Annotated in this window: 218 protein-coding genes, 9 tRNA genes, 1 other RNA gene, 4 pseudogenes and 1 riboswitch (2 of these 233 only partly in view); of the genes and pseudogenes, 126 read left to right on the forward strand and 106 right to left on the reverse strand. The window is 67.5% G+C overall.

Annotation, left to right across the window (positions count from 1 at the left end; genetic code table 11):
- The 8 genes from fabF to HWX14_RS05830 form a co-directional block, all read right to left on the reverse strand.
- A protein-coding gene (fabF, locus tag HWX14_RS05795) for a beta-ketoacyl-ACP synthase II (protein ID WP_124502379.1) crosses the window boundary here: on the reverse strand, nucleotides 1-254 show its beginning. Its footprint begins 979 nt before the window's first position; only the first 254 of its 1233 coding nucleotides appear in the window; its start codon is at nucleotides 252-254; its stop codon lies beyond the left edge, outside the window.
- A gap of 164 nt (nucleotides 255-418) precedes the next feature.
- Nucleotides 419-658: an acyl carrier protein gene (gene acpP, locus HWX14_RS05800; RefSeq protein ID WP_004197638.1), complete on the reverse strand. Its 240-nt coding sequence runs from the start codon at nucleotides 656-658 to the stop codon at nucleotides 419-421.
- 144 nt (nucleotides 659-802) lie between these two features.
- A complete protein-coding gene (fabG, locus tag HWX14_RS05805) occupies nucleotides 803-1552 on the reverse strand; it encodes a 3-oxoacyl-ACP reductase FabG (protein WP_175881906.1) in 750 nt (249 codons plus the stop codon).
- Between the two features lie 36 nt (nucleotides 1553-1588).
- Nucleotides 1589-2521, reverse strand: coding sequence for an ACP S-malonyltransferase (gene fabD, locus HWX14_RS05810; RefSeq protein WP_175881907.1), 933 nt, complete (start codon nucleotides 2519-2521; stop codon nucleotides 1589-1591).
- An 84-nt stretch (nucleotides 2522-2605) separates the two neighbouring features.
- The gene (locus HWX14_RS05815) at nucleotides 2606-3595 is read right to left on the reverse strand and encodes a beta-ketoacyl-ACP synthase III (RefSeq protein ID WP_175881908.1); all 990 of its coding nucleotides are present in this window, start codon (nucleotides 3593-3595) and stop codon (nucleotides 2606-2608) included.
- Nucleotides 3596-4702, reverse strand: a complete 1107-nt coding sequence (plsX, locus tag HWX14_RS05820; protein WP_124556911.1) for a phosphate acyltransferase PlsX — start codon at nucleotides 4700-4702, stop codon at nucleotides 3596-3598. It lies immediately after the preceding gene.
- Nucleotides 4703-4831: 129 nt separating this feature from the next.
- On the reverse strand, nucleotides 4832-5011 hold the full coding sequence (rpmF, locus tag HWX14_RS05825; RefSeq protein ID WP_114176500.1) for a 50S ribosomal protein L32: 180 nt from the start codon (nucleotides 5009-5011) through the stop codon (nucleotides 4832-4834).
- Between the two features lie 98 nt (nucleotides 5012-5109).
- Entirely contained in the window at nucleotides 5110-5745 is a 636-nt protein-coding gene (locus HWX14_RS05830) for a DUF177 domain-containing protein (protein ID WP_175881909.1), read from the reverse strand.
- Between the two features lie 229 nt (nucleotides 5746-5974).
- Here HWX14_RS05830 and HWX14_RS05835 point away from each other — a divergent pair, with 229 nt between their 5' ends.
- Nucleotides 5975-6607 carry a Maf-like protein gene (locus HWX14_RS05835; RefSeq protein WP_175881910.1) on the forward strand — a complete coding sequence of 211 codons (633 nt, stop codon included), beginning with the start codon at nucleotides 5975-5977 and terminating at the stop codon, nucleotides 6605-6607.
- Nucleotides 6604-7326 carry an SAM-dependent methyltransferase gene (locus HWX14_RS05840; protein ID WP_011544932.1) on the forward strand — a complete coding sequence of 241 codons (723 nt, stop codon included), beginning with the start codon at nucleotides 6604-6606 and terminating at the stop codon, nucleotides 7324-7326. Before HWX14_RS05835 ends, HWX14_RS05840 begins: the two co-directional genes overlap by 4 nt.
- Nucleotides 7327-7416: 90 nt before the next feature.
- Here the strand turns inward: HWX14_RS05840 and HWX14_RS05845 are convergent, their stop codons facing one another.
- The 4 genes from HWX14_RS05845 to HWX14_RS05860 are packed head-to-tail and all read right to left on the reverse strand — an operon-like array spanning nucleotide 7417 to nucleotide 10489.
- Nucleotides 7417-8409, reverse strand: a complete 993-nt coding sequence (locus HWX14_RS05845; RefSeq protein ID WP_175881911.1) for a S49 family peptidase — start codon at nucleotides 8407-8409, stop codon at nucleotides 7417-7419.
- A gap of 12 nt (nucleotides 8410-8421) precedes the next feature.
- Nucleotides 8422-8823 carry a Rieske 2Fe-2S domain-containing protein gene (locus HWX14_RS05850; protein WP_175881912.1) on the reverse strand — a complete coding sequence of 134 codons (402 nt, stop codon included), beginning with the start codon at nucleotides 8821-8823 and terminating at the stop codon, nucleotides 8422-8424.
- The gene (locus HWX14_RS05855; protein WP_175881913.1) at nucleotides 8820-9479 is read right to left on the reverse strand and encodes an HAD-IA family hydrolase; all 660 of its coding nucleotides are present in this window, start codon (nucleotides 9477-9479) and stop codon (nucleotides 8820-8822) included. The genes HWX14_RS05850 and HWX14_RS05855 overlap by 4 nt, the downstream gene beginning before the upstream one ends.
- Before the next feature lie 5 nt (nucleotides 9480-9484).
- Nucleotides 9485-10489 (reverse strand): RluA family pseudouridine synthase, encoded by a 1005-nt coding sequence (locus HWX14_RS05860; RefSeq protein WP_175881914.1) that lies wholly within the window; start codon nucleotides 10487-10489, stop codon nucleotides 9485-9487.
- Nucleotides 10490-11209: 720 nt separating this feature from the next.
- Here HWX14_RS05860 and HWX14_RS05865 point away from each other — a divergent pair.
- From HWX14_RS05865 to HWX14_RS05890, 6 genes are all read left to right on the forward strand, one after another.
- Complete coding sequence (locus tag HWX14_RS05865) at nucleotides 11210-14368, forward strand: Rne/Rng family ribonuclease (RefSeq protein ID WP_175881915.1); 3159 nt, start codon at nucleotides 11210-11212, stop codon at nucleotides 14366-14368.
- 131 nt (nucleotides 14369-14499) lie between these two features.
- Complete coding sequence (gene moaA / locus HWX14_RS05870; RefSeq protein WP_175881916.1) at nucleotides 14500-15612, forward strand: GTP 3',8-cyclase MoaA; 1113 nt, start codon at nucleotides 14500-14502, stop codon at nucleotides 15610-15612.
- Between the two features lie 27 nt (nucleotides 15613-15639).
- Nucleotides 15640-16257 carry a molybdenum cofactor guanylyltransferase MobA gene (mobA, locus tag HWX14_RS05875; protein ID WP_175881917.1) on the forward strand — a complete coding sequence of 206 codons (618 nt, stop codon included), beginning with the start codon at nucleotides 15640-15642 and terminating at the stop codon, nucleotides 16255-16257.
- Between the two features lie 111 nt (nucleotides 16258-16368).
- The gene (gene glp, locus HWX14_RS05880) at nucleotides 16369-17667 is read left to right on the forward strand and encodes a gephyrin-like molybdotransferase Glp (protein WP_175881918.1); all 1299 of its coding nucleotides are present in this window, start codon (nucleotides 16369-16371) and stop codon (nucleotides 17665-17667) included.
- A gap of 37 nt (nucleotides 17668-17704) precedes the next feature.
- Nucleotides 17705-17980: a hypothetical protein gene (locus tag HWX14_RS05885; RefSeq protein ID WP_006476519.1), complete on the forward strand. Its 276-nt coding sequence runs from the start codon at nucleotides 17705-17707 to the stop codon at nucleotides 17978-17980.
- On the forward strand, nucleotides 17977-18462 hold the full coding sequence (locus HWX14_RS05890; protein WP_175881919.1) for a GNAT family N-acetyltransferase: 486 nt from the start codon (nucleotides 17977-17979) through the stop codon (nucleotides 18460-18462). Before HWX14_RS05885 ends, HWX14_RS05890 begins: the two co-directional genes overlap by 4 nt.
- Before the next feature lie 97 nt (nucleotides 18463-18559).
- On the opposite strand, the gene rmuC is transcribed toward HWX14_RS05890, so the two are convergent.
- From rmuC to pncB, 5 genes are all read right to left on the reverse strand, one after another.
- Nucleotides 18560-20038 (reverse strand): DNA recombination protein RmuC, encoded by a 1479-nt coding sequence (gene rmuC / locus HWX14_RS05895; RefSeq protein WP_175881920.1) that lies wholly within the window; start codon nucleotides 20036-20038, stop codon nucleotides 18560-18562.
- Entirely contained in the window at nucleotides 20035-21024 is a 990-nt protein-coding gene (locus HWX14_RS05900; RefSeq protein WP_175881921.1) for a D-glycerate dehydrogenase, read from the reverse strand. The genes rmuC and HWX14_RS05900 overlap by 4 nt, the downstream gene beginning before the upstream one ends.
- Nucleotides 21025-21105: 81 nt before the next feature.
- On the reverse strand, nucleotides 21106-22536 hold the full coding sequence (locus tag HWX14_RS05905) for a sodium:proton antiporter (RefSeq protein ID WP_175881922.1): 1431 nt from the start codon (nucleotides 22534-22536) through the stop codon (nucleotides 21106-21108).
- Between the two features lie 43 nt (nucleotides 22537-22579).
- On the reverse strand, nucleotides 22580-23242 hold the full coding sequence (locus HWX14_RS05910; protein WP_175881923.1) for a lactate utilization protein C: 663 nt from the start codon (nucleotides 23240-23242) through the stop codon (nucleotides 22580-22582).
- Nucleotides 23243-23328: 86 nt separating this feature from the next.
- The gene (pncB, locus tag HWX14_RS05915) at nucleotides 23329-24528 is read right to left on the reverse strand and encodes a nicotinate phosphoribosyltransferase (RefSeq protein ID WP_126360375.1); all 1200 of its coding nucleotides are present in this window, start codon (nucleotides 24526-24528) and stop codon (nucleotides 23329-23331) included.
- Between the two features lie 287 nt (nucleotides 24529-24815).
- Between pncB and fdxA the strand changes: the two genes are divergently transcribed.
- From fdxA to HWX14_RS05955, 8 genes are all read left to right on the forward strand, one after another.
- A complete protein-coding gene (gene fdxA / locus HWX14_RS05920; protein ID WP_006753067.1) occupies nucleotides 24816-25139 on the forward strand; it encodes a ferredoxin FdxA in 324 nt (107 codons plus the stop codon).
- A gap of 104 nt (nucleotides 25140-25243) precedes the next feature.
- Nucleotides 25244-25319: transfer RNA gene (locus HWX14_RS05925), tRNA-Asn, on the forward strand.
- A 72-nt stretch (nucleotides 25320-25391) separates the two neighbouring features.
- Nucleotides 25392-25467 (forward strand) — tRNA-Asn (locus HWX14_RS05930).
- Nucleotides 25468-25594: 127 nt separating this feature from the next.
- Nucleotides 25595-26080, forward strand: a complete 486-nt coding sequence (locus tag HWX14_RS05935; RefSeq protein ID WP_175881924.1) for a CreA family protein — start codon at nucleotides 25595-25597, stop codon at nucleotides 26078-26080.
- 61 nt (nucleotides 26081-26141) lie between these two features.
- Nucleotides 26142-27062 (forward strand): AraC family transcriptional regulator, encoded by a 921-nt coding sequence (locus tag HWX14_RS05940; RefSeq protein ID WP_175881925.1) that lies wholly within the window; start codon nucleotides 26142-26144, stop codon nucleotides 27060-27062.
- Between the two features lie 126 nt (nucleotides 27063-27188).
- Nucleotides 27189-27956 (forward strand): AzlC family ABC transporter permease, encoded by a 768-nt coding sequence (locus HWX14_RS05945; RefSeq protein WP_175881926.1) that lies wholly within the window; start codon nucleotides 27189-27191, stop codon nucleotides 27954-27956.
- The gene (locus HWX14_RS05950) at nucleotides 27953-28291 is read left to right on the forward strand and encodes an AzlD domain-containing protein (RefSeq protein WP_175881927.1); all 339 of its coding nucleotides are present in this window, start codon (nucleotides 27953-27955) and stop codon (nucleotides 28289-28291) included. Before HWX14_RS05945 ends, HWX14_RS05950 begins: the two co-directional genes overlap by 4 nt.
- A 160-nt stretch (nucleotides 28292-28451) precedes the next feature.
- On the forward strand, nucleotides 28452-29228 hold the full coding sequence (locus tag HWX14_RS05955) for a DUF4088 family protein (RefSeq protein WP_059574031.1): 777 nt from the start codon (nucleotides 28452-28454) through the stop codon (nucleotides 29226-29228).
- Between the two features lie 130 nt (nucleotides 29229-29358).
- On the opposite strand, the gene HWX14_RS05960 is transcribed toward HWX14_RS05955, so the two are convergent.
- Nucleotides 29359-29760: a hypothetical protein gene (locus HWX14_RS05960; protein WP_175881928.1), complete on the reverse strand. Its 402-nt coding sequence runs from the start codon at nucleotides 29758-29760 to the stop codon at nucleotides 29359-29361.
- A 266-nt stretch (nucleotides 29761-30026) separates the two neighbouring features.
- Between HWX14_RS05960 and HWX14_RS05965 the strand changes: the two genes are divergently transcribed.
- The 3 genes from HWX14_RS05965 (at nucleotide 30027) to fumC (ending at nucleotide 33389) form a co-directional block, all read left to right on the forward strand.
- Entirely contained in the window at nucleotides 30027-30245 is a 219-nt protein-coding gene (locus HWX14_RS05965) for an RNA-binding S4 domain-containing protein (protein WP_006486208.1), read from the forward strand.
- Nucleotides 30246-30414: 169 nt separating this feature from the next.
- Entirely contained in the window at nucleotides 30415-31803 is a 1389-nt protein-coding gene (gene norM / locus HWX14_RS05970) for a multidrug efflux MATE transporter NorM (protein ID WP_175881929.1), read from the forward strand.
- 191 nt (nucleotides 31804-31994) lie between these two features.
- On the forward strand, nucleotides 31995-33389 hold the full coding sequence (gene fumC / locus HWX14_RS05975) for a class II fumarate hydratase (protein ID WP_011544913.1): 1395 nt from the start codon (nucleotides 31995-31997) through the stop codon (nucleotides 33387-33389).
- Nucleotides 33390-33435: 46 nt separating this feature from the next.
- Here fumC and HWX14_RS05980 read toward each other — a convergent pair whose 3' ends face one another.
- Both HWX14_RS05980 and HWX14_RS05985 read right to left on the reverse strand, forming a co-directional pair.
- On the reverse strand, nucleotides 33436-33948 hold the full coding sequence (locus HWX14_RS05980; protein ID WP_011544912.1) for an acyl-CoA thioesterase: 513 nt from the start codon (nucleotides 33946-33948) through the stop codon (nucleotides 33436-33438).
- Between the two features lie 130 nt (nucleotides 33949-34078).
- Nucleotides 34079-34222, reverse strand: coding sequence for a hypothetical protein (locus HWX14_RS05985; RefSeq protein ID WP_175881050.1), 144 nt, complete (start codon nucleotides 34220-34222; stop codon nucleotides 34079-34081).
- A 186-nt stretch (nucleotides 34223-34408) separates the two neighbouring features.
- On the opposite strand from HWX14_RS05985, the gene HWX14_RS05990 reads away from it, so the two are divergent.
- Both HWX14_RS05990 and HWX14_RS05995 read left to right on the forward strand, forming a co-directional pair.
- Nucleotides 34409-35116: a helix-turn-helix transcriptional regulator gene (locus HWX14_RS05990; RefSeq protein WP_175881930.1), complete on the forward strand. Its 708-nt coding sequence runs from the start codon at nucleotides 34409-34411 to the stop codon at nucleotides 35114-35116.
- A 150-nt stretch (nucleotides 35117-35266) separates the two neighbouring features.
- On the forward strand, nucleotides 35267-37837 hold the full coding sequence (locus HWX14_RS05995; protein WP_244130164.1) for a DUF6600 domain-containing protein: 2571 nt from the start codon (nucleotides 35267-35269) through the stop codon (nucleotides 37835-37837).
- A gap of 99 nt (nucleotides 37838-37936) precedes the next feature.
- Here the strand turns inward: HWX14_RS05995 and HWX14_RS06000 are convergent, their stop codons facing one another.
- Nucleotides 37937-38908 carry a thymidylate synthase gene (locus HWX14_RS06000; RefSeq protein WP_175881931.1) on the reverse strand — a complete coding sequence of 324 codons (972 nt, stop codon included), beginning with the start codon at nucleotides 38906-38908 and terminating at the stop codon, nucleotides 37937-37939.
- Nucleotides 38909-38950: 42 nt separating this feature from the next.
- A complete protein-coding gene (locus tag HWX14_RS06005; RefSeq protein WP_175881932.1) occupies nucleotides 38951-40348 on the reverse strand; it encodes a sigma-54 dependent transcriptional regulator in 1398 nt (465 codons plus the stop codon).
- Nucleotides 40349-40847: 499 nt separating this feature from the next.
- Between HWX14_RS06005 and HWX14_RS06010 the strand changes: the two genes are divergently transcribed.
- Both HWX14_RS06010 and HWX14_RS06015 read left to right on the forward strand, forming a co-directional pair.
- Nucleotides 40848-41177, forward strand: a complete 330-nt coding sequence (locus HWX14_RS06010) for a hypothetical protein (RefSeq protein ID WP_175881933.1) — start codon at nucleotides 40848-40850, stop codon at nucleotides 41175-41177.
- 288 nt (nucleotides 41178-41465) lie between these two features.
- Nucleotides 41466-41966 carry a dihydrofolate reductase gene (locus tag HWX14_RS06015; protein ID WP_175881934.1) on the forward strand — a complete coding sequence of 167 codons (501 nt, stop codon included), beginning with the start codon at nucleotides 41466-41468 and terminating at the stop codon, nucleotides 41964-41966.
- 90 nt (nucleotides 41967-42056) lie between these two features.
- Here the strand turns inward: HWX14_RS06015 and pmbA are convergent, their stop codons facing one another.
- The gene (pmbA, locus tag HWX14_RS06020) at nucleotides 42057-43427 is read right to left on the reverse strand and encodes a metalloprotease PmbA (protein WP_059574040.1); all 1371 of its coding nucleotides are present in this window, start codon (nucleotides 43425-43427) and stop codon (nucleotides 42057-42059) included.
- Between the two features lie 127 nt (nucleotides 43428-43554).
- Between pmbA and yjgA the strand changes: the two genes are divergently transcribed.
- Entirely contained in the window at nucleotides 43555-44157 is a 603-nt protein-coding gene (yjgA, locus tag HWX14_RS06025) for a ribosome biogenesis factor YjgA (protein ID WP_279611798.1), read from the forward strand.
- The gene (gene mog / locus HWX14_RS06030) at nucleotides 44141-44749 is read left to right on the forward strand and encodes a molybdopterin adenylyltransferase (protein ID WP_175881936.1); all 609 of its coding nucleotides are present in this window, start codon (nucleotides 44141-44143) and stop codon (nucleotides 44747-44749) included. Before yjgA ends, mog begins: the two co-directional genes overlap by 17 nt.
- 34 nt (nucleotides 44750-44783) lie before the next feature.
- Here the strand turns inward: mog and orn are convergent, their stop codons facing one another.
- Nucleotides 44784-45404 (reverse strand): oligoribonuclease, encoded by a 621-nt coding sequence (gene orn, locus HWX14_RS06035; protein WP_175881937.1) that lies wholly within the window; start codon nucleotides 45402-45404, stop codon nucleotides 44784-44786.
- A 125-nt stretch (nucleotides 45405-45529) separates the two neighbouring features.
- On the opposite strand from orn, the gene HWX14_RS06040 reads away from it, so the two are divergent.
- The 3 genes from HWX14_RS06040 to HWX14_RS06050 all read left to right on the forward strand — a co-directional run bounded on the left by HWX14_RS06040 (nucleotide 45530) and on the right by HWX14_RS06050 (nucleotide 48109).
- Nucleotides 45530-46789, forward strand: a complete 1260-nt coding sequence (locus tag HWX14_RS06040) for a M48 family metallopeptidase (protein WP_175881938.1) — start codon at nucleotides 45530-45532, stop codon at nucleotides 46787-46789.
- A complete protein-coding gene (gene rsgA / locus HWX14_RS06045; RefSeq protein ID WP_175881939.1) occupies nucleotides 46786-47727 on the forward strand; it encodes a ribosome small subunit-dependent GTPase A in 942 nt (313 codons plus the stop codon). The genes HWX14_RS06040 and rsgA overlap by 4 nt, the downstream gene beginning before the upstream one ends.
- A gap of 64 nt (nucleotides 47728-47791) precedes the next feature.
- Complete coding sequence (locus HWX14_RS06050) at nucleotides 47792-48109, forward strand: DUF2007 domain-containing protein (protein ID WP_175881940.1); 318 nt, start codon at nucleotides 47792-47794, stop codon at nucleotides 48107-48109.
- A gap of 81 nt (nucleotides 48110-48190) precedes the next feature.
- Here the strand turns inward: HWX14_RS06050 and HWX14_RS06055 are convergent, their stop codons facing one another.
- The 6 genes from HWX14_RS06055 to rpsP form a co-directional block, all read right to left on the reverse strand.
- A complete protein-coding gene (locus HWX14_RS06055; protein ID WP_175881941.1) occupies nucleotides 48191-49129 on the reverse strand; it encodes a CobD/CbiB family protein in 939 nt (312 codons plus the stop codon).
- Between the two features lie 120 nt (nucleotides 49130-49249).
- Nucleotides 49250-49936 carry a CoA pyrophosphatase gene (locus tag HWX14_RS06060; protein WP_175881942.1) on the reverse strand — a complete coding sequence of 229 codons (687 nt, stop codon included), beginning with the start codon at nucleotides 49934-49936 and terminating at the stop codon, nucleotides 49250-49252.
- Between the two features lie 87 nt (nucleotides 49937-50023).
- The gene (rplS, locus tag HWX14_RS06065; protein WP_006486838.1) at nucleotides 50024-50416 is read right to left on the reverse strand and encodes a 50S ribosomal protein L19; all 393 of its coding nucleotides are present in this window, start codon (nucleotides 50414-50416) and stop codon (nucleotides 50024-50026) included.
- Nucleotides 50417-50549: 133 nt separating this feature from the next.
- Nucleotides 50550-51344, reverse strand: a complete 795-nt coding sequence (gene trmD, locus HWX14_RS06070; RefSeq protein ID WP_006476548.1) for a tRNA (guanosine(37)-N1)-methyltransferase TrmD — start codon at nucleotides 51342-51344, stop codon at nucleotides 50550-50552.
- A 1-nt stretch (nucleotide 51345) separates the two neighbouring features.
- Nucleotides 51346-52023 carry a ribosome maturation factor RimM gene (gene rimM / locus HWX14_RS06075; protein ID WP_175881943.1) on the reverse strand — a complete coding sequence of 226 codons (678 nt, stop codon included), beginning with the start codon at nucleotides 52021-52023 and terminating at the stop codon, nucleotides 51346-51348.
- Between the two features lie 40 nt (nucleotides 52024-52063).
- The gene (rpsP, locus tag HWX14_RS06080; protein WP_006476550.1) at nucleotides 52064-52318 is read right to left on the reverse strand and encodes a 30S ribosomal protein S16; all 255 of its coding nucleotides are present in this window, start codon (nucleotides 52316-52318) and stop codon (nucleotides 52064-52066) included.
- A 152-nt stretch (nucleotides 52319-52470) separates the two neighbouring features.
- Between rpsP and HWX14_RS06085 the strand changes: the two genes are divergently transcribed.
- Both HWX14_RS06085 and HWX14_RS06090 read left to right on the forward strand, forming a co-directional pair.
- Nucleotides 52471-53610 (forward strand): PQQ-dependent sugar dehydrogenase, encoded by a 1140-nt coding sequence (locus tag HWX14_RS06085; protein WP_175881944.1) that lies wholly within the window; start codon nucleotides 52471-52473, stop codon nucleotides 53608-53610.
- 109 nt (nucleotides 53611-53719) lie between these two features.
- Nucleotides 53720-54187, forward strand: a complete 468-nt coding sequence (locus tag HWX14_RS06090) for a TM2 domain-containing protein (protein WP_175881945.1) — start codon at nucleotides 53720-53722, stop codon at nucleotides 54185-54187.
- Nucleotides 54188-54247: 60 nt separating this feature from the next.
- On the opposite strand, the gene HWX14_RS06095 is transcribed toward HWX14_RS06090, so the two are convergent.
- Nucleotides 54248-55426: a PA0069 family radical SAM protein gene (locus HWX14_RS06095; protein WP_175881946.1), complete on the reverse strand. Its 1179-nt coding sequence runs from the start codon at nucleotides 55424-55426 to the stop codon at nucleotides 54248-54250.
- A gap of 90 nt (nucleotides 55427-55516) precedes the next feature.
- A complete protein-coding gene (locus HWX14_RS06100; RefSeq protein ID WP_012492860.1) occupies nucleotides 55517-56005 on the reverse strand; it encodes an Lrp/AsnC ligand binding domain-containing protein in 489 nt (162 codons plus the stop codon).
- 145 nt (nucleotides 56006-56150) lie between these two features.
- On the opposite strand from HWX14_RS06100, the gene HWX14_RS06105 reads away from it, so the two are divergent.
- Entirely contained in the window at nucleotides 56151-57437 is a 1287-nt protein-coding gene (locus HWX14_RS06105) for a D-amino acid dehydrogenase (protein WP_175881947.1), read from the forward strand.
- A 391-nt stretch (nucleotides 57438-57828) separates the two neighbouring features.
- On the opposite strand, the gene HWX14_RS06110 is transcribed toward HWX14_RS06105, so the two are convergent.
- The 5 genes from HWX14_RS06110 to HWX14_RS06130 all read right to left on the reverse strand — a co-directional run bounded on the left by HWX14_RS06110 (nucleotide 57829) and on the right by HWX14_RS06130 (nucleotide 62259).
- Complete coding sequence (locus HWX14_RS06110) at nucleotides 57829-58764, reverse strand: electron transfer flavoprotein subunit alpha/FixB family protein (protein ID WP_175881948.1); 936 nt, start codon at nucleotides 58762-58764, stop codon at nucleotides 57829-57831.
- Between the two features lie 16 nt (nucleotides 58765-58780).
- Complete coding sequence (locus HWX14_RS06115) at nucleotides 58781-59530, reverse strand: electron transfer flavoprotein subunit beta/FixA family protein (RefSeq protein ID WP_006496532.1); 750 nt, start codon at nucleotides 59528-59530, stop codon at nucleotides 58781-58783.
- A 227-nt stretch (nucleotides 59531-59757) separates the two neighbouring features.
- Nucleotides 59758-60552, reverse strand: a complete 795-nt coding sequence (locus HWX14_RS06120) for a MetQ/NlpA family ABC transporter substrate-binding protein (RefSeq protein WP_175881949.1) — start codon at nucleotides 60550-60552, stop codon at nucleotides 59758-59760.
- A 29-nt stretch (nucleotides 60553-60581) separates the two neighbouring features.
- Complete coding sequence (locus HWX14_RS06125; protein ID WP_006476559.1) at nucleotides 60582-61235, reverse strand: methionine ABC transporter permease; 654 nt, start codon at nucleotides 61233-61235, stop codon at nucleotides 60582-60584.
- Nucleotides 61225-62259: a methionine ABC transporter ATP-binding protein gene (locus tag HWX14_RS06130; RefSeq protein WP_175881950.1), complete on the reverse strand. Its 1035-nt coding sequence runs from the start codon at nucleotides 62257-62259 to the stop codon at nucleotides 61225-61227. Before HWX14_RS06130 ends, HWX14_RS06125 begins: the two co-directional genes overlap by 11 nt.
- Nucleotides 62260-62476: 217 nt before the next feature.
- Between HWX14_RS06130 and HWX14_RS06135 the strand changes: the two are divergent.
- A pseudogene (locus HWX14_RS06135) lies at nucleotides 62477-63385 on the forward strand (lysophospholipase).
- Between the two features lie 30 nt (nucleotides 63386-63415).
- Here the strand turns inward: HWX14_RS06135 and HWX14_RS06140 are convergent.
- A complete protein-coding gene (locus tag HWX14_RS06140) occupies nucleotides 63416-64339 on the reverse strand; it encodes a histone deacetylase family protein (RefSeq protein ID WP_175881951.1) in 924 nt (307 codons plus the stop codon).
- A gap of 170 nt (nucleotides 64340-64509) precedes the next feature.
- On the opposite strand from HWX14_RS06140, the gene mltB reads away from it, so the two are divergent.
- Entirely contained in the window at nucleotides 64510-65727 is a 1218-nt protein-coding gene (gene mltB / locus HWX14_RS06145; RefSeq protein ID WP_175881952.1) for a lytic murein transglycosylase B, read from the forward strand.
- 85 nt (nucleotides 65728-65812) lie between these two features.
- On the opposite strand, the gene cysM is transcribed toward mltB, so the two are convergent.
- From cysM to HWX14_RS06230, 17 genes are all read right to left on the reverse strand, one after another.
- Nucleotides 65813-66715, reverse strand: a complete 903-nt coding sequence (gene cysM, locus HWX14_RS06150) for a cysteine synthase CysM (protein WP_175881953.1) — start codon at nucleotides 66713-66715, stop codon at nucleotides 65813-65815.
- 209 nt (nucleotides 66716-66924) lie between these two features.
- Entirely contained in the window at nucleotides 66925-67272 is a 348-nt protein-coding gene (locus HWX14_RS06155; protein ID WP_175881954.1) for a helix-hairpin-helix domain-containing protein, read from the reverse strand.
- 74 nt (nucleotides 67273-67346) lie between these two features.
- Complete coding sequence (gene rfaD, locus HWX14_RS06160) at nucleotides 67347-68339, reverse strand: ADP-glyceromanno-heptose 6-epimerase (RefSeq protein ID WP_175881955.1); 993 nt, start codon at nucleotides 68337-68339, stop codon at nucleotides 67347-67349.
- Nucleotides 68340-68402: 63 nt separating this feature from the next.
- On the reverse strand, nucleotides 68403-69353 hold the full coding sequence (gene rfaE1 / locus HWX14_RS06165) for a D-glycero-beta-D-manno-heptose-7-phosphate kinase (RefSeq protein WP_175881956.1): 951 nt from the start codon (nucleotides 69351-69353) through the stop codon (nucleotides 68403-68405).
- A 7-nt stretch (nucleotides 69354-69360) separates the two neighbouring features.
- Nucleotides 69361-70761 carry a UDP-glucose/GDP-mannose dehydrogenase family protein gene (locus HWX14_RS06170; protein WP_175881957.1) on the reverse strand — a complete coding sequence of 467 codons (1401 nt, stop codon included), beginning with the start codon at nucleotides 70759-70761 and terminating at the stop codon, nucleotides 69361-69363.
- Between the two features lie 90 nt (nucleotides 70762-70851).
- The gene (gene lapB / locus HWX14_RS06175) at nucleotides 70852-72024 is read right to left on the reverse strand and encodes a lipopolysaccharide assembly protein LapB (RefSeq protein WP_175881958.1); all 1173 of its coding nucleotides are present in this window, start codon (nucleotides 72022-72024) and stop codon (nucleotides 70852-70854) included.
- A 53-nt stretch (nucleotides 72025-72077) separates the two neighbouring features.
- A complete protein-coding gene (locus HWX14_RS06180) occupies nucleotides 72078-72371 on the reverse strand; it encodes a LapA family protein (RefSeq protein ID WP_012328123.1) in 294 nt (97 codons plus the stop codon).
- A 221-nt stretch (nucleotides 72372-72592) separates the two neighbouring features.
- On the reverse strand, nucleotides 72593-72916 hold the full coding sequence (locus HWX14_RS06185) for an integration host factor subunit beta (RefSeq protein WP_006486894.1): 324 nt from the start codon (nucleotides 72914-72916) through the stop codon (nucleotides 72593-72595).
- A gap of 22 nt (nucleotides 72917-72938) precedes the next feature.
- A complete protein-coding gene (gene rpsA, locus HWX14_RS06190) occupies nucleotides 72939-74669 on the reverse strand; it encodes a 30S ribosomal protein S1 (RefSeq protein ID WP_308054470.1) in 1731 nt (576 codons plus the stop codon).
- 124 nt (nucleotides 74670-74793) lie between these two features.
- Nucleotides 74794-75480 carry a (d)CMP kinase gene (cmk, locus tag HWX14_RS06195; RefSeq protein ID WP_006476573.1) on the reverse strand — a complete coding sequence of 229 codons (687 nt, stop codon included), beginning with the start codon at nucleotides 75478-75480 and terminating at the stop codon, nucleotides 74794-74796.
- A gap of 13 nt (nucleotides 75481-75493) precedes the next feature.
- Nucleotides 75494-76798, reverse strand: a complete 1305-nt coding sequence (gene aroA, locus HWX14_RS06200) for a 3-phosphoshikimate 1-carboxyvinyltransferase (protein ID WP_175881959.1) — start codon at nucleotides 76796-76798, stop codon at nucleotides 75494-75496.
- 13 nt (nucleotides 76799-76811) lie between these two features.
- A complete protein-coding gene (locus HWX14_RS06205; protein WP_175881960.1) occupies nucleotides 76812-77738 on the reverse strand; it encodes a prephenate dehydrogenase/arogenate dehydrogenase family protein in 927 nt (308 codons plus the stop codon).
- Between the two features lie 186 nt (nucleotides 77739-77924).
- Nucleotides 77925-79007 (reverse strand): prephenate dehydratase, encoded by a 1083-nt coding sequence (pheA, locus tag HWX14_RS06210; protein ID WP_175881961.1) that lies wholly within the window; start codon nucleotides 79005-79007, stop codon nucleotides 77925-77927.
- A 33-nt stretch (nucleotides 79008-79040) separates the two neighbouring features.
- Nucleotides 79041-80123, reverse strand: coding sequence for a 3-phosphoserine/phosphohydroxythreonine transaminase (gene serC / locus HWX14_RS06215; RefSeq protein WP_175881962.1), 1083 nt, complete (start codon nucleotides 80121-80123; stop codon nucleotides 79041-79043).
- 155 nt (nucleotides 80124-80278) lie between these two features.
- The gene (locus HWX14_RS06220) at nucleotides 80279-80878 is read right to left on the reverse strand and encodes a DUF2059 domain-containing protein (protein ID WP_006486966.1); all 600 of its coding nucleotides are present in this window, start codon (nucleotides 80876-80878) and stop codon (nucleotides 80279-80281) included.
- 83 nt (nucleotides 80879-80961) lie between these two features.
- Nucleotides 80962-83565 (reverse strand): DNA gyrase subunit A, encoded by a 2604-nt coding sequence (gene gyrA / locus HWX14_RS06225; protein WP_175881963.1) that lies wholly within the window; start codon nucleotides 83563-83565, stop codon nucleotides 80962-80964.
- Nucleotides 83566-83679: 114 nt separating this feature from the next.
- The gene (locus tag HWX14_RS06230; RefSeq protein ID WP_175881964.1) at nucleotides 83680-83889 is read right to left on the reverse strand and encodes a hypothetical protein; all 210 of its coding nucleotides are present in this window, start codon (nucleotides 83887-83889) and stop codon (nucleotides 83680-83682) included.
- 229 nt (nucleotides 83890-84118) lie between these two features.
- On the opposite strand from HWX14_RS06230, the gene ompA reads away from it, so the two are divergent.
- From ompA to ssrA, 4 genes are all read left to right on the forward strand, one after another.
- Nucleotides 84119-84790 (forward strand): outer membrane protein OmpA, encoded by a 672-nt coding sequence (gene ompA / locus HWX14_RS06235; RefSeq protein WP_039343284.1) that lies wholly within the window; start codon nucleotides 84119-84121, stop codon nucleotides 84788-84790.
- 152 nt (nucleotides 84791-84942) lie between these two features.
- Nucleotides 84943-85641 (forward strand): bifunctional 2-polyprenyl-6-hydroxyphenol methylase/3-demethylubiquinol 3-O-methyltransferase UbiG, encoded by a 699-nt coding sequence (ubiG, locus tag HWX14_RS06240; RefSeq protein ID WP_175881965.1) that lies wholly within the window; start codon nucleotides 84943-84945, stop codon nucleotides 85639-85641.
- Nucleotides 85642-85654: 13 nt separating this feature from the next.
- The gene (gene gph / locus HWX14_RS06245; protein WP_175881966.1) at nucleotides 85655-86368 is read left to right on the forward strand and encodes a phosphoglycolate phosphatase; all 714 of its coding nucleotides are present in this window, start codon (nucleotides 85655-85657) and stop codon (nucleotides 86366-86368) included.
- Nucleotides 86369-86385: 17 nt separating this feature from the next.
- Nucleotides 86386-86755: a transfer-messenger RNA gene (gene ssrA, locus HWX14_RS06250) on the forward strand.
- Between the two features lie 268 nt (nucleotides 86756-87023).
- Here ssrA and HWX14_RS06255 read toward each other — a convergent pair.
- The 3 genes from HWX14_RS06255 to HWX14_RS06265 form a co-directional block, all read right to left on the reverse strand.
- Entirely contained in the window at nucleotides 87024-87377 is a 354-nt protein-coding gene (locus HWX14_RS06255; RefSeq protein ID WP_011544878.1) for a DUF4148 domain-containing protein, read from the reverse strand.
- A 357-nt stretch (nucleotides 87378-87734) separates the two neighbouring features.
- Nucleotides 87735-88004: a hypothetical protein gene (locus HWX14_RS06260; protein ID WP_175882355.1), complete on the reverse strand. Its 270-nt coding sequence runs from the start codon at nucleotides 88002-88004 to the stop codon at nucleotides 87735-87737.
- A 101-nt stretch (nucleotides 88005-88105) separates the two neighbouring features.
- Entirely contained in the window at nucleotides 88106-89230 is a 1125-nt protein-coding gene (locus HWX14_RS06265; protein WP_175881967.1) for a substrate-binding domain-containing protein, read from the reverse strand.
- Nucleotides 89231-89361: 131 nt separating this feature from the next.
- Here HWX14_RS06265 and HWX14_RS06270 point away from each other — a divergent pair, with 131 nt between their 5' ends.
- From HWX14_RS06270 to HWX14_RS06285, 4 genes are read left to right on the forward strand one after another with little or no spacing between them, the layout of a single operon-like run.
- Nucleotides 89362-89862 carry an NAD(P)H-dependent oxidoreductase subunit E gene (locus tag HWX14_RS06270; protein ID WP_175881968.1) on the forward strand — a complete coding sequence of 167 codons (501 nt, stop codon included), beginning with the start codon at nucleotides 89362-89364 and terminating at the stop codon, nucleotides 89860-89862.
- Nucleotides 89859-91436 carry a formate dehydrogenase beta subunit gene (locus HWX14_RS06275; protein ID WP_175881969.1) on the forward strand — a complete coding sequence of 526 codons (1578 nt, stop codon included), beginning with the start codon at nucleotides 89859-89861 and terminating at the stop codon, nucleotides 91434-91436. Before HWX14_RS06270 ends, HWX14_RS06275 begins: the two co-directional genes overlap by 4 nt.
- A 17-nt stretch (nucleotides 91437-91453) precedes the next feature.
- Complete coding sequence (gene fdhF / locus HWX14_RS06280; RefSeq protein ID WP_175881970.1) at nucleotides 91454-94405, forward strand: formate dehydrogenase subunit alpha; 2952 nt, start codon at nucleotides 91454-91456, stop codon at nucleotides 94403-94405.
- A gap of 7 nt (nucleotides 94406-94412) precedes the next feature.
- The gene (locus HWX14_RS06285) at nucleotides 94413-94664 is read left to right on the forward strand and encodes a formate dehydrogenase subunit delta (RefSeq protein WP_175881971.1); all 252 of its coding nucleotides are present in this window, start codon (nucleotides 94413-94415) and stop codon (nucleotides 94662-94664) included.
- Nucleotides 94665-94672: 8 nt separating this feature from the next.
- Here the strand turns inward: HWX14_RS06285 and HWX14_RS06290 are convergent, their stop codons facing one another.
- Entirely contained in the window at nucleotides 94673-96319 is a 1647-nt protein-coding gene (locus tag HWX14_RS06290) for an FAD-dependent monooxygenase (RefSeq protein WP_175881972.1), read from the reverse strand.
- Nucleotides 96320-96377: 58 nt separating this feature from the next.
- Between HWX14_RS06290 and HWX14_RS06295 the strand changes: the two genes are divergently transcribed.
- Entirely contained in the window at nucleotides 96378-98285 is a 1908-nt protein-coding gene (locus HWX14_RS06295) for a tetratricopeptide repeat protein (RefSeq protein ID WP_175881973.1), read from the forward strand.
- 82 nt (nucleotides 98286-98367) lie between these two features.
- On the opposite strand, the gene HWX14_RS06300 is transcribed toward HWX14_RS06295, so the two are convergent.
- A complete protein-coding gene (locus HWX14_RS06300; RefSeq protein ID WP_175881974.1) occupies nucleotides 98368-99663 on the reverse strand; it encodes an MFS transporter in 1296 nt (431 codons plus the stop codon).
- A 355-nt stretch (nucleotides 99664-100018) separates the two neighbouring features.
- Between HWX14_RS06300 and HWX14_RS06305 the strand changes: the two genes are divergently transcribed.
- Nucleotides 100019-100984, forward strand: coding sequence for a hypothetical protein (locus tag HWX14_RS06305; protein ID WP_175881975.1), 966 nt, complete (start codon nucleotides 100019-100021; stop codon nucleotides 100982-100984).
- Nucleotides 100985-101062: 78 nt separating this feature from the next.
- Here HWX14_RS06305 and HWX14_RS06310 read toward each other — a convergent pair whose 3' ends face one another.
- Together HWX14_RS06310 and HWX14_RS06315 are read right to left on the reverse strand one after the other, a co-directional pair.
- Nucleotides 101063-101761, reverse strand: a complete 699-nt coding sequence (locus HWX14_RS06310) for a DUF2968 domain-containing protein (protein ID WP_175881976.1) — start codon at nucleotides 101759-101761, stop codon at nucleotides 101063-101065.
- 115 nt (nucleotides 101762-101876) lie between these two features.
- Complete coding sequence (locus HWX14_RS06315; protein ID WP_175881977.1) at nucleotides 101877-103058, reverse strand: type 1 glutamine amidotransferase; 1182 nt, start codon at nucleotides 103056-103058, stop codon at nucleotides 101877-101879.
- Nucleotides 103059-103338: 280 nt separating this feature from the next.
- Here HWX14_RS06315 and HWX14_RS06320 point away from each other — a divergent pair, with 280 nt between their 5' ends.
- The 7 genes from HWX14_RS06320 to HWX14_RS06350 all read left to right on the forward strand — a co-directional run bounded on the left by HWX14_RS06320 (nucleotide 103339) and on the right by HWX14_RS06350 (nucleotide 111355).
- Nucleotides 103339-104019, forward strand: a complete 681-nt coding sequence (locus HWX14_RS06320) for a GntR family transcriptional regulator (RefSeq protein ID WP_175881978.1) — start codon at nucleotides 103339-103341, stop codon at nucleotides 104017-104019.
- Nucleotides 104020-104025: 6 nt separating this feature from the next.
- On the forward strand, nucleotides 104026-105402 hold the full coding sequence (locus HWX14_RS06325) for an amidase (RefSeq protein WP_175881979.1): 1377 nt from the start codon (nucleotides 104026-104028) through the stop codon (nucleotides 105400-105402).
- Nucleotides 105403-105548: 146 nt separating this feature from the next.
- Nucleotides 105549-106061: a disulfide bond formation protein B gene (locus HWX14_RS06330; protein WP_175881980.1), complete on the forward strand. Its 513-nt coding sequence runs from the start codon at nucleotides 105549-105551 to the stop codon at nucleotides 106059-106061.
- A 620-nt stretch (nucleotides 106062-106681) separates the two neighbouring features.
- A complete protein-coding gene (gene xdhC, locus HWX14_RS06335; RefSeq protein ID WP_175881981.1) occupies nucleotides 106682-107686 on the forward strand; it encodes a xanthine dehydrogenase accessory protein XdhC in 1005 nt (334 codons plus the stop codon).
- An 18-nt stretch (nucleotides 107687-107704) separates the two neighbouring features.
- Nucleotides 107705-108730: an adenosine deaminase gene (locus tag HWX14_RS06340; RefSeq protein WP_126360262.1), complete on the forward strand. Its 1026-nt coding sequence runs from the start codon at nucleotides 107705-107707 to the stop codon at nucleotides 108728-108730.
- A 400-nt stretch (nucleotides 108731-109130) separates the two neighbouring features.
- The gene (gene guaD / locus HWX14_RS06345) at nucleotides 109131-110450 is read left to right on the forward strand and encodes a guanine deaminase (RefSeq protein WP_175881982.1); all 1320 of its coding nucleotides are present in this window, start codon (nucleotides 109131-109133) and stop codon (nucleotides 110448-110450) included.
- A 116-nt stretch (nucleotides 110451-110566) separates the two neighbouring features.
- A riboswitch (yybP-ykoY riboswitch) is annotated at nucleotides 110567-110704 on the forward strand.
- 78 nt (nucleotides 110705-110782) lie between these two features.
- Nucleotides 110783-111355: a TMEM165/GDT1 family protein gene (locus tag HWX14_RS06350; protein ID WP_012328109.1), complete on the forward strand. Its 573-nt coding sequence runs from the start codon at nucleotides 110783-110785 to the stop codon at nucleotides 111353-111355.
- A gap of 54 nt (nucleotides 111356-111409) precedes the next feature.
- Here HWX14_RS06350 and HWX14_RS06355 read toward each other — a convergent pair whose 3' ends face one another.
- Nucleotides 111410-112120 carry a DUF4136 domain-containing protein gene (locus HWX14_RS06355; protein WP_175881983.1) on the reverse strand — a complete coding sequence of 237 codons (711 nt, stop codon included), beginning with the start codon at nucleotides 112118-112120 and terminating at the stop codon, nucleotides 111410-111412.
- 187 nt (nucleotides 112121-112307) lie between these two features.
- Here HWX14_RS06355 and pepN point away from each other — a divergent pair, with 187 nt between their 5' ends.
- The 4 genes from pepN to HWX14_RS06375 all read left to right on the forward strand — a co-directional run bounded on the left by pepN (nucleotide 112308) and on the right by HWX14_RS06375 (nucleotide 117713).
- A complete protein-coding gene (gene pepN / locus HWX14_RS06360) occupies nucleotides 112308-115001 on the forward strand; it encodes an aminopeptidase N (protein ID WP_175881984.1) in 2694 nt (897 codons plus the stop codon).
- 281 nt (nucleotides 115002-115282) lie between these two features.
- The gene (locus HWX14_RS06365; RefSeq protein WP_175881985.1) at nucleotides 115283-116296 is read left to right on the forward strand and encodes a class 1 fructose-bisphosphatase; all 1014 of its coding nucleotides are present in this window, start codon (nucleotides 115283-115285) and stop codon (nucleotides 116294-116296) included.
- A 206-nt stretch (nucleotides 116297-116502) separates the two neighbouring features.
- Nucleotides 116503-116578 (forward strand) — tRNA-Thr (locus HWX14_RS06370).
- Nucleotides 116579-117458: 880 nt separating this feature from the next.
- Nucleotides 117459-117713: a GlsB/YeaQ/YmgE family stress response membrane protein gene (locus tag HWX14_RS06375; RefSeq protein WP_006476609.1), complete on the forward strand. Its 255-nt coding sequence runs from the start codon at nucleotides 117459-117461 to the stop codon at nucleotides 117711-117713.
- 79 nt (nucleotides 117714-117792) lie between these two features.
- Here HWX14_RS06375 and HWX14_RS36350 read toward each other — a convergent pair.
- The 3 genes and pseudogenes from HWX14_RS36350 to HWX14_RS06385 all read right to left on the reverse strand — a co-directional run.
- Nucleotides 117793-117894 (reverse strand): annotated as a pseudogene (locus tag HWX14_RS36350) (TlpA family protein disulfide reductase); the annotation flags it as partial.
- Nucleotides 117895-117951: 57 nt separating this feature from the next.
- A complete protein-coding gene (locus tag HWX14_RS06380) occupies nucleotides 117952-120315 on the reverse strand; it encodes a TonB-dependent receptor (protein ID WP_175881986.1) in 2364 nt (787 codons plus the stop codon).
- A 128-nt stretch (nucleotides 120316-120443) separates the two neighbouring features.
- Nucleotides 120444-120833 carry a DUF2946 domain-containing protein gene (locus tag HWX14_RS06385; RefSeq protein ID WP_175881987.1) on the reverse strand — a complete coding sequence of 130 codons (390 nt, stop codon included), beginning with the start codon at nucleotides 120831-120833 and terminating at the stop codon, nucleotides 120444-120446.
- A gap of 240 nt (nucleotides 120834-121073) precedes the next feature.
- Between HWX14_RS06385 and HWX14_RS06390 the strand changes: the two genes are divergently transcribed.
- Together HWX14_RS06390 and HWX14_RS06395 are read left to right on the forward strand one after the other, a co-directional pair.
- Nucleotides 121074-121178 carry a chorismate mutase gene (locus HWX14_RS06390; RefSeq protein ID WP_162499609.1) on the forward strand — a complete coding sequence of 35 codons (105 nt, stop codon included), beginning with the start codon at nucleotides 121074-121076 and terminating at the stop codon, nucleotides 121176-121178.
- Nucleotides 121179-121401: 223 nt separating this feature from the next.
- Nucleotides 121402-121995 carry a chorismate mutase gene (locus HWX14_RS06395; protein WP_175881988.1) on the forward strand — a complete coding sequence of 198 codons (594 nt, stop codon included), beginning with the start codon at nucleotides 121402-121404 and terminating at the stop codon, nucleotides 121993-121995.
- A gap of 38 nt (nucleotides 121996-122033) precedes the next feature.
- Here the strand turns inward: HWX14_RS06395 and HWX14_RS06400 are convergent, their stop codons facing one another.
- Nucleotides 122034-123161: an exonuclease domain-containing protein gene (locus HWX14_RS06400; RefSeq protein ID WP_175881989.1), complete on the reverse strand. Its 1128-nt coding sequence runs from the start codon at nucleotides 123159-123161 to the stop codon at nucleotides 122034-122036.
- A 141-nt stretch (nucleotides 123162-123302) separates the two neighbouring features.
- A complete protein-coding gene (locus tag HWX14_RS06405; RefSeq protein ID WP_027783827.1) occupies nucleotides 123303-123506 on the reverse strand; it encodes a cold-shock protein in 204 nt (67 codons plus the stop codon).
- 393 nt (nucleotides 123507-123899) lie between these two features.
- Here HWX14_RS06405 and HWX14_RS06410 point away from each other — a divergent pair, with 393 nt between their 5' ends.
- Together HWX14_RS06410 and HWX14_RS06415 are read left to right on the forward strand one after the other, a co-directional pair.
- Nucleotides 123900-124163, forward strand: coding sequence for a hypothetical protein (locus tag HWX14_RS06410; protein ID WP_175881990.1), 264 nt, complete (start codon nucleotides 123900-123902; stop codon nucleotides 124161-124163).
- Nucleotides 124164-124667: 504 nt separating this feature from the next.
- A complete protein-coding gene (locus tag HWX14_RS06415) occupies nucleotides 124668-125819 on the forward strand; it encodes a porin (RefSeq protein WP_175881991.1) in 1152 nt (383 codons plus the stop codon).
- An 84-nt stretch (nucleotides 125820-125903) separates the two neighbouring features.
- Here the strand turns inward: HWX14_RS06415 and greB are convergent, their stop codons facing one another.
- Nucleotides 125904-126467, reverse strand: a complete 564-nt coding sequence (gene greB, locus HWX14_RS06420) for a transcription elongation factor GreB (protein ID WP_175881992.1) — start codon at nucleotides 126465-126467, stop codon at nucleotides 125904-125906.
- 130 nt (nucleotides 126468-126597) lie between these two features.
- On the opposite strand from greB, the gene HWX14_RS06425 reads away from it, so the two are divergent.
- The 4 genes from HWX14_RS06425 to HWX14_RS06440 all read left to right on the forward strand — a co-directional run bounded on the left by HWX14_RS06425 (nucleotide 126598) and on the right by HWX14_RS06440 (nucleotide 127159).
- A tRNA-Arg gene (locus HWX14_RS06425) sits at nucleotides 126598-126674 on the forward strand.
- Nucleotides 126675-126740: 66 nt separating this feature from the next.
- A tRNA-Arg gene (locus tag HWX14_RS06430) sits at nucleotides 126741-126817 on the forward strand.
- Between the two features lie 62 nt (nucleotides 126818-126879).
- Nucleotides 126880-126956 (forward strand) — tRNA-Arg (locus tag HWX14_RS06435).
- Nucleotides 126929-127159 carry a hypothetical protein gene (locus HWX14_RS06440; protein WP_175881993.1) on the forward strand — a complete coding sequence of 77 codons (231 nt, stop codon included), beginning with the start codon at nucleotides 126929-126931 and terminating at the stop codon, nucleotides 127157-127159. Before HWX14_RS06435 ends, HWX14_RS06440 begins: the two co-directional genes overlap by 28 nt.
- Here HWX14_RS06440 and HWX14_RS06445 read toward each other — a convergent pair.
- The 4 genes from HWX14_RS06445 to HWX14_RS06460 all read right to left on the reverse strand — a co-directional run bounded on the left by HWX14_RS06445 (nucleotide 127153) and on the right by HWX14_RS06460 (nucleotide 131459).
- Nucleotides 127153-129519 (reverse strand): bifunctional (p)ppGpp synthetase/guanosine-3',5'-bis(diphosphate) 3'-pyrophosphohydrolase, encoded by a 2367-nt coding sequence (locus HWX14_RS06445; protein ID WP_175881994.1) that lies wholly within the window; start codon nucleotides 129517-129519, stop codon nucleotides 127153-127155. The genes HWX14_RS06440 and HWX14_RS06445 overlap by 7 nt on opposite strands.
- A 63-nt stretch (nucleotides 129520-129582) precedes the next feature.
- Complete coding sequence (gene rpoZ, locus HWX14_RS06450; RefSeq protein WP_006025620.1) at nucleotides 129583-129786, reverse strand: DNA-directed RNA polymerase subunit omega; 204 nt, start codon at nucleotides 129784-129786, stop codon at nucleotides 129583-129585.
- A gap of 58 nt (nucleotides 129787-129844) precedes the next feature.
- A complete protein-coding gene (gene gmk / locus HWX14_RS06455) occupies nucleotides 129845-130528 on the reverse strand; it encodes a guanylate kinase (RefSeq protein ID WP_175881995.1) in 684 nt (227 codons plus the stop codon).
- Between the two features lie 7 nt (nucleotides 130529-130535).
- On the reverse strand, nucleotides 130536-131459 hold the full coding sequence (locus HWX14_RS06460) for a YicC/YloC family endoribonuclease (RefSeq protein WP_175881996.1): 924 nt from the start codon (nucleotides 131457-131459) through the stop codon (nucleotides 130536-130538).
- A 173-nt stretch (nucleotides 131460-131632) separates the two neighbouring features.
- Between HWX14_RS06460 and rph the strand changes: the two genes are divergently transcribed.
- The 9 genes from rph (at nucleotide 131633) to HWX14_RS06505 (ending at nucleotide 138157) form a co-directional block, all read left to right on the forward strand.
- Nucleotides 131633-132373 carry a ribonuclease PH gene (rph, locus tag HWX14_RS06465; protein ID WP_175881997.1) on the forward strand — a complete coding sequence of 247 codons (741 nt, stop codon included), beginning with the start codon at nucleotides 131633-131635 and terminating at the stop codon, nucleotides 132371-132373.
- Nucleotides 132366-132992 (forward strand): RdgB/HAM1 family non-canonical purine NTP pyrophosphatase, encoded by a 627-nt coding sequence (gene rdgB / locus HWX14_RS06470; protein ID WP_175881998.1) that lies wholly within the window; start codon nucleotides 132366-132368, stop codon nucleotides 132990-132992. The genes rph and rdgB overlap by 8 nt, the downstream gene beginning before the upstream one ends.
- A gap of 34 nt (nucleotides 132993-133026) precedes the next feature.
- Entirely contained in the window at nucleotides 133027-134241 is a 1215-nt protein-coding gene (gene hemW, locus HWX14_RS06475) for a radical SAM family heme chaperone HemW (RefSeq protein WP_175881999.1), read from the forward strand.
- Between the two features lie 44 nt (nucleotides 134242-134285).
- Nucleotides 134286-134373: transfer RNA gene (locus tag HWX14_RS06480), tRNA-Ser, on the forward strand.
- Nucleotides 134374-134514: 141 nt separating this feature from the next.
- Nucleotides 134515-134910: a hypothetical protein gene (locus tag HWX14_RS06485; protein WP_175882000.1), complete on the forward strand. Its 396-nt coding sequence runs from the start codon at nucleotides 134515-134517 to the stop codon at nucleotides 134908-134910.
- 243 nt (nucleotides 134911-135153) lie between these two features.
- On the forward strand, nucleotides 135154-135447 hold the full coding sequence (locus HWX14_RS06490; protein WP_050011588.1) for a hypothetical protein: 294 nt from the start codon (nucleotides 135154-135156) through the stop codon (nucleotides 135445-135447).
- A 316-nt stretch (nucleotides 135448-135763) separates the two neighbouring features.
- Nucleotides 135764-136255, forward strand: coding sequence for an energy transducer TonB (locus HWX14_RS06495; protein ID WP_175882001.1), 492 nt, complete (start codon nucleotides 135764-135766; stop codon nucleotides 136253-136255).
- A gap of 307 nt (nucleotides 136256-136562) precedes the next feature.
- Nucleotides 136563-137873: an MFS transporter gene (locus HWX14_RS06500; protein ID WP_175882002.1), complete on the forward strand. Its 1311-nt coding sequence runs from the start codon at nucleotides 136563-136565 to the stop codon at nucleotides 137871-137873.
- Nucleotides 137874-137977: 104 nt separating this feature from the next.
- The gene (locus HWX14_RS06505) at nucleotides 137978-138157 is read left to right on the forward strand and encodes a hypothetical protein (protein WP_175882003.1); all 180 of its coding nucleotides are present in this window, start codon (nucleotides 137978-137980) and stop codon (nucleotides 138155-138157) included.
- 19 nt (nucleotides 138158-138176) lie between these two features.
- On the opposite strand, the gene waaC (HWX14_RS06510) is transcribed toward HWX14_RS06505, so the two are convergent.
- Complete coding sequence (waaC, locus tag HWX14_RS06510; protein ID WP_175882004.1) at nucleotides 138177-139175, reverse strand: lipopolysaccharide heptosyltransferase I; 999 nt, start codon at nucleotides 139173-139175, stop codon at nucleotides 138177-138179.
- Nucleotides 139176-139367: 192 nt separating this feature from the next.
- Here waaC (HWX14_RS06510) and HWX14_RS06515 point away from each other — a divergent pair, with 192 nt between their 5' ends.
- The gene (locus HWX14_RS06515) at nucleotides 139368-140921 is read left to right on the forward strand and encodes a chloride channel protein (RefSeq protein ID WP_175882005.1); all 1554 of its coding nucleotides are present in this window, start codon (nucleotides 139368-139370) and stop codon (nucleotides 140919-140921) included.
- A 116-nt stretch (nucleotides 140922-141037) separates the two neighbouring features.
- Here the strand turns inward: HWX14_RS06515 and HWX14_RS06520 are convergent, their stop codons facing one another.
- The 5 genes from HWX14_RS06520 to HWX14_RS06540 all read right to left on the reverse strand — a co-directional run bounded on the left by HWX14_RS06520 (nucleotide 141038) and on the right by HWX14_RS06540 (nucleotide 144318).
- Nucleotides 141038-141439, reverse strand: coding sequence for a YXWGXW repeat-containing protein (locus tag HWX14_RS06520; RefSeq protein ID WP_175882006.1), 402 nt, complete (start codon nucleotides 141437-141439; stop codon nucleotides 141038-141040).
- A gap of 163 nt (nucleotides 141440-141602) precedes the next feature.
- A complete protein-coding gene (minE, locus tag HWX14_RS06525; protein WP_006476634.1) occupies nucleotides 141603-141857 on the reverse strand; it encodes a cell division topological specificity factor MinE in 255 nt (84 codons plus the stop codon).
- Nucleotides 141858-141869: 12 nt separating this feature from the next.
- The gene (gene minD / locus HWX14_RS06530; RefSeq protein ID WP_027783808.1) at nucleotides 141870-142685 is read right to left on the reverse strand and encodes a septum site-determining protein MinD; all 816 of its coding nucleotides are present in this window, start codon (nucleotides 142683-142685) and stop codon (nucleotides 141870-141872) included.
- Between the two features lie 59 nt (nucleotides 142686-142744).
- Nucleotides 142745-143530 (reverse strand): septum site-determining protein MinC, encoded by a 786-nt coding sequence (gene minC, locus HWX14_RS06535; protein ID WP_175882007.1) that lies wholly within the window; start codon nucleotides 143528-143530, stop codon nucleotides 142745-142747.
- Nucleotides 143531-143700: 170 nt separating this feature from the next.
- Nucleotides 143701-144318 carry a GNAT family N-acetyltransferase gene (locus HWX14_RS06540; protein ID WP_347879818.1) on the reverse strand — a complete coding sequence of 206 codons (618 nt, stop codon included), beginning with the start codon at nucleotides 144316-144318 and terminating at the stop codon, nucleotides 143701-143703.
- Nucleotides 144319-144881: 563 nt separating this feature from the next.
- Here HWX14_RS06540 and HWX14_RS06545 point away from each other — a divergent pair.
- Nucleotides 144882-146042: an alkane 1-monooxygenase gene (locus tag HWX14_RS06545; RefSeq protein ID WP_175882009.1), complete on the forward strand. Its 1161-nt coding sequence runs from the start codon at nucleotides 144882-144884 to the stop codon at nucleotides 146040-146042.
- 332 nt (nucleotides 146043-146374) lie between these two features.
- Here HWX14_RS06545 and HWX14_RS06550 read toward each other — a convergent pair.
- Nucleotides 146375-146465 (reverse strand) — tRNA-Ser (locus tag HWX14_RS06550).
- 116 nt (nucleotides 146466-146581) lie between these two features.
- Nucleotides 146582-147883: a serine--tRNA ligase gene (gene serS, locus HWX14_RS06555; RefSeq protein ID WP_175882010.1), complete on the reverse strand. Its 1302-nt coding sequence runs from the start codon at nucleotides 147881-147883 to the stop codon at nucleotides 146582-146584.
- A 248-nt stretch (nucleotides 147884-148131) separates the two neighbouring features.
- On the opposite strand from serS, the gene HWX14_RS06560 reads away from it, so the two are divergent.
- Complete coding sequence (locus HWX14_RS06560; RefSeq protein WP_175882011.1) at nucleotides 148132-148401, forward strand: DUF2164 domain-containing protein; 270 nt, start codon at nucleotides 148132-148134, stop codon at nucleotides 148399-148401.
- Nucleotides 148402-148444: 43 nt separating this feature from the next.
- Here the strand turns inward: HWX14_RS06560 and HWX14_RS06565 are convergent, their stop codons facing one another.
- The 3 genes from HWX14_RS06565 to HWX14_RS06575 form a co-directional block, all read right to left on the reverse strand.
- Entirely contained in the window at nucleotides 148445-149755 is a 1311-nt protein-coding gene (locus HWX14_RS06565; protein WP_012328088.1) for a replication-associated recombination protein A, read from the reverse strand.
- Nucleotides 149756-149968: 213 nt separating this feature from the next.
- On the reverse strand, nucleotides 149969-150658 hold the full coding sequence (gene lolA / locus HWX14_RS06570; RefSeq protein WP_175882012.1) for an outer membrane lipoprotein chaperone LolA: 690 nt from the start codon (nucleotides 150656-150658) through the stop codon (nucleotides 149969-149971).
- 46 nt (nucleotides 150659-150704) lie between these two features.
- On the reverse strand, nucleotides 150705-153014 hold the full coding sequence (locus HWX14_RS06575) for a DNA translocase FtsK (protein ID WP_175882013.1): 2310 nt from the start codon (nucleotides 153012-153014) through the stop codon (nucleotides 150705-150707).
- A 384-nt stretch (nucleotides 153015-153398) separates the two neighbouring features.
- Here HWX14_RS06575 and trxB point away from each other — a divergent pair, with 384 nt between their 5' ends.
- The 3 genes from trxB (at nucleotide 153399) to HWX14_RS06590 (ending at nucleotide 155890) form a co-directional block, all read left to right on the forward strand.
- Nucleotides 153399-154361 carry a thioredoxin-disulfide reductase gene (gene trxB, locus HWX14_RS06580; RefSeq protein ID WP_059836859.1) on the forward strand — a complete coding sequence of 321 codons (963 nt, stop codon included), beginning with the start codon at nucleotides 153399-153401 and terminating at the stop codon, nucleotides 154359-154361.
- 139 nt (nucleotides 154362-154500) lie between these two features.
- A complete protein-coding gene (locus HWX14_RS06585; protein ID WP_089466878.1) occupies nucleotides 154501-155280 on the forward strand; it encodes a Smr/MutS family protein in 780 nt (259 codons plus the stop codon).
- A complete protein-coding gene (locus HWX14_RS06590; protein WP_011544829.1) occupies nucleotides 155267-155890 on the forward strand; it encodes a trimeric intracellular cation channel family protein in 624 nt (207 codons plus the stop codon). The genes HWX14_RS06585 and HWX14_RS06590 overlap by 14 nt, the downstream gene beginning before the upstream one ends.
- Nucleotides 155891-155982: 92 nt before the next feature.
- Here the strand turns inward: HWX14_RS06590 and ugpC are convergent, their stop codons facing one another.
- From ugpC to HWX14_RS06610, 4 genes are all read right to left on the reverse strand, one after another.
- Entirely contained in the window at nucleotides 155983-157101 is a 1119-nt protein-coding gene (gene ugpC, locus HWX14_RS06595) for a sn-glycerol-3-phosphate ABC transporter ATP-binding protein UgpC (protein WP_175882014.1), read from the reverse strand.
- A gap of 112 nt (nucleotides 157102-157213) precedes the next feature.
- On the reverse strand, nucleotides 157214-158071 hold the full coding sequence (locus HWX14_RS06600; RefSeq protein WP_006476648.1) for a carbohydrate ABC transporter permease: 858 nt from the start codon (nucleotides 158069-158071) through the stop codon (nucleotides 157214-157216).
- Entirely contained in the window at nucleotides 158061-158999 is a 939-nt protein-coding gene (locus HWX14_RS06605) for a sugar ABC transporter permease (protein ID WP_011544827.1), read from the reverse strand. The genes HWX14_RS06600 and HWX14_RS06605 overlap by 11 nt, the downstream gene beginning before the upstream one ends.
- A 138-nt stretch (nucleotides 159000-159137) precedes the next feature.
- Complete coding sequence (locus tag HWX14_RS06610; protein WP_175882015.1) at nucleotides 159138-160385, reverse strand: ABC transporter substrate-binding protein; 1248 nt, start codon at nucleotides 160383-160385, stop codon at nucleotides 159138-159140.
- Between the two features lie 431 nt (nucleotides 160386-160816).
- Here HWX14_RS06610 and zwf point away from each other — a divergent pair, with 431 nt between their 5' ends.
- From zwf to HWX14_RS06635, 5 genes are all read left to right on the forward strand, one after another.
- Nucleotides 160817-162286, forward strand: coding sequence for a glucose-6-phosphate dehydrogenase (gene zwf / locus HWX14_RS06615; RefSeq protein ID WP_175882016.1), 1470 nt, complete (start codon nucleotides 160817-160819; stop codon nucleotides 162284-162286).
- Between the two features lie 88 nt (nucleotides 162287-162374).
- Nucleotides 162375-163055, forward strand: coding sequence for a 6-phosphogluconolactonase (pgl, locus tag HWX14_RS06620; protein WP_175882017.1), 681 nt, complete (start codon nucleotides 162375-162377; stop codon nucleotides 163053-163055).
- Complete coding sequence (locus tag HWX14_RS06625) at nucleotides 163033-164961, forward strand: bifunctional transcriptional regulator/glucokinase (protein ID WP_175882018.1); 1929 nt, start codon at nucleotides 163033-163035, stop codon at nucleotides 164959-164961. The genes pgl and HWX14_RS06625 overlap by 23 nt, the downstream gene beginning before the upstream one ends.
- Before the next feature lie 337 nt (nucleotides 164962-165298).
- Complete coding sequence (locus HWX14_RS06630; RefSeq protein WP_175882019.1) at nucleotides 165299-165655, forward strand: DUF1493 family protein; 357 nt, start codon at nucleotides 165299-165301, stop codon at nucleotides 165653-165655.
- Between the two features lie 73 nt (nucleotides 165656-165728).
- The gene (locus HWX14_RS06635) at nucleotides 165729-166190 is read left to right on the forward strand and encodes a type VI secretion system amidase immunity protein Tai4 (protein ID WP_175882020.1); all 462 of its coding nucleotides are present in this window, start codon (nucleotides 165729-165731) and stop codon (nucleotides 166188-166190) included.
- Nucleotides 166191-166327: 137 nt separating this feature from the next.
- Here the strand turns inward: HWX14_RS06635 and HWX14_RS06640 are convergent, their stop codons facing one another.
- A complete protein-coding gene (locus tag HWX14_RS06640) occupies nucleotides 166328-167545 on the reverse strand; it encodes a Bcr/CflA family multidrug efflux MFS transporter (protein ID WP_175882021.1) in 1218 nt (405 codons plus the stop codon).
- A gap of 249 nt (nucleotides 167546-167794) precedes the next feature.
- Between HWX14_RS06640 and HWX14_RS06645 the strand changes: the two genes are divergently transcribed.
- From HWX14_RS06645 to HWX14_RS06705, 13 genes are all read left to right on the forward strand, one after another.
- Complete coding sequence (locus HWX14_RS06645) at nucleotides 167795-168247, forward strand: hypothetical protein (protein WP_012328082.1); 453 nt, start codon at nucleotides 167795-167797, stop codon at nucleotides 168245-168247.
- Nucleotides 168248-168427: 180 nt separating this feature from the next.
- The gene (hemL, locus tag HWX14_RS06650) at nucleotides 168428-169711 is read left to right on the forward strand and encodes a glutamate-1-semialdehyde 2,1-aminomutase (RefSeq protein ID WP_175882022.1); all 1284 of its coding nucleotides are present in this window, start codon (nucleotides 168428-168430) and stop codon (nucleotides 169709-169711) included.
- A 15-nt stretch (nucleotides 169712-169726) separates the two neighbouring features.
- Nucleotides 169727-170848, forward strand: a complete 1122-nt coding sequence (gene ribD, locus HWX14_RS06655) for a bifunctional diaminohydroxyphosphoribosylaminopyrimidine deaminase/5-amino-6-(5-phosphoribosylamino)uracil reductase RibD (protein WP_175882023.1) — start codon at nucleotides 169727-169729, stop codon at nucleotides 170846-170848.
- Between the two features lie 14 nt (nucleotides 170849-170862).
- Nucleotides 170863-171492 (forward strand): riboflavin synthase, encoded by a 630-nt coding sequence (locus tag HWX14_RS06660; RefSeq protein ID WP_175882024.1) that lies wholly within the window; start codon nucleotides 170863-170865, stop codon nucleotides 171490-171492.
- A 105-nt stretch (nucleotides 171493-171597) separates the two neighbouring features.
- A complete protein-coding gene (locus HWX14_RS06665) occupies nucleotides 171598-172293 on the forward strand; it encodes a TetR/AcrR family transcriptional regulator (RefSeq protein WP_175882025.1) in 696 nt (231 codons plus the stop codon).
- 298 nt (nucleotides 172294-172591) lie between these two features.
- Nucleotides 172592-173656 carry a porin gene (locus HWX14_RS06670; protein ID WP_175882026.1) on the forward strand — a complete coding sequence of 355 codons (1065 nt, stop codon included), beginning with the start codon at nucleotides 172592-172594 and terminating at the stop codon, nucleotides 173654-173656.
- A gap of 82 nt (nucleotides 173657-173738) precedes the next feature.
- Entirely contained in the window at nucleotides 173739-174131 is a 393-nt protein-coding gene (locus tag HWX14_RS06675) for a BON domain-containing protein (protein ID WP_244130167.1), read from the forward strand.
- A gap of 181 nt (nucleotides 174132-174312) precedes the next feature.
- Nucleotides 174313-176430, forward strand: coding sequence for a family 20 glycosylhydrolase (locus tag HWX14_RS06680; RefSeq protein ID WP_175882027.1), 2118 nt, complete (start codon nucleotides 174313-174315; stop codon nucleotides 176428-176430).
- A 345-nt stretch (nucleotides 176431-176775) separates the two neighbouring features.
- Entirely contained in the window at nucleotides 176776-177294 is a 519-nt protein-coding gene (locus HWX14_RS06685; protein WP_175882028.1) for a DUF1993 domain-containing protein, read from the forward strand.
- A 157-nt stretch (nucleotides 177295-177451) separates the two neighbouring features.
- Nucleotides 177452-178594, forward strand: coding sequence for a bifunctional 3,4-dihydroxy-2-butanone-4-phosphate synthase/GTP cyclohydrolase II (ribBA, locus tag HWX14_RS06690; protein ID WP_175882029.1), 1143 nt, complete (start codon nucleotides 177452-177454; stop codon nucleotides 178592-178594).
- 55 nt (nucleotides 178595-178649) lie between these two features.
- Nucleotides 178650-179165, forward strand: a complete 516-nt coding sequence (gene ribH / locus HWX14_RS06695) for a 6,7-dimethyl-8-ribityllumazine synthase (RefSeq protein ID WP_034206641.1) — start codon at nucleotides 178650-178652, stop codon at nucleotides 179163-179165.
- The gene (nusB, locus tag HWX14_RS06700) at nucleotides 179162-179599 is read left to right on the forward strand and encodes a transcription antitermination factor NusB (protein WP_175882030.1); all 438 of its coding nucleotides are present in this window, start codon (nucleotides 179162-179164) and stop codon (nucleotides 179597-179599) included. The genes ribH and nusB overlap by 4 nt, the downstream gene beginning before the upstream one ends.
- Before the next feature lie 69 nt (nucleotides 179600-179668).
- Nucleotides 179669-180865, forward strand: coding sequence for a pyridoxal phosphate-dependent aminotransferase (locus HWX14_RS06705; protein WP_175882031.1), 1197 nt, complete (start codon nucleotides 179669-179671; stop codon nucleotides 180863-180865).
- A 115-nt stretch (nucleotides 180866-180980) separates the two neighbouring features.
- On the opposite strand, the gene HWX14_RS06710 is transcribed toward HWX14_RS06705, so the two are convergent.
- Entirely contained in the window at nucleotides 180981-182117 is a 1137-nt protein-coding gene (locus HWX14_RS06710; protein ID WP_175882032.1) for a transglycosylase SLT domain-containing protein, read from the reverse strand.
- Between the two features lie 597 nt (nucleotides 182118-182714).
- Between HWX14_RS06710 and HWX14_RS06715 the strand changes: the two genes are divergently transcribed.
- Together HWX14_RS06715 and HWX14_RS06720 are read left to right on the forward strand one after the other, a co-directional pair.
- Nucleotides 182715-184271, forward strand: coding sequence for a UbiD family decarboxylase (locus HWX14_RS06715; RefSeq protein WP_175882033.1), 1557 nt, complete (start codon nucleotides 182715-182717; stop codon nucleotides 184269-184271).
- A gap of 58 nt (nucleotides 184272-184329) precedes the next feature.
- Nucleotides 184330-184998 (forward strand): LysE family transporter, encoded by a 669-nt coding sequence (locus tag HWX14_RS06720; RefSeq protein ID WP_175882034.1) that lies wholly within the window; start codon nucleotides 184330-184332, stop codon nucleotides 184996-184998.
- Nucleotides 184999-185119: 121 nt separating this feature from the next.
- Here HWX14_RS06720 and HWX14_RS06725 read toward each other — a convergent pair whose 3' ends face one another.
- Nucleotides 185120-185428 (reverse strand): hypothetical protein, encoded by a 309-nt coding sequence (locus HWX14_RS06725; RefSeq protein ID WP_050011620.1) that lies wholly within the window; start codon nucleotides 185426-185428, stop codon nucleotides 185120-185122.
- A gap of 515 nt (nucleotides 185429-185943) precedes the next feature.
- Between HWX14_RS06725 and HWX14_RS06730 the strand changes: the two genes are divergently transcribed.
- Nucleotides 185944-186873, forward strand: a complete 930-nt coding sequence (locus tag HWX14_RS06730) for a DUF2520 domain-containing protein (RefSeq protein ID WP_175882035.1) — start codon at nucleotides 185944-185946, stop codon at nucleotides 186871-186873.
- A gap of 75 nt (nucleotides 186874-186948) precedes the next feature.
- Nucleotides 186949-187512 (forward strand): YggT family protein, encoded by a 564-nt coding sequence (locus tag HWX14_RS06735; RefSeq protein ID WP_006488584.1) that lies wholly within the window; start codon nucleotides 186949-186951, stop codon nucleotides 187510-187512.
- 13 nt (nucleotides 187513-187525) lie between these two features.
- On the opposite strand, the gene HWX14_RS06740 is transcribed toward HWX14_RS06735, so the two are convergent.
- Complete coding sequence (locus HWX14_RS06740) at nucleotides 187526-187876, reverse strand: DUF190 domain-containing protein (protein WP_175882036.1); 351 nt, start codon at nucleotides 187874-187876, stop codon at nucleotides 187526-187528.
- Nucleotides 187877-187899: 23 nt separating this feature from the next.
- Entirely contained in the window at nucleotides 187900-188286 is a 387-nt protein-coding gene (gene crcB / locus HWX14_RS06745; RefSeq protein ID WP_175882037.1) for a fluoride efflux transporter CrcB, read from the reverse strand.
- A 414-nt stretch (nucleotides 188287-188700) separates the two neighbouring features.
- Here crcB and HWX14_RS06750 point away from each other — a divergent pair, with 414 nt between their 5' ends.
- Nucleotides 188701-189918 (forward strand): S53 family peptidase, encoded by a 1218-nt coding sequence (locus HWX14_RS06750; protein ID WP_175882038.1) that lies wholly within the window; start codon nucleotides 188701-188703, stop codon nucleotides 189916-189918.
- A gap of 39 nt (nucleotides 189919-189957) precedes the next feature.
- Here HWX14_RS06750 and HWX14_RS06755 read toward each other — a convergent pair whose 3' ends face one another.
- From HWX14_RS06755 to HWX14_RS06765, 3 genes are all read right to left on the reverse strand, one after another.
- Complete coding sequence (locus HWX14_RS06755) at nucleotides 189958-190908, reverse strand: Sir2 family NAD-dependent protein deacetylase (protein ID WP_175882039.1); 951 nt, start codon at nucleotides 190906-190908, stop codon at nucleotides 189958-189960.
- Nucleotides 190909-191093: 185 nt separating this feature from the next.
- Entirely contained in the window at nucleotides 191094-191474 is a 381-nt protein-coding gene (locus HWX14_RS06760; RefSeq protein WP_175882040.1) for a DUF4406 domain-containing protein, read from the reverse strand.
- Nucleotides 191471-192070 (reverse strand): NUDIX domain-containing protein, encoded by a 600-nt coding sequence (locus tag HWX14_RS06765; protein ID WP_175882357.1) that lies wholly within the window; start codon nucleotides 192068-192070, stop codon nucleotides 191471-191473. The genes HWX14_RS06760 and HWX14_RS06765 overlap by 4 nt, the downstream gene beginning before the upstream one ends.
- Before the next feature lie 90 nt (nucleotides 192071-192160).
- On the opposite strand from HWX14_RS06765, the gene HWX14_RS06770 reads away from it, so the two are divergent.
- The 3 genes from HWX14_RS06770 (at nucleotide 192161) to HWX14_RS06780 (ending at nucleotide 194206) form a co-directional block, all read left to right on the forward strand.
- On the forward strand, nucleotides 192161-192916 hold the full coding sequence (locus tag HWX14_RS06770; RefSeq protein WP_175882041.1) for a DeoR/GlpR family DNA-binding transcription regulator: 756 nt from the start codon (nucleotides 192161-192163) through the stop codon (nucleotides 192914-192916).
- A 139-nt stretch (nucleotides 192917-193055) separates the two neighbouring features.
- A complete protein-coding gene (locus HWX14_RS06775; protein ID WP_175882042.1) occupies nucleotides 193056-193667 on the forward strand; it encodes a chromate transporter in 612 nt (203 codons plus the stop codon).
- Nucleotides 193664-194206: a chromate transporter gene (locus HWX14_RS06780; protein ID WP_175882043.1), complete on the forward strand. Its 543-nt coding sequence runs from the start codon at nucleotides 193664-193666 to the stop codon at nucleotides 194204-194206. The genes HWX14_RS06775 and HWX14_RS06780 overlap by 4 nt, the downstream gene beginning before the upstream one ends.
- Before the next feature lie 40 nt (nucleotides 194207-194246).
- Here HWX14_RS06780 and HWX14_RS36870 read toward each other — a convergent pair.
- A pseudogene (locus HWX14_RS36870) lies at nucleotides 194247-194378 on the reverse strand (methylmalonyl-CoA decarboxylase); the annotation flags it as partial.
- Between HWX14_RS36870 and HWX14_RS06785 the strand changes: the two are divergent.
- Together HWX14_RS06785 and HWX14_RS06790 are read left to right on the forward strand one after the other, a co-directional pair.
- Nucleotides 194369-194566, forward strand: a pseudogene (locus HWX14_RS06785) (LysR family transcriptional regulator); the annotation flags it as partial. The pseudogenes HWX14_RS36870 and HWX14_RS06785 overlap by 10 nt on opposite strands.
- Before the next feature lie 77 nt (nucleotides 194567-194643).
- Nucleotides 194644-195270 carry a LysE family transporter gene (locus HWX14_RS06790; protein ID WP_175882044.1) on the forward strand — a complete coding sequence of 209 codons (627 nt, stop codon included), beginning with the start codon at nucleotides 194644-194646 and terminating at the stop codon, nucleotides 195268-195270.
- Nucleotides 195271-195273: 3 nt separating this feature from the next.
- Here the strand turns inward: HWX14_RS06790 and HWX14_RS06795 are convergent, their stop codons facing one another.
- Both HWX14_RS06795 and HWX14_RS06800 read right to left on the reverse strand, forming a co-directional pair.
- Entirely contained in the window at nucleotides 195274-196440 is a 1167-nt protein-coding gene (locus HWX14_RS06795) for a mandelate racemase/muconate lactonizing enzyme family protein (RefSeq protein ID WP_175882045.1), read from the reverse strand.
- Between the two features lie 339 nt (nucleotides 196441-196779).
- On the reverse strand, nucleotides 196780-197124 hold the full coding sequence (locus HWX14_RS06800; RefSeq protein WP_175882046.1) for a cupin domain-containing protein: 345 nt from the start codon (nucleotides 197122-197124) through the stop codon (nucleotides 196780-196782).
- A 207-nt stretch (nucleotides 197125-197331) separates the two neighbouring features.
- On the opposite strand from HWX14_RS06800, the gene HWX14_RS06805 reads away from it, so the two are divergent.
- A tRNA-Gly gene (locus HWX14_RS06805) sits at nucleotides 197332-197406 on the forward strand.
- Between the two features lie 131 nt (nucleotides 197407-197537).
- Complete coding sequence (gene trmB / locus HWX14_RS06810; protein ID WP_175882047.1) at nucleotides 197538-198314, forward strand: tRNA (guanosine(46)-N7)-methyltransferase TrmB; 777 nt, start codon at nucleotides 197538-197540, stop codon at nucleotides 198312-198314.
- 93 nt (nucleotides 198315-198407) lie between these two features.
- Here trmB and HWX14_RS06815 read toward each other — a convergent pair whose 3' ends face one another.
- From HWX14_RS06815 to HWX14_RS06825, 3 genes are all read right to left on the reverse strand, one after another.
- Complete coding sequence (locus HWX14_RS06815) at nucleotides 198408-199238, reverse strand: undecaprenyl-diphosphate phosphatase (protein WP_011544783.1); 831 nt, start codon at nucleotides 199236-199238, stop codon at nucleotides 198408-198410.
- Nucleotides 199239-199317: 79 nt separating this feature from the next.
- Nucleotides 199318-199899, reverse strand: coding sequence for a DUF1439 domain-containing protein (locus HWX14_RS06820; RefSeq protein WP_175882048.1), 582 nt, complete (start codon nucleotides 199897-199899; stop codon nucleotides 199318-199320).
- Nucleotides 199896-200213 (reverse strand): YkgJ family cysteine cluster protein, encoded by a 318-nt coding sequence (locus HWX14_RS06825; RefSeq protein WP_175882049.1) that lies wholly within the window; start codon nucleotides 200211-200213, stop codon nucleotides 199896-199898. The genes HWX14_RS06820 and HWX14_RS06825 overlap by 4 nt, the downstream gene beginning before the upstream one ends.
- 172 nt (nucleotides 200214-200385) lie before the next feature.
- Between HWX14_RS06825 and hemN the strand changes: the two genes are divergently transcribed.
- The 16 genes from hemN (at nucleotide 200386) to ureG (ending at nucleotide 215005) form a co-directional block, all read left to right on the forward strand.
- The gene (gene hemN, locus HWX14_RS06830) at nucleotides 200386-201777 is read left to right on the forward strand and encodes an oxygen-independent coproporphyrinogen III oxidase (RefSeq protein WP_175882050.1); all 1392 of its coding nucleotides are present in this window, start codon (nucleotides 200386-200388) and stop codon (nucleotides 201775-201777) included.
- Between the two features lie 96 nt (nucleotides 201778-201873).
- A complete protein-coding gene (locus HWX14_RS06835) occupies nucleotides 201874-202131 on the forward strand; it encodes a hypothetical protein (RefSeq protein WP_175882051.1) in 258 nt (85 codons plus the stop codon).
- 104 nt (nucleotides 202132-202235) lie between these two features.
- Complete coding sequence (locus HWX14_RS06840) at nucleotides 202236-202892, forward strand: protein-L-isoaspartate O-methyltransferase (protein ID WP_175882052.1); 657 nt, start codon at nucleotides 202236-202238, stop codon at nucleotides 202890-202892.
- Nucleotides 202893-202906: 14 nt separating this feature from the next.
- Complete coding sequence (locus HWX14_RS06845) at nucleotides 202907-203230, forward strand: rhodanese-like domain-containing protein (protein ID WP_006476692.1); 324 nt, start codon at nucleotides 202907-202909, stop codon at nucleotides 203228-203230.
- 357 nt (nucleotides 203231-203587) lie between these two features.
- A complete protein-coding gene (gene urtA, locus HWX14_RS06850) occupies nucleotides 203588-204895 on the forward strand; it encodes an urea ABC transporter substrate-binding protein (protein WP_175882053.1) in 1308 nt (435 codons plus the stop codon).
- A gap of 148 nt (nucleotides 204896-205043) precedes the next feature.
- The gene (urtB, locus tag HWX14_RS06855) at nucleotides 205044-206663 is read left to right on the forward strand and encodes an urea ABC transporter permease subunit UrtB (protein WP_175882054.1); all 1620 of its coding nucleotides are present in this window, start codon (nucleotides 205044-205046) and stop codon (nucleotides 206661-206663) included.
- Nucleotide 206664: 1 nt separating this feature from the next.
- The gene (urtC, locus tag HWX14_RS06860; protein WP_175882055.1) at nucleotides 206665-207852 is read left to right on the forward strand and encodes an urea ABC transporter permease subunit UrtC; all 1188 of its coding nucleotides are present in this window, start codon (nucleotides 206665-206667) and stop codon (nucleotides 207850-207852) included.
- Complete coding sequence (urtD, locus tag HWX14_RS06865) at nucleotides 207849-208709, forward strand: urea ABC transporter ATP-binding protein UrtD (RefSeq protein ID WP_175882056.1); 861 nt, start codon at nucleotides 207849-207851, stop codon at nucleotides 208707-208709. Before urtC ends, urtD begins: the two co-directional genes overlap by 4 nt.
- A gap of 4 nt (nucleotides 208710-208713) precedes the next feature.
- Nucleotides 208714-209406: an urea ABC transporter ATP-binding subunit UrtE gene (gene urtE / locus HWX14_RS06870; RefSeq protein WP_175882057.1), complete on the forward strand. Its 693-nt coding sequence runs from the start codon at nucleotides 208714-208716 to the stop codon at nucleotides 209404-209406.
- A 153-nt stretch (nucleotides 209407-209559) separates the two neighbouring features.
- Nucleotides 209560-210435, forward strand: coding sequence for an urease accessory protein UreD (locus HWX14_RS06875; RefSeq protein ID WP_175882058.1), 876 nt, complete (start codon nucleotides 209560-209562; stop codon nucleotides 210433-210435).
- Nucleotides 210436-210671: 236 nt separating this feature from the next.
- Nucleotides 210672-210974, forward strand: a complete 303-nt coding sequence (ureA, locus tag HWX14_RS06880; protein WP_006406310.1) for an urease subunit gamma — start codon at nucleotides 210672-210674, stop codon at nucleotides 210972-210974.
- Nucleotides 210975-210982: 8 nt separating this feature from the next.
- Entirely contained in the window at nucleotides 210983-211288 is a 306-nt protein-coding gene (locus tag HWX14_RS06885) for an urease subunit beta (protein WP_175882059.1), read from the forward strand.
- A 28-nt stretch (nucleotides 211289-211316) separates the two neighbouring features.
- The gene (ureC, locus tag HWX14_RS06890; protein ID WP_175882060.1) at nucleotides 211317-213023 is read left to right on the forward strand and encodes an urease subunit alpha; all 1707 of its coding nucleotides are present in this window, start codon (nucleotides 211317-211319) and stop codon (nucleotides 213021-213023) included.
- 18 nt (nucleotides 213024-213041) lie between these two features.
- The gene (ureE, locus tag HWX14_RS06895; protein ID WP_175882061.1) at nucleotides 213042-213674 is read left to right on the forward strand and encodes an urease accessory protein UreE; all 633 of its coding nucleotides are present in this window, start codon (nucleotides 213042-213044) and stop codon (nucleotides 213672-213674) included.
- Entirely contained in the window at nucleotides 213661-214341 is a 681-nt protein-coding gene (locus HWX14_RS06900; protein WP_175882062.1) for an urease accessory UreF family protein, read from the forward strand. The genes ureE and HWX14_RS06900 overlap by 14 nt, the downstream gene beginning before the upstream one ends.
- 16 nt (nucleotides 214342-214357) lie before the next feature.
- A complete protein-coding gene (gene ureG, locus HWX14_RS06905; protein ID WP_175882063.1) occupies nucleotides 214358-215005 on the forward strand; it encodes an urease accessory protein UreG in 648 nt (215 codons plus the stop codon).
- 79 nt (nucleotides 215006-215084) lie between these two features.
- On the opposite strand, the gene waaA is transcribed toward ureG, so the two are convergent.
- The 4 genes from waaA to HWX14_RS06925 all read right to left on the reverse strand — a co-directional run bounded on the left by waaA (nucleotide 215085) and on the right by HWX14_RS06925 (nucleotide 219957).
- Nucleotides 215085-216446, reverse strand: a complete 1362-nt coding sequence (gene waaA, locus HWX14_RS06910; protein WP_175882064.1) for a lipid IV(A) 3-deoxy-D-manno-octulosonic acid transferase — start codon at nucleotides 216444-216446, stop codon at nucleotides 215085-215087.
- A 37-nt stretch (nucleotides 216447-216483) separates the two neighbouring features.
- Nucleotides 216484-217368, reverse strand: a complete 885-nt coding sequence (locus HWX14_RS06915) for a Kdo hydroxylase family protein (RefSeq protein WP_175882065.1) — start codon at nucleotides 217366-217368, stop codon at nucleotides 216484-216486.
- Nucleotides 217369-217391: 23 nt separating this feature from the next.
- On the reverse strand, nucleotides 217392-218387 hold the full coding sequence (gene waaC / locus HWX14_RS06920) for a lipopolysaccharide heptosyltransferase I (protein ID WP_175882066.1): 996 nt from the start codon (nucleotides 218385-218387) through the stop codon (nucleotides 217392-217394).
- A 175-nt stretch (nucleotides 218388-218562) separates the two neighbouring features.
- Entirely contained in the window at nucleotides 218563-219957 is a 1395-nt protein-coding gene (locus tag HWX14_RS06925) for a phosphomannomutase/phosphoglucomutase (RefSeq protein ID WP_078040734.1), read from the reverse strand.
- A gap of 244 nt (nucleotides 219958-220201) precedes the next feature.
- On the opposite strand from HWX14_RS06925, the gene HWX14_RS06930 reads away from it, so the two are divergent.
- The 3 genes in view from HWX14_RS06930 to HWX14_RS06940 are tightly spaced (at most 51 nt apart) and all read left to right on the forward strand, a layout consistent with a single transcriptional unit that may run on beyond the window.
- Nucleotides 220202-221458: an oligosaccharide flippase family protein gene (locus HWX14_RS06930; protein WP_175882067.1), complete on the forward strand. Its 1257-nt coding sequence runs from the start codon at nucleotides 220202-220204 to the stop codon at nucleotides 221456-221458.
- A complete protein-coding gene (locus HWX14_RS06935; protein ID WP_175882068.1) occupies nucleotides 221455-222279 on the forward strand; it encodes a glycosyltransferase in 825 nt (274 codons plus the stop codon). Before HWX14_RS06930 ends, HWX14_RS06935 begins: the two co-directional genes overlap by 4 nt.
- Nucleotides 222280-222330: 51 nt before the next feature.
- Nucleotides 222331-222588, forward strand: the 5' portion of a protein-coding gene (locus HWX14_RS06940) for a glycosyltransferase family 4 protein (protein ID WP_175882069.1). It continues 879 nt past the right edge of the window; 258 of the gene's 1137 nt are visible here — the first part of the coding sequence; its start codon is at nucleotides 222331-222333; the stop codon falls past the right edge of the window.

Raw genomic sequence — 222588 nt, forward strand, 5'->3', positions numbered from 1 at the left:
GCCTGGACGCCGGCGGCGATGCCGTAATGGATGAACGTATCCATGTTCCGGGCTTCCTTCGCCGGGATGTACTCCTCGGCGCTGAAACCCTTCACTTCGCCCGCGAAATGGCAGGCGAGGTTCGACGCATCGAACTTCGTGACGGTGGCGATACCGGACTTGCCGGCGACGAGATTGGCCCAGCCGTCGGCAACATTATTGCCAACAGGCGAAATCAGCCCCAGGCCTGTAACGACAACACGACGGCGGCTCACGGTAACCTCTTTTCCATTATTGGATGACAAAAACAAAAGCCACAGTGGCCACAGGAACCAGCCCTGCGAGCCCTGTGGCTGTTAGTCCGTCCGGCGCGAAGCCGGCAGGATGGCGCGTCAATCGCGAAGATCGCGGCGACGTGGCGGACAAGCGCGAAAGGCGCTTATGCCTTGACGTTTGCGCGAGCGTAGTCGATCGCTTGCTGAACGGTCGTGATCTTCTCTGCTTCTTCGTCCGGGATTTCCATGCCGAACTCGTCTTCCAGAGCCATCACCAGTTCGACCGTGTCGAGCGAATCGGCGCCCAGGTCGTTCACGAACGAAGCTTCGTTCTTGATCTCGGCTTCCGCGACGCCCAGTTGCTCAGCGACGATCTTCTTGACACGTTGTTCGATGTTGTCCATTACCCCTCCGAGGGAAAGTTCAGATTTACAAGTGCGCGCATTTTATCAGGTTTGCTGACGCCAAAACGCGCGTTGGCTTGATGGTCGATCAAGCGCCGGTCCGCCTGAAAAACGGGATACGGCGCGGATGGTAAACGAAAACCGTTACGACATGTACATGCCGCCGTTCACGTGCAGCGTCGTGCCGGTGATGTAACCGGCCTGCGGCGATGCGAGGAACGCGACGGCATGGGCGATGTCCTCCGGGCTGCCGAGGCGGCCGAGCGGAATCTGGGTCTTGAGCGCGGCCTGCTGTTCTTCCGGCAGCGTCTTCGTCATGTCGGTGTCGATGAAGCCCGGCGCCACGCAGTTCACCGTGATGCCGCGGCTGCCGATCTCGCGCGCGAGCGCCCGCGTCATGCCCGCGACGCCGGCCTTCGCGGCCGCGTAGTTGACCTGACCCGGATTGCCGGCCGAGCCGACCACCGACGTGATGTTGATGATACGGCCGCCGCGCGCCTTCATCATCGGGCGCAGCACCGCGCGCGACAGGCGGAACACCGACTTCAGGTTGGTGTCGATCACCGCGTCCCAGTCCTCGTCCTTCATCCGCATCGCGAGCTGGTCCTGCGTGATGCCCGCGTTGTTGACGAGCACGTGCAGCGCGCCGAATTCCTTCACGGTCGCGTCGATCAGTGCCTCGGCGGCGGCCGCGTCGTTGACGTTCAGCACCGCGCCGCGGCCCGTGACGCCCGCTTCCGCGAACGCCGCGGTGATCGCGGCGGCGCCCGATTCGCTCGTCGCCGTGCCGATCACCGTCGCGCCCAGGCGCGCGAGTTCGAGCGCGATCGAACGGCCGATGCCGCGCGACGCGCCGGTCACGATCGCAACCTGTTTATCGAGAGTCTTGTCCATGAATCGAATATCCGTTGCTGGGGAAAAGGCGCCGCGTCAGGCGGTCGCGAGCTTGAGCGCTTCGTCGAGCGAAGCCGGATCGAACACCGAGGCGCCGACCAGGTTGCCGTCGATGCGCTTCGTCAGGCCGGCCAGCACCTTGCCCGGACCGCATTCGATCACGTGCGTGACGCCCGTGCCCGCGATGTGTTGCACGCACTCGACCCAGCGCACCGGGCCCGCGGCCTGGCGCACCAGCGCATCCTTGATCGCGGCCGGATCGCTGACCACCGCGACGTCGATGTTGTTGACGACCGGAATCTGCGGCGCCTTCACGTCGACGTTCGCGAGATAGTCGCGCAACTGGTCCGACGCCGGCTTGAGCAGCGACGAATGGAACGGCGCCGACACCGGCAGCGGCAGCGCGCGCTTCGCGCCCTTCGCCTTCGCGATCTCGCACGCCTTTTCGACCGCGGCCTTGCTGCCTGCGATCACGACCTGCGCGGGCGCATTGAAGTTCACCGCTTCGACGACGCCCGCTTCCGCGGCTTCGGCGCACACCGCGCGCACCGTGTCGTCGTCGAGGCCCAGGATCGCGGCCATGCCGCCCTGGCCGACCGGCACGGCCGTCTGCATCGCCTGCGCACGGAAGCGCACGAGCGGCACCGCGTCCTTGAACGCGAGCGCGCCCGCCGCGACGAGCGCCGTGTACTCACCGAGGCTGTGACCGGCGACGATCGACGGCGCCGGGCCGCCTGCCTGCTGCCACGCGCGGTAGCACGCGTACGCGGCGGTCAGCATCACGGGCTGCGTGTTGGTGGTCAGGTTCAGCTCTTCGGCCGGACCTTCGGCGATCAGCTTGCCGAGATCCTGATTGAGCGCATCGGATGCTTCCTGGAGCGTCTCGCGCACGACGGCCAGATCGGCGAATGCATTGAGCATGCCGATCGCCTGCGAGCCCTGCCCCGGAAAAACGAATGCAAATTTCATATCGTCCCCAATTGAATCGATTCGAACGGCGCGCACGAACGGCGCGCCGACGGGATCCGCGCGCGGCTTGTCGCGCGCCGCGGATCAGAAGCGGAAGACCGACGCGCCCCAGGTGAAGCCGCCGCCGACGCCTTCGATCAGCACGTGGTGGCCACGCTGGATGCGGCCGTCGCGCACCGCGGCGTCGAGCGCCAGCGGGATCGACGCGGCCGACGTGTTGCCGTGCTGGTCGACCGTCACGACCATGCGCTCCTGCGGCAAGCCGAGCTTGCGGCAGGTGCTGGTCATGATGCGGATGTTGGCCTGGTGCGGAATCAGCCAGTCGATTTGCTCGGGCGCGAGATTCGCCTTCGCGAGCGCCTCGATCGCGACCTTTTCGAGCACGTTGACCGCGAGCTTGAACACGGCCTGCCCGTCCATGTGCAGGAACGCGCTGCCATCGATCACGCCGCGATTGACGTTGCCCGGCGTGCACAGGATGTTCGAGTAGCTGCCGTCCGCATGCAGCGCGCTGCCGAGCACGCCCGGCTCTTCCGATGCGGACAGGATCACCGCGCCCGCGCCGTCGCCGAACAGCACGCAGGTCGTGCGGTCCTTGAAGTCGAGAATGCGCGAGAACGTCTCCGCGCCGACCACGAGCGCCGTGCGGTGCTGGCCGCTGCGGATGAAGCTGTCGGCCGTCGCCACCGCGTACGCGAAGCCCGAACACACGGCCTGCACGTCGAATGCCGCGCCGCCGTTCTTGATGCCGAGCTTGTTCTGCAGCAGGCACGCGGTGCTCGGGAACACGAAATCGGGGGTCGAAGTCGCGACGATGATCAGGTCGATCGACTGCGGATCGACACCGGCCGCTTCGATCGCACGACGCGACGCCTCGAGCGCGAGATCGCTCGTCGTGACGTCCGGTGCGGCGAAATGGCGCGCATGGATGCCCGTGCGCGCCACGATCCATTCATCGCTCGTCTCGATGCCTTCCTTCGCAAGACGATCGGTCAGCTGCTGGTTCGTGACGCGGTCGGGCGGCAGGTAGCTGCCCGTGCCGAGCACGCGGGAATAGAGAGTCGATTGGGCCATTTATGCTTTAGAGGATTGCGCGGCGGAAGGTTCGGCGTGATGGCCTGCGGCCGGGCTTGCCTGGCCCGCGCCGCCCGCGTCGTGTCCGCCGTCGCCGAGCGACACTGAATTATCCGCCATCGCGCGCGCGAGGCGCTCCAGCACCCCGTTTTTGACGGCATCATACCCGCGTTTGATCGCCCACTCAAACGCGTACGCGTCGGCCGAACCGTGGCTCTTGATCACGAGGCTCTTCAGCCCCAGCAGCGCCGCGCCGTTGTACTGCCGGTGGTCGACGCGCTTCTTGAAACGCATCAGCACCGGCAGCGCGAGCAGCGCCATCAGCCTCGACATCAGCGAACGGCCGAACTCCTCGCGGATGATGTTCGACAGCATCTGTGCGAGCCCTTCGGACGTCTTCAGCGCGACGTTGCCGACGAAGCCGTCGCACACGATGACATCGACGGTGCCCTTGTAGATGTCGTTGCCTTCCACGTTGCCGCGGAAATTGAGCGTGCTGGCGCGCAGCAGCTCGCCCGCGCGCTTGATCGTCTCGTTGCCCTTGATGACCTCTTCGCCGATGTTCAGGAGGCCGATGGTCGGACGCTCCTTGCCTTCGAGCGCGGCCACGAGCGCGTGCCCCATCTCCGCGAACTGCAGCAGGTGCTGCGGTTCGCAGTCGACGTTCGCGCCGAGGTCCAGCATCATCGTGTAGCCGGTCGGGTTCGGCAGCGCGGACGCGATCGCGGGCCGCTCGATGCCGGGCAGCGTCTTGAGTACGTAACGGGAAACGGCCATCAGCGCGCCGGTATTGCCGGCGGAGATGCAGGCCTGCGCCGCGCCTTCCTTCACGTGGTTGAGCGCGACGCGCATCGAAGAATCCTTCTTCTTGCGCAGCGCCACTTCGACAGGGTCGTCCATCGCCACGACTTCGGTGGCGGGCACGATGGTCAACGCGGGATCGTCGAGGGCTTTCAGCTTCTTCAGCTGAGCGCGAATCGCGCTTTCGATGCCGACGAGCATCAGGTGCGCATCGGGATGCGCGCGGACGAACTTGACTGCCGCGGGAACGGTCACGGACGGGCCGTGGTCGCCTCCCATGCAATCGATTGTGAGCTTTACGGTCATGGAATGCGACGAATTTCAGGCACAAAAAAGCGGCAGTTGAATGCCGCCTTTTTGTCGAGCCAGGAAAGTGTCAAGCGAACCAGTTGTCACGCGAACGGCGAGCGTAGCGCGCAACGCGTGACTTGACGCTTAGTCGTTCTTCGTCTTGACGACTTTCTTGCCGCGATAGTAGCCGTTCGGGCTGACGTGGTGACGCAGATGCACTTCACCCGTGCTCGGCTCGACTGCCAGCGGCGTAGTCGTCAGAAAATCGTGCGAACGATGCATGCCGCGCTTCGACGGCGACTTCTTGTTTTGCTGGACTGCCATGACTAACTCCTAAATAATTTTCCGGATTCTAACACAGCCCGATCCGGCGCTTAACTACCCTGGCCCAAAGCCCTTACGCCTTCCCGCGCCACAACTGCTTAGTGTTTCTTGGTGCCGTCACCGTCCTTCTTCAACGCTTGCAGCGCTGCGAACGGATTCGGCCGTTTGCCTTCGTCCCCGGCTTCGTCGGACGCCTCGTCCGCTTCTTCCACGGGACCGCTCGCACCCGACACGAGGCTTTCGTGAACTGCCGGGCAAACCTCGTGCTTGGGCACGAGCGGCAACGAAAGCAGCAATTCCTCTTCGATCAAGTCGACGAGATCGAACTGGCGTGAGCCCACGATCACATCGGCTTCATCGTCGTCGAGCGGAAATTCTTCAGCCTCTTCTTCGGTCGCGACGACCCGGTACGTCATGTCGACGTCGAACGTCTGGTCGTACGGCGTCACGCAGCGCTGGCACGTGAGCCATGCATGGCCGTGCACCGCGAGGCGCAGATACGGCTGCTGCCCGTCGGTGCCGTCGTCCTGCAATTCCTTCTGCGTGAACCCTTCCGCCTGCCACGTGAAGACCGTGTCGCGATCTGGCGCGTCCGTCGGCACTTCGTTTAACATGCGCGGCAGTTGCGAGAGGTGCACCGCCCCGGCTGCCTGCCGCCCGCTGCGGGCGAACTCGAACAGGTCGACCGCGTGCGGATCGAGGGCCGCCGCAGGTTTGCCAGAAGAAGTGTTCATGTGCGCTCCTGCCTACAGGCTGACTTGCGGGATCCGGCTTGGCACCGCTCGCGTACGGCTCATCGAAGGATGACGTACTTTACTTCCAAAGACCCGGCAGGCGCCACCAACGAAAGCCTGCCGACGAAAAGCGGGAAAGTATACCTGTTTTACCTTTTGCGGTCAATCACTTAAGCTTGCGTCCGCGCAACGCCGCGCCCCACCTGACGACTCACCGATCCAACCGACCATGCCGGATACCGTTTGCCGCCCGCCGCGGCTGATTCTTGCCTCCAGTTCCCGCTACCGCCGCGCGCTCCTCGAGCGCCTCGGCGTGCCGTTCGACGTCGTGTCGCCCGACCTCGACGAAACCCCGCTCGCCGGCGAAACGCCGGCCGCGACCGCGCTGCGCCTCGCCGGCGCGAAAGCGCGCGCGGTGGCCGCGACGATCGACGCGCCGGACGGCGTGCTCGTGATCGGGTCGGATCAGGTCGCGACCTTCGACGGGCATCAGATCGGCAAGCCCGGCACGCACGAGCGCGCGCTCGCGCAACTCGTGTCGATGCAGGGCCGCGAAGTCGAATTCCACAGCGCGCTCTGTCTGTACGACAGCCGCACCGACGAAGCACGGGTCGAGGACATCGTCACGCACGTGCGCTTCCGTTCGCTGCCCGAGGCCGAACTCGACGCCTACCTGCGCGCGGAAACGCCGTACGACGTGGCCGGCAGCGCGAAGTCCGAAGGGCTCGGCATCGCGCTGCTCGACGCGATCGACTCGGACGACCCGACCGCGCTCGTCGGCCTGCCGCTGATCGCCCTCACGCGGATGCTGCGCGCCGCCGACTACCCGCTGTTTGCCATCACCCGAGGAGACCGCGCATGACCGCCGGCACGCTTTATCTCGTCCCGAACACGCTCGGCGAAGGCGACGAATCGATGCTCGCCGCCGTGCTGCCCGCCGCCGTGCAGGCGCGCGCCGGCACGCTCGGCTATTACATCGGCGAGAACGCGAAAACGACGCGCGCGTTTCTGAAGAAGATCGGTACGACGCGCCCGATCCAGGAAATCGAGATCAGCGAACTGAACGTCAATACGCCGGCCGGCGCCATCGACCGGCTGCTCGCGCCCGTGCTGGCCGGTGCGGACGCCGGCCTCGTGTCGGAGGCCGGCTGCCCGGCCGTCGCCGATCCCGGCGCGCTGCTGGTGCGCCGCGCGCACGAGCGCGGCGTGAAGGTCGTGCCGCTCGTCGGGCCGAGTTCGATCCTGCTCGCGCTGATGGCGTCGGGCCTGAACGGCCAGAGCTTCGCGTTCAACGGCTATCTGCCGGTCGATGCGGCGGCGCGCGCGAAACGGCTGCGCGAACTGGAGCAACTGTCGCGCAAGGCGCGCCAGACGCAGATCTTCATCGAAACGCCGTACCGGAATCACGCGATGCTCGACACGCTGGTCGCGACCTGCGCGCCGTCGACACAGATCTGCGTCGCGGCCGACCTGACCCTCGCGACCGAGACGATCGCGAGCCGCACGGTGGCCGACTGGAAAAAAGCGCCTGCGCCGAATCTGCACAAGCGCCCCGCGATCTTCCTGCTGCTCGCGAACTGATGCCGCGAACGGCGATCGGCTAACTCGCTGAAAGGCGGGCCGTCGCGGCCCGCCGATTGCCGTCAGCCATCAGCCATCAGCCATCAGCCATCAGCGCAGGCTGACCGACGCGCCGCCGGCCGTCAGCGCCTTCATCGCGGCGCCGCCGACGGCCGCGCCGAACTTGCGCGCGACGCGATTCGTCAGGCTTTCCTTCACCGTGTAGTCGACCAGATCCGGCGCCTTCAGCACGTCGCGCGCGACCGTGTCGGTCGTGCCGTAGCCGTCGGCGAGCCCGAGTTCGACGCTCTTCTCGCCGGTCCAGAACAGGCCCGAGAACATGTCGGGCGTCTCGTGCAGCCGCTTGCCGCGGCCATCCTTCACGGCCTTGATGAACTGCGCGTGCACCTGGTCGAGCAGCGCCTGCGCGTGTGCGTCCATCTTCGGCGTCTCCGGCGAGAACGGATCGTAGAAGCCCTTGTTTTCGCCCGACGTGTGCAGGCGCCGCTCGACGCCGAGCTTGCCCATCAGCCCGGTGAAGCCGAACCCGTCCATCAGCACGCCGATCGACCCGACGATGCTCGCCTTGTCGACGAAAATCTTGTCCGCCGCGGACGCGATGTAATAGCCGCCCGATGCGCACATGTCGGTCACGACGACGTACAGCGGCTTGTCCGGATACTTGCCGCGCAACCGCCGGATCTCGTCGTAGACCATGCCGGCCTGCACCGGGCTGCCGCCCGGGCTGTTGATCCGCAGCACGACGCCGACCGTGCCGTCGTCGTCGAACGCGGCGTCGAGCGCCGTGTTGATGTCGTCGGCGTTCGCGTTGACGCCGGCCGCGATCTCGCCGTCGATCGTCACGAGCGCCGTATGCCGCCCGCTCGACGAGAACTTCGAATCACTCGAGAAATCGATCAGCGCGAACGCGAGCAGCACGAACACGCCGAGAAACGCGAAACGGAAGAAGATCTTCCAGCGCCGTGCCGCGCGCTGCTCCTTGACGGCCGCGAGCGCGATCCGTTCGAGCGCCGCGCGCTCCCAGTTCGGTTCACGGCTGTCGGGACGGGAGGAGGAATCCGGGGAATTCGGTTGGTCGGCCATGCAGTGATGTCGTCAATCGGTCGTGGCGGGAGTGGCGGGATGCAGATCGGCATCGGGTACCCAGAATACCGCACGGCCGTCGGGCGTGTCGCGCTCGTCGACCTCGACCGGCCGCAGGCGGCCGCCGCGGCACGGGCCGCCGACGCACTTGCCGGTATCCGGCGCGTAGATCGCGCCGTGCGTCGCGCACATCAGATAGAGGCCCGACGACTCGAAGAACTGCCCTTCGGCCCAGTCGAGCTCCATCGGCACGTGCGCGCAGCGGTTCAGGTAGCCGTAGGCGCGGCCGTCGTAGCGCACGAAGAACACGACGGCCTGCTCGCCGCGCAGCGTCGCGTCGACCCGCACGCCGGCGCCGCCGTCGGCCAGCGCGCTCGATGCGCACACGCGCACGGCATCCGGCGCCGCGCTCATGCGTGCTCCCGCAGCCAGGCGGCCAGCGCGCCGACGTCCGGCGCGACGAAGCGCGGCGTGAGCGCCGCCAGCGCATCGGCCGGGTGCGCGCCGTACGCCACGCCGACGCCAGCCGCGCCAGCGCTCGCCGCCATCTGCAGGTCGTGCGTGGTGTCGCCGATCATCACGGTGCGCGCCAGGTCCTGCCCCAATTCCCGCGACAACTCGTGCAGCATCGCCGGATGCGGTTTCGAGAACGTTTCGTCCGCGCAGCGCGTCGCGTCGAACCAGCTCGTCAGCTTCGACTGGTCGAGCACGCGGTTCAGCCCGACCCGCCCCTTGCCGGTCGCGACGGCGAGCAGGTAGCCCGTGTCGCGCAGTTCGGCGAGCAGCTCGCGCACGCCGGCGAACAGCTCGATGCGCTGGTCGTCGAGCAGGTAGTGATAGCGGTAGCGCTCGGCCAGCCGCGAGTAGTCCGACGGATCGAGGGTCGGCGCCGTGATCCGCAGCGCGTCGCGCAGGCCGAGGCCGATCACGTAGCGGGAAGCCTCGTCGGACGGCGTGGGCAGGCCAAGATCGCGGCATGCCGCCTGGATGCTGTGCGCGATGTGCGCAGTCGAATCCATCAGCGTGCCGTCCCAGTCGAAGACGATCAGGTCAAATTGCTGTCGAGCCATGCGGTTCAGGCGGTATCGCGCAATGCGCTGAGTTGATCGAGAAAGCGCCGGCATTCGGCCGGCAGCGGCGCATCGAACTGCAGCGCCTCGCCGGTCAGCGGATGAGCGAGCTTGAGGCGGTGCGCATGCAGGAACATCCGTTTCAGCGACGGCTGCGCGTTCGCGCGCGCCAGCGCCTTGTTCAGTGCGAAATCGCCGTACTTGGCGTCGCCGGCGATCGGCAGGCCGAGATGCGCGAGGTGCACGCGGATCTGATGGGTTCGACCCGTTTTGAGTTCCGCTTCGACGAGCACGTAGTCGGCCCAGCGGTCCACAAGGTTGAACACCGTGTGCGACGCCAGCCCGTCGTCCTGCACGCGCACGCGGCGCTCCCCTTCCGGGGTCGAATACTTGAAGAGGGGCGCCTTCACCGCGCGGCGCCGGCCCCAGTCGGGCTGCCATTCGCCGTGCGCGCACGCGAAGTAGCGCTTGTCCATCCGGTTCTCACGAATCTGCTCGTGCAGGCCGACGAGCGCCGTGCGCTTCTTCGCGAGCATCAGGATGCCGGACGTCTCGCGGTCGAGCCGGTGCACCAGTTCGAGGAATTTCGCGCGCGGGCGCGCCTGGCGCATCTGCTCGATTACGCCGAACGCGACGCCGCTGCCGCCGTGGACCGCGACGCCGGCCGGCTTGTCGATCACGAGCATCGCGTCGTCCTCGTACAGCACGTCGAAATTCGCGGGCGGGACGACCGGCGTGTCGGCGCGCGCGAGGTCGGCGGCCGCCACCCGCACCGGCGGCACGCGGACGAGGTCGCCCAGTTCGAGGCGGTACTGCGCGTCGATCCGGCCCTTGTTGACACGCACTTCGCCGCTGCGCAGGATCCGGTAAATATGGCTTTTCGGCACGCCTTTACAGACGCGCAACAGGAAATTGTCGATGCGCTGACCGGCCGAGTTTTCGTCGATCTCGATCATCGATACCTGGCCGCTTGCGACCGAATTCTGGGATATTTTGCCTAACTCATTCATACTGAATATAATTTTGCCCAGCCTGACGTTGTGGGTGGCCTGTTCGGCCGGCCCCGGCTGAATCGGGCAAGGCGCAAGCGCAAACTGCTATTTTACTTGCGCCGGGGGTCCGCTGCTCGCCCCTAATCAAAGAGATGCAGCAAGTTGCACGCACGGCGCCGCCCGTCGGCAAGGATCGCGCCCACAGGCGGATTCGGTCGGCAAGGCGCCGCGGTAACGGAAAGTTGGTTGAAAAGAATTTGATCGGCAGCCGGACGGCGCGAAGTGCGTCCGCAGGCTGCCGGTTGCGAAAATTACGGCGTTGCGCCCGATTTGGCCCCGCGAAGCGTGCGGGGCTTGGCGACGTCAAACCAGGGAAGTACACCCCAAGCGGGAAAGTCGGGCTGGATTCGATACTCCCCGCTGCGGCCCAAGCCGCAGCATCTGCCGCCCGTCGGCGCGCGCGACGCATTGCGCGCGCCCGTGGCAATGCCCGGACAGGCTTAGCGCGCTTTTGCAGCGTGCGGTGTGTGAACGCCGTGCTTTGAAGCCGTATTCGCAGGTGCCCTATGGCCGCCGGCCCCGTCTTTCGGGCCCAAGCGCCTCTTCAGGCAATTCTCCCCGCCAGCGTTCCCGCTCCAGCGTGCTCGTGACAACACAACAAGGTGCGGCCTGCCGTCGTTCCCGCCCTCGCGACTGACAACCGCGAGGCGCCGGCAGCGGAGCCGCCTGGAGCCGTTCATGAAACGCATGCTGTTCAATGCGACGCAGCAGGAGGAGCTGCGCGTCGCCATCGTCGATGGGCAAAAGCTCATCGACATCGACATCGAAACCGCCGGGCGCGAACAGCGCAAAGGCAATATCTACAAAGGTGTCATCACCCGCATCGAGCCGTCGCTCGAAGCGTGCTTCGTCAACTACGGCGAAGACCGCCACGGCTTCCTGCCGTTCAAGGAAGTCGCCCGCCAGTACTTCAAGGACGGCGTCGACATGCGCTCCGCGCGCATTCAGGATGCGCTGCGCGAAGGCCAGGAACTGATCGTCCAGGTCGAGAAGGAAGAGCGTGGCAACAAGGGCGCCGCCCTCACCACCTTCATCTCGCTCGCCGGCCGTTACCTCGTGCTGATGCCGAACAACCCGCGCGGCGGCGGCGTGTCGCGCCGGATCGAAGGCGACGAGCGCCAGGAACTGCGCGAAACGATGGCGCAACTGCAGATTCCGGACGGCATGAGCATGATCGCCCGTACCGCGGGCATCGGCCGCAGCGCCGAGGAACTGCAGTGGGACCTGAACTACCTGCTGCAGCTGTGGCGCGCGATCGAAGCGGCGTCGCAAAGCGGCAACGCCGGCCAGCCGATGCTGATCTATCTGGAATCGAGCCTCGTGATCCGCGCGATCCGGGACTATTTCCAGCCCGATATCGGCGAAATCCTGATCGACACGAACGAAATCCACGATCAGGCCCGCGCGTTCATGGACATCGTGATGCCGGACAACGTCGCGAAGGTGAAGCGCTACCACGACGACGTGCCGCTGTTCTCGCGTTTCCAGATCGAGCACCAGATCGAAACCGCGTACTCGCGTACGGTGCCGCTGCCGTCCGGCGGCGCGATCGTGATCGACCACACCGAAGCGCTCGTCGCGATCGACGTGAACTCGGCCCGCGCGACCAAGGGCGCGGACATCGAGGAAACGGCCACCCGCACGAACCTCGAAGCGGCCGACGAAGTCGCCCGCCAGCTGCGCCTGCGCGACCTCGGCGGCCTGATCGTGATCGATTTCATCGACATGGAATCGGCGAAGAGCCAGCGTGAAGTCGAGCAGCGCCTGAAGGACGCGCTCAAGCACGACCGTGCGCGCGTGCAGATGGGCAAGATCTCCCGCTTCGGCCTGATGGAACTGTCGCGCCAGCGCCTGCGTCCGGCGCTGTCGGAAGGCAGCCACGTGACGTGCCCGCGCTGCAACGGCACCGGCCACATCCGCGACACCGAATCGTCCGCGCTGCAGGTCCTGCGGATCATTCAGGAAGAAGCGATGAAGGAAAACACCGCGGCGATCCACTGCCAGGTGCCGGTCGAGGTGACCGCCTTCCTGCTGAACGAAAAGCGTCAGGAAATCAACAAGATCGAGTCGCGCTTCAAGGTCGGCATCGTGCTGATCCCGAACAAGCACCTCGATACGCCGCACTACAAGCTCGAGCGCCTGCGTCACGACGACGCGCGCCTCGACGATCCGCGCGCGTCCTGGAAGATGGCCGAGGAAGCGGCCCGCGAGCTCGAGTCGGAAACCGGCTACAGCAAGCGTGCGGCCGAAGTGAAGCCGAAGCAGGAAGCCGCGGTCAAGGGCATCACGCCCGAGCGTCCGGCACCGAGCCCGGCGCCGCAGCGTCCGGTCGAACCCGTTGCGGCCCCCGCCCCGGCGCCCGTCGCCGCGGCAAGCGGCGGTTTCATCGGCTGGCTGAAGGGCCTGTTCGGCGTGTCGGCGGCACCGGCGCCCGCACCGGTTGCGCCCGCACCGGCGAAGGAGCAGGCAGCGCGTCCGGCTCGCGAACGCACCGAAAAGACCGAGCAGCGCGGCGGCGATCGCAATCGCAACCGTCGCGGCGGCGCCCAGCAGGCACAAGGCGGCCGTGACCAGGCAGCCGCGGGCCGTGGCCAGCCGCAGCGCCAGGAACGCGAAGGCAAGGAAGTGCGCGAACCGCGTGAAGGCCGTGAGCCGCGCGAGGGTCGCGAACTGCGTGAAGGTCGCGAGGGTCGCGAAGGCCGCGAGAACCGTGAGGGTCGCGAAGCTCGCGAACCGCGTGAAGGCCGTGGCCCGCGCGAAGGTCGCGAGCCGCGTGAAGGCCGTGAGCCGCGCGAACCGCGCGAAAACCGCGAACCGCGCGAGCGTGTCGAACAGCCGGAAGGCGTCGAAGCAGCCGCCCGTGGCGAGCGCCAGGAACGCGGCGAGCGTCGGGAGCGCGGCGAACGCCGCAAGCCGACCCAGCATGCGGCCACGCTCGAAACCGTCACCCGTGGTGAAAACCATCCGGAACCGGAAACCGACACGGCTGCTGCAGAAGCCCTGCCCGGCGCGGAACTGGCAGCCGATGCGGAAGCCGGCGCACGTGACGGCGAAGAACGCCGCCGTCGCCGTCGCGGCCGCCGCGGCGGTCGTCGCGAGCGCGAGGAAGACGGCGCGGTCGACCAGGCCGAGCAAGGCGCCGAAGGTGAAGTCGTGGCGCAAGCCGTGACGCCGGCCGCACCGGTCGCGGCCGAACCGGCCCACACGGCCGCGCCGGCAGTCGTCGCGGCCGTGGCCAGCGCGGTCGCCGTGGAAGCCGTCGTCGAGCAGCATGCCGCACCGGCCGCTGTCGAAGCGCAAGCGGCACCGGCACACGCCGAAGCGGCTCCGGCCGCCCCGGTCGAGCCCGTCGTCGCCGTCCAGGCAGCAGAACCGGCACCGATCGCACCGGCGGTCGCGGAAGCGGGCCCGGCGCCGGTCGCGGTGTCGCCGACCGATGCGTTCGAAGTGCCGGCAGCCGCCCCGGCGGCTGTCGAGGCGCCGCAAGCCGCGCCGGTCGAGCCGGCCGCCCCGGCCGTCGCGATCGAAGCCGCTCCGGTGGCTGCCGAACCGGCACCGGTCGAAGCAGCACCGGCCGAGGCCGTCGCTGCACCGGCACCGGTACCGACGCCGGCTCCCGCCCCCGCACAACCGGCCGCCGCGCCCGCTTCGGCGAGCCTGGATGTCGTGCTGGAGCAGGCTGGTCTCGTCTGGGTGAACACGGACGCCGATAAGTTCGCGGCCGCGCAGGAAGCCGCGTCGCGACTCCCGCGCCCGGCCCGCGTGCCGCGCGAACGCAAGGTGCTGCCGCCGGCCGATACGGCCCCGATGCAGCAGGTCGAAACGACGCACCACTGAACGGCGCATCGCACGACCAGGAAAAGCCCGCCTCCGGCGGGCTTTTTCACGTCCGCGCTGCGGGTTTCCGCCCACCGGCCCCGCCGGCCGGTTGCGGCTAAAATAGCAGTCTGGTTCGCACTTCTTCCAACATGTCCCGACGCATCATTCCTCTCGCCGACGTCAGCGGGATGCCGGACGTCTCCGGCGTCGCGCATGCCCCCGACGGCACGCTGGCCGACACGTTCGCCAGGCCGCTGCGCGACCTGCGCATTTCGGTGACGGACCGCTGCAACTTCCGTTGCGTGTACTGCATGCCGCGCGCGGTGTTCGACAAGGACTATCCGTTCCTGCCGCACAGCGCGCTGCTCACGCACGAGGAAATCGAGCGCGTCGCGCGAGTCTTCGTCGCACACGGCGTCGAGAAGATCCGCATCACGGGCGGCGAGCCGCTGCTGCGCAAGAACCTCGAATTCCTGATCGAGCGCCTCGCGCGCCTGACGACGCACGCCGGCCGCCCGCTCGACCTGACGCTGACGACCAACGGCTCGCTGCTCGCACGCAAGGCGCGCGCACTGAAGGACGCCGGGCTCACGCGCGTCACGGTCAGCCTCGATGCGCTCGACGAAACGCTGTTCAAGCGCATGAACGACGCCGACTTCGCGAGCGCCGACGTGCTCGACGGCATCTTCGCCGCGCAGGCCGCGGGCCTCGCGCCGGTCAAGGTCAACATGGTCGTGAAGCGCGGCACCAACGACAGCGAGATCCTGCCGATGGCCGAGCGTTTTCGCGGTACCGGCGTGATCCTGCGTTTCATCGAATACATGGACGTCGGCACGTCGAACGGCTGGAACATGACCGAGGTGTTGCCGTCGGCGGACGTCGTCGCGCGCATCGCCGAACATTTCCCGCTCGTGCCGCTCGAGCCGCACACGGCGGCCGAGACCGCGCAGCGCTGGGGCTATGCGGACGGCCGCGGCGAGATCGGCGTGATCTCGAGCGTCACGCAGGCCTTCTGCGGCGACTGCACGCGCGCGCGGCTGTCGACCGAAGGCAAGCTGTACCTGTGCCTGTTCGCGTCGGCGGGCCACGACCTGCGCGCGCTGGTGCGCGGCGGCGCGAGCGATGCCGAGATCGCGACCGCGATCGCCCGCATCTGGCACGCGCGCACCGACCGCTATTCGCAGCTGCGCGGCAGCGCATCGGCAGCCTCCGCGCCCGACGGCGCCGGCAAGCGCGTCGAAATGTCATATATCGGCGGCTGACGCCCGCCCCCTCTCCGCCTGCGTACGATGCCCGCTCCCGTCTCTCCGTCGATCGCCGGCCTGCTGCTCGCAGGCGGGCGCGCCACGCGCATGGACGGCGTCGACAAGGGCCTGCAACTGCTCGACGGTACGCCGCTCGCGCTGCACGTGCTGCGCCGGCTGTCGCCGCAGGTCGACGAGACGCTGATCAGCGCGAATCGCCATGCCGACCGCTATGCCGAGCTCGGGGCGCCGTTCGACGCGCGCATCGTCGCCGATGAAACCGCCGACTTCCCCGGCCCGCTCGCGGGCCTGCTTGCCGGCATGCGCGCGGCGCACGCGCCGCTCGTCGCATGCTCGCCCTGCGATACGCCCTATCTGCCCGCCGACCTCGTCGCGCGGCTGCATGCGGCGCTCGACGCGCAGCAGGCCGACATCGCGATGGCGGTCACCGTCGACGCGCAGCAGATACGCTCGCCGCAGCCGACGTTCGCGCTGCTGCGCACGGCGCTGGCCGACGACCTGGCCGCCCGGCTCGCGGCCGGCGACCGCAAGGTGCGTGCGTGGTACGCACGCCACAAGACCGTCGAAGTCGAGTTTCGCGACGAGCGTGCGTTTTACAATGCCAACTCCTGGCAGGAACTCGCCGCGCTGGCCCGCCGCTGACGGCACCGCGCCGTTCCTGCCCGGCGACCGCCACACGCGAAACCCGCGCCCCGGCACCCTCCTCGCGCCACCGGCCACGAACCCGATACGCCTTGCGGCGCAGTCCGACTGATGATCACGCACTCCTCGCCCGCCTCTCGAACCGCACCCGACCCCGATGCCCCGCTGTCGCTCGCCGACGCGCAGGCGCTCGCGTGCCGCTTCGCGGTGCCCGTCGACGCGTGCGACACGGTGGCACTGCGCGATGCGCTCGACCGCGTGCTCGCGGCCGACGTGAGCGCGCCGTTCGACATTCCCGCGTACGACAACTCGGCGATGGACGGCTATGCGTTCGACGGCGGCGCCGCGGCACTCGCATCGGCGCAGGGCGAAGTCGCGATGGCGGTCGCCGGCACCGCGTTCGCCGGTCATCCGTTCGACGGCGCCGTGGCGGCCGGCGCATGCGTGCGCATCATGACAGGCGCGCCGATGCCGGCCGGATGCGACACGGTGATTGCGCAGGAGCGCGTGCGCGCCGACGGCGACACGATCCGCTTCGCCGCGCACGACGTCGCGCGCGGCGCGAACTGCCGCCGGGCCGGCGAGGATCTCGCGCGCGGCGCCTGCGCGCTTGCCGCGGGCCGCATCCTGCGGCCGTCCGACCTCGGCCTGCTCGCGTCGTTCGGCATCGCCGACGTCACGGTGCGCCGGCGCGTGCGCGTCGCCGTGTTCTCGACCGGCGACGAGTTGCGCGAGCCCGGCGAACCGCTCGGCCGCGGCGCGCTGTACGACAGCAATCGCGGGATGCTGATCGCGATGCTCGAACGGCTGCACGTGGATGCGATCGATCTCGGCATCGTCCGCGACGATCCGGCCGCGCTCGAAGCCGCGTTGCGCGACGCGATCGCCGCGCAGGCCGATGCGGTCATCACGTCCGGCGGCGTGTCGGTCGGCGAAGCCGATTTCACGCGCGACGTGATGGCGCGGCTCGGCGACGTGACGTTCGCGAGCCTCGCGCTGCGGCCCGGCCGGCCGCTCGCGTGCGGCACGCTCGCACGCGCGGCCGACGGTGCCGGTCGCGCGTTGTTCTTCGGCTTGCCCGGCAATCCGGTCGCGTCCGCCGTGACGTTCCTTGCGATCGTGCGCCCCGCGCTGCTGACGCTGGCCGGCGCGCGGACGCCGCCGCCGGCCCTGTACACGGCGCTCAGCACCCATGCGCTGAAGAAGCGTCCCGGCCGCACCGAATACCTGCGCGGCATCGCGACGCGCGCCGCCGACGGCCAATGGCACGTCGCGCCGGCCGGCTCGCAAAGCTCCGCGTCGCTGAGCGGTCTCGCGGCCGCCAACTGTTTCATCGTCCTGGGCCACGATTCCGCGGCAGTCGACGCGGGCGCCCCGGTCGACATCCTGCCGCTCGACGGCCTGATCTGAATTCCAATCGGTACATCTCTACGGGGGCAATCCGCACATGAAAAAACAAATCTCGTCGATCGCCGCAGGGCAGACCGCAAAGGCGCTGATCCTCGTCTACCTGACGTTCAGTGTGCCGATCGTGCTGCTCGGCATTCTCGTCGCGTATATCCGTTACGGGATGGTCGAGTTGAGCACGATCCTGAGCGCGCTGCTGCTGAACGCGATCCTCGGTTTCGTGCTGCTGTGGATCGCATGCCATGCGTACAACTGGGTCGCGTCGCGCTTCGGCGGCATCGAGATCGTGCTGTCCGATCCGCCGGAAGAAGCGTGAGCGGCACGCCGCTGATCCGCGCGGCCGACACGCGCGACGTCGGCGCGATCCTCGCGCTGATGCGCGAGCTGGCCGAGTTCGAGAAGCTCACGGAGCTGTTCGTCGCGACCGAAGCCGATCTCGCCGACGCGCTGTTCGGCGCGCACCCGGCTGCCGAAGCGCTGGTGGCCGAGCGCGACGGCACGATCGTCGCGTACGCGCTGTTCTTCCACAACTATTCGACGTTCCTCGGCCGTCGCGGGCTCTATCTCGAGGATCTGTACGTGCAGCCGTCGCAGCGCGGCACGGGCCTCGGCACCACGATGCTGCGTCATCTCGCGGCACTCGCCGTCGAGCGCCGTTGCGCTCGCTTCGAATGGTCGGTGCTCGACTGGAACCAGCCGGCGATCGACTTCTACGAGAAGATGGGCGCGACCGTGCTGCCGGAGTGGCGCATCGTGCGCGTGACGGGCGACGCGCTGGACACGCTCGCCGCGCATTGAGCGCGAGCCGGCCGCGCCGGCGATCGCTGCAAAAGAAAACGGGCGCCCGCGGCGCCCGTTTTTGCGTCCGGCGGCTGCCGGCAACGCGCGTCACGCGTCACGCGTCGTCCGCATCGGCGCCTTCGGCCTCTTCCGCGCCGAGCAGCCCCGCCGCCGTGTCACCCGGCAGCGCCTCGACCTGCTTCAGCTTGCGGCTCATCACGCGCGTGCGCTGCTCGGCGGACTCGATCGAGCGCGTGACCGTTTCGAGCTGCGCCTTCGTGCGCGCGAGCACGTCGCCGAACTTGCCGAATTCCGTCTTGACCGCGCCGAGCACCTGCCACACCTCGCTCGAGCGCTGCTCGATCGCGAGCGTGCGGAAGCCCATCTGCAGGCTGTTCAGCAGCGCGGTGAGCGTGGTCGGCCCGGCGACCGTCACGCGATAGTCGCGCTGCAGCAGGTCGGTCAGCCCCGGACGGCGCAGGATCTCCGCATAGAGCCCCTCGGTCGGCAGGAACAGCAGCGCGAAATCGGTCGTGTGCGGCGGCGCGACGTACTTCTCGGCGATCGTGCGCGCCTCCATCCGCACGCGCGCCTCGAGCGCACGCGCCGCCTCCTCGACGGCCACCGCATCGGCGCGCTCCTGCGCGTCGATCAACCGCTCGTAGTCTTCGCGCGGGAATTTCGCGTCGATCGGCAGCCACACCGGCGATGCGTCGCGTGTGCCGGCTTCGCGACCCGGCAGCCGGATCGCGAATTCGACGCGCTCGGTGCTCTTCGGCACCGTCGCGACGTTCTTCGCGTACTGGTCGGGCGTCAGCATCTGTTCCAGCAGCGCCTCGAGCTGCACTTCGCCCCAGGTGCCGCGCGTCTTCACGTTGGTCAGCACCTTCTTCAGGTCGCCGACGCCGGCCGCGAGCGTCTGCATCTCGCCGAGCCCGCGATGCACCTGTTCGAGGCGGTCCGACACGAGCTTGAACGATTCGCCGAGCCGCTGCTCGAGCGTCGCATGCAGCTTCTCGTCGACGGTGCGGCGCATCTCCTCGAGCTTCGCCGCGTTGTTCGTCTCGATTTCCTTCAGCCGCTGTTCGAGCGTCGCACGCACCTCGCCGATCCGGCGGTCGTTCGCCTCGGTCAGTTGCGTGAGCTGCCGGTTCAGCGTGTCGCCGAACAGCCGCAACGCGCCCGTCTGTTCCTCGCGCGCCTGCTGGGCCTGGCGCTGCACGCTCTCGCGCATCGCGTCGAACTGCTGCGCGTTGCCGGCGACGAGCTTGCCGAGCTGCTGCGCGAACCCCTCGATCTGGTTGTTCTGCACGGTCGCCACGCTCGTCAGTTGCGCGGCGAGCGTCTGCTGCAACTGGGCGAAGCTGCCGGCCAGCTCGGTACGCGAACCGCGTGCGTTCTCGACGATCTCGCCGCGCAATTCGCGTTCGAGCCGCTCGACCGCGCGCGCCTGCGCATGCGCGGCGTCCTCGATCTGGTCGCCGAGCACGGCCGCATCGTCGTGACGGCCGCCGCCGCGCACGAGCGCGACGATCGCCACCGCGAGCGCGACGGCCAGCACGACGACCGCCGCAAGCAACAACGTCATCGTCATGCGCGCGGCTTCCCGATCACGTCAGGGTTGATCGGATTCGGCGGCTGCCCGGCACGCGGCCCTTCGCCGAGCGCGGCGATCAGGTTGTCGGCGGCGAGGTTCGCCATCGCGCGGCGGGTCTTTTCGGTCGCGCTCGCGATATGCGGCGTCAGCACGACGTTCGGCACCTCGAGCAGCGCCGGATGCACGCTCGGCTCGCCCTCGTACACGTCGAGGCCGGCCGCGGCGATCGTCCCGTCGCGCAGCGCGGCGGCCAGCGCCGCGTCGTCGACGATCCCGCCGCGCGCGATATTGGTCAGCGTCGCCGTGGGCTTCATCTTCGCGAGCTCGGCCGCGCCGATCGTGTGATGGTTCTCCTTCGTGTACGGCAGCACGAGCACGACATGATCGGCGCGCGCGAGCAGCGCATCCTTCGACACGTATTCGGCATTCAGCTCGGCTTCGATCTCCGGCGCGACGCGCGACCGGTTGTGATAGATCACCTGCATCCCGAAGCCGCGCGCGCGGCGCGCGAGCGCCTGGCCGATGCGGCCCATCCCGATCACGCCGAGCGTCGAGCCGTGGATGTCGCTGCCGAGGAAGCCGTCGTACGCCCACTTCTGCCAGTGACCGGCGCGCAGCCAGTGTTCGGATTCGGCGATCCGGCGCGCGGCGGCCATCATCAGCGCCCAGCCGAAATCGGCGGTCGACTCGTTCAGCACGTCGGGCGTGTTGGTGCCGAGCACGTTCGCCGCGTTGAACGCGGCCATGTCGAAGTTGTTGTAGCCGACCGCCATGTTCGCCACGACGCGCAGGCGCGGCGCCGCCGCGAGCGTTGCCGCGCCGACCGGGTCGCCGGCCGTCAGCGCGCCGTCCTTGTCGGCCAGACGCGCGGCGAGCGCGTCGGGCGCGAGCGCGTCGCCGTCGTTCCAGTCGACGTCGAAATACTGCTTGAGCCGTTCGATCACGTCCGGAAAGACCGGACGCGCGACCAGGATCTTCTGCATCGCCATCTCCGCATGCCGCGGACGGATCGCGGCGCGCCATGCGCCGCCGGAGCCGCCCGCTCGGGGTTGAAAAACGTCAGCTTACGCCGTGAAGAAAAGCCACGACGTCAGCAGGAATACCGGTATCAGCACGACGAGCGCCCAGCCGAGGTACGCGAAGAAGCTCGGCATCTTCACCCCGCGCGATTCGGCGATCGCCTTCACCATGAAGTTCGGCGCGTTGCCGATATAGCTGTTCGCGCCCATGAACACCGCGCCGGCGGAAATCGCGGCGAGCGTCGACGCGCCGGTCGTCATCAGCGCCTGCGCATCGCCGCCCGCGAGGTTGAAGAACACGAGATAGGTCGGCGCGTTGTCGAGGAACGACGACAGGATGCCCGTCGCCCAGAAGTACATCGCGTCGATCGGCTTGCCGTCGGGCCCGGTGACGAGATGGACGATTTGCGCGAACGCGCCGTCGGCGCCCGCGCGCAGGATCACGATCACCGGCGCGATCGTCACGAAGATGCCCGCGAACAGCTTCGCGACTTCCTCGATCGGCGCCCAGTTGAACGCGTTGCCCTCGCGCGCGGAACGCGGCGTCAGCGCGAGCGATGCGAGCGTCACCGCCACGAGCGCGACGTCGCGCACGAGATTCTGCAGCGCGACGTGCGTGCCCCACACGTCGAACGAGATGCCCGGCTTCCACACGCCGCTCATCAGCACGAGCGCGATCACGGCCGCCAGCAGCACGAAGTTGATCTTGCCGTCGATCGACAGCGCCGCGCCGTCGGGCGTCGGATCGAGCGCGGCCGGCCGCGCTTCGCCGCCCTTCCGGTAGAAGTACGTATCGAGCGCGAAGAACAGCGTCAGCAGCACCACGCAGATGAACAGCATCGGCAGCGCGAGATGGGTGGTCGTCCAGAAGAAGCTCACGCCGTTCAGGAAGCCGAGGAACAGCGGCGGATCGCCGAGCGGCGACAGCGAGCCGCCCGCGTTCGCGACGAGGAAGATGAAGAAGATCACGACGTGCACGACATGCTTGCGGTTGTCGTTGGCGCGCAGCAGCGGCCGGATCAGCAGCATCGCGGCGCCCGTCGTGCCCATCACGCTCGCGAGCAGCGTGCCGAGCGCGAGGATCGCGGTATTCAGCTTCGGCGAACCATGCAGGTTGCCGTTCACGCAGATGCCGCCCGCGACCGTATAGAGCGCGGTGAGCAGCACGATGAACGGAATGTATTCCTCGAGCAGCGCATGCACCAGCGTGCCGAACGCGGTGCCCGCGCCGAACGCGACCGCGAACGGCGCCAGGAATGCGATCGCCCAGACGGCGGCGATCTTGCCGAAATGGTGATGCCAGAACACGGGGGCGACGAGCGGGAACAGCGCGATGGACAGCAGGATCCCGGCGAACGGGATGCCCCAGAGCGCGGACAGCGTGGCACCGTCGAGCGTGGCGGCCGATGCGAGCGCGGGAGCGGCGCCAAGCGCGATGCCCGACGCCATGCCCGCCCAGGCGGCATGTCGTTTCATGCGGAACTTCCTTGTTCGAATAGCGGTGAATGCGGCGGGCGCGTCATGCGCCCCGTACGACGATCGCGTGCACGCGGTACGGGCCGTGTGCGCCCAGAACGATCGTTTGCTCGATGTCGCCCGTGCGCGACGGGCCCGACACGAAATTGACCGCGCGCGGCAGCTCGCCCCGCTCCGCGCGAATCAGCGCGAACGCGTCTTCATGACCGGCGACGATGCGCGACGCCGGCACGATCGCGATATGGGTTTCCGGCAGCAGGCCGGCCGATGCGTAAGTGTCGGGGCCGGACAGCAACACCAGCGACCCCGTTTCGGCGGTCGCGCAGAAGCAGCCGGTCAAGCCGACGAGATCGCCGTCGCGCGGCTTGCGGCACTCGACCGACAGGCCGGCGCCGGCCCAGTCGAGATCGGCCAGCGTGCGCCATGCGACGGCCTGCGCCGGCAGACCATGGGCGGCAAGATAGCGGGCGGCGGCGGCAGGCACGTCGGCCAGCGTCGCGACTTCGTCGACCGTGGTCGACAGGCGCTCCGCTTCGTCGACGAAAGCGGCGACGAGGTCGGCCGGCGCCGGCGGGCGCGGGCCCGGCGGATGACGCGCGAGATAGTCGGCGACGCCGTCGCGCTCCGCTGCATCGGGTTCGGCCGCGCGCCCCTGCGCCGCGCGGATGCGCGCGAGGATCTGGCGACGGGCAGCGGAAGTGTCCATGAACGGTCCTCGTGACGTTGGCGTGCAATACGTCGGATTATAGCGGCCGCCCCTGCCGCGACACACCTCGGCCGAACGGCCGACGCCTACTTCGACGCGTCTTCGTCGACCGGCTGCGCGATGCCGAACACCTGGCGCAGGTACGCGAGATACGCCTTGTCGTCGCACATGCTCTTGCCCGGTGAATCGGACAGCTTCGCGACCGGCTGGCCGTTGCAGCGAACCATCTTGATCACGATCTGCAGCGGCACGTAGCCGAGGTCGTTGGTGAGGTTGGTGCCCACGCCGAACGCGAGCTTGCAGCGGCCGCGGAACCGTTCGTACAGCTGCATGACCTTCGGGATGTCGAGCGCGTCCGAGAACACGAGCACCTTGGTGCGCGGGTCGCAGCGGTTCGCCTCGTAGTGGCGCAGCATCCGCTCGCCCCAGTCGAACGGATCGCCCGAATCGTGGCGCGCGCCGTCGAACAGCTTGCAGAAGTACATGTCGAAGTCGTTCAGGAACGCGTCCATGCCGTAGACGTCCGACAGCGCGATCCCGAGGTCGCCGCGATATTCCTTCGCCCACATCTCGAAGCCGTAGATCTGCGAATCGCGCAGCCGCGGGCCGAGCGCCTGGCATGCCTGCAGGTATTCGTGCGCCATCGTGCCGAGCGGCGTGATGTCGTGCTTCATCGCGTACAGCACGTTGCTCGTGCCCGCGAACTGCGGGCCGAGCCCGTCGCGCAGCGTGAGCGCGACTTCCTCGTGCCACACCTTCGAGAAGCGCCGGCGCGTGCCGTAGTCGGCGATCTTGCAGTCGGCGAATTCGGGCTTCGCGCCGAGCAGCTTGATCTTCTCGCGCAGCCGCTCGCGCCCTTCGCGATAGTCGGGCTCGCGCTGCGTGTTGCGGAAATAGACTTCGTTGACGATCGCGAGCACCGGGATCTCGAACAGGATCGTATGCAGCCACGGCCCCTCGATCACGACGTCGATCTCGCCATTGCCCTTCGGCGACGGCGTGATCGAGATGTACTTCTCGTTCAGGTGGAACAGCGCGAGGAAGTCGACGAAGTCGCTCTTGATGAAGCGCATCCGCCGCAGGTAGTCGAGTTCGACGTCGGCGAAACGCAGCGAGCACAGGCCGCGCACCTCGTCGCGAATCTCGTCGATGTACGGCACGAGGTCGACGCCGGGCGTGCGGCACCGGAACCGGTATTCGACGTTTGCGGCGGGGAAGTGATGCAGGACGACCTGCATCATCGTGAACTTGTAGAGATCCGTGTCCAGCAGCGAAGTGATGATCATGATGACGGCAGCGCCAATATCGTGACAGGGCACCGGCGCACCGCGCGCCGCCCGGTCTGTCGGCCATGTTACCCGAATGCGGGCCGGACCATCGCGAAACCGCCCCGCCGCGTTGCCGCATCGTGCCGGTGCCCGGCGTGCGGGTATCCGGGTTGCGCGCGCCATAAACTAATCACGAAACGATATAAGCCGGATAGCCGACCTCGTCATGCGGGTTTTGCGCTTCAGTTACAATGCCGCTTTTGGCGCAAACGCCACCCCATATACCGCCAAGCAGGAGCGTTTTAATGACTCACGTTGTGACCGAAGGCTGCATCAAGTGCAAATACACGGATTGCGTGGATGTGTGCCCGGTGGATTGCTTCCGTGAAGGTCCCAACTTTCTCGCCATCGATCCGGACGAGTGCATCGACTGCGCCGTGTGCGTCGCCGAATGCCCGACCAATGCGATCTATGCCGAAGAAGACGTTCCGGGCGACCAGCAGCAGTTCACCGAGCTGAACGCCGAGCTGGCGAAGAACTGGCCGTCGATCACGAAGACCAAGCCGGCGCCGGCCGACGCGGACGAGTGGAAGGACGTGCAAGAGAAGCTGCACCTGCTCGAGCGCTGATCGCACGGCGGCGGCCGCAAAAAATTTTATGCGTCGCGGCTCCAAGGTGTTGACAGGTTAGCGAACACTCCATACAATCTCGTTTCTCTGCTGTTGTTGTTTGTTCCCCGATAGCTCAGTCGGTAGAGCGCCGGACTGTTAATCCGTAGGTCCCTGGTTCGAGCCCAGGTCGGGGAGCCAAAAACGCAAAGGCCCGTTGAAAGTGGACGGGTTTTTTGTTGGACGACACATCACGCAGATGTACCGATTTATTCCCCGATAGCTCAGTCGGTAGAGCGCCGGACTGTTAATCCGTAGGTCCCTGGTTCGAGCCCAGGTCGGGGAGCCAAATAGCGAAAGGCCCGTCATGCGACGGGCCTTTTGTTTTTCCGGCCACCTATCCGCGTTGCTGCTTCTCGTGGCCCGGTCATGCGCATGCTAGAGTCTCTGTCCCGCATTCGCATCCGGTTCCGTCGATGAAGCATCGCCTCCTCCGTTTCGCCCCCGTCGCCCTCCTGCTCTCCGCATTCGCCGCCGCACCGTTCGCGCACGCGGAGGAAGTCGGCAGCGTCAACACCCATTTCCGCGTCACGGGTTCCGACCGCGTGGTCGTCGAGGCCTATGACGATCCGGTCGTCAACGGCGTGACCTGCTACGTGTCGCGCGCCCGCACCGGCGGGATCAAGGGTACGCTCGGCGTCGCCGAGGATCCGAGCGAAGCGTCGATCGCGTGCCGGCAGGTCGGCCCGATCAGCTTCAAGGAACCGCTCAAGCAGCAGACCGACGTGTTCAGCGAACGCATGTCGTTCATCTTCAAGACGCTGCACGTCGTGCGCGTCGTCGACAAGAAACGCAACACGATCGTCTACCTGACCTACAGCGACCGTATCGTCAGCGGCAGCCCGAAGAACGCCGTCACCGCGGTGCCGATGCCGGCCGGCACGACGATCCCGGTCAAGTAAGCCCGCACCCGCCAGGCGCGCGAGCGATACACTGTCGATTCGACCGCTCCCGCGCCCGACCATGTCCGCCACCCGCCTTCCCGATTCCGCACGCTACTGGCGCACGCCGCTCGTGCCGGACGCGGATCTGCTCACGGCCACCTATCGCGATCACGCGTTCGCGCCCCACTGGCACGACGCGTACACGATCCCCGTGATTCTCGAAGGCGCGGAACGCTTCACCTATCGCGGCAACGGCTATGTCGCCGAAACGGGCACCGTGCCCGTGATCAATCCCGGCGAAGTGCACACGGGGTCGCGTGCCACCGACGAAGGCTGGTGCTATCGCGTCAGCTACATGCCGGTCGAATTCATCCACGAACTCGCGAGTACGATCGCGGGCCGCCCGCAGGATCCGCCCTGGTTTGCCGCCGACGTGATCCGCGACGCCGATCTCGCGGCCCGGCTCACGCTCGCGCACCGGATGCTGGAAGCCGGCAGCGAGCGCGCGCTGTCGTCGCATGCGCATGCGCCGGGGCAGCCGGCCGGCGACCCGGCGGCCGGCGATTCGGCCACCGGCGCGCCGCGCCTCTACGATCCGCTCGCCGCCGAAACCGCGATGCTCGACGCGCTGTCGACGCTGATCGCGCGCCACGCCGACGCGCGGCCGCAACCGGCGCCGCTCGCGGCCGACGAACCGCGCGTCGACGCGATGCGCGAGCGGCTCGCCGCCGATCTGACGTCCACGGTGACGCTCGACGACGTCGCGCAGGCGGTCGGCCTGTCGCCGTTTCACGCCGCGCGCCTGTTCACGCGCACGACCGGCATGCCGCCGCATGCGTGGCGCAATCAGTTGCGGCTGCAGCGCGCGCTGGCGCCGCTGCGCGCGGGCGTACCGGTCGCCGATGTCGCGGCGGCCAGCGGCTTCGTCGATCAGAGCCACTTCACGCGGCATTTCAAACGGATGTTCGGCGTGCCGCCGGGGCGCTGGCAGGCAAGCTGACGCGCGGCTTCCCGTCGCCGGCAACCGCGCTGCAACCCGCGCCGCCCGCACTCGAGCCACGGCCTCGACCCGCCGAGCGCAAGAACATACAAGCCGGCGCACTACCGGCCCGCTATCCTCCAGCTCATGGAGGAGCGCTTCTTGGACAAGACACCCGCATCGCCCCCGCGCCGCCCGCTCAACGAATGGCTCGACGGCGCGCGCGACACGATTCCGATGATGATCGGCGCCGCACCGTTCGGCGTGATTTTCGGCACGCTCGTCGGCGGCGGCCCGCTCGCCGCGTGGCACGGCGCGCTGATGTCGCTCGCCGTGTTCGCGGGCTCCGCGCAGTTCATCGCGCTCGGCCTGATCGCCGGCAGCGCGAGCTTCGCCGTCGTGCTCGCCACGACGCTGATCGTGAACCTGCGCCACCTGCTGTACAGCGCGACGCTCGCGCCCTATGTCGCGCACCTGCCGCTGCGCTGGCGCGCGACGCTCGGCGCGTTGATGACCGACGAGGTGTTCGCGGTCGCCTACGGGCACTACCGGCACTACCCGCCCGGCACGATCGGCCCCCACTACTTTTTCGGCTCCGGGCTCGCGATGTACCTGAACTGGCAGGTCTGGACGCTCGCGGGCATCGGTTTCGGCACGGCGTTCCCCGGCCTGCAGTCGCTCGGCCTCGATTTCGCGATGGCGGCGACCTTCATCGCGATCGTCGTCCCGCAGCTCGGCACGCTGCGCTATTTCGCGGCGGCCGCCACAGCCGGCACGCTCGCGTACTTCTGGCAGGGCTGGCCGTACAAGCTGGGGCTGCTCGGTGCCGTCGCCGCCGGCGTCGCGATCGGCGTCGTGCTCACGCTGCGGCACGATCGCACGCGCGCCGGCTCTCGCCCGGAGGCCGCATCGTGAGCTACGCGCTGCTGATTCTCGGGATGGCCGTCATCACGTACGCGATCCGCTCGACGCTGTTCCTGTTCGGCGAGCGGCTGACGTTCCCGCCGCTCGTGCGGACCGCGCTCGGCTTCGTGCCGGTCACCGTGCTGACCGCGATCATCGTGCCGATGACCGTCTCGCCGCACGACGGCACGGCCGAGCTGACCTGGCGGAACCCGCAGCTCGTCGGCGCGCTCGCGGCCGTGCTCGTGTCGGCCACGACGCGCCGCCCGCTCGTGACGATCGCGGCCGGGCTCGCGGTGTTCTTCCTGTGGCAAGGGGTCGTCATCCCGCACTGGCTGCCCGCCTGAGCGTCCGCTCGATCGCGCGCGCTCAAGTTTCCGCCCGGTGCGCCGATATAGGAGAGGTAGACCCGCCACCGGCCCCGGCGCGCATCGGTCAGTCGACGCGGCGCCCGCTCCGGTGCGCCGTGCCGGCGCCGGCTTGCGCGGGCCGCCATCGAGACGATTCATGGGCCAGATCACCCTTTCCCTCAAGGACGACACGCTCGAGTCCCTACGCAAGGACTACGACGCGTTCGTCCGCGTGTCGCTGAAACTCGACCCGCAATTCGCGACCCCGTCGTTCGAGGATTTCCTGCGCGCCAAGCTGCTCGACAACATGGTGCCGCTGACCGAGCACGCGGTGCAGCGGATGCTGCAGGGCGGCCAGTACGCGTGGGCCAAGCGCACGCTCGACAAGGAATTTCCGGACGTCGTCGCGATCCTGATGCGGCAGGCCGGCGAATTCGGCTTCGGCTTCGCGTCGCGCTCCGAATGGACGCCCGATGAACTCGCGAAGGCATGCCGCGACTGGGCGAAGGCGATCGTCGCCGAAGCGCAGGGCGACGCGTCGCTGATCGACCCGCTCGCGTCGCAGATCAAGGGCGCGGCGCAGGACATCCAGACGCTCGAGGAACTGATGCAGACGCCTGCGTGGCGGCTCGCGGAATCGCTGCGGCAGCGGATCTACGAGGCCAAGCTCGCATGCGAGATGAGCGTCGGCAGCACCGCGCGCGACAAGCTCGGCGAACTGCGCGGGCTGCTGCGGCTCGGGCTCGCGCACGGCTCGTTCCAGAAGCAGGAAGCCCAGCAGATCATGGAATATCTGCGGCTGCTGAAGCCGGAGATTTTCGTCGAGGAACCGTACGACGTCTTCGCGCGGCTCGCCGCGTGGCTGCGCAGCGTATTCACGCCGGCTGCCGTTCGGCCCGCCCAGGGGCAGGGGCAAGGCCAGCGCAGGCCGTAAGCACGCGTCCCGCTAAACGTATTACCCACGAAAACGGCCCGATTCGCGCGAAGCGAACCGGGCCGCCGGACGATCACCCGTCGCGACACGCCCGCCGAAGACGCGCGTCGCGACAAGCGCCGGGCACCACTTACTGCGTGGCGCCCTGGGCCGAAGCACCGCCCTGCGCACCGACCGATGCGCCGCCTTCGGTCGCGTCGTCGGCCTTCGCCTTGGCCGAGCCCGCATGGCTCTTGGCCGACTTCGCCGCATGCTTCGTGTGCTTCTTGGTCGAATGGACGGCCGACGACGTCGTATCCTTCGCGCCATCCGCTGCCGCGCCGACCGCATCGGTCGCACCGCCCACCGCATTGCCCGACGCGTTCGCGCCGGCACCACCCTGGACGCCTGCACCGGCGCCTGCAGCCGGCGTCTGCGTCTGCACGCCGGCACCGGCTGCGCCTTGGGCCGTCGTGCCCGTCTGGGCGAATGCGGCCGAAGTAGCGAACGCCGTCAACGCGGCACCGATCAGCATCGTACGGATCTTGGACATGGCAATTCTCCTCGAGAAGTTGTGAGCGCGAACCGCCGCGATGCGGTCCGTCGCGTCCCTGCCGCAACACGCAGCAGGTACGACAGAAGACCCGCGGCCCGCGCGGCCGGTTCGCGAATCTCTCAGACTGTTACCCACCGTTTCATTTGCTGACGAATCGCTCACAGTCCTTTACATCCACCGGCGACGGCCCGCGCTCGCGTGCCGGCCCGCGGTGCCGTATGATGCGGAGCGTTTCCTCCCGCGCGTCGCGCACCTTCCTCGTCATGCCCAATCTGGATTTCACGCTGACCGGCGAATACGTCGAGCTGCACAACCTTCTCAAGATCACCGGCCTCGCGGACAGCGGCGGCACCGCGAAGCTGATCGTCGCGTCCGGCGCCGTGAAAGTGGACGGCGCGGTCGAGCTGCGCAAGACCTGCAAGATCCGCGCGGGCCAGGTCGTGCTGCTCGGCGACACGCGCATCGCGGTACGCGAGGCCTAGGGCGCATTCACGCTGACAACGGGGTTGCGCCGGCCCCTGGCCGTTCCCCCTGCCCGCGACATGGCCATCGGCGCACGCGTTCGACACGGTACGAATAAAGCCGTAAGCTAGCCGTCTCTCAAAATAACTACATAGAGCGCGGGCCCGCACTCGCGCGAGCGCCCATTCCATGTCGCATTCCGGTTTTACGCGGACGGCCGCCGCGCCGCCGTCCCTGTCCAGTCACGCCGCCGATACCGCGCGCCTCGCCGCGCCGCTCGCGATCGCGCAACTCTCCCAGATGGCGATGAGCGTCACCGACACGGTGCTGCTCGGTTCGCTCGGCCCCGATTCGCTCGCGGCCGGCGGCCTCGGCGCGAACTTCTTCTTCGTGATCGTGACGATCCTGCAGGGCGTGCTGTCGTCGGTCAGCGTGAGCGTCGCGCACGCGCGCGGCGCGCAGGCCGAGGATCGCGTGCCGCACATCTACTGGACGGGTTTCGCGCTGTCCGTGCTGCTCGCGATTCCGGCGATCGTCGCGCTGTCGCTGGCCGAACCGATCCTGCTGATGTTCCACGAGCCGCCGCTGCTCGCGCATCACGTCGGCGAATACACGGGCATCCTGCGCTACGCGGCGCTCGGCAGCCTGATCGGTGTCGGGCTGATGCGCGCGTTCTTGCCGGCGATCGGCGCCGCGCGGCGGCTGTTGTGGGTGTCGATCGGCGGGGTCGGCGTGAACGGCGTGCTGAACTACGGGCTGATCCACGGCGCATTCGGGCTGCCGCGCCTCGGCTTTCTCGGATCGGCCGTCGCGACGACGATCACGATCTGGCTCACCGCGCTCGCGCTGATCTGGCTGCTGCACGGCCGGCAGCGCTTCCGCCACTTCGTGACCGCGGCGCGCCCGAAGCTGCCGGTGATGGGCGAACTGATCGGCATCGGCTGGCCGGTCGCGATCACGTACGGGGTCGAATCGACGCTGTTCCTCGCCACCGGTCTCACGGTCGGCGTGCTGGGCGCGACGTCGCTCGCCGCGCACCAGATCGCGCTGAACGTCGCATCGGTATCGTTCATGGTGCCGCTCGCGATCGGCCAGGCGGCCAACGTGCGCGTCGGCTACTGGATCGGCGCGGGCTCGCCCGTCGCCGCGCGGCACGCGGGCTTCGTCGCGCTCGCGCTCGGCGTCGGCTTCATGTCGCTGTCGGGCCTCGTGATGATCGTCGCGCCGCACACGATCGTCGGCCTGTACCTGCATCTCGACGACCCGGCCAACGCAGCCACGGTGTCGCTCGCCGCGTCGCTGCTCGGCATCGCCGCGGTGTTCCAGATCGTCGACGGGATGCAGACCGTCGGGTCCGGGGCGCTGCGCGGCCTGAAGGACACGCGCATCCCGATGCTCGCCGCGACGCTCGGCTACTGGGGCATCGGCTTTCCGACCGGCTACTGGTTCGCGTTCCACGCGGGCATGGGCGCGCGCGGCCTGTGGTGGGGGCTCGCGGCCGGCCTCGCGAGCGTCGCCGTGCTGATGGCATGGCGCTTCCACCGCAAGACCGCGTCGCTCATCGCGGCGGCGCGCTAGCGCCGGTTTGCGCTCGTCGCTCGTCGCGCGCCCCGGGCGCGACACGACACGAAATCGCGGCCGGCGCTATGCTTGTCGGCTGAACCCCTCGAGACGCCGCGCAAGCGGCGCGACTGCCTCACGATACGTCTGATTACGTCTGACGCCGCGCGACGACGCGCGGCCTTTCCCCTTTCCAGGAGGAGTGCATCATGAATGAAGCAGTTCGGATGGAACGCGACACGTTCGGCGAGATCGCCGTGCCGGCCGACCGGCTCTGGGGCGCGCAGACCGAGCGCTCGCTGCAGAATTTCCGGATCTCGACGGAGAAGCAGTCGCCCGAGCTGATCCACGCGCTCGCGATCGTCAAGCGCGCCGCGGCGGCCGTCAACCAGTCGCTCGGCGTGCTCGCCGACGACAAGGCGCACGCGATCATCGAAGCCGCCGACGAGATCATCGCCGGCAAGCATCCGCGCGAATTTCCGCTCGCGGTGTGGCAGACGGGCTCCGGCACGCAGACCAACATGAACCTCAACGAGGTGATCGCGAATCGCGCGAGCGAACTGCTGGGCGGCGAGCGCGGCGAAGCGCGCAAGGTTCATCCGAACGACGACGTGAACCGCGGCCAGTCGTCGAACGACGTGTTCCCGACCGCGATGCACATCGCGGCCGCGTATGCGATCGTCAATCACCTGCTGCCGGCGCTGCGCACGCTGCGCGCGACGCTCGACGCGAAGTCGAAGGCGTTCGCCGACATCGTGAAGATCGGCCGCACGCACCTGCAGGACGCCACGCCGCTCACGCTCGGCCAGGAGTTCTCAGGCTACGTCGCGCAGCTCGATCAGGGCATCCGTCACGTCGAATCGGCGCTGCCGCACCTGTACGAGCTCGCGCTCGGCGGCACCGCGGTCGGCACGGGGCTGAACGCGCATCCGGAGTTCGCGGTGCGCGTGGCCGACGAGATCGGCCGGCTCGCGAAGCTGCCGTTCGTGACGGCGCCGAGCAAGTTCGAGGTGATGGCGGCCGCCGACGCGCTGGTGTTCGCGCACGGCGCGCTGAAGACGGTCGCGGCCAGCCTGATGAAGATCGCGAACGACGTGCGCTGGCTCGCGAGCGGGCCGCGCTGCGGGCTCGGCGAGCTGTCGATTCCGGAAAACGAGCCGGGCAGCTCGATCATGCCGGGCAAGGTGAACCCGACGCAGTCGGAAGCCGTGACGATGCTGTGCTGCCAGGTGTTCGGCAACGACGTCGCGGTCAACGTCGGCGGCGCGAGCGGCAATTTCGAGCTGAACGTGTTCCGGCCGATGATCGCGCACAACGTGCTGCAGTCGGTGCGGCTGCTCGCCGACGGCGCGCAGAGCTTCAACGATCACTGCGCGGTCGGCATCGAGCCGAACCGCTCGCGCATCGACCTGTTGCTGAACGAATCGCTGATGCTCGTGACGGCGCTCAATCCGCACATCGGCTACGACAAGTCCGCGCAGATCGCGAAGAAGGCGCACAAGGAAGGCACGACGCTGAAGGCGGCCGCGCTCGCGCTCGGCTACCTGACCGAGGCGGAATTCGATGCATGGGTGCGCCCCGAGCAGATGATCGGAACGCGATAAAGGCAGGACAGCGGGCGCGGCGCGTCGAGCGCGGCGCCCGTCGCGCTCAGACCGCGCCCTTCGCGACCTCTTCCGGCTTCATCTCGACGATCTTGTCGAGCGCGGCCCGTACGTCGGCCGCATATTTGGCGAGCACCTTCTGCTCGTCGGTCTCGGGTACGAACGGCGGCACCGGCACCGGGTTGCCGTTCTCGTCGACCGCGACGAACACGACGAGGCAATCGGTCGTCTGGCGCAGCACGCCGCCCTTCGGATCGCCGGCGTGCACCGACACATGGATGTGCATGCTGGTACGGCCCGTCGCGACGACGCGCGCCTTCAGCTCGACCAGATTGCCGACCAGGATCGGACGCTGGAAACGGATGTTGCCGACGCTGACCGTCACGCAATAGCGGCTCGACCAGACGGCCGCGCACGCATACGCGACCTCGTCGATCCACTTCATCAGCGCGCCGCCATGCACCTTGCCGCCGAAGTTCACGGACGAAGGTTCGGCGAGGAAGCGGAATACGGTTTCGGTGCGGTCGAGGGCGGCCGGCACGGGGGACGGTTGGGGCATTATTGTGGCTCCAGGCGGCAGAGGCGCTGTGATCGGGCCATTATACGTTGCAGTGCGGCAACGCGTCGCGGCCAGCCCCGCGTGGCGGGGCTCCGGCGGCTATTCCGGCTCGCACGCGAACCGGCGCCGGTCAGCGGCGCACCGTGATGCCCTGGTCGATCGTCCCGTACATCTCGATACTGCCGCCGCGCTCACCGGTCGTGCCCGCGCCGCCGGGCGCACAGGCCGCGCACACGAGCGCGGCCGCCAACACACAGAAAATCGTCTTCATCATTGCATCGCGTCACATGCGGCGGCCCGCTGCCGCCGCGTGCGGCCATTCTACGCGTGGCCCGCGACGGGCCGCAGTCCGTCCGGCCGCAGCGGCGAAACCGCTGCATCCGACATTTCATCCGGAAGCGAAACATCGAATGCGCGCACGGACTACACTGCCCGTCATCCCGCTCGACGAGACACGACGATGACCGATCAAGACGACCACCATTTTCCGGGCCTGAGCCGCATCGGCGCGCTGATCGCCGATCCCGGCCGCGCCGCGATGCTGTGGGTGCTGATGGACGGCAGCGCGCGACCGGCCGGCGAACTGACGATGATCGCGGGGCTGTCGCCGTCCGCGGCCAGCGCGCACCTCGCGCGCCTGACCGAGGGCGGCCTGCTGGCCCTCGACGTGCGCGGCCGGCATCGCTACTACCGCATCGCGTCGGCCGACATCGCGGCCTCGCTCGAAGCCCTCGCGAACGTCGCCCGCGCGGCCGCGCCGCATCGCCCGGTTCCGCCGCCGTCGCGCGCGGTCCCGGCCGAACTGCGCTATGCACGCACCTGCTACGACCACATGGCCGGCGAGCTCGCGGTGCGCATCTTCGACGGCCTCACCGCGCGCGGCTGGCTGCTCGCGAACGGCGACGCGATCGACACCACCGAGCGCGGCACCCAGGCGCTCGCGCAATGGGGCATCGACGTCGCGCAGCAGCGCGCGCGCCGGCGCCGCTTCGCGTGCGGCTGTCTCGACTGGAGCGAGCGGCGTTCGCATCTCGGCGGCGCACTCGGCGCGGCGCTGCTCGACAGCTTCTGCGCACACGGCTGGATCGAGCGCGCCGCCCGGCCACGCGTGCTGCGCGTCACGGTGCCCGGGCAGCAGGTTTTCGACGCGTGGCTTACGTCCGCTTGACGCCGGCATTGCAGCTGCACGACAACGGCGCGGGATGGACAGGTTTTGTTACATCGCGTGCCATTCGACTTACAAAACACCGTGCCTTGAAACAGGCCAAGCGGATATTGTGAACTGGACGGCACGAATCGACGCGCCGCGATCACAACGATGACGCTCACCATGGCCCCCCTGTTCGCGCTCAAGCGCACCGCCCGCTACACGCTGCTCGCGTTCGCCGTGCTGGCGGCGCTGCCGCCCGCCTTCGCGCAATCGGCCGATGCGCCGCCGAGCGCGGCCGCGGCACGGCAACCCGGCGGCGATCCGCCCGGCCGCGTCGCGCGGCTCAATTACCTGTCGGGTGCCGTGACGACCGAACCGGCCGGCACCGATACCTGGTCGTATGCGGCGGTGAACCGCCCGCTGACGACCGGCGACCAGTTGTGGAACGATGCGGGCGCGCGCTCGGAACTGCACATCGGCTCGACGGCGGTGCGGCTCGGCGAATCGACGAGCCTGTCGGTGCTGAACCTCGACGACACGACAACGCAGTTGAAGGTGGGCCTCGGCACCGTGTCGACGCACGTGCGCGACCTGCCGGCCGGCGGATCGTACGAAATCGACACGCCGAATCTCGCGCTCGGCATCACGGGCCCCGGCGACTATCGCGTCGACGTCGCGCCGAACGGCGCGAGCACGACGGTGACGGTGCGCAGCGGTCGCGCGACCGTGTACGGCAGCAACGGGCAGTACCCGCTGTCGCCCGGTCAGCAGGTCGTGTTCACCGGCACCGACCTGCAGGTCGCGCAGCAAGCGGCCGCACCGGGCCCCGACGCGCTAGACCAGTGGGCCGCCAGCCGCGACGCGGCCGAAGCGCGCTCGGTGTCGGCCCGCTACGTGTCGCGCGACATTCCCGGCTACCAGGATCTCGACGCGAACGGCACGTGGCGCGAAACCCCGAATTACGGCGCGGTATGGGTGCCGGACGACACGCCGGCCGACTGGGCGCCCTATCACGACGGCCACTGGATCTGGCAGGCGCCGTGGGGCTGGACCTGGGTCGACGACGCGCCGTGGGGCTTCGCGCCGTATCACTACGGCCGCTGGGCGTACGTGGACGACAGTTGGGCCTGGGTGCCCGGCCCGATGGTCGTCAGCCAGCCGCCCGCCTATGCGCCGGCGCTCGTCGCGTTCGTGGGCGGCGGCGGCGGCGGCGGCGGCGGCGGTTCCGACTGGAGCGTCGCGCTCACGGTCGGCGGCGTCGCCGCGGCCGGCTGCGCATGGTTCGCGCTCGGCCCGGGCGAACCGTGGCATCCGGGCTGGGGCGGCTGGAGCCCGCATTACTACGACCGCGTCAACCGCAACATCGTGGTGAACAACGTCAACGTGAACAAGACCGTGAACGTGACGAACATCACCAATATCACCAACATCAACAAGACGTACGTGAACTTCCGCGCGCCGCATGCGATCACGGCCGTACCGGCCTCCGCGTTCGTGCACGGCCAGCCGGTCGCGCACTTCTCGCAGCACGTCGATCCGCAGCAATGGCGCAACGCGCACGTCACGCCGGGCACGCCCGGCATCGCGCCGGTGCGCCAGAGCTTCACCGGCGGGCTGCGCAATGCCGGCTACCGCCCGCCGGCGGCGATCGCGCAACACCCGTACGTCGCGACGCGCAATCCGGCCGTGCCGGCCGCGTATCGCGATCAGGCCGCCGCCCACCTCGCGCAGCAAGGCGGACGCGTACCGGGTGCCGGCGCGCCCGTCGTGAAGACGAACGTGCCGGCCGACTATACGGCGCGTCCGGTCCGCGTGCCAGGCACGCCGGGCGGCGGTGCATGGGCGATGCACAACGTGCAGCTCGTGAATCCGCACGGCCCCGTCGTGCAGCCGGCCCGCACGCCGCGCGAAGGCCAGCCGGCCGGCGAACAGGCCGGGCGGCCGGGCGCACCGACGCCGGGCATGCCGAACGTCGCGCGGCCGGCGAACGGCGAAAATCCCAACGCACCGCATTTCGCCAACGGCGGCCCGCCGCAGGCGCCCGGCAACCCGATCCCGCATCAGGCGTTCGCGCCCGGCAACGGCGTTCCGCATCCGCCGGGGGCGAACGACGTTCCGTCGGGGACCGGCAACGCACACGCAGCCAACGCGCCGTCGCCCGCGTGGATGCAGCCGCACACGCCGATGGAGCGTCAGCGCGCGGCGCCGCCCACCGCGCTGCACGCGGCAGGACAGAATGCGCTGCCGCCGGTGCGCAGCGCGGCGGTACCGCATCCGGACGGCGTGCCGACGCCGCAAGGCGCGCAGCCCGGCGGGCGGAACGAAGCGCCGCGCGCGCTGCCGCAACCGCGCGTCGACAATACCGCGCAAATTTCGCAACCGCGGCCGCGCCCCGATTTCCCGACGCCGGCCCAGCATGCGCAGCCGCAACCGGAACGGGCCGCCCCCGCGCCGCAACCGCGCCCGGACTTCGCTCAACCGGCGCCCCATCGCGAAGTCGCGCCGCCGCGCGTGAACGAGTACCGTCCGCCGGCACCGGCCGTGCATGACATGCCGCGTCCGCAGCCGCAGGCGCCGCGTGCGGAGCCGCGACCGCAGCCGGCGCCCCGCATGGAGCCGCGCCCGTCGATGCCGCCCCCCCGGATGGAACCGCGGCCGCAACCGGCGCCGCACGTCGAGGCGCCCCGTCCGAGCAATCCGCCGCCGCAGGGCGGCCACGAGGAGCGGCATCGCCAGTAAGTGCAGCAAACATGAAACAAAAAGGCTCGACCGGCTAATACCGGTCGAGCCTTTTTACGAGGTGCGGATCGATGCAACCGCGCGGCCCCGCCCGCGCGATCAGACCGCCATCGGCGCGGTCAGCGGCTCATGGTGCCGGTAGCCGACGAGCGAGAAATCGGACGGTTCGACCTGCTCCAGCCATTCGGGCGCATAGACGCCCGTCTTCGCGTAGTCGGGCACGCGCTCGACAATCTCGAGCCGCGGGCTGTCGTACGGCTCGCGCGTGAGTTGCTGCTGCAGCATGTCGAGCTGGTTCTCGTAGATGTGGGCGTCGCCGATGAAATACGTGAACCAGCGTGGCGTGTAGCCCGTCAGCCGGCCGACGAGCGACAGCAGCGCGGCGCCTTCCGTCAGGTTGAACGGCGTGCCGAGGCCGACGTCGTTGCTGCGGATGTACAGGCACAGCGAGATCTCGCGCTTCGTCGCGTTCGGCAGGAACTGGTACAGCAGATGGCACGCGGGCAGCGCGATCTGGTCGAGCACGGCCGGATTCCACGCGTGAAACAGGATGCGGCGATCGGACGGGTTCTCCATGATCGTGTCCAGGCACTGGCGCAACTGGTCGATCGCCTTGTACAGCAGCACCTTCGGCGCGCCGTCTTCGTCGAAACGCGTGACGATCCGGAAGCCGCGGCGCGTCGCGTCGGCGATCTGCGCGTCGGCGCCCGCGTCGAGCACCTTGTAGCCCGGCCACTGGCGCCATTGCACGCCGTATACGTCGCCGAGATCGTCGACGCCCTGGCGATACGGGTTCGCGAGCCACTGCGCATTCTCGTTCGCGTTCGCATCCCACACCTTGCAGCCGAGCGCGCGGAAATCGGCGGCGCTGCGCGACGCGCGCAGGAAGCCGACCAGCTCGCCGATCGCGGACTTGAACGCGAGCTTCTTGGTCGTCACGGCCGGGAAGCCTTGCTGCAGGTCGAAGCGCAGCATCGCGCCCGGCATGCTGATGGTGCGGATTCCCGTCCGGTTCTCCTGCCAGGCGCCGGTATCGAGAATGGTACGAACGAGATCGAGATACTGTTTCATGCGGGTTCCTTCGGCCGCGAGGGGCGACCGTACCCGCCAATTTTAGCAAGCGTGGCGCGGAAGCTCCGGCAACGACGCCGAAAACCCTGCCAGCGTGTCGCCGCGATCGCGCATGCCGTGCGCGCACATCAGCCGGTAGAGCGTGACGCGCGACACGCCGAGCTCGCGCGCGGCATCGGCAAAACGGCCGCGATGGCGCAGCAGCGCCTGCTCGATCGCCTGCCGTTCGGCCGCCTCGCGCGCTTCCAGCAGCGACACCGGCGCGAGCGTCGCATAGTCGTTCAGCTCGAGATCGGCCGCGGTGATCATCCGGCCTTCCGACATCACGATCGCGCGGCGCACGCGGTTGATCAGCTCGCGCACGTTGCCCGGCCACGAATAGCCGTACAGCGACGCGACCGCATCCGGCGAAAAGCCGCGCAGGCGGCGATGCGCGTCGCCCTTGAAGCGCTCGAGCATGTGGCGCGCGAGCACCTCGATGTCCTTGCCGCGCGCACGCAGCGGCGGCTCCTCGATCTTCAGCACGCACAGCCGGTGAAACAGATCCTCGCGGAACCGCCCTTCGCGCAGCGCCGCTTCCATGTCGACGTGCGTCGCGCAGATCACGCGTACGTCGACCGGCATCGACACGTGCGCGCCGAGCCGCTCGATCTTGCCTTCCTGCAGGAAGCGCAACAGGCTCGCCTGGCTTTCGAGCGGCAGATCGCCGATCTCGTCGAGAAACAGCGTGCCACCGTTGGCGGCCTCGACACGGCCGATCTTGCGCTGGTTCGCGCCGGTGAATGCGCCGCGTTCATAGCCGAACAGTTCGGCCTGCAGCAGCGTCGACGGTATCGCACCGCAATTGATCGCGATGAACGGCGCCTGCGCGCGCGACGAACGCTCGTGAATCGCGACCGCCGTCAGCTCCTTGCCCGTGCCCGACTCGCCGGAGATGAACACCGGTGCGTCGGTCGCCGCGACCCGGCGGATCGTCCTGAAGAGCCCGAGCATCGCATCGCAGGTACCGACCATCTCGCCTTCGCTGCGCCCCGCGCCGACGGGCGGTGAAACGGGATCCGTCAGTGCGACCATGCCGTGCGCATGACCGACGGTCTCGACGATGCGCGCCGTTTCGTACGGCATCGTCACGTAGTCGAAGCAATAGTCGCGAATGAGATGGCGCAGCGTCGCGTCCTGCAACTGGCCGCGCCGCGTCGCCGCGATCCAGCCGATGTGCTGGATGCTCAGGCAGGCTTCGAGTTCGCGCAGGTCCGACGGCTTGAAGCCCGGCGAGAAATCGAGCAGGCCGGCGGTTGCCACGCCGTGCTGCACGACGCGCCGTACATCGCGCACGGTCTCGGCGAGATCGACACGCCAGCCGCATTCGTCGAAATGGCCGCGCAACGCGTCGTTCGGTTCGCGCGAATAGTAGATCACGTGCCGCTGATCGGCTCCCATATCCTCACCCCGTTCATCAACCGTCTAACGATTGCCGCACACGTGAGATCACGTGCAAAAGGATCGAATCGGGTCAGCCGGAGGTGGCTCGATTCGCCATGCCGATGCGCGGCAACGACAAGGCCTCGCATGATGGCGCTTATCTCGCGTCCAATAATTTTTGACAAGACAGCTTGGTTATAGGCACCGAATACGACAAACCCGTTTCAGTACCGACGGCGATGCGGCCCAATCGCTCGAGAGGTCGACGCAGGTCAATCATCTGCACATAGCGCATGCGCAGAAGGATGCCGTCATCAACACACGCGCCGATTTTCATCCTTGAAGCGTGTCGATTGAATCAGCAGTATTCCCGAGCCCCATCGTTTCAGGCCTGAAACATTTTCAGGCGTTTTCGGCCACCATTCGCAACACTCGAGCGCGAATCGCAATGACGACAATGGTCCCGGTACGGTGGCATGTATTTCGCTGAATACGGAAACGACCGGAGACAGTCGCCATGCGAAAACATCTTTTACTTTCTTTCGTGCCGATGACGCTTGTGCTGTCGGCCGCCGGCCCGCCTGCACCGGCATGCGCGGACGAAGGCATGCAGCCGGATCGCGCCATGTTGGTTGCCGAAAACACGTCGAGCGTCGCGCACGGCAACGGGTTCGGTATCGTGACCGTGTCGGCGCCGCAACCGCTGCCGGCCGCCCAGGCCTCCGTGACGCTGTGGGACGAGCTCCCGCCGCCCCTGTTGCCGATGCCGATGCCGCTGCCGGCGCCGCAACCGGGCGACATCCGGCATGCGATGGAAGGCAACGCGCGAGGCAATACGCACCCCTGAGTATTCGCCGCTTCAATTCAATCAGGATGACGTATTGAACTGACGATCCGGTCGAACGGGATGCCATCGAGCGGAACCGGTCTCGTCGAGCTCGCGACCTACAACGTTTTTGTGCTCCGTCCCCCGGCGGGCACTCTTTTTATTCGGACGGTCGTCGCGACGCGGGGCATCACGCGTCGCGGCGCACGATGCAGGAAACGCCGATGCGCGCGCGGGCGTGCGGAATCCGGCGCGCGCCGCCGTTCCGGTAAAATCGGCCCATTCCGTCTTCCCTCTTCCCCGACCTTCATGACGACGTTGACCCTGATCGTCGCGCGTGCCCGCAACGGCATCATCGGCCGCGACAACCAGTTGCCCTGGAAACTTCCCGAGGATCTCGCGTTCTTCAAGCGCACGACGATGGGCGCGCCGATCGTGATGGGCCGCAAGACCCACGAATCGATCGGCCGGCCGCTGCCGGGCCGTCGCAATATCGTCGTCACGCGCGACGCCACGCGCCGTTTCGAAGGCTGCGACACGGTCACGTCGCTCGCCGACGCGCTGGCGCTCGCCGCACGCGACGGGGTGCCCGAGGCATTCCTGATCGGCGGCGCGCAACTCTACGCGGAAGGCCTCACGCTCGCCGACAAGCTGATCGTCACCGAGATCGATGCCGATTTCGACGGCGACGCGTCGTTCCCGGCGCCCGACGCCGCGCACTGGCAGGAAATCTCGCGCGACGCGCATCAGGCTGCCGCGCCGAACACGTTCGGCTATGCGTTCGTCGTGTACACACGCAAGCGCGGCTGACGTCGTCTTCCGCACGATGAGAAAAGCCCGACCGGCTCACCCACGCCGGTCGGGCTTTTTCGTTTCCTGGCGGCCTGCGCCGCGCGCGGGTTACTGCCCCGCGATCGTCATCTGCTCGATCAGCACCGAGCCGGTTTCCTTCGTGCCGCGCACGATCGAATCCGCACCGATCGCGACGATATGGCGGAACATCTCCTGCAGCGTGCTGGCGACGGTGATTTCCTCGACCGGATACTGGATCACACCGTTCTCCACCCAGAAACCCGCCGCGCCGCGCGAATAGTCGCCGGTCACGTAGTTCACGCCCTGCCCCATCAGCTCGGTCAGCAGCAGGCCCGTGCCGAGCTTCTTCAGCATCGCGTCGAAGTCGTCGCCGGCCTGCGTGTTCGAGCTGCGCAGCGCGAGGTTGTGCGAGCCGCCCGCGTTGCCGGTGGTTTGCGTGCCGAGCTTGCGCGCCGAATAGGTCGACAGGAAATAGCCTTCGACGACGCCGTCCTTCACGACGCTGCGCGCACGCGTGCGCACGCCTTCCTCGTCGAACGGCGCGCTGCCCATCGCGCGCGGCACGTGCGGATCCTCGACGACCTGGATATGCGGCGCGAACACCGGCTTGCCGAGGCTGTCGACGAGGAACGACGTCTTGCGATACAGCGCGCCGCCGCTCACCGCCTGCACGAATGCGCCGAGCAGGCCCGCCGCGAGCGGCGCCTCGAACAGCACGGGCACCTTGCGCGTGTCGAGACGGCGCGCGCCCATCCGCGCGAGCGCGCGTTCGGCCGCGTAACGGCCCACCGCTTCGGGCGCGGCGAGATCGATCGCGCTGCGCTTCGACGAATACCAGTCGTCGCGCTGCATGTGGCGGCCACTGCCCGCGATCGGCGCGCATGCGATGTAGTGGCGCGAGTACGGATAGCCGGCGAGGAAGCCGCGCGACGTCGCGAGCACGAACTGCGAGTGCTGCGCCGACACGCTCGCGCCTTCCGAATTGCGGATCTGCGGGCTGACCGCGAACGCGGCGTCTTCCGCGCGGCGGGCCAGCTCGACGGCTTCGTCGGCGCTCAGCGCCCACGGGTGGTACAGATCGAGGTCGCGCGGGTCGGTTTCGAGCAGCTCGGCTTCGGCGAGGCCGGCCGCTTCGTCCTCGGCCGTGAAGCGCGCGATGTTGTAGGCGGCGGCGACGGTATCCTTGATCGCGGCCGGCGAGAAGTCCGACGTGCTCGCGTTGCCGCGCTTCTTGCCGATGAACACGGTGACGCCGACCATCTTGTCGCGGTTGTGCTCGATCGTTTCGACTTCGCCGCGGCGCACCGACACCGACAGGCCGTCGCCCTCGGAGATTTCGGTCGCGGCGTCGGTCGCGCCGAGCGCCTTCGCATGGCGAAGGATGTCCGATGCGATTTCCTTGAGCTGGTCCTGCGTGTGCGGGAAATAGCGCGCTTGTACGTCGAGATTGGCTGCCATCGTCTTGGTATCCGGTGGCGGGCGGGCGCCCGCATGGTCAAAATGTTGCGTATCCCGCGATCATAGCAAGGTCCGGGGCCGGACACAGACAAGCTTGGGGTGTCCGCGCCGCGATACAATGCGGCCCATGACACGCAAAACCCGAATCCAGCCGATCGAACCTGTCGTCGAAGGCGACGACAACGGCTACGATCGCCCCAGCAAATCCCAGTTGAAGCGCGAGATGCACGAGTTGCAGGTGCTCGGCCAGGCGCTCGTCGACCTGCCGAAAGACGCACTGAAGCGCATGCCGATGCCCGAAAGTCTTGGGGACGCCGTGCGCGAAGCCCGCCGGATCACCGATCACGAAGGCAAGCGCCGCCAGCTCCAGTACGTCGGCCGCGTGATGCGCTCGCTGACCGACGACGAGACGGCCGCGCTGCGCACCGCGCTCGACGCCCAGCGAGGCGTGAACAAGGCCGCCACCGCCCGCCTGCACTGGATCGAGCGCACGCGCGAGCAGCTGCTCGCAAACGACGACGCGCTGACCGAATTCCTGCGCCAGCACCCCGACGCCGACATCCAGGAAGGCCGCACGCTGATCCGCAACGCACGCAAGGAAGCGCAGCAAGGCAAGCCGCCGCGCTATTTCCGCGAGCTGTTCCAGTGGATCAAGGCGGCGGGCGGCGCGTCCGACGGCGACGACGACGCGACCGACGACGCCGGAGACGACCATGACGACGAAGCCTAACCACCCGGACGAGCTCGTGGTCGGCCTCGTGTCGATCAGCGACCGCGCGAGCACGGGGGTTTACGAAGACAAGGGCATTCCGGCGCTGCAGGAATGGCTCGCCGGCGCGCTGGTTTCGCCGTGGCGCGCCGAAACGCGCCTGATCCAGGACGATGCGCCGACGATCTCGGCCACGCTGACCGAACTGGTCGACGTCGCCGGCTGCGACCTCGTGCTGACGACGGGCGGTACGGGCCCCGCGCGCCGCGACGTGACGCCGGAAGCCACGCTGGCCGTGGCGACGAAGGAAATGCCGGGATTCGGCGAACAGATGCGGCAGATCAGCCTGAACTTCGTGCCGACCGCGATCCTGTCGCGGCAGGTCGCGGTGATCCGCGAAACGACCGACCACGCGGCGCTGATCATCAACCTGCCCGGCCAGCCGAAGTCGATCCGGGAAACGCTCGAAGGGCTGCGCGACGCCGACGGCAAGTCGACCGTGCCCGGCATCTTCGCCGCGGTGCCCTACTGCATCGACCTGATCGGCGGCCCGTATATCGAGACCGACGCCGCGGTGGTCGCGGCGTTCCGGCCGAAAAGCGCGCGGCGCTGAGCGTTTGCCGAGCGCCCCTCGCGTGCCGGCCCGCTCAGGCGGCCGGCACGGAATCGCCTGCCGGCGCCGACGCGGCCGGAATCAGGAAATGCTCGCGGTAGTACTTCAGCTCGTCGATCGACTCGTGGATGTCGGCGAGCGCGGTGTGCATCGCCCGCTTCTGGAAACCCTTGTAGATGGCCGGCTGCCAGCGGCGGCACAGCTCCTTGAGCGTGCTGACGTCGAGATTGCGGTAGTGGAAGAACCGCTCGAATTCCGGCATCCAGCGCGCCATGAAGCGGCGGTCCTGGCAAATCGAGTTGCCGCACATCGGCGACTTGCCGGGCGACACGTACTGCGCGAGGAACGCCTGCAGCTGCGCGGCAGCGTCCGCCTCGGTCACGGTCGATGCGCGCACGCGGTCGATCAGCCCCGAGCGGCCGTGCGTCGACTTGTTCCAGTCGTCCATCTTCGCGAGCGTCTCGTCGCTCTGGTGAATCGCGAACACCGGGCCCTCGACGGCGACGTCGAGCGTGGAATTGGTCACGACGACCGCGATCTCGATGATGCGGTCGTTGTCCGGGTCGAGGCCCGTCATCTCCATGTCGAGCCAGACGAGGTTCAACTCGTTGCGCACGAGCGCGGGCTGGCTGGCGGAAGCGGCGGTATCGGTCATGATTCATCCTGGAAAATGGCGGACCGGGCGCGCCGATGCGGCGCCGCCCGGGCGGCCGGCATCGCATCAGCGGGGCCGGTCCGCAAGAACATATAATTCTCGCATAGAACCCTTTGGCGCCTTCGATGTCACCCTTTTCGTTCACCCTGCTGTTCGCGATCGCCGTCCTCGCGATGGTCGTCACCAAGCTGTGGCTCGCGTCGCGGCAGATTCGCTTCGTCGCCGCGCACCGCAACGGCGTGCCCGCGCAGTTCAGCGCCACCATCCCGCTGACCGCCCACCAGCGCGCGGCCGATTACACCGTCGAGCGCACCCGGCTGACGATGCTCGAGATCGTCGTCAGCGCGGCCGTGCTGGTCGGCCTCACGCTGCTCGGCGGCGTCGGCGCGCTCGACACGCTGCTGACCGGCTGGCTCGGCCGCGGCTACGGGCAGCAGGTCGCGCTCGTCGCCGCGGTGCTCGTGATCACGGGCGTGATCGACGTGCCGTTCGAGTACTACCGCCAGTTCGGCATCGAGCAGCGTTTCGGCTTCAACCGGATGACGAAGCGGCTGTTCTTCACCGACATGCTGAAAAACACGTTGCTCGGCGCCGTGCTCGGCCTGCCGCTGCTGTTCGTCGTGCTGTGGCTGATGAACCAGGCCGGCAGCCTGTGGTGGCTGTGGACCTGGATCGTCTGGGTCGCGTTCCAGATGCTCGTGCTGCTGATCTACCCGACCTTCATCGCACCGATCTTCAACAAGTTCGAGCCGCTGAAGGACGAGGCGCTGCGCTCGCGCATCGAGTCGCTGATGAAGCGCTGCGGCTTCGCGGCGAAAGGGCTGTTCGTGATGGATGGCAGCCGCCGCTCCGCGCACGGCAACGCGTATTTCACGGGCTTCGGCGCATCGAAGCGGATCGTGTTCTTCGACACGCTGCTCGCACGCCTGTCCGGTCAGGAGATCGAAGCCGTGCTCGCGCACGAGCTCGGCCACTTCAAGCGCCGCCACGTGATGAAGCGGATGCTCGTGTCGTTCGTGCTGAGCCTCGTGCTGCTCGCGCTGCTCGGCTGGCTCGCGCAACGCACGTGGTTCTACACGGGGCTCGGCGTCACGCCGTCGCTCGACACGAGCAACGCGGGCGCCGCGCTCATCCTGTTCTTCCTCGCGATCCCGGTGTTCCTGTTCTTCGCGACGCCGTTCAGCAGCCTCACGTCGCGCAAGCACGAATTCGAGGCCGACGCGTTCGCGGCCAGCCAGACCGACGCGCAGGATCTCGTCAGCGCGCTCGTGAAACTCTACGAGGACAACGCGTCGACGCTGACGCCCGACCCCGTCTACACGGCCTTCTACTACTCGCATCCGCCCGCGTCGCAGCGGATCGACCGCCTGCTGCAGCACGCATGAGCCGGCCGACCTCCCGCCAGCCGGCCCCGCGTGCATCGGGCGCGCAACGGGCCGAAGGCCGCGTGATCGCGGCGCACGGCCGCCACTACATCGTCGCCCCCGACGACGGCGGCCCGATGCTGCAATGCTTCCCGCGCGGCAAGAAGAGCGACATCGCGGTCGGCGACCGCGTCGCGTACGAACTCGCGTCGGCCGACCAGGGCGTGATCGTGGAGATCGGCGAACGGCGCAACCTGCTGTACCGCTCCGACCAGTTCAAGTCGAAGCTGTTCGCGGCGAACCTCGACCAGTTGCTGATCGTGCTCGCCACCGAGCCCTATTTCAGCGAGGATCTGCTCGGCCGCGCGCTGATCGCGGCCGAAGCGAACGAGCTGAAGCCGCTCGTCGTGCTCAACAAGATCGACGTCGAGGCCGCGCTGCCGGTTGCGCGCGAGCGCCTCGCGCCGTACCGCGCGCTCGGCTACGACGTGCTCGAGCTGTCGGTGAAAGGCGCGCCGGACGACGCGCGCGCGCAACTGATGCCGCATCTCGCCGGGCATTCGACGATCCTGCTCGGCCAGTCCGGGATGGGCAAGTCGACGCTCGTGAACCTGCTCGTGCCCGACGCCGAAGCCGCGACCCGCGAGATTTCGGCCGCGCTCAACAGCGGCCGTCACACGACGACGTTCACGCGCCTGTATCCGCTGGAAGGCGGCGGTGCGTTGATCGATTCGCCGGGCTTCCAGGAATTCGGCCTCTACCACCTGACCGAAGGCCGCCTCGAGCGCGCGTTTCCGGAATTCCGGCCGCTGCTCGCGGACTGCCGTTTCTATAATTGTCATCATCTGCACGAGCCCGGCTGCGCGATCCTCGAAGCCGTCGCCGACGGCCGCATCGCGCCGTCCCGGCACGCGCTGTACGCGCAGCTCGTGCACGAGGCGAGCCAGATCGTCCGCTGACCGCGCGACGTGGGCGACGGCCGGCCGGCGCCAGCCGGGCCGGCCTTCATCGACAGGAGCCGCGATGCGTTTCAAGGCACCCGACCTCGCGACCGCGCAGCATTGGGCCAACGTGCTCCAGGTGGCCGGCATCGGTTGCGAGCTGCACAACTGCTATGCGACCGGCGCGCTCGGCGGTCTGCCCGCCGATGCGTGCACGCCCGAACTGTGGCTCGACGACGAACGCGACGACGCGCTCGCCCGCCGGCTGCTCGATGCCGCGTCGCACGGCCCGTCGGCCGACGCAGCGCCCTGGCGCTGCCGGCAGTGCGGCGAGGCGCTCGAAGCGCAATTCACTGCGTGCTGGCAATGCGGCGCCGTGCGCGATCCGCTCGATGACTGAACGCACTGCCTCGACGCACAGCGAAAAGGCCGGCATCGAGCCGGCCTTTTCATTTCATCGGGCGCTGGGCTAGCGCGTCACTCACGATACCCAGACGGCCAGCGTCAGCATCAACAGCAGGATCATCCACAGGATCACCGCGCGCCATACGAGGCCGACCGCCGACTGCAGCGTGCGCGGCGTGCAATCGTCACCGACCGTCAACGGACCGCTGTCGCCGACCGCCAGCGCATCGAGGCTCGACGGTTCCGCGAGCGGTCCCGCGAGACGCGCGCCGAGCGCCCCGCTGCCGGCGGCCAGCAGCACGCCGTCGTTCGGGTCGGGCCACTGGCGCGTATGGTTGCGCCACGCGTAGATCGCATCCTCGAAATTGCCGACGATCGCGAAGCCGAGCGCCGTCAGCCGGGACGGAATCCAGTCGATCACGAAGAACGCGCGCTGCGCGAACGTCGAGAACGCGGCCGTGCGGTCGTCGCCCGGCGTCGACCAGCTGCGCGCGAGGTATTCGGAAATCCGGTACAGCACGGCGCCGGCCGGGCCGATCGGCAGCACGTACCAGAAGAACACGCCGAACACGTGGCGATGCGATGCGACGACCGCGTGGATCAGCGTGTGACGGACGATTTCGCCGACCGGCATGTCGACCGTGTCGAGGCCCGTCCACTCGTGCAGGATTTCGCGCGCGCGCGGCACGTCGTCGTTGTTGAGCGCGAGATGGATATCGGTGAAGTAGTGGCTGAACTGACGGAAGCCGAGCGTGAAATACACGACGGCGACGTTCCACAGGAACGCGAGCACGAAGCTCACCTTGTACAGCAGGAAATAGATCAGCGCGACGATCAGCACCCACGGCAGCACGACCGCGAGCCATGCGAGGAGCCCGTGCTTCTGCTTGCCGGCGTCGAGGCCATGCGCGACGGTTTCCGCATGAAACTGGAACAGTGCGAACACCGGATTGCTCGGCGACAACGCGCGGACCTGTTCGATGATGAGAGCGAGGAGAACCGAAAAGAAAGTCATGCGTGGCGCCGTCTTCGGAGTTATGTCATTTTTTGCATAACGATAGCACAGCGTCAGCCGCGCATGGCTGCCGGCGCGGTCGCCGGGCAGCCGGTCGCGCGCGCCGGCCGGCGCGCCCGCCTAGCCGGCCGCCAAGAAGCGATACAGATTGCGAAACATGGCGGCAGTTGCGCCCCAGATGAAGTAATGCCCGTCCGGTTCGCCGTTCGGATAGGGCATGGCAAAAAAACGACGCTCGCCGCCTTCCCACCGGAACACGCGTATCTGATGGTTTGCCGGATTCATCACGAACGCGAGCGGCACTTCGAAAATCTCGGCGACTTCGAACGTGTCGGCCTGCACGGTGAACGGCGGATGCACGAGGCCGACCACCGGCGTCACGCAGAATCCCGTGCCGGTCAGGTAGTCGGGCAGCGCACCGAGAATCTCGACGCGCTCGGCGGCCAGCCCGATCTCCTCCTTCGCCTCGCGCAACGCGGTGGCGGTCGCGTCGGGGTCGAACGGCTCGCGACGGCCGCCGGGAAAGCTGATTTGCCCGGCGTGGTCGTTCAGGTGATCGGCGCGCTGCGTCAGCAGGACGGTGAGGCCCGACTCGCGGACGACGAGTGGCACGAGGACGGCCGCGCTACGCGGATCGACGCCGTCCTGCAGCCTCGCCTCGCCGGGCTCGACGCTCCATTCGAGCGTGCGCGCGAACCGTTCGCGCAGGCCGGACGGCGTCAGCAGCCGGGGATCGATGACAGGCAGGCCGGCACCGGTGCCTTCGACCGGCAGGACTTCGGGATCGATGATGGGGCGGCGATTCAATGGGGCTCTCGGGTTCGTGTCGTATCGAGCATATTGTCGCGCCAGAATGAAAAAAGCACCCGGTTGGGTGCTTTTTCCTTACAGCTCTTACTCTTGGGAAGCTGCTGCGGCGCGATCCTTCGACACCAGCTTTTCCTTGATACGAGCCGACTTGCCCGAACGCTCGCGCAGGTAGTACAGCTTCGCACGACGCACATCACCGCGACGCTTCACGACGATGCTTGCCAGCAGCGGCGAGTACGTCTGGAACGTACGCTCGACGCCTTCGCCCGACGAGATCTTGCGGACGATGAAGTTCGAGTTCAGACCACGATTGCGAATCGCGATCACGACGCCTTCGTAAGCCTGAACGCGCTTGCGGTTACCTTCAACCACGTTCACGTTCACGATCACCGTGTCGCCCGGGGCGAAATCGGGGATGGTCTTGCCGGCGAGCGCGCGCTCGATTTCTTCCTGCTCAAGTTTTGCGATCAGATTCATTACTGACTCCTTATGCCATCGTGTCGGCGTTGACACCCGCCTGCTTCCAGGCCTGGCCCCGATAGAGGATGGATTCACATCAGGCGCCGCACACGCATGTACGGCACCGCCAATTCCCGCTCGCGCAGCCGCCTCAGGAGGCGTCCTTCGCTTCGCGTGCGAGGTTCGCGAGCCACGCCTCGTCGGCGCGGCTCAACAACTTCTCGCGGCGCGCCCGGACGATCAGGTCCGGCCGCTTCCGCAACGTATTCCTCAATGCTTCCTGGCGCCGCCACTTCTCGATCTCGGCATGATGCCCGCCGAGCAGCACGTCCGGCACGCGCACGCCGTCGTATTCCTCGGGGCGCGTGTAGTGCGGACAATCGAGCAGGCCATCGGCGAAGCTGTCCTGCACGGCCGACAACGAATCGTTCAGCACGCCGGGCAGCAACCGCACGACTGCATCCATCATCGCCATCGCCGGCAGCTCGCCGCCCGACAGCACGAAATCGCCGAGGCTGATTTCCTCGTCGACGCAACGGTCGAGCAGGCGCTGGTCGATCGCTTCGTAGCGACCGCACAGCACGACGACGCCGGGTTCCTGCGCCATCCGCACCGCCCGATCATGCGTGAGCGGCGCGCCTTGCGGGGACATCATCACGACGCGCGTGCTCGCGATGCCCTGCTCCGCCTGCGCCGCTTTCGCGGCGTCGATCGCGGCTTCGAGCGGCCTGGCCAGCATCACCATGCCCGGACCGCCGCCGTACGGGCGATCGTCGACCGTGCGGTAGTTGTCCGTCGTGAAATCACGCGGGTTCCAGGTGCGCAGCCCGAAGCGCCCCTGCTTGACGGCCCGGCTGGTGATTCCCCAGTCGGTCAGTGCACGGAACATCTCGGGAAAGAGCGTGACGACGTCGAACTGCACCGCGCTCTCGGTAACCTGGTTCATTTCAGTAATCGGCTTCCCAGTCGACGACGATGCGACGCGCCGCCTGATCCACCGTTTTGACGTAGACGCCGACGAACGGAATCAACCGCTCGTCGGTGGTCGGCTGACCGTCTTTGCCGGTTGCCGGATACTCGACACGCATGATCGAATGCACGCCGTTGTCGATCATCCCGCTCACCTTCCCGAGCGCCACCGATTGCTCGTTGACGACCTCGAGACCGATCAGGTCGACCCAATAGAATTCGTCCGCGGCCAGTGCCGGGAAATCTTCCCGGCGCACGAACACGCGAAAGCCGCGCATCGACAGCGCGGCATCGCGGTCGCTGACGCCCGCGGGGTGCGCAACGACAGTGTCGCTGTGCGTCTTCGACTGCATGATGCGGACGGAAAGCCGCTCCGCACCGCGTTCCAGCCACCAGCGACGCGCGTTGAGCAGCGCGTCGCCACCGCGACCGGCATCGGCATGCGTCGCCACCTTGACCCAGCCCTTCAGGCCGTAGGCGTCGACCACCGCCCCGACCTCGACGGCATCGTCGGGCCAGGCTTGCGTCGCTTCGGGACTGCCTGGTTCGGCAGCCTCACCGGCGTTCGCGACTGCGTCGCGCTCGACCGGCTTGCGGACGAATGCGCCGAATGACGCACGCCCGCGCCTTGCATTACCAGAATCGTGACCCGCCATCAATGCACCTCACAGCCGGCACGACCGGCACACCGTGCCATTAGGCAGCCGGTTGCGCCTTTTGCGCTTCCTTCACGAGACGCTGGACGGTCGGCGACAGTTGCGCGCCAACGCCTTGCCAGTACGTCAGGCGATCCTGAGCGATACGCAGCGATTCGCCCTTCGTGGCGACCGGGTTGTAGAAGCCGACGCGCTCGATGAAGCGGCCGTCACGACGGTTGCGCGAATCGGTAGCAACGATGTTGTAGAACGGGCGCTTCTTCGAGCCGCCACGAGCCAGACGGATGATAACCATATGATGTCCTTCGGGAAAACCGGGTTCGAAACTACTGAAACACGCGATTATAGCCGGAAACCAGAGGTACAACAAACACTTACGCGTAAAAATCCGCGGACGGCCCGTCCGCCGGGCATACAATCGTCGTGTCCAGGATGCTCCCGACCGTCATGCCGCCCCTTCGCGCCGCCTCGAGGCGCCGCGTGCAGCGCCCATTCGCGGCGCTGCTTGCCGGCCTTGCCTGCCTCGCGTCCGCACTGGCGTTTGCCGCGCCGCTGCCGGTGAACGAACTCGTCGTGCCGCCCGGCTTCCACGTGGACGTGCTGACCGACGCCGTACCGGCCGCACGCGAAATGGCGTGGTCGCCGCGCGGCATCCTGTATGTCGGCACGCGGGAAGGCCGCGTTCATGCGCTGGTGATGCACGAGGGCCGGATCAGCGCGCGCCACGTCATCGCATCGGGGCTCGACCTGCCCGTCGGCGTCGCCTACCGCGACGGCGCCCTTTATATATCTGCCGTGTCGCGCATCCTGCGCCTCGACCATATCGACGACCGGCTCGAGAAACCGCCCGCGCCCGTCGTCGTGACCGACGCGCTGCCGACCGACCACCATCACGGCTGGAAATTCATCGCGTTCGGCCCCGACGGCAAGCTGTACGTGCCAACCGGCGCGCCGTGCAACGTCTGTCTCGTCGATCGCAACCGCTACGCGATCATCGCGCGGATGAACGCCGACGGCAGCGGGCGCGAAGTGGTCGCTCGCGGCATACGCAATACGGTCGGTTTTGCATGGCACCCGGCGTCGGGCGAGCTGTGGTTCACCGACAACGGGCGCGACCTGATGGGCGACGACGTACCGGACGACAAGCTGAACCGCGCGCCGCGCGCCGGCCTCGACTTCGGCTTTCCATACTGCCACGGCGGCGATACGCCCGACCCCGAATTCGGCAGTGCCGAGGCGTGCCGCCGTTATGCGCCGCCCGTGCTGAAGCTCGGCGCGCACGTCGCGGCGCTCGGGATGCGCTTCTACACCGGGCCGATGTTTCCGGCGTCGTATCGCAACAATATCTTCATTGCCGAACACGGTTCGTGGAACCGCAGCACGAAGGTCGGCTACCGCGTGATGCGCGTGGTCGTGTCGGCAGACGGCAGCGGCGCACGCCAGACACCGTTCATCACGGGCTGGCTGCGGCCCGACGGCACGGTATGGGGACGCCCGGCCGATGTACTGCCGCTGCCGGACGGCTCGCTGCTCGTCAGCGACGATTACGCAGGCGCGATCTACCGCGTCACTTATGCGGCACCGTGACGCACGCGAGGGGTGACCGGCCCCGACCGGGCATCGTAGAATGCGGGCCGGGCCGCGCGCCCGCGCCGGCCTGCCGGCCGCCCATGCCAACGACACTACGCCGCCATCCATGTCCAGCAGCACCGCCTCGCCCCGCCGCTTCCGCTCCAAGACGCTCACCGCCGCCCTCGCGTTCCTGCTCGGATCGATCGGCGCGCACCGCTTCTACCTGTACGGCTTTCGCGACGTGTACGGCTGGGCCCACCTGCTCGCGACGATCGTCGGCATCCCGGGCTTCCTCCTGCTCGCGGCCACCCAGCGCAGCGCCGGCCTCGGCTGGTGGCTCGCGGTACCCGGCGCAATCTCGCTGCTGGCGGCGTTCCTCGCCGCGCTCGTCTACGGGCTGCGCCCCGACGAAAAATGGGATGCGCAATTCAACGCGGACACCGGCAAGCACAGCCGGTCGGGCTGGACCGTGATCTTCGTCGTGATCTTCTCGCTGCTGATCGGCGCGTTCCTGTTGATGACCGCCCTCGCGCTGTCGTTCCAGACGTACTTCGAATCGCAGGTCGAAGCAGCCAAGCAGATTTCGCAGTAAGCACGACCGATACGGTCAATACGGTCGATACGGCCCGCCGGCGACTGCGTGGCTCGCCGGTCAGAACAGGCTCAACTGCATGTCGTCGCGCGACTTCGCGCCGGCTGCACGAACCGCGACAGGCGGCGCCGACACCCCGGCGACAGGCGCACCGCGGAACCGCGACAGATCGAGAATGCCGTTCGTGCGTTCGTTCAACCCGAGCCGCTTGACGGCCTGACGGAAGCGCTGCCGCAACAGGTCGGCCCAGATTCCCTCGCCCTTCATCCGTTTCGAGAAATCCGAGTCGTAATCCTTGCCGCCGCGCATGTCGCGCACGCGGTTCATCACGCGCTCCGCACGATCGGGAAAATGCGCGGCAAGCCACTGCTTGAACAGCGGCGCGACCTCCCACGGCAACCTCAGGATGATGTAGCTCGCATGCGTCGCACCGGCTTCCGCGCACGCTTCGAGCACACGCTCCATGTCGGGCTCGGTCACGAACGGAATCACCGGTGCAATGCTCACGCCGACCGGCACGCCTGCCTCGCGCAGCGCGCGGATCGTGCGCAGCCGCCGCGCCGGCGTGGCCGCGCGCGGCTCGAGCGTGCGCGCGAGCTCGGCATCGAGCGTCGTGATCGTGACCGCCGCCATCACCTGCCCGCGTTCGGCCATCGGCGCGAGCAGGTCGAGATCGCGCTCGATCAGCGACGATTTCGTGATCGCCGCGAACGGCAGCCCGCGATCGTGCATCACCTGGATCACGCTGCGCGTGATGCGCATGTCGCGCTCGACCGGCTGGTATGCGTCGGTGTTGACACCGAGCGCGATCGGCTCCGGCACGTAGCGCTTGCGCGAAATCTCGCGCTCGAGCAGTTCGGCCGCGTTCACCTTCGCGTAGATGCGGCTTTCGAAATCGAGCCCCGGCGACAGCCCGAGATAGCTGTGCGTGGGCCGCGCGAAGCAGTAGATACACCCGTGCTCGCAGCCGCGATACGGATTGAGCGACACGCTGAACGGAATATCGGGCGACTGGTTGTGCGTCAGAATGCTCTTCGCCCGCTCCTCGAACACCTGCGTGCGCAGCGGCGCGGGGAAATCGGCATCGTCGGACTCGTGCGTCCAGCCGTCGTCGACCGCTTCGCGCTGCGCGAGCTCATACCGCCCCTGCAGGTTGTCGACCGCACCGCGCCCCTTGCGGGGCACGGGCGGCGCTATCGGAAATTCATTGTCGGACCGATCGTCCATGTGCCCACCCATTCGCCGGCGCCCAATACTGTACATTTATACAGTATTGGGCGCAGCATGCCAAGGGCGGGATAAAGGGCCGGACGCCGGGCCGCCGGCGCGTCACTCGCCGACGGCGATCGTCAGCGTTTCCTTGATTTCCTCCATCACGACATAGCTCTTCGACTGCACGGCGCCGGGCAACTGCAGCAGGATGTCGCCGAGCAGCTTCCGGTAGTCGGCCATCTCGCCGATCCGCGCCTTGATCAGGTAGTCGAAATCGCCGGAGACGAGATGGCATTCGAGCACCTCGTCGATCTTCATCACTTCCCGGCGGAATTGCTCGAACATGTTGCCGCCCTTGTGGCCGAGCGTGATCTCGACGAACACCAGCAGCGCGGCCCCCAATTGCCCCGGGTCGACCCGCGCGTGATAGCCGGTGATCACGCCGTCGCGCTCCATGCGCCGCACGCGCTCGATGCACGGCGTGACGGTCAGTCCGACCTGTTCGGCGAGGTCCTTCATCGCCATCCGGCCGTCGTCCTGGAGCAGTTTGAGGATGCGCCGGTCGAGCTTGTCGAGCGAGCGTACGGGCTGACGTTGCGTTCTCATTTGTTTATGCTGAAAACCAGAAAAATACAATAACAAAAACTGCACATTCGACAATACCATAGCGCAAAAAACTAGATCAGCTAGAGGTTACACGGAGCCGCGGGTGCGCCCGGCCTCGACCTGATTCCTTCGATCTGGAGCAGCTATGCGAGTCGTCATTCTGGGCAGCGGTGTAGTGGGCGTGGCAAGCGCGTATTACCTTGCGCGCGCCGGCCATGAAGTCACGGTGATCGACCGGGAAGCCGGCCCGGCGCTGGAGACGAGCTTCGCGAACGCAGGCCAGATCTCGCCCGGCTATGCGGCGCCGTGGGCCGCGCCCGGCGTGCCGCTGAAGGCCGTCAAGTGGATGTTCGAAAAGCACGCGCCGCTCGCGATCCGCCTCGACGGCACGCGCTTCCAGCTCCAGTGGATGGTCCAGATGCTGCGCAATTGCACGGCCGAGCGCTATGCGGTCAACAAGGGCCGGATGGTCCGTCTCGCCGAATACAGCCGCGACTGCCTGCAGGCGCTGCGCGCCGATACCGGCATCGAATATGAAGGCCGCACGGGCGGCACGCTGCAACTGTTCCGCACGCAGCAGCAGCTCGACGGCGCGGCGAAGGACATCGCCGTGCTGCGGGAAGCGAACGTGCCGTTCGAACTGCTGTCGCCGGCCGAACTGAAAAAGGCCGAACCGGCGCTCGCCGCCGTCTCGCACAAGCTGACGGGCGGCCTGCGCCTGCCGGGCGACGAAACGGGCGATTGCCAGCTGTTCACGACGCGCCTCGCCGCGCTCGCCGAATCGCTCGGCGTCAAGTTCCGCTACAACACGCCGATCGATGCGCTCGCGATCGCGGGCGGCAAGATCGCCGGCGTGCAGTGCGGCAGCGAGACGGTGCGTGCCGACGCATACGTCGTCGCGCTCGGCTCGTACTCGACCCGCTTCATCTCGAACCTGATGAAGATTCCCGTCTATCCGCTCAAGGGCTATTCGATCACCGCGCCGATCGTCGACGAAGCCGCCGCGCCCGTGTCTACCGTGCTCGACGAGACCTACAAGATCGCGATCACGCGCTTCGACCAGCGCATCCGCGTGGGCGGCATGGCGGAAATCGTCGGCTTCGACAAGACGCTGCGCGCGGCGCGGCGCGAAACGCTCGAGATGTGCGTGAACGACCTGTTCCCGGGCGGCGGCGACACGTCGAAGGCCACGTTCTGGACGGGCCTGCGCCCGATGACGCCGGACGGCACGCCGATCGTCGGCCGCACGCCGGTGTCGAACCTGTTCCTGAACACCGGCCACGGCACGCTCGGCTGGACGATGTCGTGCGGCTCGGGCCAACTGCTCGCGGACCTGATCTCGGGCAAGATGCCCGCGATCCAGGCCGACGACCTGTCGGTGCATCGCTATCTGAAGGACGTGCCCGGCCAGACGCGTCCAGCCTACGCGTAAGCGGTAATGGCCTGCGGCAGCGCGGGCCGGTCGGTGGAAAAATGAAAGGCGCTCCTCGGAGCGCCTTTGTCATTTCGTCGATAACGTCGTCGATCACGTTGTGCGGAATCAGAACGGGGCATCCGTCAACGCGAACACGCTCCCGTTGACCTTCGCGCCGACGGTCGCCGCTTCGAGCGAGCCCGCCTGCGCCAGCACAGGCTCCGCCTAGCATTGCGCGATCGCGATCTTCGCGCCGAAGAACGCCGTGTCGCTCGCGCGATTCGCGTGCGCGGCCACCCACACACACGCCATCTGCCAACCGCACGGCACCACGCCCACGAGCTGGCGAAAAAAAGGGGCGCTCGTCGCGCCCCTCTTCTCGTGCTTACCGCTGAAGCGTCATGCCGCGTCAGCCGAGCTCGCTCACCAGTTCCGGCACGAGCGAGAACAGATCGCCGACGAGGCCATAATCGGCCACGCTGAAGATCGGCGCCTCCGGATCCTTGTTGATCGCGACGATCACCTTCGAATCCTTCATGCCGGCCAGGTGCTGGATCGCACCGGAGATGCCGACCGCGATGTACAACTGCGGCGCGACGATCTTGCCGGTCTGGCCGACCTGGTAGTCGTTCGGCACGTAGCCGGCGTCGACTGCCGCGCGCGATGCGCCGAGCGCTGCCGACAGCTTGTCGGCCAGCGGCTCCAGCACCTTCGTGTAGTTCTCGCCGCTGCCCAGACCGCGGCCGCCCGACACGATGATGCTCGCGCTCGTCAGCTCCGGACGGTCCAGCTTCGTCACTTCACGGCTCACGAACTGCGACTTGCCGGCGTCTGCCGCCGCGTCGATCTTGTCGACCGATGCGCTGCCGCCTTCCGCCGCCACCGGGTCGAAACCCGTTGCACGCACCGTGATGACCTTGATCGGGTCGCTCGACTGCACCGTCGCGATCGCGTTGCCCGCGTAGATCGGGCGCTCGAACGTGTCGGCCGAATCGACCGCCGTGATATCCGAGATTTGCGCGACATCCAGCTTCGCGGCGATGCGCGGCGCGATGTTCTTGCCGTAAGCCGTCGCCGGCGCGAGGATGTGCGAGTAGTCCTTCGCGATGTTCAGCGCGGTCGCCTCGACGTTTTCCGCCAGGCCTTCGGCCAGTTGCGGCGCGTCGGCCAGCAACACCTTCGACACACCTGCGATCTTCGCTGCCGCGTCGGCAGCCGCCTGCGCGTTGTGGCCCGCGACCAGCACGTGGATGTCGCCGCCAATCTTCGCGGCCGCCGCCACCGTGTTCAGCGTCGCGGCCTTGATCGACGCGTTGTCGTGTTCTGCAATCACCAGAATCGTCATTTCTTTGCGCTCCCTCTTACAGCACCTTGGCTTCGGTCTTCAGCTTCTCGACCAGCGTCTTCACGTCCGGCACCTTCACGCCGGCCGCGCGCTTCGGCGGCTCGACCACCTTCAGCGTCTTCAGACGCGGCGCGACGTCCACACCGAGGTCTTCCGGCTTCACGGTTTCCAGCGGCTTCTTCTTCGCCTTCATGATGTTCGGCAGCGTCACGTAGCGCGGCTCGTTCAGGCGCAGGTCGGTCGTGACCACGGCCGGCAGCGTCAGCGACAGCGTTTCCGCGCCGCCGTCGACTTCGCGTGCAACGGTTGCCTTGCCGTCGGCCACGGTCACCTTCGACGCGAACGTCGCTTGCGGCAGACCTGCCAGCGCAGCCAGCATCTGGCCCGTCTGGTTCGAATCGTCGTCGATCGCCTGCTTGCCGAGGATCACCAGCTGCGGCTGCTCCTTGTCGACCAGCGCCTTCAGGATCTTCGCGACGGCCAGCGGCTCGACGCTGTCGTTCGACTCGACGAGGATCGCGCGATCCGCGCCGATCGCCAGCGCCGTGCGCAGCGTTTCCTGCGCTTGCGTGACACCCACCGACACCGCGATCACTTCGGTCGCGACGCCCGCTTCCTTGAGGCGCACCGCTTCCTCCACCGCGATTTCGTCGAACGGGTTCATCGACATCTTCACGTTCGCGATGTCGACGCCCGTGTTGTCCGACTTCACGCGGACCTTCACGTTGTAATCGACCACTCTTTTCACTGGCACCAGGATTTTCATGCACACGCTCCAAAGTTACGAATACGACCAGAGGCCATTTTATAGCGAGGCCTCATGACTGCGCGGCCGGGCGGACCCAACCATGATGGTTGTCGAGGATACCGCTTCTTGGCGACGCGCCAATGATAGCGAACGGTCGTTCTATTTTAAAAGAGAAAAAACCCGGACGCAAAGCCCGGGTTTTCGATCATCGACTCTAATCCCGCCGGGCGTCCGTGCTGCGGCCCTTACCACGCGGCAATGACCGCGCCGCCGAACTTGCCTTCGATGAACTGCTTCACGTCGGCCGAATGATAGGCGGCGATCAGCTTGGCGACCCACGGCTTGTTCCGGTCCGCCTCGCGGATCGCGAGGATGTTCGCGTACGGGCCGCTCGGGCCCTCGATCGCGATCGCGTCCTGCTTCGGTTTCAACCCCGCTTCCATCGCGTAGTTGGTATTGATCGCGGCCGCGTCGACATCGCCGAGCGAACGCGGAATCTGCGCCGCGTCGAGTTCGACGATCTTCAGCTTGCGCGGATTGTCGACGATATCGATCGGCGTCGCCTTCAGCCCCGCATCCGCGCGCAGCTTCAGCAGCCCCTGCTTCTGCAGCAACAGCAGCGCGCGTCCGCCGTTGGTCGGATCGTTCGGCACCGCGACGCGCGCGCCCGGCTTCAGTTCGGCCAGCGACTTCACGCGCTTCGAATAGATGCCCATCGGGAACGTGACGGTGTCCGCGACCTTGAGCAGCTTGTAGCCGCGATCCTTCACCTGCGCCTGCAGATATGGCTCGTGCTGGTAGCTGTTCGCGTCGAGGTCGCCCGACGCGAGCGCGGCGTTCGGCTGCACGTAATCGGAGAATTCGACGATGCGGATCTCCAGGCCGTCCTTCGCCGCGACCTTCTTCACCACTTCCATGATCTGCGCGTGCGGGCCGCCCGTCACGCCGACCTTGATGGTTTCAGCCTGCGCATGCGCGCCCGCGAACAGCGCGGCCGCGCCCAGCGCCGCCGCAAACTTCAGCATGAAGCGTCGTTGCATCGTTTCTCCCCTGTTGGATGGGTTTGGTCTTATTTGTGGCTCAGCCGGCGCACCAGCCAGTCGCCGAACGATTGCACGATCTGCACGAACACGATCAGGATCGCGACGACCGTCCACATCACTTCCGGCAGATAGCGCTGGTAACCGTAGCGGATCCCGAGATCGCCGAGCCCGCCGCCGCCGATCGCACCCGCCATCGCCGAATAGCCGACCAGCGACACGAACGTGATCGTCAGGCCCGCGACGATACCCGGCAGCGATTCGGGCAACAGCACCTTGAAGACGATCTGCGACGTGGTCGCGCCCATCGATTGCGCGGCCTCGATCAGCCCGCGGTCGACTTCGCGCAGCGCCGTTTCGACGAGACGCGCGATGAACGGCGCGGACGCGAGCGTCAGCGGCACGACCGCCGCGGCCGTGCCGATCGACGAACCCGTGACGAGCCGCGTGAACGGAATCACCGCGACCAGCAGGATGATGAACGGCGTCGAGCGGACCGCGTTCACGATGCCGCCGAGCACGCGATTCACCGCGAGGTTCTGCAGCACGCCCTGGCGGTCGGTCAGGTACAGCAGCACGCCGAGCGGCAGGCCGACGAGCGCGCCGACCGCCCCGGAGATGCCGACCATGATCAGCGTCTCCCAGAACGACTGCACGAACATATCGAACATCTCACTCAACATACGAAAGCTCCTCTACCACCACACCTTGCTCGCGCAGGAACGCGAGCGCCTGCCCGACCTTGCCCGGCTCGCCGCCCGCGAGCACCGCGAGCGAACCGAATGCCTGCCCCTGGATCTCGTCGATCTGGCCATGCAGGATGTTGAAATCGAGTTCGTACCGGCGGATCGTCTCCGACAGGATCGGCTGGTCGACCCCCGAGCCCGTGAACGCGAGCCGCAGCAGATGCCCGCGGCCCGTCTTCAGCCGCTCGGCCACGCGCGCCTTCAGCGCGGGCGGCAGTTCCTGCGCGATCACGTCGCCGATCAGCGCGCGCGTCACTTCGTGATGCGGCTGCAGGAACACGTCGATCACGCGGCCTTCCTCGACCACGCGACCCGCATCGAGCACCGCGACGCGATCGCAGACCTGCTTGATCACTTCCATCTGGTGCGTGATCAGCACGATCGTCAGCCCGAGCTCGCGGTTGATGCGCTTCAGCAGGTCGAGGATCGAACGCGTGGTTTCGGGATCGAGCGCGGACGTCGCTTCGTCCGACAGCAGCACCTTCGGCTGGCTCGCCAGCGCGCGGGCGATGCCGACGCGCTGCTTCTGGCCGCCGCTGATCTGCGACGGATAGCGATCCTTCTGCGCGGACAGCCCGACCAGGTCGAGCAGCGGCAGCACCGCTGCCTCGATGTCGGCCCGGCTCGCGCCGGCCAGCTCGAGCGGCAGCGCGACGTTGTCGAACACCGTGCGCGACGACAGCAGGTTGAAGTGCTGGAAGATCATGCCGATCTCGCGGCGCGCTTCGCGCAGCGCGCCGGCCGACAGCAGCGTCAGATCGCGCCCGCCGACGACGACATTGCCTTCGGTCGGCCGCGTGAGCAGGTTGATGGTGCGCACGAGCGTGCTCTTGCCGGCGCCGCTTCGGCCGATGATGCCGAACACCTCGCCTTGCGGGATCGTCAGATTGACGTTGTGCAGCGCTTCGACCCAGCCGCTTGGGCCGGGGAAACGCTGCGAAAGATTGCGTAATTCGATCATGTAAACAAAACGGCGGCCGGCCGGCGAGTTGGCCCGCCAGTCGGCCGCCGATGCATCTGGAATAGCCGGCGATTTTACCGCAAACCCCTCATTCCCCTTAATAATCGATTTCGATCTTTTCATAACCAGACGAAATTAGAGGGGCGCCGCTGGGCCCGCACGGGAAGGCCGCGACTATGATCGCGAAACGCAGACCAACGAACAGGAGACACGCCAGATGAGCGCCATCACCACGCCGGCCGCCGCCCCCGCCACCGCCGGATCGGCGCCCGCGCCGCGGATGGGCCGGCTGCGTACCGCGGACGGGCTCGAACTGGCGTCGTACCGCTGGCCGGCCGGCGACGGCGCCGCGCCGCCGCGCGCGACGATCGCGCTGGTGCACGGCCTCGCCGAACACGCGGGCCGCTATGCGGCGCTCGCTAGCCGGCTGAACGCAGCCGGCATCGACGTGCTGGCGATCGATCTGCGCGGGCACGGCCAGTCGCCCGGCAAGCGCGTGTGGGTCGAGCATTTCGACGGCTACCTGGACGATGCGGATGCGCTGGTCGCGGAAGCCGCGCGCGGCGATGCGCCGCTGTTCCTGATGGGGCACAGCATGGGCGGCGCGGTCGCGGCGCTCTACGCGATCGAACGCGCACCGGCCCGCGGCCACGCGCTGACGGGCCTCGTGCTGTCGAGCCCGGCGCTTGCGCCCGGGCGCGACGTGCCGCGCTGGATGCTCGCGGTCAGCCGCGTCATCAGCCGGGTGTAGCCCACGTTCCCCGCGATCAGGATCGATGCGGCGCTGCTGTCGCGCGATCCGGCCATCGTCGCGGCCAATCGCGCCGATCCGCTCGTGCATCACGACGCGGTGCCCGCACGCACCGGCGCGGAGATTCTCGACGCGATGGCGCGCATCGAAACCGGCCGCGGCGCGCTGCGCGTGCCGGTGCTCGTCTATCACGGCACCGAGGACAAGCTGACCGAACCCGACGGCAGCCGCGCGTTCGGCGCACGCGTCGGCTCGCCCGATCGTACGCTGACGCTGTACGAAGGCGGCTTCCACGAAACGATGAACGATCTCGAGCGCGACCGCGTGATCGACGCGCTGATCGCGTGGATTCACGCGCGTGTGCCGGCGCGCTGAGCGCGCCCGGCCCGGCCGGTCGAGCGGGAATCAGATCCCGGCCAGCACACGCAGGTGCGCGACGACGCTGCGCCCCAGCGCGGACAGGTTGTAACCGCCTTCGAGGCAGCTGACGATCCGGCCCTGCGCATGCCGGCGCGCGACGTCGACGATCCGCGCGGTCAGCCATTCGAAGTCGGCCTCGACGAGGCCGAGATTGCCGATGTCGTCCTCGCGATGCGCATCGAAACCGGCCGACACGAACAGCATCTGCGGCTTGAACGCGTCGAGGCGCGGCAGCCAGAACATGTCGACGGCTTCGCGGATCGCCATCCCGTTGCTGCGCGCGGGCATCGGCAGGTTGACCATGTTCGGCGCCTGGTGATCGACGCCCGAGAACGGATACAGCGGATGCTGGAAGAAGCTGCACATCAGCACGCGCTCGTCGTTCGCGAACGCCGCCTCGGTGCCGTTGCCGTGGTGCACGTCGAAATCGACGATCGCGACACGCTCGATGCCGTGTACGTCGAGCGCGTGCCGCGCGGCAATCGCGACGTTGTTGAAGAAGCAGAAGCCCATCGCGCGCGCGGGCTCCGCATGGTGACCGGGCGGACGGACGCCGCAGAACGCATTCGCATAGCGGCCTTCGATCACCGCGTCGGTCGCCGCGATCGCGGCGCCGGCCGCGCGCAGTGCCGCGCGCCACGTGTCGCGATTCATCAGCGTGTCGGGATCGATCTCGACGTAACCGTCGACCGGCGTGAGGCTGCGGATGTAGTCGATGTGCGCCTGCGTATGCACGCGGCCCAGCGCGACCTCGCTCGCGAACGGCGCGGTTTCGTGCACGATCAGGTCGTCGATGCGGCTCGCGATCAGTTGATCCTGGATCGCCGACAGGCGCGCCGGACATTCCGGATGCCATTCCCCCATCTCGTGCAGCATGCAGTCGGGGTGCGTATAGAAAGCGGTTGCCATAAGCTGTCGTCCGCGGCGCGCGGGGCGTCGCAGGTCTCCCTCAATGATGTCCATCGTCTGCCGCGAATTCGCCGCTAACTTACCACAACGGGCGCCGGCTTCGGCCCGGCGCGCCGGATGCGTCGGGTATACTGCGTCGAACACACTCGCCCCTGCCCGCCCGCTTCGACATGAATTCCAGCAAGCCTGCCGCCCTTCTCTCCGCGCTGTTCCGTGTTCGCGCTCCGCTCGTCGTCGCTGCCATCGCCGCGGCCCTCGGCACCGCGCCTGCCGTCGCGCAGACGCAGCCGGCGAAGCCCGCCGGCACGCTCGTCGCCCAGGCGCAGCCGCAGCAGCCGACGCCGCAAGGCCAGACCTTCGAAGAGGAAATCGTTCCGCAGCGTTACGCGAGCAACGCGAAGGTCGACACATTCATCGACGAGATGGTGAGCCGCAACGGCTTCGATTCGGCGAGCCTGCACGCGCTGTTCTCGCGCATCAGCTACTCGGCCACGGCCGTCAAGCTCGTGAAGCCGGCCCCGACGCCGTCGGTCAAGAACTGGCGCGTCTATCGGTCGCGCTTCATCGAGCCGATCCGCATCAACGCGGGCGTGAAGTTCTGGAAGGCGAACCAGGCGACGCTGCAGCGCGCGTCCGAGCAGTTCGGCGTGCCGCCCGAGGTGATCGTCGGCATCATCGGCGTCGAGACCATCTATGGCCGCTACATGGGCAATTTCCGCGTGCTCGACGCGCTGACCACACTGACGTTCGACTACCCGGACACGCCGAATCGCGACAGCCGCCAGGCCACGTTCCGCAAGAACCTCGAAGACTTCCTGGTCTGGACCCGCGACAACCAGCTCGACCCGACCACCGTGCTCGGCTCGTACACCGGCGCGATCGGGATTCCGCAGTTCCTGCCGAGCAGCATCCGCGAATATGCGGTCGACTTCGACGGCACGGGCCACGTCGATCTGCGCAGCAGTCCTGTCGATGCGATCGGCAGCGTCGCGAACTATCTGAAGCAGCACGGCTGGGAAACCGACCGCCCGGTGGTCTGGCAGATCACGCCCGATACGGGCAGCCTGGGCATCGCGCAGGCCGCCGCCGACGGCCAGCCCGAGCCGCACTGGGCGCTGTCGCAACTGCTGCGCGCGGGCATGACGCTGAACGAACCGACGGTCAACATCACGAGCGAAGCCGGCACGCCGGTGACCGTGGTCGACCTGCCGACGCCGGGGCGTGCGACCGAATACATGCTCGGCCTGAAGAACTTCTACGTGCTGACGCGCTACAACCGCAGTTTCTTCTACGCACTCACCGTGTACCAGCTCGGCGAAGCCGTGAAAGCGCAGATGGAAGCCAGTGGCGCGCTGCCACCCGCCGCTGCCGACGAGCAGCCGCAGTAAGCACGGGCCGCCCAAAGAAAAAGCGCCGCAGTTCACGGAACGCGGCGCTTTTTTTATCGATGCGCGAATCGCGCACCCGTCTCGCTCACGCGGGAAACACGCCCGTGGACAGGTAGCGGTCGCCACGATCGCAGATGATGAACACGATCGTCGCGTTCTCGACCTGACGCGCGATGCGCATCGCGACTTCGCATGCGCCGCCCGACGAAATGCCCGCGAAGATGCCTTCGACCGCCGCGAGCCGGCGCGTCATCGTTTCCGACGCAGCCTGGCTCACGCTCTCGACGCGGTCGACGCGGCTGCGATCGAAGATGGTCGGCAGGTACGCTTCCGGCCACTTGCGGATGCCCGGAATACGCGAGCCGTCTTCCGGCTGCGCACCGACGATCTCGATCGCCGGATTCTGTTCCTTCAGGTAGCGCGACGTGCCCATGATCGTGCCCGTCGTGCCCATCGCGGACACGAAGTGCGTGATGCGCCCTTCGGTATCGCGCCAGATCTCCGGCCCCGTGCCTTCGTAGTGCGCGACGGGATTGTCGGGATTGCCGAACTGGTCGAGGATCACGCCCTTGCCTTCGCGCTGCATCTGCTCCGCGAGGTCGCGCGCCAGCTCCATCCCGCCCTTCACCGGCGTCAGGATGATTTCGGCGCCGTAGGCCGCCATGCTCTGGCGGCGCTCGACCGACAGATCCTCCGGCATGATCAGCACCATCTTGTAGCCGCGGATCGCCGCGGCCATCGCGAGCGCGATGCCCGTGTTGCCGCTCGTCGCCTCGATCAGCGTATCACCCGGCTTGATGCGACCGCGCGCCTCGGCCTTGCTGATCATCGACAGCGCCGGGCGATCCTTCACGGAACCGGCCGGATTGTTGCCCTCGAGCTTCGCGAGCAGCACGTTGTTGCGCGCGCGAATCTCGTCGTCCGGCAGGCGGACCAGTTGCACGAGCGGCGTATTGCCGATCGTGTCTTCGATAGTTTTGTAAGCCATGGATATACCGTGAGTGCGAGGCCGATCAATCGATCGATTGTAAACCAGCACCGGCACCCGCGCCGGCAACCCCATTGCGACGATGGAATACGCGCGCCACGCGGTGAGCGATCGCCGCTTACGCCGCCCCACGCAAAAAACCCGCGGCATGCCGCGGGAAGCCGTCGCAACGACGGCGACTGAAGGAGCTTTGTCGGTTGCGCGATGCGTTATTTCTGCGCGGTACGGGCCGGCGCGGCGGCGGGCTTCGCTGCCGCCGGTTTGGCCGCGGCCGATGGCGTAACGCTCGTACCGGCCGCCGCACCGATCGTCAGCCCTTCCTGCTGAAGCCGCTCGACGGTATGCCCGCCCATGCCCTTCACGCGCGTGGCGAGATCGTCCGCATTCCTGAACGGACCGCGTGCGCCGCGCTCGTCGAGAATCGCCTTGGCCCGCGCCGGGCCGATGCCCTTGATGCCGACGAGCGCATCCTCGTTCGCGGTGTTGACGTCGACGGCCGCCCAGGCCGACGCCACTGCGCCGAGCATGACCGCTGCGGCAAACCATTTCCTGATCATGTGCTGGATCTCCGAAGAAAAACGGCCGGCGGCTGCCGACCGTGAGACCCAGTCTATCGATGCAACGCGCCGATTTAAACCTGGCCGGATAGCCAACGCACGTAGCGGGCGACGCCTTCCTGCACGGTCAGGAACGGAGCGTCGTAGCCGGCCGCGCGCAGTTTCGTCTGGTCGGCCTGCGTGAAGCACTGGTACTTGCCGCGCAGTGCATCGGGGAACGGCACGTATTCGATCAAGCCCTGCTCGACCTGCTGCGCGAGCGTCAGCGGCGGCTGGTTGTCGAGCGCGCGCAGCGTGTTCACGACCGTCGACGCGATATCGTTGAACGGCTGCGCCCGGCCCGTGCCGAGGTTGAAGATGCCCGACTTCTCCGGATGATCGAAGAAGAACAGGTTCACCTTGGTCACGTCCTCGACCGACACGAAATCGCGCGTCTGCTCGCCCGGCGCATACCCGTTGTACTCGCCGAACAGCTTCACCTTGCCTTCCGCGCGGAACTGGTTGAAGTTGTGGAACGCGACCGACGCCATGCGGCCCTTGTGCGTCTCGCGCGGGCCGTACACGTTGAAATAGCGGAAGCCCGCGATCTGGCTCTTCGCGCTCGGCAGCACGCGACGGATCACCTGGTCGAACAGGAACTTCGAATAGCCATACACGTTCAGCGGCGCCTCGACGTCGCGCTCCTCGACGAAACGCGTCGAGCCGCCATAGATCGCGGCCGACGACGCATACAGGAACTGCGTGCCCTGCGCGAGGCAGGTATCGAGCACCGCGCGGCTGTAGCGGAAGTTGTTGTCCATCATGTAGCGGCCGTCGGTTTCCATCGTGTCCGAACAGGCGCCTTCGTGGAACACCGCGCGCACCTTGCCGAAATCGCCGCGCGCGAAGCGTTCGACGAATTCGGTCTTGTCGAGATAGTCGTCGATCTCGCAGTCGACGAGATTGCGGAACTTGTCCGCGCGGGTCAGGTTGTCGACCGCGATGATGCGCGTCTCGCCGCGCTCGTTGAGCGCCTTGACGATGTTCGCGCCGATAAAACCGGCTGCGCCGGTGACGATGAGGGTCATGATCGTCCTGCCTGAAAAGTGCGAGCCACTCATGCGGCGCGCTCGTCGCGCCGCCGAATGCGCTCAGTGAAACAGTTCGTCGTAGTCCACGGTGGCCGTGCCGAGCTTGCCGACCACGATGCCTGCCGCGCGATTCGCGAGCACCACGGCGTCGACGAGCGGCACGCCGGCGCCGAGCATCGTCGCGACCGTGGCGATCACGGTGTCGCCCGCGCCCGACACGTCGAACACTTCGCGTGCGAGCGCCGGCGCATGGAGTTCGCCGCCCGCGGAAAAGAGCGTCATGCCCTCTTCCGAACGCGTGAGCAGCAGCGCGTCGATGCCGAGCTCCGCACGCAGGTTCGCGACCCGCGCGCGCAGGTCGTCTTCCGATTTCCACTGCCCGACCACCTCGCGCAGTTCCGCGCGATTCGGCGTGATCAGCGACGCGCCGCGATAGCGCGCCCAGTCGTCGCCCTTCGGGTCGACCAGCACCGCCTTGCCGGCCGCTCGCGCCTTCTCGATCATCGTCGTGACGTGCGTGAGACCGCCTTTGGCGTAATCCGACATCAGCACGACGTCGTGCTGCGGCAGCAGCGCATCGAAGCGCGCGAGCCCCGCGAGCAGCACCTCGTGCGTCGGCATCGCCTCGAAGTCGACGCGCAGCAGTTGCTGCTGGCGTGCGAGCACGCGCAGCTTGATCGTGGTCGGCAACGCCGGATCGCGCTCGAGATGCGGCGTCACGCCGCTGCTGCCGAGCAGCTCGACGATCCGCTCGCCGGGTTCGTCGCAACCGACGACGCACAGCAGCCCGGCCTGGCCGCCGAGCGTCACGGCATTGCGCGCCACGTTGGCCGCGCCGCCGAGCCGCTCCTCCTGACGCTGCACGTGCACAACCGGCACCGGCGCTTCAGGCGAAATGCGATCGACGTTGCCGAACCAGTAACGGTCGAGCATCACGTCGCCGACGACGAGCACGCGCGAACGCGCGAGTTGCTCGCGCGGCACCGGAACGACTTCGCGAAGAGTATTCATCGTACGTTCAGCCACGGGAGAACGACTGGGGATCGACGTACGGCCGGCCGATCGCGTAGTAGTCGATGCCGAGTTCGGCCATCGCGTCCGGCTCGTACAGGTTGCGCCCGTCGAAGATCACCGGCGCCTTCAGTTCGGCCTTCAGGCGCGTGAAATCAGGGCTGCGGAATTCCTTCCATTCGGTCACGATCACGAGTGCGTCCGCGCCCGTGACCGCGGCGTCCTGCGTGTCGACGAGATGCAGTCGCGCCAGCACGTGGGCATCGTCGCCGAAATCCAGCGCGAAAACGCGCCGCGCTTCGTCGACCGCGACCGGATCGTAGGCGCGCACGGTCGCACCGCGTTCGAGCAGCGCGGCGATCAGGCGGCGGCTCGGCGCCTCGCGCATGTCGTCGGTGTTCGGCTTGAACGCGAGGCCCCAGACCGCGAATTCGCGGCCCGTCAGGTCGGCGCCGAAGCGCTGCTCGATCTTGCCGATCAGCACGTCCTTCTGCGCATGGTTGGCGGCCTCGACGGCCTCCAGGATGCGCAGCGGCTGGCCGTTCTCGCCCGCCGTGCGGATCAGCGCCTGCACGTCCTTCGGGAAGCACGAGCCGCCGTAGCCGACGCCGGCGTACAGGAAGTGATAACCGATGCGCGGATCGGAGCCGATCCCGCGGCGCACGGCCTCGATGTCGGCGCCGACCTTGTCGGCCAGATTCGACATCTCGTTCATGAACGAGATACGCGTCGCGAGCATCGCGTTCGCCGCGTACTTCGCGAATTCGGCCGAACGCACGTCCATGTAGATCGTGCGCTCGTGGTTGCGGTTGAACGGCGCGTAGAGCTTCTTCATCTTTTCGCGCGCGATCGTGCCGGTTTCGTCGTCGTCGACGCCGATGATGATCCGGTCCGGGCGCATGAAGTCCTCGACCGCCGCGCCTTCCTTCAGGAATTCCGGGTTCGACACGACCGAGAAGCGATGCGCGACGCTGCCCCCAAGCCCGCGCGCCGCAAGCGCCTCGTCGACCACGCCGCACACGCGCCGCGCGGTGCCGACCGGCACCGTCGACTTGTCGACGATCACCTTGAAGCCCGTCATGTGGCGGCCGATGTTGCGGGCAGCCTCGAGCACGTATTGCAGGTCGGCCGAGCCGTCCTCGTCGGGCGGCGTGCCGACCGCGATGAACTGGATCTCGCCATGCGCGACGCTCGCCTCGATGTCGGTCGAGAAGCGCAGGCGCCCGGCCGTGCGGTTGCGCGCGATGATGTCCAGCAGCCCCGGTTCGTGAATCGGCATCCCGCCGTTGTTCAGGATGTCGATCTTGCGCGGATCGACGTCGAGACAGAAGACGTCGTGACCGATCTCCGCGAGGCAGGCGCCCGTGACGAGGCCGACATAGCCGGTGCCGATGATGGTGATTTTCATAGATGTTCCGGTACTTCCCGGTAATGGACTAACTTGGCCGCCGGGCCGAGCCCGGCGGCAACCGCAGCGCGTGGGTGCCGCGTGCCGGGATCAGCCCGGCATCGCAGGTTCGACGCGGCGCGGCGCATAGGTTTCCCAGCCGCTGCATCCGGGGCACTGCCAGTAGAAGAGCCGTGCCCGGAAACCGCAATTCTGGCACGTATACCGTGGCAGATTTTTCGTACGCTGCTTGATCAGCGCACGCATCATTTCAAGTTCCTTACGACGCGGTTCGTCGGCCGCCGCGATCTGCGCATCGAGCAGGTGCAGCATCCCCGACAGGTTCGGCGACTTTTCCATCTGCGTGCGCGCGAGCGTGTGCGCCGCATCCTGGCCGCGCAACCCGGCGATATGCTGATAGGCGATGTCGAGCAGGTCGTTCGACGGATAGCGATCGACGTACCCCATCAGCAGCTCGGCGCCTTCGACGTTCTTGCCGAGCGCGACGTACGCCTTCATCAGCTTGTCGGCGACGAGCGGCAGATACGCCGGGTTCTGCGCTTCGACGCGCTTCCAGTGCTCGATCGCGCCCGCGTGGTCGCCCGCGGCTTCCGCCGCGTCGCCGGACAGGATCGTCGCCCGCACGTTCTGCGGATTCACGGTCAGCGCCAGGCGCAACTGTTCGGCCGCCGCGGCGGCATGCTTGCGCTGCAGCGCGTCCTGCGCGAGTTCGCAGTGAAACTGCGCAATTTCGATGCCGAGCGGCTTGTCGCTCATCGATTCGATGCGTTTCGCCGTATCGATCGACTTGTTCCAGTCCTTCTCGATCTCGTAGATCGTCAGCAGTGCCCGCTGTGCGCCGAGCGCGTAGTCGCCGTCGGCGAGCTTGTGGAACGCCTCTTCGGCGCGATCCAGCAGGCCGGCTTTCAGGAAATCCTGGCCCAGTTCGTACAGCGCGTGGTCGCGCTCGTTGACCGGCAGGTCGGTGCGGCTCAGCAGGTTCTGGTGCACGCGGATCGCGCGGTCGGTCTCGCCGCGGCGTCGAAACAGGTTGCCGAGCGCGAAGTGCAGCTCGACCGTTTCGGGATCGAGCTTGGCGACCTCGATGAACGCATCGATCGCCTTGTCGGGTTGTTCGTTCAACAGAAAATTCAGGCCGCGAAAATACGAGCGCGGCAGGTTGGCGCTCTCCGACAGGAGATTCTTCAGGTCATAGCGTGACGCCGCCCAACCGAGCGCGAACGCGACCGGAATCGCGAGCAACCACCAGAAATCCAGATCCATGCGAAATATCGAAGCAGAGACGAAAACCGCGCGATGATCGCGCGGCGTCCGGGTTAAATGACGGGCGGCATCGGCGGCTGGTCGATGACGGCGGGCGTTTCGCGCGCCGCACGCAGATCGCGCTTCAAACGCCCGTTCTCGAGACGCAGCCGGAAGATCGACGGCAGCGCGGACAGCAGGCCGGCCAGCAGCCCCACGGCGAAGAATGCCAGGCCGATCAGGATCAGCGGCGCTTGCCATGCGTAGCCGGCAACGAAATTCAGCGTCGCGGTTTGTGTATTGGCCAGCGCAAGCACCAGCAGCAGAACGAACACCAATACCCGGATCAGCCAGACGATAAACTTCATAAAGCCCTCTCTTTGTTGAGGTTTGCCGCGGCGCGCGACTCCCCTTCGTCGCACCGAATCGACCCGTATTGTAAAGGAAGCGTTTCCGCGGCTGCGCACATCCTGTGCGCCGCGTTGCGGGTCGATTGCCGGAAACGAAGCCGGAAACGAAAAAAGCGCCCGCAAGGGGCGCTTTTCTTTTCAGCCTTCGCCGGACAGGTTCCGGGCTCACCGAACGACGCTCAACGCTCGTCGTCCGGATCGTCAGCCTTCAGCGGTTCACCGGCGCGGCCGTCGACGCGTTCACGCAATTCCTTGCCAGGCTTGAAGTGCGGCACGAACTTCTCGGGCACCTGCACTTTCTCCCCCGACTTCGGGTTGCGTCCGACGCGCGCCGGGCGACGATTGAGGCCGAAGCTGCCGAAACCCCGAATTTCAATGCGATGCCCTTTCGCCAGGGCGTCGGACATCGCATCGAGCATCGTTTTCACCGCGAAATCCGCATCCTTGAGGACAAGTTGCGGAAATCGCGATGCCAGCTGCGCGACCAACTCGGATTTGGTCATACTTCAGCAGACCTCGTAAGGCTTACTGGTTCTGGCCGTCGAGCTTCGCCTTCAGCAGCGCGCCGAGGTTGGTCGTACCGGTCGCAGCAGCGCTGGAGTCCGACTGCAGGCCGCGGATCGCTTCCTGTTGTTCAGCCGAATCCTTCGCCTTGATCGACAGGTTGATGCCGCGCGACTTGCGATCGATGTTGATCACCATCGCGTTGACCTTGTCGCCTTCCTTCAGCACGTTGCGTGCGTCTTCGACGCGATCCTGCGAGATTTCCGACGCACGCAGGTAGCCTTCGATGTCGCCCGTCAGCGTGACGACCGCACCCTTCGCATCGACCGTCTTCACGACGCCGTCGACGATCGAGCCCTTGTCGTTCATTGCAACGTAGTTGCTGAACGGGTCGCCTTCGAGCTGCTTGATGCCGAGCGAAATGCGCTCCTTCTCGACGTCGATACCGAGCACGATTGCTTCGACTTCGTCGCCCTTCTTGTACTTGCGAACGGCTTCTTCGCCGGTTTCGCTCCACGACAGGTCCGACAGGTGGACCAGGCCGTCGATGCCGCCCGGCAGACCGATGAACACGCCGAAGTCGGTGATCGACTTGATTGCGCCCGTGATCTTGTCGCCCTTCTTGAAGTTGCGGCTGAAGTCATCCCACGGATTCGGCTTGCACTGCTTCATGCCGAGGCTGATACGACGACGGTCTTCGTCGATCTCGAGGACCATGACTTCGACTTCGTCGCCCAGCTGGACAACCTTCGACGGCGCGACGTTCTTGTTGGTCCAGTCCATTTCCGACACGTGGACGAGGCCTTCGATGCCCGATTCCACTTCGACGAATGCGCCGTAGTCGGTGATGTTCGTGACCTTGCCGAACAGGCGCGTGCCCGACGGGTAACGGCGCGAGATGCCTTCCCACGGATCGTCGCCCAGTTGCTTGATGCCCAGCGAGACGCGGTTCTTCTCTTGGTCGAACTTGAGGATCTTCGCGGTGACTTCCTGGCCAACCGACAGGACTTCGCTCGGGTGACGCACGCGACGCCATGCGATGTCGGTGATGTGCAGCAGGCCGTCGATGCCGCCGAGGTCGACGAATGCGCCGTAGTCGGTGATGTTCTTGACCACGCCGTTGACGATCGCGCCTTCCTTCAGCGTTTCGAGCAGCTTCGCGCGCTCTTCGCCTTGCGTGGCTTCGATCACTGCACGACGCGACAGCACGACGTTGTTACGCTTGCGATCGAGCTTGATCACGCGGAACTCGAGCGTCTTGCCTTCGTACGGGGTCGTGTCCTTGACCGGACGCGTGTCGACCAGCGAACCCGGCAGGAACGCGCGGATGCCGTTGACCATCACGGTCATGCCGCCCTTCACCTTGCCGGTGATCGTGCCGGTGACGAGCTCGTTGTTGTCGAGGGCCTTTTCCAGCGACAGCCACGATGCAAGGCGCTTCGCCTTGTCGCGCGACAGGATCGTGTCGCCGTAGCCGTTTTCGAGTGCGTCGATCGCGACGGACACGAAATCGCCCGACTGCACCTCAACCTCGCCCTGATCGTTCAGGAATTCCTCGATCGGAATGTAAGCCTCGGACTTCAGGCCTGCATTGACGACCACGAAGTTGTGGTCGACGCGCACGACTTCGGCGGAAATCACTTCGCCGGCGCGCATGTCTTGGCGGGTCAGCGACTCTTCGAACAGAGCCGCAAAGGATTCGGTATTCGGGGTGGAGGTTTGCAGGTCGGACATAAAAATCTGATTGTGCATGGCTCGCTGTGCCACGCCGGCCGGAATGGCAGGCTGAAAGGGCCAGATCGAAGACCACACGGGGTTAAGGGTTCGAAACACGCTCCGCGCTTTCGACGCGAAGCACCTACCGCTGCCCGCCTTCTCAGGCGGGCTGGCCGAGCGCCCTGTACCACTGCAGCACTTGGTCGACGGCTTCATCGACCGAAAGCGCCGACGTATCGAGCAGCTTGGCATCTGCCGCAGGCTTCAGCGGCGCGGCTGCGCGATTGCTGTCGCGCGCGTCACGTTCACGAAGATCCCGGAGCAAGTCATCTATATTAGCAGAAAAACCTTTTTGCATCAATTGCTTATGCCGCCTGGTCGCGCGCGCCTCGGCGCTGGCCGTCAGGAACACCTTCAGCACGGCGTCCGGGAAGATCACCGTGCCCATGTCGCGCCCGTCGGCGACGAGGCCCGGCGTCTTGCGGAACGCCCGCTGGCGCGCGACGAGCGCGGTGCGCACGGGGCCGTGCACGGCAATGGCCGACGCGCGGTTGCCGACCGCTTCGGCACGAATGTCGTTCGACACGTCGACGCCGTCGAGCTGCGCGCACCCTTCACGGAACGTGATGTGCAGGTCGTCGATCAGCTTCACCAGCGCGTCGATGTCTTCCGCGGCGATCCCGTAGCGCACGCTCGCGAGCGCGGCGAGCCGGTACAGCGCGCCGCTGTCGAGCAGGTGGAAGCCGAGGTGCGCGGCGACGAGCGCCGCGACGGTGCCCTTGCCGGAAGCGGTCGGGCCGTCGATCGTGATGACGGGAGTCGGGTGAAAGGGTCGGGTCGATTTCATCGGAACAGTCGGGTCAGGCTTTGGCGAGCGCGGCGAAGCGGTCGAAATAGTCGGGGAACGTCTTGCCGACGCACTTCGGATCGTTGATCCGCACGGGCACGCCGCCCAGGCTGACGAGCGAGAAGCACATCGCCATCCGGTGATCGTCGTACGTATCGATCGCCGCGTTCGGCGTGAGCTTTTCCGGCGGCGTGACGACGAGATAGTCGGGGCCTTCCTCGACGATCGCGCCGACCTTGCGCAGCTCGGTCGCCATCGCGGCGATGCGGTCGGTCTCCTTCACGCGCCAGCTCGCGATGTTGCGCAGTGTGCTCGTGCCGTTCGCGAACAGCGCCGCGACCGCGATGGTCATCGCCGCGTCGGGAATCAGGTTGAAGTCCATGTCGATCGGCTCGAGCTTGCCGTGATCGTGGCCGATGCCGCGCACGTCGATCCAGTCGTCGCCCATCGTCACGTTCGCGCCCATCTGCATCAGCGCATTCGCGAAACCGACGTCACCCTGGATACTCGCCCGCCCCACGCCCTCGACCCGCAGCGGGCCGCCGCCCAGCGCGCCGGCCGCGAGGAAGTACGACGCGGACGACGCATCGCCCTCGACCATGATCCGCCCCGGCGAGCGGTAGCGGACGCCGGCCGGCACGACGAAGCGCTGCCAGCCGTCGCGCTCGACGATCACGCCGAAGCGCGCCATCAGGCGGATCGTGATGTCGATGTACGGCTTCGAGATCAGTTCGCCGTCGACTTCGACGACGGTCCGGCCGTCCTTCGCCTTCACGAGCGGCAGCGTCATCAGCAGCGCGGTGAGGAACTGGCTCGACACGTCGCCGCGCACGCGGATCGGCGCATCGACCGAAATCGTCGCCGGCTTGATCCGCAGCGGCGGGTAGCCTTCGTTCAGCTCGTAGTCGATTTGCGCGCCGATCTGGCGCAAGCCGTCGACGAGATCGCCGATCGGCCGCTCGTGCATGCGCGGCACGCCGTGCACGCGGTAGTCGCCGCCGTTCACCGCGAGCGCGGCGGTCAGCGGCCGGACGGCCGTGCCCGCGTTGCCGAGGAACAGGTCGGCCGTCTTCGCGGTGAACGCGCCGCGCGTGCCGGTGACGACACAGGTGTCGCCGTCGCGCGCGAGCTTCACGCCGAGCGTGCCGAGTGCGTCGAGCATCACGCGCGTGTCGTCGGAGTCGAGCAGGTTGGTGATCGTCGTTTCGCCTTCGGCGAGCGCCGCGAGCAGCAGCACGCGGTTCGAAATGCTCTTCGAGCCGGGCAGGCGCACGGTGCCCGATGCGCTGGAGTACGGGCCGAGATCGAGGTAGTCCATGGGAATCGTCCTGTTATTTCTTGACCGGTTCGGCAGCAGGCGCGCCGCCGCGCTCCTGCCATGCCTTGCGCGCGGCGCGCGAGCGCGTGAATACGGCTTCGAGCGCCGCGCCGTCGCCGGCGTCGATCGCCGCGCGCAGCCGCGTGAGCACGCGCGTGTAGCCGTCGAGTTCGTCGAGCAGCGCCGCGCGGTTCGCGACGCACACGTCGCGCCACATTTCCGGGTTCGACGCCGCGATGCGCGTGAAATCGCGGAAACCGCCGGCCGCGTACGAGAATTTCAGTTCCGCGTCGGCCTCGCCGAGAATCTGCTCGACGAGCGCGAACGACAGCACGTGCGGCAGATGGCTGATCGACGCGAACACGCGATCGTGCTGTTCGGTGCTCATCATGCGCACGTCGGCGCCGGTCGCGCGCCACATCGCGTCGATCCGGGCCACCGCGTCGGGCGCATTCTCCGGCAGCGGGCACAGCACGACGTTGCGGCCGACGTAGAGGTCCGGCAACGCCGCCTCGACGCCGCTCGACTCGCGCCCCGCGATCGGATGACCCGGCACGAACTGCGCGATCCGCGCGCCGAGCGCGTCGCGCGCGGCCGCGACGACATCGGACTTGGTGCTGCCCGCATCGGTGACGATCGTCGCGCCGTCGAGCCACGGCGCGATGCGCGCGAGCAACGGGCCCGTCTGCGCGACGGGGGCGGCCAGCAGCACGAGATCGGCGCCGGCGAGCGCGTCGCGCAACTGCGCGTCGTCGTCGAGTGCCGCCGCGCGATCGATCACGCCGAGCGACAGCGCGCGCTCGACCGACGCGCGCGAACGGCCGACGCCGACGATCTCGCCCGCGCCGCCCGGCGCGCGCTCGCGCAGCGCGCGGGCCAGCGATCCGCCGATCAGGCCGACGCCGAAGATGACCAGTTTGTTGAATGCAAAGCCTGACACGACAAGAGCCAAGTTACGCGCGCAGGACGACGCCCCGCATGCGGAATTCCAGATTCCGGGCAACGGGCCCGCACCCGGTGCAACCTGCACCGGATACCGCCCGAACCCGCCTTCGGCAGCGCCGACCGGCCTGCCCTGCCCGCCCGGCCGCCCCGCATGCGCAAGCAGGCGGCGGGCCGTCCCGCGTCAGCGTGCGCGCGGATACGAACCGAGTATCTTCAGGAACGCGGCCTTCTGGCCGAGTTCCGCGAGCGCGGCCGCCACCGACGCATCGTCGCGGTGCCCTTCGATGTCGATGTAGAAGTAGTACTCCCACGTGCCGACGCGCGCCGGACGCGACTCGAAGCGCGTCATCGACACGCCGTGCCGCGCGAGCGGCTCGAGCAGCTTGAACACGGCGCCCGGTTCGTTCTTCACGGACACGATCAGCGACGTCTGGTCGTGACCGCTCTGGCCGGCCGGCTGCTTGCCGACGATCACGAAACGCGTGCGGTTGTGCGGATCGTCCTGGATCAGCGAGAACGCGATCTGCAATCCATAGTGCGCGGCCGCGCGGTCGCCGGCGATTGCCGCGACGGTCGGATCGGCCGCCGCGAGGCGCGCGGCCTCCGCGTTGCTCGCCACGGCCTGCCGCTCGAGCTGCGGTGCATTCGCCGCGAGCCACTGCTGGCATTGCGCGAGCGCCTGCGCATGCGCGCACACCCGCTTCACGCCGTCGAGCGTGCCGCTCTGCGTGAGCAGGTTGTGATGGATGGGCAGCGCGAGCTCGCCGCTGATCACCAGCTGGGTCTGCAGCAGCAGGTCGAGCGTGCGCGACACGGCGCCTTCGGTCGAATTCTCGACCGGCGCGATGCCGAACGCGGACGCACCGGCCTCGACCGAGCGGAACACCTCGTCGATCGACGGGCACGGCAGCCCTTCGATCGACTGGCCGAAATACTCGAGCATCGCCTGTTCGCTATACGTGCCGACCGGCCCGAGGAACGCGACGTGGATCGTCTGCTCGAGCGCGCGGCTCGCCGCCATGATCTCGCGCCAGATGGCGCTGATGTGCTCGCTCGCGAGCGGCCCGGCGCTCATGTCCTGCAGCCGCGCGATCACCTGCAGCTCGCGCTCCGGCCGGAACACCGGCGCGTTGAAATGCTTCTTGACCTCGCCCACCTCGAGCGCCACCGCGGCGCGCTGGTTCAGGAGCGCGATCAGCTGCGCGTCGATCGCGTCGATGCGGTCGCGCAGCGGTTTCAGGCGGGAATTCAGTTCGTCGTCCATGCGTTTTGCCGTGCTGTTTGAGCAGCGCCGCCGTCAGGCGCCGCGCTGCTCGAAGTCCTTCATGTACTCGACGAGCGCCTTCACGCCCTCGAGCGGCACCGCGTTGTAGATCGACGCCCGCATGCCGCCGACGGACTTGTGGCCCTTCAGCTGCAGCAGCCCGCGCGCCTTTGCGCCGGCAAGGAAGTCTTCGTTGCGCGTTTCGTCGGCCAGGAAAAACGGCACGTTCATGCGCGAACGTGCTGCCGGCTCGACCTTGTTCAGATAGAAGCTGCTCGCGTCGATCGTGTCGTAGAGCAGCTTCGATTTTTCGAGATTGCGGGCCTCGATCGCTTCGAGGCCGCCCTGCCGCTTCAGCCACTGGAACACGAGGCCCGCGATGTAGATCGCGTAGGTGGGCGGCGTGTTGTACAGCGAATTGTTCGCGGCGACGGTCTTCCATTCGAACGCGGACGGACAGATCGACAGCGCGCGATCGAGCAGATCCTCGCGCACGATCACGACCGTCACGCCGGCCATCCCGATGTTCTTCTGCGCGCCGCCGAACAGCACGCCGTACTTCGCGACGTCCATCGGGCGCGACAGGATGTGCGACGAGACATCCGCGACCAGCGGCACGTCGCCGAGATCGGGAATCTCGAACGTCTCGACGCCGTCGATCGTCTCGTTGGTGCACAGATGCACGTAGGCCGGATCGTCCGACAGCTGCCATTCGGCGCGCGCGGGCGCACGCGTGAAGCCGTCTTCCGTCTTGCCGGTCGCGGCCAGATGCGGCGTGCAGAACTTCTTCGCCTCGCCGAACGATTTCTGCGACCACGAACCCGTCACGACGAAGTCGGCCGTCTTGCGCGCGCCGAGCAGGTTCATCGGCACGATCGCGTTTTCCGCGATGCCGCCGCCCTGCAGGAACAGGATCCGGTGGCTCGCCGGCACGCCGAGCAGGTCGCGCAGGTCGGTCAGCGCGGCCTCGTGGATCGACATGAACTCCTTGCCGCGATGGCTCATCTCCATCACGCTCATGCCGCTGCCGTGCCAGTCGAGCATTTCGTCGGCGGCCTGCCGCAGCACTTCCTCGGGCATCGCCGCGGGGCCGGCGGAGAAATTAAAGACGCGCATCGTGAAAAACCTCGGGAGGGACGCGACCGGCTTGCCGCCGGCAGAACGCGCCAGAAAAGAAATGGCCGCTTGCGCTCGCGCGCAAACGGCCATTATCGCACTGTGTCAGGCTCCCGCCAAACCCGGCCGAACGGCCGGGGGCGTGCCCGGACAGCTTACTTGCCCGGCTTGACTGCTGCGACTTCCTTGTCAGCCTGCGTACGCGTTGCCTGGATCGCTTGCGGCATGTACTTCTGCATCAGGCCGTTGACCACGTCGCGACCGACCTGATCCTGAACCTGGATGAACTTGCGGCCCGTCGGGCTCTTGTAGAACGTCGTCAGATCCTTGATCTCCGACGTGCTGTAGTACTTCGCGTACGCGTCGTACTGAGCCGACATCGCGTCGCTCTGGAACTGCTGCGTGCCGAACACCTTGCCTGCGCCGTCGACCAGCTTCGGCACCGCGTTCTTCTGCAGCGTCGGAACGGCAGCCTGCTTCTGCTTGTCGTTCAGCGTCTTGTTTTCCGACAGCGCGTCCGACAGGATGGCCGGCACGAGTTGCTTGGCCTGCATTTCGGCGCTGTTGCCGATTGCCGACACGAGCTTCGGCGCGTCGATCGCGTCGAGCAGATCCTTGATCGCTGCCTTCTTGTCGGCGTCGATCGGCGCAGCTGCCGCCGGAGCAGCCGGTGCGGAATTCGACAGCGCCTGCGCCATCGCGAAAGTCGGCACCAGTGCAGCCAGCAGAACCAGTTGCTTGAATTGCTTTTGCATCATCACTCCCTTTTGGAAATATGAATGGTTGCTCGCCGGCCGCGGCGCTTTTCGCCCGCGGCGGCCAGAGTCTCATCCGTTCTTCAGGCTTCGCCGTCCGACGCCTCGTCGGCTTCGCCCTCTCCCTCTTCGGCCTCGGCGATCTGCTGGAGGCCAGAGAGCTTGGTACCCTCATCGAGACTGATGAGTGTAACACCTTGCGTGGCGCGCCCCATCTCGCGAATCTCGGATACGCGGGTGCGAATCAACACGCCGGCCGTCGTGATCAGCATGATCTGATCCTCGGCGTCGACGAGCGTGGCAGCCACCACCTTGCCGTTGCGCTCGGACGTCTGGATCGCGATCATACCCTTCGTGCCGCGGCCATGGCGCGTGTACTCGGTGATCGGCGTGCGCTTGCCGTAGCCGTTCTCGGTGGCGGTGAGCACGGTCTGCTCCTCGCTGCCCGCGACCAGCATCGCGATGACCTGCTGCCCGTCCTCGAGCTGCATGCCGCGCACGCCGCGCGCCTCGCGGCCCATCGGACGCACGTCGTTCTCGTCGAAGCGCACGGCCTTGCCGGAGTCGGAGAACAGCATCACGTCGTGCGCGCCGTCGGTGATCGACGCACCGATCAGGAAGTCGCCCTCGTCGAGGCCGACCGCGATGATGCCCTTCTTCATCGGGCGGCTGAACGCTTCGAGCGGCGTCTTCTTCACGGTGCCGAGCGACGTCGCCATGAAGATGAACTTGTCGGCCGAGAATTCCTTGACCGGCAGCACGACGTTGATCTTCTCGCCTTCCTGCAGCGGGAACATGTTGACGATCGGGCGGCCGCGCGAGTTGCGCGAGCCCTGCGGCACTTCATACACCTTGACCCAGTACACGCGGCCGCGGTTCGAGAAGCACAGGATGTAGTCGTGCGTGTTCGCGATGAACAGCGTCTCGATCCAGTCGTCTTCCTTCATCTGCGTCGCCTGCTTGCCGCGGCCGCCGCGCTTCTGCGCGCGGTACTCGGACAGCGGCTGCGACTTCACGTAGCCCGCGTGCGACATCGTGACGACCATGTCCTGCGGCGTGATCAGATCCTCGGTGTTCAGCTCGGTCGCGTTCAGCTCGATCTTCGAGCGGCGCGCGTCGCCGAATTCGGCCTTCACCGAGGTCAGCTCGTCGCCGATCATCGTCGTGATCCGCTCGGGGCGTGCGAGGATGTCCAGCAGGTCGGCGATCTGCGCCATCACGTCGCGGTACTCGCCGATGATCTTGTCCTGCTCGAGGCCGGTCAGGCGCTGCAGACGCATCTGCAGGATTTCCTGCGCCTGCGTGTCGGACAGGCGGTACAGCCCGTCGGCCTGCATCCCGAACGCCGGGTTCAGGCCTTCCGGACGGTACGCGGAACGGCCGCCGGCCGCCGCGTTCTCGCTCTCGGCGCGCGTCAGCATCTCGCGCACGAGCGACGAATCCCACGGCTTCGCCATCAGTTCCTGCTTCGCGATCGGCGGCGTCGGCGCGGCCTTGATGATCGCGATGAACTCGTCGATGTTCGCGAGCGCGACCGCGAGACCTTCGAGCACGTGGCCGCGTTCGCGGGCCTTGCGCAGTTCGTAGATCGTGCGGCGCGTCAGTACTTCGCGTCGGTGCGACAGGAAGCACTGCAGGATTTCCTTCAGGTTCAGCAGCTTCGGCTGGCCGTCGACGAGCGCGACCATGTTCATGCCGAACGTGTCCTGCAGCTGCGTCGCCTTGTACAGGTTGTTCAGCACGACTTCCGGCACTTCGCCGCGCTTGAGCTCGATCACGACGCGCATGCCGCTCTTGTCGGACTCGTCGCGGATGTCGGAGATGCCCTCGAGCTTCTTCTCGTTGACGAGCTCGGCGATCCGCTCGAGCAGCGAGCGCTTGTTCACCTGGTACGGCAGTTCGTCGACGATGATCGCCATCCGCTGGCCGCGGTCGATCTCCTCGAAGTGCGTGGCCGCGCGCATCACGACGCGGCCGCGCCCGGTGCGGTAGCCGTCGCGCACGCCGGCGACGCCGTAGATGATGCCGGCCGTCGGGAAGTCCGGCGCCGGGATGATCTCGATCAGCTCGTCGATCGTCGCTTCCGGGTTGCCGAGCAGGTGCTGGCACGCGTCGACGACTTCGTTCAGGTTGTGCGGCGGGATGTTGGTCGCCATGCCGACCGCGATGCCCGACGAGCCGTTGATCAGCAGGTTCGGAATGCGCGACGGCAGGACCGACGGCTGCATTTCGTTGCCGTCGTAGTTCGGCTCGAAATCGACCGTTTCCTTGTCGATGTCGGCGAGCAGCTCGTGACCGATCTTCGCCATGCGAATTTCGGTGTAACGCATCGCCGCGGCATTGTCGCCGTCGATCGAGCCGAAGTTGCCCTGCCCGTCGATCAGCATGTAGCGCAGCGAGAAATCCTGCGCCATCCGCACGATCGTGTCGTAGACCGCGGTATCGCCGTGAGGGTGGTATTTACCGATCACGTCACCGACGATACGCGCCGACTTCTTGTACGCGCGGTTCCAGTCGTTGTTCAGTTCGTGCATCGCGAACAACACGCGCCGGTGCACGGGCTTGAGGCCATCGCGGACATCCGGGAGGGCACGTCCGACGATCACGCTCATCGCGTAATCGAGATACGAACGGCGCATTTCCTCCTCTAGGGAGGTGGGCAGGGTCTCTTTGGCGAATTGATCCATGTATCCGTATCGTTTCGGAGCGAAGACGGCGAACGCCTTTCGCGTGGGCGCTGCATGCGCAACGCAACGCGAGATTCTAACATGCGCCCATCCGCCGCCAATCCGCCTCCCCCTCTATATGTAAACAGCAAAAATCGCGGCCGCGACGAATCGGTCCCAATCATCAGCCGAAATCGCGCCGGCGAAAGGGCGCGCGACCAACGCCGCAGGCAATCGCATCCGCTGCGTTTCATGCGCACGAGTAAACAACTGCATGCAATCGCGCAATTTCGCCGCCCCGCTCTTGACAATCTCTAAAAGATACGGCAGGCCGGTGTTGCGCATGCACCACAAAGTTGAAGCGATCTTGGGGTGGGGAGGATTTTTTTTCGTAGGAAGGGAACGATATGGCAAAATGCCAACGCACTGAAAGTTAGACGCTGCTCGAAGTCTACACAGAGCGGTGCCGCGTTTTTTGTGCCGCACCAATGTTATACTTCGAGCAATGTATGACTTGTCACCGTCAACAGGCTCGCAGTAAACCTGCGGTAATCTCAATTTCGAGAGGAGAAATATGAATAAACTTTCAAAGCTCGCGTTCATTGCAGCTACCGCAGTTATGGCTGCATCCGCTTCGGCACAGTCGGTGCCGGCGTCGCGTCAAGCCGTCAACGACAACTGGGTGAACGGCACGGGCGAATGGGTGTGGATGAACGGCACGAACGAGCTCTGCTGGCGCGATGCGTTCTGGACGCCGGCCACCGCCAACGCGAAGTGCGATGGCGCACTGGTCGCCCAGGCACCGGCACCGGCTCCGGTCGCACCGGTCGCTCCGGCCATCACGAGCCAGAAGATCACGTATCAAGCTGACGCACTGTTCGACTTCGACAAGGCAACGCTCAAGCCGCTGGGCAAGCAAAAGCTGGACGAACTGTCGTCGAAGATCCAGGGCATGAACACGGAAGTGGTCGTCGCAACGGGCTACACGGACCGCATCGGTTCGGACAAGTACAACGACCGTCTGTCGCTGCGCCGTGCGCAAGCCGTGAAGTCGTACCTGGTCAGCAAGGGTGTGCCGGCCAACAAGATCTACACGGAAGGCAAGGGCAAGCGCAACCCGGTTACGACGGGCTGCAACCAGAAGAACCGCAAGCAACTCATCGCCTGCCTCGCACCGGACCGCCGCGTGGAAGTCGAAGTGGTTGGTACACAAGAAGTCCAGAAGACGACCGTTCCGGCAAACTAAGCCGCGGTTTTCGACTGCTTCAAAGCCCCGCTCCGGCGGGGCTTTTTCATTGATGCCCGTCCAGGCGCTCGCTGGCCTCGTCGTTCGCCCGCTTATATACTCGGGGCTGACGCACCGAAGCACCGCCCTCCTCTCGTAGCCCGTTTGCCGACATGACCAACGCCGATCCGCACGAACTCCAGAAATTCAGCGACCTCGCCCACCGGTGGTGGGATCCGAATGCCGAATTCAAACCGCTGCACGACCTGAACCCGGTCCGGCTCGGCTGGATCGACGCGCATGCGCACCTGGCCGGCAAGCGTGCACTCGACATCGGCTGCGGCGGCGGCATCCTGTCCGAATCGATGGCCGGACTCGGCGCGCAGGTGAAAGGCATCGACCTGTCGACCGAAGCGCTCGGCGTGGCCGACCTGCACAGCCTCGAAAGCGGCATTTCGGTCGATTACGAGGCGATCGCCGCGGAAGCGATCGCCGCGCGCGAACCGGGCACCTACGACGTCGTCACGTGCATGGAGATGCTCGAGCACGTGCCGTCGCCCGGCGATATCGTCGCCGCATGCGCGACGCTCGTGAAGCCGGGCGGCTGGGTGTTCTTCTCGACGCTGAACCGCAACCTGAAGTCCTATCTGTTCGCGGTGATCGGCGCGGAATACATCGCACAAATGCTGCCGAAGGGCACGCACGATTACGCACGCTTCATCCGCCCGTCGGAACTGGCCGGCTTCGTGCGCGCGACGGACCTGCACATCGTCGAGATCAAGGGCATCACGTATCACCCGCTCGGCAAGCGCTTCGCGCTGTCGAACGACACCGACATCAACTACCTCGTCGCATGCCGACGCGGCGCGTGACCTTCCAACCGGCATGACGACTCCCCTTTCGACTGCGCGGATCGCAGACGAACCGCGCCTGCTGCACTGCGATGCGGTCCTGTTCGATCTGGACGGCACGCTCGCCGACACGGCGCCCGATCTCGCGGCAGCCGTCAACAAGATGCAGCGCGCGCGCGGCCTGCCCGAAACGTCGCTCGACGTGCTGCGGCCGCTGGCCTCGGCCGGCGCGCGCGGCCTGCTCGGCGGCGCGTTCGGCATCGATCCGCACACGCCCGGCTACGAAGCGATGCGCGACGAGTTCCTGGCCAACTACGCGGCCGACCTCTGCGTGCATACGACGCTGTTCCCCGGCATCGGCGACGTGCTCGACGAGCTCGACGCGCGCGGCGTGCGCTGGGGCATCGTCACGAACAAGGCGATGCGGCTCACGGCACCGCTCGTCGAACTGCTCGGCCTCGCACCGCGCGCCGCCTGCATCGTCGGGGGCGACACCACGCCGCACCCGAAGCCGCATCCGGCCCCGCTGCTGCATGCGGCCGACCAGTTGACGCTCGCGCCCGCGCGCATCGTCTACGTCGGCGACGATCTGCGCGACATTCAGGCCGGCAGCGCCGCCGGCATGGCGACGGTCGCGGCCGCATACGGCTATTGCGGCGACGGTGTCGCGCCGGCGGACTGGCAGGCCCAGCACCTCGTCGACACGACGCAGGAACTGCGGGACCTGCTGCGCGATGTTGGGCTATAATGTTCGATCTTATCCGCGGGGGCGACCTGGTTTCGACAGGGGTTGTGAAGCGGCTAGGGCATGTCGAGGACCCGTCACCTCGTTAATCAATGGGAAAATCGTAACTGCAAACGACGATACGTTCGCACTGGCAGCCTAAGGGCCGCCGTCCTCTGCCTAGTTCACTGACGGGCTAGTGTCGCAAGACCGGTAGCAATACCGCCAGAGGTCATTTACGTCAGTTAAGCCCTGTCGGCGTCGCGACGCCAGGGTCGAAAATCTAGCGAATCGCCGTAGTGCAGCGTGTTCGTCCGCGTCGCTGCGGTTAAATCAAAAGACTGGACTAAACATGTAGAACTAGTCGTGGAGCGCTTCTGGACGCGGGTTCGATTCCCGCCGCCTCCACCAAATTCCGCGCTCGTCGCACGAACCCCGCATGACGCAAGTCTGCGGGGTTTTTTGTTGCCGGCGAAACGCCCACGCCCCGCTCCTTCCGAGAAAGCGCCCGGCCACGGACGGGCCGGGCGGAATGCCACCGGTGTTGCGGCGGCAGGAGGTGACGAATGCCGCGCCCACGCCATCATCGGTGCGCCGGGCAGCGGCCGGCCCGGTGCTCAGGGCTTCGGACACGTCACATCGCCGCGCCCGTGCCCGCCCACACCGGGCAATGTGCGGCTTAGCTGCCGCGATACAGCGACTTCATTTCTTCCGCGCTGGCCGGGCGCACGCCCATTGCGCGCGAACCCGACGCCGATGCGCCCTGCGCCTGCGCACCGTAGCCGCTGGCGTCGGCGCCTTGCGCTTGCGCCAGTGCGCTGCGCTGCTGCTCCGCGATACGCGCCGTTGCGGCCTGGATCGCTTCCGGATAATGCGGATCTTCGCCGCGGGCGGTGTTGTAACCGGCCTGCTGCAGTTGAACCAGTTCGGCACGGACCTGCGCACGGGTGATCGTCGAACCCGACTGGGCGAACGACACGACCGGAGCAACGAGAGCGGCAGCAACGACAACGGCTTGAACGAGCGACTTCATGATGACCTACCTCCAGATTTGTCTGATTCGGCGGTGAACACCTTGATCAGCGCCGACAAACTGAAGTTTATGTAGGTGGATGCTTAAGAATAAGGCAGGTTTCAGGAAGACATCCTTCCTGATTTACGGGTTAACCCTAGATTCCTCCCGGAACGGCAACGCGAACGAACGGCCGCTTCGTCCGTCGCCCGCATTGCATGAAGGCTCGCCGAAAAGCACGAGCCCCGCGAAGCGGCGGGCTTCGCGGGGCTCGAATAAAGCGGGATGGGCGCGGAACGTGCGCTGTCGTCTGTCAGTCGATCAAACCGCTGCGCAGAAGACAGCGCCCCGCTCGGGCGCTGACACGCTGCCTGCGCGTTACCGGGTATCCAGCGGGCACTTCAGGTTGCAGCCGTTCGGGTCGCCCAGGTCACCCTTGCGGCGCAATGCCGACTTCTTGCCGCTCTGGTATTTCTCCGACGGCGCCGACGCCGCGAACGGCATCTGCGGATGTTCGTTCAGGCGGAACTGTTCGCTCAGGATGCCGCCGGGTACACCGGGGGAATTCTGCGCAAACGCAAACGGCGAAGCGGCGACCAGCAGCCCTGCGGTCAACGCTGCCGCGGCGAGGGAAACGGAAAATTTCATGGCGGGATGACGCCTGAACGGCGTGCTTGTTGGAACGTTGATCAAGCGGCAAGCGTAGCGCAAATCCCCCGCTGCTGCAGCGCGGTCCGACCGCGTCTCCGTTACCGGGAATTGCCGTCCGGCAAGTTCGCGCCGTCGTCGCCGTCGTCGCCGTCGTTGCCGGCCAGTCCGGTCGCGATGTGTTCCAGCACGCCGCACGCGGCCGGATCGTAGCCGTCGAGATGCGCGACGCGCTCGATGAAGCGCGCATCGCGCAGCAGCGCCAGCACGTCGGCCAACGGCCGCACATCGAGCCGCGCGCGTTCGCATGCAAAGTAATAGTCCTCGTCGACGACCGGGATGAAGTCGAGCCCGAAATGACGGGCGGCCGGCTCGACGCCGAAACCGAGATCGGCCATGCCGCTCGCGACGAACGCCGCGATCGCCGAATGCGTGAGTTCGGCCGACGCATAGCCATTGATGCGTTCCGGATCGATGCCGATCGCGCGCAGCGCGAGATCGAGCAGCATCCGCGTGCCCGACCCCGGCTGGCGGTTGACGAAGCGGATGTCGCTACGTGCCAGATCCGCCAGCCCGCGGACCTGCTTCGGGTTGCCGCGCGGAACGAACAGCCCCTGCTGGCGGCGCGTCAGGTGGATCAGCACGTGGCGCGCGTCGTCGAGCCACGGCCGGTAGATTTGCGCGCACTGTGCGCGGAACGCGCCGCGCGGCAAATGGAAGCCGGCGAGATCGCATTCGCCGCGCGCGAGCGCCTGCACGGCCTCGACGCTCTCGCGGTATTTGATGTCGACGGCCGCCTGCGCATCGACGAGCGCGGAGACGAGCGTCGCCACCGCGTAACCGTGCGATGCATGAATGCGCACGGCGCCGTCGCGCTGCGCGAGCCGCCGGTTCAGCTCGCTGGCCACCTCGGCCGCCAGCGTGCGCAGGTTCCCGTCGAGGCGGCTGCGCGCCAGACGCTGCGCCTCGACGACCGCCTGCCCGAGCGCCGACAACGTCGAACCCTTGCCGCGTGCGGTTTCGATCAACTCGCCGCCGATGCACAACTCCAGCGCGCGGAGCAAGCCCCACGCGTGCCGGTACGACAGCCCCTTGGCTTGCGCGGCCTGCGCGATGCTGCCCGTGTCGGCCACGAGCTCCAGCAGCGGAGCGACGTCGGACAGGCTGGCCGACCGGCCTTCGGTGTCGCGTACGGTCAGATACGCGTCGCATTCGATCCGAATCAATTATGTACTCCGATTTCCTATTGCGACCGCGAAATCTTCCGCTTATCGTTGGTCGAAATCAATCAGAACGAAGTCACGATGCGCATTATATGAATTCCGAGCGCATATGAGACTTTGGAGGAGCATAACGGATGTCCCCGAATTCCCCTGCGCCCGACGCGCTCGTCGAGCGTCATGCGCGCGCCGGCCGGTCGCTCGTCGCAATCCTGCACGCGATCCAGGACGACGCGGGCTACGTGCCGCCGGGCTGCGTCGCGCCGCTCGCCAAGGCGCTGAACCTGTCGCGCGCGGAAGTGCACGGCGTCCTGACCTACTACCACCACTTCCGCACCGCGCCGCCCGCCCGCGTGACGATCCAGATGTGCCGCGCCGAAGCGTGCCGCAGCATGGGCTGCGAAACGCTCGCCGCCCATGCGGAAGCCCGCACCGGCTGCCGGTTCGACGCCGCGCACGGCGATGCCGCCGCGGCCCACACGCCGGACGACGTCGCGCTCGAATCGGTCTACTGCCTCGGGCTGTGCGCGCAATCGCCGTCGATGACGGTCAACGGGGTGCTCCACGCCAAGGTCACGCCGGAGAAGTTCGACGCGCTGCTGGCCGACGCGGTCGCCCGCACGCCGGAGGCCGCATGACGACCCGCATCTACGTTCCGCGCGATTCGTCCGCGCTGGCGCTCGGCGCCGACGCGCTCGCCGCCGCGATCGCCGCCGAAGCCGAACGGCGCGGCGTCGCGATCGAACTGGTCCGCAACGGTTCGCGCGGGCTGCTGTGGCTCGAGCCGCTCGTCGAGGTCGGGACGGCCGCGGGCCGCGTCGGCTACGCGAACCTGTCGGCCGCCGACGTGCCGGCCCTGTTCGACGCCAACTGGCTCGAAGGCGGCGCGCATCCGAGCGGCGTCGGCCTCGTCGACGCGCTGCCCTATCTCGCGCGCCAGCAGCGGCTCACGTTCGCGCGGATCGGCCTGACCGATCCGCTGTCGATCGACGACTACCTTCGACACGACGGCCTCGCCGGCCTGAAGAACGCCTTGGCGCTCGACGGCGACGCCGCATGCGAAACGCTGATCGAGTCGGGGCTGCGCGGCCGCGGCGGCGCGGCGTTCCCGGCCGGCATCAAGTGGCGTACCGTGCGGCAAGCCCGCGCCGCGCAGAAATACATCGTCTGCAACGCGGACGAAGGCGATTCGGGCACGTTCTCCGATCGCCTGCTGATGGAATGCGATCCGTACTGCCTGATCGAAGGGATGATCATCGCGGGTGTCGCCACCGGCGCGACGGTCGGCACCATCTACGTGCGCAGCGAATACCCGCACGCGATCGCCACGCTGGAAGCCGCGATCGTTCGCGCACGCGAAGCCGGCTGGCTCGGCGAGCACGTGCTCGGCTCCGTGCACGCATTCGAGCTGCACGTCGCGAAAGGCGCGGGCTCGTACGTATGCGGCGAGGAAACGGCGCTGCTCGAATCGCTCGAGGGCAAGCGCGGCGTCGTGCGCGCGAAGCCGCCGCTGCCCGCGCTCGCCGGCCTGTTCGGCCAGCCGACCGTGATCAACAACGTGATCACGCTCGCGACCGCGCCCGTGATCTTCGCGCGCGGCGCCGCGTTCTATCGCGACTACGGGATGGGCCGCTCGCGCGGCACGCTGCCGTTCCAGCTTGCCGGCAACATCCGTCACGGCGGCCTCGTCGAGCTCGCATTCGGCGTCACGCTGCGCGAACTGCTGTTCGACTTCGGCGGCGGCACGGCCAGTGGCCGGCCGGCCCGCGCCGCGCAGGTCGGCGGCCCGCTCGGCACCTACCTGCCCGACCACCAGTGGGACGTGCCGCTCGACTACGAGGCGTACACAGCGATCGGCGCGGTCGTCGGCCACGGCGGCATCGTGCTGCACGACGACACGTCGAATCTGGCCGAGCTGGCCGAATACGCGATGAAGTTCTGCGCGATCGAATCGTGCGGCAAGTGCACGCCGTGCCGGATCGGTTCGACGCGCGGCGTCGAGACGATCGCGCGGATTCGCGACGGCGACACGTCGGAGCGGCAAATCACGCTGTTGCGCGACCTGTGCGACACGATGCTCGCCGGTTCGCTGTGCGCGATGGGCGGCATGACACCGTACCCGGTGCTGTCCGCGCTCGACCATTTCCCCGAAGATTTCGGGCTCGCTGCCGGCAAGGATGCCGCGTCGGGTCCGGTCAAGGCTGCGGCCTGACCCAGAAGGAGCCCTGCATGTCCCTCGACACGAACAACGTCCGCCAAGGCGGCTGCGGCTCGGGCCAATGCGCGTGCAAGAGCGCCGCGCAGGCGCGTGCACGCGATCCGCACGACGATACCGACTACGGCACGCCGCAACGCCATGCCGATACCGACGTCACGCTCGAAATCGACGGCCAGCCGGTCACGGTGCCGGCCGGCACGTCGGTGATGCGCGCGGCGATCGAAGCCGGCGTCAATGTACCCAAGCTCTGCGCGACCGATTCGCTCGAGCCGTTCGGCTCGTGCCGGCTGTGCCTCGTCGAGATCGAAGGCCGGCGCGGCTATCCGGCGTCGTGCACGACGCCCGCCGAAGCCGGCATGAAGGTGCGCACGCAGTCGGACCGGCTGCAGTCGCTGCGCCGCAACGTGATGGAGCTGTACATCTCCGACCATCCGCTCGACTGCCTCACCTGCCCGGCCAACGGCGACTGCGAGTTGCAGGACATGGCCGGCGTGGTCGGGCTGCGCGAAGTGCGCTACGGCTTCGATGGCGCGAATCACCTGAAGGACACGAAGGACGAATCGAATCCGTACTTCACGTACGACCCGTCGAAGTGCATCGTCTGCAACCGCTGCGTGCGCGCATGCGAGGAAACGCAGGGCACGTTCGCGCTGACGATCGCCGCGCGCGGCTTCGAATCGCGCGTCGCCGCGGGAGAAAGCGAATCGTTCATGGCGTCGGAATGCGTGTCGTGCGGCGCGTGCGTGGCTGCGTGCCCGACGGCCACGCTGCAGGAGAAATCCGTCGTGCAGCTCGGGCAGGCCGAACACTCGGTCGTCACGACCTGCGCGTACTGCGGCGTCGGCTGCTCGTTCAAGGCCGAGATGAAGGGCACGCAGGTCGTGCGCATGACGCCGCACAAGAACGGTCTCGCGAACGAAGGCCACGCATGCGTGAAGGGACGCTTCGCGTGGGGCTATGCGACGCACAAGGACCGCATCACGAAGCCGATGATCCGCGAGAAGATCACTGACCCGTGGCGCGAAGTGAGCTGGGACGAAGCGCTCACCTACGCGGCGACGCAGTTCCGCAAGCTGCAGCAGAAGTACGGCCGCGATTCGATCGGCGGCATCACGTCGTCGCGCTGCACGAACGAGGAAACCTATCTCGTGCAGAAGCTCGTGCGCGCCGCGTTCGGCAACAACAACGTCGACACCTGCGCACGCGTGTGCCATTCGCCGACCGGCTATGGTCTGAAGACCACGCTCGGCGAATCGGCCGGCACGCAGACCTTCGCCTCGGTCGGCCAGGCCGACGTGATCGTCGTGATGGGCGCGAATCCGACCGACGGCCATCCGGTGTTCGGCTCGCGGCTGAAGCGGCGCGTGCGCGAAGGCGCGAAGCTGATCGTGATCGACCCGCGCCGCATCGACGTCGTCGACGGCCCGCACATCAAGGCCACGCATCATCTGCAGCTGCGCCCGGGCACCAACGTCGCGATCGTCAATGCACTGGCGCACGTGATCGTCACCGAAGGGCTGGTGGCCGACGCGTTCGTCGCCGAGCGCTGCGACACGCGCGCGTTCGAGCAATGGCGCGACTTCGTCGCGCAGGCCGGCAATTCTCCCGAGGCAACCGCGGACGTGACGGGCGTGCCGGCCGCGCTAGTGCGCGAAGCCGCGCGCCTCTACGCGACGGGCGGCAATGCGGCGATCTATTACGGCCTGGGCGTCACCGAACACGCGCAGGGCTCGACGACGGTGATGGGCATCGCGAACCTCGCGATGGCGACCGGTAACGTCGGCCGCGAAGGCGTCGGCGTCAATCCGCTGCGCGGCCAGAACAACGTGCAGGGTTCGTGCGACATGGGCTCGTTCCCGCACGAACTGCCCGGCTACCGGCACATCAGCGACACGGTGGTGCGCACGCAGTTCGAGCAGGCATGGTCGGCCACGCTGCAGCCGGAGCCGGGGCTGCGCATCCCGAACATGTTCGACGCGGCGCTCGACGGCAGCTTCAAGGGGCTTTACTGCCAGGGCGAGGACATCGTCCAGTCGGACCCGAACACGCAGCACGTCGCCGCCGCGCTGTCGGCGATGGAATGCATCGTCGTGCAGGACATCTTCCTGAACGAAACCGCGAAGTACGCGCACGTGCTGCTGCCGGGCTCGACGTTCCTCGAAAAGGACGGCACGTTCACGAATGCGGAGCGCCGGATCTCGCGCGTGCGCAAGGTGATGCCGCCGCTCGCGGGCTACGCGGACTGGGAGGTCACGCTGCTGCTGTCGCAGGCGCTCGGCTACGACATGCACTACACGCATCCGTCGGAAATCATGGACGAGATCGCCCGGCTCACGCCGACCTTCTCGGGCGTGTCGTACGAGAAGCTCGACGCGCTCGGCAGCATCCAGTGGCCGTGCAACGAACACGCGCCGGAAGGCACGCCGACCATGCACATCGACACGTTCGTACGCGGCAAGGGCCGATTCGTGATCACCAAGTTCATCCCGACGCCGGAGAAGGTCACGCAGCGCTATCCGCTGATCCTGACGACGGGCCGCATCCTGTCGCAATACAACGTCGGCGCGCAGACGCGCCGGACCGAGAACGTCCGGTGGCATGAAGAGGACCGCCTCGAGATCCATCCGCACGACGCGGAAGACCGCGGGATCCGGACCGGCGACTGGGTCGGCATCGAGTCGCGTGCCGGTCAGACCGTGTTGCGCGCGCTGGTGTCCGACCGCATGCAGCCGGGTGTCGTGTACACGACGTTCCACTTCCCCGAATCGGGGGCGAACGTGATCACGACGGAAAGCTCCGACTGGGCGACGAACTGCCCGGAATACAAGGTGACGGCCGTGCAGGTGATGCCGGTTGCGCAACCGTCCGACTGGCAACAGGCGTATGCGCGCTTCAACTCGGAGCAGCTCGATCTGCTCGAGCGCCGCGCCGCCGAGCCGGCCGCCGTGACGACGGGCAAGTGAGGCTGCGATGGACAACGGACACCTGATCGACATGGCCAACCAGATCGGCGCATTCTTCGAATCGATGCCCGATCGCGACGAAGCGCTGACCGGGATCGCCGAGCATATCCGGCGCTTCTGGGAGCCGCGGATGCGCCGCGCGTTTCTCGCCGCGCTCGACGATCCGTCGAGCGAAGCCGGGCAACGCGCGACGCCGATCGTGCGGGATGCGATCGCCGCGCACCGCGCGTCGCTCGTACCGGCTGCCGCCCCCGTCTGAGCGCGCGGCTACGCGGGCTGCGGCACGCCCGCGAACCAGCTTTCGCAATGGCGCAGCAGCGCGTTCGCGTCGGTCGCGGTGCGGCCGCGCGCCGCGATGTAGCCGTCGGGCCGCAGCAGATAGAACGAAGGCCTCGACCGGCCGTAGGCCTGCGCAAGCCCGTCCTCCCCGGCGCTTTCGGCATCGGCGACCCGCCACGCGCGCACGGCGCCGGGCATGACGCGTTCCAGCCCTTCCGCGAGCAACTGCCCATCCGCCGGCATCGGCGGTACGTCGCCCGCATCGACGGCGACGGGCTCCTCGAGCAGCAGCAGCGTGAAGCTCGCCGGATCATGCAGGTCGTATATCCGCGCGCTCCCGGGCGCCCGGCCGAGCGGGCCGTCGACCACGTGCACGAGCGCGTCGGGCGCGCGCTCGCCGGCGCGCGGACCGCCATCGAGCACGCGCTCCAGCGTGAGCGGACTTTTCCGGTACTGCACGGCGAGTTCGCTGAACGTGCGCCGCACCGCGTCGCGCACCGGGCCGAACGACGACAGCAGCGGCACGACGTGATTGCGCAGCAGCTTGATCGCACCGTGGTCGGCTTCGACCATTTGCGTGACGAAACCGGTCTGTCGCAACACGTCGCGCTCGATCGGGTGGCGTTCCACGTGATACGTGTCGAGCAGCCGCTCGGGCGTGCCCGCGCCAAGCACGCGCGCGAGCTTCCAGCCGAGATTGAATGCTTCCTGCATCCCCGTGTTCATGCCCTGCGCGCCGGCCGGGCTGTGGATATGCGCGGCGTCGCCCACGAAAAACACGCGCCCGTAGCGCAGCCGGTCGACCATGCGGCTGTGCAGATGGAAATACGACGACCAAGCGAGATCGCTCGGCGCAATCGACGCACCGGTGCGGGCACGCACGATCGCGTCGCATTCGTCGAGCGTCGGCGCCGGCGCGTCGGGCGACGCATCGCCGGCGGGCGGCCGGTCGGCGACGAGCCGGTAGCGGCCGTTGCCCATCGGAAACAACCCGGCGATGCCGTCGGACGTCGTGAACAGGTGAATCTCTTCGTCGGGCCAGCCGGGTATCGCCGCGAAATCGGCAAGCAGGAACGTCTGTTCGAACGCACGGCCCGCAAAACCCACGTTGAGCAGATGCCGTACCGTGCTGTGCGCACCGTCGGCGGCGATCAGATATGACGGTGTGAACGCCTCTTCGCGACCGTCGGCGCCGCGCATCGTCACGTCGAGCGACGTGCCGCCCGCGTCGCACGCGGTCAGCGTGACGCCGCGCTCGATCGTCACGCCGAGCCCGGCCAGATGCTCGGCAAGCAGGCGCTCGGTGACGCTCTGGTCGAGCAACAGCAGATACGGGTAACGCGTTTGCAGCGGATCGAAATCGAGCCGCGCGATCACGCGGCCATCGGCATGCAGCGCGGCCGCATGCACGCGATGGCCGAGATCGAGAAAGGGGTCGACCGTGCGATGCTGCTCCAGCAGTTCGAGCGTGCGCGCCTGGATGCCGATCGCGCGCGAATACGGCGCCGGGGTGGCGAGCCGGTCGATGATGCGCACCGGCACGTGCGCCCGCGCGAGGCTCATCGCCGCGGCCAGGCCGGTGGGCCCGGCGCCGACGATCAGCACGGGCGGAATGTCGAGCGGGGTGTCAGCCATGAGAACCTCGATGACACGCGATCATGCAAGTCTACGCCGCTCCGCGTGACGGGGCCATATGCCAAACGGCCGATGCGCGGCCCCGCCGCGCGGTGTGGGAAAATACGCGCTTTCCGCCAGTTTTCGCGTCATGGATTCCGCATTCGACCGGGCGTACGCCGCACATCGCGCGGGCCGCCTCGCCGAGGCCGAGCACGGCTATCGCCACGCGCTCGCCTCCAACCCCGCCGACGCCGACGCACTGCACCTGTTCGGCGTGCTGCGGCACCAGCAGGGCCAGCACGCCGAGGCAGCCGATCTCGTCGGCCGCGCCGTCGCGCTGCGTCCGGACGATGCCGCGCTGCAGCTCAATCTCGGCAACGCGCTGAAAGCGCTCGGCCGGCTCGACGAAGCGATCGACCGCTTTCGCAACGCGCTGACGCTCGCGCCCGAATTTCCGCTCGCGCACTACAACCTCGGCAACGCGTATGCGGCGCTGCAGCGTCACGACGATGCGATCGACGCCTTCGGCCGCGCGCTGCGGCTCACGCCCGACGACGCGTCGATCCACAACAATCTCGGCAACGCGCTGAACGCACTCGGCCGCCACGACGACGCGCTCGCCGCGTTCGGTCGCGCGCTCGAGCTCCGGCCCGGGCATGCGGGCGCGCACAACAACCTCGCGATGGCGCTGAGCGCGATGGGTCGCGCTGACGATGCGATCGCGCACTTCCAGGCCGCGATCGCCGCGCAGCCGCGTTTCGTCGCCGCGCATTTCAATCTCGGCAACACGTTCGATGCGGTCGGCCGGCATGCCGAGGCGGCCGCGGCGTTCGAAGCCGCGCTCGCGCTGCACCCGCCGTTTCCGCTCGCGCTGTTCGGGCTCGCGAACGCGCTCTGCGCGCAGGCGCGCCATCGCGACGCGCTGCCCTACTACGAGCGCGCCGTCGGGCTCGATCCGTCGTTCGGGCTCGCATGGCTGAATCTCGGCAACGCGCATCATGCGCTCGGCGCGCACGAGATGGCGCTGCGCGCATTCGACCAGGCGCTGCGGGTCGCGCCCGATCTCACGCTCGCGCGGCTGCATCGCGCGGTCACGCTGCTGACGCTGCGCGACTTCACGCGCGGCCTGCCCGCCTATGAAGCGCGCCACGAAACGCCCGGCGCGACGCCGCTCGGCGCGCTGCCGCGCTGGCAGGGCGAGCCGATTGCGGCGCGCACGTTGCTGATCCGCGCGGAACAGGGGTTCGGCGACACGCTGCAGTTCGTTCGCTTCGTGCCGCTGGCCCGCGCACGCTGCGCGCGCGTCGTGCTCGAAGTCCAGCCGGAACTCGTCGCGCTGCTGACGCCGGCCGCCGCGCGCTGGCGCGTGACGCTCGTGCCGCAAGGCGCCGCGAAGCCGCCTGTTGCGAACGTCGCGTGCACGCTGATGAGCCTGCCGTTCCTGCTGGGCCTTCAGCCGGACGATATCGTCGGCTCGCGCTACCTCGATGCGCCCGATGGCGCCCGGCGGCGCTTTCGCGGCTCGCTCGGCGGGCAGTCGAAGCGCAAGTTCGGCCTCGCGTGGTCGGGGCGCCGGCAGGCGCAGGAAAACCGCTCGATGCCGTTCGACGCGCTCGCGCCGCTGCTCGCGCTGCCGGACATCGACTGGATCGTGCTGCAGCCCGCGCTCGACGACGACGAACGGGCGCGCGTCGACGCGCATCCGCGCGTGCATCGTCTCGACGGCCGGCTGAACGACTTCGCCGACACGGCCGCGCTGATCGAGCGGCTCGACGGCGTCGTCACGATCGACACGGCCGTCGCGCACCTCGCGGGCGCGCTCGGCAAGCCGCTGTGGGTCATGCTGCCGTTCGCGGCCGACTGGCGCTGGTTCACCGGCGACGATTGCCCGTGGTACGCACGAGCCAGAATCGCCCGCCAGCCTGCGCCGGGCGCGTGGCCCGACGTGGCGGCCGCGGTGGCGGGCATGCTGCGCGACGCATGACCGCACACGAAAAAGGGAGCGCATCGCGCTCCCTTTTTTCAACCTGACGCGCGGCCGACGCCGCGCGATATATCGATCGCCGTCAGGCCGACTTGTACTGGTTGCGCGCGGCGGACGTGCGGTACAGCACGAGCGTCGCGATCAGCCCGCAGATCGCGGCCACGCTCAACCACAGCCCCGGCGCCGCCTTGTTGCCCGTCTGGTGGATCAGCAGCGTCGAGATCGCCGGCGTGAAGCCGCCGATCGTCGTCGCCAGGCTGTACGCGAGCGAGAAGCCGGCCGTCCGCACGTCGGCCGGCATCACTTCGGTCAGCGCGACGACCATCGCGCCGTTGTACGACGCGTACAGGAACGACAGCCACAGCTCGACCGCGAGCAGCCGCAGGAACGACGGATCGCCGACGAGCCACAGCACGGCCGGGTAAGCCGACAGCAGCGTCAGCACGGTGAACGCGATCAGCACCGGGCGGCGGCCGATGCGGTCGGACAGCGCGCCGGACAACGGCAGCCACACGAGATTCGAGATCCCGACGCAGACGGTCACGACGAGCGCGTCGAGCGACGACAGGTGCAGCACTTCCTTGCCGAAGGTCGGCGTGTACGCGGTAATCATGTAGAACGACACCGTCGTCATGATCACCATCCCCATGCCGGCCACCACGACGCCCCAGTTGTCGAGCATCGAACGCATGATCTCGCCCATCGTCGGACGATGACGCTTCGCCAGAAACTCGTCGGTCTCCCTCAGCGAACGGCGGATCAGGAACAGGAACGGCACGATCAGGCAGCCGATCAGGAACGGGATGCGCCAGCCCCACGCGGTCATTTCCTCGACCGGCAGCGCGCGGTTCAGCACGACGCCGACGAACGCGGCGAACACGACGGCCACCTGCTGGCTGCCCGACTGCCACGACGTATAGAAGCCCTTGTGGCCCTTCGTCGCGATCTCCGACAGGTAGACCGACACGCCGCCGAGCTCGACGCCCGCCGAGAAGCCCTGCAACAACCGGCCGAGCAGCACGAGTACCGGCGCGAGCACGCCGATCGTCGCATAACCCGGTATCGCGGCCACCGTGAGCGTGCCGATCGCCATCAGCCCGAGCGTCAGGATCAGCCCCTTGCGGCGGCCATGATGGTCGATATACGCGCCGAGCACGATCGCACCGACCGGCCGCATCAGGAAGCCCGCGCCGAATACCGACAGCGACAGCATCAGCGACGCGAAGGCGTCGCCGCTCGGAAAGTACGTTTTCGCGATGGCCGACGCGTAATACCCGTAGACCATGAAGTCGTACATTTCCAGGAAGTTGCCGCTGACGACGCGGAATACGGTGCGGAATTTCGATTCCTGCGCGATGGCAGGCGACGCTGTGGACATGTTTTCTCGCTCGGCTCGGATGGCGCGCATACCGCGCCGCATGGGTCCGGCGACGCACGCCGCGCCGGGCCGGGCCGCCGCGCACGGGCATCGCTGTCTGCCGGCGGCGCATCGCGCAACGACGCGCGCACCGGCATGATTCGCGAATCATGCCACGGCAAGCCGACATTTGCCTTGTGGTGCCCCTGTTGCTGGCGTCGCGGTATCTACCTCGTACAAGTCGTCCTGATACCGGCACAAGAATCAGATCCATCTGATCGACCTGTGTTCGCCGGCTGACGACAATGTCGGGATTCGCGACGACATTTCCGCGCCGCGCCGGCACGGTTGCCCGTGTCGCACGGCGCCTCCCTCCATGACCCCATCGCCCCTCGTCCCGGTCGAAGGCGCGCTTGCCCGCCCTCGCGCCACCCCGCTCGACCACGTCCCGCCGTTCGGCCGCGAATGGCGATTTCGCGGCGCACCCGGTGCCGGGCGCGGCGGGAACTGCCTCGCGACGCTGACGACGTCCTGCATCGACGTCGACCGGCCGCACCGCGCGTGCCGATGGCAGCCGCTGTCCGTAGCGGCGTCGCTGCCGGCTTCGGCCGGGTTACCCGTCACACCGGCGGCGGCCGCCGGCAGGCGCTTGCACGATCGCGCGCGCCGCCCTCGCGACCGGCGCGCGATGTATGCCGTCTGCTGGAGCATCGGCGCACTCGGCTTCATCGGCTGGCTGATCGGCGCGTACGAGCCGCCGGCGGGTTCCGGTCTCGCGTCCGCGATTCAGGTCGCCGACGGTGCGCCCGCTCACACCACGACATCGACCGGCACCATACGTGTCGCCGCGACTCAACCGGCTACGTCGACGAACACCATGCCGCAGCGCAACGCGGCAACGCCTGTCGCCGACACGACGGAATCGCCGTCGGCCACGCGCCGCGCCCTGCTTCGTCCCGCACCGCGGCACCCGCAAGCGACCTCCGACGTGCGGCACGCCGCCCCGGCCTCGCCGCGTCGGGTATCCGGCCAGCGTACGACGGATGCATCGTCCCGCACACCGGTCGTGCCGCGGCTGGCCGCGCATCCGTCGCTCCAGCGCGATGCGGCCCACGTCGGCACACGCGATCGGCGTGCCCGGCTGCCGCGCACGGCGGACACGCGCGATATGCACGATATGCGCGACGCGCTCGACGATCCGGCCACGCTGATCGCCATGGCAAACGCGCTGCGCGCCGCCCAGCCTGCCCGCCCGACGCACCCGCCCGCGGCCGGTTTCGACTGGACGTCGCAACTGTCGCACCGCCGCGTGACCGACGTGCCGAACGCATTCGCACATTGACGCCCGCGCAATAAAAAACCCGGCGAAGATCGCTTCGCCGGGTTTTTGCTCGTCTCGCTCCGTCCGTTCGACGAATCGTTACTTGTGCGCGGGCAGCCCCGTCTCGGTCTGCTTCTCGAGCTGCCGCACCTGCTCCTGCAGATCGCGCAACTGCAACTGCGCGGCCCGCTTCTCGACCTGCAGCGCCTGTGCCTGCTCCTGCGCCGACTTCTGCCGCTGCGCGACTTCGGCCTGCTGGTTGCGCGCGACGCTCAGGTCGGCCTGCAACTGCTGCGCACGATTCGCCTGAAGCGCGATCACGCGTTCGAGAAACGCCTTCTGCGCCTGCAGCTCGGTCCGGCGGATCTCGATATCGGCGAGTTGCACGGTCTGCTGGACGAAATTCGCATACACCATCTCCGCGCGATTCTTGTCCTGCGAACGGATCACGCGCCACAGGTTCTTGTCCTGGAACAGCGCGACGTAGTACGTCATCTCGCGCGGATCGAACATCAGGCTCGCACCGTAGCTGCCGTTGTACGTCGTGCGCATCTCGACGATCCGGCCGTCGTGCAGCATCTGCGTCAGCTCGGCGACGTTGCCTTGCGCGGCGGCGTCCGTCGCGGCCGCGGCCGATGCAGCCGGCGATGCGCTGCCGCTCAGGCTCGTGACCGCCGGACGCGTACCGGCGACGGGGGCGGTCGCGTCTGCGGACCAGGCCGTGCCCGCTTGCGCGCAGGCGGCCAGCGCAACGATCCACGTCGCGCATCGTGCAGGGGAAAAATTTCGGAAAGCCAACGTCAGACTCCGGCGAACGAATCGGAACTCGCGATTATCGTTCAAAACGAAACGGCCGCATCTCGAATTAATCGGGATGCGGCCGGCCTGCGTACGACGCGAAAAATACGGCGTGCTACAGGCGCGTTTCGCGTGCCGCGCGCAGGAACGCATCGAGCAGCGGCGTGCAGTCGAGCAGCTCCGAGCCGCCCGCGCGATGGAACTCCGGATGCCACTGCACGCCGACGACGAATGGCGAACGGCGATGGCGAATGCCTTCGATGATGCCATCGCCGGCCGACACGGCCTCGATGTTCAGATCGCGGCCGAGATCGCGGATCGCCTGGTGGTGAATCGAGTTGACGATCGCTTCGCTGCGCCCCGGGAACATGCTCGCGAGCGTCGACGAGTCGGGGAAGCGAATCGCGTGACGATGCTGGTCGTAATGCTCGCTCACGTGCGCATTCGCGGTCGGCACGTCGGTCGCGATGTCCTGGTACAGCGAGCCGCCGAACGCGACGTTGATCAGCTGGCAGCCGCGACACACGCCGAGCACGGGTTTGCCGGACTCGACGAATTCGTGCAGCAGCTCGAGCTCGTACATGTCGCGCACGCGATCGCCCGGCCACTCGGGGCGCGCATCCGACGCCGCGTAGGTCTGCGGCGACACGTCGGCGCCGCCTTGCAGCAGCAGGCCGTCGAGATGCTTCGCGTAATCGCGCAGGCGGATGTTGCTCGGATGGATCATGCCTTGATGGCCGACCGTCGGGATCATGAACACGAGCACGTCGCGCGACATCACCCAGTGCGCGATCGACTCCTCGAGATACTGCAGCGTCTTGCCGCGCAGCCCCTTCGCGCCGGGCTCCGGATGGAAGATCCGCGCCGACACGCCGATGCGCAGCGTGCGCTGCGTGATGCGCTGGCCGGCGCGGTCGAACAGCCGCCGCGCGCGGGCCGCGACGATCCGGCCGAACACCGACCACGGCGTATCGCTCTGCTTCAGGTAGGCCGGCGGCGCATTCTGCGCGTTCGCGGGCGGCGGCCGCGGCGTATCGAAATCGGGCGGCGCGCCGAATCCGGGCGGCGGCGCGCCGGGCTTCGGCGGCGCGACCGGAGCGGCGCCATCACTGACCGTGCCGGCCGCACCGGGCTCGGATGCAGCCGTGACGGGCGACGCGCCGTCATCGGCGACATTCTCCGCGGCGGCCTGCGTGGCCGGCGCATCGGGCGTTTTCGCCGGATCGGGGCGGGGGGAATCGGAAGAAGCGGAAAAGGTGCCGGGCAGACCGGCCGGGGAAGGCGTGTTTTCGCTCATGACGATGGTCTGATGCGTCGCTCGCGCGTAGGGATAGACGAGGATTCATTATGCTTCAGTGCACGATCGCGCGGTAAACCTGCAACATCCTGTCGATATTGTTGCAAGTCGGTGGCAAGCCGGGCGGAAGAGCGGCGCCGTTCGCGCGCCGGCACTGCCTGCCCCCCTCGTTCGCGCTGGACATCTGTGATATATCACAATAATATCCAAAGATCGCCCACGCTTCCCGAGCCTCCGCGCCCATGATCGCGCCCCTCCCGGCCACCGTGCCGCAACCGGCATGAGTACCGTGACCGACATCCCCCGCGAGCGCGCCGCCGCATCGCCGGCCAGCCTCGCCGAGCGCGCATACGCGCTGATCCAGCGCGACATCATCACGATGCGTCTGAAACCGGGCGCCGCGCTCAACGAAGCCGACCTCGTGGCACGGACCGGAATCGGCCGCACGCCGGTGCACCAGGCCGTGCATCGACTCGTGCTCGAAGGGCTGCTGTCCGTGATGCCGCGCAAGGGCTTGATGGTGCAGCCGCTGTCGCTCGACGACATCGTCGCGGTGATCGACGTGCGGCGCATCAACGAAGCGCACTGCGCCGAACTCGCCGCGCGCCATGCGACGCCCGACGATCTCGCGCGCCTGGCCGCGCTGCTCGACGACGGGCAGGCCTGCGTCGACACGCACGACGTCGAAGGCATGATGGAGCTCGACCGCGCGTTTCATCAGACGATCGCGTCGGCCGCGCGCAATGCCGTGCTCGCCGACATCCTGCGCGCGCTGCACGAGCGCTCGCTGCGCTTCTGGTTCGTCACGCTGTCCGAACCGCACCATCTCGCCGACGTCCAGCACGAACACCGCGAACTGTTCGAGCGGCTGTCCGCACGCGACGCCGCCGGCGCGCGCGCAGCCGTCGAAAGCCATATCGATTCGTTCCGCTCCACGCTTCTTCAACATCTTCGCCCCTGAGCCGCCATGACCACTTTCACGCCGTTCCCTCCGCTCGCCCAGCTCGCCGCCGACCTCGCCGCCGGCCGGACCACGAGCCGCGCGCTCGTCGACGCCGCGCTCGACCGGATCACCGATCCGTCGGGCCAGGGCGCCGTCGTCTTCACCGAAGTCGATGCCGACAACGCCCGCGCGGCCGCCGACGCGCACGACCGGCTGCGCGCCGCGGGCACCGTGCTGTCGCCGCTCGCGGGCATTCCCGTGTCGGTCAAGGACCTGTTCGACGTCGCGGGCCAGGTCACGCGCGCGGGTTCGCGGGTGCTCGACGGCGCACCGGCCGCGCGCACCGATGCGGTCGCCGTCGCGCGGCTCAAGCGCGCGGGCGCGGTGCTGGTCGGCCGCACCAACATGAGCGAGTTCGCGTTTTCGGGGCTCGGGCTGAATCCGCACTTCGGCAACCCGCGCTCGCCGTACCACCGCGACGTGCCGGGCGATGCGCGGATTTCGGGCGGCTCGTCGTCGGGAGCGGCCGCGTCGGTCGCCGACGGGATGGCCGCGGTCGCGCTCGGCACCGACACCGGCGGCTCGATCCGCATTCCGGCCGCGCTGTGCGGGCTGACCGGCTTCAAGCCGACCGCGAGCCGGATCCCCACGCAAGGCGGCGTGCCGCTGTCGACGACGCTCGACTCGTTCGGCCCGATCGGCCTGACGGTCGCGTGCTGCGCGCTGGTCGACCGGATGCTCGCGGGGCTCGAGCCGCACGTGCCGGCCGCCCGGCCGCTCGAAGGCGTGCGGCTCGGCGTGCTGACGAACTACGTGACCGATGGCGTCGATGCCGACGTCGCGGCGGCGCTCGACACCGCGCTCAAGCATCTCGAAGCGGCCGGTGCGATCGTCACCGAAGTACGCTTCCCCGCGCTCGACCGGCTGCCGGAGATCAACCGTTTCGGCTTCTCGCCGATCGAGGCGTACGCGTGGCATCGTCCGCTGCTCGCCAAGCATCGCGACCAGTACGACCCGCGCGTGCTGACGCGGATCCTGAAGGGCGAACCGGCGAGCGCCGCCGACTATCTCGACCTGCTCGCCGCGCGCGCCGCGATGCTCGACGAAGCCGCGCACACGGTCTGGTCGCGCTTCGATGCGCTCGTCGCGCCGACGGTGCCGGTCGTGCCGCCGCGCATCGCCGAACTCGAAGCGGACGACGACGCGTTCACGCGCACCAACGCGCTGATCCTGCGCAATCCGAGCGCGTTCAACTTCCTCGATGCGTGCGGGCTGTCGCTGCCGTGCCATCCGCGCGACGCGGCGCCGGTCGGCCTGATGCTCGCGGCGGCGCCGCATCGCGACGACGCGCTGCTTGCGATCGGCCAGTCGGTCGAGGCCGTGCTGAACACGATCCGCTGAGCGCGCTGGCCGATCGCCAGCCGATCGCCGGCGGCCCGCGCGTGTGCGGCAGGGTGCCGCACGCGCGCTGTCAGTTTCGTGCCAGACCGTTCGCGCTAAAATCGCGCGATTGTTTTCCGGACCGACCGACGAGGAACCCCGCCGACATGAACGACTACACGCTTGCACTCCGCCGCGAACGCCGCCTGCTGATGCTGCTCGGATGGGTGTGCATCGCCCTGCTGGCCGGCGCGCTGTACCTGCAGTACGTGAAGAACGAAGACCCGTGCCCGCTGTGCATCATCCAGCGCTACTTCTTCTGCGCGATCGGGATCTTCGCGTTCCTGGCCGCCGGGATCCGCAACTGGCGCGGTGTCTGGGTGCTCGAACTGCTGATCGCGATCGCCGCGGCCGGCGGCGTCGGCACGGCCGCGCGACACCTGTCGATCCAGATGAATCCGGGCTTCAGCTGCGGCTTCGACACGCTGCAGCCGATCGTCGACAGCCTGCCGCCCGCGCAGTGGTTCCCCGGCATGTTCAAGGTCGCCGGGCTGTGCGAGACCGTCTACCCGCCGATCCTCGGCGTCCTGCTGCCCGGCTGGGCGCTGATCGGCTTCGCCGTGATCCTGGTCGCGGTCGTCGCGAGCCTCTGGCGTCATCGTCGCAAGCTCGCGGGCTGACCGGCCGGCCGCGTTGCCGGCCGATGGCCTGCGCGGCCCGACCGAACGGGCCGCGCGCCGCCGGCAAGTCGTCACCCGGCTGCACCCTGCGCCGGCCTTGCCCGGTCGCCGCGCGTAAACACCTACCCCGCCGCCGCCCGGATGTCCGGGCCGGCGCGCGTCGCGCGATCGCCACGCCCCCGCCCCGCCGCGCATGCGTTTCGGCCCGATGTGCATGCATCGGCGCCACGATCCCGCGCGGCGGGCCTATGATCGACATGATCGCCGCCTGATAGCCCGGATCACCGCCCGGCCATGTTCCCGCCGCGTGGCGATGCTATCTTCGGGACTGGATGGCGATCTACGTGCGCGAGGCCAGGCGGTCTCACCGCTCCCTGCGTAACGCGCGCCCGATCCGCAATGTCGACTGGATTCATCATGACAACGCACACCATCCGCATCCGTCACCCTCATGGCGTCCGCGCGTCCGGCGGCGCCGTTCGCGCACGTCGTCGGTACTCGGCCGCCGCACGGCATCAGCCGTGCAGCCGGCCGGCCGCGCGCCCGTCCGTCCTCGTTGCCGCCGCGCCCGCCGGAGCGCGCCGCGCGTCGTGCCGCGTCGTCCCGAACGGAGCGTGCTGATGGAAGCCTGGCTCGGCGATCTGCAGCAACTGCTCACGCACGGCGAAGCGGCCGTGCTCGTGACGGTCGCGCACACCGACGGCTCCGCGCCGCGCGAAGCCGGCACCAAGATGCTGGTCACGCGCGACACGGCCCGCCATACGATCGGCGGCGGTCATCTGGAATGGAAGGCGATCGAGATCGCGCGGCACCTGCTGAAGGACGGCGCGCACGTGCCGCACGCGCGCCGGCTCGAGCGGCTCGCGCTCGGCCCGAGCCTCGGCCAGTGCTGCGGCGGCGCCGTGGTGCTCGCGTTCGAGCGGCTCGACGTCGGCGACCTCGGCTGGATCATGTCGCTCGCGAAGCGCGTCGCGGCCGGCGCCGCGACCGTGCGTAGCGTATCATTCGGCCCCTCGCCGGGCGCGCCGCTGTTGAGCGAGCCCGAATCGGAAGCCGCGCGCGCCGATTGCCTGCTGTGGGAAACCGGCGGCGTATCGCTGATGACCGAAACGATCGCGCCGTATGCGTTCCCCGTCGTGCTGTTCGGCGCGGGACACATCGGCACCGCGCTCGTGAAGGTGCTGGCGACGCTGCCGTGCCACGTGCGCTGGATCGACGGGCCCGACGCGGGGTTCCCGCCGGCCGACGCGCTCGCCGGCATCGGCAACCTCGCGATCGATGCGACCACTTCCCCGGCGGACGCGGTCGACGCCGCGCCGCCGCAGTCCTACTTCGTCGTGATGACGCACGACCACGCGCTCGATTTCATGCTGGCCGAACGCATCCTGCGACGCGGCGACTATGCCTACTTCGGGATGACCGGCTCGCACACGAAACGCGTGCAGTTCGATCACCGGCTCGCCGCGATCGGCGTCGACCCGGCCCAGGTCGCGCGGATGCGCTGCCCGATCGGTGTCGAAGGCATCGTCGACAAGGCGCCCGAAGTGATCGCGATCTCGGTGGCCGCGCAATTACTGCAGGCCGTCGAGGCGAATGCGTGCGCGCAGGCTTCCCCTACCTACTGACCGACCAAGAACGACGCCATGACCCCGACATTCAAGAACAAGATCGCTCGCGCGCCGAAAGCGGAGCTGCACATCCATATCGAAGGCTCGCTCGAGCCGGAACTGATCTTCGCGCTCGCGCAGCGCAACGGCGTGAAGCTCGCGTACGACTCGATCGACGCGCTGCGCGCCGCGTATGCGTTCACCGATCTGCAATCGTTCCTCGACATCTACTACGCCGGCGCGAGCGTGCTGCTCACCGAGCAGGATTTCTACGACATGACGGCCGCGTACTGCGAGCGCGCGCTCGCCGACAACGTCGTCCACACCGAACTGTTCTTCGACCCGCAGACGCACACCGAGCGCGGCGTGCCGATCGAGACGGTCGTCGCGGGCATCGAGCGCGCGCTCGCCGACGCCGAAGCACGCGGGCTGTCGAGCAAGCTGATCCTGTGCTTCCTGCGCCACCTGTCCGAAGAGGATGCGCTCGCGACGTTCGAATCCGCATTGCCGCTGTTCGAGCGCTATCGTCATCGCCTGATCGGCGTGGGCCTCGATTCGTCCGAGCTCGGCCATCCGCCGACGAAGTTCGCGCGCGTGTTCGAGAAGGCGCGCGCGCTCGGGCTGAAGCTCGTCGCGCACGCGGGCGAGGAAGGCCCGCCCGCGTACATCTACGAAGCGCTCGACGTGCTGAAGGTCGACCGGATCGACCACGGCGTGCGCAGCATCGAGGATGCGGCGCTCGTCGAGCGTCTCGCGAAAACGCGCACGGCGCTCACCGTGTGCCCGCTGTCGAACCTGAAGCTGTGCGTGTTCGACGACATGGCGAAGCACACGCTGAAGGCGCTGCTCGACCGAGGCGTGGCGGTGACGATCAACTCCGACGATCCGGCCTATTTCGGCGGCTACGTCAATGAAAACTACTTCGCGACGGCCGAAGGGCTGCAACTCACGGATGCCGAAGTCCATGCGGTGATCCGCAACGGCTTCGAGGCGTCGTTCATCGAACCGGCGCAGCGCGACGCACTGTACGCGCGCCTCGACGCGTACTGGCAGGCCGCGTGACGGCCCGCATCGAGGCTCGCTAGACAGATGAAACACGGCAACGGCATCCGCGTCGCGATTCCCCGTTCGGCCTTGCGCCGGGCGGATCGGCTGCGTGCGTGCGGCGCGATCGCGCGGTACGGCGTCGTCCGCACGCGCCGGCCGTCGCGGTTTGCCGTGGCGTTCGCCGCCGTACCGGTTGCAGGCATACCGGCTGCGGGCGCACCGGTTGCGCGCGCAACGGCCGCGAGGTGCACGAACAACCACTCGCTGGCGGCTTCGGCCGCCACGTTCGCCCGCGCCGTCGCCGCCGGCCGTGCCGCACGTCACGTGCGGCCGCCGCTCGCGAAGCACCGTCCCGCCCCGTGCGGCGCCGATCGCTTTCTTCTGTTCGCCTTACCTTGATGCAGGACCCTTCGTCATGACGCAAACCGCTTTCCGTTCCCAACTGCTGACCTTCAACGGCGACCCGGCGCAATCGAGCCAGGCCGCGAATTACGAGACCGACGGGCTCCTGATCGTCGACGACGGCAAGGTCGTCGCCGCCGGCCCGTACGCGTCGCTTGCCGCGACACTCGCGCGCGACGCGGTGGTCCACGACCTGCGCGACAAGCTGATCGTGCCCGGCTTCATCGACACGCACATCCACTATCCGCAGACGGACATGATCGCGTCGCCGGCGCCGGGCCTGCTGCCGTGGCTCGACAAGTACACGTTCCCGACCGAGCGCCAGTTCGGCGACCCCGAGCATGCGCGCGAAGTCGCCGACTTCTTCGTCGACGAACTGCTCGCGTGCGGCACGACGAGCGCGCTCGTCTACTGCACGGTGCACAAGCAGTCGGCCGATGCGCTGTTCGCAGCAAGCGACGCGCGCGACCTGCGGATGATCGCGGGCAAGGTGCTGATGGACCGCAACTGCCCCGAATTCCTGCGCGACACCGCGCAGTCGGGCTACGACGACAGTGCCGAGCTGATCGACCGCTGGCACGGCAAGGGCCGCCAGATGTACGCGCTCACGCCGCGCTTCGCGCCGACGTCGACCGAGGCGCAGCTCGAGGCGTGCGGCGAACTCGCGCGCCGCCATCCGGACGTGTTCGTGCAAAGCCACGTCGCGGAAAACGTCGACGAGGTGAAATGGGTGGCCGAGCTGTTCCCCGGCCATCGCAGCTATCTCGACATCTACGACCGCTACGGGCTGCTGCGGCCGCGCGCGGTGTACGGCCACTGCATCCACCTCGACGACGAGGATCGCCGCCGGATGGCCGAGACGCGCACCGTCGTCGCGCACTGCCCGACGTCGAATTTCTTCCTCGGCAGCGGGCTGTTCGACTTCGACAAGGCCGGCGAATACGACGTACCCGTCACGCTCGCGACCGACGTCGGCGGCGGCACGTCGTTCTCGATGCTGCAGACGATGAACGAGGCGCACAAGGTCGCGCGGCTGTCGGGCCATCACCTGACCGCCACGCGAATGTTCTGGCTCGCGACGGCCGGCGCCGCGCAGGCGCTCGACCTCGCCGACACGATCGGCACGCTCGAGCCGCGCACCGAGGCCGACTTCGTCGTGCTCGATCCGCGGGCGACGCCGCTGCTCGCGCGCCGCACGCAGCGCGCGGATTCGCTCGAGGAACTGCTGTTCGCGTTCGCGCTGCTCGGCGACGACCGCGCGGTGTACCGCACCTATGCGGCCGGCGAACTCGTGCACGAGCGCGGCGCCGCGCGCCGCCCGGCCGCCGCGTAACGGCTCGCGGGTAGCCCGTTCCGGCCTGCGCGGCAGCTTCGCCGTCGCGCAGGCCGGCAACCGAACCCGCAAGACGGCCCGCCCGCTTTCGCGCACGCAACGCGCCGTGCTAGAATTCGCCGCTCATTGGGGAGTAGCCGCTCCGCTCGATGTCCCGCGCCCCCGGCGCGCATCGTGACGGAGGCGTCCGTCAACAGACTTGGCCGTTCGGCCATGGCGGCCGCAGCCACGTTGGCCTGGCGAGACCGATGGTTCACTGCGCGCCGCATCAGGGCCCGGCGCGCGGCGGATCGTCGCTCGCACGCACAACAACGGCCCGTGGAACCCCATTCGTGTCTCAAGCCTTCCTGATCTCCACCGGCGCCGTCGCCCTCGCTGAAATCGGCGACAAGACCCAACTGCTTTCCCTCGTTCTGGCCGCGCGCTATCGCAAGCCGGTGCCGATCATTCTCGGCGTGCTCGTCGCGACGCTCGTCAACCACGGTTTCGCCGGCGCGCTCGGCGAATGGCTGGGCGTGCTCGTCACGCCGTCGATCATGCGCTGGGCGCTCGCGTTCTCGTTCATCGCGATGGGGCTGTGGATCCTGGTGCCGGACAAGCTCGACGAGGACGAGGCCAATGCGACCCGCTCGCGGCTCGGCGTGTTCGGCGCGACGCTGGTCGCGTTCTTCCTCGCGGAGATGGGCGACAAGACGCAGATCGCGACGGTCGCGCTGGCCGCGCGTTTCCAGGATTACATCGGCGTGGTGGCCGGCACGACGTTCGGGATGATGCTCGCGAACGTGCCGGCGATCCTGCTCGGCGACCGCTTCGCGCATCGTCTGCCGACGAAGCTCGTGCACGGGATCGCGGCCGTACTGTTCGTCGTGCTCGGCGCGCTGGCGCTGCTGGGTGTCGGGGTCTGACGGAAAGGAAAGTGGCCGGCGCGGCCGGGCGGCCGCGCCGAGAAGGATGCCGCGCTACTTCGCGACGGCCGCGCCCGAGGCGGGCGCCGCCGGCACCGCGCGCTCGTTGGCGGCCGGCGCCGCCGGCCCGCCGCGCTTGTCGACCGGCAGCCGGACCGTGCGGACCGCGCCGTTCGACAGCGGGAAATCGGCGAGCGCGCTGCGCGCGAGGAACGGCATCGCGTACAGCAGCGTGCCGTTGTCGCCGGTCGTGCGCGCGGACACGTTGTAGACCTCCTTGCCCGTCGCGCGCTCGGTGATGCGGATGCCGAGCATGTAGTCGAACACCTGGTAGGTCTGCGCGACATAGCCGGCCGGCATCGGCCCCCAGGGGCCCCACGGACCCCAGGGACTCCACGGCCCGCCCCGCCAGTACGGCCCCGGCCCCATGAACCACGGGTCATAGTAGACCGGCTGCGGCACCGTCACGAGATCGCTGCCGACCGCATAGGTCAGCCCGACGAGATAGCGTGCCTGCGACTGCGGCACCTGCCGGAACGCGTACGCGGACAGCTCGTTCGCGACGATCGGCTCGTAGGTCGACTGCTCGATGCTGTTCTTCTGCGCGTCCGTGCGCGTGAACGCATAGGTGCGGGTCGCGTCGCTGCCGCTCCAGTCGGAGAAGGCCGTGACCTGGGTAGTCACGTAGCTGGTGCAGCCGGTCAGCAGCGCGACGCACAGCGCCGCCGCCCAGCCCGCACCGCGAAAAATCCATTCGCGTTTCATGTTGATCCTCGTCGATCCGTCACCCGTTCGTCGCACCGCGCGAAGCACAACGGGATGCCGATAATACGCGGACTATCGGAAGCGGTAAAAAGTTCGCCCGGCACGCAGCCGCAAGCCTTTGTACAATGGCCCGGTTCGCCTGGCCCGCGCGACGGGCCCGTCCCCCACTCCACCGATCTCGACGACCATGTCCGACAACGCCTCCTCCACCGTGATCCGCCGCGCCGACTACACGCCGCCGGCCTTCCTCATCGATTCCGTCGCACTCGAATTCGATCTCGCGCCGGCCCGCACGATCGTCAGGAACACGATGCGCGTGCGCCGCAATCCGGACGCCGCGCCCGCGCCGCACCTGGAACTGCTGGGCGAGGCGCTCGACTTCCTCGGCGCGCGGCTCGATGGCGCGCCGCACGGCGCGGTGCGCGCGCACGAGCACGGGCTGACGGTCGAGAACGTGCCCGACGCGTTCGAGCTGACGCTCGAAAGCGCGTGCGCTCCGGACCAGAATACGACGCTGTCGGGCCTGTACGTGTCGAGCGGCAACTTCTTCACGCAGTGCGAAGCCGAAGGCTTTCGCCGCATCACCTACTTCCTCGACCGCCCCGACGTGATGGCGTCGTACACGGTCACGCTGCGCGCCGACAAGGCCGCGTACCCGGTGCTGCTGTCGAACGGCAACCTCGTCGATTCGGGCGACCTGCCCGACGGCCGCCACTTCGCGAAATGGGAAGACCCGTTCCGCAAGCCGAGCTACCTGTTCGCGCTGGTCGCCGGCAAGCTCGTCGCGATCGAGGAGAAAATCACGACCGGTTCCGGCAAGGAAAAACTGCTGCAGGTATGGGTCGAACCGGCCGACCTCGACAAGACGCGTCACGCGATGGATTCGCTGATCCACTCGATCCGCTGGGACGAAAAGCGCTTCGGCCTCGAGCTCGATCTCGACCGCTTCATGATCGTCGCGGTCGGCGACTTCAACATGGGCGCGATGGAGAACAAGGGGCTCAACATCTTCAACACGAAGTACGTGCTGGCGAACCCCGAGACCGCGACCGACACCGATTTCGCGAACATCGAGTCGGTGGTCGGCCACGAGTACTTCCACAACTGGACCGGCAACCGCGTGACCTGCCGCGACTGGTTCCAGCTGAGCCTGAAGGAAGGCCTGACGGTATTCCGCGACCAGGAATTCTCGGCCGACATGGCCGCGGGCGACGACGTCGAATCCGCGGCCCGCGCGGTCAAGCGCATCGAGGACGTGCGCGTGCTGCGCCAGCTGCAGTTCGCCGAGGACGCCGGCCCGATGGCGCACCCGGTGCGCCCGGAGAGCTACGTCGAGATCAACAACTTCTACACGATGACCGTCTACGAGAAAGGCTCGGAAGTCGTGCGGATGTACCAGACGCTGTTCGGCCGCGACGGCTTCCGCAAGGGGATGGATCTGTACTTCAAGCGCCATGACGGCCACGCGGTGACCTGCGACGACTTCCGTCACGCGATGGCCGACGCGAACGGGCGCGACCTCGCGCAGTTCGAGCGCTGGTACAGCCAGGCCGGCACGCCGCGCGTGTCGGTGCGCACCGCGTACGACGCGGCCGCGCGCCGCTATACGGTCACGCTCGCGCAAGGCTACGGCGATGCGTCGCCGGCCGCGCGCGAAACGCAGCAGGGGCCGCTGCTGATCCCGTTCGCGATCGGCCTGATCGGCCGCGACGGCCGCGACCTGCCGCTGCGTCTGGACGGCGAAGTCGCCGCATCGGGCACGACGCGCGTGCTCGAATTCACCGATACCGAGCAGGCCTTCACGTTCGTCGACGTGCCGGAAGCGCCGCTGCCGTCGCTGCTGCGCAACTTCTCGTCGCCGGTGATCGTCGAGTACGACTACAGCGACGACGATCTCGCGTTCCTGCTCGCGCACGACAGCGATCCGTTCAACCGCTGGGAAGCCGGCCAGCGCCTCGCGACGCGCGCGCTGCTGACGCTCGCCGCGCGTGCCGCCGCCAACGCGCCGCTCACGCTCGGCGAGAACTTCGTCGCCGCGTTCCGCCGCGTGCTGACCGATGAAAGCCTGTCGCCGGCGTTCCGCGAACTCGCGCTGACGCTGCCGTCGGAAACCTACCTCGCCGACCAGATGGCCGAGGCCGACCCGGCCGCCGTGCATCGCGCGCGCCAGTTCGTGCGCCGCCAGCTCGCGACCGCGCTGCGCGCCGACTGGCTCGCCGCGTACGAGCAGCACCAGACGCCCGGCGCCTACGAGCCGACGCCGGAAGCCTCGGGCCGCCGCGCGCTGAAGAACCTCGCGCTCGCGTATCTCGCCGAACTCGAGGATCCGGCCGATGCCGTGCGCCTCGCCACGGCCCAGTACGACGCGGCGAACAACATGACCGATCGCGCGGCTGCGCTCGGCGCGCTGCTGTCCGCGGCGGCCGCGGGCGCGAACGAGCCGGCCGAGAAGGCGCTTGACGACTTCTACCGTCGCTTCGAGAAGGAAGCGCTCGTGATCGACAAGTGGTTCGCGATGCAGGCGGCGCAACGCGGTACGCCCGCGCAGCCGACGCTCGCGAAGGTGCGCAAGCTGCTCGCGCACCCCGCGTTCAATCTGAAGAATCCGAACCGCGCGCGCTCGCTGATCTTCAGCTTCTGCGCGGCCAATCCCGCGCAATTCCATGCGGCGGACGGTTCGGGCTACGCGTTCTGGGCCGAACAGGTGCTCGCGCTCGACGCGATCAACCCGCAGGTCGCGGCACGCCTCGCGCGCTCGCTCGAACTGTGGCGCCGCTTCACGCCGGCGCTGCGCGACCGGATGCGCGACGCGCTCGAACAGGTCGCCGCCGGCGCGAAATCGCGTGATGTGCGCGAGATCGTCGAGAAGGCGCTCGCGTAAGTCACGCGATCGACCCTGTCGGGTCCGCGCGATCGAGCCGGCGCCGCCTCACGCGGCGCCGGCTTTTTTTATTGCACGAACGCAGCTGAAAACCGCACGCACGGGGTCGGACCGTGCAGCCGGCCTGCGGGGCGATGCACGCACCGCCCGTCGTCGCCGTCCGCGCCCGGGCCGATTCGGCGGCCCCGCCATGTAACCGGACGAAAAAAGCCGGCGGCACCGCAGGCGCGACGGGTAAAATTGCGGCCATTCAAGGATTCTTTGGCCTTTCGGAGTCTGTCATGTCCATTGCCCGCCGCACCACGCTGTCGAAGTTCCTGATCGAACAGCAACGTGAGACCAACAACCTCCCCGCCGACTTGCGCCTGCTGATCGAAGTCGTCGCCCGCGCGTGCAAGGCGATCAGCTACAACGTGTCGAAGGGCGCGCTCGGCGATGCGCTCGGCACCGCCGGCAGCGAGAACGTCCAGGGCGAAGTGCAGAAGAAGCTCGACATCCTGTCGAACGAAATCCTGCTCGACGCGAACGAATGGGGCGGCAACCTCGCCGCGATGGCGTCGGAGGAAATGGAAACGTTCTTCCCGATCCCGGCGAACTACCCGCGCGGCGAATACCTGCTCGTGTTCGATCCGCTCGACGGCTCGTCGAACATCGACGTGAACGTGTCGATCGGCACGATCTTCTCGGTGCTGCGCTGCCCGGACGGCAAGCAGGCGACCGAGGAATCGTTCCTGCAGCCCGGCACCGAGCAGGTCGCGGCCGGCTACGCGGTCTACGGCCCGCAGACGGTGTTCGTGCTGACGACCGGCAACGGCGTGAACTGCTTCACGCTCGACCGCGAAGTCGGCTCATGGGTGCTCACGCAGAGTAACATGCAGATCCCGGCCGACACGCGCGAATACGCGATCAACGCATCGAACGCGCGCCACTGGTACGACCCGGTCAAGCGCTACGTCGACGAGCTGAACGCCGGCAAGGACGGCCCGCGCGGCGACAACTTCAACATGCGCTGGATCGCGTCGATGGTGGCCGACGTGCACCGGATCCTGAATCGCGGCGGCATCTTCATGTACCCGGCCGACAAGCGCACGCCCGATCGTCCGGGCAAGCTGCGCCTGATGTACGAAGCGAACCCGATGTCGTTCATCGTCGAACAGGCGGGCGGCGCCGCGACGACCGGCACGCAGCGCATCATGGAAGTGCAGCCGACCGGCCTGCACCAGCGCGTGCCCGTGTTCCTCGGTTCGAAGAACGAAGTCGAGCGCGTGACCGGCTATCACGACGCAGCAAAATAATTGCACTGCAGCACTGGACGGAGGTGCGGGACATCAGTACAATCGCGCCTTCGCGATGTGGCCCTAACGGGTCGCGTCGCAGTGAAGTGAAAGCGGAAAGTCCGCCGGATCGAGGGTTTCGCGAAGCAGCCGCAGCAAGCTGAAAAAATTTCGCAAAACCTATTGCCAAGATCGCGGATTTCACCATATAATTTCATTTCTCTGCTGCCGGTGTAGCTCAGTTGGTAGAGCAGCGCATTCGTAATGCGAAGGTCGTAGGTTCGACTCCTATCTCCGGCACCAAGACATAAAGGTCTGACAAGCATCGCTTGTCAGACCTTTTCTCTTTTCCGGCGCCGAAATCCTGAAGTCGTTCGACGACGCACCGTCCGATCACGCCGTGCACGATCTTCGCGTATGCGTTCGGCAACTGTCCGGGTACGGTGTCCGTCGCCGATCAGCGCGGCGGCCGTTATCTGCGCAACTCTGCCGACACATCCGCACCACATTTCCACGCACTCGACGGCCACCAGCCGATCGTATCGACCGCCCTTCGCGAGCGCGGAACGGCGCACGCAACAGCATCGTCTATCTCATGCCTCCCTACGCGACGGGCCCGTGCTCGCCGCTGGCACGACGCGCGCGCCGACGACGACATGGCCGCCACGCTCGCTCTCCTGCTCCATTCGCATTCGTCGTCCGAAGTCAGTCCCTCGGGATACCGAATGACGATGGACACCAAACGCGAGACGCTTTGCACCGGTCTGTGCCACACAAAGCCGATGCGTCGCGCTTCGTCGCCCGTTTCGCACTACTGTCGATCGAGCCGATCAGCGATACCGCGACCGTCGCGCGACTGGCCGCCGACGCAACCGAGCGGACCACCGAGCCACCCTGCCGGCAACGACGCAAGAGCGGTGACGCACCCGCCAACCAACCTCAGCAGCACGCCAAATCTTACAAATTCATTTCGCCTTGAGTCGCGCGCACACGAATCGTGCGCTACGCAGACAAATCCCCTGGAAAATCTGCTTAAGGGTGCATAACATTACTTAACGATCCTGACCCGTCTATCGCGTTACATTGCGTGGGCGGCGCGACGGCCGCATGCCGCTGCCCACCCGCTTGCGGCGTGCAACGGCCGGTGCCCGGTCATTTCGACTCAACCAAGGAGAGGACCACCATGACTCATGGCTTGATTATGTGGCTCATCATCGGCGCGATCGCCGGCTGGCTTGCCGGCTTGCTCGTGAAGGGCGGCGGCTTCGGGCTGATCGTCGACATCATCGTCGGGATCGTCGGCGCGGTGATCGGCGGGTGGCTTGCCGGGCTGCTCGGCATCAGCATCGGCAGCGGCTTCATCGGCTCGGTGATCGTCGCGGTCATCGGCGCGGTGATCCTGCTGTTCGTGATCCGGCTATTCAGACGCGCGGCCTGACGTTTCTCTCCACGCGCCTTCGGGCGCGTTTTCGTATCGGGCCGGCGCGCGGCCCGTTCGCCGCGCGCCACCGGCTCCGTCAGCGCTTCGCGTGCTGCAACCAGCCGTCGAGCACGTCGGCCGTCAGCAATCCGCTGCGCGCTTCACGCATTCCATCGCAGCCGATCCACACGGTGCGCGGCGCACGGGCCGCCGGGCGCCCCGTGCGCACCGGCGGGCGGCAGCGCCGCGAGCGATTTCACAGCGACCATTTCAGCTCTCCATAGAACGTGCGGCCCGGATACGGGTGGAACACGTAATAGCGGCGGTCCGTCAGGTTGTCGATGCCGGCCGACGCGGTCCAGTGGCGATCGAAGCGATAGCGCGCCTTCAGATCGACGACCGTGAACGAACTCGTGCCGCCGTAGACGTCCGGATTCACGTCGCTGTTGTCGAGCGTGTTGAACTGGCGGCCCGAGTAGCGCACCCCGACGCTCGCGAGCCAGTGCTCGTCGAAGCGATACGACGCGAGCAGGTTCGCGCGCATGCGCGGAATGCGCGGGAAGCGCGAGCCGACGTAGGCCGGGTTCGCGGCATCGGCGAGGATCTGCGCGTTGCTCGCCGATACGTTCGCGTCGAGGTTGAACCCGCGCAGCCCGACGTTCTCGCCGCTGAACGCGAGTTCGACGCCGCGCACGCGTACTCGGTCGACGTTCGAGATGTTGGTCACGGTCGTCGCGCCCGACACCGTCGTCTGGCTGTAGATCGAATCGCGCAGGTCGCTCTGGAACACGCTGGCGCGCACGACACCGACGCCCACGTCACGTTCGGCCGTGAAATCCCAGTCGATCGCTTTTTCCGGCCGCAGGTTCGGGTTGTTGTTGACGATCGCGTTGTTGGAGATCGTGCCCTGGAACAGCTCGCCGACCGTCGGGAATCGCGTGCCGGTCGCGAACGACAGCCGGAAGCGCCAGACCTCCGTCGCGTCCCACTGCAGCGCAACTTTCGGCGACAGCGCATTCGCGCTCCGGTCCGCATAGCCGAGCGTGCCGTTCGCATTGCCGAGCGCGCCGCCATACGCATCCCAGCGCTCGTAGCGCAGCCCGAGCGTCGCGAGCCAGCCCGGCGCGAGGCGCCACGCGTCCTGCCCGAACAGCGCCTGCGTGCGCGTGTCGCCGCGATAGACGCTCGCGAGCGACGTGGTCGGGCCGGCCAGCCAGTCGGCCGTGTTGTACGTGACGTTGCGCAGGAAGTAGTTGTCGTAGTGATAGCCGAACGTGAACGTGTGGCCTTTCACTTCCGGCGCCTCGGCCTTCAGGTCGAGCGTGCGCCAGCCGGTGCCGTCGCCCTGGAACAGCGTGCCCGCCCCGCCCTGCACGGTCGACGCCGCGCGCAGCACGTCGCGCGACACGTCGTACGCGGACACGACGCCCGACAGCCGCCAGCCCGAATCGAGCCGGCCGTTCAGCCCGAGCGCATACAGCCAGTTCTCCTGGTCGCCGCGCTGCGGCGCGAACGCGTTCGGCGCAACCGTCATGTTCTGGCCGCCGATCGACACGTTGCCGCCGTAGACGGGATTGCCAGCCGCATCGCGCAGGAAGGTCTCGCCGTGCTGCCGGTAATGGTTCTCCCAATGCCCGAGCGTCAGCGTCGCATCGACACGATCGGTGAACGCATAGCCCATCCGGACCGTCTCGTTGAGCTGCTCGGTCCGCTCGATCGTCTGCGCGCCGACGATGGTCCGCGGCTTGCCGTTGGGTCCGATGTCGGTCGCGGCGCCCGTCACGGGCACGGCGGCGCCCAGTTTCGGGTTGTAGGCTGAATTGGGGCTCGCGTACTGCATCGGCTGGCCGTTGTTCTCCAGCCGGTCGAGCGACAACGCGAACCAGAACCGGCCGACGCGGTTCGCGATCCGCGCGGTCTGGTGATTGCCGCCGAAGCTGTCCGCGAAGCCGTAGCCGTCGTGATAGCGCTGCGTGAAGAACTGCGTCGACAGCGACGCCTCGAGCTGTTCCGGGCGCCGCGTCGTGAGCAGCACGGTCGAGCCGATCGAATTGCCCGGATACAACGCGGAAAAAGGGCCATAGAGCACGTCGACGCGCGCGATGTCGTCCGGCGGAATCAGCGACCAGCGCGGCGGGTACGCATAGCTCGAACCGAGCAGGTTCGACAGCAGCACGCCGTCCGCATAGACGAGCCCGCGCGCGCTCTGCAGTTCGTTGAAGTCGCGGCCCGCGAATACGCTGTTGCGGTCGCCGATGTAGCGCTTGCGGACCATCAGGTTCGACGCGTACTTCAGCGCGTCCTCGGTGGTGACGTTGGTGTGCGCATCGATCTGCTCGCGCGTGATCGACGTGACGACGGCCGGCGTATCCGGGTCGACCGGTTGCCGCTGCGCGGTCACGCTGACGGCGGTCAGCGTCGCGCCGGCCGGCGCGGCCGCTGCAGCGACAGCGGTGGAAGCCGGCGCGGCGGTGGCGGGACGATCGATGCCAGCGCGGCGGGTTGCGTCGGCGTGGGCATCGTCGGTCGAAGCCGCGTGAGCGGCCGGCCATGCGAAAGCGGCCGCGCATGCGAGCGCGAGCCGGCCGCGCGACGGCCGCGCGGCAAGGGTAGACGACATGAGTGAGTTCCTGAAAACGTGATCGGACGCCGCCGGACACGGACGCGCGAGCCGCGCACGAACGACGCGACGCGCGGGCCGAGGCCGCGGGCGGCTCGCGCGCCACCGGGGCGCGCGGACGACATCAATCAGACCGGAACGTTTTCAGGCGGGGCGCGCGGCTGCGCGAGACGGATGCCCTTGCGGGGCACATCGGGAACGAGCGGCGTGGCCACCCGATACGCGAACGTGCGCACGAAGCCCGGCATCGCGGGCAGGCTCGTGCCCAATGCGAGGTTCGCCGCGAAGCCGGGGCAGTACACGCAATGCGGGACGCCAGCATGGTCGAACGACGACGTGTCGCGGTCGTCGCCCGCTTGCGCGAGCACGACCTGACGAGCGCCCGCTGCACTGCACAACTCGAGCGTGAGCGCGCCGGAACCGCTCGACGCAAGACGCGCATAGCCGACGACGGGCGACAGTACGTTCAGTACCAGCGCCAGCCATACGAGGCCGATCCATCGCGTCGTTCGTCTCATCGCGGTCCAGGAAAAAGTGCGCGCAAGTATAACAAGCGGCCCGATTGTTGCCGATCGCGCAGCGTGCAATAGCGGGCATCACGCTTCGCGTCGGAACGCATGTGCCGTTAATACAACAGAGACAAAATCTAACGATTCGCCGCTGGCATAAATCCAAGCGCGAGGTTGATAATCATTGAACCTGCTGGAGAAACGATCATGGACGAAAGACCAACTCGCATGCCACCGCCCGAGCAAGTGATGAGCCCGGATCCGGAACCCGTCGGCGTGGAATTCCTCGCCGAATTGCCCGAGCACGTGCGGGCATTCTTCGACGAGCAGCACAAGCTGTACGCGCCGAAGTGAACGTCAGTTCGGTTCTGTAACCGCCACGTGTCGATCATCGCTATCGTGCGGTTCATCCCTGCGCTTCGCGCGCAATCCGCCTCGCACCCGGGCCGCAACAGCCTGACGGTGCCGGATCGGCTCGCCTGCTGATTCTCCTGTCGCGACGCTACGCCGCGCGACTGTCTTCGTCTATCCTTCTGGTTTTCCACGTCCGGCCCGCCCGGCTCTCCCGATCGTTCCGATGAAGCAAGCCATTCGTGCCAGCGTCGCTGTCGCCGCGCTCGGCGTCGCCCTCCTTTCGTCGCCGCCTATCGCCCATGCAGACGGCGACGACACCGCCCTCACCAACGTCGTTGCGCTCGCGTCGCAGCGCCTCGCGCTCGCCGAACCGGTCGCGCGATGGAAATGGGCGAATCACAAGGCCATCGAGGATGGGCCGCGCGAAGCCGCACTGCTCACCGAGGTCGAAAAACGCGCGGCCCAGGCCGGCGTCGATCCCGCGTTCGCCCGCACGTTCTTCGAGGATCAGATCACGGCGAGCAAGGACGTGCAGAACGCACTGTTCGCGACCTGGCGCACGACGCGGCCGCCGGAAGGCACGCCGCCCGATCTCGCGACCAGCACGCGGCCGGCACTCGATCGGCTGACGCAGAAAATGCTCGCCGGTCTCGCGCAGGTCGCCCCGTTGCGCAATGCGCCCGATTGCCAGGCGCGGCTCGCGCGCAGCATCGCGAACTGGAAGACGCTCACGCGCTACGATTCCACGCAGACGCAGGCGCTCGATACCGCGCTGTCGCATGTCTGCGCCGCCGGCGGGGCCAGCGCGATCGGCTGATGCGGGTCGGGTAACGCGGCGGGCGCAGCCCGCGCCGCTCAATCCGCCGGCGTGAGCGCCGCGAGCGGAATCATCTGCAGGCCGCGCGCGAGATGCGTCTGCAGCAGGCGATGGGTGAAGGGTTCGAACGTGCCGCCCGCCGCATCGGCCACGAGCCGTGCGGCCGCATCGAGCGATTCCGCCGAACCGAGATAGCACCAGCCGTCGATCACATGAAACAGGCGGCGCTCGCCGTTCGCCTCGAACGCGACAGCGCCGTCGAACGGCCAGGGCGCACCGCCCGCACGCGCGGCGTCGGCCGTGGGGCGCCGGTTGTACGACGGCCGCAGCCGCGCGATCCATTGCGCTTCGGCGAGCATCGCTCCCAGCTCGTTGCCGGTCTCGCGCCATTCGACGCGCCGCACCTGCTGCGCGAGCCGCATTTCCTTCGACGAGCGGCGCTCGCCGGTCAGCAGCGCGCGCAGCCGCTGCCGCACGCGCACGCTGCGGCCGACATACAGCGCTTCGTCACGCTCCCCGAACAGCGCATACGCGCCGCACCCTGCCGGCGCGGTATCCAGCCAGGCCTCGGTCAGATCGCCGCCCAGACGGAAGTGGCGCGTCGTTCGCGCGATCTGGTCGCGCAGCCGCTCGAGCGGCACGATGTCGTGCAGCTGGCGCCAGAACTGCCAGAGCAGGTCGGCATCGGCCAGCGCCCGGTGGCGCGCGGCCGGAACGAGCCCATGCCGTGCGATCAGCGCATCGAGCCCGTGCCGCGATTCGCGCGGAAACAGCGCGCGCGACAGCCGCACCGTACAGAGCACATCGGGATTGAACGCCAGGCCGGCGCGCTCGAATTCGGCGCGCAGGAAGCCGCGGTCGAAGCTCGCGTTGTGCGCGACGAACAGCTTGCCGTCGAGCCGCTCGAACAGCGCCGGCGCGAGCGACGCGAACGTCGGCGCATCGCGCACCATCGCGTCCGAGATGCCCGTCAGCTGCTGGATGAACGGTGGAATCGCCTGCCCCGGATTGACGAGGCTCGTCCACGTCGACACGCCGAGCGGTCCGATTTCGACCACGCCGATTTCGGTGATCCGGTGCTCGGCGGACGAGCCGCCGGTGGTTTCAAGGTCGACGAAGACGAGCGGCTGCTCGCTGGCGGGATCGGACGGAAGGGAATCGGACATGAAAAGACAGGGAAACGATGCTTTCGTGAGTATGCACCGGCATGCGTACTCGCGGCCAGCCCGGACCGGCTTGTTCCGTCCCCGGAAAACAAAAAGCCCCCGCGATGCGGGGGCCGGACGTGATCGGCAATACGTGGCGCGTCAGACCGCCTGGATATTCGCTGCCTGCTTGCCTTTCGGCCCGACTTTGACCTCGAACGAAACACGCTGGTTTTCCTTCAGCGTCTTGAAGCCGTCCATCCGGATTTCGGAAAAGTGCGCAAACAAATCTTCACCGCCATTGTCCGACGTAATAAAGCCAAAACCTTTAGCATCGTTAAACCATTTCACGATACCGGTATCCATGTCTTCGTTCCCCACTCGATAAGATCAAAAAAGCTATTTTTATAGCCGTTTCCCGAAATCCCGAAACATTGCGCCGGCACCCGCGCCGGCACGCCGCCCGAGGACGGAGTGCTGACTTTATAAATTGGACAATCCGGGTGCGTCAAGAAAATTTTTAGCGACTGCTTTCTCGAAAAGACGCTAATACCACTGGAATCGGTACACCATCGCCCATGATTAATTAATTCGCATCAAAAACCTGTCAACATTACCGGGATCAGATCACTAATAATCCAGGGGCGCGAAATTTCTACCGGGGACAAATCGAATCGGTAAAGTCCTCGGGTTTTTTCGGGTTGCAGAAATCCGGGGACGTTGCGATCCTGAATCAACGCCGAAAGGAAGGAGAGGGTCATGTGGCTGGACGGAATCAAGCGCTTCGCGAGCCGGCTTGGACGCGTACGTCGCAAGTCCCGCGCTCTGGCCGAGTCCGCGCGCGAAGCGCCGTGCGATACCGAGTTCGATATGACGTGGCACGGCGATCACTGGCAGAACCTGCTCGCCTCGCCGCTGGACGCGCGTCACTACGTGATGGAAGACTGGACCTACACGCCGCCGCCGGTCGAAGCAGCGGATGCCCCACCTGCGGGCAAGCGCAAGCGCCGCTCGTACACGTAGCCGCGCACGGCGCGGCGGGGCAAAAAAAAGCGCGACTGGGAAGTCGCGCCGACAAAGGTTTGGAGATCTTTTCCGTCAACGAAAAAGTCTGCTTCGGAAAGCAGAGATCGCAGTATAGCGAGAGAACTACCTTTCATTATCCATGCTCCACACAAACCTCTATTGCCGATGTGTCAATAATCGCGCTATGGCCGCCCCCGCCCGCCGCTGACCGTCTGTCGCAATCGCGCAACGCCTGATTCGCAGTCCCGATCGTTATTTCCATTCGCTGCACCGCCGCAAATCCTTACGGGACAGGCGTTTGCGCGGATTTTTCGATTTTTGCGGATTCCAAAATACATTGTTTCTTAAAGCGTGAGGCACCCCCGCTCCGCACCCTCCGTACACTGCAGATGGCTTTCTGATAAGCGCACCGCCGTTCTGCCGGACCGCCTACGACGTCACGCAACACACGGCCCGTCCGCCGCAGGTTCGATCGACATCATCGTGTTTGGAGACAGATCCATGAAAAAAACCCTGATCGTCACCGCGTTGTCGGGCGTATTCGTCACCGCAGCCCATGCTCAAAGCAGCGTCACGTTGTACGGCCTGATCGACGCAGGCATCACCTACACGAACAATCAGGGCGGGCACAGCTCATGGTCGGAACGTAGCGGCCAGATCAACGGCAGCCGCTGGGGCCTGCGCGGCACGGAAGATCTCGGCGGCGGCCTGAAAGCAATCTTCGTGTTGGAAAACGGCTTTAACATCGCCAACGGCACGCTGGGTCAAAATGGCCGCGAATTCGGCCGCCAGGCGTTCGTCGGGCTGTCGCAAGACCAGTTCGGCTCCGTCACCCTCGGTCGCCAGTACGATAGCGTCGTCGACTACATCGGTCCGCTGTCGCTGACCGGCACGCAATTCGGCGGCACCCAGTTTGCCCATCCGTTCGATAACGACAACCTGAACAATTCGTTCCGGATCAATAACGCCGTCAAGTATACGAGCGTCAATTTCGGCGGCCTGAAGTTCGGCGCGTTGTACGGCTTCTCGAACAGCAGCCAGTTCTCGAACAATCGCGCCTACAGCGCGGGGGTGTCGTACAGCTACGCCGGCTTCAATATCGGCGCCGGCTACCTGCAGTTGAACAATGACATCTCGGGGCTCACGACCGCGTCGGTCACCAACAGCGGCGGCGCGGTGGCGGGCGACAACACGTTCGTCGGCAAGCGTCAGCGCGTGTTCGGCGGCGGCCTGAACTACACGTTCGGTCCCGCAACGGCGGGCTTCGTCTTCACGCAATCGCGCGTGAACCGGGCGCTCGGCATCTCCGCGGGCGCGTCGGGCGTATCGAACGGCCTGGGTCTCGACGGCACGTTCGCCCGCTTCAACAACTACGAAGTGAACGCGCGCTACGCGCTGACGCCGGCCTTGTCGCTGGCCGGGTCGTACACGTACACCGCCGGCTTCCTGGACGGCCGTCATCCGGGCTGGAATCAGTTCAACCTGCAGACCGACTATGCGCTGTCCAAGCGGACCGACGTGTATGTGCAAGGCGTCTATCAGCGCGTCAGCACGGACGGCCTGGGCCTCGGCGCCTATGTCAATGGCCTCGGTGGCGCTTCGTCGACCAACAAGCAGATCGCGGTGACCGCCGGCCTGCGTCATCGCTTCTGAACAATCGGCCAGTCGACCGGCCACCGGAAGAAAAAGCGCCCCATCGGGGCGCTTTTTCTTGGCCGCGGCGCGCGGACCGCACGCTCAGGCGTCGCCCCGCGCCGGATACCGGACGTCGAGTATGTCGATCGGCTGCGGGCCGGCCGGCGTCATCAGCGTGACGGTATCGCCGATCTTCGCCTTGATCAGTGCGCGCGCGACCGGCGAAATCCAGCTGACGCAGCCGCGGTCGAGGTCGACCTCGTCGATCCCGACGATCGTCACCGTGTGATCCTCGCCATCCGGCGTCGAGTAATCGACCGTCGCGCCGAAGAACACCTGGTCGACATTCTCCTGCCGGCTCGCGTCGACGACTTCGGCGAGATCGAGCCGCTTCGTCAGGAAGCGGATGCGGCGATCGATCTCGCGAAGCCGCCGCTTGCCGTAGATGTAGTCGCCGTTCTCCGACCGGTCGCCGTTCGACGCGGCCCACGACACGAGCCGCACGACCTCGGGACGCTCGACGTCGATCAGGTTCAGCAGCTCGTCCCTCAGCCGCTTGTGGCCGGCCGGCGTGATGTAGTTCTTCGCGCCCGCCGGAATCGCGGGTTGAGCCGGGTCGAGATCGTCGTCGTCACCGTCCGACTCTTTGACAAACGCCTTGTTCATGATGCAGATTCAACGTGGATGACTGATCCCCCCAAGGGTACACGAAGGGCAGCCGGCCAAGGCCATGGCACCAAATTCGCGAATAAGGCTTCCCTTTTTATACGACTCTGCTATACTTCCGCTTCTGCGTGCGGCTGTAGCTCAGTTGGATAGAGTACTTGGCTACGAACCAAGGGGTCGTGGGTTCGAATCCTGCCAGCCGCGCCACCTTTTCGAGGGCCTTCCGAACCGAAGGCCCTTTCAGTTCGAAGCAGTAGAAGTTTGTTTTTGCGTGCGGCTGTAGCTCAGTTGGATAGAGTACTTGGCTACGAACCAAGGGGTCGTGGGTTCGAATCCTGCCAGCCGCGCCACTTTTTTTGGGGGCCTTCCCATCGCAGAAGGTTCCGACAGTTCAAGCAGTACCGTTTTGCGTGCGGCTGTAGCTCAGTTGGATAGAGTACTTGGCTACGAACCAAGGGGTCGTGGGTTCGAATCCTGCCAGCCGCGCCACCTTGAAAGGGCTTTCCTCCGGGAAAGCCCTTTTTCTTTTTGCGCCCCCTCTTCCGCTCGTTCGCACCATCGCCCACGACGCCTTCGGCAAAGCGTCGGCAACATCGCACGCGCTTTCCGCAGCCCCAATGAAAACGGCGGCCATTGGCCGCCGTCCGTCGATCATCGAATCCGCTCGCCGCGGCGCGCGTCAGCGTCAGTAATCCTGCCGCTCGCGCTCGATACGCATGCCGCCGTCATGGCGCGCATGCGCACCGTCGTCGGTCGAGCGCTCGCGCATGATCCGCATCACGTCCGGATTGGTCCGCACGCGCCGCATCACGTTCGCGAGATGCACGCGGTCGCTGACCTGGATCACGAAGCGCAACACCGTCGATTCATGCGTCAGGTCCTCGTCCATCGCGATATGGACGATGTTCGCGTCGGCCGACGTGATGTCCGCCGCGACGCGCGCGAAGATGCCCTTCGTGTTCTTCACGAGCGCCTTCACCGCGACGTCGAACAGGCGGCCCGGCTGCGGCGCCCATTCGACGTCGATCCAGCGGCCCGGATCGCGGCGATGGATGCGCTGCGCGACACGGCAATCCGTCGTATGAATCGCCATGCCCAGACCGATGCCGATGTACCCCATGATCGCGTCGCCCGGGATCGGCCGGCAGCAGGCGGACAACTGCACGGACATCCCTTCGGTGCCGGTGATCACGACCGGCGGCGCATGATGCGCGGGATGCCGCTCGGACTTCGGCAGATCGTCGTCCGCGTCGCGGCCGCTCATCAGCACTTCGATGCGCTTGGCCATCACCGCGGCGACGCGTCGGCCGAGACCGATGTCCGCGAAGATTTCCTGACGGCTCTTGTTGCCCGTCCACTGCACGAGCTTCTCCCACACTTCCGGCTCGACATCGGCCAGCGAGAAACCATAGCCCTTCAGGCTCTGGTCGACGAGCCGCTCGCCGAGCTGCACGGACTCGTTCAGGCGCATCGTCTTCAGGTAGTGGCGGATCGCCGAGCGCGCCTTGCCGGTACGCACGAAGCCGAGCCACGCGGGGTTCGGCTTCGAATACGGCGCGGTGATCACCTCGACGATGTCGCCGCTCTTCAGCTCGGTGCGCAGCGGCAGCAATTCGTTGTTGATCTTCACGGCCACGCACTGGTTGCCGAGATCGCTGTGGATCGAATACGCGAAATCGAGCGCCGTCGCGCCGCGCGGCAGCGCCATGATCTTCGACTTCGGCGTGAACACGTAGACCGCGTCGGGGAACAGGTCGATCTTCACGTGCTCGAGGAATTCGCTCGAATCGCCGGCTTCGCTCTGGATGTCGAGCAGCGACTTCAGCCACTGGTGCGCGCGCTTCTGCACGTCGCTGAGATCGGCGCTGCCGTTCTTGTACAGCCAGTGCGCGGCGACCCCCGCCTCCGCGATCTCGTGCATCTTGCGCGTGCGCACCTGGAACTCGATCGGCGCGCCGAACGGGCCGACGAGCGTCGTGTGCAGCGACTGATAGCCGTTGATCTTCGGGATCGCGATGTAATCCTTGAACTTGCCGGGCACGGGCTTGTACAGCGCGTGCAGCGCGCCGATGCACGTGTAGCAGTCGAGCGGGCTGTCGACGACGACGCGAAAGCCGTACACGTCGAGCACCTGCGAGAACGACAGCTGCTTGTCGCGCATCTTGCGGTAGACGCTGTAGATGGTCTTCTCGCGGCCGGTGATCTCGGCGTCGATCTTCGCGTCGGCCATCGCGCGCTGCGCGGCCTCGAGGATCTTGCTGATCACTTCGCGGCGGTTGCCGCGCGCGGCCTTCACGGCCTTCTCGAGCGTCGCGTAGCGATGCGGGTTGAAGTTCGCGAAGCTCATGTCCTGCAGCTCGCGATACGTGTTGTTCAACCCGAGGCGGTGCGCGATCGGCGCGTAGATGTCGAGCGTCTCGCGCGCGACGCGGCGGCGCTTTTCCATCGGCACCGCGCCGAGCGTGCGCATGTTGTGCAGGCGATCGGCGAGCTTGACGAGAATGACGCGCACGTCGCGCGCCATCGCGAGCAGCATCTTGCGGAAGTTTTCCGCCTGCGCTTCCTCGCGGCTGCGGAATTCCATCTTGTCGAGCTTCGACAGGCCGTCGACCAGTTCGGCGACCTTCGGGCCGAACCGCTCGGCCAGCTCGTTCTTGGTCACGCCCTGGTCTTCCATCACGTCGTGCAGCAACGCGGCCATCACGGCCTGCGCGTCGAGCTTCCAGCCGGCGCAGATTTCGGCGACGGCGACGGGATGGGTGATGTAGGGTTCGCCGCTCTGGCGATATTGACCGAGGTGGGCTTCGTCGCTGAAGTGGAACGCCGCCTTGACCTCTTTGATTTCGTCCGGAGCGAGATACTCGGCAAGCGCGGCCGTCAGTTTCGCGATCGAAACGACGCCGTGCTTGCGCGGCTGCTCCGGGGTGGCGGTCGGCCCGAACAGATGCCGGAAGGACTGTTCGAGGACCGCGTCGATGTACTGGCGCGCAGGCGACTGGGCCGTGGCTTCGGTGGTCGGATCCGCGGAGGCGGACGATGGGGTGGTGCTCATATTCGCCTCCAGGTCGAGTCGTTGCGCGCGTGGACTACATGGCTGGAACGGGCCGGATGCGCGTTACACCGGCACCTTCTTCAGCATCTCGACGCCGACCTGGCCGGCGGCGATTTCGCGCAGCGCGACGACGGTCGGCTTGTCGCGGCTTTCGATCTTCGGCGTATGGCCTTGCGCGAGCTGCCGCGCGCGATAGGTGGCGGCGAGCGCCAGTTCGAAGCGATTCGGGATTTGCTTCAGGCAGTCTTCGACGGTAATGCGAGCCATGTTGGTAATTCCTTCTGAATATAGTGCTTATTCTACCTTATGTCCCTCGTGCCCCGCGTCATTCCGCGTGGGGCAGATGGATGCCGAGCTCGATGAAGAGCTCCGTGTGTCGCGCGTACTGCGAAGCAAAACGCAGGCGCGTCGCCGCGACGATGCATTCGAGTTCCGCGAGCGCACGCTCGAAATTCTCGTTGATCACCACGTATTCCGCTTCCGACGCGTGCGCGATCTCGCTGCCGGCGGCCAGCAGGCGTCGCGTGATCACGTTCGGCTCGTCCTGGCCGCGCTTCTTCAGGCGCTCCTCGAGCGCATCGAGCGACGGCGGCAGGATGAAGATGCCGACCGCGTTGCGGAACTGCTTCTTCACCTGCAACGCACCCTGCCAGTCGATTTCGAGCAGCACGTCGTGGCCGTTCTTCATCTGCTCTTCGATCCAGACGCGCGACGTGCCGTAGTAGTTGCCGTGCACTTCCGCGCTCTCGAGGAATTCGTGCGCCGCGTGACGCGCGCGGAAATCCTCGACGCTCGTGAAGTGGTAGTGCTGGCCGTCCTGCTCGCCCGGACGCGGCTTGCGCGTCGTGTACGAGATCGACAGGCAGATGTCGCTGTCCTTCGACAGCAGCGCGTTCACGAGCGTCGACTTGCCGGCGCCCGACGGCGCGACGACCATGAACAGGTTACCGGGATAGACGCCGCCGTGCAGCGAATGCGACGCGTGGCCGTCGCGGGTGGATTCGGTCATGTTGCTTTTACTCCAGGTTTTGCACTTGCTCGCGCATCTGCTCGATCAGCAGCTTCAGCGCCATCGACGCGTCGGCGAGTTCCTTCGCCGCCGCCTTCGAGCCGAGCGTGTTCGCTTCGCGATTCAGTTCCTGCATCATGAAGTCGAGACGCTTGCCGACGCGGCCGCCCTTCTCGATCACGTGACGCGTTTCGTTCAGGTGCGCGGTGAGCCGCGACAGCTCTTCCGCGATGTCGATCCGGATCCCGTACATCGTCACTTCCTGACGGATGCGCTCCGCGGCTTCCTCGCGCGTGACGACCGTCGAGCCGCCTTCGGGCGCCGCGAGGCCGAGCGCTTCCTGCAGCCGCTCGACGATCTTCTGCTGGTGCTTCGCGATCAGCTCCGGCACGAGCGGCGTGATGCGCGCGACGATCGCCTCCATCTCGGTGACGTTCGACAGCAGCATCGTCGCCAGTTGCGCGCCTTCTCGCGAACGCACGACGACGAGCTCGCCGATCGCTTCCTTGCCGCACGCGAGCACCGCGTCGCGGATCGCGTCGGCCGACACGCCGCTCTCGGCGAGCACGCCGGGCCAGCGCAGGATTTCGCCCGCACGCAGGCGGCCGACGCCCGGGAACGAATCGAGCACCGCGCGTTCGAGATCGGCAAGCTGGCCGAGCGCCGACTGGTTCAGCGCGCCCGCGCCGATGCTCTGCTCGCCACGCTGCAGGTTGATGCGCACGTCGACCTTGCCGCGCGACAGCTTGTTCATCAGCATTTCGCGCAGCGCGGGTTCGCACGCGCGCACGTCGTCCGGCATCCGGAAATTGAGATCGAGGAAGCGCGAGTTCACGGTGCGCAGTTCGACCGACACACTGGTGCCGCCGTTACCGGCGGCCGTCGTGAGTTCGCGCGTCGCGCTCGCGTAGCCCGTCATGCTGTAGATCATGGTTCGTCTCGCCGTCTGGTGCCCTCGCGGGCGGGGAATACATCGAGGCGCCCGGCGCATCGGAAGGCGCGGGGCGGGAAGCGCGCATTATCCCATTTTTGCGGACCACCCCGCCGGGCACGCCCGCCGTTCGGCGCTAAAATCGGGGTTTCCTCTCCTTCCGCGATTTCCCCATGACGTCTTCCGTTTCCCGCCCGAGCGGCCGCCGCGCCGACGAACTGCGCAAGGTCGCCCTCACGCGCCACTACACGAAACACGCCGAAGGCTCGGTGCTGGTCGAATTCGGCGACACCAAGGTGCTCTGCACCGCCAGCGTCGCCGAGCGCGTGCCCGAGTTCCTGCGCGAGCGCGGGCAAGGCTGGCTGACCGCCGAATACGGGATGCTGCCGCGCGCGACCCACACGCGCAGCGACCGTGAGGCCGCACGCGGCAAGCAGACGGGCCGCACGCAGGAAATTCAGCGCCTGATCGGCCGCGCGCTGCGCGCGGTATTCGATCTCGACGCGCTCGGCCCGCGCACGATCCACATCGACTGCGACGTGATCCAGGCCGACGGCGGCACGCGCACGGCCAGCATCACCGGCGCGTTCGTCGCCGCGCACGACGCCGTGTCGAAGCTGATCGCGGCCGGCAAGCTCGCGCGCTCGCCGATCACCGACCACGTCGCCGCGATCTCGGTCGGCGTGTACGAAGGCGCCCCCGTGCTCGACCTCGACTACGCGGAAGATTCGCGCTGCGACACCGACATGAACGTCGTGATGACGGGCGCGGGCGGCTTCGTCGAAGTCCAGGGCACGGCCGAAGGCGTGCCGTTCTCGCGCGCCGAGATGAACGCGCTGCTCGACCTCGCGCAGGGCGGAATCGCCGAGCTCGTGCGGTTGCAGAAAGCGGTGCTGGGTGCGAGCCATGCCTGACGACCGCTCCGTCGCGCCGCTGTCGCGCATCGTTCTCGCGTCGAACAACCCGGGCAAGCTGCGCGAATTCACCGCGCTGTTCTCGACGGTCGGCATCGAGATCGTCCCGCAGGGCGACCTCGCGGTGCCCGAGGCGGAAGAGCCGTTCGGCACGTTCATCGAGAACGCGCTGACCAAGGCACGCCACGCGTCGCGGCTCACCGGGCTGCCGGCGATCGCCGACGATTCCGGCCTGTGCGTGCGCGCGCTGCGCGGCGCGCCGGGCGTCTATTCGGCACGCTACGCGCAGCGCGCGGGCCGCGACAAGGGCGACGCGGCGAACAACGCGTATCTCGTCGAGCAACTGCGCGGTGTCGACGACCGGCGCGCGTACTACTGCTGCGTGCTCGCGCTCGTCCGCCATGCGGACGATCCGGAACCGCTGTTCGCCGAAGGGCGCTGGGCCGGCGAGATCGTCGATACGCCGCGCGGCGAGCACGGATTCGGCTACGACCCGTATTTCTACCTGCCGTCGCTCGGCGCGACGGCCGCCGAACTCGAGCCGGCCGTGAAGAACACGCACAGCCATCGCGCGCTCGCGCTGAAGGCGTTGCTCGCGCGGCTCGCGGAGGAAGCATGAGCATGCCCGATACCCCTTCGCCTCGGGAGGTCGCATGAGTCAGGCCGCGGAAACCGGCGCGCGCGTCGTCGCGACCTTCACGTCGCCCGGCCAGGTGCGTCTCACGTCGCTGCCGCCGCTCGCGCTGTACGTGCATTTCCCGTGGTGCGTGCGCAAGTGCCCGTACTGCGATTTCAACTCGCATGAATGGAAAGGCGAACGGTTTCCGGAAGCCGACTATCTCGACGCGTTGCGCGCCGATCTCGAGCAGGCGCTGCCGCTCGTGTGGGGTCGGCAGGTGCATACCGTGTTCATCGGCGGCGGCACGCCGAGCCTGCTGTCGGCGGCCGGCCTCGACCGGATGCTGTCCGACGTGCGCGCGCTGCTGCCGCTCGACGCCGATGCCGAGATCACGCTCGAGGCGAACCCGGGCACGTTCGAAGCCGCGAAGTTCGCGCAGTTCCGCGCAAGCGGCGTGAACCGCCTGTCGGTCGGCATCCAGAGCTTCAACGAAGCGCACCTGAAAGCGCTCGGCCGGATTCACGACACCGCGCAGGCTCGCGCGGCCGTCGAGATCGCCGCGAAGAACTTCGACAACTTCAACCTCGACCTGATGTTCGCGCTGCCGAACCAGACGCTCGACGAATGCCGCACCGACATCGAGACCGCGCTGTCGTTCGCGCCGCCGCACCTGTCGCTGTATCACCTGACGCTCGAGCCGAATACGCTGTTCGCGAAGTTTCCGCCGGTCGTCCCCGACGACGACGCGTCGGCCGACATGCAGGAATGGATCCACGCGCGCACGGCCGAAGCCGGCTACGGGCGCTATGAAGTATCCGCGTACGCGAAGCCGAATCATCAGTGCAAGCACAACCTGAACTACTGGCGCTTCGGCGACTATCTCGGGATCGGCGCGGGCGCGCACACGAAGCTGTCGTTTCCGAACCGGGTCCTGCGGCAGGCGCGCTACAAGCATCCGGCGACCTTCATCGAACAGGCGAAGGCCGGCACGGCCGTGCAGGAAGAGCGTGAAGTCGGCGCGCGCGACCTGCCGTTCGAGTTCATGCTGAACACGCTGCGGCTCGTCGAGGGCTTCCCGGTGCACAGCTTCGCCGAACGCACGGGCCTGCCGATGAGCACGATCGAGCCCGCGCTGAAGGAAGCGGAACGGCGCGGGCTGATCACGCGCGATTTCACGCAAATCGCGCCGACGCCGCTCGGCCAGCGTTTCCTCAACGACCTGCAGGAATTGTTCCTGCGCGACGACTGAACGAATGAACGACGCGGCATTTCGGTTACAATGCCGCCTCGTGTGGAAGCGTGGCCGAGCGGTTTAAGGCACTGGTCTTGAAAACCAGCGACGGGAAACTGTCCGTGAGTTCGAATCTCACCGCTTCCGCCAGGAAGTTCGCCGAACCCCGTCCATTCGCAGAATGACGGGGTTTTTGTTTGTCCGCACGCGTGCGCCCCGCACGTTCCGACGCGTCGCGCCGGATGCCGTTACAATCCCGCGCTCCGATTCGCGAAACGGGAAATCCACGTCATGAAGCCCTTCCTCGTCTCGTCGCTCGTCGCCGTGCTGGCCGCCGTCAGCACGCATGCAGCGGCCGACACCGCCTCCGGCAACGACGCGCAGGCGTCGTGCGCGATCGCGTACGTGACCGGCGTCGGCGGTTCGCCGCGCGGCCTGAGCGAATATCTCGCGAGCCCGTCGCCGTACAACTACCTGAAGGACAACGAGCTTCAGTGCAAGGTGGGCGACGACGGACGCACGTCGAACTGCACCGGCGTGACCTACCTGCGCAACGAACAGGTCAGCGTGTACGACGATTCCGATCCGGCGACGCTGAGCGTCGTCGCGCGCGTGGAACTCGACCATGGTCAGAAGTATCCGGTGATCGTCGTCGTGCAGCGCAAGGACGCGCGCTGCAAGCAGTGACGCGAAAAATACGATGATCCGCGCTTCCGTCGCCCGCTGATGGAATCGGCGCCGGATCGTCGACGCGCCGAAGCGACACGGCACGAGCGTCCCGAACGCATGCCGCCACCCATTGCCGGGCACCTCCCGGCCCGCCCCGCCATCGCCTAGAATTCGTTCAACACGGCGACACGAACGCCGCCGCGTGTTCGATGTATTCGATGCCGCACGCGCCACCCCTGCGCGCGGCACACGGAGATCGCCATGACCGACCTGTCGACCGCGACGGACCACGTCGATTACGAAGGCTTCGAGATCCATGTCGTGCCGGCCGCGATGCCCGGCAGCGACACGCGCTATACCTACACCGGCTACGTGTGCCATCCGGGCGTGAATCCGGCGCTGCCCGGCCATGCGGTGCCGTTCCACGCGGACGGCGAGGAAAGCTTCGCGAGCGTCGACGAGGCGACCCACGAAGCCGTGCACATCGGCAAGAGCATCATCGACGGCACCCACCCCGACCTGTCGGTACTGTCGCTCGTGACGCACGGCTTCTGACGCGGCCGGAAAGCCTCGCCCGCGATGGCCCGGAAGGCGGGCCCGAGGTTGCCGCATCGGCTGGCCGCGCCGCGCGGCCAGCCGATCGCAGCGTGCCGCGGCTTTCAACCTTCCAACACGTGCGTGCGCCGCGGACGCCGTCACATGTCGCGTCACGTCGCGATGCACCGCGCCCGATGCACGTTGCTCGACGCGGCGCCCGGCCGGCATCATCTGCGAGCGCAACGACCGGTCCCGCGCGCTATGCGTTTCCCCCCATATCGTCTCGCGTCGGTACGCCTATCATTTTTTTATCGTCCCTCCCGGCCATCCCGTCATGCGCCCCCTTCTCCGTCCGCGCGTCGCCCGGCTGCGTGTTGCTGCGCTGGCCGTCGTCGCCCTGCTCGCCGCGTGCACGATCACGCCGCCTTCTTCGTTACGCTCGGTCCTGACGATTCCGTCGGTCATACGCAGCGGCAATCTCGACCAGTATCGCGTCGAGGTCGCGCATCGTGTCGCCGAACGCAATCCGTCCGGCATGCTGCACGGCACACCGCAGGCCATGCTGCGTTCGCTCGTCGTCGTCGCCTTCACCGTCGATGGCAGCGGCCGCGTGATCAACGCATCCGTCTATCGCAGCAACGGCGACAGCGAGGCGGAAGCGCTCGCGCTCGCGTCGCTGCGCCGCTCGGCGCCGCTGCCGGCGCCGCCGTCGCGGCTGCTCGACGGCAACGGCCGACTCGAACTGATGGAAGGCTGGCTCTTCAACGACGACGGGCACTTCCAGCTGCAAAGCACCGCTTCCGCGCAGGCGCAGTCGATCGACTGACGCGCCGCCTCGGCCCGATTGCCGGTGGGCGGCGGCGCTGGCTATAATTTTCCGCACTCGCGCGGCCATCACGCCGCGCGCGCGTTCGCGCGCCGCACCCGGCAAGCGAGCCGACCACGCCGGCACCGGGCGGCGGCGACCTACCCGTCTCCATCGTCGACCGGCGGGTGACGTCCGCGCCACGGCGCGCGTCCACGCCGCCACCGCGTCAATCCGCATCACTCATTTGCCCGGCCGCTGCCGGCAGGCAGTCGCCTGCCCGAGCGCACACCCAGCCGGCTGCCCCAACGACAAAACGGAGACATCCATGTCCGCATCCCCCCCGGCCGTTGCACACGCAACCGGTTCGGCCGGCGCCGTCAGCCACCGGCGCATCGTGTTCGCGAGCTTCATCGGCACCGCGATCGAGTTCTACGATTTCTACGTGTACGCGACGGCCGCCGCGCTCGTCATCGGCCCGGTGTTCTTCCCGCACGGCTCCGCGACGGCGCAGGCGCTGTCCGCGTTCGTCACGTTCGGCATCGCGTTCATCGCGCGCCCGATCGGCTCGTTCCTGTTCGGGCACTTCGGCGACCGCATCGGCCGCAAGTCGACGCTCGTCGCGTCGCTGCTCGTGATGGGCGTGTCCACCACCGCGATCGGCTTCGTGCCCGGCTACGACACGATCGGCGCGCTCGCGCCGGTGCTGCTGTGCGTGCTGCGCTTCGGTCAGGGGATCGGCCTCGGCGGCGAATGGGGCGGCGCGGCGCTGCTCGCGACCGAGCACGCGCCGCAGGGCAAGCGGGGCTGGTTCGGGATGTTTCCGCAACTGGGGCCGTCGGTCGGCTTCCTGATGTCGAACGGCCTGTTCTTCGCGCTCGCGCTGTCGCTGTCCGACGCGCAGTTCCGCAGCTGGGGCTGGCGCATCCCTTTCCTCGTCAGCGCGGTGCTCGTCGCGCTCGGCCTGTACGTGCGGCTCAAGATCACCGAAACGCCCGCGTTCCAGGCGGCACTCGAGCGCAACGAGCGCGTGCGCGTACCGGTCGCGACGCTCGTCACCGAGCACTGGCGGCCGACGCTGCTCGGCGCGCTCGCGATGGTCGTCTGCTACACGCTGTTCTACATCTCGACGGTGTTCTCGCTGTCGTACGGCGTGTCGACGCTGCATATTCCGCGCCAGAGCTTCCTCGGCCTGCTGTGTTTCGCGGTCGTCTTCATGGGGCTCGCGACGCCGCTGTCCGCATGGGCGTCGGACCGCTTCGGGCGCAAGCCGGTGCTGGTCGTCGGCGCGATCGCGGCGCTGCTGTCGGGGTTCGCGATGGAGCCGCTGCTCGGCAGCGGCTCGATGCCGCTCGTCGCGCTGTTCCTGACGATCGAGCTGTTCCTGATGGGCGTGACGTTCGCGCCGATGGGTGCGCTGCTGCCGGAATTGTTCCCGACCAACGTCCGCTATACGGGCGCGGGCGTCGCGTACAACCTCGGCGGGATTCTCGGCGCGTCGATCGCGCCGTATATCGCGCAACTGCTGGCTGCGCGCGGCGGGCTGTCGTGGGTCGGCGGCTATGTGTCGATCGCGGCGGCGATCAGCCTGATCGGCGTGCTGCTGATGCGGGAAACGCGCGACGCATCGCTCGTCTGACCCTCCGGGGCGACCCGGGTTGCACGGCGGCGGGCGCTCTCTATACTCGATTCTGGGCGCGTCGTGACGCGCCCGGGGACCCCGCCCCGACAGGAGCCGCCGCCATGAACATCCGCCTCGCCAATGCCGACCTCGTCCTGATCCTCGCGCTCGCACTGGGTGGCGCGCTACTGCTCGCGCTGCGGTTCCGGCCGAAGACCTGGCGCGGCCTCGTGTTCGAGGCGCTGCTGGCGAATCTGGCGGCCGTCGCCGCCGTCGTCACGATCGAAGCGCTGCTCGCGTGATCTCGGCCGCGGCGCCGCGTCAGGCGGACAGCCGCGCGCGCAACGCGCCGTAGGCCGGGCAGACCGTATCGATCGCGTCCAGCGCCTCGTCGACGGTCGGCATCGCGCCCGGCTCGCCGATCGACAGCGCAGTCGGCGCGCCGCCGATGCCGCAATGGTGGCGCGACGTCGCGACGAAAATCATCACGGTCGGCCGCTGCAGTGCATGCGCCATGTGCACGAACCCGGTATCGACGCCCACCACGAGCGCGGCCCGGCCCAGCGCCGCGCCGAGCTCACGCACTGTCATCGCCGGTAACACGATCGCGCCCGGCGCCCGCGCGGCGATATCCCGTGCATCGTCATGCTCGGCCGCCGATCCCCACGGCAACAGCACGCGCACGCCCCGCGCCATCATCTGCGTGGCAAGGGCGGCCCAGTGCTCGGCCGGCCACTTCTTGTCGGGATTGGACGTCGCATGGAACAGCAGCATGAACGGCCCGCCGTCGGTCACGGCAGCCGGCAGGCTCGCGTCCTGCGGTGCGACGATGCCGTACGTGGCAGGCCCTTCCGGCACGTAGCCGAGCGCTTCGCCGGCACTCACGCGCATCCCGTGCCATGCGTCGCAGTCCGGCCGCGGGCCGAAACGGTGCGAATACGCGAAGCGCGCGCCCGTTTCGCCGAGATCCTGTGTCTGGTAGCCGAAGCGGCGCGCGGCCCGCGCCAGCGACGAAATGATCGCGCTCTTGTAGACGCCGTGCAGATCGATGACCGCGTCGTAGCGGTGCGCACGCAACGCACCGATCGATGCCGAGATCGCCTTCAGGTCGCCGGTATTGCGCAGTTTCTTGAAGCGGCGCAGCGGCGCGCACAGCACGGCGCTCACGCCCGGATGCCAGCGTACGACCTCCGCGCACGATTCGTCGACGGCCCAGTCGACCGTCACGCCGGGGAACGCGCGATGCAGGTCGGCGACGACGGGCAGCGTCTGGACGACGTCGCCGAGCGACGTCACTTTCACGATGAGGATGCGTTTCACGATGTGCGGGAATTCTCGACTGTTGATCTTGGCATGCTAACGACCGTTGCTATGTGCAGACATTACGCCAACATTACATTTGCAACAAATTGCATCTCTTTGTGGATTTTCGTTGCTCACCGAGAACGTTTGACGCCCCCGCTGGCATCCCGTTCTTTTTATAATCCACTCTTTGCCTCCCGGCCCGAGCCAATGCCGCGCCCCGCCCTTCCCGCGCTGTTTCCCGCCCTCACCCGCCGCTCGCTGCGAATCTGGCGCCAATATGGTGTTTTCTGGCTCGGCGCGATCGTCGTCGGCCTCGCGGCCGTACTCTATGCCCGGTTGATCGACTGGGGCTACGAGACTTTCCGCGCGATGCGCGATCACGCCGTCTGGCTGCCGCTGCTGCTGACGCCGGCGATCGCCGCGATGTCTGCATGGCTCACGCGACGCTTTTTTCGCGGCGCCGAGGGCAGCGGCATCCCGCAGGTGATCGCGACGCTGCATGCGAGCCCCAGTGCATTCGGTGCCCGGCTGCTGACGCTGCGCATCCTGTTCGGCAAGGTGCTGATCTCGTTCCTCGGCATTCTGGGCGGCTTCACGATCGGCCGCGAGGGGCCGACCGTGCAGGTCGGTGCGGCGCTGATGTTCAACCTGCGGCGCTTCTACCCGCGCTCGAACGCGCAGATCGAACGCCAGCTGGTGCTGGCCGGCGCGGCAGCCGGGCTGTCGGCCGCCTTCAATACGCCGCTCGCCGGCATCGTGTTCGCGATCGAGGAACTGACCCGCAGCTTCTCCGCGCGCGCCAGCGGCGTATTGATCACCGCGATCATCCTCGCCGGCGTCGTCGCGCTCGGCCTGAACGGCAACTACACGTATTTCGGCACGATCACCACCGGCCCCCATTTCCCGAAGCTGCTGGCGGTCGCGGTGCTGGTCACCGCGATCGTGACGGGCATCGCGGGCGGCCTGTTCTGCTGGCTGCTGCTCAATACGGGGCGCTGGCTGCCCGCGCGACTGCTGGGCCTGTATCGCGAGCGGCCGATCACGTTCGCCGCGCTGTGCGGCTTCACCATCGCCGTCGTGGGCCTCGTATCCGGCGGCACGACGTTCGGCAGCGGCTATGCCGAGGCGCGCGGGCTGCTCGACGGCAGCCAGCAGCTGTCGGTGTTCTATCCGTTCCTGAAGATGGTGTCGATGGTCGCGTCGTACCTGCCGGGCATCCCGGGCGGGATCTTCGCGCCGTCGCTGTCGATCGGCGCCGGCTTCGGCAACCTGCTGCATGCCGTGTTCAGCAACATGAGCCTGCCGATGCTGATCGCGCTCGCGATGGTCGGTTATCTGGCGGCCGTCACGCAGTCGCCGATCACGTCGTTCGTGATCGTGATGGAAATGATCAACGGCCATGCGCTGGTGATTTCGCTGATGGCGACCGCATTGGTATCGAGCCGGGTATCGCGCTTTTTCGCGCCGCCGCTCTACGAAACGCTCGCGCAGCGCTATCTCGCGCCGCCCGTCGCGGCCGCCGCAACCGCTGCGGATACTGCGGACACTGCGAGCAATGTGACCGACGTGACCGAACCCCAGGATGCAACCGCGGCCCCCGCCGATCCGCTCGACACGCTGCGCGACGAAGGCGGCGACGAGCCGGCCGCTGCGGCCGCGGCCGACAGCGCCGTGCATGCGCCGACACCGCACGATGCCGGGTCGGCCACGGCCGACGCAAACGGCCCGGCGCAACAGCACGGCCCGCGCGACACTCAGTAGATCACGACGGGCGCCGGCCGGTAGTAGACCGGCCGCGCCGGCACGACGATGCACCCGGCCAGCGTGATCGCGACGAGCGCGATGGCGATTGCGGTTCTTTTCATCGCGCGCCCCTCTCAAGCCCAGTGGCCACGGGTCCAGAACCAGTTCGGACCGCGCTGGTCCCAATGCCCCGGCACCCATTGCATGCCGACGCGCTCGGTTTCCCAGTGGCCGCCGATCCACACGTAGCGGCCATGGTCCCAGTGCCAGTGCCCGCGCTCCCACACGTAGCCCACGCGCGTGGCCGGCACGACTTCATAGCGCACGGGCGGCGGCGCATTCGGCGCGACGACGACGATTTCCTCGGTGCGCACGGCGACCGGCTCCGCGATGACCATGCGCCCCTGCGGCGCGATCACGGGCGTGCCGACGAGAATCTCGTCCGCATGCGCGGCGAACGGTGCGACGACGGCCGACAGGCCCGCGGCAAACAGTGCGAGCGAAACGATACGACGTTGAACGGTAGAGACAGCCATCACAACCTCCTGGTTGAACAAGTCACGTGAGCGTATTCGTTCAATGCGGGAGGAGCGACGACGGCCGACAGGCGCCGTGTTACGGCGTGCCCGAAAGTGCAACAGGGCGTAAGACGCGCACGGCGGCGAATGCCGCCGCCGTGCGGAGGGACACCGGCAAGCGTCAGGCTTGCGGGATCTCGATCTTCACTTCGAGGACTTCGAGATCGTCCTGGCGCTCGAGGCTCACGCGGATGTCATCGTCCGAAATATGGACGTACTTCGAGATGACGGCGACGAGCTCTTTCTGCAGCGCCGGCAGGTAATCGGCCGGCGGCCGGCCGCCGACCCGCTCGTGCGCGATGATGAGCTGCAGGCGCTCCTTCGCGACCGATGCGGACTTCTTCTTCTCGCCGAGGAGAAACGAAAGGATGGACATGGGCGGCCTCCGTTACTTGCTGCCGAAGAGGCGCTGCAGCAGGCCCGGCTTCTGGTAATCGGTGAAGCGCAGCGGCTTGTCCTCGCCGAGGAAGCGGGAGACGACGTCCTTGTACGCTTCGGCGACGTCGGTGCCGTCGATATGCACGGCCGGCAGACCCTGGTTCGACGCGTGCAGCACGGCTTCCGACTCGGGCACCACGCCGATCAGCTTGATGCGCAGGATCTCGCTGATGTCCTCGAGCGACAGCATCTCGCCTTCGCTCACGCGCTTCGGGCTGTAACGCGTGATCAGCAGGTGTTCCTTGATCGGCTCCTTGCCTTCGGTCCCGCGCTTCGTCTTCGACGACAGGATGCCGAGAATGCGGTCCGAGTCGCGCACCGACGACACTTCCGGGTTCGTGACGATCAGCGCTTCATCCGCGAAGTACATCGCGTGCAGCGCGCCGGCTTCGATACCGGCCGGCGAATCGCAGACGATGTATTCGAAGTCCATCGCGACGAGATCGTTCAGCACCTTCTCGACGCCGTCGCGCGTCAGCGCATCCTTGTCGCGCGTCTGCGACGCCGGCAGGATGAACAGGTTCTCGCACTTCTTGTCCTTGATCAGCGCCTGGTTCAGGTTCGCTTCGCCCTGGATCACGTTCACGAGGTCATACACGACGCGACGCTCGCAGCCCATGATGAGATCGAGGTTGCGCAGGCCGACGTCGAAGTCGATCACGGCCGTCTTGTGGCCGCGCAGCGCGAGGCCCGACGCGAAGCTCGCGCTCGTCGTCGTCTTGCCCACGCCGCCCTTGCCCGAGGTCACCACGATGATTTTTGCCATTTACCCAATACCCTGTGTTCGTCAATGAGAGCCGATCGATCCGGAGCGCACCGCGTGAATTACGTCAGGCGCAGCGGTTCGATCATCAGTTTTTCCTCTTCGAGCCGGATCTGCACCGATTTGCCCAGTACGTCGGCGGGCAGCGGGTTCTCGGTCGTTCGATAGATACCCGCGATCGAAATCAGTTCCGGTTCGAGACACGTGCAGAAAATGCGCGCGTCGTGATTGCCGTGCACGCCCGCGAGCGCGCGGCCGCGCAGCGGCGCGTAGATGTGGATATTGCCTTCCGCGATGATTTCCGCGCCGTGACTGACCGGCGCGAGCACCACGAGGTCTCCTTTCGCGTAAATCTGCTGCCCCGAACGCAACGGCCGGTCGATCACCAGCGTCTGGCCGCCGGCCTGCACGGGCGTCGGCGCGGCCTCCGACGACTGTTCGGGCGCCGCTGCGGCTGCCGCAGCGGCGGCGGTCTCGACGGCTGGCACGGCCGCCGGTTCCGCTTCGTCGGCAGGTTTCGCGGCCGGCGCGCGGCGATCGCGCGCCTCCAGCAACGGCAGGCCGGCTTCCCCCGCCCAGCCCTGCGTTGCCAGCGCGACGACGCCCACCGGACGCATCCGCACGTCGTTCAGCATCTGGCGGATGTCCGCGAGCGCGACGCGCTCGCCGTCAGCCAGGCGGCGGACGTCGATCGCGACGACATCGTCGGCGAAAAACTCGGGAGTCGCTTCGAAGCGCTTGACCAGTTCGGTACGCAACGCGTCGAGATCGGTCGTCTTCACGGTGAACAGCAACGTATCGACCGATCCGCTGCGCAGCTCGAAGAATGGCGATTTTTTAAGCGACATGGACACTCTGCAAAAATTTTTTGCGTATTTTACAGGCGTCCACGCGTGCGGCCATTATTTTTGGGACTCGGGGTCGCGGCGGCCCGGGCGGACGCGCAACCGGCAGGCGGGCAGGCCAGCGGGCGACCGGGCTTTCGTCGCGCCGCGCGGCGGGCTGTTTCGGGGCCGCGTCAGTGTTTCACCTGCGACACGAACAGCGATTTCATCGCGCCGGGCATCCGCGCGATCGGCGCATGTTCGCCGGTGTTGCCGAAACCGGCACGCTCGTAGAAGCGGATCGCGTTGCGGTTCGCATCGGCGATCCACGCGTAGACGTCGGTGGCGCCGCGCTCGGCGAGCCACGCGGTGGCCGTCTCCAGCAGCAGCACGCCGCCGCGCAGGTGACGCACCGCATGCGCGACCCACAATTCGCTGACGAACGCGCGCCGATCGGGCGTGTTGTCGAAATACGCGCCGATCATGCCGGCCGGGTGGCCTTCGGTGTACAGCAGGAAAGTCGTCGACTCGTCGGACACGGCGCGCTGCGCGGCGATCGCCGACGCTGCATCCGTTTCGACGGTCAGCAATTCGGCCTCCGGCGCTTCGCCGGGCGCGTAGGGCTCGCGCAGCGATGCGGCGCGGAGTTCGCGATACACGCCGCCCTGATCGGCAGTGATACGACGAACGGTCAAGGTCGAACTCATGCAGGCACAGCCCCCTTCGGACAGCAAGCTAGTAGCTTCAACCGAAAGCGGGGCATGAGTCAAATCGTAATTTTCAAATGGCGGCGCGGATCGAAAGGCGCGGATGTCCTCGGCGACGACACGCGCCGCCCGGTGTGCAGGTGCAGCATCGGGGCATCGACACAGGCTGCCGGACGGTGAGCGCGATCTCGCGATCCGGCGCTTCGCGTCCGTTCTCCTTGCGATGGGCGGCCGGCCGGTTTCGAGCCGCGTTGCAGTGCTTCGCCGTGATCGTAATGCTCCGTAATATAAGCAAGCGAAAAGCGCGCGGCGCCCCCCCCTTCGGCGGTCTCGTTATTGCGATGCAACATTTGTTGCAGCCCCGTCACACCGGCCTGTGCGCGCCGCACGTCGAGCCATTCATCTGACGAACGCGTCGCCCTCGCGGGCCGATCCGCCCGCCTCGGCATGTTTCAATCAGCGCGCACCGGCCCCTCCCCGACGTGCGATGCGCGCACCGCGTCGTTTGGAGCGTCGCGCCTAGCGCCGGGGTTTGGCAAGCGCGCGCACCGGTCGTATAACAGGCAGAACCGGGCAACGATCCGGCGCCGCCGCGCGCGTCGCGGACCACGAGGATTCAAACAATCTTGCATGCGGCCGCCCGCGGGCCGGCCGACTGGAGGGAGACAATGGCAATGACCGACGGATCGGCTTCGGGCTGGTCGGATGGCAAGCGTTACCTGTGGCTGCTCGGCGCGCTGACGATCACGCTGCCGATCCTCGCCGCGCAGCTCGCGCTGTCGACGGGACTTCACGTGTTCTGGTGGTTCGGCCCGCTGTTCGCGTTCGGCGTGATCCCGATCCTCGACACGCTGATCGGCGACGATCGCGACAATCCGCCCGAGGCCGTCGTGCCGCACCTCGAACGCGAGCGCTATTACCGGTACATCGTCTATCTCGCGACGTTCGTCGAATACGTCGCGTTCTTCATGTGCGTGTGGATCGTCGGCACGCACGCGCTCGCGTGGTACGACTACGTCGGCTTCGCGCTGTCGCTCGGTGCCGCGACGGGCATCTCGATCAATACCGCGCACGAGCTCGGGCACAAGACCGACCGCTTCGAACGCTGGCTCGCGAAGATCACGCTCGCGCCGGTCGCGTACGGCCACTTCTACGTCGAGCACAATCGCGGCCATCACGTGCGCGTCGCGACGGCCGAGGACCCGGCGAGCGCGCGCTACGGCGAATCGTTCTGGGCGTTCCTGCCGCGCACGGTGACCGGCAGCATCCGCTCCGCGTGGCGGCTCGAAAAGGCGCGCCTCGAACGGCTCGGGCATTCGCCGTGGACCTGGCGCAACGAAGTGCTGCACGCATGGGCGATGACCGCCGTCGTATGGGGCATCGCGATCGCGCTGGCCGGCAAGGTCGTGATCCCGTTCCTCGTGATCCAGGCCGTCTATGGCGCGTCGCTGCTCGAAGTCGTGAACTACGTCGAGCATTACGGGCTCGGCCGCCGCAAGCTGCCGAGCGGCCGCTACGAACGCTGCACGCCGCAGCATTCGTGGAACAGCAATCACGTCGTCACGAACCTGTTCCTGTACCAGTTGCAGCGGCACGCCGACCATCACGCGAATCCGACGCGCTCGTACCAGGCGCTGCGCCACTTCGACGATGCGCCGCAATTGCCGGCCGGCTACGCGACGATGATCCTGTTCGCGTACGTACCGCCGCTGTGGTATCGCGTGATGAACCCGCGGGTCGTCGCACACTATCGCGGCGACATGGCGCAATCGAACATCAAGCCGTCGATTCGCGACAGGGTGCTCGCGCAGTATCCGGCGGCGGCGTGATGGTTCGGTACGGCGTATGTAGAAGGCGGCGTGCGCCGCGGCGTGCTCGACGCGCGCTGTGAAGGTCCACGACCGCGATGACCGCAATCGGCAATGCAATAACCGTCAGGAGTTCCGACGATCGGTTCGTCACGCGGCGGTGGTATTCGTCATGCAGCGACGCGGCATCGAAGATGCGGCACGCTCGTGCGCGCAGTGGGTTGCCATCGTCCCGGCACGATCCGATGCGCCGGTAGCCGGCCTGTCGAAACTGCATCGACAATCGACACGTTGCGTCGGCGACCCAAAACGAAAAACCCCTTGATCCTTCCGGATCAAGGGGCTTCGTATTTTGGCGGAGAGGGTGGGATTCGAACCCACGGTACGGGGAAACCGTACGCCTGATTTCGAGTCAGGTACATTCGACCACTCTGCCACCTCTCCTTCCTTACTGCATCTCGCGGCTGGTCGTTTCCGCGAGAAAAAGATTATAAGACGATCGCTTCGCAGCTGACAAGCCCTTTCTGCAAATTTTTTGCGAGGGCTTCGAAAGACCCGCGTTACGACGCCTGTGCCGGCGCGTCGATCCGCTCCATGCCGCCCATGTACGGACGCAGCACTTCCGGCACCGTGACCGAGCCGTCCGCGTTCTGGTAGTTCTCCAGCACCGCGACGAGCGTACGGCCGACCGCCAGCCCCGAACCGTTCAGCGTATGCACGAGCTCCGGCTTGCCCTGCGCGTTGCGGAACCGCGCCTGCATCCGGCGCGCCTGGAACGCCTCGGTGTTCGAGCAGCTCGAGATCTCGCGATAGGTGTTCTGCGCGGGCAGCCACACCTCGAGGTCGAACGTCTTCGCGGCCGAGAAGCCCATGTCGCCCGTGCACAGCGTGATCACGCGGTACGGCAGGCCGAGCTTCTGCAGGATCGCTTCCGCGTGGCCGACCATCTCGTCGAGCGCCGCGTACGACGTTTCCGGCGCGACGACCTGCACCATCTCGACCTTGTCGAACTGGTGCTGACGGATCATCCCGCGCGTGTCGCGGCCGTACGAACCGGCTTCCGAGCGGAAGCACGGGGAATGCGCGGTGAGCTTGATCGGCAGCGCGGACCCGTCGACGATCGACTCGCGCACGGTGTTCGTCAGCGAAATCTCGGACGTGGAGATCAGGTATTGCGTGACCGTGTTTTCCGCGCCGCCCTTCTCGACGCGGAACATGTCGTCCGCGAACTTCGGCAACTGGCCCGTGCCGTACAGGATCTCGGGGTTCACGATGTACGGCGTGTACGTTTCGGTATAGCCGTGCTGCTGCGTGTGCGTGTCGATCATGAACTGCGCGAGGGCACGGTGCAGGCGCGCGATCGGGCCGCGCAGCATCGTGAAGCGCGCCCCGGCGAGCTTCGCGCCCGTCTCGAAATCGAGGCCGAGCGGCGTGCCGACGTCGACGTGATCCTTCACCGCGAAGTCGAACTGGCGCGGCGTGCCCCAGCGGCGCGCCTCGACGTTGTCGGCTTCGTCCTTGCCGACCGGCACGCTCTCGTGCGCGACGTTCGGCATGCCCAGCATCAGGTCGGACAGGCGCGCCTGGATCTCGCCGAGCTTGGCTTCCGACGCCTTCATGTCGTCGCCGATGCCGCCGACCTCGGCCATCACGGCCGACGTGTCCTCGCCCTTGCCCTTCATCGCGCCGATCTGCTTCGACAGGCTGTTGCGGCGCGCCTGGAGCTCTTCGGTGTGGGTCTGGATCGCGCGGCGTTCCGCTTCGAGTGCGGAGAACGCGGCGACGTCGAGGGTGTAGCCGCGATCGGCGAGGCGCTTGGCGACGCCGTCGAGGTCTTTGCGCAGCAACTGGATGTCGAGCATGGGAGGACTTGGAAAATCGTTGTGTAAGACGGGAATTCTAACGCACCGCGCGGCCGCCACGGCACCGGCCGGATGGACAATGCCGCAAATGGGCCGTCATGGCAGTATCGCGTTTGCCGGTCCGCCGCATCGGCGGCCGGCGAATGGCCGCGCGCCTGGCCATGACGGATCGCGACACGCCCGCGCCGGCCGGCGGCAACCGAATCAAGCGGAGCGCCGGCTCCGCGTCACAGCTTCCAAGGAATCCGATGACCATCGAACTCGACAAGGATGTACGCGACCGCGCGATCGCGTCGCTGCAACGCTATTTCACAGAAAACATGGACGAGCCGATCGGCAACATCCAGGCCGGCGCGCTGCTGCATTTCTTCATCCAGGAAATCGCGCCGACCATCTACAACCTCGCGATCGCCGACGCGCAGGAACGCCTGCATGCGCGAATCGCCGAACTCGACATCGAATGCCACGAAGAGCCGTTCGAATACTGGAAGCAACAGCTGTCGGGCCGCAAGCGCTGATGCATCCGGGGCTGCGCGGATCGAACCGGCCCGCCCGGCACCGTCAGTCCTTCTTGCCGGCCTCGCGATCGAGCTCGCGCAGCCAGGCGAGCTTCTCGGCGATCTTCGACTCGAGCCCGCGCGGCACCGGCTGATACCAGCGCGGCTCGCGCATCCCGTCCGGCAGGTACGTCTCGCCGGCCGCGTACGCGTTCGGCTCGTCGTGCGCGTAACGATACGCGTGACCGTAGCCGAGCTCCTTCATCAGCTTGGTCGGCGCGTTGCGCAGATGCACCGGCACCTCGCGCGACTTGTCCTGCTTCACGAACGCCATCGCCTGGTTGAACGCGTTGTAGCCGGCGTTGCTCTTCGCCGCGCACGCGAGATAGATCACGGCCTGCCCGAGCGCGAGTTCGCCTTCCGGCGAGCCGAGCCGTTCGTAGGTTTCGGCCGCGTCGTTCGCCACCTGCAACGCGCGCGGGTCGGCCAGGCCGATGTCTTCCCACGCCATCCGCACGATGCGCCGCGCGAGATACTTCGGATCCGCGCCGCCGTCGATCATCCGGCAGAACCAGTACAGCGCGCCGTCCGGGCTCGAGCCGCGCACCGACTTGTGCAGCGCCGAAATCTGGTCGTAGAAATTGTCGCCGCCCTTGTCGAAGCGCCGCGCGTTCAGCGTCATCGCGTTGCTGACGAAATCGGCATCGATCGTCGCGACGCCGGCCGACGTCGCCGCCGTCTGCGCCTGTTCGAGCAGGTTCAGGAAGCGGCGCGCGTCGCCGTCCGCGTAGCCGACCAGCGTATCGATCGCCTTGTCGTCGAACGCGAGGCCGTCGAGCGCGATTTCCTGCGCGCGCTTCAGCAACTGGCGCATCTCGTCGTCGTTCAGCGACTTCAGCACGTACACCTGCGCCCGCGACAGCAACGCCGAATTGACCTCGAAACTCGGGTTTTCGGTCGTCGCGCCGATGAAGGTCACGAGGCCCGACTCGACGAACGGCAGCAGCGCATCCTGCTGCCCCTTGTTGAAACGGTGGATCTCGTCGACGAACAGGATCGTGTGGCGACCGGTGCGGTTCAGCGTGTCCTTCGCCTGCTCCATCGACTCGCGGATGTCCTTCACGCCGCCGAGCACCGCGGACAGCGCGATGAACTCGCAGTCGAACGCGAGCGCGGTGAGCCGCGCGAGCGTCGTCTTGCCGACGCCGGGCGGCCCCCACAGGATCATCGAATGCGGCTTGCCCGATTCGAACGCGAGCCGCAGCGGCTTGCCTTCGCCCAGCAAATGCGTCTGGCCGATCACCTCGGCGAGCGTTTTCGGCCGCAGCGCCTCGGCGAGCGGGCGGCGCGGCTCGACTTGAAACAGGTCGGACATGAACCCTCGCTCCACATCAAACGGTCGCGGCCGAACCGGCCGCCGGACCTGACATTATGACAGCCGCACGACGGCGCCGCCGCGGCCGGGGCCTGGGATTGGTGCTCGCGCGCAGTGCACGCGTCTGTTGCACGCGCCTGTTACACGCGTCCCCAAACAACACGGGCCCGCCGTCGCCGGCAGGCCCGTGTCGGGAAAACGGCACGACGAAGGTCAGCCGTTGATCACGTCCGCGCCCTTCGGCACGACGAACTTGAACGTATCGCCCTTCAGCGACGGGTTCGTCTGGATGTTCGTGAAGGTCAGCAGCGTGACGTTGCCGAACACGTCGTGCAGCTCCATCGCGGCGAGCGTGCCGTTGCGGAAACCGATGCCGATCCGCTGGAACTGCGTGTCCTGCGCCTTCGGCAGCATCTCGAGCCAGTCGATGCCGCCCTTCTCGCCGGCATCGCGCAGCGTGTAGTTCTTGTCGAGATCGTTGCTGCCGAACAGGATCGCGGCAGGGCTCGCGCCCAGCGCGCCGTTCAGCTTGCGCTCGGTGACCTGGTTCAGGTCGCGGTCGTACACGTAGAGCTTGTCGCCGTCGGCCTGCAGCACCTGCTGGTACGGCTTCTGGTACGTCCAGATGAACTTGCCCGGCCGCGCGAACACGAACGTGCCGCTCGAATTGTCGGTGGGCTTCGGCGCGGCCTGCGCGGCGCTCGCGCCCTTGGCCGGCGCCTTGACGATCTGCTGCGTGAAATCGCCCTTCGCCGAACGCACCTGCGACACGAAGGCCTTCAGTTGCTCGGTGCCGCCCGCGAATGCGTGCGTCGCCGCGAGCATCAGCGATGCGCCGGCGAGCGCCGCGCCGAGCCAGCGCCGCGTCGAACGAAGGGACATTGCGAACGAATGTTGCTGCATATTGCGGTTTTCTCCCTGGGTGGCCGGCGCTGCGGGCGCCGCGGACTCATTCCGCGTCGCGCGCCGGCACAAGAATTTCGCGGTTGCCGCTCGACGACATCGCCGACACGAGCCCCGATTGCTCCATCTGCTCGAGCAGCCGCGCCGCGCGGTTGTAGCCGATCCGCAGATGGCGCTGCACGAGCGAGATCGACGCGCGGCGGTTCTTGATGACGATCTCGACCGCCTGGTCGTACAGCGGATCAGACTCGCCGCCGCCTTCGCCGGTTCCCGCGCCGGCCGAGCCCTCGTCGCCGTCGGCGGTGCCGCCTTCGAGCAGGCCCTCGACGTAGTTCGGTTCGCCCTGCTCCTTGAGCTTCTCGACGACGCGATGCACTTCGTCGTCGGCGACGAACGCACCGTGCACGCGCACGGGCAGCCCCGAGCCGGGCGGCAGGTACAGCATGTCGCCCATGCCGAGCAGCGACTCGGCGCCCATCTGGTCGAGAATCGTGCGCGAGTCGATCTTCGACGACACCTGGAACGCGATCCGCGTCGGCACGTTCGCCTTGATCAGGCCGGTGATCACGTCGACCGACGGACGCTGCGTCGCAAGGATCAGGTGGATGCCGGCCGCGCGCGCCTTCTGCGCAATCCGCGCGATCAGCTCCTCGACCTTCTTGCCGACGACCATCATCAGGTCGGCCAGCTCGTCGATCACGACGACGATGTTCGGCAGGCGGCCGAGCGGCTCCGGATCGTCCGGCGTCAGGCTGAACGGGTTCGGGATCTTCTCCTCGCGCTTCGCCGCGTCGTCGATCTTGTTGTTGTAGCCGGCGAGGTTGCGCACGCCGAGCTTGCTCATCAGCTTGTAGCGGCGCTCCATCTCCGCGACCGTCCAGTTCAGCGCATGGCCGGCCTGGCGCATGTCGGTGACGACCGGACACAGCAGGTGCGGAATGCCTTCGTAGACGCTCATTTCGAGCATCTTCGGATCGATCAGGATCAGGCGCACCTGGTCAGCCGTGGCCTTGTACAGCAGCGACAGGATCATCGCGTTGATCCCGACCGACTTGCCCGAACCGGTCGTGCCGGCCACCAGCAAGTGCGGCATCTTCGCGAGATCCGCGCACACCGGCTTGCCGCCGATGTCCTTGCCGAGGCTCAGCGTCAGCGCCGACGACGCGGCCGCATACACCTCGGAGCCGATGATCTCCGACAGGTGCACCGTCTGGCGACGCTGGTTCGGCAGTTCGAGCGCCATGTAGTTCTTGCCGGGAATCGTCTCGACCACGCGGATCGACACGAGCGACAGCGACCGCGCGAGATCCTTCGCGAGGTTGACGATCTGGCTGCCCTTCACGCCGGTGGCCGGCTCGATCTCGTAGCGCGTGACGACCGGGCCCGGATATGCGGCGACGACGCTCGCCTCGACGCCGAAGTCCTTCAGCTTCTTCTCGATCAGGCGCGACGTGAATTCGAGCGTATCGGCGGAAATCGCTTCCTGCGTCTTCGGCGCGGGGTCGAGCAGCGACACCGGCGGCAGCGTCGAATCGCCGGGCAGGTCGGTGAACAGCGGCACCTGGCGCTCGCGTTCGACGCGCTCGGACTTCGCGGGCGTGACGACCGGCGGCACGATCGTCACCGGCTCGTGATCCTCGATGCGCACGCGCTCCTCTTCGACCTTGCCTTCGCGGCGCACCGCCGCGGCCTCGCCGAGCTTGCGGTCGCGCTCGGCCTCGCGGCGCAGTTTCGCGACGTTCACGGCGGACAGGATCGCGCCGCCGACGCGCTCGGCGACCGACAGCCACGAGAAGCGGAAATACAGCGACAGGCCGATCGCGAGCGCGATCAGCAGCAGCAGCGTGCCGCCCGTGAAGCCGAACGCATGCGACATCGCACCGGCGACGGCCTCGCCGACGACGCCGCCCGGCGCGCGCGGCAACTGCACCTTCAGCGACCACATGCGCAGCGCCTCGATGCCGTCGCACGCGAGCACGACCAGCACGAACGCGAAGATTTCGGTGAGCCAGCCGATCGGCCGCTCCGGTTCGTCGGAAATCGCGTCGTGGCGGGTGATGCGGCGGTAGTTGACGGCGATGCGCCGGCCGAGCGGCACGATCAGCCAGTAGGCGGACAAGCCGAACAGCAGCAGGATGATGTCGGCCGTCCACGCGCCGACGCGGCCGGCCCAGTTCGAGATGTGATCGACCTGGGCGGCGTGCGTCCAGCTCGGATCGCGCCGGCTGTAGCTCAGCAGGGCCATCACCAGAAAGGCGCAGAGCGCGACCTGGAGAATCCAGCGGATCTCCGTGAGGAGCTTCGACATCCGGTGCGGCAACGCCTGTGCCTGGGCGGAATAAGGAGCTTTTGCCATGAATCCGTATAAAGAGGACGGGCCGTGCGCCCGCCTGTCGTTCGATCGCGCTTATTGTAAACGCTGCACCGGGCCGCCAAGTGTAAATGACGGTTACATCACGAGGACGGGGGCCGAAGCGGCGCCGCCGACGGCCGCTGGCCGGCCGGATGGCCGCCCCTGCGGCGATGCGCCGCCGCCAGGCGCGCTCCCGCCTGCCCGCCGCGCCGTACGGACCGCGCGCCGCGAAACGCTATCGCGACGATTGAAACTCTCGTTCGGCAGCGCAGCAACGGGGCCTTTATAATGCGCGTCTGATACCCATCTATGACGGCATCCCGGTCAACCCGGACCGTCCGGCGAGCCTTATCCCGCCCGCCGCAGCCGCCTTTTACGGATTCGCACATGTCCACGCCCAAACACGCCAAAGTCCTGATTCTCGGTTCCGGCCCCGCCGGCTACACGGCTGCCGTCTACGCGGCACGCGCCAACCTGTCCCCGGTGCTGATCACCGGCATCGCGCAGGGCGGCCAGCTGATGACCACGACCGACGTCGAAAACTGGCCGGCGGACGCGAAGGGCGTGCAAGGCCCGGAACTGATGGCGCGCTTCCAGGAGCACGCCGAGCGCTTCAACACCGAAATCGTGTTCGACCACATCCACACCGCGAAACTGCACGAGCAGCCGATCCGCCTGATCGGCGACTCGGGCGAATACACGTGCGATTCGCTGATCATCGCGACCGGCGCATCCGCGCAGTATCTCGGCCTGCCGTCCGAGGAAGCGTTCATGGGCAAGGGCGTGTCGGCCTGCGCGACCTGCGACGGCTTCTTCTACCGCAACCAGGAAGTCGCGGTGATCGGCGGCGGCAACACGGCCGTCGAGGAAGCGCTCTACCTGACCGGCATCGCGAAGAAGGTCACGGTGATCCACCGCCGCGACAAGTTCCGCGCGGAGCCGATCCTGATCGACCGCCTGCTGGAAAAGCAAAAGGAAGGCGTCGTCGACATCAAGTGGGATCACGTGCTCGATGAAGTGACGGGCGAGGAATCGGGGGTCACGGGCCTGCGCATCAAGAACGTGAAGACCGGCGCGACGGAAGACCTGCACGTGCAGGGCGTGTTCGTCGCGATCGGCCACAAGCCGAACACCGACCTGTTCCAGGGCCAGCTGGAGATGAAGGACGGCTACATCCTGACGAAGAGCGGCCTGCAAGGCAACGCGACGTCGACGAGCGTGCCGGGCGTGTTCGCCGCGGGCGACGTGCAGGACAACGTGTACCGCCAGGCGATCACGAGCGCGGGCACGGGCTGCATGGCCGCGCTCGACGCGCAGCGCTACCTCGAAAGCCTGCACGACAAGAAGTAAGCCGCGGACGAGCCTTGCCGCGCCGGGCGCTACAATGGCGTCCGCTGCCGCGAAGCGGGCTCGACCGGAAAGCCGCTGCCGCCGCGCAGCGGCTTTTTTTTGCCCGCGCGCCCGAACGCGCCTGCCCCGTTACCGAATCATGGCGAAGAACCAGCCCCATCCGAGCGATCCCGCCAAGCGGAAGATCGCTGCCCGTCCCGTGACCCCGGCGCCCGCCGCGCCGCCGCCCGCGCCCGACGCGGCCGCGTTGCGCGGCCAGGGCCTCGCGGGCCTTGGCGCATTGCGCAAGTCGCTGCAAGGCGAAGCCGATCGTCGCGAGCGAGCGCGCATCGAAACCGCGCAGGCCGAGCGCAAGGCGGAAGCCGACGCGAACCTGTTCCGCAACGAAATCGGCACGATCCGGCCGCTGAACGCGCCGCCGCGCGCGTCGTCGGGCCGCATGCCGCCCGACCCGGTGCCAAAACAGACGCAGCGCGACGAGGAAGCCGTGCTGAACGCGACGCTGTCCGACGAATTCGATCCCGAGACGCTGCTCGACAGCGACGACTCGCTCTATTACCACCGCCCCGGCATCAGCCGCGACGTCGTGCGCAAGCTGAGGAGCGGCGCGTGGATCGTGCAGGCGCAGATCGATCTGCACGGCATGCGGCGCGACGAAGCCCGCGATGCACTCGCCGAATTCATTCGCGAAGCCGGCAAGAAAGGGCTGCGCTGCCTGCGCGTGATCCACGGCAAGGGGCTCGGCTCGATCGGCAAGGAACCGGTGCTGAAGGGCAAGGTGCGCGCATGGCTCGTGCAGAAGGAAGAAGTGATCGCATTCTGCGAGGCGCGCGGCCACGACGGCGGCGCGGGCGCGGTGCTCGTGCTGCTGCAGCCGCACGCGGCGCCGGCCGACCGGGGGCCGCGTGCCGCATCCTAGGCTGACGCTCGCGATCGCGATACTGGAGGCGATTGCCACGCTGGCCTTCGCGATTTCGGGGTTCATCGAGGCGCGCAAGAACCGCCTCGACTCGGTCGGCACGTTCGTCGTCGCGCTCGCGACCGCGTTCGGCGGCGGCACGCTGCGCGACATCCTGCTCGAGCGCCGGCCGTTCTACTGGGTCGTGCACGACGACTACGTGATCGCGATCTTCGTGCTCGCCTTGTTCGCGCCGTTCGTGCTGCGGATGCTGTCGCGGCTGTCGGCCGAACGGCTGCTGCTGATCGCCGATGCGATCGGGCTCGGCATCTTCAGCATCTCGGGCACGTCGATCGCGCTCGACGCCGAGATGCCGCGCTTCATCGCGGTGATGATGGGCGTGATCACCGGCGTGGTCGGCGGGATCGTCCGCGACGTGCTGTGCAACGACATCCCGCTGATCCTGCGCGATTCGCGGCCGTACGCGACCTGCGCGTTCGTCGGCTGCTGGTTCTACCTGCTGCTCGTGTGGCTGCAGTTCGACTCGGTGTACAGCGTACTGCTCGCGACCGGCTTCATCCTCGTCGCGCGGCTCGCGACGTTCAAGTTCGACGTGCGATTGCCGCATTGACCGGCGCATCCGCGGACGCGCCAGCCGCATCGCCGAAACGAAAAAGGGGCCGTTCAAAACGGCCCCTTCCTTCATTCAGCGCGAACGCCGCGTCACGCGATCCGCTCTTCCGACGCCGGATCGAACAGCACGGCTTTCGACACGTCGAACAGCAGCGACTGCGTCTGCCCCGGCTGCGGGTTCGCGGCCGGATGCACGCGGCTCACGATCCGCTTGCCGTTCACCTGCGCGAACACGTGCGTGTCCGGCCCGGTCGGCTCGGTCACGTCGACGCGCACGTCGATCGGCTGCAGGTTCGACGCCTCGCCGTTGTGCGCATTGCGCGCGTCGGTGATGCGCTCCGGGCGCAGCCCGAGGATCACCTCGCGGCCGACGTGCGACTTCAGCTTCGCCGCGTCGAACGGCAGGTTCAGCGCGCTGCGCGCGAGACCCGTGTCGATTTCGAGCGCGATCCCGCTGCCCTGCTCGACCAGCTTGCCATTGATGAAGTTCATCGGCGGCGCGCCGATGAAGCCCGCGACGAACAGGTTCGACGGCGAATCGTAGATCTCCTGCGGCGCGCCGAACTGCTGGACCACGCCGTCCTTCATCACCGCGATCCGGTCGCCGAGCGTCATCGCCTCGATCTGGTCGTGCGTCACGTAGACGATCGTCGTGCCGAGGCGCTGGTGCAGCAGCTTGATTTCCGCGCGCATCTCGATGCGCAGCTTCGCGTCGAGGTTCGACAGCGGTTCGTCGAACAGGAACAGCGACGGATCGCGTGCGAGCGCGCGGCCCATCGCGACGCGCTGGCGCTGGCCGCCCGACAGCTGGCCGGGCTTCCGGTCGAGCAGATGCTGAATCTGCAGCATCGACGACACGCGGTCGACGATCTGCTGCTGTTCGCTCTTCGGCACCTTGCGGATGTTCAGGCCGAACGAGATGTTCTCGCGCACCGTCATCGACGGATACAGCGCGTACGACTGGAACACCATCGCGATGTCGCGATCCTTCGGCGACAGGTTGTTGACGACCTTGCCGTCGATGCAGATCTCGCCGCTCGTGACCGTCTCGAGCCCGGCGATCATGTTGAGCAGCGTCGATTTCCCGCAGCCCGAGCCGCCGACCAGGATCAGGAACTGTCCGTCCTCGATCTCGATGTCGACACCCTTCAGGACCGGCACCCCGTTCGGGTAGGTCTTGTACACGTCACGGATGGAAAGGCTTGCCATGCTGTGAATCCTCTGTCTCGTCTCGCGCGGCGCACTCGGGCGCCGCGTCGGGTTCGTTTCGATGCGCCGCGCGTGGTGCGCGGCCGGTTCGTCGTATCGGATAAAGCCGCGCTTACCCCTTCACCGCGCCCGCCGTCAGCCCGCGCACGAAGTAGCGGCCGGCGACGATGTAGACGAGCAGCGTCGGCAGCGCGGCGATGATCGCGCCGGCCATGTCGACGTTGTATTCCTTCACGCCCGTCGACGTGTTGACGAGGTTGTTCAGCGCCACCGTGATCGGCATCGAGTCGACGCCGGAGAACACGATCCCGAACAGGAAGTCGTTCCAGATCTGCGTGAACTGCCAGATCAGGCACACCATGAAGATCGGCAGCGACACGGGCAGCAGGATCTTCGTGAAGATCGTGAAAAAGCCGGCGCCGTCGATGCGCGCGGCCTTCACGAGTTCGGCCGGCACGCTCACGTAGAAGTTGCGGAAGAACATCGTCGTGAACGCGATGCCGTACACGACGTGCACGAACACGAGGCCCGGAATCGTGTTCGCGAGGCCGAGCATCCCCTGCAGGCGCGCCATCGGCAGCAGGATCACCTGGAACGGGATGAAGCAGCCGACCAGCATCATCGTGAACAGCGCGTCCGCGCCGCGAAAGCGCCAGTGCGTGAGCACGTAGCCGTTGAACGCGCCGATCAGCGACGAGATCAGCACGGCCGGGATCACCATCTGCAGCGAGTTCAGGAAGAACGGCTTCATCCCGTCGCAGCGCACGCCGGTACAGGCGCCGCTCCACGCCTTCACCCACGGGTCGACGGTCCACGAGGTGGGCGGCGTCAGCAGGTTGCCGGTGCGCAACTGGTCGAGATCCTTGAACGACGTCGACAGCATCACGTAGATCGGGAACAGGAAATACAGCGCGAACAGGATCAGTGCCGCATAGATCACTGCCCGGCTGATCGTCATCTTAGGCTGCATTGCGGGTGCTCCTCGATTCCATATACATCAGCGGCACCAGCACCGCGACCACGGTCGCGAGCATCATCACCGAGGACGCCGCGCCGAGCCCGAGCTGGCCGCGGTTGAACGAAAACGTGTACATGAACATGGCCGGCAGCGACGACGACGTGCCCGGGCCGCCCGCCGTCAGCGCGACGACGAGGTCGAAGGTCTTGATCGTGATGTGGCAGAGGATCAGCAGCACCGAGAAGAACACCGGGCGCATGCTCGGGATCACGATCTTGCGGTAGATGGTCGGCAGCGTCGCGCCGTCGACCTGCGCGGCCTTGAAGATTTCGCCGTCGACACCGCGCAACCCCGCGAGGAACAGCGCCATCACGAAGCCGGTCGACTGCCACACGGCCGCGATCACCACGCAGAAGATCGCCTTGTCCGGATCGTCGAGCCAGCCGAACGAGAAGCTCGTCCAGCCCCAGTCGTGCATCACCTTCTCGAGGCCGAGGCCCGGGTTCAGGATCCACTGCCACGCGGTGCCGGTCACGATGAACGACAGCGCCATCGGGTACAGGAAGATCGCGCGCAGCGCGCCTTCGTTGCGGATCCGCTGGTCGAGCAGGATCGCGAGGAACAGGCCGAGCCCGACGCAGATCGCGATGAACGGAATCCCGAACCAGCCGAGGTTCGCGGCGGAGGTCCACCACACGTCGTTCTGGAACAGGTCCGTGTAACGGCCGAAGCCGTCGAATTCGTAGTTGGGCAACAGCCGCGAGCGGGTCAGCGACAGATAGCCGGTAATCAGGATGAAGCCGTAGATGAACACCACGGCGATCGCGACGCTCGGCGCGAGCACGAGCTTCGGGATCCAGCGATCGGCGAAGGCCGACATCGGCGACGTACGCCGTGCGGCGGCAGCGCCGGATCCGTTTCCGCTAAGAGGGGCAGCCACTTGATTCGACTCCTGGAACGAGGGCGACGCAGGCCGGGCCGGCGCCGGGTACGGCACGGGCCCGCGGGCGAGCCCGTTTGCTGCACATGCAAAAACGCCCGGCCGACGAAGCGTATCCGGCCGGGCGCCTGGCGCGCGTTACTTGACCTTCGCGGCCTTCGCGAGCGCGGCGACCGCGCTCTTCGAATCCTGCTGCGAGTTCATGAACTTCGTCACGACGTCGGTGATCGCGCCGGCGGTCGCGTCGCCTTGCGCCATCCCGTGCGCGAGCGACGGCACGAAGCCGCCCGACTTGATCGCGGTCTGCTCGTCGGCATACGACTTCTTCGCGCAATCGTCGAACTTGTCCATCTTCACGCCGAGACGCACCGGCACCGAGCCCTTCAGCAGGCTGAACTGCTCCTGGAACGCCGGCGTCATGATCGTCTTCGCGAGCGCGAGCTGGCCCGGCGTCGCGTTCTTCTCGCCCTTCTGCTGGAAGAACACGAACGAATCGACGTTGAACGTGTACGAATTCGCGGTGCCCGGCACCGGCGCGCAGATGTAGTCCTTGCCCGCCTTCTTGCCGGCGTTCTCGAACTCGCCCTTCGCCCAGTCGCCCATGAACTGCATGCCGGCCTTGCCGTTGATGACCATCGCGGTCGCGAGGTTCCAGTCGCGGCCGTTACGGCCCGTGTCGAAGTAGCCCTGGATCTTGCGCACCGTGTCGAACACCGACAGCATCTGCGGCGACGTCAGCGTCGCCTGGTCGAGGTCGACCAGCGCCTTCTTGTAGAACGCCGGGCCCTGCGACAGCACCACGTCTTCCCACAGCGTCAGGTCCTGCCACGGCTGGCCGCCCATCGCGACCGGCTGGATGCCGGCGGCCTTCAGCTTGTCGGCCACCGCGAAGAATTCGGGCCAGGTGGTCGGCACCTTCGCGCCGACCTTGTCGAGCGCGGCCTTGTTGATGTACAGCCAGTTGACGCGGTGCACCGAGAACGGCGCGGCGACGGTATGGCCCTTGTACTTGATGATCTTGTCGATTTCAGGCGGCAGGTTCTGCTTCCAGTCGCCGGCGGCCGAATCGATGTTGACGAGCACGCCCTGGTCGGCCCAGTCCTGGATCAGCGGGCCCTTGATCTGCGCGGCGGACGGAGAATCGCCGCTGATCACCTTGGTCTTCAGCGCGGTCATCGCCGCGGCGCCGGCGCCGCCCGCGACCGCGAAGTCCTTCCACACGTAGCCCTGCTTCTGCAGGTCGTCCTTCAGCACGCCGACGGCCTTCGACTCGCCGCCCGAGGTCCACCAGTGCAGCACGGTTACGTTCTCGGCTGCCTGCGCCGCCACGGCGCCAGCCATCAGGCCTGCGGCGCAGAGCGCGCCCATGATCGAGCGAACTTTCATTACTTATCTCCTCCAGACTGAATCAACTCGTGAGGTTCCCTGACCGGGAACCGGCTTCTTGATAACGACGGGGAAATCGAGCCGCGGGACGCATGCAGCGTACGGGGCCGATGACCGGCCGGGCTCTTACAGAAAGCGTGAATCGAGATTCAACGGCGTGTCTCCTCTTTGTGTTTCTGGCCCGCCGCGATGATGCGACGCGAGCCCGGGGCCGACGGCGCGCCAACGATGCGCGCCGCCAATGTCCGATAACATTCGGCACAAGGCGCTCCCGGAGGCGAAGCTCGCGCAGTTCATCGACCGCGCTTCTTTTTTTCTTCACCCAGGTGCTACCCCTTGCGGCGGATTGTAGTTAAACTACAATTCAGTGTCAAAAATATTTTTATCGCACTACGGATCGCTTCCGGGCACCCCCAACACGGCGGAGACACATGCATACCGATTCCAGCTTTACCTTCGTACTTTTCGGCGGCACCGGCGATTTGTCGATGCGCAAGATCCTGCCCGCGCTGTTCGAAGCGCACCGCGCGAACATGCTGGCGGCGAGCGGCCGGATCGTCGCCGTGGCGCGACACGAATCGGATCGGGCGGCCTATCTCGAATGGGTCGACACGCACGTGAAGCCGCATGCGGCGAAGGCGGCCGGCAACGCATTCGACGACGCGGCATGGAAGTCGTTTCTCGACCGCATCGAATACGTGAAGCTCGATCTCGGCCGCGCGGAGGACTACGTCGTGCTGCGCGACGCGGTCGCATCGCTGCCCGGCATCCGCGTGTTCTATCTCGCGACGGGCCCGTCGCTGTTCGTGCCGATCTGCAAGGCGCTCGCGTCGGTCGGCCTGAACGAAGACGCGCGCATCGTGCTCGAGAAGCCGCTCGGCTACGACCTGAAATCGTCGAACGCGATCAACGACGCGGTCGGCGAGATCTTCGCGGAAGGCCAGATCTACCGGATCGACCACTACCTCGGCAAGGAGCCGGTACAGAACCTGCTCGCGCTGCGCTTCGGCAATGCGCTGTTCGAGCCGCTGTGGCGCCGCGAATGGGTCGAGAGCATCCAGATCACGATCGCCGAGGAACTCGGCGTCGAGGCGCGCGGCGATTTCTACGACAATACGGGCGCGCTGCGCGACATGGTGCAGAACCACCTGCTGCAGCTGCTGTCGATCGTCGCGATGGAGCCGCCGCACTCGATGGATTCCGACTCGGTGCGCGACGAGAAGCTGCGCGTGCTGCGCGCGCTGAAGCCGATCGATCCGCGCGACATCGGCAAGGTTGCCGTGCGCGGCCAGTATCATGCGGGCGTGATCAAGGGCGCGCAGGTGCCGGCCTACGCGACCGAGCCGGGCGTGAAGCCCGACAGCCAGACCGAAACCTTCGTCGCGCTGAAGGTCGAGATCGAGAACTGGCGCTGGGCCGGCGTGCCGTTCTTCCTGCGCACCGGCAAGCGGCTGGCCGATCGCGTCGCGGAAATCGTCGTCAACTTCCGCCCGGTGCCGCACTCGGCGCTCGGGGCCTCCGCGCTGCGCGCCGGGGCGAACCGTCTCGTGATCCGGCTGCAGCCGAACGAGACGATTCGCCTGTACTGCCTCGCGAAGCAGCCGGGCGAAGGGATGAATCTCGCGAGCGTGCACCTCGACCTCGCGTTCGACCAGTTCTTCAAGGAAGGGCAGATGGAGGCGTACCAGCGCCTGCTGCTCGACGTGATCAACGGCCGGCTCGCCCTGTTCGTGCGTCGCGACGAACAGGAAGCCGCATGGCAGTGGGTCGAGCCGATCCTGAACGAATGGGCGCGCACGCTGAAGCCGCCAAAGCCGTATGCGGCGGGCACGTGGGGGCCGGCCGCGTCGAGCGCGATGCTCGCGCAGCACGACACCTGCTGGCTCGAAGAAGAAAATTGATGCAAACCGTTACCGCGTACGCCACCGTACGCGGCAACGTGCTTCACGATTCGTACGATTTGAACAGACAAAGCAGTCCGGAGGAGATGTGATCGAGATCCACGCTTTCGACACCCAGGAAGCGCAAAGCGAAGCGCTCGCGCGCGCCGTCGGCGATGCGCTGCGCGCGGCGCTCGCCGGCCCCGCGCGCCCGACGCTCGCGGTGTCCGGCGGCACCAGCCCGCGCCCGTTCCTGCACACGCTGTCGCACGCGGCGCTCGACTGGGCCGGCGTCGACGTCACGCTGGTCGACGACCGCTGGGTGCCGGACGACGACGCGGCCAGCAACGCGCAACTCGTGCGCGACACGCTGCTGCAACACGCGGCGGCCCCTGCCCGCTTCCTGCCGCTCGTCGACACGCGTGTGTCGCTCGACGCGCACGTCGCCGCGCTCAATGCGAACCCCGACTACCGCGTGCCGACCGTCGCGGTGCTCGGCATGGGCGAGGACGGTCACACCGCGTCGATCTTCGCCGACGCGCCCGAATGGGACCACGCGATCACGACGCCCGAACGCTTCGTCGCCGTGCATCCGGGCGCGGCGCCCCATGCACGCGTGAGCTATTCGCTCGATGCGCTCAAGCGCGTCGACCGGCTGTTCCTGCTGATCGCGGGCGCCCGCAAACGCGACGTGCTCGACGCCGCGGCCGCGTCGCTGCAGAAGAACGCGATTTCCCAACTGGCCAACGACAAGGGGACCCAGCTCGATGTCTACTGGTGCGCAAAGTAAGGCGGTCGTCGCGGGTCAGCATGCCGACGGCCCGCGCCTGCTCGCGGACGTCGGCGGCACCAACGCGCGCTTCGCGCTGGAAACCGGCCCGGGCGAGATCACGCAGATCCGCGTCTATCCCGGCGCCGACTATCCGACGATCACCGACGCGATCCGCAAGTATCTGAAGGACGTGAAGATCAGCCGCGTGAACCACGCGGCGATCGCGATCGCGAACCCGGTCGACGGCGACCAGGTCACGATGACCAACCACGACTGGAGCTTCTCGATCGAGGCGACGCGCCGCGCGCTCGGCTTCGACACGCTGCTCGTCGTCAACGACTTCACCGCGCTCGCGATGGCGCTGCCGGGCCTGACCGATGCGCAGCGCGTGCAGGTCGGCGGCGGCGCGCGTCGCCAGAACAGCGTGATCGGCCTGCTCGGGCCCGGTACCGGGCTCGGCGTGTCGGGGCTGATTCCGGCGGACGACCGCTGGATCGCGCTCGGCAGCGAAGGCGGTCACGCATCGTTCGCGCCGCAGGACGAGCGCGAGGATCTGGTGCTGCAATACGCGCGCAAGAAATTTCCGCACGTGTCGTTCGAACGCGTGTGCGCGGGCCCCGGCATGGAGATCATCTATCGCGCGCTCGCCGCGCGCGACAAGAAGCGCGTCGCCGCGACCATCGACACGGTGGAGATCGTCGAACGCGCGCATGCGGGCGACGCACTCGCGCTCGAGACGGTCGAATGCTTCTGCGGGATTCTCGGCGCGTTCGCAGGCAGCGTCGCGCTGACGCTCGGCGCGCTCGGCGGCGTGTACATCGGCGGCGGCGTCGCGCTGAAGCTGGGCGAACTGTTCACGCGCTCGTCGTTCCGCGCGCGCTTCGAGGCGAAGGGCCGCTTCACGCACTACCTCGAGAACATCCCGACCTACCTGATCACCGCCGAATACCCGGCGTTCCTCGGCGTATCGGCGATCCTCGCGGAACAGTTGTCGAACCGTTCCGGCGGCGCGTCGTCGGCCGTGTTCGAGCGGATCCGCCAGATGCGCGACGCGCTGACGCCGGCCGAGCGCCGCGTCGCCGATCTCGCGCTGAACCATCCGCGCTCGATCATCAACGATCCGATCGTCGACATCGCGCGCAAGGCCGACGTGAGCCAGCCGACCGTGATCCGCTTCTGCCGCTCGCTCGGCTGCCAGGGGCTGTCGGATTTCAAGCTGAAGCTCGCGACCGGCCTCACCGGCACGATCCCGATGAGCCACAGCCAGGTGCATCTCGGCGATACGGCCACCGACTTCGGCGCGAAGGTGCTCGACAACACGGTGTCCGCGATCCTGCAGCTGCGCGAGCACCTGAATTTCGAGCACGTCGAGAACGCGATCGAGATCCTGAACGGCGCGCGGCGCATCGAGTTCTACGGGCTCGGCAACTCGAACATCGTCGCGCAGGACGCGCACTACAAGTTCTTCCGCTTCGGGATCCCGACGATCGCGTACGGCGACCTGTACATGCAGGCCGCGTCGGCCGCGCTGCTCGGCAAGGGCGACGTGATCGTCGCGGTGTCGAAGTCGGGCCGCGCGCCCGAACTGCTGCGCGTGCTCGACGTCGCGATGCAGGCCGGCGCGAAGGTGATCGCGATCACGTCGAGCAACACGCCGCTCGCAAAGCGCGCGACCGTCGCGCTCGAGACCGATCACATCGAGATGCGCGAGTCGCAGCTGTCGATGATCTCGCGGGTCCTGCATCTGCTGATGATCGACATCCTCGCGGTCGGTGTTGCAATCCGTCGCGCGTCGACCAACGGCGAGCTGCCGGAGGCCGTCGCGCAGGCGCGGGCACGCGCGAGCGACGACGAAACGGCCGACGTGCTCGACTGGCTGAGCCACGGCGCATCGCCAGCGGCGAAGGACGTCGCGCGGGACTGACGCTTCGGCGAAACGCCGTCGATCCACGACACCCCGAACGCTGGATTCAGGCCCGGCGTTCGGGGTGTTTTGCATGTGCGGCACCAACGCGAACAACAGCGGCTCGGCAGGCATCGACGACGCCGTCTGCCGAGGGCCCGCGTGACGTCATACGTTCGTACACGCTCCTATTTTCGAACAAGTCCAATTGTCAGCAGTTGTCCTGGCTCGGTAACTTCCTTCACTCCGCGTGATGCCGCCATCCCGGTTCGACGTGAGAAATGACGCGTTTCTCACGGAAACCCGATTGGCATCGACAGCATCACGTTCATCCAGTTTGCGGAGAGGGGGTGTTCCGATGAGCCAGCTTACATGGAACGAATTTGAGGACTTTGTGAGAAAGGAGGCCGGTGTTAGTCCCAAAAAAATTCTCACAAAAAGTCATGCCATCGAGGGTGATCTGGATATCACTGGCGACGACGCGGTCGAATTTATGGAGCGCTTCTTCGATAAATTTCCAGTGCAAGTTGGAGATTTTGAGTTCAATCGCTACTTCTCAGGAGAGGGCTTTAGCTTGATTGAAGTGGCGCGGATGGTTTTCTCCAGAAAACGCCGAGAGAAATATGACAAAGTGCCACTGACTCTAGGCATGCTCTATCAGGCTATTTTGGATGGAGAGTGGAGCAATCAGCGCTTGGAAAGTCTGCCGCGTTGATTGCACCTCGCCAAATAGACCTGTTTATTTTTTAGGCGATGTGTTGGATCTGTGCCCACCTCTGGAGTCTGCCATGAGACAAAATCCGCTGGTCCGGGGTGTGATGTTTGGGATACTGGCGTTAGCGGCACAATCGGGCCATGCAACAGATGCAACGTCGTCGCCACAAGCGGGCGCTCGAACCTACGCGCAGAATTACAAGGACATGGTGCTCGCCGAATGCATCGCGACCGCTTATCGGAATGAACCGTCCGCTGCGATGGACGCGGGAAGCAGCGCCAGTGCACTCATGGATTGGACCGACTTCGATTTGGAACGGAACCCCGACGCAGGCAAATCGCTGGTCAATCGTTTTCTTGCACGCGACTATCGCAATCCGATCGTCGAATCCGAAATCAAAGGCGTGCGGTTTGATTTTCTGAAATGCCTGGATCTGTATCACAGTCGGGAACTCGATGACCAAGTCAAACGGGTCGTGATCAACCCGAAGCGCAGCTATCGACTCGGCAATCGCTCGTCAGACCGTTCCAGGTGATGCGGACGCGGAAATAACCCAATGCACGACTCGCGTCGCCGGCTGACCGGGTTACATCGGCATGGTGTTCGCTAGGGTTGCCGGTGGGGCGAATATCGTCGACATACTCGCGCCCTCCGTCAGTTCCGCCGCGCCGCTCAGGCGCCCGCCTTCACCGGCCGTCCGTGCCAGCGCAGCACCAGATAGCGCCCGGCGAAACACAGCACGCCGGTGACGCCGATCGTCACGCCCATCGCGAACGGCGTGCCGTCCGCGAGCGCGCCGATCGCGACGCTCGCCAGCGCGCCGAGCGCGAGCTGCATCGCGCCGAACACGGCCGCCGACGCGCCCGCGTTGTGCGGATAGCGGTGCATCAGGTCGGTCGTGCAGTTCGCGGACAGGATCCCGACCACGCCGACGACGAAGAACAGGCACACGACGATCGACCACAGCCCGCCCAACCCGGTCAGCGCGACGAACGCGACCGCGAGCGACGCGATGCAGCTCACGAGCGACGCGGCCGCGATGATGCGCAGCGAACCGATGCGGCCGACGAGCCGCGTGTTCGCGAAGTTGCCGATCATGATCCCGACGACGTTCAGCCCGAACAGCAGCCCGTAGTGCTGCGGCGACACGTGGAAATACTCGATGTATACGAACGGCGTCGCGGTGATGTACGAGAACATCGACGCGAACGCCATCCCGCCGCACAGCATGTGCCCCCATGCGACCGGGTCGGACAGGATGCGCCCGTACGATGCGAACGACGCAAGCACCGCCGCGCTCTTGCGCCGCTCCTTCGGCCAGGTTTCGGGCACGCGCAGGTAGGCGGTCGTCGCGCATAGCGCGCCGAACACGGCCAGCACGACGAACACGCCGCGCCAGCCGGAAAAACGCAGGATCTGGCCGCCGATCAGCGGCGCGAGCAGCGGCCCGACCGCGGTGACGATCGCGACCATCGACAGCACCTTCGCCGCGTCGCTCGGCTCGTGCGCGTCGCGCGCGATCGCCCGCGCGAGCACCGACGCGGCGCCGGCGCCGAGCGCCTGCAGGAAACGCACGACGATCAGCATGTCGATCGAGCCCGACACGAAACAGCCGATGCTCGCGAGCGTGAACAGCGCGATCCCGCCGAGCAGCACGGGGCGGCGGCCCCATGTGTCGGACAGCGGGCCGTACAGCAGCATGCCGATCGAGAAGCCGGCCATGAAGCTGGTCAGCGTGCGCTGCGCGGCGCCGGGGCTCACGGAGAAGCCGGCGGCGATCGACGGCAGGCTCGGCAGGTACATGTCGGTGGCGATCGGCCCGCAGGCTGCGAGCGCACCGAGCAACAGGATCAGCCGGGCATCGGGCCGGCGCCGGACGACGTGAGACATGGGTATCCGGAATGGGAGCCCGCACGCATCGAGGCACGCGTGGCGGTGAAGACGGGAAGCCGCGCCGCAAGCGGCGCGTTCAGGCCCATGATTGTACGCGCAACTTTTTTGCCTGCCTCGGGCCGCGTGCGGCGGCGGGCGGAGATACGCCCACGCTCGTCGTGCGCCGAACGAGCGCGCGGGCGGATTCGATTAAGCTTGCTGCTGCCCGCCCCTCTTGTCTGATCAATTCGACGTACGACCGAACCGATGACCGCTTTCCTGCTGATCTGGAGCCCCAAGAAATGGCCATGGCCCGAACTGCCCGACGTCGCCGCACGCGTGAAGGCCGGCGAGGCCGTGCATGACGTGTGGGGCTGCGGCTTCGCGCGCGGCATCCTGCCGGGCGACCGCGTGTTTCTGCACCGCGTCGCGAAGGAACCGAAGGGCGTATTCGGCTCCGGCTACGTGACGCGTGCGCCGTACGAGGTGCCCGATCCGTCGACCAAGCGCGGCTACCGGCTGTGCATCGACTTCGTGTACGACTGGCTCGTCGACGCCCATCAGGACGTCGTGATTCCGCGTGACGCGCTGCGCGTGCATCCGTATTCGGTGCAGACGTGGGATGCGCAGAGCTCCGGCACGTCGATCAAGCCGATGGTCGAAGGTCCGCTCGAAAAGCGCTGGGCCGAGCTGACCGGCAAGCGCAAGCCGCCGCGATAAGCGGAAACCGGGTCGAATCGGCCCCGCCTTTCCGCCCGGGCGATCCGCTCGCGCGCCGAAAGGCCGCAGACCGCCCCGCGGGCCTGCCGCGCGTGTCTCCGGTACAATCAGACGATCGTTCCGCCCAGGCGCCGCGGCCCGTGCACAGGCCCCCGCGCCCTTCTCTCGCAGGTTTCGCTCATGTCCAACAATCAGCTCCTTTTCGAACGCGCCCAGAAGACCATTCCCGGCGGCGTCAACTCGCCGGTGCGCGCGTTCCGTTCGGTCGGCGGCACGCCGCGCTTCGTCGCGCGCGCGCAAGGCCCGTATTTCTGGGATGCCGACGGCAAGCAGTACATCGACTACATCGGCTCGTGGGGCCCGATGATCGTCGGCCACGTCCATCCGGACGTGCTGTCGGCCGTGCAGAACGTGCTCGCCGACGGCTTCTCGTTCGGCGCGCCGACCGAAGCCGAGATCGAGATCGCCGAGGAAATCTGCAAGCTCGTGCCGTCGATCGAGCAGGTGCGGATGGTGTCGAGCGGCACCGAAGCCACGATGAGCGCGCTGCGTCTCGCGCGCGGCTTCACGGGCCGCAGCCGCATCGTGAAATTCGAGGGCTGCTACCACGGCCACGCGGACAGCCTGCTGGTCAAGGCCGGCTCGGGCCTGCTGACGTTCGGCAACCCGACGTCGGCCGGCGTGCCCGCCGACATCGCGAAGCACACGACCGTCCTCGAATACAACAACGTCGCCGCGCTGGAAGAAGCGTTCGGCGCGTTCGGCGACGAGATCGCCGCGGTGATCGTCGAGCCGGTCGCCGGCAACATGAACCTCGTGCGCGGCACGCCCGAATTCCTGAACGCGCTGCGCGCGCTGTGCACGAAGCACGGCGCCGTGCTGATCTTCGACGAGGTGATGTGCGGGTTCCGCGTCGCGCTCGGCGGCGCGCAGGCGTACTACGGGATCGCGGCCGACCTCACCTGCCTCGGCAAGGTGATCGGCGGCGGGATGCCGGCCGCCGCGTTCGGCGGCCGCCGCGACATCATGGCCCACCTCGCGCCGCTCGGCGGCGTGTACCAGGCCGGCACGCTGTCGGGCAACCCGATCGCGGTCGCCGCCGGCCTGAAGACGCTGCAGCTGATCCAGGCGCCGGGCTTCTACGACGCGCTCACCGCGCAGACGAAGCGGCTCGCCGACGGCCTCGCGGCCGAAGCGCGCGCCGCCGGCGTGCCGTTCGCGGCCGACTCGATCGGCGCGATGTTCGGCCTGTACTTCGCCGAGCGCGTGCCGGGCAGCTTCGCGGAAGTCACGAAGAGCGACATCGCGCGCTTCAACCGCTTCTTCCACCTGATGCTCGACGAGGGCGTGTACTTCGCGCCGTCCGCGTACGAAGCCGGCTTCGTGTCGAGCACGCACGACGACGCGGTGATCGACGCGACGCTCGCGGCCGCGCGCCGCGCGTTCGCGGCACTCGCCGCCTGACCCGGGGCCGCGCGCATGTTCTCGGATACCGATTTCGCCCACATGCAGCGCGCGCTCGCGCTCGCCGCGCGCGGCATGTACACGACCGCGCCGAATCCGCGCGTCGGTTGCGTGATCGTCAAGGACGGCAACGTGATCGGCGAAGGCTTCACGCAGCCGGCCGGCCAGGATCACGCGGAAGTGCAGGCGCTGAAGGATGCGCGCGCGCGCGGCTACGACGTCGCGGGCTCGACCGTCTACGTGACGCTCGAACCGTGCAGCCATTTCGGCCGCACGCCGCCGTGCGCGAACGCCCTGATCGATGCGCGCGTGGCCAAGGTCGTCGCCGCGATGGAAGACCCGAACCCGCAGGTATCGGGCCGCGGCCTCGGGATGCTGCGCGACGCGGGCATCGACGTGCGCTGCGGGCTGCTCGCGCATGAAGCGGGCGAGCTGAACATCGGCTTCGTGTCGCGGATGACGCGCGGCCGCCCATGGGTGCGGATGAAGACCGCCGCATCGCTCGACGGCCGCACCGCGCTGCCCTCGGGCGAAAGCCAGTGGATCACGGGTGAAGCCGCGCGCCTCGACGGGCACGCATGGCGCGCCCGCGCGTGCGCGATCCTCACCGGCATCGGCACCGTGCGCGAGGACAATCCGCTGCTGACCGTACGCGGCATCGACACGCCGCGTCAGCCGCAACGCATCCTGGTGGACAGCCGCCTCGACCTGCCGCTCGACGCGCGGCTGCTCGAAGGCGCGCCGTTGCTGATCTTCTGCGGCCGGCTCGACGCCGCCGGCGAACTGCGCGCGAACGTGCTGAAGTCGCGCGGCGCGGAAATCGTGCCGCTCGCGAATGCGCACGGCAAGGTCGACCTGCCCGCGATGCTGGCGGCGCTCGGCGCACGCGGCGTCAACGAGCTGCACGTCGAGGCCGGCCACAAGCTGAACGGTTCGCTGCTGCGCGAGCACTGCGTCGACGAATTGCTGGTGTATCTGGCGCCGAGCCTGCTCGGCGCCGACGCGGCCGGCATGTTCGATCTCGCCGCGCCGGCCAGCCTCGATGCGCGCACGCGACTGTCGTTCCACGGTATCGAGCGAATCGGCGACGACCTGCGGATCCTCGCGCGCGTCGCGCCGCCCGACGCCTCTCACTGAACGGAATCGTCACAATGTTTACCGGAATTGTCGCGGCCGTCGGCCGCATCGAAACGATCGCCCCGCTCGGCACGTCGGCCGATGCTGGCGTGCGCCTGACCGTGCAGGCCGGCGGGCTCGACCTGGCCGATGTCGCGCTCGGCGACAGCATCGCGATCCAGGGCGCGTGCATGACGGTGATCGAAAAGACCGCCGCCACGTTCGACGTCGACGTGTCGCGCGAAAGCCTGAACCGGACGGTCGGCCTCGCGCAACCCGGCGAAGTGAACCTCGAGAAGGCGCTGCGCGCGCACGACCGCCTCGGCGGGCATATCGTGTCGGGGCATGTCGACGGCCTCGGTACCGTCACGCGCTTCGCGCCGGTCGGCGAATCGCATGAACTGCGGATCGTCGCGCCGCGCGAACTCGGCCGCTATCTCGCGTACAAGGGCTCGATCACGATCAACGGCGTCAGCCTGACCGTCAATACGGTCGACGACCGCGCGGACGGCTGCGAATTCTCGATCAACCTGATTCCGCATACGGTCGAGGTCACGACGCTGCGTCACGTGAAGGTTGGAGACAAGGTCAATCTCGAAATCGACATGATTGCGCGGTACGTGGAGCGGATGATGTCGGCGTCGCAGGGCGTGCATCAGGACTGATCGTCCCCCCGTCGCGAACGTAACGACGAGCGCTATACCCATACCAACACGCTGCGCCGGCGTCACGGGACGCAGCACAATCACCGAGACGAGACGAGACGGACGATGCCGAGCAGTCGATCCAGCGGCGACGCGGAAATCACGAGCCGGCGCTCGCAAGCCGAGCGCAGCCACGCGACGCGCGAACGCGTGATCGCCGCAACAATCGGGTTGTTACACACGGAGGGCTACGCTGGAACTACCACGCGCGCCGTCCAGAAGGCAGCAGCAGTCAGCATCGGCGCGTTGCAGCATCAGTTCCCGACCAAGGCGATGCTGATGGCGGCCGTACAGGAGCGCCTGATCGAAGAGCGCCTGAAGCACGTCAAGGCAGCCGTGCGCGATACCACGGACCGGCTTGCCCTCGTCGGGCGGTTGCTCGATGTCGCCGGTTCGCTGATCGGCACGCCGCTGTTTGCCGCCAGCATCGAAATCGACCTGGCAAGACGCAGCGACAAGGAACTGGATCAGGCCATCGCCGAAGTCCGCGATCGATCCAGCGACGCATTCATCAAGGTAACCAATACCGTCAGCGAAAGCGCCGGCGACGACGCACGCGAGCGAGTCAGGGAACTCGACCTGCTGACGGGCGCCCTCATTCGCGGGCTGACCGTGGAGGCCGTGACCGAAGGCGATCTCACCGAAGTGGCAGCGGCCTTCGGTACGTGGCGATCGATCGTCCTGCAACTGCTCGGTCATGCCGTGGCCGCGCCTACGCACACGGCCTCCGGAAACTCCGCCCCGCGCCGCCGCGCCGACTGATCGCCGTCCTGGGCCGCGCCGGGCCGTCGTGACCGGCCCGGCCCGCCGACATGTGCGCGGGCGCCCGTCAATCGGGGCGCCCCCTCGTTCGAACCTGTTCCATCCCGTCCCGCCACGAACCTTTCCTCTATTTACAAGCCATATGTATTGCTTATAGGATCGTCCGTACGGTCGAATCGCCGTGCGACACACGAGCGCAACCGGTAAAGCCATTCAATCGGCTCGCCCATCGACGCAGCGGGCCGTGTCGAACGACAAATAAAAATTAGGATTTCAAACAAAATCAGGAGACAACCACGTGAAGAAACGGTTATTGGCGATATGGCTTGCGGGGCTGCCATGTCTCGTCCATGCGCAATCCAGCATCACGCTGTTCGGCACCACCGGCGGCGGCATACGGTGGGAAAACGGCGTCAAGGGTGGAAGCCGGGTGATGTTCGACAACAACATCGTGTCCGGCAGCAACTTCGGCCTGAAAGGCCGGGAGGATCTGGGCGGCGGCGTCAACGCGATCTTCGCGATAGCCGGTTCCTTCACGCAGGGAACCGGGGCGCTGGCATCGTCCGGCACGCTGTTCTCGCAGGCGGCTTATGTCGGATTGTCGTCGAATCGCTTCGGACGGCTGACGCTCGGCCGACAATTCAACGCCAGCGAGGATCTCGCCATTCTGCTCGATCCGGCGGGCGGTCTCGGCGGCTTGACGACCGAGCCGCCGGTGCTGCTCCTCGGCAATTATTTCACGCTCGACTCGCGCTTCGACAACACGATCAAGTACATCGGCGAGGCCGGCGGCTTCCGGCTCGCCGCAAGCTATTCGCCGGGCGGCGTGGCCGGCAGCACACGGGCCGGAACCAACTTCTCGATCGCCGGGATGTACCAGTATCGCGGCGCGTCGATCGGCGCTACCTACGAGAAAACCTACAGTCCGGACGGCACGGCGAACGCGCAGACGCTACTGGCCGGCGGCTCCGCACAACTGGGCCCGGTCCGCATGTACCTGTCGAACGTGCTGTTCCGGGCGACCGCCACCGCACGCCAACCCGGCGGCGCGACGCGGCGCGACAACGTTCAACTGGTCGGCTTCACGTGGCAGGCGGCGCCGGCCATCCAGCTATCCGGCGCGTTCTACTACGACGCCGGCCGCAATCTCGGCAATGCACCGGGCGCGGACGGTCACAAGATGACGTCGTGGCTCGTCGCCGAATACTTCCTGTCGAAGCGCACCGAACTGTACGCGGAGGTGGACCGCAACGGCTTTGCCGGCGCCTACAAGAAGGACCCGGCGAACATCGGCGCGCTCAACCTGCGCCCCGGCGGCAGCGGCGTCACCGGGGTATCGATCGGCATGATCACCCGGTTCTGAGCCGGTTTCGCGCAACCACGCTTCGCCGGTGGCCGCGGTGCCGCCGGGCGTTGCAGAACTTCAAACAGGCAGGGAAAAACCGATGAAAAAACTCGCTGGAGCGGTGTTGCATCTAGCACTGGTTTCGACATGCATGACGAGTGCCGGACCGGTCGGCGCGCAGGAGGCCACCGGGCGGCCGGACGCCGCACCGAGCGTGGCGTCGCGTCCTCCGATCGAGCCGGCGTCCGGGATCGATTCGAAACAGGCACGCAAGACGGCGGACCGCCTTCTGCGCAAGCGCATCCAGGCGGCACTGGCCCGCGCGAAAGGGCTGAACGCTTCGCGAATCATCGTCCGCGTCCGCGACGGCGAGGCGACGCTGCAAGGCTCCGTCACCGATTCGCAGCAGGCGGACCTGGCGGTCGATACGGCACGGCGGGCAAGCGGCGGCGCGGTGCGCAACCAGCTTCGCATCAACGGCCAGTTGCTGTAATTGCACGACGGGCAACGACAGCCCGTCTTCCAGAATCAACGACGCCTTATCAATGATGAAATTACTCGCATCCAGGGCAGCGCGTGCCCGACACGCGCCGCCCTCTTCCGGGTTCATTCTCGGTCTTCTCTGCGCCTTCTCCTACTGCGCGCCCGCGCTCGCGCAGGCTTCGCTGCCACTGATGCCCGTACCGAAATCGCTGCAGGCGACCGACGGGTCGCTGGCCGTGCGAGGCGCCTTCGGCCTGAACTGGCGTGGTTGCGACAGCAAGCTGCTCGAGCGGGCCGGCCAACGTTTTCAGCGGGACGTCGATCGTCTCACCGGCCGCGAACCCGACGACGCGGCGGGGCCCAGTCTCGACATCCATTGCACGACCGCCGGTCCGCCCTCTGCGGCCAATGACGACAAGGAAGCGTACCGGCTCGCCATCGGCACGGACGGCGTTCAATTGCGCGCCGACGGCCCCACGGGCGTATTGCGCGGCCTGGCGACGCTGCGCCAGCTGGTCCGGACCGCCGGCCAGCAGGTGTCGCTGCCGTTGCTGACCGTCGACGACGCACCACGCTTCGCGTGGCGCGGCATCATGATCGACGTCGCGCGTCACTTCATGACGGTGCCGACACTGAAACGCCAGATCGACGCGATGGAGCTCGTCAAGCTCAACGTCCTGCATCTGCACCTGAGCGACAACGAGGCATTCAGGGTGGAAAGCCTGCGCTATCCGGCCTTGCAGAAGGCGGCCGTGGACGGACAGTACTACACGCAGGCGGAGATTCGCGACCTGATCGCGTACGCCGCCGATCGTGGCGTGAGAATCGTGCCGGAAATCGACCTGCCGGGCCACACGGGTGCGATCGTCACCGCCTATCCGGAGCTCGGCGCCGGCCGCTTCGACCGTCGCGATCCGCAATCGGTGATGAACGTCGCGCTCGATCCGTCGAACGAGCACACCTATCGATTCGCGGATCGACTGCTCGGCGAGATCGCCAACCTGTTTCCCGACCGCTACCTGCACATCGGCGGCGACGAACTGGGGCCGAAAGCATGGTCGGACAACCCGGCCATTCTCGCGTTTGCGCGCGAAAGACAGCTGGCGGCGCCGAAAGCGCTCGAGGCGTATTTCCAGTCCCGGATTCGCGACATCGCCCGCAAGCACGGCAAGAAGACGATCGGCTGGGACGAAGTCGCCGATTTGCCGGACTACGGCGACACCGTGATCCAGACATGGCGCACGTCGAACGGCATTTCGAAGGTCGCGAAATCGGGCGGCAACGTGATCGTGTCGTCGGGCTACTATCTCAACAACCTGGTGCCGGCCAGCGCCTACTACAACGTGGATCCGACCGACCCCGAAGCATTCGGCATCACGGCGCAGGAAGCCGACATGGCGCGCAAGACCAGCCAGCGCGCGCGCCACGTGGTGGACGGTTTCATCGTCGGGCCGCAGCCGCCGCTGACGGCCGAGCAAAAGCGCCTCGTACTCGGCGGCGTGGCGGCGCTATGGAGCGAACAGGTGACCGACGAAACGGTCGATGCGAGACTCTGGCCCGCTTCCGCCGCGCTCGCCGAGCGCTTCTGGTCGCAACCCGACGTGCACGACATCGATGCCATGTACGAACGCCTGTTCGCCACGCAAAACGAGTTGCGATTGCTGGGACTGCAGGACCGCGCCAATCGCGAGCGCATGGTGGCGCGGCTGGCGCCCGAGCGGGCCGGCGCCGTGGAGACGTTGCTCGACACCGTTCGCCCGGTGCAGTTCATCGGCCACGATCGCGCCAAGCGCGCCGCGCTCGCCGGCAAGCCGGCCGGCGAACAGCAGACGGCGACAGGGCTGGCCGACGCGGCGGCGATCGACAACCCGGTCGCGCATCGCTTTCTCGCGGACGTGCAGCGCCTGGTGAACGGCGACCGTTCGCGCGCGGCGCCGCTCGGCGCGCAACTGCGGATCTGGCTGGATAACGAGACGCTGTATCGGGATGCCGCCGTCGGACGGCCCGAACTGGAAGCGGCGTTGTCGGTTTCGGCCGACCTCGCGGAAATGGCGCGCGGCGGGCTGGCCGCGCTCGCGTCGCTCCGCAGCGGACAACCGCTGTCCGCGGACGTCACGGCGCACACGGTCGCGGTGCTCGACCGCGCGGCGGCTGCCAGGCAGGCTTCGTCGACGTACCTGCGCTCGGCGATGATGGCGCAACCGCCGGCCGACCTGATCATCACGATCGAGCCCGGTATCCGCGCGCTCGTCAACGCCGCGATGTCGGCCGGTGGAACCGGCGGCGCGGACAAAACCCACCAGGACTGACCGGCATCCGCCTGCGGCCTGCCGCCGGCGGGCTCGCCCGTCAGGCGGCCGGCCGCGCATCGCGATCCGGCTGCCACGCCGCTTTCCCGCCGCCATCCCCAACGCATCGCCTCCACCGACATGGGCGCTCGATCGCTGCCGCCCTGGCCCCGCCGCCATGCCCGGTGTTGCACCGCCGGGGCCAGGGTCCGGAAAGCGTGCCGATCGGCCGATGCGCACCTGGCCTGATGGCCAACGACGCGCACGGGTCATGCCGGCGCGCTAAGATGCGTCGACAGCGGTTTCCACGCCGCCACGTACGACGCGCCGCGTAGCGGCCGCGCCTCATTCCACAGGAGTCGTCCCATGTCCATCTCGATGTACCAGGCTTCGCTGCCCGTCCTGATCCGCGGCCTCACCAATCTGCAGCACATCCTCGGCAAGGCGCAGGCTCATGCGGCCGAAAAGCAGATCGATCCGTCGGTATTCGTCGGCGCACGCCTCTACCCGGACATGCTGCCGCTCGTCCGCCAGGTCTACATCGCGACCGACACGGCGAAGGGCTGCGCCGCGCGGCTCGCCGGCACCGAGATCCCGAGCTACCCGGATGTCGAGCAGACCTTCGACGAACTGCATGCGCGCATCCAGAAGACGATCGACTACCTGAAGAGCTTCGACGCCGCGCAGATCGACGGCAGCGAGACGCGCCAGATCGTGCTGAAGATGCGCGTCGGCCCGATCGAGTTCACCGGCCAGTCGTACCTGCTGAATTTCGTGCTGCCCAATTTCTTCTTTCACGTGACGACCGCGTACGACATCCTGCGCCACAGCGGCGTCGAACTCGGCAAGCTCGACTACCTCGGCGGGCGCAACGAGCACGCGTGACGCGCGGCCGGGCCATGCCCGGCCCGCCACCGTCCGCACCCGCGCGCAGGCCGGCCGCAGCGCTTTCCGGAGCACTCGCCGGCCCCGCGCGGCCTGCGCCAGCCGAAACGCCGTCCGGCTGGCGTAAAATACGCACTTTCCTCTTTCTCGCCCCCTTATGACGCTCGCCTCCACGCTCGACATCATCGCCGAGCTGAAAGCCGGCCGGATGGTGATCCTGGTCGACGAAGAAGACCGCGAAAACGAGGGCGACCTCGTGATCGCCGCCGAATTCGTCACGCCGGAAGCGATCAACTTCATGGCCAAGTACGGCCGCGGCCTGATTTGTCTGACGTTGACGCAGGAACGCTGCAAGCAGCTTCACCTGCCGCTGATGACCTACCGCAACGGCACGCAGTACGGCACCGCGTTCACGGTCAGCATCGAAGCGGCCGAAGGCGTGACGACCGGCATCTCGGCCGCCGACCGGGCGCACACGATCGCCACGGCGGTCGCGCACGACGTGCGCCCCGAGCACATCGTGCAGCCGGGCCACGTGTTCCCGATCATGGCGCAGCCGGGCGGCGTGCTCGTGCGCGCCGGCCATACCGAGGCCGGCTGCGACTTCACCGCGCTCGCGGGCCTCACGCCGGCCGCGGTGATCTGCGAGGTGATCAAGGACGACGGCACGATGGCGCGCCTGCCCGACCTGCTCGAGTTCGCGAAGGAACACAACCTGAAGATCGGCACGATCGCCGATCTGATCCAGTACCGCAGCCGCACCGAATCGATCATCGAGCGGATCGCCGAGCGCTCGATGCAGACCGCGCACGGCACGTTCCGCGCAGTGCTGTACCGCGACCAGCCGAGCGGCTCGCCGCACATCGCACTGGTGCGCGGCACACCGTCGCCCGACGTCGATACGCCGGCGCGCGTGCACGAGCCGCTGTCGGTGCTCGATCTGCTCGAGACGGGCATCTCGACCCACTCGTGGACGCTCGACGCCGCGATGCGCGAGATCGCGGAACGCGACCTCGGCGTGATCGTGCTGCTCAACTGCGGCGATACGAAGGAACACCTGATCGACGTCTTCAAGGCGTTCGACGAGGAAGAAAAGGCCGCTGCGCTCAAGCGCCGGCCGGTCGATTTCAAGACGTTCGGCATCGGCGCGCAGATCCTGCGCGATGTCGGCGTCGGCAAGATGCAGGTGCTGTCGAATCCGCGCAAGCTGGGCAGCATGTCCGGCTACGGCCTCGAAGTCACGGGCTTCATTCCGATGCCCGGCGCCGAAGCCAAGTCCTGCCCGGCGCCCCACGCGTAACCCGCGCCACGGCGCTTTCGCCCTATAACCGTTCATCCACACCACGGACCAGATCATGGAAATCGGACAATACCAACCGAATCTCGAAGGCGACGGCCTGCGTATCGGCATCGTGCAATCGCGCTTCAACGAACCCGTGTGCAACGGCCTCGCCGACGCGTGCGTCGAGGAACTGGAACGCCTCGGCGTCACCGGTGAAGACGTGCTGCTCGTGTCGGTGCCCGGCGCGCTGGAAATCCCGCTCGCGCTGCAGAAGCTCGCCGAAAGCGGCCAGTTCGACGCGCTGATCGCGCTCGGCGCGGTGATCCGCGGCGAGACCTACCATTTCGAACTCGTGTCGAACGAGAGCGGCGCGGGCATCACCCGCATCGGCCTCGACTTCAACCTGCCGATCGCGAACGCGGTCCTGACGACCGAAACCGACGAGCAGGCCGTCGCGCGCATGACCGAAAAGGGTCGTGACGCCGCGCGCGTCGCCGTCGAGATGGCCAACCTGACGATGGCGCTCGACCAGCTCGGCGACGACGAGGACGAAGAGGAAGACGAAGACGACGAAGAGGAGCGCGCATGAAGAAGAGCGCCCGCCGACAATCGCGCGAGCTGGCGACGCAGGGCCTGTACCAATGGCTGCTGTCGAACGCGCCCTCCGGCGAGATCGACGCGCAACTGCGCGGCGCGCTCGGTTACGACAAGGCTGACAAGGAACTGCTCGAAGCGATCCTGCACGGCGTGATCCGCGAGCATGCGACGCTCGTCGAAGCGCTGACGCCGTCGCTGGACCGTCCGATCGATCAGCTGTCGCCGGTCGAACGCGCGGTGCTGCTGATCGCGACGTTCGAGCTCACGCACCATATCGAAACGCCGTACCGCGTGATCATCAACGAAGCTGTCGAGCTCGCGAAGACGTTCGGCGGCTCCGACGGCTACAAGTACGTGAACGGCGTGCTCGACAAGCTGGCCGCGAAGCTGCGCCCCGCCGAAACGCAGGCGCGTCGCAACGGCTGATACCGTTTGGTTGTCCACGGGCGCGCAAGCGCCCGTTTTTCATTCTTTTCCCCTCCGCCCTGCCCGCCGATGAATACCACCGCCGATTCGCTCGTCACGCTCGCCGCACGCGTCGACGCGATCCAGCCCTTTCACGTGATGGAACTGATGAAGGACGCACAGCGGCTCGAGTCCTTGGGGCGCGATGTTATCCACATGGGCATCGGCGAGCCGGATTTCACCGCACCGGAGCCGGTTGTCGAGGCCGCCGCGGCCGCGCTGCGGCGCGGCGTCACGCAGTACACGAGCGCACTCGGCATCGCGCCGCTGCGCGAGGCGATCGCCTCGCACTATGCGCACGCGTACGGCCTCACGATCAGCCCGGAGCGGATCGTCGTCACGGCCGGCGCATCGGCCGCGCTGCTGCTCGCGTGCCTCGCGCTGGTCGGCCGCGACGACGAAGTGCTGATGCCCGACCCGTCATACCCGTGCAACCGGCACTTCGCCGCGGCGGCCGAAGGTCGCCCGGTGCTGGTGCCGAGCGGCCCGGACGCACGCTTCCAGCTCACCGAAAACGACGTCCGCACGCACTGGAACGAGCGCACGCGCGGCGTGCTGCTCGCGTCGCCGTCGAACCCGACCGGCACGTCGCTCGAACCGGACGAACTGAAGCGGATCGTCGAAGCGGTGCGCGCACGCGGCGGCTTCACGATCGTCGACGAGATCTACCAGGGGCTCAGCTACGACGCCGCGCCCGTGTCGGCGCTGTCGTTCGGCGACGACGTGATCACCGTGAACAGCTTCTCGAAGTATTTCAGCATGACGGGCTGGCGGCTCGGCTGGCTCGTCGTGCCGCCCGCGCTCGTCGGCACGTTCGAGAAGCTGTCGCAGAACCTGTTCATCTGCCCGTCCGCGCTCGCGCAACATGCGGCGCTCGCTTGCTTCGAACCCGCGACGCTCGACATCTATGAAGCGCGCCGGCTCGAATTCAAGCGCCGCCGCGATTTCATCGCACCGGCGCTCGAACGGCTCGGCTTCACGGTGCCGGTGATGCCGGACGGCGCGTTCTATGTGTATGCGCATTGCGGCGGCGTCGCGCACCCGGCGGCCGGCGACAGCGCCGCGCTCACGCAGGCGATGCTGCACGACGCGGGCGTGGTGCTGGTGCCCGGTATGGACTTCGGCGTCCATGCGCCGCGCGACTATATCCGCCTGTCCTATGCGACCGCCTACTCGCGGCTCGAAGAGGCCGTCGACCGGCTCGCGACGCTGTTCGGGCAACACTGACGCCACGGCGGGCGTACCGGCCGCTTCACGTCCCGCAAAAAGAAAAGGCACCCGAAGCGGGTGCCTTTTTCATGTCATGGCGTGCCGGCCGGAGCCGCACGGAGCGGGGGACGCGTTACGCGCCGAGCTCCGAATGATCGCCGTGCGACTGCTTCGCGGTATCGACGCTCGCGTCGTCCTGCGACGCGGCTTCCTTCGGTGCGGCCTTGACCGACGTCGTGCCGTCGAGCGTCGCATGCACGCGCTTCGCGCCGCCCGCCGCGGCCGTCACGGCAGCGGCGGTGACGATCGGCTTCGCCGGTTGCGCGGGCGCCTGCGGCGCGTTGATCGGCACGCTGCGGCCACGCGCGACATCGCGCAGGCGGCCGCGCTCGGCCATCACCTTCGAGCCGTAGCCGTTGTCGTCGGGGTTCGTCGAGCCGTTGTACAGGCGCAGACCGCTCGCGAGCGAGCCGCCGCGCGCGATGCAGTCCTTCAGCACCAGCGCGCCGACCTGCAGGTTCGCGAGCGGCTGCAGCGCGGTGTCGGTGCCGCCGAAATACTCGAACTTGTCGGAGTGGACCTTCGACATGACCTGCATCAGCCCCTTCGCGCCGACACCGCTTTCGGCGTACGGATTGAAGCCCGATTCGATCGCCATCACGGACAGCAGCAGCAGCGGATCGAGGCCGACGTCGCGGCCGGTCTGAAACGCCGCCTTGACGAGCTGGCCGAGCGGCTCCTGGGCGACGCGGTAACGGCGCGACAGATAGGTCGCGACGAGCGCCTGTTCGCGGTTCGACGCGAGCGCGCGATCGTCGCGCGCATCCGCCGCCACGCGCTGAATCGGAATCAGCTTGGCCAGCGCGACCGGCGACGGGCCGTTACGGGCCGGATCGGACGCATCGCCCTGGGCGCCTTGAGCGCCCTGAGCGGCCGCTTCCGGCGCGACATCGAGACCGACCGCAAGCGCGTCCGTTTCGGGCGTGTCTTCCTGCTGCGGCTGCGCGCCGGCAGGCGCGAAGTTCGGCAGCGGATGGCCGGACAGCAGACGGGCCGGACCGGCCTGCACGGCCGCGGACACGACCGGCATCAGCTTCGCGGCGAGCGTGCCGCGCACGGTTGGCAGCAGCCACAGTGCAAGCGCAACCGCGACAGCGAAACAGCCGACAACGCTGAATAGATGGTGACTGACACGCGTCCCGCGACGCAGCAAGTTGCGCACGATTTGCGCATGCTGCTCAGTGGGACGCCACGATAACCAAGCGTTCATTCAGATCATCTCCCATGAACATGACTCGTGCGGCTCGCTCAGCTCGATGGCGAGACAGAAAACGCGCCGCGGAATCACGACGCCGCACGCCTTGGTTGGGACGTGCGAGCATCGGGGAAACGGTATAAGTACCGTTCGAGGCCACGGTGTAAGAGGGCCGGCACCTTCGCACATTGGGCGAGGCGGGCATACGCGGTGGCACCCACGCAAAAAACCAGCGTCTGGTAGCGCTGGCTGGGACTACGACAAAGGCCGTCGAAGACGCCGTGCAGGATTCGGCGGACGGTGACGCGCTGCGTCAAAGATCGGTGATTGGCGGCTCGAAGCCTTTTACCCTGCAACCAATGTGAGCGGATTCTAGCAGGGTTTTATAGATCGTCAACACTATAAAAACTCAAATCTATAACAAAAAGTAATTTAAAACCCCTCTTCAGAACGCGAGCCCCGTGCCGTAGGGGGTTTGCGCGCGATCGACTTTTTCGCCGCCGGGGCGGCCGCGCGGCTGCCCGGGGTAAAATCGTCGGTCGATTCGGGGTCGCAGCCGGCCGCTGCCCCGCCCATCGCTGCCCGTGCCTGCGGGTGGCTCGGACCTTCTTCATGAAATACAAAGACTTACGCGATTTCATTCAGCGCCTCGAGGCGCTTGGCGAACTGCGGCGCGTCACGCAGCCCGTGTCGCCCGTGCTCGAAATGACCGAGCTGTGCGACCGCGTGCTGCGCGCCGGTGGCCCCGCGCTGCTGTTCAACGCGCCGCCCGGCAATGCGTTTCCGGTACTCGGCAACCTGTTCGGCACGCCGCGTCGCGTCGCGCTCGGGATGGGCGTCGACGCGGGCGACGATGCGGCGCTCGGTTCGCTGCGCGATCTCGGACGCCTGCTGTCCGCGCTGAAGGAACCCGATCCGCCGAAGAGCCTGAAGGACGCCGGCAAGCTGCTGTCGCTCGCGAAGGCCGTGTGGGACATGGCGCCGAAGTCGGTGTCGTCGCCGCCGTGCCAGGAGATCGTGTGGGAAGGCGCGGACGTCGACCTGAACAAGCTGCCGATCCAGACCTGCTGGCCCGGCGATGCGGGGCCGCTCGTCACGTGGGGGCTGACGGTCACGCGCGGGCCGAACAAGTCGCGCCAGAACCTCGGCATCTACCGTCAGCAGCTGATCGGCCGCAACAAGCTGATCATGCGCTGGCTCGCGCATCGCGGCGGCGCGCTCGACTTCCGCGAGTTCGCGCTGCAGAACCCGGGCAAGCCGTACCCGGTCGCGGTCGTGCTCGGCGCCGATCCGGCCACGACGCTCGGCGCGGTGACGCCGGTGCCCGATTCGCTGTCCGAATATCAGTTCGCCGGCCTGCTGCGCGGCAGCCGCACGGAACTCGCGAAGTGCCTGACGCCCGGCGTCGACACGCTGCAGGTGCCCGCGCGCGCGGAGATCGTGCTCGAAGGCTTCATCCATCCGCAGGAAGGTGCCCCCGGCCCCGCGCCGGCCGGCGCACCGCCGCGGCCGGCCGGCAACGCGGCGGCCGCATACGAGCACGCGCTCGAAGGGCCGTACGGCGACCACACCGGCTATTACAACGAGCAGGAGTGGTTTCCGGTGTTCACCGTCGAGCGCATCACGATGCGCCGCGACGCGATCTACCACTCGACCTACACGGGCAAGCCGCCCGACGAGCCGGCGGTGCTCGGCGTCGCGCTGAACGAGGTGTTCGTGCCGCTGCTGCAGAAGCAGTTCACGGAAATCACCGACTTCTACCTGCCGCCCGAAGGCTGCAGCTACCGGATGGCCATCGTCCAGATGAAGAAGAGCTACGCGGGCCATGCGAAGCGCGTGATGTTCGGCGTGTGGAGCTTCCTGCGGCAGTTCATGTATACGAAGTTCATCGTGGTCGTCGACGAGGACGTGAACATCCGCGACTGGAAGGAAGTGATCTGGGCGATCACGACGCGCGTCGACCCCGTGCGCGACACGGTGATGGTCGACAGCACGCCGATCGACTATCTCGACTTCGCGTCGCCGGTGGCCGGACTCGGCTCGAAGATGGGGCTCGACGCGACCAACAAGTGGCCGGGCGAAACGAACCGCGAATGGGGCCGTCCGATCGAGATGGACGCGGCCGTGAAGGCGCGCGTCGACCGGCTGTGGCAGGAGATCGGCCTCTGACGCCCTGCGGCCGGCGCCCGCCGGCCCGCGCATCGCAATCGCCGCACGCACCCAGAAAATGAGCTTTCCGCCCGCCTCCATGCTGTCCGACGGATTCTTTCTGTCGCTATCGTTGTGTCTCGACATCGGCCTCGTGAACGTCGCGATGCTGTCGCTGACGCTGTCGCACGGCTTCCGGCCGGGCTTCTGGCTCGGCGTCGGGTCGTGCGTCGGCGATCTCGTCTACGCGGCGCTCGCGCTCGCGGGGATGGCCGTGCTGCTGCAGTTCGAACCCGTGCGCTGGATCGTGTGGATCGGCGGCGGCGCGGTGCTGCTGTTCCTCACGTGGAAGATGGCGCGCGAAGCGCTGGCGCCCGTCAAGGCGGACGACGACGACGCGGACGACGCACCGCCACCGCGGGCGAGCGCACGGCGCAGCTTTCTGCGCGGGATGCTGCTCGCGATGTCGTCGCCGAGCGCGATCCTGTGGTTCGCAGCCGTCGGCGGCGCGCTGATCGCAAAAGCCGGCGCGACCACGCCGGTCACCGCGTCGGTGTTCCTGTCGGGCTTTTTCCTCGGCGGCCTCGCGTGGACGCTCTTCATGTGCACGCTCGCGAGCCAGGGCCGCAAGCGCGCGGGCGCCGGCCTGATGCGGGCGTGCCATGTCGCGTCGGCGTTGCTGTTCGCGTATTTCTCGTACAGCGTGATCGTCGGCGGCTACCGCGACCTGATCGTGCACGCGGTGTAATCGCGGCCGCGCTGCCGCGCCGGCCACCGCGCCAAACAGCAGCCCCAATGAAAAACGGCGCAACGCCCCTCGCGGGACGTTGCGCCGTTTTGCCGCGCGCGATCAAGCCGCGCGGGACGAATCAGCGACGCCAGTAGCCGTGATGGCCCCAGCCGCCGTAACCATGGCGCCAGTACGGGCGACCGTAGTAGCCACCACCGTAGCCGCCGACGACCACCGCGGGCGGCGGCGCATAGTAGGCCGGTGCCGGTGCGTAGTAGACGGGCGGAGGCGGCGGCGCGTAGTACACCGGCGGCGGCGGTGCATACACGGGATACGCGGGTGCGACCGGGATGCCGATGCCGACCCCGATCGACACGTGGGCCTGTGCGGCGCTTGCGGCACCCAGGCCCAGCGCGGCGGCGGCGATGAACGGAATGAGCTTTTTCACTTCGATTCTCCTGCTGGAGCGGGATTTTAGGCGCTCCTGTCGGCAACGGCGGGCATGCACGTCGCATGGAAGCAATGTAGCGAAAACCCGCCCCGCGCGTATCGTGCATTTGTTGCAAATTGCAATTGCACGCGACCGGAGCCGCCGCCCGGCGCGGCTCCCGAGGTGGGCGGCGCCCCTTGCCGGTCGCGCGATTCCGTCCGAGGAGTCGGGTCGCGGCACGGTGACCGGTCAGACTTACCGACTCCGACGCCTGCAGCGGACCCGCGTACGTAATGAACGATTACAAATTCGAGACAACATGCCGACATTTCAAGCGGGATGCAGGCGCACGGTGTTTCGGGGCCGGATTCCGCGATCCTGATTCGGCCGCGCCGCCTGGCGCCGGCCCGCACGCGAATCGCACCGCGCACCGGTAATTCATACGCGCAACCACCCGCAGCCGGACCTTCCGCGACACCGCCGTCATTCCTGCGATACTGGCGGCTGCCTCGTTCTCGCCGACATCCGCCGCCATGCCGCTTCCCGACACACCCCGCCTCGGCTTCATCGGCGCCGGCCGCCTCGCGCGCTGTGTCGCGCAGCGTTTCGCGCAGGCCGGCTTCCCCGTCGTCGCGATCGCGAGCCGCACGCCCGCGTCCGCCGCCGGCCTCGCCGCGCGCATCGACGGCTGCCGCGCGGTCGACACCCCGCAGCAGGTGGTCGACGCGGCCGACCTGATCTTCGTGACGACGCCCGACGATCATCTCGCGTCGAGCGCCGCGGCGCTGCGCTTCGATGCGTCGCGCGCCGCCGGCCAGGCGGTCGTCCATTGCAGCGGCGCGTCGGCGGTCGCGCTGCTTGATCCCGCTAAGCAGCAAGGCGCGGCCACCGGCGGCTTCCATCCGCTCTATCTGTTCGGCGGCACCGACGCCGACCTCGCGCGCATCGACGGCTGCTCGGTCACGATCGAAGCGGACGGTGCGCTGCACGCGACGCTGATGCGACTTGCCGCCGCACTCGGCTGCCATCCGCTGTCGATTCCGGCCGGCGGCCGGATGCTGTATCACGCGGCCGCCCACTACGCGGCGAGCTTCGCGCTGTGCGGGCTATCGGAAGCGGTCGAGCTGTGGCGCGGCCTCGGTTTCGACGAGGAAGCCGCGCTGCGCGCGCTGTTGCCGATGCTCGCCGGCACGATCGAGACCGCCCGCGACAAGGGGCTCGCGAATGCGCTGGCGGGGCCGGTATCGCGCGGCGACACGGGTATCGTCGAGCGCCAGCTCGCGCTGCTCGAGGCGCGCGGCGGCGATCACGCGATGCTCTACGCGCTGCTGACGCGCCGCGCGGTCGCGCTCGCGGCAACGCGCGCGACGCCGCCGGCGGCGCTGCCGGCGCTGGCCGAAGCCGTCGAAACGTCGCTCGCGCGCGCGACCGCGCACCCCTCCCCGTCGCGCGACGAGGCGTGATAAGGTGTCGGCCGATGCGCCGCCAACCGGCGTTGGCGGCCGCACGCTACTGACTGTATAAAAAGGATGCCAACGATGTTCGGCGAGATCGCCCGTTTTCTGCTCAATACCGTCTTCACGCTATTCGGCGCCGCGCTGATTCTGCGCGTCTGGATGCAGGCCGTCCGCGTGCCGCCGTACAACCCCGTCACGCAAGCCGTGCTGCAGGCGACCAACTGGCTCGTGCTGCCGCTGCGCCGCGTGATCGCGGGCGTACGCGGCATCGACTGGGCGAGCGTCGTCGCCGCGCTGCTCACCGCGCTCGTCTACGTCGTGCTGATGGTCGTGATGGCCGGCTTCGATCCGGCCGCCGTGATCGCGACGCTCGTCGTGGTCGCGCTGCTCACCGTCGTGAAGTGGGCGCTCAACCTCGTGATCTGGATGACGATCCTGATGGCGCTGCTGTCGTGGCTCAACCCGCGCTCGCCGGCGATGCCGATCCTCTACCAGCTCACCGCACCGTTCCTGAACCCGCTGCGCCGCGTGATCCCGAACCTCGGCGGCATCGACCTGTCGCCGATCCTGCTGTTCGTGATCGTGCAGGTGCTGCTGATGATCGTCACGCGCGCCGCCGTGTCGCTGACGATGTTCGGCATCTGATCCGGCGCGACACCTACGCCGCCGGCCCCTGCGCCGGCGGTGCGCCAAGCGTGTCGATCACGCCGAACTGCGCGGGCAGCATCGCGTAGCACACGCGCAGTTTCTCGCGCGACAGCCGCTCGAGCAGCCGCTGCGCCTCGTCCTCGGTGACGATGAATTCGACCTCGATCGCGAGCGAACCCTGCAGTTCGAAGAAGCGATCCTCGTGCAGCACGCGATGCTGGCCGAAACCGGCCATCGCGCGAAACGCGGAACCGCCCGCGACGCCCATCCGGTTCGCCTCTTCCAGCAGCCATTCCCACAGCGGCTTCCAGTGCAGCCGGTGCTGCTCGTGCACGTAGAAGCGCAACAAGACCCTGTCCATCGCTCCCTCCGATGGCGGCCCGCTCAGGCCGCCGCGAGCCACGCGCGCGCGGTCCACATGCCGAGCGCCGTCAGCGCGAACGATCCAGTCAAGTGTAGGACAGCCACCGCCAGCGCCCATCCGAATTCGCCCTCGAGCGCGTGCGTCATCACTTCGACCGAATAGGTCGAGAACGTCGTCAGGCCGCCGAGAAAGCCGGTGATCACGAACAGCCGCCACTCGGGCGGCAACCCGACGCGAACCGTGAACACGACGGCGGCCACACCGATCACGTAGCCGCCGATCAGGTTCGACGCGAGCGTGCCGAGCGGCACCGCGGGAAAAAATTCGTTGAGCGCGAGGCTCAGGAACCAGCGCAGCAACGCGCCGAGCCCGGCGCCGACGAAGATCGCGACGATCGAATAGAACAAGGGCACCCCTCATGGTCGGCGCCGCGCGGCGCACGCGGCCTACGCTGAACTGTATGCGGAATCGCGCCGCGCCGGCAATGCCGACGGGGCCGGGCCGGCAAGCGGCGAATCGTGTCGCGAACGCATGACGCCTTTCACGATTTCCACACATGCGCCGCCGTGGATATTTACCGAACAATTACATCCGACATTACAAATAAATTTTGAATCAGCTGATTATTTATCCGCTTTTTAAAAACCGATAAAGCAGTTCGATCCGGTGCACGACAACCCTGCACAACGCCCACTCCAGAGGGCTCCGCGTACTTTCCCTCATCAGACATTCCCGTATCCGGCCGATATTCGATGTAATTACCGTCGTCGATTTCGTAAAATTGTTTCGCCACTCCACTCGATCGACATGGAGACTCAAAAATGAACAATATCCGCCTGTCATCCATGTTGATCCCGGCGCTGTGCGCGTCGCTGCTCGCGTCGAGCGTCGCGCTCGCCGACGGCAACGGCAACGGGCCGCCCCCCTACGTCGAAGGCAACCGCGCACCGAAAGGATTCGCGCGCCCGCCGTTCCACACGAAGCCGCGCGCAAGCACGGCCACGATCGCCGGCCTCACGCCGGCGCTCGCGCGGCATGCATACGGGTTCGACGCGATCGCGAACCAGGGCGACGGAATGGTCGTCGCGATCGTCGACGCGTACGACGACCCGAAGATCGAAGCCGATCTCGGCGTGTTCAGCACTGCGTTCTCGCTGCCGGCCTGCACGTCGTCGAACGGCTGTTTCACCAAGGTGTACGCCCACGGGGCACGGCCCAAGCCCGATTCGGGCTGGGCGCTCGAGATCTCGCTCGACGTCGAATGGGTGCATGCGATCGCGCCGAAGGCGAAGATCGTGCTCGTCGAGGCCGCATCGGCCAGCTTCAACGACTTGATGGCCGCGGTCGACGTCGCGGTCAAGCGCGGCGCGTCGGTCGTGTCGATGAGCTTCGGCGGCAACGAATTCAGCAGCGAGACCGGCTTCGACGGCCACTTCAACGTACCGGGCGTCACGTTCGTCGCATCGTCAGGCGACAGCGGCACCGGCACCGAATACCCGGCCGCGTCGCGTTACGTGGTATCCGTCGGCGGCACGACGCTGTCGTCGGACACGGCCGGCAACTACATCGGCGAGGCAGCGTGGAGCGGCAGCGGCGGCGGCGTGAGCAACGTCGAGGCCGAGCCGGCCGGCCAGACCGCGTGGCCGATTCCGGTGGCCGGCAAGCGCGGCGTACCCGACGTCAGCTACGATGCGAATCCGTCCAGCGGTTTCGCGGTGTACGACTCGGTCACTTATCAGGGGCAGGCCGGCTGGTTCCAGGTCGGCGGCACGAGCGCGGGGGCGCCGCAATGGTCGGCGCTCGTCGCGATCGCCAATTCGCTGCGCACGGCGGCCGGCAAGAAATCGTTGAGCGGCGCCTACGACACGCTCTATACGGTCGGCAAAACCGCGTACGGCAGCGACTTCCACGACGTGACGACCGGGTCCAACGGCAATTGCGGCAGCATCTGCAACGCGGCGGGCGGCTACGACTACGTGACGGGCCTCGGTTCGCCGATCGCGCCGGCGCTCGTGCAGGCGCTCGTCGCGCGGCCGTAATCGCGCGGCCTCCGTCGGCCGGCGCGGTGCGTGGGGGACTCAGCCGCCGCGCCACGCGCGGTCGAGCGCGTTCAGCGTCGCCAGCGCGCCGCCTTTCAGCCCGATCACGTCCGCCCGGCGCGCATGCGCTTCGCGCGCGTTGATGCGGATCACGTCGGCGCCGAGCCGTTCGCTCAGCAGACGCACGGTCGGAATCGCGGTGCCCGCGCCGATTTCGACCACCGCGACGCGCCCGGCCCGGGCGATCCAGTCTTCGAGCGCGCGCTCCTGCGCGTCGTAACGCGCACCGAGCCAGCCGGTGTCGCCGAACATCAGGATGTTCGGCCGCGCGAGACCGCCGCAGTGCGGGCAGCGCGGCAGGTCGCCAACGAGGCGGCACGTCGCTTCGTCGACTGCCGGCACGAACGGCGCCGCGTCCCACGTGTCGTCCGTGCACGGTCGCAGGCACTGCATCGCATGAATCGAGCCGTGGATCTCGACGATGCGCGCCGGATCGAAGCCGGCTTTCTGGAACTGGCCGTCGACGTTGCTCGTCAGCACGAAGCCGCCGTTCGGCATCGCGTCGATCCAGCGGCGCAGGATCGCGAAGCCCGCGTGCGGCGCCGTCGCGCGGTAGAGCGCGAGACGGTGCCCGTAGAACCCCCATGCGAGCGGCGCGCGCGCACGAAACGCGTGCGGCGACGCGATCTCGTGGAATTCGAAACGCTCGTGGCGCAGCGCCGGATACGCGCGCCAGAAACCGTCCGTGCCGCGAAAATCGGGCAGCCCGGAATCGACGCCGATGCCCGCGCCGGCCGTGACGAGCAACGCGTCGGCGCGTGCGAGTGCGGCGACGGCGGACGCGACGAGAGCGGCGGGAAGCGGCGCGGCGGCGGAGTCGGCGGAGTCGGCGGAGTCGGCGGAGTCGGCGGAGTCGGCGGAGTCGGCGGAGTCGGCGGAGTCGGCGGAGTCGGCGGAGTCGGCGGAATCAGCGGGATCGGAAAACGGCATGATGGAAAAGCGGTGGCGTCGAACGTTGCGCGAGTGGCGTCGCGATCATACGCCGGTTCGGGCATCGCGCGGCATCGGCCGCGCAACGGCGTGACGCTGCGCGCGCGTGCGGCAACCGACGATGCAAATGCGCGCCGTCCGCAAGCGCCGCAGCGGCGATGCCGCGACCCCGCGCCCACGCTTGCTCAGTGAGCCGAATCGTCCTGCGCAACCGGTATCTCGTCGACCGCGAAATAGACCGGCTTGCCGAGTTGCCGCGCAAGATCTACGTCCGCATCCGCCCCGCGCGACGCGCCGCCGATGCGCAGCACCGCATCGCAGCGTCGCAGCAGCCGGTGCGCGGCCGGATACAGGAAGGTTTCGCCGATCGCGTCGCCCAGTTGCGTCGACCCGGCCGCGGCCGCGAGCGGCAGCGACACCCATTCGCCGATCATCGGCACGTGACCGCGGCGATACACGGCGAGCGCCGCCGCTTCCAGCCGGCGCAGGTTCGCGGCGATACGCGCGGAGTCGCCATCCGTGCCGCTGCGATAGGGGCCGGCGACCAGCACGAGCCGCGGCGTCATGCGGCGCGGGCGCCGGCGGTTTCCCGCAGCGCGACGTACTGCAGCAGCATGATCGTCTTCGCATCGACGATCTCGCCGCGCTCGACTGCGTCCAGCGCCGCCTGCAGCGGCATCTCGACGACTTCGAGATCCTCGCCCTCTTCCGCGACGCCGCCGCCCGCGCCGGTGCGCAGCGACGCATCGTATTCGCCGACGAAGAAATGCAGCTTCTCCGTCACCGAACCCGGGCTCATGAACGCCTCGAACACCTTGCGCACGCCGCGCACGCGATAGCCGGTCTCCTCCTCGGCCTCCGCGCGGATGCGCGCTTCGGGTGTTTCGTCGTCGAGCAGCCCGGCCGCCGCTTCGAGCAGCATGCCGTCGTGCCCGCTCACGAACGCCGGCATCCGGAACTGGCGCGTGAGCAGCACGTCGCCCGTCTCGGCATGACGCAGCAGGATCGTCGCGCCGTTGCCGCGATCGTAGGTCTCGCGGCTCAGGCGCTGCCACGTTCCGTCGCGGCGCAGGAAATCGAACGTTACCTTCCGCAGCACATACCAGTCGTCGGACAGCACCGTCGTATCGACGATGCGGACCCGCTCCCGCGTTGCAGCCATAACAGCCATTGCAGTCTCCAGTTCGACAAAGGACCGCGCCCATGGTAACGTGCATATTCGTGCAATTTCAAGAATTTTCGTGCAAACACGATGCTGACGACGCAACGCAAGAAGGCGATTCTCGATGCGCTCGCGCGCGACGGCCAGGTGCTGGCCGCCGAGCTGAGCGTGCAATTCGGCGTATCCGAAGACACCGTGCGCCGCGACCTGCGCGAGCTCGCGGCCGAAGGGCTGTTGCAGCGCGTGCATGGCGGCGCGCTGCCGGCGTCGCCGGCCGTCGCGCCGTTCGCGCAGCGCGAGGCGCTCGAAACCACGGAGAAGCGGCGCATCGCACGGCGAGCCGCGCAGATGATCGCGCCCGGGCAGGTGGCGATCGTCGACGGCGGCACGACCTCCGCGCTGCTCGTCGGCCAGTTGCCGGCCGACCTGCGCGCGACGATCGTCACGCACAGCCCGAGCGTCGCGGTCGCGCTGGCCGCGCATCCGTCGATCGACGTGATCCTGATCGGCGGGCGGCTCTACAAGCACTCGATCGTCGCGGTCGGCGCGGCGGCGATGGAAGGCATCGCGCGCATTCACGCGGACCTGTACTTCATGGGCGTCACCGGCGTGCATCCGGTCGCCGGCCTGAGCACCGGCGATTTCGAGGAAGCGGCGATCAAGCGCGCGCTGGCCGAACGCGCGGCCGAGACGGTCGTGCTCGCGTCGCAGTCGAAGCTGCGCGCGGCGTCGCAGTTCGTGATCGGCGACCTCACGCTGGCGCAGACGATCGTCGTCGAACAGGAAACCGACGCCGCGCTGACGAAGCCGATCGAGGCCGCGGGCGTGACGGTGGTGCGCGCGTAGCGACGGTACGTTCGGGCTCGCGCCTGGCCGACCGGTTGCGAAGTGTCGTCGCGCAGGCGGACGAGTCGATGTCAGCGTGCTGACAGGCTCCGCTTGCTAACATGGGCGATCGCCCGATCGCCACGTGCTACCCACTCCGATGCCCTCGCCCTCCGCCACGACGCCCACGGCACCACCCGCGGGCGACGCCCCGCCGCCGGGCGTCCTCGCACTGTTCGTCGCGTTCGCGCAGATCGGTCTGACCAGCTTCGGCGGCGGGCTCAGCGGACGGATGATGCGCGACTTCGTCTACGAGCGGCGCTGGCTCGACGAAGAGGCGTTCCTCAACGGCCTCGCGCTGTCGCAGGCGTTGCCGGGCGTCAACGTGAAGAACCTCGCGATCTGGATCGGCTACCGGCTCGCCGGATGGCGCGGCGCGGTGGCCGGCTTCACCGGCATCATCGCGCCGCCGGCCGTGCTGATCGTGCTGTTCGGCATCGCGTTCTCGACCCTCACGCGCTTTCCGCTCACGCATGTCGCGCTCGCCGGTGCGGCGGCCGCGGCGATCGGGCTGTCGATCTCGATGGCGATCACCGCGGTGCGCCGGCTGCCGCGCCGCATGCTGCCGTTCGCGGTGATGACGCTCACGTTCGTGTCGGTGGCGGTGCTGCACTGGCCGCTCGTGTGGACCGTGCTGATCGGCGGCATGCTGAGCGTCGCGCTCGAATACCGCCGTGCGGCCGCCGCGCCGGCCGGGAGCGACGCACGATGAACGCGTCCGCACGTTACGCCGCACTGTTCGGCGTGTTCGCGCCGCTGTCGATCGCGACGATCGGCGGCGGGCAGGCGGTCATCGCGGATATCCAGCGGCAGGTCGTCGACGTGCATCACTGGATGAGCGCCACGCAATTCGTGAACGACTTCGCGATCGCGCGGATGGCGCCGGGCCCCGGCTCGTTGCTCGCGACGCTGATCGGCTGGCAGGTGGCCGGCTTCTGGGGCGCGGTGATCGCGACGCTCGCGCTGTTCGGCCCGACCGCGTTCCTGATCTACGGCGTCGCGCATCTATGGCGGCGGCACCGGGGCGCGCGCTGGCAGATCGCGCTCGAAGCCGGCCTGCGCCCGGTCGCGGCCGGCATGATCCTCGCGTCGGTGTGGGTGCTGCTGCAGGCGCTCGACGGCGGCTGGGCGGCTCGCGCGATCGCGGTGGCGTCGACGCTGTGCGTGATCTATACGCGCGTTCATGCGCTGTTGCTGATCGCGATCGGCGCGCTGCTGCTCGTCGGCGTACACGCGCTCGGCGGCGCTTGACCCGCGCCGCCGTCGTCGCATCGAGACGTCGCCTGCTCGCCTAAACGCCGCGAAACACCGGCGCACGCCGCTGCGCAAACGCACGCAACCCTTCGTCGAAATCCGCGCCTTCGCATGCCTGCCGGCGCAACTCGGCGATCCGTTCGAACGCGTCGGCCGGCAACGGCCGCGCACGTCGAGATCGAGGAGCGCAAGCTCAAGCTGTCGACGGTCGCGCACCGGCTGTTCGCGCGCGACCTGTCGCTGTGCTGGCACGACACCGCGCTCGTCAGCAACGCGGTGCAGAAGGTGAAGGCCGAAATCGTCCGGCTGTTCGACACGCTCGGGCAGCGGCCGGAGTGGGCGGCCGGGGGGCATTGACAATGGCCGCCGGCACCCCTTAACGTAGCTCCATCCTAACCATCACCGGTTCAGCTTAAGAGGTTGTCGGCCCGCTCGTGCTCGACACCTCCGCCTTCCTCGAAGGCCTGCTGCTTGGCGCTGGCCTGTTCACGTCGGTCGGTCCCAAGGACGCCTTCGTCATCAAGCGCTCGATTTCGAGCCCTCACCTGCTCTCCATCGCCCTCGTCTGCGCGGGCAGCGACGCGCTGCTGATCGCGCTCGGCGCGCACGGGCTGTCGGCGTTGCTATCGCGCCATCCCGGCGTGGTGTCGGCCGCGCTGTGGGCCGGTATCGCGTATCTCGCCGGTTACGGCCTGCTCGCGCTGCGCTCGGCGATCGTCGGACGGCAGCCTGAGCATCTAGATGGCTCACACGTCGGCAGCGAATCCACGCGGTCGAGCACGGTGCTCGCGACCGCAGCCGTTTCGCTGCTCAATCCGTATGCATGGATCGATACCGTGCTGCTGCTCGGGACCGTGATCGTGAGCCACACGCCGTCCGCCCGCGCGCCATTTGCGATCGGCGCGATGACTGCGTCGCTGGCGTGGTTCCTGATGCTCGTCTATGGCGCACGCGCGTGCCGTGCGTGGTTCGCTCGTACGCTCGCATGGCGCGTGCTCGATGGCTTCGTCGCGGTGATGATGCTCGGCTTCGCGGTGCGTTTCGCGATCGACGCGCTTTAGGCGTCAGCGGCCCGATAGCGATATCGCGCGGAATGCGTCGTGCGCGTGGGCATGCAGCTCGAACCCGATGCCCGGTGTCTGCGGCACGCGCGCGTATCCCGCGTCGACGATTTCGCCATCGGCGAGTCCGCTGAATGGTTCGAATGCGAACGGGCTGACTTCCGCGCCGCCGAGCCCGAGCGCCGCGACGACGTGCAGCGAGAACAGGTGGCCCCCATGCGGCCAGAACGCGTCGCGCCGCCAGCCGCGCGACACGAAGTGATCGACGATCTGCAGATAGCCCGGCAACCCGTAGCTGTGCACGGGATCGAACACCAGCACGTCGCGGTCGGCGCGCAGGCCGCCGTAACGGTCGAGCAGCTTCGCTTCCGCGAGCGAGAACAGCGCTTCGCCTGCCGCGATCGGCGGTGTATACCGCATGGCGACGTCTGCCTGGAGCGGCAGGTCGAGCGGGTCGCAGATGTCCTCGAACCACCAGAGGTCGAACCGCGCGAGCATGTCGGCCGCCTCGTGGGCGGTCGTCGCGTCGTACGTGTTCATCGCGTCGACTGCGAGATGCGAAGGGCCTGCCAGTTGCTCGGCAGCGGCTTCGATGCGGCGCCGGTCCTGCTCGAAATCCGCGCCCCCGATCTTGATCTTCGCGTGCGTGTAGCCGAGATCGACGATCCGGCGTATCTCGTCCGACAGGCGCGCGAGATCGTCATGCGGATAGCGGTAGCCGCCGCCGGCGTACACGCGCACGCGTGGCGCTGCCGTGCGTTGGAGGCTGTCGGCGAGAAAGCGGTGCAGCGGCCGGTCGGCGATCTTCGCGGCGGCGTCCCAGATCGCCATGTCGAGCGCGCCGACCGCGACGCAGCGTTCGCCGTGCCCGCCCGGCTTCTCGCCGGCCATCATCGCGCGCCAGGCGCGGAACGGGTCGAGGTTCGTGCCGGCTTCGTCGGCGAGCGTGTCGGCGGCGGCCAGCAGGCGCGGCGCGAACCGTTCGCGGATCAGGCCGCCCTGCGCGAAGCGGCCGATCGACGCGTAGCCGTAGCCCGTCACCGGGCGGCCGTCGCGCACGACGTCAGTGACGACCGCGACGATACTCGTCGTCAGGCCGCCGGACGCAATCGCCGGATCGGCATAGCGGGACACGGGAATCGCACGTTCGTGGACTGCGGTGATACGCATGGTCGGGGCTCCGGTGGGGCGTCCGGGGCAGGCGGAAGGGTTCGTGCGCTGCAGCGGAAACGGTGGGCGGATCGCTGCATCTTAGGGGTTTGCGTGGCGGTGTGCAGGATCGGCGGCAAGCGTCATCGCGTCGTTGCAGGACAACCGTGCGTTGAATTCGTCACGGGGTGCGGTCGGATAGCGGAGCGCGCCGAGCGGGTGACCATGCTCGGTGCGCTGTTTCCGAACCGGGGCGACTTTTATTGAACCGGAATCCTCGCTTGCCCCTCCCGGCTTCGTGAACCGCGAGGATGTGGGGCGATGACGGTATGCGTGGGTCGGGTCGAATCGACCGCCCGCTCAGGCGAAGACGAAGTACTTGCGCACCGTCTCCACCACTTCCCATGTTCCTTTCATGCCGGGTTCGATCACGAACACGTCGCCGGCCTTCAGATGCACCGGCTCCTCGCCTTCCGGCGTGATGATGCAGTAGCCGTCGAGGAAGTGGCAGTACTCCCATTTTTCGTAATTCACCTCGAACTTGCCGGGCGTGCAGATCCAGGTGCCCATGATCTTGCCGCCGTCCTTCGAGACGTACGCGTTGAGGTTCACGGTGTGCGGATCGCCGCCAATACGCTTCCACTTGGTCGCGTCAAGGACAGGCGTCGGGCAGGTTTTACGCAGAACGGTGATGAAATCGGACATGTCGGCTCCAGATTGACGATCGTATGAGAGACCTGTCACGTTAGTTCGAAAGCTTTACCCGGGCTTGTATGCTTCCGACGCCGACCGGTCTATTTTCGACAGCAGCTATGTGCAAGCGTGCCGCCCGGGCCGCGCCAGTTTCGATACAGCCGACCCAAACACCTCGCTTGCCATCCCCACCCAAACCCCTGTAGAATTGCGCGTTCTGCGGGCGTCGTATAATGGCCATTACCTCAGCTTCCCAAGCTGATGACGTGGGTTCGATTCCCATCGCCCGCTCCACTTTCCGGCTGCACGACAGCCTGCGCATGAGCCGCCTCGTCGAAGGCGGCTTTTTTGTACCATGCGCCGAATCGCCCGGCAGCACTGCTGCGCAACGGGCCCTCGCCCGAACCGAGCCTTTCTCTGTACCGATGATGCACGACGATCCGAACGAAGCCGGCCTGCCGCCGCACGACGACGCCATTCCCGACGAAGCCGACCAAGCCACCGAAGGCGCCGACGAAGTCAACCCGCTGCACCGCCGCCGCATCCGCAGCTTCGTGACGCGCGCCGGCCGCGTGTCGACCGGCCAGCGCCGCGCGCTCGACGAGTTCGGCCCGCGCTTCGTGGTCCCGTATGCGCCGGAGCTGCCCGACTGGAACGCGATCTTCGGCCGTAGCGCGCCGCGCATCCTCGAGATCGGTTTCGGGATGGGCGCGTCGACCGCCGAAATCGCCGCGCACCGCCCGGGCGACGATTTCCTCGGCGTCGAGGTGCACGAGCCGGGCGTCGGCGCGCTGCTGAAGCTGATCGGCGAGCAGGGTCTGACGAACATCCGCATCATCCAGCACGACGCGGTCGAGGTGATCGAGCACATGCTCGCGCCGGAAAGCCTCGACGGCGTGCACATCTTCTTCCCCGATCCGTGGCACAAGGCGCGTCACCACAAGCGCCGGCTGATCCAGCCGCCGCTCGTCGCGCATCTCGCGTCGCGCCTGAAGCCCGGTGCATACCTGCACTGCGCGACCGACTGGCAGAATTACGCGGAGCAGATGCTCGAAGTGCTCGGCGCGGAACCGACGCTCGAAAACACGGCCGCCGATTACGCGCCGCGCCCCGACTACCGCCCGGTGACGAAGTTCGAACGGCGCGGGCTGCGGCTCGGCCACGGTGTGTGGGACCTGGTATTCCGCAAGCGCGCAGGCTGAGCGCCCCGCCCCGCGCAGAATAAAAAATCCCGACCGACGCCACGCGCCGGTCGGGATTTTTTCATGGAGCGGCGCATCGGCCCCTCGCCAGCCTCACGCCCAGTTCAACCACCCGCTGTAACCCACCAACAGCACGAACAGCCCGAACGCGATCCGGTACCACGCGAACACCGTGAAATCATGCGTCGCGACGTAGCGCAGCAGCCAGCGCACACACACGAACGCGCTGACGAACGCCGCGACGAGCCCGAGCGCGAATAGCCCAAGCGAATCGACGGTGAATGCCTGCCAGTCCTTCACGGTTTCGTAGAGCGTCGCGCCGAAGATGATCGGGATCGCGAGGAAGAACGAGAATTCGGTGGCGACGCGCCGGTCGAGACCGAACAGCATCCCGCCGATGATCGTCGAGCCCGAGCGCGACATGCCGGGCACCAGCGCGAAGCACTGCGCGATCCCGACCTTCAGCGCGTCGAGCGGCGTCAGCGCGTCGACCGACATCACGCGCGGCGGCTCGCTGCGTTCGCGCTGCCGCGCCTCGGCCCACAGGATGATCGCGCCGCCCACGACGAGCGCGAACGCGACGGGCACCGGCGAGAACAGCACGGCCTTGATCTTCTTCTCGAACAGGAGGCCGAGCGCGATCGCGGGAATCGTCGCGATCACGACGTTCAGCGTGAAGCGCTGCGCATCGGGCCGGCTCGGCAGCCCGGACACGACGGACACGATCCGCTGCCGGTATTCCCAGCAGACCGCGAGGATCGCGCCGAACTGGATCACGACGTCGAACGTCTTCGCGTGCGAATCGTTGAAATTCAGGAAGCTGCCCGCGACGATCAGGTGACCGGTGCTCGACACCGGCAGGAATTCCGTCAGCCCCTCGACGACGCCGAGGATCAATGCCTTGCAGATCAGGATCCAGTCCATCCGTGGCCCAACTCCGAAATGGTCGAAAGAAAAGGCCACTCTTGCGCGCGCGGCCCACCCGGCCGTGCGCGCCCCGTCGTCACTTTTCGACGATCGCCACGCGTATGCCGTTTGTAAGGATCGTAATTGTACCGGGTTCGTAGTTCACCCCGGCAAATTGCAGTTGTTCCGGCTTGAACGTGTAGATCGGGTAGTTGGTCAGCAACTGCGTCGCGAGCAGCCCGGCGGCGGCGCCGACCTGCTGCGCGTACATCTGCGCGTCGCCGTCGAGCACGAGACTGTCGACGGCCGGCGCCCTCAGCACGACCGAGCGGCTCGGCGCGTCGTACGCGAGCTGGCCGGACACGGTGAACTTGCCGCTGACGGGCGCGCGCAGGAACGGGCTCACGAAGTTCGCGTCGAGCTGCACGGCCACGCGGTTCTGGTCGGGCAGCAGGTTGACGGCCGGGTTCGCGAGCGACACGTCGACGACCTGCGCGACCGTCTTCTGGTAAGGAAACTTGCGCGCGACGGCCTTCTGCACGTCGCCGCGCGAGAACGTGTAGTGATCGGGGATGAACGGGAACGTCGACGCGCACGCGGCAAGCGATACGCACACGCCGACGGCGCCGACAGCGGCAGCGAGAAAACGGCGCCGGCCGGGCGCGCGAGGGACGGTCATGCTGATTTCTCTCCTGGATGCGCCGGCCGCGTCGCGACCTCGAGGCGCGTGAGCCACGCGAGCGCGTCGTCGCGCGACGCGCCGCACATGTCGGCGGACGACTGCAGCCCGGAGCAGCACGCGGGGCGCTCAGGCCGGCCGAAGATCATGCAGCGCAGGTCGTCGCCAAGCTGCACGCAGCGCACGCCGGCCGGCTTGCCGTCGGGCATGCCCGGAATCGGGCTGGAAATCGACGGGGCGATGCAGCACGCGCCGCAGCCCTCGCGACACGCATGCGGCGGCAGGGCTTCGGCGGGCGCCGGGCGGACAGGCATTTCGACGGACACTCGGCTCTCTCGACGAACAACGAAAAACGGTGCGGCAACCGGACGCGGCGTCCGGCAGCCCCACCCCGCATTGTGCCATCCCCGGCTGCGACGTTATTACACAATGCAGCCGAATCGCGCGTTCATATACTCGAAAACATCTAAAAAGCGCGAGACCATCATGCACTCTGGTTCTGCCGACACGATGTTCCGTCCCGATTTGCTCACGAAATACGGCGCGAACGGGCCGCGCTATACGTCGTACCCTACCGCACTGCAATTCCGCGACGATTTCGATCCGGCCGACTACGTCCGCGCGGCGGGCGACCCCGGCGCGTCGTCGAGCGACCTGTCGCTGTACTTCCACATCCCGTTCTGCAATACCGCGTGCTTCTATTGCGGCTGCAACAAGATCGCGACCAACAACCGCCGCCGCGCGCGCCCGTATCTCGACCAGCTCAAGCGCGAGATGGCGCTGCAGGCCACGCTGTTCGATCCGTCCCGCCCCGTCACGCAACTGCACTGGGGCGGCGGCACGCCGACCTTCCTGTTCGACGACGAAACGGCCGAGCTGATGGCGGCCACGCGCGCGCATTTCGCGCTCGCGCCGGACGCCGACGCCGAGTTCTCGATCGAGATCGATCCGCGCACGGTCACGCCGGCGACGCTCGTCCACCTGCGCACGATCGGCTTCAACCGGCTGAGCCTCGGCGTGCAGGATTTCGACCCGGCCGTGCAGCAGGCGATCAACCGGATCCAGCCGCGCGCGATGACGGCCGACCTGCTCGCCGCCGCGCGCGCGACGGGCTTCCACTCGGTGAGCGTCGACCTGATCTACGGACTGCCGCACCAGATGGTCGCCGTGTTCGCACGCACGCTCGAGACGATCATCGAACTCGCGCCCGATCGCCTGTCGGTGTTCGGCTACGCGCACATGCCGCACCTGTTCAAGATGCAGCGGCAGATCGACGATGCAACGTTGCCGCCGCCGGAAACGCGCATCGCGCTGCTCGGCCTCGCGATCGACATGCTGACGTCGGCCGGTTACGTGTACATCGGGATGGACCACTTCGCGCGGCCGTCCGACGAACTCGTGCGCGCGCAGCGCAACGGCACGCTGCAACGCAATTTCCAGGGCTACAGCACGCGCGCGGATACCGACCTGATCGGCTTCGGCGTGTCGTCGATCGGCAAGGTCGGCGACGTCTACGCGCAGAACGCGAAGGACCTGCCCGCGTACGGCGCCGCGCTCGACGCGGGCCGGCTGCCGATCGCCCGCGGCGTACGGCTCACGCCGGACGACCGGCTGCGCCGCGACGTGATCACGCAACTGATGTGCAACCTCGAACTGCCGTTCTCGCATGTCGATGCCGTGCACGGCATCCGCTTCGCCGATCATTTCGCGCGCGAGCTCGATGCGCTGCGCCCGTTCGAGCGCGACGGGCTGCTGACGATCGCAGGCGACCGGCTGACGATCCATCCGGCCGGCCGGATGGTCGTGCGCAACATCGCGATGGCGTTCGACGCGTACCTCGGCCAGACGCCGCGGCAGCGCTACTCGCGCACGGTCTAAGGCCGGTTCGCACGGCAAGGGGCGGTCGCGGGCCGCACGCGGTCGGCCGGTTTGATAGAGTGTGAGGCTTACATCCGCTTCGCCAGCCCCCCCAAGATGCGCACCACCAAAGCGACCCACGCGGTCGAACGCCTGAAGGCCCGTTCCGGCAACCCGCAATTCGCGGCCGTCGCGATGGCGGGCGGCCTGTTCTATCTCGTCGACCGCTCGGGCGGCACCGCCGAGAAGCGCTGCGAGCCGCTGCCGCTCGACGAATTCGTCAAGTTCGTCGACGAATTTGGCCCCCAAAAACCGCGCAAGGCGAGCAAGCTCGACCTCGCGTTCGAGGCGCAGATCAAGAAGAGCAAAGGGTAAAGGTCTGTTGCAGGCCGCCTGAAGGCTTCGCGGCCGTGCCGTTTGGTACAATCACGAAGTTTCTCTATCCCCGCTGATGGCCGACCAGGCTGCGTGACCACACCATGAATATCGAAAACGCGCGTTTCAACATGATCGAACAGCAGATCCGTCCGTGGGACGTGCTGGATCTGGATGTCCTGGGCCTGCTGTCGATCGTCAAGCGTGAAAACTACGTGCCGGCCCAATACCGCGATCTCGCGTTCGCCGATCTCGAACTGCCGCTGCCGGGCGGCGCGAGCAAGATGCTGTTCCCGCGCGTCGAAGCGCGCGTGCTGCAGGAGCTGACGGTCAAGAAGCACGAGAACGTGCTCGTGATCGGCGCGGGCTCGGGCTACCTGGCCGCGCTGTTCGCGCATCGCGCGCAGCACGTGACGGCCGTCGAGATCGATCCGGCGATCGCGAAGTTCGCGGAAGACAACCTGCGCAACGACGGCGTGACCAACGCCGAAGTCGTGCTCGGCGACGGTTCGCGCGGCTGGGCCGCGAAGGCGCCGTACGACGTGATCTGCGTCGCGGGCGGCCTGCCGGTCGTGCCGCAGGAAATGCTCGAACAGTTGAAGGTCGGCGGCCGCCTGTCGGCGTTCGTCGGCGGCCGGCCGGTGATGAAGGCGCAGATCATCACGCGCATCGACGACAAGCAGTACCGCGTCGCCGACGTGTTCGAAACGTACATCGACCACTTGGTCAACGCGATCGAGCCGTCGCGCTTCAAGTTCTGAGCGCCGGAGCCTCCATGCAGATCCTGACGCCCGCGATGCTCGCGGAATGGCTCGGCGACACGGCGCGCCCCGCGCCGGTCGTGCTCGACGTGCGCGAGCCGTGGGAAATCGCGACCGCGCAGATCGCCGGCAGCGTGGCGATTCCGATGCAGCAGATTCCCGCGCGCAGCGAAGAGCTCGACGACGAAGCGGAAATCGTCTGCGTGTGCCATCACGGGATGCGCAGCGCGCAGGTCGCGATGTTCCTCGAATCGCGCGGCTTCACGAAGCTGTACAACCTGCAAGGCGGCATCGACGCGTGGTCGCGCGACGTCGATCCGTCCGTGCCGCGCTACTGATCGACCCTTCCGGCGGCGCATCGCGCGCCGCTGCGCCGCCCGGCACCCTGCCGCCGGCCACACCGATCCGCCGAACGGGCGCGCACCGCGCGCCCGTTGTTCTTTTCCTCCCCCGCTTTCCCTGCGTTTCGACGCCGCCCCACCGCCGTGCACCATTTGCGCCCGTGCGTCTGCACCGCAACGGACCGCGCATGCTGCACGGCGCGTCATCCGCACCGTCCCGATGCCCGCCGGTGCCCGCCGACGCCCCGCGCAGGCACGCCGGGCGTGCATCCGCGCGACTGGCACATGCCTTGCGTTACACGATGGCCGGCGCCGCCACGGCGCACGCGCATCCAACACGACAAGGGGATACCGATGAAACGTCGCAGTCTGTTGAAGTTCGGTTCGATGGCCGGCGCGCTCGCGCTGGCGGGCAAGAGCCCGTTCGCGCACGCGGCCGATGCGGGCACCGGCCCGATCAAGGTCGGCATCCTGCATTCGCTGTCGGGCACGATGGCGATCTCGGAGACGTCGCTGAAGGACACCGCGCTGATGACGATCGCCGACATCAACAAGAGCGGCGGCGTACTGGGCCGCAAGCTCGAGCCGGTGGTGGTCGACCCCGCGTCGAACTGGCCGCTGTTCGCCGAGAAGGCGCGCCAGCTGCTTACGCAGGACAAGGTCGCGTGCGTGTTCGGCTGCTGGACGTCGGTGTCGCGCAAGTCCGTGCTGCCGGTGTTCGAGGAGCTGAACGGGCTGCTCTACTACCCGGTGCAGTATGAAGGCGAGGAAATGTCGCGCAACGTGTTCTATACGGGCGCCGCGCCGAACCAGCAGGCGATTCCGGCCGTCGAGTACCTGATGGGCGCGGAAGGCGGCGGCGCGAAGCGCTTCTTCCTGCTCGGCACCGACTACGTGTATCCGCGCACGACCAACAAGATCCTGCGCGCGTTCCTGAAATCGAAGGGCGTGAAGGACGCCGACATTCAGGAGGTCTACACGCCGTTCGGCCACAGCGATTACCAGACCATCGTCGCGAACATCAAGACCTTCTCGCAGGGCGGCAAGACGACCGTGATCTCGACGATCAACGGCGACTCGAACGTGCCGTTCTACAAGGAGCTCGGCAACCAGGGGATCAAGGCGACCGACGTGCCGGTCGTCGCGTTCTCGGTCGGCGAGGAAGAGCTGCGCGGGATCGATACGAAGCCGCTCGTCGGCCACCTCGCCGCGTGGAACTACTTCATGTCGGTGAAGAACCCGACCAACACGAAGTTCAAGGACCAGTTCGCCGCGTGGGTGAAGGCGAACAACCTGCCGGGCGGCGCGAAGCGCGTGACCAACGATCCGATGGAAGCGACCTACGTCGGCATCCACATGTGGAAGCAGGCCGTCGAGAAAGCGAAGAGCACCGACGTCGACAAGGTGCGCGTCGCGATGATCGGCCAGACGGTGGCCGCCCCGTCGGGCTTCACGCTCGCGATGGACGGCAACCATCATCTGCACAAGCCGGTGATGATCGGCGAGATCCGCGGCGACGGGCAGTTCAACGTCGTGTGGAAGACGAAGACGGCCGTGCGCGCGCAGCCGTGGAGCCCGTTCATCGCGGGCAACCAGGGCAAGCCGGACATCGTCAGCTCGATTCCGGCGTTCCTGCGCCGGCAGCGCGCGGCGCTGGCGTGACGCCGTGCGGCGCGTCGCGCTTCGTGTGCGACGTGCCGCTCGCTTGCTCGCCCGCTGCCGATGCGCCGGCCGCGCTTGCCGTGACCAGCCGCCCGCGCCGACGCAGCGCCGCACCGCTCCGCTCCCCCACGCCCGACAGGATTCCCCGATGCCTACACGCTTTCGCCGAGCCGCCCGCGCGATCGCGGCGTGCGCCGCCCTCGCGGGCCTGCTGCCGCACGCCGCGTTCGCGCTGACGGCGGCCGACACCGCCGCGCTCGCCGGCGACGACTTCGACGCGAAGACGGCCGCGATCGAACGGCTCGCCGCCGACACCGATCCGCGCGCCGTCGCGGTGCTCAACGCGCTGTCGAGCGGCGATGCGCTCGCGACCGGCGACGGCCGCCTGCTGATCCAGTCCGGCGACACCGCACACGACGCGCTCACGCAGGCCGCGACGCCGGCCGGCGACGCGCAGCCGGTGATGCTGAACAACCTGCTGCGCACGAAGATCGCCGGCGCGCTGTCGGGCCTCGCGCTCGCATCGCCCGACGTAGCCGCGCGCCGCGACGCGATCGACGCGCTGCTGAAGTCGCCCGACCCGGCGCTCAAGCCGATGATCGATCGCGCGCGTGCCAAGGAAACCGATCCGGCGTTAAAGCGCCGTCTCGATGCACTGTGGGCGATCGCCGCGCTGCACGATGCCGATCCGGCGAAACGCCTCGAAGCCGTGCAGGTGGTGGCCGCGCGCAGCGATCTCGACATGATCGAACAACTGCGTCCGCTCGTCGCGAAGAACGCCGACGGCAGTTACGCGGAACCCGACGCGCGCGTGCGCGACGCCGCGCAACAAGGGCTCGATACGTTGCACGCGCTGCAGCGCCGCGGCGAAATCGTCGGCACGGTGTTCGCCGGCCTGTCGCTCGGCAGCGTGCTGCTGCTCGCCGCGCTCGGCCTCGCGATCACGTACGGGCTGATCGGCGTGATCAACATGGCGCACGGCGAATTCCTGATGATCGGTGCGTACGCAACCTATGTGGTGCAAACGCTGATCCAGCGCTACGCGCCCGGCGCCTTCGACTGGTATCCGCTCGTTGCCGTGCCGGTGTCGTTCGCGGTGGCCGCGCTCGTCGGCATCGTGCTCGAACGACTCGTGCTGCGACACCTGTACGGCCGCCCGCTCGAAACGCTGCTCGCGACCTTCGGCGTGAGCCTGATCCTGATCCAGGCCACCCGCATGCTGTTCGGCGCGCAGAACGTGCAGGTCGTGAACCCGTCGTGGATGAGCGGCGGCGTGACCGTGATGCAGAACCTGATCCTGCCGTACAACCGGCTCGCGATCCTCGCGTTCGCGCTCGCGGTGGTGTTCGTCGCGTGGGCCGTGCTGACGAAGACGCGGCTCGGCCTGTTCGTGCGCGCGGTCACGCAGAATCGCCGGATGGCCGCGTGCGTCGGCGTGAAGACCGCACGCGTCGACGCGTATGCGTTCGCATTCGGCGCGGGCATCGCGGGCCTCGGCGGCTGCGCGCTGTCGCAGATCGGCAATGTGGGCCCCGATCTCGGCCAGAACTACATCATCGATTCGTTCATGGCCGTCGTGCTCGGCGGCGTCGGGCAGATCGCCGGCACCGTGCTCGGCGGCTTCGGGCTCGGCCTCGCGAGCAAGGCGATCGAGCCGTTCTGGGGCGCCGTACTCGCGAAGATCGCGGTGCTCGTGATGATCGTGCTGTTCATCCAGAAACGCCCGCAGGGGATGTTCGCCCCGAAGGGCCGCAGCGCGGAGGCTTGACGTGACTTCATTCACCGATTCGATATCGAACCCGGTCGCCGGCACGTCGCAGCCCGCTGCCGGCGCGCGCGCGGCGGACGGCTTCGCGCTCGGCCTGCCGCCGCGCCCCGCGCTGCTGTCGCGCCGCGCGTGGCTCGCGCTCGTCGCGCTGTGCGTGGCGATCGGCATCGGCGTGCCGCTCGCCGCGCTCGTCGCGCCGGAAGCGAGCGCGTTCCATCTGTCCGCGTACACGATGACGCTCGCCGGCAAGCTGATGTGCTACGCGATCGCCGCGCTCGCGCTCGATCTCGTGTGGGGCTACTGCGGAATCCTGAGCCTCGGCCACGGCCTGTTCTTCGCGCTCGGCGGCTATGCGATCGGCATGTACCTGATGCGCGAGATCGGCCGCGAAGGCAAGTACGGCAGCGACCTGCCCGACTTCATGGTGTTTCTCGACTGGCACCAGTTGCCGTGGTACTGGAGCGGCACGCAGCATCTCGCCTGGGCGCTCGCGCTCGTCGTGCTCGTGCCGGCCGTGCTCGCGTGGGTGTTCGGCTTCTTCACGTTCCGCTCTCGCGTGAAAGGCGTGTACCTGTCGATCATCACGCAGGCCATGACGTTCGCCGCGATGCTGCTGTTCTATCGCAACGAGACGGGCTTCGGCGGCAACAACGGCTTCACCGATTTCAAGCGCATCGCCGGCTTCGCGATCACGTCGCCGGGCACGCGCACGGTGCTGTTGCTGCTGACCTTTGCGACGCTCGTGCTCGCGTTCATCGCTGCGCGCGCGATCGTCACGAGCAAGCTCGGGCGCGTGGTGACCGCGGTGCGCGACGGCGAGACGCGGCTGATGTTCCTCGGCTACAGCCCGCTCGCGTACAAGCTGTTCGTGTGGACCGTGTCGGCCGTGCTGTGCGGCATCGCCGGCGCGCTGTACGTGCCGCAGGTCGGCATCATCAATCCCGGCGAGATGTCGCCCGGCAACTCGATCGAAATGGCGATCTGGGTCGCGGTGGGCGGGCGCGGCACGCTGATCGGGCCGATCGTCGGCGCGTTCGCGGTGAACGGCGCGAAGAGTTTCTTCACCGCGTACTTCGCCGAATACTGGCTGTTCTTCCTCGGCCTGATCTTCGTGCTCGTGCCGCTCTTGCTGCCGCGCGGGATCATGGGCCTCGTCGAAACCGTGCTCGCGAAGGGGAAACGCACATGAACGGAACGGCTCTCTATCAGTTCACGCCGCCGCCGCCCGAAGACGAGCTGCTTGCCGTCAGCGGCACCGCGTCGATGGGGCGCGTCGTGCCGGCCGGCATCGACACGTCGCACGGCACGATCCTCTATCTCGAGGATATCGAGGTGAGCTTCGACGGTTTTCGCGCGCTGAAGAAGCTGTCGCTCGCGATCGACGCGGGCGAGCTGCGCTGCGTGATCGGCCCGAACGGCGCAGGCAAGACGACGATGATGGACGTGATCACCGGCAAGACGCGGCCCGATGCGGGCAAGGTGTTTCTCGGCCAGACGATCGACCTCGCGCGGATGAACGAACCCGAGATCGCGCGGGCGGGCATCGGCCGCAAGTTCCAGAAGCCGACCGTGTTCGAACAGCATCCGGTGTGGGAAAACCTCGAACTCGCGATGCAGACCGACAAGGGCTGGCTCGCGTCGCTGCGCGCGCGGCTCGACCGCACCGCGCAGGCGAAGATCGAGGAGACGCTCGCGCTGATCGGCCTCGAAAGCCATGCGTATCGCGCGGCCGGCGAGCTGTCGCACGGGCAGAAGCAGCGGCTCGAAATCGGCATGCTGCTGATGCAGCGTCCCGCGCTGCTGCTGCTCGACGAGCCGGCGGCCGGCATGACCGACCACGAGACGATGGAACTCGCCGAGCTGCTGAACACGCTGCGCGGCACCTGCTCGATGATGGTCGTCGAGCACGACATGGAATTCGTCGCGGCGCTCGCGGGCGACACGGGACGCGTAACGGTGATGGCCGAAGGCGCGGTGCTCGCGCACGGCACGCTCGACCAGGTCAAGCGCGACGACGCGGTGATCGAGTCTTACCTCGGACGATGATGCGATGCTGAAAATCGAAGCGCTGAACCAGTACTACGGCGGCAGCCATATCCTGCGCAACGTGAACCTCGCCGCCGAGGACGGCAAGCTCACCGTGCTGCTCGGCCGCAACGGCGTCGGCAAGAGCACGCTGCTGCGCTGCCTGATGGGGGTCGTCGCCGCGAAAAGCGGCAGCGTGTCGTGGCGCGGCACCGCGCTCGGTGCGTTGCCGCCGTATGCGCGCGTCGCGGCCGGGCTCGCGTACGTGCCGCAGGGCCGCGACATCTTTCCGCGGCTCACCGTCGAGGAGAACCTGCTCGTCGGCGCGGCGAGCCGCAAGGCGCCGTCGAAAGTGCCCGATCGCATCTATGACCTGTTCCCGGTGCTGAAGGACATGCGCGCGCGGCGCGGCGGCGACCTGTCGGGCGGCCAGCAGCAACAGCTCGCGATCGGCCGCGCGCTGATGAGCGAGCCGCAGTTGCTGATCCTCGACGAGCCGACCGAAGGCATCCAGCCGTCGATCATCCAGGACATCGGGCGCACGCTGCGGCAGCTCGTCGACGAATCGAAGATGACGGTGCTGCTCGTCGAACAGTATTACGATTTCGCGCGCTCGATCGCGGATCGATATTGGGTGATGAGCCGCGGTGAGATCGTCGCGGGGGGTGATGCGCGCGATATGGAAACGAACGGTGTGCGCGAGCTGATCGCGGTGTGATGGGGGGCACGGCGGTAGGCATGGCTTGGGATACGTACGGCCGGCGCGCGGGATGCCTGCATGCGGCGCTTCCAAGGAACGCGGCATCTGCATTATTGTTCCGGTAGCATCCACGTTCTTCGCACCCGCTTCCTCGTTTCCCGTTCGCCGCCGATGTCCGCCCCCGACTCCCACGCCTCGCTGTCCCGCCCCGCCGTCGCCAAGTCGTGGCGCGGCCGCCTCGAGCTCGGCTTCGAGCGGCACGGTGCGCGCACGACCCTCGCGCACCGGCTGCACGACGGCCCGTTGCGCGTGCAGCGGCCGCTGTACCCGGAAGGCGACGCGATCTGCCACGCGGTGATCGTCCATCCGCCGGGCGGCGTCGCAGGAGGCGACCGGCTCGACATCGACATCGCGCTCGGCGACGGCACGCACGCGGTGCTGACGACGCCCGGCGCGACCAAGTGGTACAAGTCGAACGGCCTCGACGCGACGCAGCGCATCGGCATCGCGGTCGGCGCACACGCGAAGCTCGACTGGCTGCCGCAGAACAACCTGTTCTTCGACGCGGCGCACGCCGCGCTCGACTTCAAGGTGACGCTCGGCAACGGCGCGAGCGCGCTCGGCTGGGACGCGACGCAGCTCGGCCGCCAGGCGGCCGGCGAAACGTGGTCGGCAGGACGCATCGCGTCGACGTCGGCGCTCGTCGATGCCGACGGCCGGCCGCTGTGGACCGAGCGCGCGCTGCTCGACGCGCGCGACCCGCTGCGCGGCGCGCTGCAGGGCCTCGCCGGCTTTCCCGCGTACGGCACGCTGTGGGCCGTCGGCGCCGCGTGCGACGCCGCGCTCGCCGAATCGCTCGCCGCGCGCATGCCGTTCGACGATACGCTGCGCGCCGGCGCGACCTGCGTGACGCCCGGCGTCGTGCTGGTGCGCGCGATGTCGACGTCGATGGAAGCGCTGCAGCGCCACTTCACCGACTGCTGGCTTCACCTGCGCCCCATCGTGCACGGCGTCGACGCGCGCCCGCTGCGTCTGTGGCAAACCTAAACGCGCACGCATCACGCACCGTTTCGGCGCAGCACCACCACACGCGGCGCACACTCCGCATGCATCGCGCACCACGAACGCGCATGACGGCACGTCGGATGCACATGGCACGCACCTTGCTGCTTACATAAGCGATACACGACGCACGCAAAACAGCGCGGTGCTACGATGATCCGCACCCCTGCCCGGTTGCGTGCGCACCGATAAAAATTACGTTTTCCTGAACGCCTGCCTTCATGAAACTGACTCCCCGCGAAAAGGACAAGCTGCTGATCTTCACGGCGGCGCTGCTCGCCGAACGCCGTCGTGCGCGCGGCCTGAAGCTCAACTATCCGGAGGCGGTGGCCTTCATCACCGCGGCGCTGATGGAAGCCGCGCGCGACGGCAAGACGGTGGCCGAGGTCATGCACTACGGCACGACGCTGCTCACGCGTGACGACGTGATGGACGGCGTGCCGGAAATGATTCCCGACATCCAGGTCGAAGCGACCTTCCCCGACGGCACGAAACTCGTGACCGTCCACCACCCGATTCCGTGAGGCCCCGCATGATCCCCGGCGAAATCCTCACCGACGACGGCGAACACGAACTGAACGCGGGCCGCGAAACGCTGTCGCTCGTCGTCGCGAACACCGGCGACCGCCCGGTGCAGGTCGGCTCGCACTACCACTTCTTCGAAGTCAACGACGCGCTGTCGTTCGACCGCGCGGCCGCGCGCGGCTTCCGGCTCAACATCGCGGCCGGCACGGCCGTGCGCTTCGAGCCGGGCCAGACGCGCACCGTCGAACTCGTCGCCCTCGCGGGCGAGCGCGCCGTCTACGGTTTTCAGGGCAAGGTGATGGGGCCGCTGTAAGCCGCGCCCCGCTCTTCAGGAACAGCACATGACACTACGCTTGAGCCGCCGCGCGTACGCGGAAATGTTCGGGCCGACGACGGGCGACCGCGTCCGGCTTGCCGATACCGAACTGCTGATCGAGATCGAACGCGACTTCACGACCTATGGCGAGGAAGTGAAGTTCGGCGGCGGGAAAGTGATCCGCGACGGGATGGGCCAGTCGCAGCGCGTGGCCGCCGACGTGCCCGATACCGTCATCACGAATGCGGTGATCCTCGATCACTGGGGCATCGTGAAGGCCGACATCGCGATCAAGCACGGCCGCATCGCGGCGATCGGCAAGGCCGGCAACCCCGACATCCAGCCGGGCGTGACGATCGCGATCGGTGCCGCGACCGAAGTGATCGCCGGCGAAGGGCTGATCGTGACCGCGGGCGGCATCGACACGCACATCCACTTCATCAGCCCGCAGCAGATCGACGAAGCGCTCGCGTCGGGCGTCACGACGATGCTCGGCGGCGGCACCGGGCCGGCGACCGGCACCAACGCGACCACCTGCACGCCGGGCCCGTGGCACATGGAACGGATGCTGCAGGCCGCCGACGGCTGGCCGATCAACCTCGGCTTTCTCGGCAAGGGCAACGCGAGCCTGCCGCAGCCGCTCGTCGAGCAGGTCGCGGCCGGCGCGATCGGCCTGAAGCTGCACGAGGACTGGGGCACGACGCCCGCCGCGATCGACAACTGCCTGTCGGTGGCCGACGACACCGACACGCAGGTCGCGATCCACACCGACACGCTGAACGAAGCCGGCTTCGTCGAATCGACGGTCGCCGCGTTCAAGGGCCGCACGATCCACACGTACCACACCGAAGGCGCGGGCGGCGGCCATGCGCCCGACATCCTGAAGGTGTGCGGCGAGATGAACGTGCTGCCGTCGTCGACCAACCCGACGCGCCCGTACACGATCAACACCCTCGACGAACATCTCGACATGCTGATGGTGTGCCATCACCTCGATCCGTCGATCGCCGAGGATCTCGCGTTCGCCGAATCGCGTATTCGTCGCGAGACGATCGCGGCCGAGGACATCCTGCACGATCTCGGCGCGCTGTCGATGCTGTCGTCCGATTCGCAGGCGATGGGCCGCGTCGGCGAGGTGATCATCCGCACGTGGCAGACCGCGCACAAGATGAAGGTGCAACGCGGCGCGCTGCCGGAAGACGGCGCGCGCAACGACAATTTCCGCGCGAAGCGCTACGTCGCGAAGTACACGATCAACCCGGCGCTCACGCACGGGATCGCGCATGAAGTCGGCTCGATCGAGCCCGGCAAGTGGGCCGACCTCGTGCTGTGGGAGCCGGCGTTCTTCGGGATCAAGCCGTCGATGATCCTGAAGGGCGGGATGATCGCCGTCGCGCAGATGGGCGACCCGAACGCGTCGATCCCGACGCCGCAGCCGGTTCACTATCGCGAGATGTTCGCGACGCGCGGCGGGGCGCTCGCGCGCACGTCGCTGACCTTCGTGTCGCAGATGGCGGCCGACGCGGGCATCGCGGAGCGCTACGGCCTCGCGAAGCGGATCGTGCCGGTGCGCAACTGCCGCAACGTGACGAAGGCCGACATGATCCACAACGCATGGCGTCCGTCGATCAGCGTCGATCCGGAAACCTACGACGTGATCGCCGACGGCCAGTTGCTCACCTGCGAACCGGCGACGGTGCTGCCGATGGCGCAGCGCTATTTCCTGTTCTGATTCGGAATCCCCAGTTTCATGCGCACCCTCGACAAACGCATTGCCCCGAACGTGAAGCTCGCCGCGTCGCTCGTCGCGCGTGCGCCGACGCTCACGCTCGCCTATGACGCCCGCTGCAAGAGCCGCCTCGCGGCGACGCTCGACACCGGCGAGGACGTCGCGGTCCTGCTGCCGCGCGGCACCGTGCTGCGCGACGGCGACGTGCTCGTCGCTGACGACGGTGCGCTCGTGCGCGTCACCGCTGCCCCCGAAACCGTGCTGCTCGTGCGCACGGCCGACCCGCTCACGCTGATGCGCGCCGCGTACCATCTCGGCAACCGTCACACGCCGGTCGAGATCGGCGACGGCTACCTGAAGCTCGAGGCCGATCCCGTGCTCGCGGACATGCTGCGCCGGCTCGGCACGCAGGTCGAGGAAACGCATGCACCGTTCCAGCCGGAAGCCGGCGCGTACGGCGGCGGTCACAAGCACGGGCACGACGCGACGTTCGCCGAAGACTACGCGCTCGCGCAGCAGGTGTTCGGCGAACACCACGGGCATTCGCATTCGCACGATCACGATCACGATCACGATCACGATCACGATCACGATCACGATCATCAGCATGGTCCCGGCTGCACGCACGGCCACCACGGTCATGACCACCACTGAACTCGTCGCGCTGCTGCACCTCGCGTCGCCGGCACTGCCGATCGGCGCGTACAGCTATTCGCAGGGCCTCGAAGCCGCGCTCGACGCGAACCTGATCCGCGATGCCGATTCCGCGCGCGACTGGATCGCGAGCGGCCTGACCGACGTGCTCGCGCACTGCGAGTTGCCGTTCCTCGCGCATCAGCTCACCCGCTGGCAGACGCACGACACGCACGCGCTCGTCGCCGAAAACGCGTGGTTCGTCGCGAGCCGCGAATCGGCCGAGCTGCGCCGCGAAACCGAACAGATGGGCTGGTCGCTCGCGCAGCTGTGCGCGTCGCTCGAATGGGGCGACGCCGCACGCCGCGCGACGCTCGCGGCGCTGTCGCCGATCGCGCTGCCGACCGCGTTCGCGTACGCGGCCGCCGCACACGACGCCAGCGCCGACGCGACGCTCGCCGCGTACGCATTCGGCTGGGTCGAGAACCAGACGTCCGCCGCGCTGAAGGCCGTGCCGCTCGGCCAGCTCGCCGGGCAACGCATCATCGTCGCGCTGCGCGGCGCGATCGACGCCGCCGTGCGCCGTGCGCTCGCGACGCCGCCCGACGCCGTCAACACGTTCGCGCCGCAGCTCGGCATCCTGTCCGCGCGGCACGAAACCCAGTACTCGCGGTTGTTCCGCTCCTGAACTCCATCGCCCGACCATGAACGCACCTGTCCCCTCCTCCGCCCGTCGCACGAAAAAACTGCCGCCGCTGCGCGTCGGCATCGGCGGCCCCGTCGGCTCCGGCAAGACCACGCTGCTGGAAATGCTGTGCAAGGCGATGCGCGAGCGCTACGACCTCGTCGCGATCACCAACGACATCTATACGAAGGAAGATCAGCGGCTGCTGACGGTCGCGGGCGCGCTGCCCGAGGAACGCATCATGGGTGTCGAGACGGGCGGCTGCCCGCACACGGCGATCCGCGAGGATGCGTCGATCAACCTCGAAGCCGTCGACCGGATGCTCGCGCGCTTTCCCGATGCCGACATCGTGTTCATCGAGTCCGGCGGCGACAATCTCGCGGCGACCTTCAGCCCCGAGCTGTCGGACCTGACGATCTACGTGATCGACGTCGCGGGCGGCGAGAAGATTCCGCGCAAGGGCGGCCCCGGCATCACGAAGTCCGACCTGCTCGTGATCAACAAGACCGACCTCGCGCCGCTCGTCGGCGCGAACCTCGACGTGATGGCATCCGACACGAAGAAGATGCGCGGCGAGCGGCCTTACGTGATGACGAACCTGAAGGCGCTCGAAGGCGTCGCGGACGTGATCGCGTTCATCGAGAAAAAGGGATTGCTGACGGTGTGAGCGGCATGGCGGCGGCTCACGTCGCCGCCATGCGTGCGCGGGCGGCCTTGCGCCGCCCTTCGTCTATTCGTCTATTCGTCTATTCGTCTTCGGAAGAAACGCCCTGCCCGCCCGGCAGCGCATGCGCGCCGGCTTCGGCAGGCGGCAGCAGCGCGGCGAGCACGTCGACCGTGCGCGCGGTCGCGCCGCGGTGACGCGACGCGAAGGCCGCGCCGGCCGCGCCCATCGCGATGCGCCGCGCCTTGTCGGCGAACAGCGCGTCGAGCACGTGCGCGAGATCGAGCGGATCCGCGACCTGCATCGCCGCACCTGCCGCGACCGCGTCCGCGGTCGCCTGCGTGAAGTTGAACACGTGCGGCCCGATCAACACCGGCACGCCGACCGCGCACGCTTCGATCAGGTTCTGCCCGCCGAGCGGCAGCAGGCTGCCGCCGATGAATGCGATGTCGGCCGCCGCGTAGTACGCGCCGAGCTCGCCCATCGAATCGCCGAGCAGCACCGTCACGTCGCCGGCCAACGGTTCGGCGGCCGGCCGGCCGGCTGCGAGCGCGGCCGCATCGGCCGCCCACACCGAACGCCGTACGCACTTGAGCCCGCTGCGCGCGACGAGCGCCTCGACTTCGGCGAAGCGCTGCGGATGACGCGGCACAAGCACCAGAAGCGCGCCGGGCGTGCGCATTTCCGAGAACGCCTGCAGCACCAGCGCCTCTTCGTTCTCGCGCGTGCTGGCGGCGACCCACACTGGCCGCGCGCCGATCGCGTCGCGCCACGCATGGCCGCGTGCCGCGAGTTCCGGCGGCGTCGTCATGTCGAACTTCAGGTTGCCGAGCACGGTCACGTTGCGCGCGCCGAGCGACGTCAGCCGCTCCGCGTCGGCCGGGCTCTGCGCGAGCACGCGCGAGAAGCCGCCGAACACGTCGCGCGTCGCCGTGCCGAACTTCGCCGCGCGCCGGAACGAACGCGCGGACATCCGCGCATTGGTCAGCACGAGCGGCACGTCCGCGCGGCGGCACTCGTCGATCAGCGTCGGCCACACCTCGGTTTCCATCACGAGGCCGAGCGTCGGCCGCCATGCATGCAGAAAACGCCGCACCGCGCCCGGCATGTCGTACGGCAGGTAGCAGCGCAGCACGCGATCGCCGAAGATCTGTTCGCCCGTCGCGCGGCCGCTCGGCGTCATGTGCGTGAGCAGGATGCGCGCATCGGGGCGCGCGTGCATCAGCGCGTCGATCAGCGGCTGAGCGGCGCGCGTCTCGCCGACCGACACCGCATGCACCCAGATCAGCGGTGCGCGGTCGTCGCGCGAGCGTCCCGCGACGTGGCCGAAGCGCTCGCCGATGTGCTCGCGATAGCCGCGCTCCTTGCGCGAACGCACGTAGAGCCGGATGACGGCGGCCGGCGCGACGAGCCACCACAGCGCGCGATAGATCGCCCTCAGCATGCGGCCGCCCTCGTGTTGCGTCGAAGCAGGTGCGCGCTCAAACCAGCGCCTTGCCCGTCAGGCGTTCGAGAATGCCGAGCGGCGCGCACTCGCGGCGCACCATCGCATCGACCGGCAGGAAGAAGGTTTGCTCGAGCATGAACTGGCCGGACATCACAGCGTGCGAAGTCTGATCGGAGAAACATATCCACACGCTGCCCGGCGGAAACGGCATCGTTTGCTGGGGACACGTCTTCTGGTAATCGAGGTCGGCCTTCATCCCGTCGTGCAGGTTCAGCATCAGGTGGTCGTACGCGCTGCGCGGCGATTTCGTCACGTGCAGCAAGTTCAGCAGCCACGCCGAGCCCGGGAACTGCGGCCGGATCTTCGGCAGGAAGCGCTTCGCGACGTCCTCGAACGGCTCGCCGACACGCCACACGCGCGGCACGCCGGCCGGGTTCACGTTCGCGAACACGCGCAGGATCCGCTCGCCGTAGTTCGGCCGCGACGGGAACGCGTCGACGTGCAGGCGGCTATCGTCCTTGCGCCACGACGTCTGGCGCGTTTCGACCTGCATCAGCCGCAGGCTCGTCGGCGCGACGCGCAGCTTGCCGCGGTATTCGGGGAAAAGGCCGTCGACGAGCGTGCCGGCCTGCTGCTGGAAGCGCGCGACGAGCGCGCGCACGGCCGACTGCGTGACGCTGTCGCCGAGCACGCCGGCGAGCGCGCCGCCGTTCGGCGCGAGGCTGATGTTCTTGCGTTTCGGATCGGCGAGCGCCGGATCGAGCAGCGCTTCCTCGCCGCCGTCGATCGCGAAGCGCAGGTGCGGGAAATACAGCACCTTGCCTTCCTCGACCGCGGCGAGCAACTGCTCGCGCGGCGCCGACAGGTTGTGTCCGCTCCAGTCGGCGGACGGGACTTCGATGATCTGGGATTCGCTCATGATCGGTTCGCGTGTGGACAGCGTTACAGGAGACCGAAGCCCGCGAGCGCCGACTTCACCTGCGCGATCGACGGGGGCTGCCCCGCCGTGCCGAGATTGACGACGTTCGGCGACCAGTAGCCGCCGGTCCGCCAGGCCGTCGCGAAATTGTACAGTTCGACCGTCGGACGCTTCAGCGCGGCCGCGATGTGAACCAGACCTGTATCAACCCCGACCGTCGCGGCCGCGCCGTCGATCAGCCCGACCACGGCCGGCAGCGCCAGCTTCGGCGGCACGATCGCCGCCGCGCCGAATTCCTTCGCGAGCCGCTCGCTGGTCGCGCGCTCCGCGTCGTTGCCCCACGGCAGCACGAGCGACGCACCGCGCCGCACGAGCGCCTGCCCGAGCTCGATCCATGCGGCGTCCGGCCATTGCTTGTCCGCGCGCGACGTCGCGTGGACGAACACGACGTACGGCACCGGCAGGTTCAGGCCGAGCGCGGCCACCGCGAGCGCTGCCGCCCGCGTGTCGAGGCCGAATTCGACCGGATCGGCCGGGGTCGGCGCCGGGTCGTCCAGCGCGGCCGCGACGAGCTGGCGCGAGCGCTCGACCACGTGGGTGCGCGGCGCGATCGGCACGCGCTTGCGATAGAAGAAGCGCACCGGCCATTCGTAGCCGGCGCCGTCGGTACGGTTGCCGAGCCCGACGAGCGGGCCGCGCGCCCAGCTCGCGACCCACGCGGTCTTGATGAGGCCCTGGCAGTCGATCACGAGGTCATACTGTTCGGCCGCGAGGCGCCGGCGAAACGCGCGGATCTCGCGCCACGTCGCGCCCGAGAACGGCTGCTTGCGCCAGCGGCGCAGCGAGAACGGCAGCACCTCGCGCACGCCGTCGACGAGCCGCACGAGGTCGACGAAGCTTTCCTCGACGAGCCAGTCGATCTGCGCATCGGGGTGGCGGCGCCGGATATCGGCGATCACGGGCATGTTGTGCACGACGTCGCCCAGCGACGACACGCGCACGATCAGGATCTTTTGCACGCTGAAAAAACGCCGGCTGGCAGCCGGCGACAGACATAAAGGGGGGATTTTATCCCGGCCGACGGGCCGGACAGACAAAAAGCGGCCGCGCGCCGGGGGCGCGCGCCGCTTTTCGGGACTGGCACGGCCGACGAACGGGCCGTCGTATGACAGGCGGCCCGCCGGCCGCCGGCGCTCAGAACGGCAGCTTGACGTCCGGCTTCGCGGCCGTCAGCACGCGGCGGAAGTCTTCCTGGATGCGCTTGAGCCCTTCCTGCGTCTCGGCTTCGAAGCGCATCACGACGACCGGCGTCGTGTTCGACGAACGCGCGAGGCCGAAGCCGTCCGGGTACTCGACACGCAGGCCGTCGATCGTCACGACTTCGTCGGCGCCGTCGAACTTCGCCTCTTTCTGCAGTTGCTCGATCAGGCGGAAATTCTCGCCTTCGTCGAGCCAGAGCTGCAGTTCAGGCGTGCTCATCGCGTCCGGCAGGCTGTTGAGCAGCGCGCTCGGATCGGCTGTCTTCGCGAGGATCTCGAGCAGGCGCGCGCCGGTGTACAGGCCGTCGTCGAAGCCGTACCAGCGATCCTTGAAGAACACGTGGCCGCTCATTTCGCCGGCGAGCGGCGCACCCGTCTCGCGCAGCTTCGCCTTCACGAGCGAGTGGCCCGTCTTCCACATCAGCGGCTCGCCGCCCTTCGACTTCACCCACTGCGCGAGGTGGCGCGTGCACTTCACGTCGTAGATGATCTGGGCGCCCGGATTGCGCGACAGCACTTCTTCCGCGAACAGCATCAACTGGCGGTCCGGGTAGATGATCTGGCCGTCCTTCGTGACGACGCCCAGGCGGTCGCCGTCGCCGTCGAACGCGAAGCCGAGCTCGGCGTCGGTGTCCTTCAGCGCCTGGATCACGTCCTGCAGGTTTTCCGGGTGGGCGGGATCGGGATGGTGGTTCGGGAACGTGCCGTCGATGTCGGTGAAGCGTTCGACGAGTTCGCAGCCGAGCGCCTTGAACAGGCGCGTCGCGAGCGGGCCGGCGACGCCGTTGCCGGCGTCGACGACGAGCTTCAGCGGCCGCGCGAGCTTCACGTCGCCGACGATGCGCGCGATGTACTGATCGGCGACGTCGATTTCCTCGTACGTGCCGCTGCCCGTCTCGAAGCGCTCGTCGACGATGCGGCGGTACAGCGCCTGGATCTGCTCGCCGTAGATCGCGGCGCCGCGCAGCACCATCTTGAAGCCGTTGTAGTCGGGCGGGTTGTGGCTGCCCGTGACGACGATGCACGAATCGACGCGGCGCTCGCCGCCCTTCAGCGCCAGCGGCACGTTCGCCGCGAAATAGCCGACCGGCGTCGGCACCATGCCGACGTCGACGACGTCGACCCCGGCCGCACGCAGGCCGTCGGCCAGCGCGCCGACCAGTTCCGGCCCGGACAGGCGGCCGTCGCGCGCGACGACGACCGCATCGCCGCCCTGCGCACGCACTTCGCTGCCGAATGCGCGGCCGATCCCGCGCGCCGTGTCGACGTCGAGGGTCTTGCCGACCACGCCACGGATGTCATATGCCTTGAAGATGGATTGGGAGATCATCGATTCTCTTCTCTCGGTTGCGTGCATGGAAAATTGTCTGGCTTGCGCGGCCGCCGCCCACGGGTGCCGCGCATGATACATGCCTGCCGGCGGAACACGGCGCGCGACGGCTGGAGCGGCCGCGATCCCACTTATAATCGCGGGTTTTGATGACGCGCATGTCGCCCATTTTAATGCCTAGCCGTCCCGCCGCCGCCCACCCGCCGCTTCCGGCCGCCCACCGCGCGCGCCGCCGCGGCCGCGCATGCTGAAGCGTTTCGGCAACCCGGACGTCGCGAAGGCCGTCGCGAACCTCGTCTGGCTCGGGCTCGAACGGCTCACGCAGATCGGCGTCGCGATCGCGATCAGCGGCCTGCTGGCCCGTTATTTCGGGCCAGATGTGTTCGGCAAATGGCAGTATGCGAATACGCTTCTCCTGGTACTGGCGCCGCTCACCTGGGTGTGCGGCGCGGAAATCCTCGTCCCGACCATCGTCCAGCGCCCGCCCGCCCAGCTCGGCGCGGTGCTCGGCAGCGCGTTCGTGCTGCGCATCGCCGTGTCGGTCGCCGCGCTCGCCGCGACCTGGATCGCGATCGCCGCGGGCGCCTTCGACCCGCTGGTCGGCGCGATGCTCGCGGGCCTGGCGGTCACGATGGTGTTCCGCGAGCCGTTCGTCGGCGTGATCAACGCGTGGCTGCAGAGCATGACCTACAGCAAGCCGCAGCTCGTCACCAGCATGGTCACCGCGCTCGCGAAAGCGCTGCTCGTGTGGCTCCTGGTGCGCGCCGCCGCCGGCCCCGCCCGCTTCGCGTGGCTGTGGGCGCTGGAAGCCGCCGCGATCGGCCTCGCGCTGCTGCTGTACTACCGCCATCGTAACGGCGGCGCGCTCGGCTGGACGTTCGACACACCGCTGTTCCGGCACTTTGCCACGGCCGGCACCGTGTTCTGGCTCGGCCTCATCTGCATGTACCTGTTCCTGAAACTCGACCGCCTGATGCTCGAGCGCCACGTGTCGTTCGCCGATCTCGGCCGCTATTCGGCCGCGCAGCAGCTCAACGAGAACTGGATCACGCTCGCGCTGATGCTCGCGCAGACCATCGCGCCCGCGTTCGTCTATCGCGTGCAGGACGTCGCGCGGCTGCGCCGCAACATCGTCCGGCTGATCGCGATGACGGCCGGCCTGATGACGGCCGGCGCGCTCGTGCTCGACGCGGCCGCCCCGCTGATCGTCGGCAAGGTGTTCGGCCGCGGCTACGAGGCGTCGGTCGATATCTTCCGCTGGGCCGTCTGGCTGTCCGTGCCGGCCGGCATCGAGGCGATAGGCAATCTTATCGTTCTCAAATATCAAGCAAAATTCGTGTTGCTGTCGAAATGGGTGCTCGCGCTGGCGATCGCCGCGCTCGTCAACCTGTTCGCGATTCCCCGGCTCGGCCTGTACGGCGCGCTCGTCGGGCTGGCGGCCGGCTATCTCGCCGCCGCCGCCGTCAACTTTTATTACATCCGTTTCAAGCTGCGAACATGACGTCCCCTGATTGCCCGTCCCCGCTCGACGACGTGGCCGTGCTGATGCCGGCCTACAACGGGCACGACAACGTCGTCCGTACCCTTGCGTCGTTTCGCGAGGATGCGCCCGTGCACGTGCTGATCGTCGACGACGGCAGCACGCCGCCGATCGTCGCGCCCGACCTGCCGGGCCTCGCGATCGACGTGCTGCGTATGCCGCGCAACGGCGGCATCGAACGCGCGCTGGCGGCCGGCATCGACGCGCTCGCGGCGCGCGGTTTCCGCTATGCGGCCCGCATCGATGCAGGCGATCTCGCCGCGCCGCAGCGCCTGGCGAAGGAGCGCGCCTATCTCGGCGCCCACCCGCGCGTGGCCTGCGTCGGCATGTGGACGCAGGTCGTGTCGCGCGCCGGCGAGCCGCGCTTCATGCTGACGCCGCCCGCCGATCCGCGCACGCTGCGCCGCACGCGCTTCCTGCGCTCGCCGCTCGTGCATCCTTCCGTGATGTTGCGCATCGACGCCGTGCGCGAAGTGGGCAACTATCGAGCGAAGTACCGCGCGGCCGAGGATCTCGATCTTTTTTTACGGTTAATGCAACGTTACGATTGCGCGAACCTGCCGGAACTCGGCCTGTATTACGAGCTTAACGAGGGCGGGATCAGTGCAACCAAGCGCCGGCGCCAGCTGGTATCGACGCTCACGCTGCTGCTGCGCCACTTCAACGTGCTGAACCCGTACGACTGGGCCGGCCTCGCCAAGAACCTGCTGCATTTCGTCACGCCGTACCGTACGCTGCAGCGGATCAAGCAGACGCTGTTCGCCGCGCGGCCGTCCGCCTGACGCGCATCCGGCCAGCTCGCCCATTTCGACGCTTTATTTTTTCTTTTTTTCATGTCCGCCACCTCCCCGCTGCGCATCGCGCTCGTCTGCAACACGGCCTGGGCGATCCATACGTATCGCCACGGGCTGATCCGTGCGCTCGTCGCGCGCGGCGCCGAGGTCGTCGTGATCGCGCCGCACGATCGCACGGTGCCGTTGCTCGAGCAGATGGGCTGCCGCTACGTGGCGCTCGCCGTCGCGTCGAAAGGCACGAGCCCGCGCGAGGATCTCGGCACGCTCGCCGCGCTCGCGCGCCACTACCGCGCGCTG

Source organism: Burkholderia sp. BCC0044, assembly GCF_902832955.1.
Taxonomy (GTDB): Bacteria; Pseudomonadota; Gammaproteobacteria; order Burkholderiales; family Burkholderiaceae; genus Burkholderia.

Bases quoted from the DNA above. Each gene is read 5' to 3' on its own strand.
- HWX14_RS05940 (WP_175881925.1), top strand. From the start codon at position 26,142: ATGTCCGCCACCCGCCTTCCCGATTCCGCACGCTACTGGCGCACGCCG.
- HWX14_RS06015 (WP_175881934.1), top strand. From the start codon at position 41,466: ATGACGACGTTGACCCTGATCGTCGCGCGTGCCCGCAACGGCATCATC.
- HWX14_RS06100 (WP_012492860.1), bottom strand. From the start codon at position 56,005: ATGAGAACGCAACGTCAGCCCGTACGCTCGCTCGACAAGCTCGACCGG.
- HWX14_RS06055 (WP_175881941.1), bottom strand. From the start codon at position 49,129: ATGACTTTCTTTTCGGTTCTCCTCGCTCTCATCATCGAACAGGTCCGC.
- HWX14_RS06925 (WP_078040734.1), bottom strand. From the start codon at position 219,957: ATGATCTCCCAATCCATCTTCAAGGCATATGACATCCGTGGCGTGGTC.
- HWX14_RS06900 (WP_175882062.1), top strand. From the start codon at position 213,661: ATGACCACCACTGAACTCGTCGCGCTGCTGCACCTCGCGTCGCCGGCA.
- HWX14_RS06735 (WP_006488584.1), top strand. From the start codon at position 186,949: ATGTTCGGCGAGATCGCCCGTTTTCTGCTCAATACCGTCTTCACGCTA.
- HWX14_RS06220 (WP_006486966.1), bottom strand. From the start codon at position 80,878: ATGCAAAAGCAATTCAAGCAACTGGTTCTGCTGGCTGCACTGGTGCCG.
- HWX14_RS05985 (WP_175881050.1), bottom strand. From the start codon at position 34,222: ATGATGAAGACGATTTTCTGTGTGTTGGCGGCCGCGCTCGTGTGCGCG.
- aroA (WP_175881959.1), bottom strand. From the start codon at position 76,798: ATGGACTACCTCGATCTCGGCCCGTACTCCAGCGCATCGGGCACCGTG.
- HWX14_RS06155 (WP_175881954.1), bottom strand. From the start codon at position 67,272: ATGATCAGGAAATGGTTTGCCGCAGCGGTCATGCTCGGCGCAGTGGCG.
- greB (WP_175881992.1), bottom strand. From the start codon at position 126,467: ATGAACAAGGCGTTTGTCAAAGAGTCGGACGGTGACGACGACGATCTC.
- HWX14_RS05840 (WP_011544932.1), top strand. From the start codon at position 6,604: ATGACCGCCGGCACGCTTTATCTCGTCCCGAACACGCTCGGCGAAGGC.
- HWX14_RS06490 (WP_050011588.1), top strand. From the start codon at position 135,154: ATGACCGACCTGTCGACCGCGACGGACCACGTCGATTACGAAGGCTTC.
- ubiG (WP_175881965.1), top strand. From the start codon at position 84,943: ATGACCAACGCCGATCCGCACGAACTCCAGAAATTCAGCGACCTCGCC.
- mobA (WP_175881917.1), top strand. From the start codon at position 15,640: ATGCCCGCTCCCGTCTCTCCGTCGATCGCCGGCCTGCTGCTCGCAGGC.
- urtE (WP_175882057.1), top strand. From the start codon at position 208,714: ATGCTGAAAATCGAAGCGCTGAACCAGTACTACGGCGGCAGCCATATC.
- HWX14_RS06410 (WP_175881990.1), top strand. From the start codon at position 123,900: ATGTGGCTGGACGGAATCAAGCGCTTCGCGAGCCGGCTTGGACGCGTA.
- HWX14_RS06930 (WP_175882067.1), top strand. From the start codon at position 220,202: ATGCTGAAGCGTTTCGGCAACCCGGACGTCGCGAAGGCCGTCGCGAAC.
- HWX14_RS06935 (WP_175882068.1), top strand. From the start codon at position 221,455: ATGACGTCCCCTGATTGCCCGTCCCCGCTCGACGACGTGGCCGTGCTG.
- HWX14_RS06050 (WP_175881940.1), top strand. From the start codon at position 47,792: ATGCGTTTCAAGGCACCCGACCTCGCGACCGCGCAGCATTGGGCCAAC.
- HWX14_RS06845 (WP_006476692.1), top strand. From the start codon at position 202,907: ATGCAGATCCTGACGCCCGCGATGCTCGCGGAATGGCTCGGCGACACG.
- HWX14_RS06820 (WP_175882048.1), bottom strand. From the start codon at position 199,899: ATGACCGTCCCTCGCGCGCCCGGCCGGCGCCGTTTTCTCGCTGCCGCT.
- HWX14_RS06775 (WP_175882042.1), top strand. From the start codon at position 193,056: ATGCCCTCGCCCTCCGCCACGACGCCCACGGCACCACCCGCGGGCGAC.
- HWX14_RS06840 (WP_175882052.1), top strand. From the start codon at position 202,236: ATGAATATCGAAAACGCGCGTTTCAACATGATCGAACAGCAGATCCGT.
- HWX14_RS06755 (WP_175882039.1), bottom strand. From the start codon at position 190,908: ATGCCGTTTTCCGATCCCGCTGATTCCGCCGACTCCGCCGACTCCGCC.
- ureC (WP_175882060.1), top strand. From the start codon at position 211,317: ATGACACTACGCTTGAGCCGCCGCGCGTACGCGGAAATGTTCGGGCCG.
- HWX14_RS06085 (WP_175881944.1), top strand. From the start codon at position 52,471: ATGCCGCCCCTTCGCGCCGCCTCGAGGCGCCGCGTGCAGCGCCCATTC.
- HWX14_RS05835 (WP_175881910.1), top strand. From the start codon at position 5,975: ATGCCGGATACCGTTTGCCGCCCGCCGCGGCTGATTCTTGCCTCCAGT.
- fumC (WP_011544913.1), top strand. From the start codon at position 31,995: ATGAATGAAGCAGTTCGGATGGAACGCGACACGTTCGGCGAGATCGCC.
- HWX14_RS06320 (WP_175881978.1), top strand. From the start codon at position 103,339: ATGAGTACCGTGACCGACATCCCCCGCGAGCGCGCCGCCGCATCGCCG.
- HWX14_RS06635 (WP_175882020.1), top strand. From the start codon at position 165,729: ATGAGACAAAATCCGCTGGTCCGGGGTGTGATGTTTGGGATACTGGCG.
- rimM (WP_175881943.1), bottom strand. From the start codon at position 52,023: ATGGCGGGTCACGATTCTGGTAATGCAAGGCGCGGGCGTGCGTCATTC.
- HWX14_RS06705 (WP_175882031.1), top strand. From the start codon at position 179,669: ATGAATACCACCGCCGATTCGCTCGTCACGCTCGCCGCACGCGTCGAC.
- HWX14_RS06565 (WP_012328088.1), bottom strand. From the start codon at position 149,755: ATGTCCGACCTGTTTCAAGTCGAGCCGCGCCGCCCGCTCGCCGAGGCG.
- pepN (WP_175881984.1), top strand. From the start codon at position 112,308: ATGTCCGACAACGCCTCCTCCACCGTGATCCGCCGCGCCGACTACACG.
- HWX14_RS06640 (WP_175882021.1), bottom strand. From the start codon at position 167,545: ATGTCTCACGTCGTCCGGCGCCGGCCCGATGCCCGGCTGATCCTGTTG.
- HWX14_RS05980 (WP_011544912.1), bottom strand. From the start codon at position 33,948: ATGCCCCAACCGTCCCCCGTGCCGGCCGCCCTCGACCGCACCGAAACC.
- HWX14_RS05990 (WP_175881930.1), top strand. From the start codon at position 34,409: ATGACCGATCAAGACGACCACCATTTTCCGGGCCTGAGCCGCATCGGC.
- HWX14_RS06710 (WP_175882032.1), bottom strand. From the start codon at position 182,117: ATGAACGCTTGGTTATCGTGGCGTCCCACTGAGCAGCATGCGCAAATC.
- minC (WP_175882007.1), bottom strand. From the start codon at position 143,530: ATGTCGCTTAAAAAATCGCCATTCTTCGAGCTGCGCAGCGGATCGGTC.
- HWX14_RS06505 (WP_175882003.1), top strand. From the start codon at position 137,978: ATGAACATCCGCCTCGCCAATGCCGACCTCGTCCTGATCCTCGCGCTC.
- HWX14_RS06715 (WP_175882033.1), top strand. From the start codon at position 182,715: ATGAAATACAAAGACTTACGCGATTTCATTCAGCGCCTCGAGGCGCTT.
- rpsA (WP_308054470.1), bottom strand. From the start codon at position 74,669: ATGCACAATCAGATTTTTATGTCCGACCTGCAAACCTCCACCCCGAAT.
- HWX14_RS06825 (WP_175882049.1), bottom strand. From the start codon at position 200,213: ATGCCTGTCCGCCCGGCGCCCGCCGAAGCCCTGCCGCCGCATGCGTGT.
- gph (WP_175881966.1), top strand. From the start codon at position 85,655: ATGACGACTCCCCTTTCGACTGCGCGGATCGCAGACGAACCGCGCCTG.
- lolA (WP_175882012.1), bottom strand. From the start codon at position 150,658: ATGCAGCAACATTCGTTCGCAATGTCCCTTCGTTCGACGCGGCGCTGG.
- HWX14_RS05905 (WP_175881922.1), bottom strand. From the start codon at position 22,536: ATGAAACGACATGCCGCCTGGGCGGGCATGGCGTCGGGCATCGCGCTT.
- HWX14_RS06665 (WP_175882025.1), top strand. From the start codon at position 171,598: ATGCCGAGCAGTCGATCCAGCGGCGACGCGGAAATCACGAGCCGGCGC.
- rplS (WP_006486838.1), bottom strand. From the start codon at position 50,416: ATGAATCTGATCGCAAAACTTGAGCAGGAAGAAATCGAGCGCGCGCTC.
- HWX14_RS05900 (WP_175881921.1), bottom strand. From the start codon at position 21,024: ATGCAGAAGATCCTGGTCGCGCGTCCGGTCTTTCCGGACGTGATCGAA.
- HWX14_RS06795 (WP_175882045.1), bottom strand. From the start codon at position 196,440: ATGCGTATCACCGCAGTCCACGAACGTGCGATTCCCGTGTCCCGCTAT.
- ribH (WP_034206641.1), top strand. From the start codon at position 178,650: ATGGAAATCGGACAATACCAACCGAATCTCGAAGGCGACGGCCTGCGT.
- HWX14_RS06645 (WP_012328082.1), top strand. From the start codon at position 167,795: ATGACCGCTTTCCTGCTGATCTGGAGCCCCAAGAAATGGCCATGGCCC.
- fdxA (WP_006753067.1), top strand. From the start codon at position 24,816: ATGACTCACGTTGTGACCGAAGGCTGCATCAAGTGCAAATACACGGAT.
- HWX14_RS06495 (WP_175882001.1), top strand. From the start codon at position 135,764: ATGCGCCCCCTTCTCCGTCCGCGCGTCGCCCGGCTGCGTGTTGCTGCG.
- HWX14_RS06325 (WP_175881979.1), top strand. From the start codon at position 104,026: ATGACCACTTTCACGCCGTTCCCTCCGCTCGCCCAGCTCGCCGCCGAC.
- moaA (WP_175881916.1), top strand. From the start codon at position 14,500: ATGTCCCGACGCATCATTCCTCTCGCCGACGTCAGCGGGATGCCGGAC.
- HWX14_RS06765 (WP_175882357.1), bottom strand. From the start codon at position 192,070: ATGGCTGCAACGCGGGAGCGGGTCCGCATCGTCGATACGACGGTGCTG.
- HWX14_RS05855 (WP_175881913.1), bottom strand. From the start codon at position 9,479: ATGGCTCGACAGCAATTTGACCTGATCGTCTTCGACTGGGACGGCACG.
- HWX14_RS06685 (WP_175882028.1), top strand. From the start codon at position 176,776: ATGTCCATCTCGATGTACCAGGCTTCGCTGCCCGTCCTGATCCGCGGC.
- hemN (WP_175882050.1), top strand. From the start codon at position 200,386: ATGCACTCTGGTTCTGCCGACACGATGTTCCGTCCCGATTTGCTCACG.
- lapB (WP_175881958.1), bottom strand. From the start codon at position 72,024: ATGGATCTGGATTTCTGGTGGTTGCTCGCGATTCCGGTCGCGTTCGCG.
- rsgA (WP_175881939.1), top strand. From the start codon at position 46,786: ATGAGCCGGCCGACCTCCCGCCAGCCGGCCCCGCGTGCATCGGGCGCG.
- HWX14_RS05910 (WP_175881923.1), bottom strand. From the start codon at position 23,242: ATGGACACTTCCGCTGCCCGTCGCCAGATCCTCGCGCGCATCCGCGCG.
- HWX14_RS06355 (WP_175881983.1), bottom strand. From the start codon at position 112,120: ATGAAACGCGAATGGATTTTTCGCGGTGCGGGCTGGGCGGCGGCGCTG.
- ureG (WP_175882063.1), top strand. From the start codon at position 214,358: ATGAACGCACCTGTCCCCTCCTCCGCCCGTCGCACGAAAAAACTGCCG.
- HWX14_RS05960 (WP_175881928.1), bottom strand. From the start codon at position 29,760: ATGTCCAAGATCCGTACGATGCTGATCGGTGCCGCGTTGACGGCGTTC.
- HWX14_RS06485 (WP_175882000.1), top strand. From the start codon at position 134,515: ATGAAGCCCTTCCTCGTCTCGTCGCTCGTCGCCGTGCTGGCCGCCGTC.
- HWX14_RS06330 (WP_175881980.1), top strand. From the start codon at position 105,549: ATGAACGACTACACGCTTGCACTCCGCCGCGAACGCCGCCTGCTGATG.
- rmuC (WP_175881920.1), bottom strand. From the start codon at position 20,038: ATGACGATGACGTTGTTGCTTGCGGCGGTCGTCGTGCTGGCCGTCGCG.
- HWX14_RS06720 (WP_175882034.1), top strand. From the start codon at position 184,330: ATGAGCTTTCCGCCCGCCTCCATGCTGTCCGACGGATTCTTTCTGTCG.
- HWX14_RS06005 (WP_175881932.1), bottom strand. From the start codon at position 40,348: ATGGGAGCCGATCAGCGGCACGTGATCTACTATTCGCGCGAACCGAAC.
- rph (WP_175881997.1), top strand. From the start codon at position 131,633: ATGACGTCTTCCGTTTCCCGCCCGAGCGGCCGCCGCGCCGACGAACTG.
- gyrA (WP_175881963.1), bottom strand. From the start codon at position 83,565: ATGGATCAATTCGCCAAAGAGACCCTGCCCACCTCCCTAGAGGAGGAA.
- HWX14_RS05850 (WP_175881912.1), bottom strand. From the start codon at position 8,823: ATGAGCGCGGCGCCGGATGCCGTGCGCGTGTGCGCATCGAGCGCGCTG.
- ureE (WP_175882061.1), top strand. From the start codon at position 213,042: ATGCGCACCCTCGACAAACGCATTGCCCCGAACGTGAAGCTCGCCGCG.
- HWX14_RS06095 (WP_175881946.1), bottom strand. From the start codon at position 55,426: ATGGGTGGGCACATGGACGATCGGTCCGACAATGAATTTCCGATAGCG.
- pheA (WP_175881961.1), bottom strand. From the start codon at position 79,007: ATGGACGACGAACTGAATTCCCGCCTGAAACCGCTGCGCGACCGCATC.
- trxB (WP_059836859.1), top strand. From the start codon at position 153,399: ATGTCCACGCCCAAACACGCCAAAGTCCTGATTCTCGGTTCCGGCCCC.
- HWX14_RS06730 (WP_175882035.1), top strand. From the start codon at position 185,944: ATGCCGCTTCCCGACACACCCCGCCTCGGCTTCATCGGCGCCGGCCGC.
- HWX14_RS06365 (WP_175881985.1), top strand. From the start codon at position 115,283: ATGTCCATTGCCCGCCGCACCACGCTGTCGAAGTTCCTGATCGAACAG.
- HWX14_RS06180 (WP_012328123.1), bottom strand. From the start codon at position 72,371: ATGAAGTTTATCGTCTGGCTGATCCGGGTATTGGTGTTCGTTCTGCTG.
- HWX14_RS05945 (WP_175881926.1), top strand. From the start codon at position 27,189: ATGGAGGAGCGCTTCTTGGACAAGACACCCGCATCGCCCCCGCGCCGC.
- HWX14_RS06115 (WP_006496532.1), bottom strand. From the start codon at position 59,530: ATGAAAATCCTGGTGCCAGTGAAAAGAGTGGTCGATTACAACGTGAAG.
- acpP (WP_004197638.1), bottom strand. From the start codon at position 658: ATGGACAACATCGAACAACGTGTCAAGAAGATCGTCGCTGAGCAACTG.
- HWX14_RS06780 (WP_175882043.1), top strand. From the start codon at position 193,664: ATGAACGCGTCCGCACGTTACGCCGCACTGTTCGGCGTGTTCGCGCCG.
- HWX14_RS06140 (WP_175881951.1), bottom strand. From the start codon at position 64,339: ATGGCAACCGCTTTCTATACGCACCCCGACTGCATGCTGCACGAGATG.
- HWX14_RS06170 (WP_175881957.1), bottom strand. From the start codon at position 70,761: ATGAAAATCACCATCATCGGCACCGGCTATGTCGGCCTCGTCACGGGC.
- ribD (WP_175882023.1), top strand. From the start codon at position 169,727: ATGTTCTCGGATACCGATTTCGCCCACATGCAGCGCGCGCTCGCGCTC.
- HWX14_RS06800 (WP_175882046.1), bottom strand. From the start codon at position 197,124: ATGTCCGATTTCATCACCGTTCTGCGTAAAACCTGCCCGACGCCTGTC.
- HWX14_RS06120 (WP_175881949.1), bottom strand. From the start codon at position 60,552: ATGCAACGACGCTTCATGCTGAAGTTTGCGGCGGCGCTGGGCGCGGCC.
- HWX14_RS06835 (WP_175882051.1), top strand. From the start codon at position 201,874: ATGCGCACCACCAAAGCGACCCACGCGGTCGAACGCCTGAAGGCCCGT.
- urtA (WP_175882053.1), top strand. From the start codon at position 203,588: ATGAAACGTCGCAGTCTGTTGAAGTTCGGTTCGATGGCCGGCGCGCTC.
- hemL (WP_175882022.1), top strand. From the start codon at position 168,428: ATGTCCAACAATCAGCTCCTTTTCGAACGCGCCCAGAAGACCATTCCC.
- HWX14_RS06260 (WP_175882355.1), bottom strand. From the start codon at position 88,004: ATGAAATTTTCCGTTTCCCTCGCCGCGGCAGCGTTGACCGCAGGGCTG.
- xdhC (WP_175881981.1), top strand. From the start codon at position 106,682: ATGGAAGCCTGGCTCGGCGATCTGCAGCAACTGCTCACGCACGGCGAA.
- HWX14_RS06390 (WP_162499609.1), top strand. From the start codon at position 121,074: ATGAGCCCGGATCCGGAACCCGTCGGCGTGGAATTCCTCGCCGAATTG.
- gmk (WP_175881995.1), bottom strand. From the start codon at position 130,528: ATGACCGAATCCACCCGCGACGGCCACGCGTCGCATTCGCTGCACGGC.
- HWX14_RS06040 (WP_175881938.1), top strand. From the start codon at position 45,530: ATGTCACCCTTTTCGTTCACCCTGCTGTTCGCGATCGCCGTCCTCGCG.
- plsX (WP_124556911.1), bottom strand. From the start codon at position 4,702: ATGACCGTAAAGCTCACAATCGATTGCATGGGAGGCGACCACGGCCCG.
- HWX14_RS06885 (WP_175882059.1), top strand. From the start codon at position 210,983: ATGATCCCCGGCGAAATCCTCACCGACGACGGCGAACACGAACTGAAC.
- HWX14_RS06110 (WP_175881948.1), bottom strand. From the start codon at position 58,764: ATGACGATTCTGGTGATTGCAGAACACGACAACGCGTCGATCAAGGCC.
- HWX14_RS05865 (WP_175881915.1), top strand. From the start codon at position 11,210: ATGAAACGCATGCTGTTCAATGCGACGCAGCAGGAGGAGCTGCGCGTC.
- orn (WP_175881937.1), bottom strand. From the start codon at position 45,404: ATGACCGATACCGCCGCTTCCGCCAGCCAGCCCGCGCTCGTGCGCAAC.
- HWX14_RS05830 (WP_175881909.1), bottom strand. From the start codon at position 5,745: ATGAACACTTCTTCTGGCAAACCTGCGGCGGCCCTCGATCCGCACGCG.
- norM (WP_175881929.1), top strand. From the start codon at position 30,415: ATGTCGCATTCCGGTTTTACGCGGACGGCCGCCGCGCCGCCGTCCCTG.
- HWX14_RS06610 (WP_175882015.1), bottom strand. From the start codon at position 160,385: ATGAAAGTTCGCTCGATCATGGGCGCGCTCTGCGCCGCAGGCCTGATG.
- cmk (WP_006476573.1), bottom strand. From the start codon at position 75,480: ATGAAATCGACCCGACCCTTTCACCCGACTCCCGTCATCACGATCGAC.
- waaA (WP_175882064.1), bottom strand. From the start codon at position 216,446: ATGCTGAGGGCGATCTATCGCGCGCTGTGGTGGCTCGTCGCGCCGGCC.
- HWX14_RS06340 (WP_126360262.1), top strand. From the start codon at position 107,705: ATGACCCCGACATTCAAGAACAAGATCGCTCGCGCGCCGAAAGCGGAG.
- HWX14_RS06315 (WP_175881977.1), bottom strand. From the start codon at position 103,058: ATGAGCGAAAACACGCCTTCCCCGGCCGGTCTGCCCGGCACCTTTTCC.
- HWX14_RS06575 (WP_175882013.1), bottom strand. From the start codon at position 153,014: ATGGCAAAAGCTCCTTATTCCGCCCAGGCACAGGCGTTGCCGCACCGG.
- serC (WP_175881962.1), bottom strand. From the start codon at position 80,123: ATGCGCGTCTTTAATTTCTCCGCCGGCCCCGCGGCGATGCCCGAGGAA.
- HWX14_RS06680 (WP_175882027.1), top strand. From the start codon at position 174,313: ATGCCCGTACCGAAATCGCTGCAGGCGACCGACGGGTCGCTGGCCGTG.
- HWX14_RS06295 (WP_175881973.1), top strand. From the start codon at position 96,378: ATGCCAAACGGCCGATGCGCGGCCCCGCCGCGCGGTGTGGGAAAATAC.
- HWX14_RS05935 (WP_175881924.1), top strand. From the start codon at position 25,595: ATGAAGCATCGCCTCCTCCGTTTCGCCCCCGTCGCCCTCCTGCTCTCC.
- fabD (WP_175881907.1), bottom strand. From the start codon at position 2,521: ATGAAATTTGCATTCGTTTTTCCGGGGCAGGGCTCGCAGGCGATCGGC.
- HWX14_RS06275 (WP_175881969.1), top strand. From the start codon at position 89,859: ATGACGACCCGCATCTACGTTCCGCGCGATTCGTCCGCGCTGGCGCTC.
- urtD (WP_175882056.1), top strand. From the start codon at position 207,849: ATGAACGGAACGGCTCTCTATCAGTTCACGCCGCCGCCGCCCGAAGAC.
- trmB (WP_175882047.1), top strand. From the start codon at position 197,538: ATGATGCACGACGATCCGAACGAAGCCGGCCTGCCGCCGCACGACGAC.
- HWX14_RS06130 (WP_175881950.1), bottom strand. From the start codon at position 62,259: ATGATCGAATTACGCAATCTTTCGCAGCGTTTCCCCGGCCCAAGCGGC.
- HWX14_RS06405 (WP_027783827.1), bottom strand. From the start codon at position 123,506: ATGGATACCGGTATCGTGAAATGGTTTAACGATGCTAAAGGTTTTGGC.
- HWX14_RS06585 (WP_089466878.1), top strand. From the start codon at position 154,501: ATGGCGAAGAACCAGCCCCATCCGAGCGATCCCGCCAAGCGGAAGATC.
- HWX14_RS06380 (WP_175881986.1), bottom strand. From the start codon at position 120,315: ATGTCGTCTACCCTTGCCGCGCGGCCGTCGCGCGGCCGGCTCGCGCTC.
- HWX14_RS06000 (WP_175881931.1), bottom strand. From the start codon at position 38,908: ATGAAACAGTATCTCGATCTCGTTCGTACCATTCTCGATACCGGCGCC.
- HWX14_RS06230 (WP_175881964.1), bottom strand. From the start codon at position 83,889: ATGCGCAACACCGGCCTGCCGTATCTTTTAGAGATTGTCAAGAGCGGG.
- glp (WP_175881918.1), top strand. From the start codon at position 16,369: ATGATCACGCACTCCTCGCCCGCCTCTCGAACCGCACCCGACCCCGAT.
- ribBA (WP_175882029.1), top strand. From the start codon at position 177,452: ATGACGCTCGCCTCCACGCTCGACATCATCGCCGAGCTGAAAGCCGGC.
- HWX14_RS06915 (WP_175882065.1), bottom strand. From the start codon at position 217,368: ATGAGCGAATCCCAGATCATCGAAGTCCCGTCCGCCGACTGGAGCGGA.
- HWX14_RS05815 (WP_175881908.1), bottom strand. From the start codon at position 3,595: ATGGCCCAATCGACTCTCTATTCCCGCGTGCTCGGCACGGGCAGCTAC.
- rfaE1 (WP_175881956.1), bottom strand. From the start codon at position 69,353: ATGAATACTCTTCGCGAAGTCGTTCCGGTGCCGCGCGAGCAACTCGCG.
- zwf (WP_175882016.1), top strand. From the start codon at position 160,817: ATGCATACCGATTCCAGCTTTACCTTCGTACTTTTCGGCGGCACCGGC.
- HWX14_RS06760 (WP_175882040.1), bottom strand. From the start codon at position 191,474: ATGACGCCGCGGCTCGTGCTGGTCGCCGGCCCCTATCGCAGCGGCACG.
- minD (WP_027783808.1), bottom strand. From the start codon at position 142,685: ATGGCAAAAATCATCGTGGTGACCTCGGGCAAGGGCGGCGTGGGCAAG.
- HWX14_RS05955 (WP_059574031.1), top strand. From the start codon at position 28,452: ATGGGCCAGATCACCCTTTCCCTCAAGGACGACACGCTCGAGTCCCTA.
- HWX14_RS06285 (WP_175881971.1), top strand. From the start codon at position 94,413: ATGGACAACGGACACCTGATCGACATGGCCAACCAGATCGGCGCATTC.
- HWX14_RS05965 (WP_006486208.1), top strand. From the start codon at position 30,027: ATGCCCAATCTGGATTTCACGCTGACCGGCGAATACGTCGAGCTGCAC.
- HWX14_RS06185 (WP_006486894.1), bottom strand. From the start codon at position 72,916: ATGACCAAATCCGAGTTGGTCGCGCAGCTGGCATCGCGATTTCCGCAA.
- HWX14_RS06875 (WP_175882058.1), top strand. From the start codon at position 209,560: ATGTCCGCCCCCGACTCCCACGCCTCGCTGTCCCGCCCCGCCGTCGCC.
- rdgB (WP_175881998.1), top strand. From the start codon at position 132,366: ATGCCTGACGACCGCTCCGTCGCGCCGCTGTCGCGCATCGTTCTCGCG.
- rpoZ (WP_006025620.1), bottom strand. From the start codon at position 129,786: ATGGCTCGCATTACCGTCGAAGACTGCCTGAAGCAAATCCCGAATCGC.
- HWX14_RS06770 (WP_175882041.1), top strand. From the start codon at position 192,161: ATGCTGACGACGCAACGCAAGAAGGCGATTCTCGATGCGCTCGCGCGC.
- HWX14_RS06660 (WP_175882024.1), top strand. From the start codon at position 170,863: ATGTTTACCGGAATTGTCGCGGCCGTCGGCCGCATCGAAACGATCGCC.
- HWX14_RS06560 (WP_175882011.1), top strand. From the start codon at position 148,132: ATGACCATCGAACTCGACAAGGATGTACGCGACCGCGCGATCGCGTCG.
- HWX14_RS06520 (WP_175882006.1), bottom strand. From the start codon at position 141,439: ATGGCTGTCTCTACCGTTCAACGTCGTATCGTTTCGCTCGCACTGTTT.
- HWX14_RS06740 (WP_175882036.1), bottom strand. From the start codon at position 187,876: ATGGACAGGGTCTTGTTGCGCTTCTACGTGCACGAGCAGCACCGGCTG.
- HWX14_RS06105 (WP_175881947.1), top strand. From the start codon at position 56,151: ATGCGAGTCGTCATTCTGGGCAGCGGTGTAGTGGGCGTGGCAAGCGCG.
- HWX14_RS06675 (WP_244130167.1), top strand. From the start codon at position 173,739: ATGAAAAAACTCGCTGGAGCGGTGTTGCATCTAGCACTGGTTTCGACA.
- urtB (WP_175882054.1), top strand. From the start codon at position 205,044: ATGCCTACACGCTTTCGCCGAGCCGCCCGCGCGATCGCGGCGTGCGCC.
- HWX14_RS06600 (WP_006476648.1), bottom strand. From the start codon at position 158,071: ATGCAGCCTAAGATGACGATCAGCCGGGCAGTGATCTATGCGGCACTG.
- HWX14_RS06515 (WP_175882005.1), top strand. From the start codon at position 139,368: ATGCCGCGCCCCGCCCTTCCCGCGCTGTTTCCCGCCCTCACCCGCCGC.
- rfaD (WP_175881955.1), bottom strand. From the start codon at position 68,339: ATGACCCTCATCGTCACCGGCGCAGCCGGTTTTATCGGCGCGAACATC.
- nusB (WP_175882030.1), top strand. From the start codon at position 179,162: ATGAAGAAGAGCGCCCGCCGACAATCGCGCGAGCTGGCGACGCAGGGC.
- HWX14_RS06630 (WP_175882019.1), top strand. From the start codon at position 165,299: ATGAGCCAGCTTACATGGAACGAATTTGAGGACTTTGTGAGAAAGGAG.
- HWX14_RS06090 (WP_175881945.1), top strand. From the start codon at position 53,720: ATGTCCAGCAGCACCGCCTCGCCCCGCCGCTTCCGCTCCAAGACGCTC.
- serS (WP_175882010.1), bottom strand. From the start codon at position 147,883: ATGCTCGACATCCAGTTGCTGCGCAAAGACCTCGACGGCGTCGCCAAG.
- fdhF (WP_175881970.1), top strand. From the start codon at position 91,454: ATGTCCCTCGACACGAACAACGTCCGCCAAGGCGGCTGCGGCTCGGGC.
- rpmF (WP_114176500.1), bottom strand. From the start codon at position 5,011: ATGGCAGTCCAGCAAAACAAGAAGTCGCCGTCGAAGCGCGGCATGCAT.
- HWX14_RS06500 (WP_175882002.1), top strand. From the start codon at position 136,563: ATGTCCGCATCCCCCCCGGCCGTTGCACACGCAACCGGTTCGGCCGGC.
- HWX14_RS06290 (WP_175881972.1), bottom strand. From the start codon at position 96,319: ATGGCTGACACCCCGCTCGACATTCCGCCCGTGCTGATCGTCGGCGCC.
- HWX14_RS06010 (WP_175881933.1), top strand. From the start codon at position 40,848: ATGCGAAAACATCTTTTACTTTCTTTCGTGCCGATGACGCTTGTGCTG.
- HWX14_RS06750 (WP_175882038.1), top strand. From the start codon at position 188,701: ATGAACAATATCCGCCTGTCATCCATGTTGATCCCGGCGCTGTGCGCG.
- mog (WP_175881936.1), top strand. From the start codon at position 44,141: ATGACGACGAAGCCTAACCACCCGGACGAGCTCGTGGTCGGCCTCGTG.
- yjgA (WP_279611798.1), top strand. From the start codon at position 43,555: ATGACACGCAAAACCCGAATCCAGCCGATCGAACCTGTCGTCGAAGGC.
- HWX14_RS06375 (WP_006476609.1), top strand. From the start codon at position 117,459: ATGACTCATGGCTTGATTATGTGGCTCATCATCGGCGCGATCGCCGGC.
- fabG (WP_175881906.1), bottom strand. From the start codon at position 1,552: ATGGACAAGACTCTCGATAAACAGGTTGCGATCGTGACCGGCGCGTCG.
- guaD (WP_175881982.1), top strand. From the start codon at position 109,131: ATGACGCAAACCGCTTTCCGTTCCCAACTGCTGACCTTCAACGGCGAC.
- ompA (WP_039343284.1), top strand. From the start codon at position 84,119: ATGAATAAACTTTCAAAGCTCGCGTTCATTGCAGCTACCGCAGTTATG.
- HWX14_RS06815 (WP_011544783.1), bottom strand. From the start codon at position 199,238: ATGGACTGGATCCTGATCTGCAAGGCATTGATCCTCGGCGTCGTCGAG.
- trmD (WP_006476548.1), bottom strand. From the start codon at position 51,344: ATGAACCAGGTTACCGAGAGCGCGGTGCAGTTCGACGTCGTCACGCTC.
- HWX14_RS06300 (WP_175881974.1), bottom strand. From the start codon at position 99,663: ATGTCCACAGCGTCGCCTGCCATCGCGCAGGAATCGAAATTCCGCACC.
- HWX14_RS06460 (WP_175881996.1), bottom strand. From the start codon at position 131,459: ATGATCTACAGCATGACGGGCTACGCGAGCGCGACGCGCGAACTCACG.
- rpsP (WP_006476550.1), bottom strand. From the start codon at position 52,318: ATGGTTATCATCCGTCTGGCTCGTGGCGGCTCGAAGAAGCGCCCGTTC.
- HWX14_RS06255 (WP_011544878.1), bottom strand. From the start codon at position 87,377: ATGAAGTCGCTCGTTCAAGCCGTTGTCGTTGCTGCCGCTCTCGTTGCT.
- HWX14_RS05860 (WP_175881914.1), bottom strand. From the start codon at position 10,489: ATGAATGAGTTAGGCAAAATATCCCAGAATTCGGTCGCAAGCGGCCAG.
- ureA (WP_006406310.1), top strand. From the start codon at position 210,672: ATGAAACTGACTCCCCGCGAAAAGGACAAGCTGCTGATCTTCACGGCG.
- HWX14_RS06445 (WP_175881994.1), bottom strand. From the start codon at position 129,519: ATGAGCACCACCCCATCGTCCGCCTCCGCGGATCCGACCACCGAAGCC.
- pmbA (WP_059574040.1), bottom strand. From the start codon at position 43,427: ATGGCAGCCAATCTCGACGTACAAGCGCGCTATTTCCCGCACACGCAG.
- HWX14_RS05885 (WP_006476519.1), top strand. From the start codon at position 17,705: ATGAAAAAACAAATCTCGTCGATCGCCGCAGGGCAGACCGCAAAGGCG.
- ugpC (WP_175882014.1), bottom strand. From the start codon at position 157,101: ATGGCAAGCCTTTCCATCCGTGACGTGTACAAGACCTACCCGAACGGG.
- pncB (WP_126360375.1), bottom strand. From the start codon at position 24,528: ATGATCATCACTTCGCTGCTGGACACGGATCTCTACAAGTTCACGATG.
- HWX14_RS06545 (WP_175882009.1), top strand. From the start codon at position 144,882: ATGGCAATGACCGACGGATCGGCTTCGGGCTGGTCGGATGGCAAGCGT.
- mltB (WP_175881952.1), top strand. From the start codon at position 64,510: ATGAATTCCAGCAAGCCTGCCGCCCTTCTCTCCGCGCTGTTCCGTGTT.
- HWX14_RS05845 (WP_175881911.1), bottom strand. From the start codon at position 8,409: ATGGCCGACCAACCGAATTCCCCGGATTCCTCCTCCCGTCCCGACAGC.
- minE (WP_006476634.1), bottom strand. From the start codon at position 141,857: ATGTCCATCCTTTCGTTTCTCCTCGGCGAGAAGAAGAAGTCCGCATCG.
- HWX14_RS06385 (WP_175881987.1), bottom strand. From the start codon at position 120,833: ATGAGACGAACGACGCGATGGATCGGCCTCGTATGGCTGGCGCTGGTA.
- HWX14_RS06125 (WP_006476559.1), bottom strand. From the start codon at position 61,235: ATGTTGAGTGAGATGTTCGATATGTTCGTGCAGTCGTTCTGGGAGACG.
- hemW (WP_175881999.1), top strand. From the start codon at position 133,027: ATGAGTCAGGCCGCGGAAACCGGCGCGCGCGTCGTCGCGACCTTCACG.
- HWX14_RS06415 (WP_175881991.1), top strand. From the start codon at position 124,668: ATGAAAAAAACCCTGATCGTCACCGCGTTGTCGGGCGTATTCGTCACC.
- HWX14_RS06270 (WP_175881968.1), top strand. From the start codon at position 89,362: ATGTCCCCGAATTCCCCTGCGCCCGACGCGCTCGTCGAGCGTCATGCG.
- HWX14_RS06305 (WP_175881975.1), top strand. From the start codon at position 100,019: ATGACCCCATCGCCCCTCGTCCCGGTCGAAGGCGCGCTTGCCCGCCCT.
- cysM (WP_175881953.1), bottom strand. From the start codon at position 66,715: ATGGCTTACAAAACTATCGAAGACACGATCGGCAATACGCCGCTCGTG.
- HWX14_RS06395 (WP_175881988.1), top strand. From the start codon at position 121,402: ATGAAGCAAGCCATTCGTGCCAGCGTCGCTGTCGCCGCGCTCGGCGTC.
- HWX14_RS06625 (WP_175882018.1), top strand. From the start codon at position 163,033: ATGTCTACTGGTGCGCAAAGTAAGGCGGTCGTCGCGGGTCAGCATGCC.
- HWX14_RS05995 (WP_244130164.1), top strand. From the start codon at position 35,267: ATGACGCTCACCATGGCCCCCCTGTTCGCGCTCAAGCGCACCGCCCGC.
- HWX14_RS06400 (WP_175881989.1), bottom strand. From the start codon at position 123,161: ATGTCCGATTCCCTTCCGTCCGATCCCGCCAGCGAGCAGCCGCTCGTC.